A 226668-nucleotide genomic window follows, 5' to 3' on the forward strand; every position below is an offset into this window, starting at 1 on the left:
AAACTACCAAGCCGAGGTGATTGACCTCGTTGCCTGGGGGTGTGGGTTGCCTTGCGAAAAGGTGCACCTTTCGGATCGGCTCCAGGGTCTCGGCATGGACGGCAACGACGCAGTCGAGTTTTTCAATGCTGTGCATGAGCGGTTCGGAACCGACCTGACTCAACTCTACGAGCATTGGAGGGACCATTTTGGGCCAGAGGGGCTTTCTTGCTGGTTTGGACTGATCATTATCCCGCCTGCCGCCTTGGGCGGCGCAATCGCTGGGATGGCGGGCTGGTCCACATTCGGGGGATTGGCAATTGCAACCGTGTTGATTGCCACATTTTTCTGGGGTTTTCGGCGGTGGGGACCGCCAGACAAGACGATCCCTATTACGGTTGAAGAAGTCGTCAATGCTGTAGAGTTGGGTTCCTGGTATGAACACCTTAGATAGGCGTGCCCACCAGCGCCATGTGCTTCTCCTTAGATGCCGTTCGTGCTGAGTAGGCGCTGAGTAGCGCCGGAGGCGCGTAGCGAAGGGCCGTATCGAAGCAACTGTGGCGCTGGTGGGCAGTCCTTCGATACGCCGCTTCGACAGGCTCAGCGGCTACTCAGGACGAACGGCGGCTCCGGGTGCGAGCCTGCCGGAAATCCATCCCCAGTCTTATCCACAATCCTCCACAGCTGGACGCACCCTCGGCTCTTGCGCCGCAGGTCGGAAGAGAGGACAATGCGCCCCCCATGTCAGAAAACACGATCCGTCTTGCCCCGGTGCCCGATGTGCCCGGCTCTGAAGCCCGTATGCCGCGCAATGTGGAGGCGGAGGCTGCGCTGATCGGCGCGTTGATGATCGACAACCGGATCGTCGAGGACGTGCAGATGGAGCTGCGCGCCGAGCATTTCTTCGAGCCGCTGCACGGGCGCATCTATGAGGCGATCCTAAAGCTGGTCGATCGCAACATGGTCGCCAATCCGGTCACGCTGAAGCCGCTGCTGGAAAGCGATCCCGCGCTCAAGGAACTGGGCGGCCCGGCCTATCTTGCGCAGCTGACCGGCAGCGGCGCGGCGGTGATCGGCGCGCGCGATTTTGCGCGGCAGGTCTATGATCTGGCGCTGCTGCGCGAGCTGGTCGGTGTCGGGCGGGAGCTGGTCGACAAGGCGCTCGACACCTCCGATGCCATCGACCCTAAGGGGCAGATCGAGCAGGCGGAGCTGGCCCTCTATGCGGTGGCCGAGCAGGGTGGTGACACCGGCAGCATGAAGACCTTCGCGCAGGCGACGCGGCTTGCGGTCGGCATGGCGGAGAAGGCGCTCAATTCCGGCGGCCATGTCTCGGGCATCACCTCGGGCCTGGATGGCCTGAACAACCGCACCGGTGGCCTGCACCCGTCGGACCTCATCATCGTTGCCGGACGCCCGGGCATGGGCAAGAGCTCGCTGGCGACCAATATCGCCTATAACGCTGCCAGCCGCTGGATGCGCGACATGGCCGACGGCATTCCGCCGGAAAAGTCGATCGGCGCGCCGGTTGCCATTTTCAACCTGGAAATGTCCGCCGACCAGCTGGCGACGCGTATTCTCGCCGAGCAGTCGGGCATCAGCGGCGAGAAGCTGCGCATGGGGCGGATCAACCATAGCGAGTTCCAGAACCTCGTCCGCGCCTCGCGCGAGTTGCAGGATCTACCGCTGTTCATCGACGATACCGCTGGCCTCACCATCGCGGCGATGCGCACCCGTGCCCGCCGCCTCAAGCGCCGGCACAATATCGGCATGATCGTGGTCGACTATCTCCAGCTGCTGCAAGGCTCGGGCAAGGCCGGCGACAGCCGCGTCAACGAGATTTCCGAGATCAGCCGTGGTTTGAAGACGCTCGCCAAGGAGCTGATGGTTCCGGTGATCGCGCTCTCCCAGCTCAGCCGCGCGGTGGAAAGCCGCGAGGACAAACGCCCGCAACTCTCGGACCTGCGCGAATCCGGCTCGATCGAGCAGGACGCCGACATGGTGTGGTTCCTCTACCGCGAGGACTATTACGAGATGAGCAAGGAGCCCAAGATCGAGGACGAGGGCGCTTATGCCGCCTGGCGCGAAAAGATGGACCGGATCACCGGCCATTCCGAGCTGATCGTCGCCAAGCAGCGCCACGGCGCCACGGGCAAGGTGCGGCTCTACTTCGATTCCAAGATCACGCGGTTCACCGATCTGGCGGACGATAGCTATGCCGGGGCGGATGATGGTTATGAGTGAGGTGGAGGGCTTGGCCTGAACCTCCGTTTCCGTTCGTGTCTATGGACTTAGACTGCCCCCAGGACGGGCGCTCAGGATCAACTTGAGCCGTTGCTGAACTCGAAAGACGTAAGGACGGTGCTCTCCGTGTCTCGACTTCGCTCGACACGAACGGAGTTGGTGGCTTGTCTAGCAGATGTTGTGTTCCTGCGAAGGCAGGAACCCAGGACGCAGCCGACCAACTTCTCCGCCCTGGGCTCCTGCCTCCGCAGGAGCACGTGGGTGCGATGATGGTGCAGTGGACTTAAACCGCCTGCCCGGCCGCATTGGCGCTGGCCCAGGCCCACTGAAAATTATAGCCGCCCAGCCACCCGGTGACATCCACCGCCTCACCAATCACATACAGGCCCGGAACCGCCTTGGCCTCCATCGTCTGCGAGGATAGGCCGGCGGTATCGACGCCGCCCGCCGTCACCTCCGCTTTGGCATAGCCCTCGCTGCCATTGGGCAGGAACGTCCAGTCCGCGAGCCGCGCTTGTGCGGCGGCAAGGGCGCGGTCGGGCAGGTTGCCGAGCTCCGCTTCCAGCGCGAGATCGGCCGCCAACCGGTCCGCGAGGCGCTCGGCCAGAGCGGCGCGGAGCAGGCGGCGCAGGGTTGTGCGCGGGGCCTCCCGCTTGGCGGCAAGCAGCCAGTCGCGCGGATGATCGGGCAGAAAGTCGATGCCAACGCCCTCGCCATGGCGCCAGTAGGAGGAGATTTGCAGGATCGCCGGGCCGGAAAGCCCGCGATGCGTGAACAGTGCCGCCTCGCGAAATCGTGTTTTGCCGGTGCGGGCAACGACATCGGCCGAGACGCCGGACAGCTCCCGGAACAGCGCGTCTTCGCCGCTCAGGGTCAGCGGCACCAGCGCCGGGCGCGGCTGCACGACCTTGAGGCCGAACTGGCGGGCGAGGTCATAGGCAAAGCCGGTCGCGCCCATCTTGGGAATGGACGGCCCGCCCGTGGCGATGACCAGCGCCGGCGCGGTCGCGATGCCACGCGGTGTGTTGACGTGGTACTGGCCATCGGCATGGGTGACCTCGCGGATGGGGCAGGCGCAGGCGATGTCGACCGCGCCCTTCGCGCATTCCTCCAGGAGCATGGCGACGATCTGCCGCGCGCTACCGTCGCAGAAGAGTTGCCCCAACGTCTTCTCGTGCCAGGCGATGCCATAACGCTCGACCAGCGCTAGGAAATCCTGCGCGGTGTAGCGACTCAGCGCCGATTTGGCGAAATGGCGGTTGCCGGAGAGGTAGCGATCCGGCGCGGTATGGAGATTGGTGAAGTTGCACCGCCCGCCACCGGAAATGAGGATTTTCTTGCCCGGCTCATCGGCATGATCGAGCAGCAGCACCTTGCGCCCCCGCTGCCCAGCGACCGCCGCGCACATCAGCCCGGCGGCGCCGGCGCCGAGGATGATGGCGTCATAAGGGGTGGGGGCGGTGGGCATGGGGGCTTTCGGCTGGGGGTGAGGCGCAATGCCTACGCCGCGACGACCAGGTTTGGAAGCGCTTGACCGGCAAGTTACTCTCTCCCCTCGAGGGGAGAGATACGCAGGCTTGCCGATTTATCGGCTAGCCGGAGTAGAGAGGGGCGAGCTGCTGTGCCGAGTTTCCCCTCTCCCAACCCTCTCCCCTGAAGGGGAGAGGGCTATTCAGTTAGGTGGACTCAGGGGCAAGCCCGGGGTGACGATAGATGAAGCGGCAATCCCTGACAGGCCCCGAGGCATTCGACGCCGAGCTTCGCCTCAAAACGCCGGTTGGTTCGCCGGGTCTTCGGGGTCCGCCAGCGGCGTCGAGCTGGTGTGGATGCCGCATTCCACCTTGTCCCAGCCGCGCCAGCGACCGGCACGCGGGTCTTCGCCCGGCATCACCTTGCTGGTGCAGGGTTCGCAGCCGATCGAGAGATAGCCCTGTGCTTCCAGCGGATGGCGGGGCAGGTCGTGCGCGGTGAAATAGGCTTCCAGCGCCGCCTTGTCCCAATCACCCAGCGGATTGATCTTCAGGCGCCCGTCCTCGATCTCGAAGCGCGGCAGGTTCTGGCGCGTCACGGACTGGAAGGCCTTGCGCCCGCTAATCCACGCATCGAGGCCTTGCTTGGCGCGGGCCAGCGGCTCGACCTTGCGGATCTCGCAGCAGCCATCGGGGTCGTAGGACCAGCGCAGACCCTTGTCGTCCTTCGCCGCCAGCACGTCGGCCTTCGGCTCGACGACGCGGCTGTCGGTGAAGCCGAGGGTGCGGATCAGCGTATCGCGATAGTCCAGCGTTTCCGGGAACATCTTGAGGGTGTCGACGAAGATCACCGGCACGCTCTTGTCCGCCTGTGCGATGAGGTGGAGCAGCACCGCGCTTTCCGTGCCAAAGGAGGAGACGACGGCGACCGTGCCCAGCGCATCCTCGGCGAACAGCGTCTTGAGCATCGTGCCCGCATCCACGCCCGCGAAGCGCGCGTTGAGCGCGTCCGCATCCGCCTGCGTCCAGCGCGGGGCGGCGTCAATCCGGTCGATCTGGCGAGCGGCTTCAGCCATTGCTCGCTCCGTGGCGCTGCGCCCAGATCGGCGCGCGCGGATCGACGGTCTTCTGATAGACGCCGGGGAAGCGGTTGAGCGCTGCCTCGACCAGCGCAGGGTCGAGCGGCTTGTCCGGCCGGAAGCTGTCGAACCCGCAGCGAACCATATGGCTGATCTGATCGACCGCGACATCACCCACCGCGCGCAACTCCCCGGCATAGCCAGCCTCACGCAGGATGCGCGCCGCCGAATAGCCGCGTCCGTCGCCGAACACGGGGAAGTTCACCTCCACCAGCGCCACGCGGTCCAGATGCGGCAGCAACTCGCGGGCGTCCTCGCCCGGCTCGATGCGCACGGCGGCCGAATTGCTCTGGCCGGAAAAGGCCTCCAGCGTCACGGCGGGCAATTCGGCTGCCTCGCCGCCTTCACGCAGGGACAGATATTCAAGCATAAAGTGCCTCCTTGAACGGGGCCATGCCGATCCGGCGGAAGGTGTCGACAAAGCGCTCGCCCTCCTGCCGGTTGGCGAGATAGACGTTGGTGGCCTTCTCGACCGCATCGACAATGCCGTTCTCGTCGAAACCAGGACCAGTAATCTGACCGAGGCTGACATCGTCCGCGCCCGATCCGCCGAGCAGGAGCTGGTAATTCTCCACACCCTTCCGGTCGACGCCGAGAATGCCGATATTGCCGGCATGGTGGTGGCCGCAGGCATTGATGCAGCCGCTGATCTTCAGCTTCAGCTCGCCCAGCTCCTTCTGCCGATCGAGATCGGAGAAGCGCTGCGCGATCTTCTGCGCGACCGGGATTGAGCGCGCATTGGCAAGGCTGCAATAATCCAGGCCCGGGCAGGCGATGATATCGCTGATGAGATCGAGATTGGCGGTGCCGAGATCGGCTTCTTCCAGCGCCTTCCACAGCGCGTAGAGATCCGCCTTCTTCACATGCGCCAGCACGATGTTCTGGGCGTGGGTCACGCGCAGCTCATCGAAGCTGTATTTCTCGGCTAGGTCGGCCATCAGGTCGATCTGCGCGGAGGAGGCGTCGCCCGGAATGCCGCCAATGGGCTTCAGGCTGATGTTGACGATGGCATAGCCCGGCACCTTGTGCGGCTTCACCTGCGTGCTCACCCAAGCCGCGAAATCGCGGTCGGAGAGGTCGATCTCGTCCGAGAGGCCGGTCTCATAGGCGGGCGGCGCGAAGTGATCGGCAATGCGAGCCAGTTCGGCCAGCGGCGGATCGAGCCCGAGCGTCTTCATGTGCGCGAACTCTTCCTCGACCTGGCGGGTATATTCCTCCCGGCCCATTTCGTGGACGAGGATCTTGATCCGCGCCTTGTACTTGTTGTCGCGCCGGCCGTGGCGATTGTAGACGCGCAGGCACGCCTCTAGATAGGAGACGATTTCGGCGAAGGGCACGAAGTCGCGGATTTCCGGCGCCACCATCGGCGTCCGGCCCATACCGCCACCCACGAACACGCGGGCGCCGATTTCACCGTCTTTCTTCACCAGCTCGATGCCGATATCGTGCAGGCGCATGGCCGCGCGATCCTCTGCGCTCGCGATCACCGCGATCTTGAACTTGCGCGGCAGATAGGTGAACTCCGGGTGGAAGCTCGACCACTGGCGCAGCAGTTCCGCGAGCGGGCGCGGATCGGCGACCTCGTCGGCGGAGACGCCGGCATATTGGTCGGACGAGATATTGCGGATGCAGTTGCCGCTGGTCTGGATGGCGTGCATCTCCACCGAAGCCAGATCGGCGAGAATGTCCGGCGCGTCCGCGAGCTTGATCCAGTTATACTGGATGTTCTGGCGGGTGGTGAAATGGCCGTAATCGCGGTCATATTTGCGCGCGATGTGGGCGAGCATGTGCATCTGCTTGCCCGACAGCGTGCCATAGGGAATGGCGACGCGCAGCATATAGGCGTGCAGCTGGAGATACAGGCCGTTCATCAGGCGGAGCGGGCGAAACTGCGCCTCGCTCAGCTGCCCGTCGAGGCGACGCTGGGTCTGGTCGCGGAATTCGGCAACGCGGGCATCCACCATCGCCTGGTCGTAAGTGTCATATTGGTACATGTCAGATCACCCAGTTGCCGGCATTGGGGTCGGCGGGTTTGAGGCTCAAGTCGAGGCGCACGGTCGGGCCGAGCGCGCGGATACGCTCCTTGATGTGGGCGGGGCGGATACTGCCTTCTCCGTCCTGCTCGCCGTCGATCACATAGGCTTCGTTCACGCGACGCGCGGCGGCTTCGGCCTGGGCGATTTCCGCGGCCTTCTCGCCGACGTCCACGGCGTCGTTCACATGGATGGACCAGCCTTGGCCAGTCCACCAGATGACGTCGCCGGTGGCGAGATCATTGCCGGTCAGGATATTCATGTCGTCAGTGGCTCCCCGCACCTGTGCTGTGCTGAATGTGAAATGATCCAAGCGGCAGGCAATCGAGCGCATCGGCATGCCGCACGACCTCGCCCACCACGATCAGCGCCGGACTCTCGACCGCCTCGCGCGCCACAAGATCGCCGAGATCGGCGAGCAGGCTGCGCAGCACGCGCTGATCGGGGCGCGTCGCTTTCTCAATGACCGCGACCGGCGTCGAGGGCGAGAGCCCGTCGCGCATCAGCTTCTCGGCAATATCCTGGCTGGTCGCGAGGCCCATATAGATGACGAGCGTGCGTCCGGGCCCGGCCAGGCCGACCCAATTCTGCTCGGAAAGACCCTTGCACTGCCCCGCGACGAAGCTGACGATGCTGGCATCCTCGCGATGCGTGAGTGGCAGGCCGGCACTGGCGCCGCCGCCGACCGCCGCGCTGATGCCGGGCACGACCTCGCAGCGCACACCAGCCTCGCGGCAGGCCTCCAGCTCTTCGCCGCCACGGCCGAAAATGAAGGGGTCGCCGCCCTTGAGGCGCACGACGTCACGGCCCGAAAGCGCCTCGCCGACGAGCAGCGAATTGATCGCCTCCTGCTTCATCGAATGGCGCGAGCGTTGCTTGGCGACTGAGATCAGCTCCGCATCCGGCGAAGCCAGAGCGAGGATGGCGGCATCGACCAGACCGTCATGCACGATCAGGCTCGCCCGGCCGATCAAACGGGCAGCACGCACCGTCAGCAGATCGGGATCGCCCGGACCTGCGCCAACGAGATAGACCGTGCCGGCCGTAAAGGACTCAGAGTGCGCCATGGGTGGTAGATGCGTTCGAGCACCCAAGCCCGCAACCGACGCTTGCTTTAGCAGGCCGAAGCGAAACTATTGTGGGGGCTTTGGGTGGTGGCAGAGGTGGTGCCAATAGCGGGTCAGGAGAGCGCTTCGGTGGCGATCTGACTGCTGCGCGGCAGCAAAGCGTCTAAGCGAATAGGACGACATTGCTGCCGAGTCTTCAACCTTCTCCCCTTGAGGGAGAAGGATACGGAGCCTTGTCGCCAGTAGGCGGCTAGGCGCAGTTGGATGAGGGGTGGCGGATCGTTGATCCGCGCGATCCAGCGGATCGCATACCCCTCTCCCAGCTTCGACTAGGCAGCACGCTGCCAAGTCTGCGCATCCCTCTCCCTCAGGGGGAGAGGGTAGAATACGCCCGCCCTCGATAACCTAACTGCTTCGCTAACCGCTTGGGTGGCGGACGCGGAACCAGGCAACCAACCACCGCTCCCGCCCCACCGCTTCCCGCCATTGCGAATTCGCCGCCACGCCCTAGATCGGCATCATGCCCCTTCATATGACCAAGATCGCCTTCCAGTCGGAGAGCGCCGCCACCTTGCGGGAGTGGCTGGAAAGCCACGCGCAGGCCGGAGAGGGTGGCGAGGCGCGGTTGACGACGCGCTATTTGCCCAAGCGGCATGAGGAGATGGCCGGCGGGTCGCTCTATTGGGTACTGGCGCATCAGATCGTCGGGCGCAGTCCGCTGCTCGGGTTTGAGGCGCGGCCGGATGGACGGCAGTGGATTCGCCTCGCCCCGCGGCTCATCCCGGTGGTGCCGCGCCCCAAGCGCGCCCATCAGGGTTGGCGCTATCTGGCTCACGAGGATGCGCCGCCGGATATGGGGGATGGCGAGGGCGGCGACATGCTGCCCGATCAGCTGGCGGCCGATCTTGGCCGGCTCGGGCTGATCTAGGCCCCCCGCAGCCCGCCCTCAGGGGAGTAGCAGGCTCGCATCGCCATAGCTGTAGAAGCGATAGCCCTGCGCGATGGCGTGGGCATAGGCCACCTGCATCCGCTGCCGCCCCATCAGCGCGCTGACCAGCATGAACAAGGTCGAGCGGGGTAGGTGGAAATTGGTCATCAGCCCGTCAATGGCGCGGAAGCGATAGCCCGGGGTGATGAAAATGCGCGTCTCATCCGCAAATGGCCGGATGATGCCATCTTCCCCGGTGGCGCTTTCGAGGAGGCGCAGGCTGGTCGTGCCCACCGCGATCAGGCGCCCGCCATTGGCACGGACCGCATTCAGCCGATCCGCCGTCGCTTGGTCGATCCGCCCCCATTCGGCATGCATGCGGTGTTCGTCGGTATCGTCGGCCTTGACCGGCAGGAAGGTGCCGGCACCGACATGCAGCGTGAGCGTGGCCTGGCCGATACCGGCCTCGGCGAGCGCTGCGACGAGGCCGGGCGTGAAGTGCAGCGCTGCTGTGGGCGCCGCGACGGCACCCGGCTCCTGCGCGAACATCGTCTGATAGTCCTCGCGGTCCTGCTGGTCGGTGGGCCGCTTGCTGGCGATATAGGGGGGCAGGGGCATCTGGCCGGCGCGTTCGAGCAGAAGTTCCACCGGTTCGTCGCCGAGGAAGCTGAGCGTCATACCGCCATCGGCGTCCCGCTCGCCGGCCTGCGCGTGCACGCCTTGCGCGAAGGCGATGATGTCGCCGGGCCGCACTCGCTTGGCGTTGCGCACGAAGACCTGCCAGTCGCGCGGACCGAGGCGCTTGTGCAACGTCACTCCGACCTTCGCCTCGCCGCGTTGCCCCTCCAGCTGGGCGGGGATGACGCGCGTATCGTTGAAGACGAGGCAGTCGCCGGCACGGAGCACGGTCGGCAGATCGCGCACGCCCATATCGCGCAGGCCCCCGTCCTGGCCTTGGAGCACCAGCATCCGCGCGGCATCGCGTGGCGTGGCCGGACGCAGGGCAATCCGCTCGGGCGGCAGGTCGAAATCGAAAAGGTCAACGCGCATGGCTGGCGCCCTTAGCGTCTGCGCCGGACATTGAACAGGTGCCGGTCAGCGCGGGGCGGCTGGCCGGTAATCCCTCGCGCGTATCGGCGCGCTCAGCCTGCCGTGCTGCTGCCGGCGGGCGCGGCGGCCTGCTGATCGCTCTGGATATAGGCGCGCACGATGGTCGTCGGCTGAGCCGGCGGCTCGCCCTTGGCGATCTGGTCGACACCGGCCATGCCATCGATCACCCGGCCCACAACCGTATATTTGTGGTCGAGCTGCATGCGCGGCATCAGCATGATGAAGAACTGGCTGTTGGCGCTGTCATCGCTTTGCGCGCGGGCCATGGAGACGGTGCCGCGCATGTGCGGCAGCCAGCTGAACTCCTGCTTGAGGTCCGGCAGGGGCGATCCGCCGGTGCCATCGCCCTTGGGGTCGCCGCCCTGCGCCATGAAGCCATCGATCACGCGGTGGAACTTGAGGCCGTTGTAGAAGCCTTCCCGCGTTAGCGTCTTGATCCGCTCGACATGGCCGGGGGCCACGTCCGGGCGGAGCAGGATGCGCACGGTGGCGCCGTCCGAGAGCGTCAGCACCCAGGTGTTTTCGGGCGTGACCGGCGTCATTGCGACGAGCGGCTTGTCCGTGGACTTCTCCGCGTCCTCGCGCAGGGCGTCGGCATCCTTTTGCGCGCGGGCCGCCATTTCGGCCTTCGCCAGGGCATCCTGCGCACCGCCGCCCGGCTGGGCCTGGGCGGAATTGGCGCTGGCCAGCATGAGGCCGCAGGCGGCGGCAAGCGCAATGCCGGAGCCAAACAGTCGGGTAACACGCATGTCGTCCATCCTCATTTCACGGCCGAACCGGGCCCGGCCGCCAACTAGCGTCGCATGGCTGAACCAATGATGACCCGTCAAGTCTCGTCTGCCCTGCCGGCGTCGACGCTCATGCCGAGCCGCGCCATCACATCGGTGCGAACACCGGGCGAAACGAACTTGCCGATGTCGCCGCCCAGCCCTGCAATTTCCTTCACGAGGCGCGAGGCGATCGGCTGCAGCGCGACGTCGGCCATCAGGAACACCGTCTCGATGCTGGCATCGAGATACTGGTTCATGCCCGCCATCTGATACTCATATTCAAAGTCCGCCACCGCGCGCAGGCCGCGCAGGATCAGCGAGGCGCCGACCGAGCGGGCATAATCGATCAGCAGCGAATCGAAGGGCCGCACGTCGATATCCGCATCGATTCCCGCACATTCCCGCCGGACCATCGCCAGCCGCTCGTCCAGCGTGAACAAAGGCGACTTGCTGGGATTGGTCGTCACGCCGATCACCAGCCTGTCGACCAGCTTCGAGCCGCGCCGGATGATGTCCATATGGCCGAGCGTGATAGGGTCGAAGGTTCCCGGATAAAGGCCGATGCGGTGAACCATGTGCGCGTCCTTAATAGCTGCGGCTGATCGCGAAATCGGCAATGTCGCGCAGCAGATCGGCTTCCTCGCCAAAATCGCGCAGATGGTCCTTGGCCTGCGCCACCAGCAGGGATGCCTGCTGCCGGGCCTTCTCCACGCCCATCAATGAGGCGAAGGTGGCCTTGCCAGCAGCGGCGTCCTTGCCCACGGCCTTGCCGGTGACGGCGGCATCCCCTTCGATGTCCAGCAGATCGTCGGCGATCTGGAAGGCCAAGCCGACATCATGGGCATAGCCGCGCAGGCTGGTGCGTCGCTCCTCGGGGATTCGCGCGAAAATGGCGCCGGCTTCCAGGCAGAAGACAATCAGCGCGCCGGTCTTGAGCAATTGCAGTCGCGTGATCGCCGGCAGATCGAACTGCGTCGTTTCGGCGACGAGGTCCATCATCTGCCCGCCGGCCATGCCCGCCGGGCCGCTGGCCTGGGCCAGGCTGGCGATCAGTTCGCAGCGCACGGTCGCATCAGCGTGCGTGCGCTCGTCCGCCAGCACCGCGAAGGCGAGATCGTGCAGGCAGTCGCCGGCGAGGATTGCCGTTGCCTCATCGAAGGCGCGATGGGCCGTCGGCTTGCCGCGCCGCATATCGTCATTGTCCATCGCGGGCAGATCGTCGTGGATCAGGGAATAGACGTGGATGCACTCGACGGCGAGGCCGGCGCGCACCGCGCTTTCCCAGCCGATGTTGAAGAGGTCGCAGCTTGCCTTCACCAGCAGCGGGCGCAGGCGCTTGCCCCCGCCGATGGCGCTGTAGCGCATCGCCTCATAAAGCCGCGCGCGCTGGTCATCGGGGACCGGCAGCAACCGATCGAACTGCACGTCGATGGCTTGCGCAATCTCCGTCAGGGCGGTTTCCAGCCGGGTTCCGGCATCCTCGCGCATCAGCGGATCATTCACTGGGATAAGGGGCCGTCCGCGCGGCGGACCCATCGGCGCTCGCTGTGATCTGCTCGATCCGGGCCTGCGCGGCATCGAGCCGCTTCTGGCATTGCAGCCGCAGATCCTCGCCCTCGCGATAGAGGGTGATGGACTGGTCCAGCGGCACGTCGCCGCGCTCCAGTTGCTGGACAATCGCCTCCAGGCGCTTGAGCGCGTCCTCGAAGCTGAGGGTGCCGTTCTCGGTTTCGTCTGCCATGCCCATGCATTGACCCGGCTCCCCCACAGGGTCAAGCGTGCTCTCAGCGCTCCCCCGAAAAATGGCGTATTGTCACGCAAATCAAGTTGACCTCGCGGGAGCGAATCGCAATAGCCGCGGGGCTATGAAAACCCTCACATACCCCTCAATCGCGCTTTGCGCGGCCGCGCTCGCCTTGTCTGCGTGCAAGTCCGAGCCTGAAACCTTCAACACTGGCACGAATGACCCGATGGCTGCAGAACTGGCTAATGCCGGTAACGTCGCCCTGCCTCCCATGCTCCGTGCCAGCACCACCTATCGCTGCAAGGACAACAGCCTGATCTTCGTCGACTTCATGACGGACGATGTGACGGCGAACCTGCGCACCGAAAAGGGCGGTCCGATCACCGGGCTCAAGGCACCGGAAGCCGGCCAGCCCTTCGTTTCCGCCGATGGCGCGACGAAGCTGGAAGGCGCCGGCGAGACGGTCACGTATAACGGTCAGGCCTGCAAGGCGGGCTGATCGGCTGATCTTGGTTCAACCGCACGGTCCGCCCTGGCGGGCCGATGCTCAAAGAATGGCCGACCCGAGAGGGTCGGCCTTTTTCGTTACAAGGGCCGATCGGGCGGTTGTGCCCGCCCGCTGGCGGCGATAAAGGCCGCTCATGTCGACCAGCACCACCCCAAGCGCCTCAGGCATCACCCCCGAAATCGTCGCCGAACACGGTTTCACCCCCGAGGAATATGAGCGCGTTGTGAACGCCATCGGCCGCGAGCCGAATATCACGGAGCTCGGCATCTTCTCGGTGATGTGGAGCGAGCACTGCTCGTACAAGTCCAGCCGCATCCACCTGAAGAAGTTGCCGACCGAGGCGCCTTGGGTGATCTGCGGTCCCGGCGAGAATGCCGGTGTCATCGACATTGGCGATGGGCAGGCGGCGATCTTCAAGATGGAGAGCCATAACCACCCGAGCTACATCGAGCCCTATCAGGGAGCGGCGACCGGCGTCGGCGGCATCCTGCGCGACGTGTTCACCATGGGCGCGCGCCCGATCGCGAACATGAACGCGCTGCGCTTCGGGCGTCCGGATCATCCGCGCATGAAGCACCTCATTTCCGGCGTCGTGCGGGGCATTGGCGGTTACGGCAATTGCGTGGGCGTGCCGACGGTCGGCGGCGAGACCAATTTCCATGCCGCTTATGATGGCAACATCCTCGTCAATGCCATGACGGTGGGCGTCGCGGAGACGGACAAGATCTTCTATTCGGCCGCTTCGGGCGTCGGCAATCCGATCGTCTATGTCGGCTCCAAGACCGGGCGCGACGGCATCCATGGCGCGACCATGGCCTCGGCCGATTTCGGCGAGGATTCAGAAGAGAAGCGCCCCACCGTTCAGGTCGGCGATCCGTTCACCGAGAAGCTGCTGATCGAGGCCTGCCTCGAACTCATGGCCTCTGACGCCATCGTCGCGATTCAGGATATGGGCGCGGCAGGCCTGACCAGCTCGTCGGTGGAAATGGCGTCCAAGGGTGGCGTCGGCATCCGGCTGGACATGGACAAGGTGCCGCAGCGCGAAACCGGCATGACCGCCTATGAGATGATGCTCTCGGAGAGCCAGGAGCGGATGCTCATGGTGCTCAAGCCCGGTAAGGAGGCCTTTGCCGAGGCGATCTTCCACAAATGGGAGCTGGATTTCGCGGTCATCGGCGAAGTGACCGATACGGGCCGGATGGTGCTGGTCCACCATGGCGAGACCGTATGTGACATCCCGCTCGGCCCGCTGGCCGACGATGCCCCGCTCTACGATCGCCCTCATGTGCCGACTCTGCCGCTCGCGCCGCTCGCCAGCACACCGGACAGCAAAGATCCCGCAGCCGATCTGCTTGCGCTGATGGGTTCGCCTGATCTCGCATCGCGCCGCTGGATCTGGGAGCAATATGACCACATGGTCGGCGCCGACACCGCGCAGGCGCCCGGTGGTGACGCGGCCGTCGTGCGCGTGCATGGCACCAAGAAGGCGCTGGCGATGAGCACCGACTGCACGCCGCGCTATTGCTATGCCGATCCGGTGCAGGGCGGCCGCCAGGCGGTGGTCGAGACGTGGCGGAACATCACGGCAGTGGGCGGCCAGCCGCTCGCCATCACCAATTGCCTCAACTTCGCCAATCCGCAGCGCCCGGAGATCATGGGCCAGATCGTCGGCTGTCTCGAGGGCATGAGCGAGGCCTGCCGGGCGCTCGATTATCCCATCGTGTCGGGCAACGTCTCGCTCTACAATGAGTCGAAGGCGACGGGCGGCGGCAGCGCGATCCTGCCCACCCCGGCCATTGGCGGCGTCGGCCTGCTGCCGGATGTCGAGCGGATGTGCACCATCGCGTTCAAGGATGTCGGCGACATCATCTTCCTCGTCGGGGAGCGCACCGGATCGCTCGGCCAGTCACTCTGGCTGCGGCAGGTCCATGGGCTGGAAGGCCGTGATGCGGGACCGCCGCCGCCGGTCGATCTCCCCACCGAGCGCCGGACCGGCGATTTCGTGCGCGAGGCCATTCGCTGCGGCGCGATCACGGCCTGTCACGACGTATCGGATGGCGGCGTGGCCGTTGCGGTGACGGAGATGGCGCTTGCCGGCGGCATCGGCGCGATCCTCGATCAGCCGCTGGCCGGCACCACGGCGGAAACCTATTTCGCCGAGGATCAGGGCCTGTATGTCGTGACCGTGCGCGATGCGGCGCTGGTCGAGATGCTCAGCCATGCCGAGGCGCGCGGCGTCACGGTCGCGCGGCTGGGTCGCACCATTGCCAACCGCATCATCTTCGAGCTGCCCGAGAGCGACCATTCGGTCGCGCTGGCCGATCTGCGCACCGCGCATGAAGGCTTCTTCCCGGCGCTGATGGACGCCTGACCGGCGCCCGTCGGTGCCGGCTCAGGGCGCCATGCGGCCGGGTCAGGGCACCATGCGGAAAGTGTATTCGTAGCCGCTCTGCGGCGCGCCGGTGATGCCCACAATCTTGACGGTGTAGGTCGTGTTGGCCTGCAGGCCCGTCACGCGCCACTCGATGTTGTTCGGCACCCCATATCCGTCATTGTCATACTTCACGTTGGTGACAGGCAGGCTCGTGCCACCGCTGCTGACCGTGATGATGGCGCCGCTAAAGCCGACGTTTCCGTTGGCGCCATAGGTCCCGGTCTTGTTGGCGAGCACGGTGAACGAGAGAATGTCGCTCGCGCCGAAGTAACGCTGCGGATAGTTGCCCTGCGGATAGGCGATGAAATCGGGCAGGCTGCTCGGGGCTGGTGCCGCGACGCTGGTGCTGAAACCAAAGACCTTCATCGTCGCGCCATCTGCGCGTTCGCCCGAAGGCAGCTGATACACGGACCGCCCATAAGCAATCTGACCGAGGAACGGGTTCAGGATCCAGCGACGGTGGCCGATCGAGAGGCTGTTGCGCTCCGTCATCCACCCCGCCAGCAGATCGTCTTCGGTCCGCCATGGCAATGACCCCCATCCGCCGATGAGATTGCCCGAGCCGGCGGCGTCGCGACCTGCGGTCGTATAGCATGTCCATGTGGGTGGGGGATTGTGGTCCAGCGTCCTGTTCGCGGCCATCATGAGCGAGGAATCGTCGACGCCCTGATTGGCAGACGCCGCGTAAACGACGGCGGGAAGCCCATGCAGCGCGCGCACCGCGTTCACCTTGGCCAGCATGTCCATCCGCACGCTGGTCTTGAGCACGCCGGTGTTGCACGAGGCGACATTCGGTTGCGTATCGTAGAGCGCGGCCGCCGCCGCCGTCCAACTTGTCGGCGTTGGGGTAGGGGTCGGCGTCGGGGTAGGACTTGGCGTGGGTGTGGGCGCCGGGGTTGGCGCGGGCGTGGGGGTGGGGGTCGGCGCGACCGTGATCGGCGTCGATCCGCTGCCGCCACCGCCACTGTCACTGCCACCGCAGCCGGCCAGCGAGAGCGCCAGCAGGCTTGAGGCGAGCCCCATCCATATCTGCTGTCCACGCGGCAGGTCCGACCTGTTGAGGATTTCTGCAGCCCGCATCTTGTCCGTCCGTTCCCAGCTTTGCCACGGCTTTTGGCACCGTGTCGTTCTGGCGCAGGCTAGGCGCCGAACTATGGCAAAACTCTAAACGGGGCTGCGGTTCGTCGGGCGGCAGAAACGCTGCATCGCTTTCAGTCGCGGCGCAGAATATATTCCTCGTCGCGGTGGTCACCGACATGGAACAGATAATCGCCGACCTTGTGGAAGCCGGCGGCCGCGTAGACTGCCTGCGCCCGGTCATTGCCGGACCAGACGCCGAGCCAGCTTGGCCCCGGATAGCGCTCTGCAAGCCAATCCAGCGCGCTTTTCAGCAAGGCGCCTCCCAACCCGTACCCCTGATGGGCGCGACGGACGTAGAGTTGATAAAGTTCTCCGGAGTGCGCGCTGACCTCCGGGTGCGGCAGCTTGCTCGGTCCGGCATGGGCATAGGCGACCAGCTCTCCGCCGGGAGTGGCGCACACCCAGCTGGCGTGGGTCGGGTCCGCCAGTTCGCGGGCGACGGCCTGCGCGCCATAGGCCTCGATTTCGAACCGGGCGAGGTCAGTGGGCGGATAGGGGACCGCGAAGTCTTCCAGAAAGGTCTCGCGAAAGCAGGTAAGCTTCAGCCTCGCCAGGGCTTCGGCATCCTCGGCTACTGCCCTGCGCAGGGTCGGTCGATCAGTCATGCCACAGCCTGCCATAGATGATGTGGTAGTTTGAAGCCCCGCTATCCGTATCGAACCGCGCCATCACGCGGCGGAGCGAAGTGGGCGCGAGGCAGCGATAGCCGGGCTGCGGCACCCGCGCGCCGATGGCGTGGAAATGCCGGGCCAGCGCCAGCCCGCCAGGCGCGTGCAGCGGAACCAGCTCCTCGGCAAGATCGCACTGGCCCAAAGCCTGCGCCATCGCGGCCACCTCATCGCGGCTCGGATAGTCGCGCAGACCGCAGACCAGCCCTTCGCGCGCATGGGCTGCGCGCCAGTCACTGAAGCTCTCGGCGCCCATCGTGGCGAAGCACAGGCTCCCGCCCGGCGCCAAAAGGCCGTGCAGGCGGGCGAGGGCTGCCGGCAAATCCTCGAACCACTGGAAGGCGAGGCTGGAGAGAATGAGGTCGAAGCGCTCGGTGCCCAGATCCGGGCGTTCTCCATCCATCACCAGCAGCCGCGCCGGGCTGCCGGCCTCACGTATCGCCGCGATCATGCCGGGCGCGATGTCGGTGGCGGTGATCGCCGCATTCGGCCAGCGCTCCGCAATCAGCCGCGTCAGCAGGCCGGTGCCGCAGCCGATCTCCAGCACGGTTGCCGGATCGCGCGCACCAGTATCGGTGCCGCCCGTCGTAAAGTCGAGCAGGCGCATGGCGACATGGCGGTGCACGCCGGCATCGCCCTCATAGCGGGGCGCCGCCGCGCCGAATGCGGCGCCGATGCGTGTCTTGCAGTCGCTGACCATCGCCGCGCGAATGCACCAGCTTGGGGTGGACGTCACGCCAAAAGGCGATAGAGCAACGACCAATCGAACAAGGCGCCGGCCCGCTCATGCGCCCGGCCCGCAACCGGGACAGCACAGCGCATGGCCGATGAGGGCTTTCGGATCGAGGGACTGGATTTTCTGAGGGGGTGCGCCGTGATGGGCATCCTGCTCGGCAATATCGTAACCTTCGGGCTGCCCTCTGCAGCGGGGTTCAACCCGTTCACGGTGGGGACGCAAGGGCCAGCGGATCTGGCGACCTGGTTCGCGACCTTCCTGCTGGTCGATGGCAAGATGCGTGCGATTTTCGCGATGCTGCTGGGTGCGTCCATCCTGCTGGTGATCGAATCGGCAGAGATGAGCGGGCGGGACGGGCTGCAGGCGCATCGCCGGCGGATGCTGTGGCTGCTGCCCATCGGCGTTGCGCATTATCTGCTGCTCTGGTCGGGCGATATCCTCGTCCAGCTGGCCCTGTGCGGCCTGATCGCCACCCTGTTCATCCGGTTCGAGACGCTCGGCCTCATCAAGCTCGCGCTGGCCCTGCTGCTGCTCCAGTGGGCGATCAATCTGGTGGCGGTATGGCCCGCCTTCTCGCTCCGCGCGGCAGCGCTGGCACCGGGAGCCGCACCAACCATCGTCGAGCATTGGCAGGCCTATGCGGACTCGGCCGGCATGGGCGCGAGCCGGGCGGTTGCCAATGAGATCGTGCTTTATACTGGTGGCTATGCTGGCATTTTTGCCGAGCGGATCGGCGCCGCGCCGCGGGCGGCGCTGAATCAGATCCTCTATTCCTGGCCCGAATGTCTGGCCTTCATCGCGCTTGGCATGGCGATGCTCAAGGGCGGCTTCATGGCGGGCCAGTGGCCGGTCCCCCAATATCGCGCGACATGGCACCGGGCGATGCTGGTCGGCCTGGTGCCGATGGCGGGCCTTGGCATCTGGGTGCTGCTGTCGGGCGATGCGCTCGCGGCGCAGGCAGCCTTGTTCGGCTGGTCGGTGCCGCTCCGTCTGCCCCTGGCCGTCGCTCTGGCCGCGCTGGCGATGGGACTGGCGGCGCAATATCCGCAGGCGCCGCTGGTTCGGGCCATTGCAACGATTGGCCGGCTGGCGCTCTCCAATTACCTGCTCACCAGCCTGCTGATGACCGGCCTGTTCTACGGTTATGGCGGAGGGCTGTTCGGCGCGCTGACGCGGACGCAGCTTTTGCTGGTCGTGCTGGCGATGTGGACCGTAATGCTCGTCTGGTCGGTCCTTTGGCGGCGATCGATGGGGCAGGGGCCTGTCGAACGGCTCTGGCGTCTGGCGTCGCGTCGCGGATAGCGTTGAGATAACAAAGGCTCAAAACGCTCTGGCGTCGGCTGAGCGCTTGCGGCATAGTTGTGCAATGCAGCATAAACTTGGGTCCCGTTAAACATCGATGCGCAGGCTTCCCCCTCTCACCGCCCTCGAGGCTTTTGTGCAGGTCGCCCGCACCGGCTCGGTAAAGGCCGCGGCCGAGGAACTGGCTTTGTCAGCCCCCGCGCTCAGCCGCCGCATCCAGGCGCTCGAGCGATTTTTGGGCTACAACCTGTTCGAGCGCAAACACCAGCAGCTCGAACTCAATCAGAACGGCCATGCCCTGATCAAGGAGATCGCGCCCGCGCTCGATGCGCTGGGCGCGGCTATCGAGAGCGCCACTGGTGGCGCGCGGACGATGCGGGTTCGGCTGGGCATGTTGCCCTTGTTCGCCAGCCAACGCCTGTTCCCGCGGCTGGGCGAGCTACACAAGCAGCATCCCGATCTCCATCTGGACGTGGATACCAGCCCCAATGCCATCGCGCGCCTGGGCGAAGGGCTGGACGCGGCCATCGTGCTGGCGCGGGATGTGGATCCCTCGCTATACGGTCGCGAATTGGATCGCGATCTTGTCTACCTCATCGGGTCGAAAACCTTGCTGGAAGGCCCCCGGCCGGTCACGCGCCCTGAGGACATCGCCCGCCAGACCCTGCTGGTTCACCGCGACATGTCGGCGACGTTCGACGTCTGGAAGGAGGCGGTCGGCCTGCCGAATCTAACGCCGGCGTCGATCGACTATTATGATTCGGGCGCGCTGATGCTGGAGGCGGCGGCACAAGGACTCGGCATCGCCGCGATGCATGGGCGCCATTTCAAGGAAGCGCATGACCCCCGGATCGTGCGGCTGTTCGATTATCATGTCGAAAGCCCCTATCGCTATTTCTTCGTCTGCCGCCCGAAAGCCATGGAAAAGCGCGCTGTGCGCATGTTCCACGACTGGGTGATCAACGCAGAAATCTGACCGGGCCGGACCGTCGTCGGTCTGCGCTGTCGACGATTTGTAAACGCTGCCACCCTTATGGCGTGCCTTCGCTCGAACGGGCAGAAGGTCGCACAAGCACATGCCGAAGGTTCTGACAGTCGATGACAGCCGCAGCATGCGGGCGTTGCTGCGCATGACGCTGACCGGTGGCGGCTATGAGGTGGTCGAGGCCGAGGACGGCCAGGCCGCGCTCGACTGGTTGGAGGCCAACGAGGCCGATCTTGTCATCACGGACATCAACATGCCCCGGCTCGATGGCTTCGGCTTCATCGAGACGTTGCGGGCGCAGGGCCGGCGCCATGTCGACCGGCCGGTGCTGGTGCTGACCACTGAATATAGCGAGGAAAAGCGCGCCCGTGCGCGGCAAGTCGGCGCGACGGGCTGGCTGGTCAAACCGTTCGATCCGGAGCGTCTTCTCGCGGCCGTGCGGCATGTGACGCACTGACCAGCCAGTCCCTGTGCTTTTCAGGACGAGCGGCGCACAAAGCCGATCCATCACCCCCATCTTGCCTCTTCCCAGCGCCCCCACGGCGCACTAGTGAGACGGTTCCGTGACAAGCGAGCGAGGGGCGATGGCGAGCAAGAGTTCCGCACTGACCGATCGTCGGTCAAGCGCCGGGGATTATCTGAAATTCCTGCACGCCTGGCTGCGCAAACCGCGCCAGACGGCCTCCATCGTGCCGAGCAGCCCGCATCTTGGCCGGCTGATGGCCTCGCAGATCGACCCTCAAGGCGGTCTCGTCATGGAGTTCGGCGGCGGCACGGGTGCGCTCACCCGTCAGATTTTGGCGACCGGCCTGCCGCGCACGCATCTGGAAGTGGTCGAGATCAACCCCGGTTTTGCGCGCAACCTGCGGCGCGATTTTTCGGGCGTTTCGATCATCGAGGCGCCGGCTCAGGCCGTGCTCGGCCAATGCACGGGCGGCGAGGGTGCCTATCAGTGCGTGATCAGCGGTCTGCCGCTGCTGGCGATGAGCAAGACCCTGCAGAGCGCGATCGTCAGCGAGGCCTTCCGGCTGCTGCGCCCGGGCGGCGCGTTCATCCAGTTCACTTATTCGCCGCGCCCGCCGCTGGCCGATTCGGTCGCCGATGCGCTCGATCTGGGCGTGGAGCGGATCGGCACCATCGTGCGCAACGTGCCGCCGGCGACGGTGTTCCGTTACCGCCGCGCCGCGGACATCGCGGCCATGGACAGCGCGCAACTCGCCTTCTGATGTGAGCGGGGGCCGACCCGGCCTGAGAGGAGCGGGCTTTTCTCCAATGGGCAGTCGCCTTCGCCCTCCGCCCTCGCTAGAATGGACCCATGCAACGCTATGATGTCATCATTCTGGGCGGCGGTCTTGTCGGGCTGACGCTGGCCGTCGCACTCGAACGCCATGGCGTGCGCAGCGCCATTGTCGATCCGGCGGCGCCCGCGCGCGTACCTGCGCAGAGCTTCGATGGACGTACCTCCGCGATTTCCTCGGCAAGCTGGCGCCAGTTCGAGGCCATCGGCATCGCGCCGCGCCTTGCCGGCAAGACCTGCCCCATCGACCGGATCTGGGTGAGCGAAGGGCTGACCGGCGGCGCGCTCGATTTCGCGCCCGATCCCGATGATGGCGCCATGGGCTTCATGGTCGAGAATCGCGAGCTGCGGGCCGCGATCGAGGCCACGGCGGACGCGGCCAACATCGTGCGCTTCCAGCCCGACCGGGCCGTGGAGACAGTGCGGGATGCGCATGGCGTGCGCGTGCGGCTGGAAAGCGGCGCCGAGATCGGCGCGAGCCTGCTCGTCGGCGCGGAAGGCCGGGGCAGCCCGACGCGTGCGGCGGCTGGCATCACAGTGGCGAAATGGGATTATCCCCACACCGCGCTGGTCACGGCCATCGAGCATGACGATCCGCACGGCAACACCGCCTATGAAATCTTCTACCCGGGCGGGCCGTTCGCGCTGCTGCCGATGCTGCCGGGCAATCGCTCGGCGATCGTGTGGACGGTGCCGACAAAACACGCGGCCGCCTATCTCAAGCTCGGCGAGCACGCCTGGCTGGCGGAGGCGGAAAAGCGGATGGGGAATTTCCTCGGCCGAATCCGCCTCGCGGCGCCCATGCAGAGTTACCCGCTCGGCTATCACCGCGCTGCCCGGATCATCGACGAGCGGCTGGCGCTGGTGGGTGACGCTGCCCACGGCATCCATCCGATCGCCGGCCAGGGGGTCAACCTTGGCTATCGCGATGTCGCGGCGCTCACCCAGGTGATCGTGGAAGGCATGCGCACCGGCATGGAGCCGGGCGATGCACAACTGCTCGCCCGCTACCAGCGCTGGCGGGCGCTGGACGCGCTGAGCGTGACGATCATGATGGATGGCCTCGTCCGCCTGTTCGATGTGCCCGGCCGACCGGTCTCGGCGATCCGTCGGCTGGGCTTGTCCGCCGTGCAGAAGCTCGGGCCGCTCAAGGATCGGTTCATGGCGGAAGCGCGGGGCGAAAGCGGCAGTCGGCCCAAATTGCTGCTGGGCGATCTGGTCTGACCGCCTGACAGCTTTTTGCATTTCAGTCGCAATTCAGCCCGTCACCTTCAAAGCTTTGTTTACCACAGCCGGCTAGAAGGGCGGCGTTGGAGGAGATCAGGCATGTCTGCCGCGCAAGTGCCGTCTGAGAGTTTTGGTGGGAAGCTGGCCCGGTTGGGCCGCATTCTGGGCATCACGGAAGGTGCGTCCGAAAGCGCGCACATCGTCGAGGGGGCTCGGCGCGAGGAGGGCAATGCGCATCTTCGTCGCGAGAGCGAGCGGCGCAAGATGATCTATGAAGAAGTCGGCAGCTTTCTCTTCGCCCATGATCTTGATCTGACGCCGCTCAACTTCGGGCTGGCGCTGGATTACATCACCGGCAACGACATCGCCGTGGAAAAGGCGGTCCGCGCGATTCTGATGGAGCGGGGGAAGCTCACCAACGGCGCCGTTGAGCAGATCATCGTCGACCAGCGGGCCGAGGAACTGACCCCTGATACGCTGGCCGACATGCTCAAGAAAGTCGAGGCCAATCTTGATCAGATCACCGGCATTGTCGATCAATCCAGCACGTCCGCCAAGGATTTCGGCGTCGCCTTGCAGAAGCAGGCCGCTACGCTGGAGCAGTCGGATGCGGGGGAAGCACTGGGCAATCTCATTCTGCTCACCCGCAGCATGATCGAGAAGACGCGCGAAGTCGAAAGCAAGATGCGTGAGGGGCAGACGCAGACGCGGCTGCTGCAGAAAAACCTGGAGAGCGCCCGCAAGGCGGCCGAGCAGGATCATCTGACCGGCCTGCCGAACCGCCGCGCATTCGAAAACACGCTGCGTGAGGAAGCCGTCAAAGCGCGCGAAGACGGCGAATCCCTGTGCGTCGCCTTCTGCGATATCGATCATTTCAAGGTCATCAACGATACGCATGGCCATGATGCAGGCGACCGGGTGCTCAAGTTCGTTGCCGGCCTGCTCGCCAAGATTTCCGGCGATAAATGCCATGTCGCGCGCCACGGCGGCGAAGAATTCGTGATGCTCTTCCGCGGGCTGACCGTCGCGGAAGCCGCCAAGGTCGTGGACGATGCACGCATCGACATGGCGCAGCGCAATCTTGTCGACCGCAAAACCGGCGAACGCATGGACCGCGTGACCTTCTCAGGCGGCGTGGCGGATGTCTTTGGCTACACCGAGCCGCGCGATGCGCTCAAGGCCGCGGATCGCGCCCTGTATCTGGCCAAGGAACATGGCCGCAACCGCGTCTATATCGCGGCTGAAACCGAGCACTGAGCCCGCTCAGAAATCCGGCTGATCGTAATATTTAGGCGGCGTCACGATCTCCATCCGCTCCGCCAGCAGCGGGCGGAAGGAGGGGCGTGACTTGATGCCGGCATACCAGCGCTTGGTCTGGCCATGGCCTTCCCAGTCGATGCCGCCGAGATAATCCGCGACGGAGATATGCGCGGCGGCGGCGATGTCTGCCAGACTCATCGTTCCGCCGGCCAGCCAGCTGCGATGGTCGAGCAGATAATCGAGATAATCCATATGCGTGTTGGCGCGGCGCATCGCCTCGCGCAGCGCCCCGGCATCGGGTGAGGTGCGGGAGACGACCCGCTTGATCATCCGCTCGTTGAGCAGCGGCGCCACGACATCGCGGTAGACGATCTGGTCCAGCCAGGCGACCAGCCGGCGCACTTCCGCGCGATCCAGCGCCGAGCCCGCGATCAGCGGGAACTTGTCCACCGTCTCTTCGAAATATTCGCAGATCGCCTGACTGTCCGCCAGCGTCGCATGGCCGTCATCAGCTACGATCACCGGCGTGGTGCCTGCAGGGTTCAGATCGAGGAATTCATCCCGACCTTCCCAGGGCGATTCGCGCACCGTTTCGTACACGATGCCCTTTTCCGCCATGAGAAAGCGGACCTTGCGCGAGAAGGGACAGAGCGGAAACTGATAGAGATGCCACATGCGCGGCTCTTAAATCGCCAGCGAGGCCGATCATAGCTGAAACTTGCGCTGCTGGAACCAATGGCGGCGAGGGGACTTGTTCCAAAGACAGCATCCCCGACGGCGGAGTGCCCGAGAAGGCGAGATCTGATAAGGGACAGGACCATGAACACCAGCGCACGCACATGGGGGTTTATCGGCGCCGTCTTGTTGGCGGGCGGAACTGGCGGCGTGGTGCTCGGCAATTTTGTCACGGCAAATGGGGCAGGCCGCCCTACTGGTGCAGACGAACTGGCTGCGTATTGGAGCGGGGCCGGCGCCGAGGAAACGTCCTCGTCCTTCGAGGATCGCGCCTATGCAAGCGCAGCGATGCGTGACGGCCCGTCCAGCTACCATTGTGAAGGATGCGATGCGGGCCTGAACCGCCACCGGGATTATCTGGAACCGATGCCGGCGGACTATGCGCCGCTGCCGCCTTATGAGGCGGTCGACTTGCAGGAGCCGACGCGACCAGCCCCGGCGGCCCGCGTTTCTGTCTCGCCGCCCTCAGCGCCCTTGCGCGTGCAGGAGCCGGTTCCGGCGAAGGTCGCCGCGCGTCTGGCCGCCGCGCCTGTCATCGCCGCGCCGCTTCTGCAGGAATGATCAGAACCCACCGCTGAGGCGCGTTGCCGCGCTTCTCACTCGCCATCATCCGCCAAGAAAAAACCCCCGGCGTCACCACCGGGGGTCTCGTCTTCATTCCGCCGCGACGACCTCTTGCTTGTCCGACAGCGGCTGCTTGAGGCGGCTGAGCATTTCCTTCGGGCAGACTTGCCAGAAGTGATCGCGGTTGCGCTCCCAGCTGTGCAAGATGGACTTGGCCCAGTCGCTGTCCGTGCGCGCGACATGCTCCTCGACCAGATCCTTGAGCACGCCTTCCCAATGGGCGCTGTCCAGCCGCTGCCAGACGATGCTCTCGGCATTGGCATGGGCCGGGAAGGTGCGGCTCTCATCATAGATGAAGGCCATGCCGCCGGTCATGCCCGCGCCGAAATTGGCGCCGACCTTGCCGAGGATCACGGCAGTGCCGCCGGTCATATATTCGCAGCCATTGGCGCCGCAGCCCTCGACGACGACCTGCGCGCCGGAGTTGCGGACCGCGAAACGCTCGCCGGCCTGACCGGCTGCGAACAGCTTGCCGGCGGTGGAGCCATAGAGCACCGTGTTGCCGATGATCGTGTTCTCCTGGCTCGCCAGGGGGCTGGAGACCATCGGCCGCACGGCAATGATGCCGCCCGAGAGGCCCTTGCCGACATAGTCGTTGGCATCGCCGAACACTTCCAGCGTGATGCCCTTGCACAGGAAGGCGCCCAGCGACTGGCCGGCCGTGCCGCGCAGACGGACATGGACGTGCCCATCCTGCAGGGTGGACATGCCGAACTTCTTGGTGATCAGCGCCGAGAAGCGCGTGCCCACGGCGCGGTGCGTGTTGCGCACCGTGTAGGTGAGCTGCATCTTCTCGCCACGCTCGAACACCGCCTGCGCGTCCGCGATCATCTGCGCATCCAAGCTGTCCGGCACTTCGTTGCGCCACGTCGGCAGGTTGAAGCGGCGCTTGTCGTCGTCCGCATCCACCTTCGCGAGGATCGGGTTGAGGTCCAGATCGTCCAGATGCTCGGCGCCACGGCTGACCTGCTTGAGCAGTTCGGTGCGGCCGATCACCTCATCCAGGCTGCGATAGCCCAGACGCGCCAGGATCTCGCGCACTTCCTCGGCGATGAAGGTCATCAGGTTGATGACCTTCTCCGGCGTGCCGGTAAACTTGGCCCGCAGGCGCTCGTCCTGCACGCACACGCCCACCGGGCAGGTGTTCGAGTGGCACTGGCGGACCATGATGCAGCCCATGGCGACGAGGCTCAGCGTTCCGATGCCGAATTCCTCGGCGCCCAGGATCGCGGCGATCACGATGTCGCGGCCGGTCTTGAGGCCGCCATCCGTGCGCAGCTTCACCTTGTGGCGCAGGCCGTTGAGCGTGAGCACCTGATTGGTCTCGGCCAGCCCCATTTCCCACGGCAGACCGGCAAACTTGATGCTCGTCTGCGGCGAGGCACCGGTGCCACCGACATTGCCGGACACGAGGATGACGTCGGCATGCGCCTTGGCGACACCCGCCGCGACCGTGCCGATACCCGCCTGGCTCACCAGCTTCACGCAGACCCGCGCGCGCGGGTTGATCTGCTTGAGGTCGTAGATGAGCTGGGCCAGATCCTCGATCGAGTAGATGTCGTGGTGCGGCGGCGGCGAGATCAGCGTCACGCCGGGCGTCGAGTGGCGCAGCTTGGCGATGAACTCGGTCACCTTAAAGCCGGGCAACTGGCCGCCTTCGCCGGGCTTGGCGCCCTGCGCGACCTTGATCTCGATCTCTTCGCAGGCGCCCAGATATTCGGCGTGAACGCCAAAGCGGCCGGAGGCGATCTGCTTGATGCTCGAATTGGCGTTGTCGCCATTCTCATAGGGCTGGAAGCGCGAGCGATCCTCGCCGCCCTCGCCGGAGACGGCCTTGGCGCCGATCCGGTTCATGGCGATGGCCAGCGTCTCATGCGCCTCCGGTGAGAGCGCGCCCAGCGACATGCCGGGAGTGACGAAGCGCTTGCGGATCTCGGTGATCGCCTCGACCTCGTCGATCGGCACGGCCTGATCGGGATAGTTGAACTCCAGCAGATCGCGCAGATAGACCGGCGGCAGCTCCGAGACGCCCCGCGAGAATTGCAGGTAGGTCGAGTAGCTGTCCGTGTTCACCGAGGTTTGCAGCAGGTGCATGAGCTGCGCCGAATAGGCATGGGCATCGCCGCCCGCGCGGTGACGGTAGAAACCGCCGATCGGCAGCGTCGCGACGGCCTTGCTGAAGGCCGCCTCATGTCGGACGAGCGCGTTATACTGCAGCGAGGCATAGCCCTCGCCGGAGATCTTCGAGGGCATGTTCGGGAACAGATCGTTCACGATGGCGCGCGAAAGACCCACCGCCTCGAAGTTGTAACCGCCGCGATAGCTGGAGATCACCGCGATGCCCATCTTGCTCATGATCTTGAGCAGGCCCTCGTTGATCGCCGTGCGGAAGTTCTCGAGGCACGCCTCCAGGCTGCGGTCGCCCAGCAGGCCGCGCGCATGGCGGTCGGCGATGCAGGCTTCGGCAAGATAGGCGTTCACCGCCGTGGCGCCCACGCCGATCAGGACCGCGAAATAATGCGTGTCCAGACATTCGGCGGTGCGCACGTTGATCGACGCGTAGGAGCGAAGGCCCTTGCGGACGAGATGGGTGTGAACCGCCGCCGCCGCGAGGATCATGGCGATGCCGACGCGGTCCGGCCCGATGGCTTCATCGGAGAGGAACAGCTCGGTCTGGCCGGCGCGCACGGCGATTTCCGCCTCGTCGCGAATGCGGTTGATGGCCGCGCGCAGGGCATCCGGCGGACCATCGGCCGGGAAGGTGCAGTCGATTTCCGCCACCGTCTTGCCGAAATAGCGCTTCAGCCGCGACCAGTCGTCGCACAGCAGCACTGGCGATTCGAGGATCATCACCTCGCTGTTCTGGCGGTCTTCCTCCAGAATGTTGGCGAGGTTCGAATAGCGCGTCTTCAGGCTCATCACGTGCCGCTCACGCAGCGAGTCGATGGGCGGGTTGGTGACCTGGCTGAAGTTCTGGCGGAAGAAGTGGCTGATCGTGCGCGGCTTCTCGGTGATCACCGCCAGCGGCGCATCATCGCCCATCGAGCCGACCGCTTCCTTGCCATCCTCGGCCATGGGACTGAGGATCAGCTCCATGTCCTCCATGGTGAGGTTGGCGGCGACCTGACGGCGCGCCAGCTCGGCGCGGTCCCACTGAGGGCGCGCGTCATTGGCGGCGGCGGGGAGGTCGTCCGCCGTGCGGAAGCCCTTCACATAATCTGCATAGGGCCGCTCGCCGGCAATCCGGTCCTTGATGGCGCGGTCGTCATAGACCTGGCCGGCATCGAGATCGACGGCGATCATCTGGCCGGGGCCGAGGCGGCCCTTCTTGACCACCGTCGTCTCCAGCACCACGACCATGCCCGTCTCCGAGCCGACGATCAGCAGATTGTCGGAGGTGAGTGTGTAGCGCAGCGGACGCAATGCGTTGCGGTCCATGCCGGCCACGGCCCAGCGGCCGTCGGTCATGGCGAGCGCGGCCGGGCCATCCCACGGCTCCATCACGGAGGCGAGATAGTTGTACATGTTCTGGTGGGCCTGCGGCACATCGTCATTGTGCTGCCACGCCTCGGGCACGAGCATGATCTTCGCGGTCGGCGCATCGCGGCCGGCGCGGCACAGCGTCTCGAACACGGCGTCGAGCGCGGCGGTGTCGGATGCACCCGCCGGGATCACCGGCTTGATGTCGCCGGACTGCTCGCCAAAGGCCAGCGCCGCCATCTTGATCTCGTGGCTCTTCATCCAGTTCTTGTTGCCGCGGATCGTGTTGATCTCGCCATTATGGGCCAGCGACCGGAAGGGCTGGGCAAGCCACCACTGCGGGAAGGTGTTGGTCGAATAGCGCTGGTGGAAGATCGCCACGCGGCTCTCGAAGCGCTCGTCGGTCAGGTCCGGATAGAAGACCGAGAGCGATTCCGCGAGGAACAGGCCCTTATAGATGATCGACTGGCAGGAGAGCGAGCAGACGTAGAAGTCGTTGATCTGCGCCTCGATCACCTTCTTCTCGATGCGGCGACGCACGAGATAGAGATCGCGCTCGAACTCGGCGACGTCCTGCTCCTCGGGCATCGGGCCGGAGATGAGGATCTGCTCGATCTCGGGGCGCGTGCGCTGCGCCTTCTCGCCGATGACGGAGACATCGACCGGCACCTGCCGCCAGCCATAGATGCGGTAGCCCGCCTGGATGATCTCGGCCTCGACCAGCGTGCGGCAGGTCTCCTGCGCGCCCAGGTCCGTGCGCGGCAGGAAGATCATGCCGACGGCAAGGCGGTTGGGCAGCGGCTTGTGGCCGGAGGCGGAAATGGCATCGTCGAAGAAGCGCACCGGCAGATCGACATGGATGCCGGCACCGTCGCCGGTCTTGCCGTCAGCATCGACAGCACCGCGGTGCCACACGGCCTTGAGCGCATCGATGGCGCTCTCGACCACACGGCGCGAGGCCTTGCCATCCGTCGCCGCGACGAGGCCGACGCCACAGGCGTCCCCCTCGAATTCAGGGCGATACATGCCCTCACGGGCGATCCGGTCGCGTTCGGTTTCAGGAACCATGGTGGTTGTTCTTTCAACTGCGGAGTTGCGATTGATCTCGGTCATGCGGCCACCGCCTGCTTCTTGGGCGTCCGCGCACGCAGATAGCTGTGCATATGGTCAGCCACGTCGCGGCCATCGCGGATGGCCCAGACGACGAGGCTGGCGCCGCGTACGATGTCGCCGGCGGCGAACACGCCATCGACGCTGGTCATCATGTTGCGATGGTCAACGCGCAGCGTGCCCCAGCGGGTGACGGCGAGGCCCGGCTCGCCGAACAGCACCGGCAGATCCTCGGGGTCATAGCCCAGCGCCTTGATGACGAGATCGGCGGGAATGCTGGTCTCGCTGCCCGGCTCCGGCTCCGGCGCGCGGCGGCCGGAAGCGTCCGGCTGGCCAAGGCGCATGCGCGTCATCTTCACGCCGGTGACCTTCTCCGTGCCTTCGAAGGCGACAGGGGCGGAGAGCCAGACGAACTCGACGCCTTCCTCCTCGGCATTCTGCACCTCGCGCTGCGAGCCCGGCATGTTCTCCCGGTCGCGGCGGTAGAGGCAGCGCACTGACTTGGCGCCCTGGCGGATCGAGGTGCGCACGCAGTCCATGGCGGTATCGCCGCCGCCGATCACCACGACATCCTTGCCGGTAGCGAGCAGCGAGCCATCCTCGTGGGCGGGGACATGATCCCCAAAGCCGGCCTTGTTAGAGGCGGTGAGGAAATCGAGCGCCCTGACCACGCCGGTGGTCCCGACGCCGGGCGCCTTGATGTCGCGCGCCTTGTAGACGCCGGTTGCGATCAGGAGCGCGTCATGCCGCTCGCGCAGCTCGGCCAGCGAGGCGTCCTTGCCGACCTCGAAGCCCATGTGGAATTGGATGCCGGCATCCTCCAGCCGCTTGACGCGGCGCATGACGACCTCTTTCTCCAGCTTGAAGCCGGGGATGCCATAGGTCAGCAGGCCGCCGGCGCGATCGTGACGATCGTAGACATGCACCTCATGCCCCGCCGCGCGCAGATATTCCGCCGTGGTGAGGCCACCGGGGCCAGCGCCGATGATCCCGACCGAGAAGCCGGTCGCCTTGCCGACCTGCACCGGCTCGACCCAGCCTTCTTCCCAGGCGGTATCGGTGATGAACTTCTCGACCGAGCCGATGGTGACGGCGCCATGGCCGGAAAATTCGATGACGCAATTGCCCTCGCACAGCCGGTCCTGCGGGCAGATGCGGCCGCAGATCTCGGGCATTGTGGAGGTCATGTTGGAGAGCTCATACGCCTCGCGCAGCCGACCTTCTGCGGTCAGGCGCAGCCAGTCCGGGATGTGGTTGTGCAGCGGGCAGTGGACCGAGCAATAGGGCACACCGCACTGCGAGCAGCGCGCGGCCTGATCCTCGGCCTTGGGCGTTTCGAACCCGTCCGAAATCTCATGGAAGTCATGCGCGCGTTCGTTCGCGGACCGTTTCTCCGGATAGGATTGCGGGCGAATAACGAATTTGAGCATCGGATTCTCGGCCATGGGCGGGGTCCTTCCTTTCGGCGCCGCACATAGGGACGACAATCGCGGAAGTCACGCGTTTCTCAACATTAAGGTCAGTGTTGCTGACCTATAATGTGGCGCACGGCCATTTTTTAGGGTTTGGACAGGCTATCTAAACCCCTTATAGGTCCGATCCGGTCCTACCGCATCAAAAGGGCGATCAGCGCAATCGACCCGGCTATGATTCGGTACCAGGCAAAAGGCTTGAAACCGTAGCGGGTCACGACGGCGACAAAGCCCTTCACGACGAACAGCGCAGTGAGGAAGGCCATGCCGAAACCGATGGCGATCATCCCCAGATCGTCGGCGTTGAGCAGCGCGCGATCTTTCCACAGCGCATAGACGGTCGCTGCGAGCATCGTGGGGACGGCGAGGAAGAAGCTGTATTCCGCTGCCGTCTTGCGGTCGACGCCCATGGTCAGCGCCCCCAAAATGGTCGCGCCGGACCGGCTTACGCCCGGTATCATCGCGATGCACTGCACCAGTCCGATGCCGAGCGCGGTGGTAAACGGCATGGTTTCTACCGACTTGACCCGCACGGTCTTCACCATCCGCTCCAGAATCAGCATCAGAATGCCGCCGATGATGAGGGCGACCGCCACGATCATCGGGGTCTGGATGGCGGCGCGCACCGCTTCATAGGCGAGAACGCCGATGACCAGCGCCGGCGCAAAGCCGAGGAACACGTTGCGCGTGAAGGCGATATCGTCCGGCCGGCCCTTCAGCAGGCCCGTGCCCACGCCCCAGAAGCGCTGCCAGTAGACAGCCATCACAGCGAGAATGGCACCGAACTGGATGGCGATCTTGAACGTCACCGACGATTCACCGGTAAAGCCCAGCAACTCGCTCGCCAGAATGAGGTGGCCTGTCGAGGAGACGGGCAGAAACTCGGTCAGCCCTTCCAATATGCCCAGCAGAATGGCGGTGAAAACGTTGCTATCCATGCGGGCGCAATCCTTGAAACGAGGCAGGTGTCTGGCGCGGGCGGGCAGGGGCGCGCTGCGAGCGCCAGTGCCCCCAACGGATGGTCGTCAGGCCCGTGCCGTGACGCCGAACCGCCCTTGCTTGCGATATTGCTCCAGCCATGCCGGCGCAATCGCCGCCATCGGGGCTGGGGTGATGCCGAACCGCTCGAAGCCCGCTGCGCCGGGCGCAACGACATTGTCGCTCAGCAGCATCTCGAACTGGTCGCGCGTGATTGGCGCGCCGGGTGCCCAGCCGGTCAGCATGGCCAGTGCCTTGGCGACACCGTCGGGGATGGGCAGGAAGCTGCACGGGCGACCGATCTCGGCCGCGATCCAGTTGTTGATCTGGCGCAGGGAGAGCGTGTCCGGGCCGCCCAGCTCATAGGTCTGGCCGGCATGATCCTCGGGTTGCGTGGCGGCCTGCGCGATAGCGCGGGCCACATCGACCACATGCACGGGTTGAAAGCGCGTTTCGCCGCGGATCACCGGGACGATCTGGCCGGGCAGGGTCGATCCCGAGGCGATCAGGCGGGCAAAGCGGTTGGTGAACTGGTCGTCCTGCCCGAACAGGATTGAGGGCCGTACGATGGTCGCGCGCGGGAAGGCGTTGCGGACTGCCGCCTCGCCCTCGGCCTTGGTCCGCCCATAGGCAGATGAACTGGCAGCGTCTGCGCCGATGGCGGAGACGTGAACCAGCGCCTCAAGGCGCGCCGCCGCCGCAGCCTCGGATATGGTCTGTGCGCCCACCACATGCGCGGCGTGCATATCGCCGGTCAGCAGGCCGACGAAGTTGACTGCGGCGGATGCGCCCGTGAGGGCCGCGGCGACCTGATCGGCGCGGGTGATGTCCACGGCCGCAAACTGGATCTGGCCCATGCCGCCCAGCGTGCGCAGCGCAAAGGCTTGGCGCGGATCGCGCTGGGCGATGCGCAGGCGATAGCCCTTCGCCAGCAGCTCCTGCGCCACGTGGCGGCCGACGAAACCACCACCCCCAAACAACACAATCGGCTTGTCAGTCGCTATCATGACTCTGTTCCGTCGTCCTTGCCCCGAGGGCCTGTCTGTCCGCGTTTGCGGTTCTCCTCTCCCTTGCATCAGGCCGCCATCCAAAACAACCGGGTGGATGCGCGACTCGACAAACGGCGGCGCAAATCGGGAGCGACGAGCGCATGAACCGGCCGCACGACGCCCTGCGGGGTGGAATATGGTGGGGGTGACGAAAATAATTTCGCCGGCTTATTTCGCCCATGCAGCGTAAGAATAAGTTGCACATAAATGCACAACGCGCCGGTGATCTCGGCTGTGCGCTGTCTTGTCAGGGCCGGCATCGTCCAGACTGCCGGTGGGCACGGCTAGGGTCAAGGCAACGCGACCGACTTTGCAGGGTTGCCCCTGCGACGGTCGACGATGGGCGTAAACTTTTGAACATATGCCACAATATGCGAAAATTCGACTTGATGGCGGATGATCGCCCCGCGCGTGGTTGGAACGTGGCCGCGATTTTGCGCAATCCATCGAACAACGCCGCCGGCGTGACTTCCGCGAGTTGAGCGCCACGCGAAAACTTGTCTCCTGGCGTACTGCGACATTGCAAGGGGCGCATGGCTTTCCTGCCATGCAGCATCAAAAAAATGGCTGATTTCTGCGGCGCAGCGACGATTTTGCCTTGTCCGGGAACGCCCCCAGACCTATCTGGACGGCAAGCGCACTCAAGAACGCTGGACAGGTTCAGGAACGCTCCTTGAGAGCGTCACGAGCCTGACTTCATCAAGAGTTACCGAAAAGAAAAATTGAGTTTGCAGGAGTAACAGACATGAAAATCGTTGCCGCCGCCCTCGTCGCGGCTGGTCTGCTCGTCGGTTCGAGCGCCGGATTCGCCAAGCCCCGTGAAAATGTCGAAGTGCGCGTCTCCACGGACGGCGTGAACTTCGCCGACGCCGAGAGCGTCGACCAGTTTCGCGGTCGCGTCGCTCGTGAAATCGCCGCTGCCTGCAACCCGGGCAACCGCGTGAACGCCGATCTGGCGCCGGACTTCAAGTGCCGCAAGTCGATGAAGCAGGTCAGCGAGACCCGCATCGCGCAGCTGTCCAACAGCAATGCGCGCATGGCGACCATGGACTGATCCATCACGATCTCATCGTCGTTAGCGGCGCGCCCTCGGTCATCGAGTGGCGCGCCGTTTGCGTTTGGGGTGTTGCGCAGATCGCTGGCGTGGCCGGCTAGCGGGGCCCGATCATTCGGCCGGCTGAGCGGTCCCATTAGGCTTGCCGTTCTTGCCCATCAGCGCACGCAGGCGGCGGGTGACGGTCTGGGGGGAGGATGTGCCCCGCGCGAACCGGCTGTAGAGCAAAGGCACTACGAACAGGGTGATGGCCGTCGCGATGCTGACGCCGAACACGATCACCCAGCCGATGGACGAGCGGGCATGCGCGCCCGCACCCCCGCCGATCGCCAGCGGAATAGCGCCTGCGACCGTGGCGATGGAGGTCATCAGGATCGGCCGGAGGCGGCGGACGGAGGCATCGCTGATCGCCACCAGAAAATCCCGGCCCTCATCGCGCAACTGATTGGCATATTCGACGATCAGAATGCCGTTCTTCACCGCGAGGCCGACCAGCATGATCATGCCGATCTGGCTGAACAGGTTGATGCTCGTCCCCGTCACCGCCAGGCCGATAATGCCGCCCGCCGCGCCGAGCGGCACGGCGGAAATGATCACCAGCGGGTGGACGAAGCTCTCGAACTGGGCGGAGAGCAGCAGGTAGATCACCACCACGGTGAAACCGAAGGCGATCCAGATCGAGGTGCCGGTCTGCATGAAGCTGCGGCTCTCACCCTTATAGCCCACGGCGGTCACTTCCGGCGACTGGCGCGCCTGCTCGTTGAGAAAGTCGAGCGCGCGCCCGAGAGAATAGCCCTCGGCAAGGCCGCCGCTTAGCGTGATGGCGCGCATCTTGTTGAAGCGGCCCAGCTCACGCGCGGTCGCCGCCTGCTTGACGATCAGCAGGTTGGAGAGCGGCACCAGTGCGCCGCCGGCGGCGCGGACATAGACTTTCGCCAGCGATGCCTCATCGTCGCGATTGAAGGATTCCGCCTGCAGGACGACATAATATTCCTCGCCGTCGCGCACATAGGTCGACGTGCGGCGCGACCCCATCATCGTCTGCAGCGCCTGGCTGATGTCATTGACGGAAATGCCGAGGTCACCGGCCCGCTGATGATCGATCTCGATCAGCAGTTGCGGCTTGTTCTCGACATAATCGGCGTCGAGATTGACGATGCCGGGGTTGTCGCGGGCCGCATCCAATATGCGGTCGCGCGCGACGGCCAGATCCTCATAGCTGGTGCCGGCGATCACGAAGCTGATCGGCTGGCCGCCGCGCGAAAGGCGGTTGGTGACGGTGGCGTTGCCGCGCACGGATGGCAGGCCGGCCAGCCGCTTGTTGACCTCCTGCGCGACGCTCTGCGAGCTTTCCTTGCGCTCGTCCCAATGCTTCATGAACACCGAGAGGCTGCTGCTGTTGAAATCGTCGGTGCCGCCACCGAAACCGCCGATGCGCGCATTCATCCCGCGCACCGGGCCATCCTCGGCGACCATGGGCAGGACCAGCGTTTCGGCCTGGTGCAGATATTTGTCGGCCTGCGCAAAGCCCGTCCCTTCCGGGCTGTTGAGGCGGACCTGGATCACGCCGGTGTCCTCCGCCGGGGCGAGTTCGGAATCCAGGCTGCGAAACAGCACCGCGCTGCCGACAATCAGCAGCACGGACGCGACGATCACCGGCAGGGGGCGGCGGAGCACCGAGCCGAGTGCGTTGCGATAGCCGTTTTCCGTCCGCTCCATCAGCCGGTCGATCTTGGCGGTCAGGCGGCCGCGCTGGCTGCCCTTGAGCAGCTTGGAGCACATCATCGGCGTCAGCGTGAGAGCGAGGAAGCCCGAGACGCCGACCGCGGCGATCATCGCCACCGCCAGTTCGCGGAACAGCGAGCCGGCCTGGCCGGAGAGGAACATCACCGGCACGAACACGGCGCATACCACCATGGTGGAGGCGACGACGGCAAAGCCGACCTGCCGCGCGCCGTAAAAGGCGGCAAAGAGCGGGTCTTCGCCTTCCTCGATACGATGATAGACATTCTCGAGGACGACGATGGCATCATCGACCACAAGGCCGATAGCCAACACCAGCGCCAGCAAGGTGAGCAGGTTAATCGAATAGCCCGCCAGCCACAGCACGCCGAAGGTCGTCAGCAGGCAGATCGGCACGGTGATCATCGGCACCAATGTCGCGCGCAGACTGCCGAGGAAGAAGAACACGACGATGGTGACGAGCAGCGCCGCCTCGAAGATGGTGTGCCACACGCCGCGAATGGCCTCGTCGATGAACATGGTGCTGTCGCCGCCCATGCGGATCTCGACGCCCTGAGGCAGGTTCTTGCTCAGATCCGCAACCGCAGCCTTGGCGGCTTGCGCCACCGCCAGCGTGTTGGCGCCTGACTGGCGAACGATGCCGAGGCCAACGCCTGTTTCGCCATTATAGCGGAAGATCGAATAGGGATTTTCCGGCCCTTCCTCGATGCGCGCGACATCGCCCAGGCGCACCTGATAGCCATCGCTGCCACGGCCGATGACAAGCTGGGCAAAGTCCTGCGGGGTCGTGAAGTCACGCTGGACGCGGAGCGAGAGGTTTTGCGCCTCCGCCTCGATCCGCCCGGCGGGCAGCTCGACATTCTGTCGGCGCAGCGCGGCCTCGACATCGCCCGGCGTCAGCCGAAAGGCCGCCAGCCGATCGGCATTGAGCCACACGCGCATGGCGGGCTTGGCCATGCCGAGTTCGACGATCTGCGCCACACCATCGATGGTCGAGAGCCGGTCGACCACGACGCGCGAGACGAAATCGCCGAGCTTGGTGCGGTCCCAGCCCGGCGCCATCACGGCAAAGAAGATGATCGGCTGGGAATCGGAATCGACCTTGCGCACTTCCGGCGGCAGGGCGTCGTCCGGGCGGTCGGCCGCGCCGCCGGCGACCCGGTCGCGCACGTCGTTGGCGGCCGCATCGACATCGCGTCCGGCGCGGAACTCGATGACGATGCTGGAAGTGCCGTCGCGTGAGGTCGAGCTGATCGTCTCGATCCCCTCAATACCGGCAAGCCGCTGCTCCAGCGGCTGGGTGATGCGGTTCTCGATCACGCTGGCATTGGCGCCGGTGTAGCGCGTTTCGACCGAGACGATGGGTGGGTCGGTGTCCGGATATTCGCGCACGGACAGGTTCATGAAGCCGACGAAGCCGATGATCGCGAGCAGCAGGGACATCACGGCGGCGACCACTGGTCGCCGCACCGAAATATCCGAAAGGATCATGGCCGCGCTTCCGGCGTGGCGGCGCCCTTGGGCGCGATCTCATCAGTCTGCGCGCTATTGCTGCTCTCGACCTCGGCCAGACGCACGGGCCGGCCTTCTGCGACCTTCACCACGCCCTCGGAGACGACCAGCGCATCCTGAGGCAGGCCGCTCACTTCCATCAGGCCATTGTCCCGCAGCCCGGTGCGCACGTCCATCCGCTTGGCCTTGCGGTCCTTGTCGAGCGTGTAGACATAGCGCCGGTCACCCTGGCTCAGCACCGCAGTCTCCGGCACGGCGAGCGCGGTGCGCTGCCCGGTCTCGATGCGGACGGTCAGCAACATGCCGGGCTTGATCCGCGCGCCGGGATTGGGGAGCGTCGCGCGGACCATGACGGCGCGGCTTGCCGGATCGATGACCGGATCGATGGTGCTGATCGTGCCCTGCAGCACGTCATCGGGATAGGCCGAGGAGGAGGCCCGGATCGGCTGGCCGATGCGCAAGGCGCCAAGCTGCGTTTCCGGCACGGTGAAATCCAGCTTGATGCGTGACAGGTCGCTGATCGTCACCAAAGGCGTGCCGCTGTTGACGATGGCGCCCTCGGAGATGGTGCGGAGCGAGAGATAGCCGGAGAAGGGCGCGCGGATCAGGCGGTCGCCAAGCTGGGCCTTGATGCCATCCTGACTGGCCCGGGCCTCACTCAAGGCAGCGCGCTGCTGATCGAGCAGGGCGCGGGTGGCGAAGCCCTGCTCATACAGGCTGTTGACGCGATCGAGCTGCGAGGCGGCCTCGGTGGCGCTTGCCCGGGCGCCGGCCAATGCTGCCTGCTCCTGCGCGTTGGAAAGCACCGCCAGCAACTGGCCGGACCGGACGAACATGCCGTCATCGAACATCAGCCGCTCGATCCGCTCGGTCACATTGGCGGCAAGCGTCACCTGCTCATTGGCGCGCGCGGTGCCGACGGCCTGAATCTCGTCCCGGAAGACATGGGTGGCAGGTTTTGTCGCCGACACCAACGGCGGCTGCCGCTTCTGCTCGGTCTCGCCCTTGCCGCATGCCGCGAGAAGGGCGAGCCCGATCAGCAGGGTGCCCTGCCGCCAGAAGAGAGGATGCCCGGCGGCGCCCGGCAGCCGGTTTAGAAGGTCCACGGCGTCATCCATATCGATAGTAGATTTTGTCTACTTTGCCCCAGTTTCTATCAGCCAGCCACTGCTTTTTTGTGCAGTCGCTCAATGGCATCCAGCGAGGAGAGCAGAGCGCCCTCCATCCAGCAGCCATAATAAGACGCATGCTCGCCCGCGAGGACGATGCGGCCATCCATGGCGACCAGATTCTGGTAGTGCTGCGCGCGCGCCGCCTCCGACCAGGTGGCGCAGCATCCCATGATCCACGGCGTGCGGCTCCAGGCGAGGGAGACGCCGTTCATGAACTGCTTGCGATAGTCTTCGGGGTGGAACACCGATCCTTGCGCTAGCGCGGTTTCGATGCGCTGCTGCGGCGTCATGCCTGCCAGCGCATAGCCGCCGGCGCCGCCCGCAAAGGCCCCGAGCAGCACTGCCGGCTTGTCCGCGAAGAAGTCGAAGTTCGGGTAAGAGATCAGCGAAATCTGCTGGTCGGTGAAGCTGTGGCCACCATAGATCGCGTCCTTCTCCTCCCAGAAGCGGCTGCGCATCTCCAGGCCCATCTTCACCGAGTTGGAGTAGGGCACGGCGGCGATGGCTGCCTTGAGCGGGGCGCTCGCCTGCAACTCGAGCTGATTGAGCACGCCCAGCGGAATTGTGCAGACGCAATAATCCGCCTTCGCCTCGTTCATGGCGCTGGAGGTCAGGTCCTGCCAGGAGACGGTGACGCCTTTCTCGCCCTGCGCGATCTTCGTCACCTTGGCATTGTAGGTGATCAGGTCGCCGACCTGCTTGGCAAAGCCCTTGCCGATCATGTCCATGCCGCCCTTGGGCTGGAACATCGTCGTCTGCATCACATTGGTGAAGAAGAAGCTCATTTGCTGCCACACGCCGGAATCCAGCACATCGCCCAGATCGTTGATCTTGGAGGGCGTCGGCGCGCCGTTGACGCCGCCGCCGGGCGCGCGATCATAGCCGCGCTGGCCAGAGGTACGCAGGCCGCTGGTGTAATTCAGGTCGCCATCGAGCAGGCCCCATTCGCGCAAGGCCTCGACCAGCTTCTCCTTGTCCTCCTTGGTGACCTTCTGATCGAGCGCGCCGGCGTTGAGCGCCTTGCCGAGCAGTTCGGAGACGTGGCCCTTATAATCGACGGCCAGTTCCTTGTAGCGCTGGGGCTTGCCGCCGAACGCCTTGCTGTTGTGGACCCAGGCATTGTGATTGAGCTGGATGAACGGCTCCAGCTCGACACCAAAGGCCTTGGTGTAATGGAGCAGGGTGCGGTGATGGTGCGGGATGCGCCACGGGCCGGGGTTCAGATAATTGCCCGGCTGGAATTCGCAGGTCTGTGTCGTGCCGCCGACCTCGACCACCTTGTCGCCACCGCGGATCGAGTAGTTCCGCCCGCCGGGGCGGTTCTGATATTCGAGGATCTGCACGGCATAGCCGGCCTTGCGTAGCTCATAGGCGGCAAGCATGCCGGCAAGGCCTGCGCCGAGGACCAGCACCTTCGCCCCTTTGGGCGCGCCGGAGAGCTTGGGCGGGCCTGTGAACTGGGTTTCAGCCGCATGGCCAAAGGCGGTCATGGCCTGATACATGGCCATGGCGCCGCCCGCCTTGCCAATCATCGCCAGCAGGTCACGCCGTGTCGGAGCCGTAAATTCGGTCATGCTCATGTCCCCCAAAAGTGCCGGGCCGTCCCCACGGCTCAGCACGTGCTGCAATCGCGCGTCGACGATCCGTTCGCGGCGATGACGCGCTTGACGTCGGCGGCCGTGACGGGATCGGGATAATTGTTGAAATGGCTGCGCGCGTAGGTCGCGACGGCGGCCATCTGCTCGGGCGTGAGCATGTCCGTGAACCAGGGCATGCCGCCGCGCCCCTTGACCAGGATCGTGGCGATGAAGTCCTTGTCGGCGAGGTTGGCGTTGCCCGCGATGGCCGGGATCGCCGCGCCCGCGCCGGCGCCGCCCTTGCCATCCGCCATGTGGCAGGCCTGGCAGATCATCTCATAGACCTCCTTGCCCTCATTGGAGATGTCCACGCTGGTCGGCCCGCCGCCCGGCGCATCCTGCGCGCGGACAGCCACTGTGGCGGCGAGGAGAGCGGCCGCCAGAGCGAGCGCGGCGGCGGTTTTGAGGGTCATGGCGTCAGGCTCCGGTGGCGCGCTGGTGGATGCGGGTGATGGCGTCGAGCGCGGAGAGGAGCGAACCCTCCATCCAGCCGCCGTAATAAGAGGCATGTTCGCCCGCGAGGACGATGCGGCCATCCATCGCGACGAGGTTCTGGTAATGCGCGGCGCGGGCGTCGTCCGACCAGCGCGAGGTGCAGCCCAGAATCCAGGGCAGGCGGCTCCAGGCCACCGAGGTGCCGTTCATGAACTCCTTGCGATAGGCGGCCGGGTGGAACACCGAGCCCTGCGCCAGCGCCATCTCGATGCGCTGGGCGGGCGTCATGCCGGCAAGCTGGAACCCGCCGGCATCACGGGCGAAGGCGCCGAGCAGCACGGCCGGGCCGTTGCCGAACATCCTGTCATTGGGATAGGAGATCAGCCCGATGGTCTGATCGGTGAAGCTGTGGCCGCCATAGATGGCGTCGTCTTCTTCCCAGAAGCGGCGGCGCATCTCCAGGCCGATCTTCACCTGCCCGCTATAGGGCACGGCGCGCATCGCGGCCTTGAGTGGCGCACCCACCTGCATGTCGAGCTGGCTGAGCACGGGGAGGGGGATGGTGTTCACGCACCAGTCCGCGCTGCTCTGGCCGGTCTTGCCGCTGGGAGTATCCTGCCAATAAGCGGTGACGCCCTTGTCGTCCTGCGTGATGCGGGTGACCTTGGTGTTGAGCTGGACCACCGGGCCGACGGCGCGGGCGAAGGCCTTGCCGATCATGTCCATGCCGCCCTTGGGCTGGAACATGGTGGTCTGCATCACATTGTTGAAGAAGAAGCTCATATGCGCCCAGATGTCGGACGAGAGCACGTCGGACAGGCTGTTGATCTTCGAGGGTGTGGGCGCGCCGTTGACGCCGCCGCCCGGCGCGCGATCATAGCCGCGCTGTCCGGAGACCCGCAGGCTGCTGGTGAAATTGAGGTCGCCGTCGAGCAGGCCAAAATCGCGCAGGGATTCGAGCAGCTTTTCCTGATCTTCCTTGGTCACCGCGTCATTCAGCGCGCCTGCGTTGAGCGCCTTGCCGAGCAGGTCCGAGACATGGCCTTTGAAATCGACCGCCAGCTCCTTGTAGCGTTGCGGCTTGCCGCCGAACGCCTTGCTGTTGTGGACGAACGCATTGTGATCGAGCTGGATGAACGGCTCCATCGCCACGCCCAGCGTCTTGCAATAATGCAGGAGCGAGCGGTGATGGTGCGGAATGCGCCACGGGCCGGGATTGAGGTAATTGCCGGGCTGAAAGGCGCAGGTCTGCGAGACGCCGCCGACTTCCACGACCTTGTCGCCACCGCGCACCGAGTAGTTCCGCCCGCCAGGGCGATCCTGATATTCGAGTATCTCGACGGCATAGCCCGCGCGCTGCAACTCATAGGCGGCGACCAGACCGGCGAGGCCGGCACCGAGGATCAGCACCTTCTTGCCCTTGGGCGCGCCGGTGAGCTGGGGCGGGCCGGTGAATTGCGATTCCGCCGCATGGCCCAGCGCTGTCATCGCCTGATAGAGCGCGACCGTGCCGCCGACCTTGCCGATCATCGCCAGCATATCCCGCCGGGTCGGCCGCAGTGATGTCGTCATCCTTGCTTGTCCTTTGATGCCGGTGCCCGGTGGAAAAGGGAGGCGCGATCCCCCGATGCGCCTCCCTCGACCCTCACGGCATTTTCGCCGCGATGGCCTCGATCTCCACGTACATGGTGGGGCGGCCCAGCGCGGCGACCTGGATGGTCGAGCGCGTGGGCTTGTTGGGCTGTTCCGCCGTGCCGAAGAAGGTGCGGAACACCTCATTCATCCCGGCTGAGTCCATGCGGCCTCCCGTCTCCGGGGTGCCGACGAGGAACACCGTCATCTTGACGATGTCGCCCATGGAAAAGCCCTTGGCTTCCAGCGATGCCTTCATCTTGGTGAGGATGCTGAGCGTCTGCGCTTTGGTATCGCCCAGATCTTCCGGCTTGGCCGGATCGACCGGCGACGGCGTGGTGCCGGAGACGAACATGATGTTCGCGCCCGCCGGCACGAAGGCCAGCGAGGCGATGGGGGAGTTCGGCGCGCCATAGGTGCGCTCGACGGTCTGCGCGCCGGCGGCCGAGGGGAGCGCTGCAAGCAGCGCTCCTGACAACATGGCGGCGGTAATGCCGGTCTTCTTCAATGTCATTCTCCTCGTCCAGATACTGTTGGTGTAAAATGGCTCGTCTTGTTCGATCAGAACTTGAGCGTCAGGCGGGCGTAGTAATATCCGCCGTTCGACCCGTAGGGACCGAAGGTGTAGGGCGCGTTGAACGTGCCGCCGTTGTTGATGTAGGGCGAGACACCGGTCGTCGGCCACGTCGCGGGATCGTAGTTTCCAACGAGCGCCGGCACTTCCGGCATCTTGTCGAACAGGTTGTTCGCGCCGATCGCGAGGTTGGCGAACTTGGTGATCTCGTAGCTAAACTCCAGATCGACGATCGCGGCCGGCGCCACCTCGGCATTGTAGTAACGTTGGTTGTTCGACAGCAGGATCGGCGCGGGCAGGGCAGCGATGCCACGGCTCGCATTGCCGTTGGCCGATGTGCTGTTGGGCTGCACGAACTGATTGGTCTTGCTGTAGTAATTCACGCGGGCATTGGCGGTGAACTTGCCGCTGGTGAACAGGGCGCTGAAATTGCCCTTGAAGGCCGGGCTGGCCTTTTCGATGATCTGCTCGGAGGTCGGGCCGAACAGGGTGCCCAGCTTGTTCTTCGTGACCTTGGTGAGGTTGTAGTTGCCGCCGATCGAGAAATCGATGTTACCGAAGGGCAGATCGACCGGATAACGCGCGGCGAGTTCCAGGCCCATCGTCCGGGTATCGATACCGTTGGTGAAGGTCTGGATCGCGAGCGAACCGTTCGTCCGCACGGTCGGATCGAGCTGCTTGCCGCTGGCATTGATGGCGTTGATCACGAGGTCATAGGGCGTCAGGCCATTGATGAGCGCGGCCGGCGTGTCGATACCGACACGTTGCGGCGGCGACGTCAGGTTGACGAACTGCTGGCCGGTGATGCTGCCCGAGGACACGATGCGGTCCTTGATCTTGATGAGATAGCCATCCAGCGTAATCGTCAAGCGCGAGATCGGGCGGAGCACGATACCGGCAGAGAAGTTGACCGACTTTTCCGGACTGAGCGCGCCGAACCCGGCGCTGGCCGATCCCGGCGAACTGGGCGCAAGTTGCAGCGTGGCAGAGGTCGGCCCGACGTTCGTGGCCGAGTAGCCGGATTCCTGCAGCGAAGGTGCGCGGAAGCCCGTGCTGGCCGTCCCGCGGATCGCGAAGGCCGGCGAGAAGTCGTAGCGCGTCGTGATCTTGCCGATCGTCGTGTCGCCGAAGTCGCTGTAATGCTCATAGCGGCCGGCGACATCCACGGTCCAGTCGGGCACCGGGTTGACGGCGACGTCGATATAAGCCGCCTTGGCGTTGCGCGAGAGTGTGCCGGCATCGCTGAGAGCATAGCCGGGGAAGGACTGGCCACCCTCGACATAGCGCGACAGCGCGTCGCCAGCGCCAATGGCGTAGGTTTCCTTGCGATATTCCGCACCGATGGCGAAATTCAGCGGATCCTCGAAGCCCACGTCGAACTCCTTGCGAAGATCGAGGGTGCCGACGAACTGGGTGAACTTGAAGCTGCCGTCATAGAAGTCGGACGGCGACTGGCCGGTCGCGACAAACAGCGACGCGTTGGCCGAATTGGTGGTGTAGACCTTCGCGACGTCTTCCGAATAGCTGCCGGCCAGATCCCAGTCCCAGCCGCTGATCTCGCCGCGCAGGCCGGTGGTGAACTGGAATTCGTCCTGCTTCACCTCGATATGCGGGACGAGGCCGGTCTGGGCGCTGGTGCCGAAGCAGTTGGTCGGGTCCGTGGTGGTCGCGGTGCCGGCGGTGGTGCGGCACAGGCGGGTCGGATGGCGATAGCCCTGCAGGGCGTCACCATGACGATAGGAGATATTGCCGAACGAGTAGAGCTCGACGCCACCGAAATCATAGCCGAAATTGTAGAAGCCGAGCGTCAGCTGGGATGCCGGCTGGCCGCCGTTGATCCCGGCGGTGCAATTTTTGGCATTGCAGGCGTCGAGCAGCGGCTTGAAGGCTGCTGATACGTTGGTGACGGTGGTGCCGTCATAGTTCCGCACCGAGAACTGACCGTCGCCGACCGTTGTCCAGTCATTGCGACGATGGAAGAGCGACAGGTCAAGGAAGCCGCTCTCGCCGATCGGCATGCCGAAATTGCCGCTCGCGCTGTAGGTCGTGCCTTCGCCGTCATAATATTGGCCGGCGTTGAACTTCACCGCGCCGCCATAAGTGTCCGACTTGAGGATGATGTTGATGACGCCGGCAATGGCGTCCGAACCATATTGCGCGGCGGCGCCGTCCTGCAGCACCTCGATGCGCTGAACGATGTCCGGCGGAATCAGGTCGATGCTCGGCGCGGCGGAACCGCCGAAGGCGCCGTTGATGACCTGCAGGATGGAGTTGCCGTGGCGGCGCTTGCCGTTGACCAGCACCAGCGTGTGGTTGGGGCTGAGGCCGCGCAGGCGGGCCGAAAGCGAGAAGCTCGCCATGTCGGTGCCCTGCGTCTGCGCCTGGAAGCTCGGCACGAGCTGGGTGAGGGCCTGGTTGAGGTTGGGCTGGCCCACCTTTTCCAGTGCGGAGGAGCTCAGCAACTGGATCGGCGCGGCGCTCTCTGCGGCCATCATGCCAGTGGAACGGGTGCCGGTAACGATGATCTCGCCGCCATCGGCCGGCGGCTCCTGCGGCGTTTCGGCCGTTTGCGCCACGGCTGCGGCGGGAATGGCTGCGCTCGTAAGGAGCAATAGGGCAGCAATATTTCTGCGCGTGATCATGAAGACGTCCCCCTTGTTCTCGTGGTGCGCTCTCCTTTTTGTCTGTCTTTTCGGCGGGTTATGGTTGTTGCGCCGAGCGTCCCGCGTCGCCCTGTGATATGCTCTTTTGCGCCTGGCTAGCTGATCGGACTGGTCGGGATTCGGACATACGCATTTTGTCGTATGGTGGCGGAGGGGGGGTATTCGTAGCTAACATCACTATGATTAGACGCGCTTATTCGGCTCGCCGCGACCTGGGTCGCATGTCTCTCAAGGCCATGTTGGCCAAGACCGTTCTGGCAGGTGCCGCCGCGCTGCTGCTGACTGCGGCACCCGCTCAGGCAGAGGTTACGCGGATCAAGGGCAATCCCAACGCGATCATTCTCGATGGCGTACGCGTCGGCGAAGGCATGGAGACGTTCTACCTCTCCGGCCAACTGCCGTCCCCGGTCGATCCCGCCAAGCCGATGAGCGAGGTCAAGACGCTGGAGGAGATGGGCGACACCAAGGCCCAGACGATCAGCACCCTCAACAAGATCAAGAGCCTGCTCGAGGCGCAGGGCTATAAGATGTCCGATCTGGTGAAGCTGTCGCTGTTCGTCGCGGCGGACCCGCGCACCGGCAAGATGGACTTCGCCGGCGTTAACGAGGGGTTCCGTCAGTTCTTCGGCACGCAGGCTAATCCCAACACCGTTGCGCGCTCCACTTTCCAGGTCGCCGCGCTTGTCGGCCCGCTCTACCTGATCGAGATCGAGGCCATCGCGGTGCGCAAGTCCAGCGGCGCGTCGCCGGAGGCCTCGTACATGCGGCCGCCGCGGCTTCCCCCCGCCCTGCGCAAGAAGTCGCTACTGGCCCAACATGCGGATCGCGACAGCCGCCGCGGCTGAGCGGGTCTCCACACCCAGCTTGTCGAAAATTCGTTCCAGATGCTTGGTGACGGTGCGCGGGCTGATCTCCAGCACATCGCTGATCACCCGGTTGGGCTTGCCATAGCTCACCCATAGCAGCACCTCGGCCTCGCGCCGGGTGAGCGGCAGGCGCTCCTGCAGACGGTCGAGATCCTGCTCGGGATTGAGCTCATTAAGGCGGATCAGCACTTCATCCTCCCGATAATGGGCGATGACCTGCATCTCCAGCTCGCCCTGGCCCTTGGTCTGTCGCACGCGCACGGCATTGCCGGCGACGCCCTCATCCTTGGTCAGCAGCTTCTCGATCTGGTTGCGGATTTCTTCCGGCAGCGCGGATTCGCTCCGCAGCCAGCCGGGTGAGACGCGCGAGATGGCCTGTTCCGCGCGCGGGGTGCACCACAAGAGACTGCCGCGCGCATCGGTGGCCAGGATCAGCCGGTCGGTCGCATCGAGACTGGCGACGCTGGCATGGACGGCACGCCCCTGGGCCATATGCACGCGCACGCGGGCCAGCAGCTCCTGCAGGTCGACGGGCTTGCGGACATAATCCACGCCGCCGACCTCGAAGGCCTCGACGACATGCTCGCTCTCCGTCAAGCCGGTCATGAAGATGATCGGGATGCTGGCGAGCTGGGGATTGGCCTTGATCTTCTGTGTGGTCTCGAACCCGTCCATGCCGGGCATCACCGCATCCATCAGGATGAGGTCGGGCATGATGTTGCCCAGCTGCGCCAGCGCCACATGGCCGGAGGTCGCGACCAGCACGGAAATCTCGGCTGTCTCCAGCGCGGCGGTGAGCATCCGCAGCGTGTCCGGCTCGTCATCGACGATCAGGACGGTGTCCGAATGTCCGGGAATGCCAATCATGTCAGTAATCCTGTAAGAGGCGCGCCATGGCGGTCAGATCGTATCGGTCGAGGTGCTGGTAAAGCTGGCGAACGAGCGGCTTGGCGGCGGGTGAGGCGCGCTCCAGCTGCTTGATCTCGGTTTCGATCCCGCGAATGTGCCCGATCCGCAGGCATTCCTGCATCCGGGCGATTTGCTTGCGGGCGGTGTCGTCGAGCGCAACCGGCGCTGGTTGCAGGGCGGACGGTGTATCCGGCCCGGCGCTGCCGACATCTGGCGCATCGTCCTGCCAGCGCCACGTCAGTTGCAGCAAATCGCCAATCGCGCCGACGAGCGATTCAAATTCCACCGGCTTGACGAGAAAACGATCGTGCTGCGGACTGTCATGCTCCGGCCGGTGCAGTTCCTCGCTATTGGCCGAGAGCATGAGGATTTGCAGCCGGTCGCCGAACATCGCGCGCAACTCACAGCCGATCTCCCAGCCGGATAGCCCCGGCAGGCTGATGTCCAGAATGGCGAGGTCCGGCGGCGTCTCGCGCGCGGCAAGCAGCGCTTGTTCCCCATCGGGCCGCGCCTCGACCTGAAAGCCGAGCCCGCGCAGCAACTGCTCGAGGAAGTGGCGCTGGTCGGCATCGTCCTCCACCAGCAGGACATGGCGGAGCTTGCCCTCATAGCCGGTCAGCTTGCGCATGGGCGCCGAAGAGAGGGCCTTGCCGGCGACCTCGCTCAGCATCATCACGATGCGGAAGCAACTGCCGCCTTCCGGCGTGCTGACCAAATCTAGCTGGCCGCCGAGAATCTCCACCAGCGTGCGCGAGATGGCGAGGCCGAGGCCGGCGCCGGACTCCCGCCCCTCGCCGCGCTCGAATGGCTCGAAGATGCGCTGCAGGTCTTCCGGCGCGATGCCCGGGCCGGTGTCCTTCACCTCAAAGGTGGCGATCTGCCCGGCATAACCCACTTTGAGCATCACGCTGCCTTGCTGGGTGAACTTGATCGCATTGGAGAGCAGGTTGATCAGCACCTGGCGCAGCCGGTTCTGGTCGAAGCGGGCGATCTCCGGCAGGCGGCCGGTCTTTTCCAGCGTGAACGTGAGGCCCTTGGCGTGAGCGGCGGGGCGCATCATCGAGACGATATGGTCGAGGAAGCTGTTGAGGCGCACCTCTTCGGTGCGCACGCGCAGCATCCCGAATTCGAGCTGCGAGATATCCAGCAAGCCCTCGACCAGATTGGTCAGATGCTCCGAGCAGCGCAGGATGACCCGCGCCGCCTCCTGCGCGTTGACCCCATCGCCCCGCTCGAACAGCTGCGCATAGCCATAGATGGCATTGAGCGGCGAGCGGATCTCGTGACTGACGCTGGCAAGGTAGCGGCTTTTGGCGAGGTTCGCGCTGATCGCACTCTGCCGTGCCGTCTCCAGTTCACTGACCAGATGCTGGGCGCGGATCGTGTAGGCCGCCGCTTCCCGCCAGCGGCGAATGCCGAGCAGCAGCAGGAAGCTCAGCGCCAGAAGATCGAGGATGGTGAGCGTTTCCAGCAGCAGCCGATCTTCGTTGTCCGACACCATGTGCAGGCCGACGAAAATCCCCCCAAAGGCCAGCCCGAGAAGCCCGAGCTTGACGAGGTGGGCGAGCCGGGGCGGTTGCGTCTCCAGCACGCCGGCGGCATCGATCTTCTCGATGGGAGCGGTGTCCCTGCGATGAAGATCCTGCCGCGTCATGGTCAGCCGATCTGCCGGTGACGCGGGCGGTGGCGACGCAGCGTCCTGAAGCCGGGACAATCCGACTCCAACGGCGATCGACCTTGGTTCACGCGCGCACGGTTCATTTGATGAATGGTGCATTGCAAAAAGGACAAACTCAAAGCCTCGCAGGCGCGCAAGGCATTTTCCTGGAATCTGTGGCAAATTTGCTGCAGTGCGTCATAAAGAAAAAGGGCTGTGCCTATTGTGTTCTGGGCACAGCCCTGGCGGTGAGCTTGAGATCTGCGGGTTGGACGGTGATCCGCGCGAGAGCGCCGGTCTCGCTGGGCAACGCAGCGCTTCCGGCCGGCAGGCCATTGGCCTGCAGCAGAAAGGCGATGATGTTCGTCGTGTCGTCCGGCGTCAGCGAGCCGGGCGCGAATTGCGGCATGGCCCGGCCGACATAATCATGCAGATTGGAGAGCGGGGCATTGCTCCAATGGGCCATGAACCGATCGCCAAGGCCGGGAATCTCGAACGTGCCTTCCAGCGCCCGGCCGTGGCACATGGCGCAGCGCGTGGCGTAGAGGCGGGCGCCAGCCTCGGCCTGCGCGGCCGTATAGACGCCGTCTCGCGTGGTGGCTGAAGGTGGCGTGGCGGCGATCGCGGCGAGGGCGGTCAGGGCAGCGGCCAGGAGCGGGGCGGTGCGCAGCAGCATCGGTCAGCCCTGTGCCTGGAAGCCGGGCGCGAAGACGGGCGCCATGATCTCCAGACCTTTCTCGATGTCGGCGAAATTGGGCAATTCCATACTGTCGCCCACGCCCAGCATCTCGCCCACATCTGGGTTATTGTTCATCACGACGATCCCGTCGCGCTTGGAGGTGAGCGAAACATTGCGATAGCGCACGCTGTAAAAGGCGTCCGGTTGCGGCACGAGCCAGCCGGTCTGGCCGCGCACCGGGATGATGGTCTTGTCCTGCCACAGGTCGCGGGCGGCATAGCCCGTGCAGTTGATCACGACCTTCTGGGGCAGTGCCGCATAGTCCGCCGGGCGAGCGAAGTCGCGCATCACGAACTGCCCGCCGCGCTCGAAGAACTCGCCGAGCATGACATGGGCATAGCTGGCGAAGTTGAAGATCATCTGCGAACTGCGCCGCACATGGGGTTGCGGGAAGGGGTTCTCCTCGGCGCTCAGCGGCTGCGCCTGCGGCACGATGTCCCGAATGCGTTCGCTATAATGGCCGAACTCGGAATTCTGCTGTGGCCGCCCACTCGTCGCGAAGCTCTGCGTGATTGCAGGGTCGGCTGGCCACTCCCGCCGGGTGATCGGTGTATCCGAAAGCTGGTAGGAATCGCCGAACTCCACCGGATGGCCAGGCAGACCGAGATAGGTGCGAAAGGCCTTCCACGAGAAGCGGGCCATGCGTTCCCACAGATCGCCAAAGGCGGTGCCGGCCGGCTCCGCCAAGGCGATGCGGCTATCGGGCGTGAACGATCCGCTGGCGCGGAACGAGCGGGTCTGCTGGATGGATTCGCGTGCATAAAGCGTGACCTTGAGGCCGGCGCGCTGCGCCATCACCGCCGTCGTCAGGCCGATAATCCCGCACCCCACCACCGCAATCTCGCGCGGCAGCACGGAGAGCGCCTTGCCGACCGCGATGTCGGCCGATCCCCAGGAGAGTGACCAGCCGCTGCCGCCATGGCCATAATTATGGATGACGAGGGCATCGCCCACCGTCTCTACGTCCAGATTCGGCCCGGCGGCGCGCAGCGGGCGGATGCAGCATTTCACGTCGATCAATTGGTCGCGGCTGATGCGGATGGGAACGAGTGCGGTTCGGCGGCTTGGTGCACGCAAAGTCGCGGGACGGGAACCGGAGGCTGGCGCGCAGGCCTGCAGCCCCAGCATGGCTGCGGCGCCGATCGTTCCTGTGAGCATGGCCCGGCGTTCGACGCCCAGCTGCCCCTCTTGCCGAAATTCTGCCATGCGACCCCCATTTGAGACGCAGACTGTAGGGCGCGAGGGGAGGGCAGCAATTGCCCAGAATACGTATTGAGTGCTGGAAAGGCTCAGTCCGCGCCGAGGCCGAGCGCGGCCCAGTCGAGCAGCTCTGTTTCTTCTCCAGCGCGCGCGGCCGGCGCGCCTTCGGGCCGGACGATCAGCGCATTGGCCTGCGCGGCGGCATGCATCGCGCCGCTATCCTGGAAAGCCAGCGGCGTGGCCATGCCCGCGCCGTCGACCACCGCGCGCATGAACAGCCTGCGCTTGCCGCCCGGGGGGAGGTCTGCGCCGAGCCGAACCGTGCGGCTCTTGGGCAGCACATCCGTTCCGCCGGCAAGACGCCGAATGAGCGGCAGCAGGAACAGCGCGCCGGTGACCATCGCCGAGACCGGGTTGCCGGGCAGGCCGAGCAGGGTCTGCTGCCCGATGCGCGCCACGATCAGCGGCTTGCCGGGCTGCATGGCGATCCGCCAGAAATCGATGCTGCCGCCTGCCGCCTCCAGCGCCGGGCGCACCAGATCGTGATCGCCCACGGACGCTCCGCCGGAGGTGACGATGACATCCGCCGCAGCCGCATCGCGCAGCGCGGCGGTTAGCGCATCCAGATCGTCCGGCACGATCCGCTCGCTGGTGACCACGCCGCCCGCGCCGCCAATCATGGCGCGCAACATTGCGCCGTTGGATGCCGGGAGTTTGCCGGGCGGGCAGGGCGCGCCGGGCGGGACGAGCTCGTCGCCGGTGGAGAGGATCGCGACCCTCGGCTGGCGATGCACCGTCAGCGTTTCGTGGCCCGCGAGCGCCGTCAGGCCGATTTGCGGCGGGCCGATCCGTAGGCCGGCGGGCAGCAACGTATCGCCCTGCGCAAAATCGCTGGCACGCGGGCGGACATGCCGCCCCGCACCACCCGGTCCGTCGCCGGTCAGGCGAATGGACAGGCCATCGGCGGCGATATCTTCCTGCACCACCACCGTATCCGCGCCGGGCGGCAGCGGTGCGCCGGTGAAGATCCGCATCGCTTCGCCCGCGCCGATGGCCTGAGCCGAAGGAACGCTCCCCGCCGCGCTTTCGCCTACCAGGCGCCAGGGACCGGGAAGATCGGCATGACGGATCGCATAGCCATCCATGGCGGAGAGGGCCGTCCAGGGCTGGTCGCGGACTGCTGTCAGCGGCGCGGCCAGCCATCTGCCGTTCGCCTCAGCCAATGGAACCGCTTCGGGCGCCAGCGGGGTGGCGAGGGCGAGTAGCCGCTGCTGTGCGTCATCGACAGAGATCATGGCCGCGCCGCCGCCATGATCTCAGGCGGTCCAGTCGCCGGACTTGCCGCCCGCCTTGGCCGTCACGTGAATGTCGCGCATGACCATGTGCTTATCCACGGCCTTGAGCATGTCGTAGAGTGTCAGCAGTGCGGCGGAGACGGCGGTCAGCGCTTCCATCTCCACGCCGGTCTTTCCGGATGTGCGCACGGTCGCCGTGGCGGTGGCGCCGCCCGCATCCAGCGCAAGGTCCAGGGTCAGGCCGGTGAGCGGCAGGGGATGGCAGAGCGGAATGATGTCGCTGGTGCGTTTGGCGGCCATGATGCCGGCGATGCGCGCGGCGGCGAACACATCGCCCTTGGCGGCAGTGCCGTCCGCAATCGCGGCGCGAGCTGCTTCATTCATGTCGATCCTACCGGTCGCGCTGGCGGTGCGGCTGGTGTCGGCCTTGGCCGTTACATCCACCATGCGCGCGGCGCCCGCCTCGTCGGTATGGCTGAGGCCGCTCATGCGCCGATCAGCGCGCGGGTCGCCGCCTCGACATCATCCTGCCGCATGAGCGATTCGCCGACCAGGAAGCAGCGCACGCCATGCTCCGCCATGGCATCAAGGTCCGCCTTCGAGCCAAGACCGGACTCCGCGACGAAGGTGCAGCCCTCCGGCGCGCTGCCGACCAGCTCATAGGTGCGGGCGAAATCGACCGAGAAATCCTTGAGGTTGCGGTTGTTCACGCCAATCAGCCGCGAGCGCAGCGTCAGCGCCCGCTCCAGCTCGGCGGCATCATGCACCTCCACCAGCGCATCCATGCCGAGGCCAAGCGCGGCATCCTCAATCTCCTGCATCTGCGCATCGGAGAGGGCCGCGACAATGATGAGCACGGCATCGGCGCCGATCGCCCGGCTCTCCAGCACCTGCCAGGGATCGACCATGAAGTCCTTGCGGATTACCGGCAGCGAGACGGCGGCGCGCGCCGCGATGAGATAATCCTCATGGCCCTGGAAATAGGGCGCGTCGGTCAGCACCGAAAGACAGGCCGCGCCGCCCGCCTGATAGGCGCGGGCATGGGCCGGCGGATCGAAGTCGGCGCGGATCAGCCCCTTGGACGGCGAGGCCTTCTTGACCTCGGCGATGAGGCCATAGCCCCCCGCCGCTACCTTGGCATCGAGCGCGCGACGGAAGCCGCGCGGCGGGGTCTGGGAAGCGGCCATGGCCTGCACGTCAGCGAGTGACGTCGCCTGCTTGCGGGCGGCGACCTCGTCCCGCTTGGTGGCGCAGATTTCATCGAGCTTGTTCATGCGTAGGCGATCCAGCAGTCGAGCAGGGTGTTGGCAAGGCCGCGGTCGAGGGCTTCGGTGGCTTCCTCGACCCCTTCGGTCAGCGTTTCGGCCTTGCCGGCGACGATCAGCGCCGCAGCGGCATTGAAGAGCACGGCATCGCGATAAGGGCCGGCCTCGCCCAGCAGCAGCGCCCGCAGTTTCGCGGCATTATAGGCCGGGTCGCCGCCCTTGATCGCGTCGATAGGGTGTGTCGGCAGCCCCGCATCGGCGGCGCTGATCCGTCGCATCGCAACGATGCCGTCGCTCGTCACATCGGCCACGTCATTGCCGCCGGCGAGCGAGAGTTCGTCCAGCCCCTCATCGCCGGAAATCACCATCGCCCGTTCGGTGCCCAGCTCGGCCAGCGCCTGTGCATAGATCGGCACATAGGCCGGGCGCGCAATGCCGATGAGCTGGCGGCTGACGCCGGCCGGATTGGCGAGCGGCCCCATCAGGTTGAAGATGGTCCGCCGGCCCAGCGCCTTGCGGATCGGCGCGATCCGCGCGAGCGAGGGATGATGCTTTTGCGCAAAGAGGAAGCAGATGCCGAGGTCTGCCAGCGTGCGCTCGGCGGTTTCTGCCGCGCGGTCGAGGTCCAGCCCCAGCGCCTCAAGCGTATCGGCGGCGCCGGCCTTGGAGGACGCAGCGCGATTGCCATGCTTGGCCACCGGCGCGCCGCAGGCGGCAACGACGAGGCTGACGGCGGTCGAGATGTTGAGTGTGTGATGGCCATCGCCACCGGTGCCGCACACGTCGATAGCCCCCGCCGGCGCCTGCACGGGAATGAGGCGCGCACGCATCTCCTGCGCGGCGGCGGCAATCTCGGTCGCGGTCTCTCCCCGGTCGGAGAGGGCGACCAGAAAGGCGGCGATTGCTTCGTCCTCCACCGTGCCATCCAGAATGGCGGCGAAGGCGCGCGCGGCGTCCTCCGGCGAGAGAGGGCTGGCAGGATCGGGCAAGCTGTTCATTGCCGATCCTTTGCAATCTGCGGCGCGCAAAGTCGAGCGTCGATCAATGCTCTGCCGCCGAAGGATCGCGATGCGAAGCTGTTGACGCTGCCGGGCCTATCGTGGCAATGGCTCCAACGCATCGCCACTGAGCGGTCGTCCCGGCTGAGTGCCGGTGAGGATCGGCGAACGGTCGATGAGCGGGTATAGCTCAATGGTAGAGCACTAGCCTTCCAAGCTTGTGATGCGGGTTCGATCCCCGCTACCCGCTCCAGCCTTTTCCGCCATTTTTACGCTTCGTCACGGGATTGTTTTGCTCCTCCGCTCGCTGGCGCGCAGGTGCTTCGATTGGACGACCACCCACATCGGGCGGCATCTCCGTGGTCAGTTCTTCCGCCAGCGGACATGCGCAGAAGATTTTGCGCTATAAGGTTACGCCGGTGACGTGGTCGCGGCCCCTTGGGAGCCATATGCAACCGACCGCGCTTCGCCTCGTTCCCTTTCCTGAACAGAGTTCCGGCTGCATGGGGGGAAGAGGTGAGCGAGCAATCGTTTGATGATGCGCCGGAAGGCACGACAAAGCGGCGGATTGAGATCAATCCTACCGTGTTCTTCGTCTCGGCCGGCCTCATTCTCGCCTTTGTGTTGTTTGGAGCAATCGCTCCTGATGTTGCCGGCCGGCTATTCGCCGCTGCGCAGGCGCTCATCGTGGCGGACTTCGGCTGGTTCTACATCGCATCGGTGGCCGGCTTTCTCGTGTTCGCCCTGTTTTTGATGTTCAGCCGCTATGGCGACGTCAAACTTGGGGCCGACGACAGCGAGCCAGACTACAGCTATCCTTCATGGTTCGCGATGCTGTTCAGCGCGGGGATGGGGATCGGGCTGATCTTCTTCGGCGTCGCCGAGCCCATCCAGCATTACGCCTTGCCGCCGGTCGGCGAAGGTCGCACGATCGAATCCGCCCGTCAGGCGATGGTCCTTACCTTCTTCCACTGGGGGCTGCACGCCTGGGCAATCTATATCGTCGTCGGCCTGGCGCTTGCCTATTTCGCCTTTCGTCGCGGTCTGCCGCTTACCATCCGCTCGGCGCTCTACCCGCTGATCGGGGAGCGGATCTATGGTCCTATCGGCCACGCGGTCGACATCTTCGCCGTGCTGGGCACCATGTTCGGTGTGGCGACTTCGCTCGGTCTGGGCGTGCTGCAGGTGAATGCCGGCTTTAGCTATCTGTTCGGTCTGCCGAGCAATACGGTCATCCAGCTGGTCCTGATTGCCGCCATCACGGGGTTGGCGACGCTGTCGGTTGTCATGGGGCTGGATCGAGGCGTGAAGCGCCTGTCGGAACTGAACATCATTCTGGCCGCCCTTTTGCTGGTCTTCGTGCTCGTGACAGGGTCGACGGTGTTTCTGCTTCAGGCCTTCGTCCAGAATGTGGGGACGTATCTCAGCGACGTCGTGCAGCGCACCTTCCGCCTGTACGCCTACGAGCCTAATCCGTGGTTGGGTAGCTGGACGCTGTTCTACTGGGGCTGGTGGATCGCATGGTCGCCATTTGTCGGCATGTTCATCGCGCGCATCTCGCGCGGGCGCACAATCCGTCAGTTTGTTGGCGGCGTTCTGCTCGTCCCGGCATTGTTCACCTTCCTCTGGATGACCGTATTCGGCAACACGGCGATCGCGCTTGATCTGAGCGGCGCAGCCCACATCGCCGATACGGTCGCTAACAACCTCCCGGTCGCCTTGTTCGAGACGCTTGAGCAGCTCCCGCTTTCCACCATTGTTTCAGGCATCGCGACGCTTCTCATCATCACGTTCTTCGTAACGTCGGCGGATTCCGGTGCGTTGGTCATGGATATGATCACGTCCGGCGCAGCGAAAGATCCTCCGGTCTGGCAGCGCGTCTTCTGGGCGGTCTGCGCCGGCGGTGTCGCGGCGGTGCTGCTGGTCGCCGGTGGGCTTCAGGCGCTTCAAACCGCGGCGATCGCCAGCGCGTTGCCCTTCGCTGTGGTCATGGTGTTCATTTGCTATGGCCTGTTGCGAGCGCTTCAAACCGAGAGCCAGGAAGCGATGGACCTGTCTACTGCGGGTGATGCCACGGGCGCAGAAACCGCCCTCACATGGCAGCAGCGCCTCGCAACCATCACCCGGTTTCACGATCGAGACGAAGTCCTTACTTTTCTAGCCGACATTGCCCAGCCGGCCCTCGCGGCCGTGGCGGCGCAGATGCGAGACAGCGGCATTTCCGCGCGCCTCATGCAGGAGGCCGACCATGTGGGACTCACCATCCCGCATGGCGATCGCGGCGACTTCGATTACACCGTCCGTGCGCGCGGGTTTCGCGTGGCGAGTTTTGTCTGGGCCGAGCCGCGAAAGATCCAGGAGCGAGAGCGCCTACATTATCGCGCCGTGGCGCACTCTTCCGACGGCGGGCAGCCTCATGACGTGACCGGCTATACCGACGAGCAACTGATCAACGATCTGCTTAATCGCTATTCCCGCTTCCGTCACAGCCGGCGGATGTCGTGATGCGATCAGCGGCAGTCAGCAGAAGGTAAAGGGTAGAGCTCGTCTGAAATGTAGTCGTAAGACGCAAACGGCATTTGGCCTCAGAGAACATTTCATCCGATTGCAAGCTCGGGTGAGGGAGACTTGAAGGGAGCGTGGTCGTCGTCCGCACACTTTCTCCGACGGAATTTTGTTAGCGTGGTCCTGCTGAGATACGGGCCATCCTGAGCGAAAAAGCCGCTAGCTTTCCTCCATCCGAAATGCGGTGAATGGAGAATCTTTATTAACGTCTTGGTACGACCTGCGGCCCAAAGGTGATGAAAACAGTCACATCAGCAAAGGCCTATGTCACTCATTCAACGCGTGCCTGCTCGCTATCTCTGGCCTGTGCTACTGCTTCTCGGGTTGTGCTTCGGAAGCATTCTAGGGCTCATTTTAGTCACGACCTCCGCGCAGGATCGGCTTGAGGCAGTACGCGAGACGCGGACGCTGGAAGCTGCCCTCGCGACAAGCGTCTCCATGGTGGAGCATGATCTTCAGGACTACGCGAAATGGGATGACGCAGTGCGCCACATTTCGTACGACTTCAGCGCGGCGTGGATCGACGACAACATCACGGCTTACCTCGGTAAAACCCAGAATTATGACCATGTCTTCGTCATCGGTCCTGACGGGGGGACCCGCTACGCCTTCAGCAACGGGAACCGATCCTCATCTAAACTTGCCGAGATACTGGGTCCGTCAATTCAGACGGCGATGGCAAAAGTGCGTGCTATGGATGATCGTGGCACGCCAATCGTCAGCGGCTTTGCCCGCGAGAAACGTCAGGTTTTCGTCTACTCGGTTGCTGCCGTTGTTCCCTTGACCAACAAAGTGTCGGCGCCTGCGGGTGAGAGGCACCTGCTCGTCATAGCCGAGCGTTTTGATGCGAGCCATCTCGCCAGTATCCGTGCCAAGCACCATCTCCCCGCCCTAGCGCTAAACCTGGCACGGCCAGCCCCGTCGAGCGCCGCGCTAGTCCTGCGAGATATGGATGGTAACCAGATCGCATCCGTTGAGGTCGCGTTCGAGACCCCTGGCACACAATTTCGTCGCGAGGTCATCCCCGGGTTTGCCGGCATCATGGTCGTCGCGGTTATCGCTGCGCTTTTTATCCTGCGGCAGGGGGGGCAGTCCATTGCAGCATTGACAGCCAGCCAAGCCAGAACTCAGCATTTGGCGAACCACGATCCTTTAACGGAGCTTCCTAATCGCCGCGTCCTCCTCGGTCGGCTCAACGAGGCGATTGCGACCGGTAATCATTTCGTTCTGCTTTACATGGACCTGGATGGCTTCAAAGGCGTGAACGATCTTTATGGCCATGGCGCAGGAGACGCCCTGCTGCGGGAGGTGGCATCCCGGCTCGCAGCGGCCGCGCCGGCGCATTCGCTGATTGCTCGCACGGGCGGCGACGAGTTTGCAATATTGTGCCAGCTTGATGTCGATGGCCCGGGATGTTCGCTCGCCGAACGCATCATCGCCTCCTTTCAGACGACGGTTCCGGTCGCCGGCGCCAATATTCTCATCGGAATATCCGTTGGCGTCGTGACGTCTTCTTCAGATGCTCTCGTCGATATCGACGAGCTGATGCGCCGTGCGGACGTTGCAATGTACAATGCCAAAGCCAGGGGGAAGAACCGCTGGAGCGACTTCACCCTCGAACTGGACGAAGAACATCTCGTGCGGAAGCGTCTTGAACAGGACCTGCGCATTGCAATCGCGGAAAATCGAATTGAACTGGCCTATCAGCCGATTGTTCTAGCGGAATCCGGCGCCATTGTTGGGCTTGAAGCCCTGGCGCGATGGACCCATCCCACCGAAGGTCCAATTCCCCCAGATGTCTTCATTCCGCTTGCCGAAATGACTGGCCTAATCGGCTCCTTGGGAGGGCAGGTGCTCCGCAGGGCCTGCATCGACATCAAGCCTCTCGGCATCGACCTCTCGGTCAACCTCTCGCCCGCGCAGTTTTGGGATGCACATCTTGCTGACCAGATCAGCGCAATCCTTGCCGACACAGGCTTTCCAGCTGACCGGCTCGAACTCGAGATCACTGAAAGCTATTTGCTGGGTCGGCCACAGGCCGCTGCGGCAATCATGGCCGATCTGCGGACCTTGGGCATCCGGCTCGCTTTGGACGACTTTGGAACTGGCTTCGCAAGTATTGGTTACCTCCAATCCTTCAAATTTGACCGGCTGAAAATAGATAAGCTCTTCGTGAAAGAAGCCATGGGCTGTGCGTCAGGTCGCGATTTGTTGGTCGCCATTGTAGCGCTGGCCCAAGCGCTGGGTCTTAGGATCACGGCAGAAGGCGTAGAGACAGAAGATCAAGCGGCCCTCGCCCGGGCCGCAGGATGCCACTGGCTGCAAGGCTGGCTGTTCGGCCGCCCGATGCCACTCTCCCAGTTACTCCAAGAAAGCAATCTAAGGCGCGGGACTCAGAAAAGATGATTCTCGATTGCAGCCGCTGAACGAGAATGAAGTGGGTGGAGTGGCCCCTCCTGCCAACCCAGCGATAATGTAAACCCCAATCTTTTGGCCTTCGGAGCCGTTATTGGTTCGGCTTCAACAACCGACCGGTGTGTTGAGTGTAGCACCCAGCTTAGACAGCAAGGGGCGCAAGCGAACAACTGGAGCGCGTTGAATCGCTGGCGCCGCCGGGGTGGTCGCTGTCCGCGCCTCACGCTCATGGGGATCGAATTAAGCGCCAGAAACGTTCCGCGATGATCAGCGGAGGCAGTATGCATTGGCCAGAACAGTTGATTATCGTGCGCCACGGGCAAAGCGCGGGGAATGTCGCCCGCGACGCTGCGCACGAGGCAGCGCACGACCGGATCGCCCTGACCTCGCGGGATGCCGACGTGCCGCTGAGCGACCTCGGAACGGCGCAGGCGCGCGCGCTGGGCCTGTGGTTCTGCGAGCAGCCGGCCGAGCATCGGCCACAGATTCTCTTATCTTCTCCCTATCTCCGTGCCTTTCAGACCGCAGAGCTTTTCCGCGAGGCGGGCGGGACCGACCGGCAGGAGCCGATCTGCTTTGACGAGCGCCTGCGTGAGAAGGAGTTCGGCATTCTCGATGGCCTCACCACGCCCGGCGTGGCGAACATCTTCCCCGATCAGGCGGAGTTTCGGCGCCTGCTGGGGAAATTCTATCACCGCCCGCCCGGGGGCGAGAGCTGGTGCGATGTCATCCTGCGGTTGCGGTCGGTCCTCGATACCATCTCGCTTCATTATGCCGGAAAGCGGGTGATGATCTTCACGCATCAGGTGGTGGTCCTCTGCATGCGCTACATCATCGAGAGCCTCGATGAGCGAGGCATCTTGGCCATCGACCGGGAAGGGGACGTGGCCAATTGCGCCATCACCGACTATCTGTTCGATCCGTCGGCGGGCCGGGATGGCGGGCTCAAGCTCCACCGCTACAATGTGACAGCGCCGATGCAGAACCACGCGACCCCGGTCACCAGCGAACCTGACGCGATCACGGGGCGGCGCGGATGATGCCGACCCTCGACCGCGCCTGGCTCGAAGCCCATCCGCTGCCGCCGATCGCGGCGCTGGGCGATAAGGACGCGCGGGGCCGGGTTCTCCTGGTCGGCGGCGCGGAGTTCGTGCCGGGCGCGCTCAGGCTCACCGGCGAAGCGGCACTGCGCGCGGGAGCCGGCAAGCTCCAGATGGCGACCGTGCGATCCGCCGCGATGGCGCTCGCGGTCCTGGTGCCCGAGGCCGCGATGATCGCCCTGCCCGCAGATGAGGATGGCGAGATCGCGCTCGAGGCGGTTGCGTTGCTGCAGGAACGCCTCGCGCGCTGTGACACGCTCATCCTCGGGCCGGGGATGTCCGCGGGGGATCGCACCGAGCAGTTTGTCGCCGCGCTTCTCGGCACGCCAAAACCGGGCCAGACGATCATCCTCGATGCCGCTGCCCTCACCTGCGCGCGGAAGCTCGAGAAACTGGTGGCGGCGCATGAGGGGCGGGTCATCCTGACGCCACACCATCGGGAAATGAGCTTTCTGACCGGGCAGGACATCGACGTGATCCGCAAAGACCCGCGCGGCGCGGCGCTGCGTGTGGCGCGCGCCTTCAACGCGGTCGTCGTCCTGAAGAGCGCCCAAACCCTCATTGCATCGCCAAAGGAAGATGAGCCCTTGCTGTTCGAGGGCGGCAGCATCGGTCTTGCCACGGGCGGGTCGGGCGATGTGTTGGCCGGTCTGATCGGCGGCCTTGCCGCGCGCGGCGCCGATCCTTTGCGAGCGGCGGCCTGGGGTGTCTTCGTCCATGGCGCGGCGGGCGCCGGCGTTGCCAGCCAGATTGCCGAAGTCGGATTTCTCGCGCGCGATCTTCTGCCGGTCATTCCCGGGCTGATCGCTAGCCTGGAACCGGAGCGATGAACGACGGTAATCGTATTGCCAAAGGTTAATATGGGCGGCGCGGCGGGGTCCGCGGCGTCGTTCGGTGGTTGTTCTGCGAAGGGGCGCGCGCCTGCGCCCCCAGGATGGAGAAACGACATGGCCACGACCAAGACTGCCGCAAAGCCCAAAGCGAAACCCGCATCGAAGAAGCCCGCCTCGAAGACGGCGCGCAAGACCCAGCGGGCGGCGGCAAAGCCCGCCGACGCGATCAAATTGCTCAAGGACGACCACAAGGAGGTGAAGGGCTTTTTCGACCAATATGCTGATCTCGAAGACGATGCCGAGAAGCAGGCGCTGGCTGACAAGATCTGCCTCGCTCTGACGGTTCATGCGCAGATTGAAGAAGAAATCTTCTATCCCGCCGCGCGCGAGGCCATCGACGATGATGACCTGCTCGACGAAGCCGAAGTGGAACATGCCAGCGCCAAGCAACTCATCGCCGAGATCCAGGCCATGAAGGCGGGTGACCGCCTGTTCGACGCCAAGGTGACGGTGCTCGGCGAATATGTTGAGCACCATGTCGAGGAAGAGGAGCAGGAGATGTTTGCGGAAAGCCGCGAGAGCGAACTCGACCTCAAGGCCCTGGGCGCCGAGCTCGCGGCCCGCAAGGCCGAGTTGATGGCGCAGGCCGGCAAATAAGCATGGCCGTCCAGGAGCCGGCCGACCTTTCGGCCGAACGGCTGGACTGCCTGATCGTCGGCGGCGGCCCTGCGGGGCTGACCGCCGCGATCTATCTCGCACGCTTTCATCTGACGGTCTGCGTCATAGACGGCGGACAGAGTCGGGCCGCCTTGATCCCGCTCACCCGCAATCATGCCGGGTTTCCGGAGGGCGTCTCCGGGGTCGATTTGCTTGCACGGATGCGTCGACAGGCAGTCCTCTACGGCGCGCGCCTGCAGGACGGGATCGTCGACAGCTTGGCTCACGATGGCAGCCAGTTCATCGCGCAGACGGGTAGCCGAAGCCTCGCTGCGCGGACCGTCCTGCTCGCCACCGGCGTGGTCAATCGCCGCCCAACCATGATGGACGATCTATGCCATGATCGCGCGCTTGCGACCGGTCGGCTCCGCTATTGTCCGATCTGCGATGGCTATGAAGTCACGGACAAGGCGATCGCGGTGCTCGGAACGGGCGAGCGCGGCTATAATGAAGCCATGTTTCTCCGCGGCTATTCCGCCGATATCACGCTGGTCGCGCCTGAAGGGGGACATAGTCTGGAACCGGCGCAATGCGCGGGGCTGAAGGCAGCGGGCATTGGGATCGCCGGACAATGTACGTCCATCAGCTTGGTGGAAGACCAGATCGCGCTCGGAATCGAGAGCGAGACGCGCCGCTTCGACACGCTGTATCCGGCGCTGGGTTCTGACATCCGCTCGGAGCTTGCCGGGATGCTCGGCGCAAGTCGCACATCCGAGGGGTGTCTGATGGTCGACGCCCATCAGCGCACAGACATCCCCGGGCTTTATGCCGCTGGCGATGTCGTCCTCGGCCTCGACCAGATCAGCCACGCGATGGGGGAGGGCGGCGTCGCCGCGACCACGATCCGGAACGATCTGGCCAAGGTGGCGCCCATCCGTCGCTAGGTTGGCGCCGCAACGACCGCCCGCTCACATCATCCGCATCCGCAGATTGAACAGGATCACCAGCGTGCCGCCGACCATGAGCGCGATGATCAGGCTGGAGAAGAGGATGAGCTGGAGGTCGTCACGCGTCGAGCGCTTGAGGCCGATGTGGAGGAAGCAGCGAAACTGCACGACAATCTGGATGAGTGCCAAGGCAAGCACAAGCGCATAGGTGGCGGTGCTGGCAAGCACCGGCCAGCGCACGAGCGCAAAGGCGACGCTGGTCAGCAAGAGCGCGGCGGCGTAGCCCAGCACATAACCGCGCGCCTCGCGGCGAGGATCGTCTCGGCGTTCACTCATGGGATCAGCCCCGGTAGATAGACGGTCGAGAAGATCGCGATCCAGATGATGTCGAGGAAGTGCCAGAACAGGCCGAGCCTCAGGAGGTTGATCTTCACGCGCGCATCAAGGCCGATGATCCGCAACTGCGCCATCATCACGACAATCCACAGGCTACCGGCGAGCACATGCAGGCCATGCAGGGGCACCAGCGCGAAAAAGGCCGAGAGGAAGCCGCTGCGCATGGGCGTGGCGCCATGGGCAATCATGCCAGCAAAATCGTGCAGTTCCAGCCCGAGGAAGAGCAGCCCCAAGGCAAGTGTCAGCCCCAGCCAGGTCTGGATGCGCGCCTGCGCTGCCCCATGCTTCATCGCGATCGAGGCCAGGCCGTAGGTGAGGCTGCTGGTGAGCAGCACCAGCGTTTCAAGGAAGGTCGGGCCGATCTTATATTCGCTTGCCGGAGTTGGGCCGCCGGCGGTCGCAGGGAGCATGACGCCATAAGTGGCGAAGAGCAGCGCGAAGATCACCGCGTCGCTCATCAGGAACACCCAGAAGCCGAACAGGGCAGAGCCCGCCGCCTCATGGGCTTGCGCGTCGGTGCTGCCCAGATTGAGGCCGGGATGTTTCGTCTCACCGGCGGTCATGGGTGCACCTCGGCCAGGCCCGCATTCGCGGGGGTCGTCTCCATCTCGCGGGGGATGGGCCGCGCCCGCGCCACCGCGTCGAGCCAGGTCCGCTCCGTCCGGTCGACCGCGCTGGCCGGGATCAGCCGGTGCGTGTCACGGGCGAAGCTGCGTGCGATCACGGTCGCTATGACCGCAAGCACGCCAAGGATCGCCAGCCACCACATATGCCAGACAAGGGCAAAGCCGGCTGCCGCGCTGGCAATCCCGATGATTGGCGGGACGGCGCTGTTTTTCGGCGTCTCAATGTCTTCATAACGGGCAGGCGGGGCATAAGGCGCACCCTTGCGCTTGGCGTCGAAGAACCAGTGGCGCTGGTCGACCTGCGGCAGCCGGGCAAAATTATACGCGGGCGGCGGCGCCGCGATCGACCATTCGAGCGCCCGCCCATCCCAGGGATCGCCTGCGAAGACGCGGGTGGCGGCGCGCTTGCGCAGGCTCACCCAGAGCTGGACGAGGAGCGCCACGAAGCCGCAGAACAGCACCAGCGCGCCGACCTCTGCCGCGTAGAGCCAGGGCCGGTAGGCGGTCTCCATCACCGCCGGGGTGCGGCGCGCCATGCCTGCCGCGCCGAGAACATAGAGCGGCATGAAGGCGAGATAGAAGCCGATCACCCAGCAGGCGCAGGATATCCTGCCCCAACGCTCATCGAGCCGAAAGCCGAACGCCTTGGGGAACCAGAAGGTATAGGCAGCGAGCAGGCCGTAGAGCGTGCCGGGGATCAGCATATTGTGGAAATGTGCCACCAGGAACAGCGTGTTGTGCACGATGTAATCGAGCGGCGGAAAGGCGAGGATGATGCCGGTGAGCCCCCCGAGCACGAAGGTCATCATGAAGGCGAGCGCATAGCACATGGGCGTCGTGAAGCGCACTTCGCCGCGGAACATCGTCCAGATCCAGTTGTAGATCTTGACCCCCGTCGGCACGCCGATCGCCATCGTTGCGATGCCGAACACGGCGTTCAGGCTCGGGCTCTGCCCCATGGTGAAGAAATGATGCAGCCAGACGGTGAAGGAGAGCACCGCAATCGCCATCGTGGCGATCACCAGCGAGTTGTAGCCGTAGAGCTCCTTCGACGAGAAGGTGGAGACCACTTCGGAATAGACGCCGAAGGCCGGCAGGATGACGATGTAGACCTCGGGATGGCCGAACATCCAGAACAGGTTGGCATAGTGCATCATGTTGCCGCCAAGGGCGTTGGTGAAGAAGTGGAAGTCGAGATAGCGGTCGAGCGCCAGCAGCGCCGTCGCGACCGTCAGCGGCGGCATCGCGAAGATCATCAATATGGCGGTGCACAGGCTGGTCCAAGCGAACAGCGGCATCCGCATCAATGTCATGCCCGGGCAGCGCATCTTGTAGATGGTGACCGCGATGTTGATGCCGGCCAGGGTGGAGGCAATCGAGCCCAAAGTGATGGCCCAGATCCAGTAATCCGGCCCGACGCCGGGATTGAAGCCGATCTCCGTGAACGGCGGATAGCCGCTCCAGCCGCCGGTGGAGAAGCGGCCGATCACCAGCGAGGCCATCATCAGCCCCGCGCCGGCTGCAGTGAGCCAGAGGCCGATGGCGTTGAGCAGCGGATAAGCGACATCGCGCGCGCCGATCTGCAGAGGCACCAGATAGTTGATCAGCCCGGTGAGGAAGGGCATCGCCATGAAGAAGATCATGATCGAGCCATGGGTGCTGAACAGCTCGGCAAAATGCTCGGGCGCAACCAGGCCGGGATTGCCGATTGCCACCGCCTGCTGCAACCGCATCAGATTGGCCTCGATCAGCGCGCGCGCCAGCATGACCAGGGCGATCACGATGTACATGATCCCGATCTTCTTGTGATCGAGGCTGGTGAGCCATTCCGTCCACAGCCAGCGCCACCGGCCGAGGCGGGTAATCAGCACGACCATGAAGAGCGCGCCGGCCACCACCATGGCACCGGCTCCGGCAGCGATCAGTTCATTGGCGTTGGGGTTTTCCCACGCGCGCACAAAGGGCAGCGCATCCCAGCGGAACCGCCCCAGCAGCGCCGGCATAAGCGGCGCGCTCAATGGGCATGTCCCTGTGTGCTCGCCATCATCAGATGCTCGAACAGGCCTGGGGGGACGGACGAGAACAAGGCGGGTTGCGGGGCGATGGAGCGGGCGGTGATCGCCGCCAGCGCCTTGTCGTCGAGCGGCCTGCGGACGGCGCGCACCTGGCCCAGCCAGCGGCGATAGTCGGCCGGCGGCAGCGCCACCACGTCGAATTTCTGGTTCTGAAAGCCCTTCCCATTAAACTGCGTATTCTGGCCGCGGAAGACGCCGGCCCGACTGGCGGCCAGGTGCAGATGCGTGCGCATGCCGGCCATGGCATAGATTTGCCCGGCAAGCTGCGGGATCAGTAGCGACTGCATGACCGTCCCGCTGGTCAAGCTGAGATGGACGGGCCGGCCCACAGGGATGGCCAGCCGATTGACAGTCGCAATGCCCTCCTTGGGATAGATGAAGAGCCATTTCCAATCGAGCGCCACCACCTGCACCTCCAGGGGCGGCTGGTTGGAGGCGAGCGGGCGGTAGGGATCGAGCCGGTGCGTCACATTCCACAGGAGGACGCCGAGCCCGATCACGATGGCGGTCGGCGGGATCCAGATGAGCAGTTCGAGCGGCCAGGAAAATCCCCAATTGGGCCGATAGGCGTCATCCCGGTTGGAGAGGCGATAGTGCCAAGCGAAGAGGGGGACGAGGATGAAAACGGGCCCCGCTACGAAGATGAGCACGAGGGCAAGCTGAAGAAAAAGGTGCCACTGGTCCGCCGCCACAGGTCCGGCATGGTTGACCACGCCGAGCTTCAATGCCTCGCATCCGCCGAGCAGCAGCGGCAGGCCGAGCAGCGCGGCGCCCGGGCGAACCGCCCGAGCGCCTTCGCCACTGCGCTTCATCCCGCCTGTCCCCCTCCGGTGGCCGACTGCGCCACGATCCGCACCGGCACGCCCTTGGCGGCCGGTGTCTTGGAGGCTTTGTCATGATACCAGAGCGGGATGAGCGGGTTCATCTCCGGATAATAAGCGCCGACGCAGCCCTCCGGCAGGTCGAAGGGGGTGACGGTGAGCCCGCCCACCTGCCGGTCAATGCCATCGTCCGCATCGCTGGCGAGGCCCACGACCTGCCCGGGCTCAAGCCCGGCTGCCTCAATGTCGCGCGGGCTCATCAGCAGCACGTCACGCGTGCCCTCGATCCCGCGCAGGCGATCCGAAAAGCCATAGATCGTTGTGTTAAACTGATCGTTCGAACGCATGGTGATGAGGCGGTAGCGGCCCGCCTTATCGGGCACGCCCATGGCGGTGAGGCTCGTCGGCGTCGTGAACTCGGCCTTGCCGCTTTCGGTCTGCCAGATGCGCTCGCGGGCCTTATTGCCCTTGAAGAAGCCGCCCGGCGTGAACAGGCGCTGGTTGAAGTCCGCGAACTTGTCCGGATAGATCGCCTCGATGAGGTCGCGTACCTGGCCGTAATGGCCGACCCAGTCATCCCATTTGACGGCTGGCCGCGCAGGCAGCGTCGCCTTGGCCATGCCGGCCACGATGGCGAGTTCGGAGAGAAGATGCTCGCTCGCCGGCTTGCGCTTGCCGACCGAGCCGTGGATCATCGAGAGGGAATCCTCCATCGTCACGGTCTGCGGTCCGCCCGCCTGCATGTCCTCCTCCGATCGGCCGAGGCAGGGCAGGAGATAGGCGACCTCGCCGTTGATCAGATGACTGCGATTGAGCTTGGTGGCGATTTGGACGGTGAGCCGCATCTTGGTCCACGCGGCCTCCATCTTCTCCCGCTCCGGGATGGCGCGGACGAAATTGCCGCCCAGGCCGATGAAGGCGCGAATGCTGCCATCGATGATGCCCTCGCAGGCTTCGACGGTGTTCACGCCCTTCTCGGTCGGCGGATCGAAGCCGAACAGCTCTTTCAGCCGATCAAGCGGCACGAGTTCGGGCTTCTCGGAAATGCCGACGGTCCGCTGGCCCTGCACGTTCGAATGGCCGCGCACGGGAGAGATGCCCGCCCCCTCGACGCCGATATGGCCGCGCAGCAGCAATAGGTTGACCAGCATGCCGATGGTCTGCGAGCCATGGACATGCTGGGTGACGCCCATGCCATAGATGCCGATGACTTTCTTGGCGTCGCAATAGATCTGCCCGGCCGTTTCGAGATGAGACCGGCTGAGGCCGGACTCCTGTTCGATCTCAGCCCAGGAGGTCGCGCGCACCTTCTCCACCATCGCGTCGAAGCCATGCGTGTGCTGTGCGATGAAGTCCGTATCCAGCAAATGCTGCTTTTGCTCGGCCCATTGGTGGTCTTCTTCCGCGAGGACATGCTTGATCATCCCCATGATCGCGGCGATGTCTCCGCCCGGCTTCACCTGATAATAGAGGCAGGAAATCTCGGTCCGCTTCTGCGTCACCATCTGAACGGGGTTCTGCGGATCGACGAACTCGATCAACCCCTTCTCGCGGACGGGATTGAAGGTCACAATCTTGCAGCCGCGCTCCACCGCAGACTTGAGCGTATGAAGAAAACGCGGGCTGTTGGTGCCGGTATTCTGGCCGAAGAAGAAGATCGCGTCGCAATGGTCGAAATCTTTCAGTTGACAGGTGCCGACCGGCGACCCCGTCACTTTCTTCAGGCCGACCGAGGTCGTCTCGTGGCACATGTTGGAGCTGTCGGGCAAATTGTTGTGGCCATAGAGCCGCGCGAACAGGGCATAGAGATAAGAGGTCTCCAGGCTGGCGCGGCCTGAGGCGTAGAAGACGGTGGACTTGGGATCGAGCGCCTTGAGTTCAGCGCCGATGCCCGCGAAGGCCTCGTCCCAGCTGACCGGCATATAGCGATCGCTGGCCCGATCATAGCGCATAGGGTGCGTGAGCCGGCCGGTCTGCTCAAGGTCATAGTCCTGCCAAGCCTGTAATTCGGTCACCGTGTGCTTGGCGAAGAAGTCCGGTGTGCAGCTGCGCGTGGTCAGCTCCCACAGCGTCGCCTTGGCGCCATTTTCGCAGAATTCGGCGGGGTGGGGATGCTCCGGCTTGGTCCAGGCACAGGAGACGCACATGAAGCCGCCGGGCTTGTTCTGGCGCCGCAATGTCTCCAGCGCCATGGGCGTTGCCCACTCCTTGCCGAAGATGCGCGCGACGCCGCTCAGCGAACCAAAGCCGCCGGAGGGGCCGCCGTAATGGACCGTGTCCTCGTCCTGCGTCGTGGGGTCGTCTTCATGCGCCATCGTGCCCGCTCCCGTGCCATTTGCAGCATAACGCTTCGGACCGGCGAGCGATCCGATCTGTTTGGGGAAAGTCGAGAAGGGCGGCGTATTCAGCGATGGGTGGAGCACAAGCAGGTTTGCTTGCCATTATTTATAGAGTATTATAATATAGACGTCGAGGGAGTGGCGTCTGTGCTGGAGCATCAAGCTCACCTTCCAGATGCCAACTCTTTGGAGAGGTTGATGACTCGCAATCACATGTTTCCCGGCCAGATCGCGCGGTGCCTCCTCGTCGCGGTACTCGTCATTACGGGACCATCCGCGTCCCTCGCGAGGACCGCGGGGCCGCCGCCCCTGATGATCGAGCGACAAGGCTCCTTCGCAGCCGGAGGAACACGGGTTGGGGACCCAGTCGTCAAGTCCACTGTCTGTGATCACGGTTATGTGGAGTACCAAATCCCAGCGAATGCGGGCCCTACTGGCCTCTTCTTTTGGCATAGCTCCAGCGTCGCCGCCTGGAAAAACCGGTGGGACGGCGGGGAAGGTTTCGACAGCATCTTCCTGCGACGGCATTTCCCGGTCTATCTCTGGGACGGCCCCCGCGTCGGCCGCGCGAACCTGCCCTGTGAAACGGTGGAGTCAGCCCCGCGCTTGGGATCTGACCAGGAGACCTTCACGGCCTGGCGGTTTGGCCCCAGCTATATGAAGTGGCACCCCGGGGTGCAGTTTCCGACCGCGGACGCCCGCGCGTGGGAGCAGGCTAGCCGGGCCCGTTATGCCGAATATGACACGATGGAGAACGTCGCCTTGCAGGCGCATGCCGCAGCCGCCGCACTGGAGCGGACCGGTCCGGTGGTCATGGTCACGAATTCGGCGGGCGGCCTGCGGGCTCTCCTCACGGCGATTGAGAGCGACCGCGTGAAGGCGATTGTCGCCTACGAAAATGTCGGCTTCATTCTACCGGAGAGCGAGAATGACGGTTCGCCCCCAGGCCCCTACGGCCCGGTCTACGTGCCGCTCGAGACATTCAAGAAACTGGCAAAGATCCCCATGCAATTTGTCTGGGGAGACAATCTGTCGCAACCGCGTGGTCCGCAACTCGCGCTGCCGCTGAACCGGCGGTTCGTGAAGCTCATCAATCAATATGGGGGCAAGGCGGAAATTCTCGAGCTTGCCAATGCGGGTCTCAAGGGCAACACGCACCTCCCCTTTGCCGATCTCAATAATGTCGCCGTGGCAGATTTGCTTCAAAATTTCCTGGCGAAGCACAAGCTCGCGACGCCAGCGGGCGAAATGCCGTACAAACGACCAAATAATTAAATTTACATAGAATATATTGCCCGTGTCGATTTGTGATGTTAGCTGATTGGCGAGCGCTCTGCGATATGTGGAGGGCCGGAGGGGATCTGCATGGCTGTTCAGTCGATTGATAGCATTCTCGAGCGCCCAACGATGGGTCGCTACCGCTGGACCATCTATCTCCTGTGCGGCATCCTCATGGCCCTGGAAGGATATGACGCCTATATCGTTGCGAACCTCGCGGCCGTCATCGCCCGCGACCTCGATATACCCATTCCGTCCATGGCCTATGTGTTCTCGGCGCAGGCAGCCGGTATGGCCTTGGGCTTCTACACCATCCCTGTCCTGGCCGATCGCATCGGCCGCCGGAATATCATCCTGGTCGGTGCCACTTTCTTCGGGCTGCTGACGCTCCTGTCGACCGCTGTCCAGACGCTTGAAATGTTCACCCTTGTGCGCTTTCTCGCCTTCGCAGCCATGGGCGGAACGATGCCGAACATTGTCGCGCTGGCGACCGAGTTCATGCCGGAGAACCGCCGCGGCAAGTTGCTCACCTGGCTTTACATCGGCCACGGCCTGGGCGCGTCTGTGGCCGGGCTTGTCGGCCCGAGTTTCGTTCATTTTCACTCGTGGCAGTCGGCCTTATGGGGCGGAGGCATCGCACTTCTCCTGCTGGTGCCCTACCTTTATGTCCGTTTGCCGGAGAGCTGCCGGTATCTGATGACGCGCAATCCCCGGGATCCGCGCATCGCCCAGATCCTCGGAAAAATCGCTCCCGACCTGCAACTCGCGCCCGACACCATCTTCGTGTCCAATGAGGAACGTAATGAGGGCTCGCCGGTGATCGGCCTGTTCAGAAGCGGTCGCGCACCCATGACGTTGCTCCTCTGGGTCGCCATGGGGAGCACGCTGTGCGTGGTGGCAACACTGACCTCTTGGCTCCCGAGCTTCCTTCATCTTCTTGGAGGCGTTGAGACAGGGGCCGCCGCGCGGATGTCGTCGGTGTCTGCGTTCGGCGCTATCGCTGGGCCGATTCTGCTGACCCTGCTCATGCAGCGCCTTGGTCTTGCTCCGTCACTGGCGCTCATGTCGCTGCTGGGATTTGCCGCAATGACCTGCTTCCACTTCGTGAGTGGCTTTCATGCGCTGGGCTGGTTCCTGGGCTTTGCTTATGGCTTCTTCGTCATCGCCGTCCAGGCGGGCCTGAATTCCCTTGTTGCCTCAAGCTATCCCACCTCTATGCGGTCGACAGGTATCGGGTGGGCCGGGGGGATCGGGCGGGTAACCTCCATGATCGGTCCCGCCGTTGGCGGCGTGATGCTCGCGGCACAGATCCCAGGCTTGTGGATCTATATGATCGTTGCCTCGCCGCTTCTGCTCACGACCATTGCCATGATCCTTTTCCACGTCATCGTGTCAGGGCCGGCGTTGTCGGCTCGTACGGCAAAGGGCGTGCGATGAGCGCCCCCGGCCGGTCAGCCGTCCTCTCGCGCAGGGCGCTGCTGGGAGCCGTTCCGCCGCTCCTCGTCGCAGGGCCGGCGCTGGCACGAACGCGGCTGCAGCCATCGCAGCCCGATGCAACGGCGGGCATGATCGATGCCCATATCCATTTCTTCTCTGCCGATTTTGCGCACTATCCGGTCGACATGCGCAACGCCCGTGAGCCGGAAGCGGTGATGCGCGCACGCGTCCTCAATGCGCCTGTCACGCCGGAGAAGATGCTACCCCTCTGGGAAAAGATGGGCATCAGGGCCGGCATCGGGGTGCAGTATAGCGGCGCCTACAAGACCGATAACACCTATCTTCTCGACGTTGCGCAGGCCCATTGGGACCGCATCCGCACGGAAATCATCCTGAATCCTGCGCAGGCGCAAAGTCGCAGCGTGCTTCAGGCGCTCCTGCCCACGAAGCACGTTTCGGCTATTCGCCTGACCGGCTTTGTCGATGGGGACGGGGATCTGCCTTGGCTGAAGTCTCCGGGCGCGCAGGCATTGTGGCAGATGGCACAGGCTGAAAAGCTCCCGCTCTGCATCACCTACCTGCGGATGGACCCACGGTCGGCGGCCCTCCGGACGGTGCGCGAGCTGGCCGACCGCTACCCGGATTGTCAGGTCGTCCTCGAACATTTGGGTTGGACTGGAGGCACAGGCAGCCAGGACGGTCTGCTTCCTGACCACATGGCCCTGAAGGATCACGAGACGATCGCCTTCAAGTGGACCAGCCTGAATGTCGACGCGCTTGCGGGCGCAGGCATCGACACGGCGAATTTCCTTCGTACCGCAGTAGACGTGTTCGGGGCGTCGCGCCTCATGTGGGGGTCCGATTACGGAAACACCACGAGGCCTTATGCCGGCATTGTTGCCGATGGGATCGATGCGACGCGCCTTCTCAGCGCGGCGGAGCGAGCAGCAGTGCTTGGCGAGACTGCGCGGCGCGTCTTCAGGATTTAGGCCTCACTGCCATTCTTATGCGCGATGCGACCCGGCGCGTGCCAGGTCAACGGGGCGGCACTTCGCCTCTTCGCGGGGAGGGGAAGCGCGCCATTACCATGGCACTGGACCACCCTCACCAAAAAGTCCGCCGGTTGGCCCGTCTGCGTCCAGGAGAGCAAGTGAGAGGGCGACTTTCGCCCCCGCCACCGGCGATTGGCCTTTGCCGCCAGAAAGTTCCGTGGCGCAAAGGCCCGGATTGGCCGCGTTGATCTTGATCGGCGTCCCGGCAAGTTCGTTCGCGAATTGCACGGTCACGGCATTGAGGGCCGTCTTGGAGCTGTTGTAGGCGAGGAGGCGACTGAACGCCATCGGCCCATCCGGCCCGCGGGTCAGCGCAAGGGAGCCAAGGCCCGTCGACATGTTGACGATGCGGCCACGATCCGATTGGCGGAGGAGCGGCAACATCGACTGGATGACCGCCACCACGCCGAAGACATTGGTTTCGTACACCCTGCGCATTTCGTCGAGATCGGCGGTGCTTGGCAGGCTGTGCTTGTCCAGGGAAATGCCGGCATTGTTGACCAGGACGTCGAGCCGCTTGAAGCGGTCGACTAGCACCGCGGCCGCAGCCTGAACCGATGCACGATCGGTCACGTCGATGATCACATAATGGGCATCCAGGCCCCGATCGCACAGGGCCTTGGCAGCCTTTTGCCCGCTCGCAGGATCGCGGGCGCCGATCACCACCCGCATGCCGTGCTCTGCCAGGCCTCTGGCAATCTCGAACCCGATGCCCCGGGTTGCCCCGGTCACAAGTGCAACCCGTCCAGCCTCAGTCATTCCTCATCCCTTTTTACGGATCGGTCCCTCAGACGTCGAAGGGCGCGGAGCGGGGATATTTCTCGAGATACTGGAGAAACTGGCCGAAATATTTGTCGGCCCTCAGGAGCGCGCTTTTGCCATAGCCCCGGAAACGGAGCTTGAAGAGGATCGGCTCATCCTCCGCATATAGCTTGTGCATATAGGCGATGCGGTTATCCAACTCTTCCTGCGCGGCCTGGTCGCCCATCTTCTCCGCATCGGACCGACGCATGGCGACGACGAAGAACGCGTCGGACCAGCCGGGCGCAACCTGCGAACTCCCGGCCATGAACAAGCGCTCGCTGCCATTGGGAAACTGCATATGCGCGGTAAGCCAGGTCGCGCCCCACAGCTGCGTATCGGCGATCCGCGTCACGGATTCCTGCCGGACGGTAATGAGATAGTCCTCGAACACCACGCTGACCGGGTTTGGGTCGGGGATGCCGTGCACGGTGGACAGATGCTGGAAGTCCACCAGATTCGAAGAGCCAATCCAGCCTTCGATCTCTCGCTGCCCTCTGTGAAACGCACGGTAGACCAGCTCGTCTTCCCTAAGGTTCGGCATCTCGGGAAGGGGATAGAGCGGCTCTTCTCCGTTGAATGCCCAGATCATGCCCCAGCGCTCGGCAGCGGGATAATTGTAGATCCTCGCGGCGCCGGGAATAATCGTCTCGCCTGGAATTTCAGCGCATCGGCCATCGGCAGCGAACTTCCAGTGATGATAGGGGCAGCGCACCTTGCCATCGACTATTTCCCCGCCGGACAGGTCGGCGCCGACATGGGGGCAGTAGGCGCTCTGCACGACAGGCTCACCCTGCTCGTTGCGGTAGACGATGATGCGCGTCCCGAGAAAATCCTTCCCGACGATCTTTCCCTGCACCAGCTCCGAGGCCAGCATGATCGGATTCCAGTTCTTGAGATAGGTGCCGTCAGGGACCCGGCCATATTCCTGGCCGGCAAAAGGGCGCTGGCGTGAGGCATTCGCTTGCTCATCGACCGTCGTAACAGACATCACAATCCTCCTGGTTTTGGGCTCCCTATCACGCGCAAAATGAGAAGAAAAGTTTTTTATAGGATGCTATAAATATGTACCACCCCGGCCGTCGTGCGGATGTTCATGCTCAGGATAAGCGGCATCGCTCGCTCCCACTGGTGGAACGTCATCGAACACCGATGAAGTAATGCTGCCGTGAGGCTCAGCCCGTGCGGGCGGGCTCGAGCGCAATTCCACTCAGCATGAGCTGATAGACGAAGGCCTTATATTCTGCCGCCACGTCGGAATGAGTGGCGCCGCCTGCTGCCAAATTGCCTTGCTCGACGAAGCGGGATGCGTGCTGATATTGCTCGCACAGCCCCATGATCGCGAAAAATGTGAAATAGGGATCGACCTTCCGCAACGACCCTTCCGCCACGCCCTTGTCGATGATGTCGCGATAGATATCGAGCGTCTTCCCCACCCACAAAGCGATCAGCTCAGCCGCGAGCGGATCGGTCTCGTCGGCGATAATCTCGGTCATGAGTCGGTGATAGAAAGGATTGACGAAAAAGAAGTCGACCATCGTGTCGATTCTGATCTTTATCCGCTCGACGGCCGGCAGGGATCCCGCTTCGGTCTGGGCGAGGCCGTCGCCCAAAGAGACGGCCAAGGTTCGCGCGACGTCGACCAGCAGCCGGGTGCGGTCTGTGAAATAATATTTGAAGAGGGTGAGGTGCACCCCCGCATTGCGGGCCGCCATGGACAGGGACAGCTTTTCGGGCGGCACATGGCGCAGGAGTTCGACAGTCTTGTCGATCAACAGCTTCTTACCGATACCACGCTGCCCGGATGGACGGCCGATCGAGCGCTTTTTGGCCGGTCGCGCGCCCTTCGCTTCGGCACCCTCGCTGCTGTTTTGGCTCTCCGCCTTCTTCCGGCCCATCTTAACCACCCTGGAAAGGGCATCGGATTTATCCGACACCTTGAAAACTCTGCCTGCGCATGATCCGCTTACACACCAACCAGTGAGTCCGGCAGACATCCCGCGATACGGGGCGTTCATAGCCATAGCCGGTCCCCTTGTCATTTTCTACGGACGCGCAGTTTACGCGAAAGGCCGGCAGGATGGGAACGGCGGCCTACATCACGTTCGGAATAAATTCTAATCGTATTGAAATTAATCCCAGCCCCGGTTATGAGGCGCATGCCAATTGGTCAGTGGAGAGCGAGAGGATGGGCGATTATCGGGAAAGACTGAGGCGGCCGCCCAATACACCGCAATTTCGTGGAGGGCGCCCCCGCCAGCACGAGCTTTCCTTCCGCGATCGCATCCGCATCGAGCGGGACATTGCGGTGCCGACCCGGGAAGGCAAGCCGCTCTGGATCGACCTCTTTCTGCCAGCGGACCTGACGGGCCCGATCCCTGTTCTGGTCGCCTGGACCCCCTATGGCAAGCACGACCCGGCGCCGCTTGCGACGCTCTATCCGACATCCGGCGTGAAGGCGGAGTGGCAGTCGGACCTCACCATTTTCGAGGCCCCGGATCCCGTCTACTGGAACGGCCAGGGCTATGCGGTGATTACCGCCGACATCCCCGGAACTTGGTATGCGGAAACCACAGCAAGCTATTTCTCGTGCAAGGAAGGCGAAGCTCATTATGATCTCATCGAATGGGCTGGCACGCAGCCATGGAGCAACGGGCGCGTAGGCCTGTCAGGCGTATCCTACCTCTCCTCGTCGCAGTGGAACGTGGCCGCACTTAACCCGCCCCATCTGGCGGCGATCAATCCTTGGGAGGGCTGGTCGGACACCTTCAACGAGATCGTGCGCCACGGAGGCATCCCAGAGACGCATTTCTGGCCGCACATCCAGGTGCGTTGGGGCGCCTCGGATGCCATGGTGGAGGATCTCTGGGCGTTGACCGCCGAGCATCCGTTCTTCGACGAGTACTGGAAATCGAAGGTGCCCGATTTTAGCCGGATCGACGTCCCGGCCTATGTGGTCGCGAGCTGGAGCGACCACGGCGTGCATACGCGTGGCACCCTGGAAGGCTTCAAGAAAATCGCCTCTCCGCGCAAGTGGCTCGAGGTTCATGGTAGCAAGAAATGGGGCTATTATTACGAACCCACGTCCATCGCGCGCCAGACAGCATTCTTCGATCACATCCTGAAGGGCGTATCGAACGAAATAGGCACCTGGCCGCCGGTCAGACTCCACGTGCGGGACAGGGCTGGCTCGGCAATCATGAAGCAGTCAGAGCAATGGCCCGTGGAGAACACCCAATACCGGCGGTTGTATCTTGACGCAGCGACCGGACACATGAGCGACAAGCCAGCCCCGGCCGAAGCAATTGCGAGCTATGATCCGCTCGATGGCGCGGCAGAGGCGACCTTCGACTATGGGTTCGAGGAAGACTGCGCGCTCGTCGGGCATATGAAGCTCAAGCTCATGGTCTCCACCGAAGGCGCCGATGACATGGACGTATTTGTCGCGGTCGAAAAGGTCGAAGATGGCGAGAAGGTAGGCTTCATTCACTGGGCTGTGTTTGAGGACGGCGCTGCCGCCTATGGCTGGTTGCGCCTCTCGCGGCGTGAATTGGACTCCGAATGCTCGACCGAATTTCAGCCCGTGCTCACCAACACCTCTGAGTGGAAGGTCACGCCGGGAGAGATTGTCGAAGCGCAGATTGAGATCCTGCCCTCCGGCACGCTCTTCAGGGCCGGCGACGTGCTGCGGATCAGGATCAAGGGGCGGGACATTTATCAATATCCCAAGCCGATGCTCTACATGCGGCACGAAGACACGGTCAATCGCGGCATGCACCACATCCACACCGGGGGCGAGCATGACTCCCACCTGCTGATCCCGGTCGTGGCCCTGCGCGATGCTTGAGGCAGAATATCCACGTCCGGTCGTGGACGGACCGCTGTCCCCGCTCTCGCCCATCCATGAACTGGTTGGCGCGCTTCGTGCGGGCAGGCCTATCATCCTCGTGGATTCGGAAGACCGAGAGAATGAAGGTGATCTCGTTATTGCAGCCGAATTTGCAACGGCCGCGGAAATCAACTTCATGGCCCGTTATGGCCGCGGTTTGATTTGCCTCGCCCTCACTGCGGCTCGCGCGGAGGATCTGGATCTGCAGCCAATGGTCGCAACAAACAACGCGCCGCACGGCACGGCTTTCACGGTGTCGATCGAAGCTGCCGAGGGCGTGACGACCGGCATCTCGGCCCATGACCGCGCGCGGACCATCGCCGTGGCGATCGACGACAAGTGCGGGCCGCCCGACCTCGTCTCGCCAGGCCATATCTTCCCGCTCGTCGCGCAGCCCGGTGGCGTCCTCACGCGACCTGGTCACACAGAGGCAGCGGTCGACATGGCAAGGCTGGCCGGGCTGAAGCCCGCAGGCGTGATCTGCGAGATCCTCAACGATGATGGCACAATGGCGCGTCTGCCCGACCTCATCCGCTTCGCCGATCGGCACGGGCTCTGCATTGGCTCAATCGAAGACCTTATCATCCACCGCCGCCAGACAGAGCGTGAGGCCGCGTGACGGAGCAAATGACATGACCGAACTCTCCCCCGTGGCCATCAGCTTGCGCGAGGGGCTGCGGCGTCTGGCCAAAGCCGTCGTCGTGATCACCTGTCGCCATAATGGCATCCGCTACGCGATGGCCGCGACCGCGGTGAGCGAACTCAGCATGGATCCCCCATCGCTGCTCATCTGCGTCAATCGCTCGGCGAGCTTGTACCTGCCGCTCTCTGAAGGCGCCGACTTCTGCGTGAATATTCTGCATAGCGACCATGCTGACATATCGGCAGCTTGCGCCGGCAAAGCGCGAGGGGAAGAGAGGTTCGCCACGGGAAAGTGGGGCACGGCTGCAGATGGCTGTCCCCGGTTGGAAGATGCGCAGGCGAGCTTTTTCTGTCGCTATGAGCAGGCTCTGGACTATGGCACGCATCACATTGTGATCGGCCGTGTCGAAGACGTGTTCCTCACTGATGAGGTCAGCCCGCTGGTGTACGCGAACGGTTCCTACGTCAGCCTGGGCGCCCCTATTACTGCCGGATGATCGTATTTACCGCGTGAGAGCAGGAGGTCTGGAAAGGCGGGTCCATGCACCGCTGAACCGGCCAACGGAACGGGTCGCCATGGCGGTGGCGAGCAGTTCGCCTCGTCAGGGCATTTGAAGCAGCAGAGACTTCCGTGGAACGGACCAGCGCGCTCGCCGCACTGGCCCGCCCGATCGTCAGAAGCGAACCTTCGCCCCTACCTCGAACACGCGTCCGATCTTGTCGTAGAGCTGGCCGTTCACCGGCTGGCTCTGCGTCGCATAGGGACTGGACGGAGGATCCTTGTCGAGGAGATTGGAGACGCTGGCGGACAGCTCGAAATTGCCCGCCACGCGGATCGTCGAGAACAGATTGACGTAAGCGGCCGCCGGGATGTCATTCTCATTGATGGTCAGCGCAGGGATCGTGTCGAACTGGTTATCGTTCTTGCCCTTGCTGATGTACAGGAGCTGCGCTGACAGCGAGACCGCATCGGTGCTGAATGTCTGCGTGAGATTTCCCCGGAAGCGTGGCTGTGAGCCGAGGCTGCCCATCCCGTTCTCGCCCGACCGGTCGATGCCATTGATGTAGGACCGCAAGGCGTAGGTTCCGGTGAAACGCGTGCTCATGGACACGCCGCCGCCAAGACTGACCTGGTAAGAGAGTGCCATGTCCAGTCCGCTCGTCTTGAACTGCGAAATATTCTGGACAGGCGCGACGAGGCGCGTCGGCGTTGCGCCGCTGAAGGTGATGTAGCCACACGCCTGGGCATCGCCCGCCGAGCAGGCATTGCCGATATTGGCGGCCGTGATCGAGTCGATCGCATCCTTCAGGTCGATGAGATAATAGTCGAGTGACATGCGCAGCCCGGGCAGGCTCGCGGGTTGCACGACGACGCCTAGGGTAAGCGTGTCGGCCTTCTCAGGCCTCAGATCGGGATTCCCCACCGTGCGGTTCTGCGGAATGACGGCCGTGACCCCATTCACCGTCAAAGGCACGTTCACGAAAGAGCCGGGCGAGAACAGTTCGTAGATCGCCGCTGCACGGATGTCCTTCGAGCGTGTCACGCGAAAACGCAGCCCCTGGATGGGCTCATATACGCCGCCCACCTTCCAGGTCGTCTGGCCCCCGGCGGTGCTGTAATCGGCATAGCGAATGGCGCCATTGAGATCGAGATTGCGCGCGAAAGACAGGTCCCTGGCCAGCGGCACGATTGCCTCGACATAGCCTTCCTTGACATTGAACTTGCCGGAGAAGGGCGCGACATTGCCGATCGCAAACCGACCGGCTGTCGCGAGCGGACCGGCCGTCAGAACCTGCGACTCCTGGCGATACTCACCACCAAAGGCGACCGCGACGGGCGCAGCCCAGGTGGAAAACGGCTCGCCACGCATGTTGATGCTCGCGGCGTGCTGCTTGTAGATCACCTCGTGATAATCGGAGCGGTTCACATAAGCGAGCGCGGCCGGCGTTTGGGTGCTGACGGCATTCGGCCCGAAGATGTTGACTGGAACACAGCCAGCGGCGAGGGGATTGGCAGGCTGCCCGGCGAGGGTCGACCGGCAGACGATCCCGCCGCCCGGAGCCGCGACAGCATCCACTGCCAGATTCCAGAAGGCGGGTGAGAAGTTATTGCTGAAGTCGCTGCGGAACTGGTTTTCGCCATAGGAATAATGGGCATCATAGTGCCACGAATTGCCGAGGTCGCCCTCGACGCCAATCGTGCCGTGCGGCGTCTTGTTCTTTACCCGGAAATTGATGTTCCCGACATCATAGACACCCTTGGCGACGGTGATGCTGGTCAGCCCCTGCGCAGCCATGGCATTCTTGACCGCTTGCGGCAGGAAGGCATTGTCGTTGCGGATCGTAAAGGACGCAAAGTTCGGCAGGCCGCCGGTGAACAGGCCTAGCGTCTCTGAATAGCCCCCGGACAGGGTGATATTAAGAGCAGGCGAGACTTCGAAACTGCTGAGGGCGTGAACGACAAAGCGCTCGATGCCGGGGATCAGGCTCGACCCCTTCGACCGGCTAAGACCCTCGCCGCCAATCTGATTGGTGCCATCGTCGACACTGCCGACCTGATAGGGCCGGATGGTGCCATCATCATTGAAGGTATAGTTGCGCAGGCTGAAGTTGGCAGGGCCGATGATGCGGCCGCCGATGCTGTTGGAATTGCGCACGCCGTCGGCCACGATATTGGCGGGCAGGCCATTGGTCAGATAGGCCCTGTTGGTGACGATCATCTCCTCGCGGCGTCCCCAATCGCGGCGATAAATGTCCTGAATCTCGTCACTGCGGGCTTTCTCGACCGCCACGACGATGTTCCCCCGGCCGTCCCCGAACGACAAGCCTCCCACGGCGCCGAGCTTGTAGCGGAAATTGTCGCCTTGCTGCGAAATGCCGGTCTGGGCGGACAGCTCGATGCCGGTCATCTTCTTCTTGAGAAGAATGTTGACCACGCCTGCAACAGCATCCGATCCATATTGTGCGGACGCGCCGCCCGTGACGACTTCGACCCTTTCAATCATGTTCGTTGGAATGACGTTGAGGTCCGTCGCGACGGGTGATCCGGTCGTGACCGAAGATGCCTGGGGCACAACCCGTGACCCATCGACGAGCACGAGGGTCCGCTGCCCGCCAAGCCCCCGAAGATCCGCCGTCGCCTGCCCCGGGCTCGCAAAGTTGTTCGCGTTTCCGCCGACCGAGCGCGTGGCCTTGAAAGCCGGCTCCTGCTGCAGCACTTCAGCAATGCTGATCGGCGACTGCTGATCGACGATATCGGCGCCGATGACTGACACGGCCGATGGTGCAGAAAAGCCGGCCGCGGCGGCGCGAGATCCGGTTACGATGATGTCGGTGCTATTGGCGCTTTCCGGCGCGCTGGCTTGTGTGCTGGCCTGAGGAAGAGCCGCCATGCTATCGGGCTGGCCACCTTCCGACGCATTCGCAGCGCTCGGTAGGCTCAGGAAAATGCTGGTCACGAGTGCGGTGGTTGCCTTCCATGTTCCGCGCGGTGGCGTGAAAGCGGCAACTTTCCCGAGTGTCTTCATAATCCTCCCTCCAGTCAGCTTCGGCCGCATATGGCGCGCCGAGTTTTTTGGTCTCTTGACGTCGTCCAGCCCTGGTTGGGCTTGGCGAGAAACGCCATCCTCCTAACCGATCATTGGGGCCGAAACAACTTATTTATAGATATATATAAAAAACGATGTGAAGCTATGAGCGCTGGAGAAGGGTGCCGTTTTTGCGTCATCTGTCAACTTCCCTTCACTCGGGATATGACACGGAAAAGACGGTATATTAAGGCCTGTATTCCACGTGCGATGAGCCGTTTTTCCCGCGCTCGGTTCGCTCGCTGTCTGAGCGATCACCATTCGCGAGTCTCGCGAAATAATAATTTCTATTGTGTTTTAATTATTGCGTTGATAGTCGGGCCGTGACGATAAGATTTGCGGGAGAAAACCCATGTATGAGAGGCGCAACGTTCGTGCAGGCGTATTCCTGCCCCCACATCACGGCAACGATGAGGACGTAGCGCTCTGCATGCGTCGGGATTTCGAGCTTGTGGACTGGCTGGAGCATCTCGGTTTCGCCGAATTGTGGATGGGCGAGCATCATTCCGGTGGCATGCAAATATATGGCTCGCCAGAGCTGTTCATCGCGGCTGCGGCGGAACGGACCTCGAGGATCAAGCTCGGCGCCGGGGTGATCTCGGTGCCCTATCATCACCCTTACATGATTGCGGATCGCATCCTGCAGCTCGATCATCAGACACGCGGTCGGGCCATGTTCGGCTTTGGTCCCGGCATGCTGGTGTCCGATGCGCACATGTTGAACATCAAGCCGGAACAGCAGCGTGAGAGGCTGGTCGAAGGCTTGGATGTGATCGTCCGGTTGCTGGATGGCGAAGTCGTTGATCACGATAGCGACTGGTTCTCGCTGCGGGAGGCGAGCCTCCAAATGGCGCCTTATAGCTTCCGTCGTCCCGAAATGGCGGTCGTGACCTCCAAGACGCCGATCGGATCGCGCCTGGCAGGCAAATACGGTCTAGGCATCCTCACTCATGGCGGCGGCGATGTTGCTGCGGCATGGAAGCTGGCGGAAGAAGCCGGCAGCGCCCACGGCAATCAACTCAATCGCGATAATCTTCGTGTCGTGGTTTCCTTCCACTTGGCCGAGAGCCGCGCGGATGCCGCTGCGGCCATGCGTTTCGGGCTCGAGCCTTGGCTGGCTTATCTCGAAGCGCTCAACCCGAAAAGCTATGCGGATACGCGCGCCAAAGCCGGATCCGATCCGGAGCGCATCATCGCGGCGCGTGGCGGGTTGATCGGCACGCCAGACGATGCCGTCGAATATCTCGAGGCCTTGTGGGAAAAGACGGGTGGCTTCGGTTATATTACGATGACCGGGACCAACTGGATGGATTTCGAAGCGACCAAGCGGTCCTATGAGCTCATGATGCGCTACGTCATGCCGCGGTTTAACCGGGCCAATGCCCAACGGGAACGGTCCTTCAACTGGGTCCACGAGCGACGCGATGAATTCAGCGGTGCCAATCAGGCCGCTATTGCCAAGGCTGTTTCGGAGGGCGGGAAAAGCTGAGCCGGCAATATGGGGCAACTCGCGGGGTGGGCCGGTCGGTGAGAGGTGTGCGTCCCAGGTAAACTGGGACGGCGCCGCCCCAGAGTCGGGCTATCAAGGGTGGCAACTCGGGCCGATTGGCGCAGCAAGATCACCTTTTTTATCCACCGGCCTGCGCTGCAGCACTATTTCTTCCACCCTTTCGCCATGGCCTGCTTTTCCGCCGCCGCATCCAGCGGATCGCCGCTGATCTGGGCGTCCACATAGGCAATGATGGCGGCATTGCCGCTGGTCGCCATGCGATAGCTTCCCTCGGTCTGGCGGGGATGGCTGACCAGCGCGCGGACGGCCCAGCCGTCCTGGTCCCGACAGGCGACGCCGGCGGTGCTGGCGGTATCGAAGCTGCGGCAAATGTCGCCTTTGCCATCCTTGAAGGTGAGGCGCACCCTGACCGGCGCGGCGGCGCCATCGGCATCCCCGGCGCTGGCAAGCTGGGTGTCGAGTGCCTCGGTTAGCTCTGCGCTTGCGACCAGCCCGTCCTGAGCGGTCGCGCCGTCCTTTGGCAGCATCTGCGCCCCGACGAACCCCGCCACCAGTGCCGCCGCGACGGCCGCCCATTGCGGCAGGCCAAAGCCCGCACGGCTTGTGCGTCGCGCACGCGCTTCGGCCAGGCCTTGCACAGCCCCCTCGCTCGTTGCGATTGCGGCCATGCCCGCCGGCACCGGGGCAGCGGCAACAGGATCGAACGCTGCGCGCAGGCCCGCCTGCAACCGGCGCTGGGCTTCCAGCTTCTCGCCCAGCGCGGGATTGGCGGCGACGAGTGCGGCGACGCGCTTGGCCTCATCCTCGGGCAGTTCGCCATCGAGCCAGGCATAGAGCGTTTCGTCGTCGATCATGGGGCCGATCCTTGGGTCCGTCATCTGCTCATCCTTCGCCCACAAGCGCCAGCAGCGCATTGCGTCCACGCACCAGCCGGCTCGACAGCGTGCCGACGGGTATCTCCAATATCTCCGCGGCCTCTCGATAGCCGCAGCCTTCGATCAGCACGAGCGCGACAGCCTCGCGCTGGTCGTCCGGCAGCCGGGTCATGGCTGCCATCATCCGGTCGAGGTCCAGCCGGGCTTCGAGGCCGGGCCGGGGGTCTTCCCCCACCTGCTCGCCGGCTTCTTCTGGCAGCAGGCGCGCGGCCTCTCGATTTCGTGCGCGCGCCGTATCGATCCAGGCGTTGCGCGTGATCCGGTAGAGCCAGGAATCGAGGCGTGTGCCGGCCTGCCACTGGCTGCGGGACCGCAAGGCGCGCTCCACCGCGATCTGCGCCAGATCGTCCGCGTCGGCGGCGCTGTGCGACAGCCCATGTGCGAACCGGCGCAGGCGCGGCAACATGGCAGTGAGGCCTTCCTCGAACCCGTCCAAGCCAATTCCTTTCAGCTCTTGTGGATGAAACGACGCGGCACGAGCGTTTCATCCAAAGCTTGAGAAAAAATGATAAGGACCGACCATGGCGCGACAATCAACCGCAATTCTCCTGATCGCCGCTCTGCTCGGCGCAAGTGCGCAGGCGCAGCTTCTGCCGGGCAATCTCGGTCAGCTTCCGGGCCAGCTTCCCGGCCAGATCGCCGGCGGCGTGGTCGATCCGCTCTTGCGTGATGCGCCCGCGACCATCGGCGGCGCGGTGGACACGCTCAGCGTCCGTGCGGCCGATACGCTGGACCGGGTGTCCCTGCGTGATTTGCGCCGCGCCCGGCTCGATGCACTGATCCGCGCCAACCGCGATGTGCTGGAGGCGGATGCCGACGGCCAGCCGGTGCGGCGGGGAGAGATCATTGCGCTTGATGCGTCCCCTGATCTGCTCGCGCGCCTCAAGGCAGCGGGCTTCGAGACATTGCGGACGGAGACGATCGCGGAACTGGGTCTGCGCACCCATGTGCTCGGCGTGCCGCGCGGCGAGACGGCGCGCAAGGCACTGGAGCGCGCCCGCAAGCTCGCGCCGGAGGGCGTGTTCGATCTCAACCATGTCTTCGAGCCTGCCGGCGGCGCGCTGGAGGCGGCGGACGGCGCAGCAGCAGCCGGCGAGAGCGGGGCCGCCAGCGATGCGCCCATCGGCATGATCGACGGTGGCGTCGCGACCCATCCTGCGCTGGCTGGGGCATCGATCCGCCAACGCGGCTTTGCGGCGGGCGGGCCCAAGGGCAGCGGCCATGGCACGGCCATCGCCTCGCTGCTGGTCGGCCAGGACGGCGCGTTCAAGGGCGCCGCCACGGGGCGGGTATTGCTGGCGGCGGATGTCTATGGCGGCAATCCCGCTGCCGGATCGGCAGAGTTGATTGCGCAGGCGCTGGGCTGGCTGGTCAAGAGTGGCGCGCCGGTCATCACTGTTTCGCTGGTCGGCCCGCCCAATCAGTTGCTGGCCCGCGCCGTGGCGCTAGCGCAGCAGCGCGGCGTGACGATCGTTGCGGCGGTGGGCAATGACGGGCCTGCCGCGCCGCCCATGTATCCGGCTTCCTATCCCGGCGTGATCGCCGTCACCGGGGTCGATGGGCGGGACCGGGCGCTGCTCGAGGCGGGGCGCGCCAGGCATCTGGACTTCGCCGGGCCCGGCGCCGACATGGTCGCCGCGCTGCCCGGCAAGGGCTATGGCAAGGTGCGCGGCACCTCCTTTGCCGCGCCGCTCGTGGCGGCACGACTGGCCGCCGCGCAGGGCGCACCTGCGCGCCGCGTCACCACGGTCGCCGGCGAAGCGGTGAAGGGCAAGGGCAATGTCGGGCGCGGCATCGTCTGCAAAGCCTGTCGCACGGTGACCGCGACCGCCCGGTAAAATTTTTTCCGGCGGGTCGGGATGAAGTCCCATCCAGCCATCGTTCTCCTTTCGACGGGTCAGAAGAGAGGCCCGCATCTTGAAGGAGATGTCATATGAACCGGATTTTGATCACCACGTTCGCCGCTGCCGCCATTTTCGCGATGCCCGCGCAGGCGCAGCTCCTTGGTAATGCCGGCGGGTCGCTGGGCGGCACGCTTGGTGGCACGCTGGGCGGTGCCGGCAATCTTGGCGGTACGCTCGGCTCGGTCGGCTCTGCCTCGCAGAGCGTCACCGGCACCCTGTCCGGCGCGGGCCGGGCCGACACCAGCCGCTCGGTCGATACGCGCTCGGGTTCGGCCAGCGCCAATGCGGGTCTGGCCGGCACGGTTGCCGGCACCGTTGAGGGTGCGACGTCCGCGACTGGTCCGGCTGGCTCCGTGACCGGTGGCGGTGCGCTCGGCACCAGCCAGAGCATCGACAAGAGCGTCGGCGTCTCGGCGCAGGGTGTCGGCACCGATGCGGTTCGCAGCACGGCCCGGGAGGTCGTCGGAACGACCCGCGGCACTGTGCAGGGCACGACCAAGACGGCGCGGGGCACCGCTCGCGGCACAGTGGAGACCGCGAGCGGCACGGCCCGCGGTGCCGCTCAAGCGGCGCGCGGTACGGCGCGTGGCACGGCGAATGCTGCTCGCAACGCTGCCGGACAGGTGCGTGATACCGCCGGCTCGGTGGATGCCAGCGGCACCGTGAGCGGCTCGGTCCAGGGTTCCGGCGCGGCCGGCCAGTCTGCCAGCACCGGCGACGAGTAAGCCTCCCTCGCACCGTCGCCGCAGAACGGCGCTGTGTGGGACAGACCGTTCGGAATGCCCCGGCTTCGATGAGAGGCCGGGGCATTTCTGATGCTCAAGGGATAACGCTCAGCGCGGTGTCCAAGCGGCGGCGGCCTTCAGGAATGCAGCCGTCTCTTCGTCCGCGCTCATATTGGCTGGCGGGAAGTAGCTGAGCTTCACCACCACCGTGCGGCTCGCCGGATCGACGAACACATATTGCCCCTGCAGGCCGATGGCGGAGTAGGAGCCGCCGCCCAGCGTCCACCACTGATAGCCATAACCCATTGGCCCTGCTTCCTTGGGGTCGGTCGGCCGCGTCGATTCCGCGACCCAGGCGGCCGAGACGATCTGCTTGCCATTGGCCTTGCCGCCATCGAGCATCATCTGCCCCACGCGCGCCCAATCGCGCAGCGTGGCATTGTAGCCGGCGCCGTTGAACTCGCGGCCGACGCCCGGCGGGCCATCCATGATGAAGAAGCCGTCACGCTCGGCGCCCAGCGGCTCCCACAGATGCTTGGTCGCATAGCCGGCAATGGTGTCGCCGCCGCTCACCCGCTCGATCAGCCAGCCGAGCACGGCAGTGTCGATGGTCTTGTACTGGAACACAGTGCCCGGCGTGTGCAGCCGCTTCACGTGCCGCGCCATGTCGGCAAAGCGCGAGACATTCTTGACCAGCGCATTGATGTGATTGGTCGCGGCGATGCCGGGATTGGCGAAGTCGTAGCGCTCCTCATAGTCCACGCCCGAGCGCATCTGCAGGATGTGGCGGATCGACACGCCCTCATAGCCCGAGCCCTTCAGCTCAGGCAGATAGGCGGTGATGCGATCGTCGAGCGACTTGATCCGCCCTTCCGCCAGCGCGCTGCCGATGAGAATAGATGTCAGCGACTTGGTCATCGACCAGCCCATGAAGCGGGTCTGCTCATTGCTATTGTTGCGGTAGATCTCGGTGACGATCTTGCCGTCCTTCATCACCAGCAGCGCGTTGGTATAGGTGCGCTCCAGAAGGTCGTCGGCCTTGTAGGTCGTGCCCTTATAGGCATAGCTGAAATCGAGCGGCTTGTCGTTGCGCGGGAGCTGCCAGATCGGCCCGGAGCGCGGCGCTGAGCGCGTGGTGAACAGCGCGTCCATGCTGCGGAAGGTCAGGGACGCGACGTCCGCATCATTCATGTGCCAGCGCAGGATCTGCACGGCGGGCGCGACATCGGACTTCGCGCCGCTGGCGAGCACGGGCGGCAGTTCCTGCTGGGCGAGGGCAGGGGCGGCAACAATGGCGATAGGAGCCAGGGCCAAGCCGACCCGGCGAGCAAGATTTTTCATGATTATGTCTCCTCTCCTGCGCTGTGGGTAATCCGCGCGCGGGCGGACGGCAAGAGATCGCAAAAACGAACAGGCGGCACGCCGTGAAGCCTGCCGCCTGTCTGTCTTTTGTAGCCTCGAAAGGACGATGTTGCGGGCGCTCAGGCGGCCGGTTGGGCCTCGCCCTTGAGCCGCGCGGTTTCCGCCGAGGTGGACTGCGGGCCGGTGTTGCGGCTGGAGAGGCCGTTCTTGGCATTGCCCTTCACGAACGGTTCGGGATCGCCCTCGCGCAGTTGCAGGCCGAAGATGGGCGAGAGGCCGGGGTGGCGGCCGAGGCCGCCATAGAGATCGAACCCGCGCTCGATCCAATCGCGCAGCGGATCGTCGTCGGTCAGCACGGGGGTATCTGCTACCGAGGCGGTGAACAGGAACACGGCGAGCAGGCGGTAATCGGCATAATTGGGCGTATCGCCACCGAACCACTTATTCTCCGCCAGCACATTGCGCATGATCTGGAGGTTTGGCGGCACCTTGGGCAGGCGGTCTTCACGGCCCACGATGATGTCTTCGATCTTGCGGCCGAACATCCGCTCCCGCGATTCGGTGACATATTGATGATCCTGCGGCAGCGAGCGGTCACGATATTCCTTGAGGAAGCAGGTCATCCACGGGCTGATCGCTTCTTTCCACAGCCAGGCTTCCATGCCTTGGGTGAGGGCGCGCACGCTGGGGTGCGGGATGAGCGTCGGCCGGTCGGGATAGGTCTCGTCCAGATATTCGGCGATCAGCCAGCTATCGAGCACCCATTTGCCATCGTCGACGATCGCGGGCAGGCGCTCGGTCTTGCCGCCGGTGCGCTCGAGAATGCCGGTGAAGCCGCCGGGTACCGTGTCGATCTCGAAGCCCTTGTGGGCGATCGCATATTTCGTCGCCCACACGAAGGGGCTGATCGTCGCGCCGCTCGCCAACGCCAGATCGTAAAATGTGATTTTGTTGTCTTTTGCCATTGCAGAGCCTCTTTCAGTCCTCGCCATTGTCGGGCGCTGAATAGGGCGTTGCAATCTCGAATGCCAGTATTTTTGCGGCTAAGCGCAAGGGGAATGAGCGCAGCTGCGCGGGCCGCGCGCACTCTCTCATTGACTAAGTCTGGCAGGTGTCAGCTTTGCGCGATGAGGCCCCGGGCGGGTTCGGTCACGGTGAGCGTGGCGGAATCCGTCACCAGCCAGCACTCGCCCGCTGCCCAAGCCAGTCCGTCGATCGTGCCCCGGCCGCTCAGCGGCACGAACCAGCACGGACCATTAGCGCAGTCCAGGCTGTGGCTGCCTGCGTGCCAGCGCTCCAGCGCCAGCGTGAAGGGCGCCTCGTCGCGGCGGAGAAGCGTGTCCGCATCCACCTCTGCGATGTTGACCGGCGCCCTCGTATAGGGCTCGGCCCGACTCACGGCGACGCCGTCATCCAGATGCAGTTCGCGCGGGCGGCCATAATCGTACAGCCGATAGGTCACATCGACATTCTGCTGCACCTCGACCAGCGTGACGCCAGCACCGATGGCGTGGACAGTCCCGGCGGGGATGTAGAAGAAGTCGCCGGCCTTCACCGGCTTCCAGTCCATCAGATGCTCGATGCTGCCATCGAGCGAGGCGGCGCGCAGGGTCTCGTCGTCCAGCGGGCGGAGCGTCCCCATGCCAAGCGTCGCGCCGGGCTCGGCATCGAGGATGAGCCAGCACTCGCTCTTTCCGCCCGGCAGACCGCGCGCCTGGCCCTGCGCGTCATTGGGGTGAACCTGGACGGACAGGCGCTCGCTGGTGAAGATATATTTGACGAGCAGCGGCGGATGCTGGCCGTCCGGCCCATCGAACCAGACCTCGCCAATCTGCCGGCCCTGTCCATCGGGATAGGCCGCTGGCAGATCGGTGCGGCCCCAGGGCTTCTCGACATATTTGGTGGCAAGGCGAATGGCGTTCACGATTCAGCGATCCTTCAGAGCGACGCGCTTGCCGTCCATCCACAGTTCGAGGACCTGCGTCGCGGCAAGGTCGGTGGGGCTGGCCAGTTCGATGTCGCGGTCCAGAATGAGGAAATCGGCACGCTGGCCGGGTGCGAGATTGCCGAAGCGCTCCTCGGCAAATGCGGCATAAGCCGCGCCGCGGCCATAAGCGCGCAGCGCCTCCGCCAGCGTCAGGCGTTGCGTCGGCAACCAGCCGCCCGCTGGCTCGTTGCGGGCATCGAGCCGCGTGGTGGCGGACTTGAGGCCGATGAAGGCATCCGCCGGCTCCACCGGTGCATCGGAGCCGAACGCCAGCGGCACCTTGTTGTCCAGCATCGTGCGCCAGGCATAAGCGCCGCCGAGCCGCTCCGGCCCGAGCCGCCGCGTCGCCATCGCCCAGTCGGAGGTGGCGTGCTGCGGCTGCATGGAAGCGATCGTGCCGCTGCGCGCGAAACGGGCGAGACCGGCCGGGTCGACGATCTGCGCATGTTCGATCCGCCAGCGCCGGTCGCCCTTGTAGGTCTCGCTCAGCTCCTCGATGGCATCCAGCGTCTCGGCATTGGCCTGATCGCCAATGGCGTGTACGGCAAGCTGGAAGCCGTCCATCGCTGCCCGGCTCATCTGGTTGCGCAACTGGGCTGAGGTCAGCAGGGCTAAGCCGCTCTCCTTGGGCGCATCGGCATAAGGCGCCTTGAGCCAGGCGCCGCGTGACCCGAGCGCGCCATCCAGCACCAGCTTCACGCCACCGAGGCGCAGGCGATCATTATAGAGCCACGGCGTCGGCGCAGGCCCGGCGATCAGCGCGGCCTGCTCCATGCCGGCGGCATAGCCCAGGATGCGGATCCGCAGCGCGCCCCGGTCGCCGGCGCGGCGATAGGCCTGCCAATGCTCGATGCTGGTGCCCATGTCTGCGACGGTGGTGACGCCGCGCGCCAGCAGCGCATCCTGCGCGGCGGACAGTGCCGCGTCATAATCCTTGGGCTGGGGGCGGGGGAGGGCAGGCGTCATCAGCGCCATCGCCTTGTCCACGAGGATGCCGCTGGGCCGCCCTGCGACCATCTCGATCCGCCCGCCGACGGGCGCCTTGCTGGTCGGCGCGATCTTTGCGGCGGCCAGCGCGGCGGCATTGGCCCAGCCGGCATGACCATCCACGCGCTCCAGCCAGATCGGGCGCCCATCGCCCAGCCCATCGAGGTCGGCGGCAGTCGGGAAGCGACCGAGGTTCCACTTCTCGTGATTCCAGCCAAAGCCGATGATCCACGGACGGCCGGGGTTGGCCGCAGCGAAGGCGGCGATCTTCTGCCGCGCCTCTTCGAGCGAATTGGTGTCGCTCAGGTCCAGATTGAGGCGCGAGAAGCCGAGATCGATGACATGGACATGCGCATCGATGATGCCGGGCATCAGCGTGCGGCCTTTGCCGTCAAAGCGGAAGCTCGGCCGATCGGGGCGTTTCTCGCCGCGCGCCAGCCGCTTTTCTACCCGTCCATCGTCGCTGATGACAAGGCCGGTGAAATGCACGAGGTCGCCGGTCGCATCGACCGTGATGCCGTTCACATTATCGATCAGGCCCTGCGCGTCCGCGCGGGTCGCGCCCATGCCCAGTCCGAGCGCGAGCGCCGCCAGAACGGCGCTTGTCCTTCGTGCAAAACTCATGGCTTGCGCAGGCGCCTCACCAACGCGCTGGTATCCTGCCGTCCGCCGCCCATGGCGACGACCTCGGCATAATATTGATCGACCAGCGCCGTGACCGGCAATGTGGCGCCGAGCGTGCGCGCTTCATCGAGGGCGAGGCCCAGATCCTTGCGCATCCACTCCACTGCGAAGCCGAAATCGAAGCTGTCCTCGCTCATCGTCTTCCAGCGATTGTCCATCTGCCAGCTTTGCGCGGCGCCGCCACCAATCGCTTCCTGGACCTTGCCGAGGTCGAGCCCTGCTGCCTGCGCGAACCGCAGCGCTTCGGAGAGGCCCTCCAGCACGCCGGCGATGCAGATCTGGTTGACCATCTTGGTGGTCTGGCCCGCGCCGGCCTCGCCACAATGCACGATGCGGGCGGCATAGCTTTGCATGACCAGCCGCGCCGCCTCGACCGCCGCCTGCGTGCCGCCGCACATCACCGAAAGCGTGCCCCCCTGCGCGCCGGACTGGCCGCCGGAAACCGGCGCATCGACGAAATGAAGCCCCCGGCTCTCCGCCTCGTCGGCGAGCTGCCGCGCGATCTTGGCGGAGACGGTGGTGTGGTCGATGAACAGCCCGCCGGGCCGCATCGTCCGGAACGCGCCGTCGCGCCCGATGGTCACCGCTTCGAGATCGGCATCATTGCCGACGCAACTGATGACGACCTCGGCCTCCGCCGCCGCTTGCGCGGGGCTGACCGCCGCTTCGCCGCCATGCTGCTCGACCCAGGCCTGGGTCTTGCCCATCGACCGATTGAACACCGAGAGGTCGTGCCCGGCGGCGGCGAGATGCCCCGCCATTGGTCCGCCCATCACTCCCAGCCCGATAAACGCGATTTTTGCCATAAGCAGGGCATAGTGGCAGTTTGCAGGATGCGCCAGATGGGAGTAGGGGGCGGCGCCATGAACAGGATCGAACCGCTTGAGCCCCTGACGGCCAGTGCCGATGCGCTGCCCGTCTCCGTCGCCGATGTCCGCGCGGCGGCGGCGCGAATTTCGGGCTCGATCCTGCGCACGCCCACGGTGGTCAGCAAGACGCTCTCGCAGATGACTGGCGCCACCGTCTATCTCAAGTTCGAGAACCACCAGTTCACCGCTGCCTACAAGGAGCGCGGCGCGCTCAATCGCCTGTTGCTGCTGGACGATGCGTCGCGGTCCAAGGGTGTTATCGCGGCGTCGGCCGGCAACCATGCGCAGGGCCTTGCCTATCACGGCGCCAAGCTCGGCGTACCCGTTACCATCGTCATGCCCATGACGACGCCGCTGGTGAAGGTGATGCAGACCGAGGGTCACGGCGCGACCGTGGTGCTGGAAGGCGAGAAATTCGAGGACGCCTATAATCACGCGCGCAAGCTGGAAGCCGAGCGCGGGCTGACCTTCGTCCACCCCTTCGACGAGCCGGACATCATCGCCGGGCAGGGCACCGTGGCGCTGGAGATGTTGGAGGACGCGCCGGAGATCGACACGCTGGTCATTCCCATCGGCGGCGGCGGGCTCTTCTCTGGCATGGGCACCGCCGCGCGCGGCATCCGCCCGGATATCGAGCTGATCGGGGTTCAGGCCGAACTCTACCCCTCCATGTACGATGTGGTGAAGAGCGCCAACCTGCCGTGCGACGGCGACACTCTGGCCGAGGGCATTGCGGTCAAGGAGCCGGGGCAGCTCACGCGCCGCTTCGTCACCGCGCTCGCCAATGATGTGGTGCTCGTGACCGAGCGCGCGCTGGAACAGGCGGTGAGCCTGCTGCTCCAGATCGAGAAGACCGTGGTCGAGGGCGCTGGCGCCGCCGGTCTCGCCGCACTGATCGAGCACAAGCCGCTGTTCGCCGGCAAGACGGTGGGCCTGGTGCTGTGTGGCGGCAACATCGATACGCGCCTGCTCGCCAATGTGCTGCTGCGCGATCTGGCCCGTTCAGGCCGATTGGCGCGCCTGCGCATCATCATGCAGGATCGTCCCGGCGCGCTGTTCCATGTCGCTCGCATCTTCGATCAGGAGGCGGTGAACATCCTGGAGCTCTCCCACCAGCGGATTTTCACCAATCTGCCCGCCAAGGGCCTGACTCTGGATGTGGAGTGCGAGACGCGCGACGAAGCCCATCTCCAGCGGTTGATGCAGGCGCTGGCTGTGGCGGGCTACGATACAACGCCGGTCGAGCTGGCCTGAAAACGCCGCCGCGCCGGTGACGCGGCTTTGACCGGTCAGGTCAGCGGCGTGTCGGGTTCCGGCTGGCTGGCATTTCTGAATGCCAGCGCCGTCTGGAGCGCGTCATCCAACGCGGCCACGCTATAGGGCTTGGTCAGCGTGGTGACGTGCGCGAACGCCTCGGGGTGCAGCGCGCCGCCATAGCCGGTCACGAAGATGCACGGCGTGCCCTTGTCTCGCAGCATTTGCGCCAGCGGATAGCTTTGCTGGCCATGGATGTTCACATCCAGAATGGCGAGGTCCAGCGCCTGTCGGCCGATCAGCTCTGCCGCACTGTCGAAGCTGTGCGCCAGAACGGGGTTCGCGCCGCGATCCAGCAGCTTGTCTTCGAGGACGAGCGCGATGATCGGCTCGTCCTCAACGATCAGGATGGTCAGGTCGTCCAGTCTCATGAAACAATCGATGCGTTGGTGAGCTTTGCCTTGATGGTGCACAGCAGGCCGGTCGGCCGAAAGTCTATGACGACGCCGCTGGCCCGCTCCGTCGAGAAGCCGTGCTCGATGAGGCGCGACCCGAAACCGCGACTTGCGGGTTGCTGGACGGGCGGGCCACCGCGTTCTTCCCAACGCAGGTCGATCAATCGGTAATCCTCTTCTTCGTCCTCGATCGTCCAGCTCAGGTCTATGTGACCTTCAGGCACGGACAAAGCCCCATATTTCACAGCATTGGTGCAGAGTTCGTGAATGATCATGGAGAGGGACACCGCCGTCTGCGGCGCGATGGTGAAATCCCGGCCATCGAGATGCACCCGTGCCAGATCCTCGCCGATGGAGGCTTCGGCCGCACTGCGCACCGTCTCGATGAAGCCGGCGGTTTTCCAGTTGCTGGTCGTCAGCAGGTTATGGGCCGCCGCCAGCGCCGCGAGCCGCGCATTGAAGGTCTGACGCGGAACCTCGGACCCCGGCATCTGGCGGAATGACTGCATCGCGAGGCCCTGGACGATCGCCAGCGTGTTCTTCACGCGGTGATTGAGCTCGTTCATCAGCAGGGCCTGCCGCTCTTCCGATTCCACCTGGTCGGTCACGTCATGGCCCTGGACGAACACCCCGGAAACAGTCCCGCCTTCGCCCACGGTGGGTTGATAGACGAAGTCGAGAAAGCGCTCCTGCACCTCGGTTCCCTCGTCATTCTGCAGCAGCACCTTGAGGCGACGCCCGATGAAGGGTTTGCCCGAGCGATAGACCTGGTCGAGCAGGTTCAGGAAGCGCTGCCCGCTCACTTCCGGCAGTGCGTCCTTCACCCGCTTGCCCAGCAGATCCCGGCCCCCGACCAGCTTGTGATAAGCGGCATTCGCCATGCGGAACTCATGATCCGGCCCGTGCAGAATGGCCACGAAGCCCGGCGCCTGCTCGAACAGGGATTTGAACTGCCCGGCCTCTTCCGCGAGGTCCAGATTGCGCGCCTGCACGGCATTGGCGCGCTGGATCAGGCCCATTTCATCGCGCATGGCCCGCAGCGTCTGCAGTTCGGTGACGTCGACCGTGTGCTGCAGGATGTAGGCGACCTTGCGTGCCTCATCCGCAAAGGGCGTGTGCGTCGCACTCCAGTAGCGCACGTCCATGCCGCCGTCGGGCGTGGGAATGTCGTAACGGATGAGCGCGATCTCGTCTTGTTTGCCGGAGGCGAAAACCCGCCGGAACGAGGATTCCAGTTGCCGGTGACTCTCCGAGTCCGGGTCGCTCGGAAAGGCATCGAACATGTTCTGGCCCAGCAGCTTATCGCGGGTGCGCATGGTCACCTGCAGATAAGCGTCGTTCATCCAGACGATCCGCAGATCGCTATCGAGCAACACATAGGGATTGGGAGAACGCGCCAGCAGGGCCTGAAAATCGATCGTCACGGAGCCCTCGGAAAAGACGGACGGCGGTAGAATCCAGCCCGACAATGCACGATCTTGCGCGTCGGTTGCACAGAGTCAATTTCATTCCACCGGCGCCGCCCAAAGCCCGACGATTTTTGGTCGCATCTGCACGGGCGGCGAAGGCCCGCTGCTCAGAACATCCCGTTCGCGTTCGGCCCGCCGAGCTTCACGTCCTGCGCGACATCCCAATGCTCCACAATGAGGCCGTTCTCGATCCGGAAGATGTCAACCACCGCCCAGCCGCTATCGTCCGGCCAACGGCGGACGTGGTAGTGAACGATGACATGATCGCCATCGGCAAACATGCGCTTCACATCATGCACGCCCTGGGGATGCACCGACCTGATATGGTCGAGAAACGCCTTGAATGGCGCGCGCCCCGTTTCGACCGAGGGATTGTGCTGGATATAGTCGGGCGCGATGAACCGGTCCACGGCGCCCGAATCCATGGGGTTGAGCACCTCGTCGAAAAGGCCGCGCACCAGCGCCAGATTGGCTTCCTCATCGGCGGTATATCGCATCTCATCGCTCTCCATTGCGGCAGGCGTGCGTTATCGCACTTGTGCTCGTGCATATGCACCGTAAGACCAGCAGGGCAAAGGCCGCAACGGTCTGGCAGAGACAGCGTGGAGGGGAGGGCGACCGACCGATGGGTGAGGCGGACTTCGTCATCGTGGGGGCAGGCAGTGCGGGCTGCGTGCTGGCCAATCGCCTGAGCGCGCAGGCCGGAACCTCCGTCACGCTGCTGGAGGCGGGCGGCGAGTGCCGTCATCCGATCATCGATATGCCGCTCACCTGGATGCAGGCCGCCGCGACCGAGCGCTTCATCTGGGGCAATGAGAGCGAGCCGGACCCGCAAATGGGCAATGGCACCCAGCCCATTCCGCGCGGCAAGGCGCTCGGCGGCAGTTCCTCGATCAACGGCACCATGTATATTCGCGGCCACGCGGCGGACTATGATCGCTGGCGCGACATGGGCTTGCCCGGCTGGGGCTTCGATGATGTGTTGCCCTATTTCCGCCGCTCGGAGACCAATTGGCGGGGAGCGGATGCCGACCATGGCGGGACGGGCGAACTGCACGTCACCGCGATGAAGCCGGACCCGGTGCTGTTCCCCGCCTTCATGCATACCGCGCGCAATCTGGGCTATGACGAGGAACCGGATTTCAACGTGCCGCGCCCGGAGGGGTTCGGCATTCCCGATTGCACGATCCGCGCGGGGCGGCGGCACAGCACGGTGCGGGCGTTCATCGACCCGGTGCGGGGTCGCCCCAATTTGCGGATCGAGACCCACGCGCTCGCCTCGCGCGTCATCATCGAGCATGGCCGGGCGGTCGGGGTCGAGTATCGCAAGGGCGGGACCGTGCGTCAGGTGCGGGCGCGCCGCGAGGTGATCCTGTGCGGCGGCGCGATCAACTCGCCGCAACTGCTCATGCTCTCAGGCATCGGCCCGGCGGCGCATCTGGCTGACATGGGCGTGCCGGTGCTGCGCGATCTGTCGGGCGTGGGCGCCAATCTGCAGGATCATCCGATCGCGCTCAGCTTCTGGCAGGCCGCCGCGCCGGTGACCTTTGACGATCAGTTGCGGCTCGACCGGATCGCCCTGCATGCGGTGCGCTGGGCCTTGTTCGGCACCGGCAATATGGCGCAGAGCCCCATGTCGGTTCAGGGCTTCCTGCGCTCTGGGCCTTTGCAGGATCGGCCGGATCTTCAGTTTCAGATCGTCCACGCAAGCTACGCGGCGCGGCCCTGGTTCCCCGGCTGGCGAAAAGGCGCGGGGCACCAGTTTTCGGCCGGCACGCTGCTGCTCAACCCCGAGAGCCGGGGCAGCATCGCGCTGCGCTCCGCCGATCCAGAGGCGCTGCCCAAAATCCACCTGAATTTCCTGAGCGAACAGGGCGACCTTGATCGGCTCTTATGGTCGATGCACTTCATGCGCCGTTTCTTCGCGACAGCGCCGGCGCGTGATCTGGTCGCCGCAGAAGTCGCGCCCGGCTCCGATGCAGCAGATGATGCCGCGCTTGAAGGCTGGCTGCGCGCAACCGCGCGGAGCGGGGGCCATCCCGCCTGCACCTGCGCCATGGGCACCGACGATGCTGCCGTGCTGGATGCGCAGTTGCGGGTGCGCGGGGTCGAGAGCCTGCGGGTGGTCGATGCGTCCTCCATGCCGGCGCTGATCCGGGGCAATACCAACGCCCCCGTAATCATGATCGCGGAAAAGGCGGCTGACCTCATTCTGGGCAAGACGGCGCCGGCCGAGCCAGCGCAGCGATGATGGACGAGCAGGAACGGCCAGACCGGATGAACCGGCGGCGAGGGTGAGAGGATGGGACCGAGATGAGCCAGAGCGACGCAATTCTGTCGGCCGATGCACAAGCGGACCCGCCGGCGCCTGCCAAGGCGGCCAGCGGATTTCAGATCTACATCGTCGGCCTGCTGAGCTTCATCATCATGGTTATCGATGGCTATGACATCGGATCGATGCCCGTGATCGTGCCGCATCTGGCGCAATTGTGGGGTGAAGCGCCGGCCCTGTTCGCACCGGCCTTGTCTGCCGTGGTCATCGGCCTGGGTCTCGGCGCCTTCTTTCTCGGACCGCTGGGCGACAAGGTCGGGCGGCGCACGACGACCGTTGTGGCGCTGGGCGTTATCAGCTTCGCGACACTCGGCACGTCATGGTCGCAGACGGTCAGTCAGCTCTTTTGGTGGCGCTTGCTCACGGGCACGGCGCTGGGCGCCTGCCTGCCCAACGTGCTGGCGATCCTCGCGGAGGTGATGCCGGCCAAGCGGCGGGCGAGCGCAATGACCATTGTCGGCTGCGGCATTCCGGTCGGGGCAGCCGGTGCCGGCGTCGTGGTGCCATGGCTCACCGCCGGGCGCGGGTGGGAAGCGGCGTTCACCGTCCCGGCGACCTTCATGTTCGTGATCACGATTCTTCTCGCGCTGTTTCTCACGCGCCTTCCGGCGGCGCCCATAGCGGCCAAACCGGCGCGCGAGCGGGCGTGGCACTGGACGGACATTCCCATATTGGCGCCGCTGGGGCGCGGCTATCTGCTGCGCACCACGCTGTTTTCCGCGCTGTTCTGCTTCAACGCCTTGTCCATGTACATGCTGGCGAGCTGGCTGCCGACGGTGCTGCGCGGGGTCGGCTTCAGCTTCGAGACGTCGGCCCATATGGCTTCCATCGTGCAGATCGGCGGACTGGTCGGCGGCCTCATTCTGGCTACGCAGATCGACCGTCACCGCACGATTCCGGCGCTGTTGGCAGGCTATGCGCTGGTGTCGCTCGGCTTGGTGGCGCTGGCGGTGCTGGCGCCGACATTCGCTACCTGGGGTCTGCTCATGCTGATTATCGGCATGGGCGTCGGCGGCGCCCATATCGCCCTGACGGCCGTGGCCGCGAGCATCTACCCGATCACGATGCTGTCGGCCGCCATCGGTCTGGCGGTCGCCGTCGCGCGCGTGGGTGCGATGGCGGGGCCGCTCGTGGGCGGGGCGCTGATCGCTGCCAACATGTCCGCCAGCATGTTCTTTCTGGCGCTGCTGGTGCCGGTCGGCTGCTGCATCCTGTGCGTGCTCGCCTTCTCCAAGGCGCGGATCGCGACCGCGCCCTCCGCTCAGGAGGAGGCTGCAGCCTGAGCGGCCTCTTTCGTATCTGCGCCTTCTGAACTCTCAGAGGCCTCGGCAGTGCTCCCTCGCGGCGGGTGTTCGCTCGTCAGCAGATCGAGGAAGCGCTTGAGCCACCAGCGAATGTCCTGCGTTTCCACGCTGTCCATCATAGCCCGCCAGCGCGTCTTGCGCTCTTCGAGCGGCATGAGCAGCGCCTGGTGCAGCGCGTCGGCCAGTTCTTCCGGGCTGAACGGGTTGACCAGCAGGGCATCCTGCAATTGCTCGGCGGCGCCGGCATAACGGGAGAGGATGAGGACGCCGGGATTTTCCGGGTCTTGCGCCGCGACATATTCCTTGGCGACAAGGTTCATCCCATCCCGCAATGGCGTCACCAGCGCAGCGCGCGCGGAGCGGTACATGCCGGAGAGGGCAAGCCGGTCATAGCCGCGGTTCACATAGCGCAACGGCACCCAATGGGCGGTGGCGAACTCGCCGTTGATATGGCCCGAGAGCGCGTCGAGTTCGCGTCGGATGTCCTGATAGCTGGCGACCTGCTCGCGCGATGGTGGCGCGATCTGGAGGAAGGTGACCTTTTCCTGAAATTCGGGATGGTCCTGCAGCAAGCGGCTGTACCCGTGAAAACGCTGCTCCATGCCCTTGGAATAATCGAGCCGGTCGACCCCCATGATGAGGTCGCGGCCTTCGAGACTGCGCAGGATGCTTTCGCGCGCTTCATCGGCTTCCGGGGTGGTCGCGCTTTTGGCGAAGTCCCCCGCATCGATGCCGATCGGGCAGGCGACGACCCGCACGGTCCGGTCGCCGATGCGGATCACACCGTCCGATATCTCCGCCTCGGGGAACTGGTCGTGGACATAATAGAGGAAGGAATCGAGCCAGGCCTGGCACTGGAAGCCCAGCAGATCATAGGCGAACAACGCATTCACCAGCTTGGCGTGGCTCGGCAGGGAGGTCAGCAGGCGCGCAACGGGCCAGGGCGTGTGGAGGAAGAAGCCGGTGCGGTTGGTCACATCGCGTTTGCGCAGTTCCGCGCCGAGCGGGATGAGATGGTAATCGTGGACCCAGATCAGGTCTTCGGGCGTGATCAGCGGCAGCAGGGTGTCGGCGAAGCGCTCGTTCACCCTCGCATAACCGCCCGCGAAGTTGCGCTCGAATTCTGCGAGGTCGGTCCGGTCGTGAAAGAGCGGCCAGAGCGTGCGATTGGCAAAGCCGTTATAATATTCGTCGATATCCTGGGGTTCGAGGTCGACGGTGGCGGTGGTGACGCCATCACTCTTGCTGAAATTCACATGACCGGTGAACGTCTCGGTTTCATTGCCCGACCAGCCGAACCAGATGCCGTTTGTCTCGCGCAGCGCCGATGACAGCGCGACCGCGAGGCCGCCCTGATTGGCTTGTCCTTCCCCCGTCGGCGGGCTGACGCGGTTCGACACGATGACGAGGCGAGTCATCTGATGGTACTCCACGGCTTGCTGAGCAGAACGGCGCAGTTGATTAATCCAACCAACGAATAGGTTTGGGGATAGTTGCCCCACAGTTCGCCCGTGGCTGGGTCGATATCCTCCGAGAGCAGGCCGGCGGCAGTGCGGCGGCTGAGCATTTCCTCGAACAACACCCGCGCCTCGTCGACCCGTCCGGTGGCGTGCAGCGCCTCGATCAGCCAGAAGGTGCAGACGTTGAAGGCGGTCGAGGGCAGGCCGAAATCGTCCTCGGTGGCATAGCGCAGCATGTGGCTGCCGCGACGCAACCCCTGCTCGACGGCCTCGAGCGTGGTCTTGAATCGCGGATCGCCGGGCGAGAGAAAGCGTAGGTCCAGCAACTGGATGATGCTGGCATCCAGATCGTCGCCCCCGAATGTCGCGGACATGCGGCCTGTGTCCTCCCGCCAGGCCGCATCGATAATGGTCTGGCGCATGCGATCGGCCCGGCCCTGCCAGAAGGCGGCCCGTTCCGGCAGATCAAGCGCGGCGGCGGCATTGGCCAGTCGGTCGCACGCCGCCCAGCACATGGCGGCGGAGTAGGTGTGGACATGGCTGCGGGTGCGCAGCTCCCACAGACCGGCATCGGGCTTGTCATAGACGTCCCACGCGCGCTCGCCCACGGCCTCAAGCGCATGGAAATCGTCGGTGCCGCCCATGCGCAGCAGCCGCCGATCAAAGAAGCTCTGGGTGCTGGAGAGGACGATCTGGCCATAGGCATCGTGCTGGATCTGCTCGGCGGCCTGATTGCCGACGCGCACCGGTCCCATGCCGCGATAGCCGGCGAGCCCCGGCGCGATCCATTCGGTCAGCGTGGCCTCGCCGCCCACGCCGTACAACGGCTGGATATGCCCCCCGCGCGCATTGTCGACGAGGTTGCGCAGATATTCGAGATAGCTCTCCAGAACATCGAGCGCCCCGAGCCGGTTGAGCGCCTGCACGGTGTAATAAGCGTCGCGAATCCAGCAGTAGCGATAATCCCAGTTGCGCCCGCTATCGGCATGTTCGGGCAGCGATGTGGTCAGCGCCGCGACGATGGCACCGGTTTCCTCATGCTGGCACAGCTTGAGCGTGATCGCGGCGCGAATGACCGCCTTCTGCCACTCTACGGGCGTGGCGAGGCCGCGCACCCAGCTCTGCCATTCACGGATCGTCCGGTCGAGCATGGTATCCAGTGTGATGCGCAGATCGTCGGCAAAGCTCTCGTCTGGCCCGAGAAAGAAGTGCAGCGGCCGCTCGACCCGGAACAGCCGCTCGTCCTCGATCCAGCCGACCGGCGCGGTTGTCGTCAGGCGCAGGGTCATGTCCGAGAGCATGTAGCGGATGTGATTGGTGCCGCGCGTGCGGTGCGGATCGCGCGCCCCCCAGTCGCGCGCCGGGCGCAGGCGGATGCGGATACGCGGACTGCCCGCCACCGGCTTGACGATGCGGGCATAAGCGACCGGACGGAACATGCGCCCGCTGCGGTGGAAACGCGGGCAGAAGTCGATGACCTCGATGGCGTTGCCATGCTTGTCCTCATGCCGCGTCACCAGCACCGGCGTGTTGCGCACATAATGCTGCGTCGTCTCCACGCAGTCTTCCAGGTCGATTTCCCAAAAGCCGCGCGCGCCCTCGGCGGCGCGCGGGGCCGGGTCGAGCAGGGAGGAGAAGGCCGGGTCGCCATCCACCCGTGGCACGCAGCCCCAGACGAAGCGGCCAGCCCGGTCGATCAGGGCGGAGACCTGGCAATTGCCGATGGGCCAGAGGTCGAGTGTTGCAGTCATCAGAGCAGGTCCTCCAGCCAGGCATGTACGGCGCGCGGATTGGCAAGCTTGTATTGGGCTGCGGTCGGTCGCCGATCGCCCACGATCACGCCGACGCCGCCAAGCGCCTGCGCGGCGAGAAACGCGGCCTCGTCTGTCTCGTCATCGCCAAGGAACCACGGCGAGGTGCCTGCCATGGGCGCGCGGCTCATCAGGGTGCGCACGGCCTTGCCCTTGTCGCCGCCGGGCATCCGCAGTTCCGTCATCATCTTACCGGGCTGGTAATGGAGGCCGAGGTCGTTAGCGAGGCGGGTGGCGAGGGCGGTGGCTTCCGCCTCGATCTGTGGCGCCATGCGGAAATGCAGCGCGACGCCATAGCTCTTGTCCTCGACGATCACCCCCTCATGCTGACCGGCGAAGGCGCGAAAGTCCGCAGCGGCTTCGTCCAGTCCCTTGGGCCGCACCGGATGCGCCGCGACGCCGCGCCAGCGATGTTCGCTGCCATGGCTGCCGGAAACCGCCAGATCCTGCGCGATAGGGCCGAGAATGGCGTCGATCTGCGCGATGGAGCGCCCACTCACGACCGCCAGACGCCCGTCGAGCCGCGTCGACAGCCGGGTGAGGAGGCTGCGCAGACGCTCGTCTGCGATTACCTCTTCGGGATGGTCGATCAGCTCGAAGAGCGTGCCGTCCAGATCCAGAAACAGGCTGAGATGGTCGAGGGTGTCGATTGAGGGCGCTGGAAGATCGAATGCGGACGGATGCGAAATGGTGATTCCCCTGTCATGGTTGGGTCCGCCGTGATTGGGTTCGGCGTGGCTCTCGTTGCGAACGCCCGCACATGGGGGCGGGTTCCTGTCTCGCGGCCTGGCCGAAGCGCGGCCGGGTCGCGTTCGTCGTCCGCGCATGATAGCGAGGCACATGCTCAAGCCAACCCCATCCGCCATTTTGTTCGTCTGTCTCGGCAATATCTGCCGGTCGCCTTTGGCCGAGGCGGCCTTCCGCCACGAGGCGTCGCTGGCCGGCCTCGATGTGACGGCGGACTCGGCGGGCACGGGCGACTGGCATGTCGGGCGGCCGCCCGATCCGCGCGCGCAGGCCACCGCGCTGCGCCATGGCATCGACATCTCGACCTATCGCGCGCGGCAGATAGCCCCGGCGGATTTCCAGCGCTTCGACATGATTTTTGCGCTGGATGGGGACAATCTCGCCAACATCCGGCGCCTCGCGCCCGCAGGGCATCGCGCTCATGTCGGCCTGTTGCTGGACATGGTGTCGGGGCGGGAGGGGCAAGCCGTGGCCGACCCCTATTTTGGCGATGAAGCCGGGTTCGATGTGACCTGGCGAGACGTGCAGGCGGCGGCGCGCGCGCTGGTCAGCCGGTTTTGATCTGCGCGTAGAGGCGGTCGATGTCGGCCGGGCGGGCGAGGTCGGTGCCCGGCGTCAGCACCGCCGCAGTGCCGCCGGCAATGCCATAGCGGAAGGCATCTTCCACCGGCCAGTCGCTGGCCAGCGCATAGACCATCGCGGCGACGAAGCTGTCGCCGGCGCCGACCGCGCTTTTCGCGTCGATGGGGATGGCGGGGTGATAGAGGGTGCTCTCTGCCGTCGCCAGCACCGCGCCTTCATGGCCGAGAGTGACCGCGACATAGCGGGCGCGGCCCGATCGCACGATCTCCTGCGCTGCCGCCGCAATGGCGTCCGGACCTTTCAGGTCGCGCCCGACGAGCTGCTGCAATTCGCCCTGGCTCGGCTTGACCAGCAGCACATGCTCGCCGCTTAGGCCACCGCGCAGACCGGCGCCTGAACTGTCGAGCACGAAGCCGATGCCGCGCGGCGCCAGCGCGGCGGCAAGCTGCCCGTAGAAATCCTCCGGCACCCCGGGCGGCAGCGATCCGCTGGCCACGAAATAATCGCACGTCACCTGACTGAGCTGGTCGAGCGCCAGCCGCCATTCGGCTTCCTCCACCACCGGGCCCGGCGGCGTGAAGCGATATTCCTTTCCGCTCTCCTTCTCCAGCACCGAGGTCGCGACGCGGGTTTCGCCCTGGATCGGAATCTGCGCGCGCACCAGTTGATGCCGGTCGAGCAAGCCATCCAGCGCCACGCCCGTCGCCCCGCCGGACAGGTAATGCACCCGCGCATTGCCACCCAGCCGCACGAACACGCGGGCGACATTGATGCCGCCGCCGCCGGGATTATGATATTCGCCAGCCGTCCGCATCTTGTGCGTGGCGAAGACCTTGTCGACCTCGTAGGCCACATCGATGGTGGGATTGAGGGTGAGCGTGGCGATGTTCTTCATGCGCATGGGCTAGCAGGACGCGCGCGGCGATCAAAGCCGTGCCGCGCTGTGCGGCAGCCGGTTGCATTGGCGGAGCAGGCGCGGCACGATGACGAGCAGGGCGTTTACGCGCCTGGCAGCGCGAATTATGACAAGATAAGTTCGATTCGAATTGTTAGTTAGGTCAACTAAAGTTAGACATTGAACCAACGGAGCGGGTGAGGCGACATTCGGCGCAAGATCGAATGAGCATCACCGGTTTGCTGGACTCCATCTGGGGTTCGGAAGGGAGAGTATGGCTGGAGATGCTGCGGACGGCCCGAATGACCATGGCCTGGATGATGGCGGCCCGCCCCCATCTGCCGGGCCGGTGAGGCAGCGCCTCGGGGTGCTTCGGCAACTCCTGCTGGCGCTTCTCTGCCTTCCGCTGCTGCTGACGATCAGTTCCGCCAGCGTGCAGGCCGTGCCGGGCGGCAATGAGCTGATCTCCAGCCATGCCTATGCGGTGTTCGGCACGCCGAAATACGGCCCCGGCTTCAAGCATTTCGACTATGCCGATCCCAAGGCGCCCAAGGGCGGCACGCTGCGGGTGGCCTATATTGGCGGCTTCGACAGTCTCAATCTCATGGCCCTGCTCGGCACCCCGCCAATCGGCATGATGCAGGTCTATGAGCCGCTGATGCGGCGCAGTTCGGACGAGCCGGCGATGCGCTACGCGCTGGTCGCTGAGTCGATCACTTATCCCAAAGATATTTCATGGATGGATTTCCATCTCGATCCCCGCGCCCGCTGGCATGATGGCGTGCCGATCACGCCCGAGGACATCATCTTCACCATCGATCAGGCCAAGGGTCTGGTGACGCCGTCGCTCAAACGGCTGGAGCAGGCCGTGACGCGTGCGGAAAAGCGCGGGCCGCACACGGTGCGCGTCTATTTCACCCAGCCTAACAATCCCACGCTGCCGACGGTGGTGATGGATATGTGGCTGCTCCCCCGCCATTATTACGCGAAGCACGCGCTCAATGCCGCCTCGCTCGACCGCCCCTTGGGCAGCGGCCCCTACAAGGTCGGCCGCTTCAGCCAGGGGCGCTGGATCGAATATGAGCGCGTGAAGGATTATTGGGCCAAGGATCTGGCGGTCAATAAGGGCCGCTACAATTTCGACATCATCCGGCACGATTATTACCGGGACCAGACGGTGGCCTATGAGGCCTTCCTCGCCGGCAATGTCGACTTCCGGCAGGAAACGAGTGCAGTACGCTGGGCGAGCGAGAAGCAATTGCCGGCCTTCCGCGCCGGCCAGATCAAGCGACAGGTCATCGATTACCGCAGCCCGTCCTTCTATCTGGGCATCGTCATGAACACGCGGCGGCCCGCGCTGGCGGATCGCCAATTGCGGCGCGCGCTGATGCTGGCCTATGATTTCGAGTGGGTGCGCCGGACCCTGCTCGCCGGGCATCATGGCCGCCTGCACAGCTTCTACACCAACAGCGAGTTTGCGGCCGAGGGACTGCCGCAGGGGCGGGAGCTGGAGCTGCTCCAATCCGTGCGGGACGAGGTGCCGGGCGAGGTGTTCACCAAGGCGCCGGACTTGCCGGTCGGCGGGAACTGGCGCAATCGCCGGGCCAATCTCATCGAGGCGGTGCAGATCCTGCGGGCGGCGGGCTATCGCTATCAGGACGGCCGGCTGATCGACAAGACAACCGGTCGCCCCATGGCGCTCGAGCTGATCAGCTATTCCCCGCTGATGGACCGGCAGGTTTCGCTCTTTGTCGAGAATGCGCGGCAACTGGGCATCGCCGTCAGTTTCCGCTCCTTCGACAGCGCGCAGTTCCGGCATCGGCTGCGCCATTATGATTATGATCTGCTGCTCAACATCCCGATGTTCCCCGGCCATGAAACGCCGAGCATCGGCCAGACGCTGATCTGGGGGTCGCACGCTGCGGATCAGCCGCAATCGCTGAACTATCCGGGCGTCAAGAATCCCGCGGTCGACAAGATGCTGGCGCAAATGATCACCGCAACGGACCGGGAGACCGTGGTCGGCGCGATGCGGGCGCTCGATCGCATCCTGCTGTGGAATTTCTACGCCATTCCCTTCCAGCATGATTACCCGGCGCCGGTGGGGCAGATGCCGATCACCTATTGGGACCGGTTCGGCATGCCGAAAAAGCAGCCCGCCTATAATTTCCCGATCATGACGCTGGATACGTGGTGGAGCGACCCCGGCAAGACGGCTGGGCACGCACAAGGACAGTCTTCATGACGGCGCTCTGGTCCTATGTCGCCCGCCGGCTCCTGCTGATGGTGCCGACGCTGATCGGCATCGTCACGATCACCTTCATCATCATCCAGTTCGTGCCCGGCGGCCCGATCGACCAGATTCAGGCGCGGTTCGCCGGCACCGCGATGGACGCGACGGCCACCATCGGCGGCAGCGTGGACACCGGGGCGAGCAGTGGCATCATGCCCACCGGCGAGCTGGACCCGGCGATGGTGAAGGAGCTTGAGAAGCTCTACGGTTTCGACAAGCCCGTGCTCTATCGCTACTTCAAGATGCTCGGCGATTTCGCGCGATTCGAGTTCGGCAACAGCTATTACAAGGACCAGCCGGTGATCGATCTGATCATCGAGAAACTGCCGGTTTCGATCTCGCTGGGCCTCTGGACCACGCTCATCACCTATCTCGTCGCCATTCCGCTCGGCATCCGCAAGGCCGTGCGTGCGGGCACTGCGTTCGATGCCTGGTCGAGCTTCTTCGTGACCATCGGCTATGCCATTCCGGGCTTCCTGTTCGCGGTGCTGCTGGTCGTGCTGTTCGCGGGCGGCACGTTCTGGAGCATCTTCCCGGCGCGGGGCCTTGTCTCGGACAATTGGGAGGAGCTGTCGCTCATCGGCAAGGTGCTCGATTATCTCTGGCACATCACCCTGCCGGTGGCCGCGATGGTCATCGGCGCCTTCGCCAACCTCACCATGCTCACCAAGAATTCGATCCTCGATGAAGTGGGCAAGCAATATGTGACCACGGCGCGAGCCAAGGGCCTCTCCGAGAACGGCGTCCTCTATGGCCATGTCTTCCGCAACGCGATGCTCATCGTCATCGCCGGCTTTCCGGCCGCCTTCGTCAGCGTGCTGTTCACCTCCTCGCTGCTGATCGAGGTGATCTTCTCGCTGGATGGCCTCGGGCTGCTGGGCTTCGAGGCAACGATCAACCGGGATTACCCGGTGATGCTGGGCTCGCTGTTCATCTTTTCGCTGCTCGGCCTGCTGACCAATCTGCTCGGTGACGTCACCTATGTGCTGGTCGACCCCCGCATCGACTTCGAAAGGCGGGACGTCTGATGAACGCCGAAACGCCCGTCGCAGCCCCGGCCGTTCATCCCCGGCCTGTGCGCCCGATCAGCCGGATGAGCCCGCTCACGCGCCGGCGCTGGGCCAATTTCAAGGCCAACAAGCGCGGCTATTGGAGCCTGTGGATATTCCTTGCGCTCTATGTGGTGACGCTGTGCGCCGAGCTGATCGCCAATGATAAGCCCATCTTGCTGAGCTATCGTGGCGAGATCTATGCGCCCGTTCTGCGCGCCTATCCGGAGACCACGTTCGGCGGCGTGTTCGAGACGGAGGCCAATTATCAGGACCCCGCCGTGCGGGCGATGATCGCTGAGGGCGACGGCTGGGCGATCTGGCCGATCATCCCCTACAGCTACCGGACGATCGATTACGATATCCCCGTCACCGCGCCGTCGCCGCCCTCCGCACGCCATTGGCTGGGCACAGACGACCAAGCGCGCGATGTGCTGGCGCGCATCATCTACGGCTTCCGCCTCTCGGTGACCTTCGGCCTGCTGCTCACCTTTTTCAGCTCCATCATCGGCATCACCGCCGGCGCTATACAGGGCTATTTCGGCGGGTGGGCCGACCTCATTTTCCAGCGCTGCATCGAGATCGTGCAGAGCCTGCCGATGCTCTACCTGCTCATCATCATGGCCAGCTTCCTCACGCCCAGCTTCTTCACGCTGCTCGGTGCGCTGCTGCTGGTGAGCTGGATGACGCTGGTGCACGTCGTGCGCGCCGAGTTCCTGCGCGCGCGCAATCTCGATTATGTCCGCGCCGCCCGGGCGCTTGGCCTTGGCAACCGCACGATCATGTTCCGGCACATCCTGCCCAATGCGATGGTCGCGACCATCACCTTCCTGCCGTTCATCGTCTCCTCGTCGATCACGATCCTCACGGCGCTGGATTTTCTCGGCTTCGGAATGCCGCGCGGATCGCCCTCGATCGGCGAACTGCTCAATCAGGCGAAGAACAATCTCTATGCACCGTGGCTCGGCATCGCGGGTTTCGCCGTCATGGCCACCATGCTCTCGCTGCTCATCTTCATCGGCGAAGCGGCGCGGGACGCCTTCGATCCAAGGAAATCGACATGAGTGCCACGGACACGCCCCTGCTTGCAGTCGACAGGCTGTGCTGCTCGTTCCGCTCGGAAGGGCGCATCGTCGAGGCGGTGAAGGACGTGTCCTTCACGCTGGAAAAGGGCCAGACGCTGGCGCTGGTCGGCGAGTCCGGCTCGGGCAAGTCCACCGCTGCCATGTCGATCCTGCAATTGCTGCCTTATCCGGTGGCGTTCCACCCATCCGGCTCGATCCGGCTGGACGGGCAGGAGATCGTCGGCGCCAGCGAACGCACGATGCAGACGCTGCGCGGCGCCCGCATCGCACTGATCCCGCAAGAGCCGCTGACTGCGCTCAACCCGCTGCACACCATCGATCGGCAGATCATCGAAGCGATGAAGCTGCACGATCCTGCGATCACCAAGGCCGCGGCGGTGGCCAAGACCATCGACCTGCTCAAACTGGTTGGCTTGCGCGATGCCGAGAACCGCCTCAAATCCTATCCCCACCAGCTCTCCGGCGGGCAGCGCCAGCGCATCATGATCGCGATGGCGCTGGCCAACGAGCCGGACCTGCTGATTGCCGACGAGCCGACCACCGCGCTCGACGTGACCGTGCAGGCGCAGGTGCTCGATCTGCTCAAGGATCTGCAGCAGCGCCTCGGCATGGCGATGCTGCTCATCACCCATGATCTGGGCGTCGTGCGGAAGATGGCCGAGCGCGTCTGCGTGATGACGCAGGGCGAGGTGGTGGAAGCGGGTGACACCAGCGCGGTGTTCGACAATCCCCAGCATGCCTACACCCGTAAGCTGCTGGACGCGACGCCGCGCGGCGAACCGCTTAAGATCGAGGGCGATCCCGCGCCGCTGGTGCGCACCGAGGATCTGAAGGTCCATTTCCCGATCAAGGGCTGGTTCGGCAAGCCGCGCGCCTTTGTGAAAGCCGTGGATGGCGTGACGCTCTCGATCCCGCGCGGGCATACGCTCGGCGTCGTCGGCGAGTCCGGCTCGGGCAAGAGCACGCTCGGCCTTGCGCTGCTGCGCATTAGCCGCTCGGAAGGGCCGATCTGGTTCGAGGACGAGCCGCTGCACGAGCGCAACTGGAAGCAGATGCGCCCCCTGCGCAAGCGGATGCAGATCGTCTTTCAGGACCCCTTCGCCAGCCTCAGCCCCAAGATGACCATTGGCCAGATCGTCGGCGAGGGGTTGCCGATCCACCGACCCGACCTGACGCCAGCGGAGCGCTACGAGGCCGTCGCGACGATGATCGAGGAAGTCGGCCTCTCGACGGCGGTGCTGGATCGCTACCCGCACGAATTCTCCGGCGGCCAGCGCCAGCGCATCGCCATCGCCCGCGCGATCATCTTGCGGCCCGATCTCGTGATCCTCGACGAGCCCACCTCCGCGCTCGACATGTCCGTGCAGGCCCAGATCGTCGACCTGCTGCGCAACCTGCAGGCGAGCCATGGCCTGACCTATCTGTTCATCAGCCACGACCTCAAGGTCGTCCGCGCCCTCGCGCACGAGGTGGTGGTGATGCGCAACGGCAGGATCGTCGAGCAGGGCTCCTCGCAGCAGATCTTTACCGCGCCGCAGACGGATTACACGCGCGACCTCATCGCCGCGGCGCTGGAGTTACGCGCGCGGGCGGCGGCGTGATTTTTGAGGCAAGCCTGAACTAAGTGAATGTCGGCTTTGAAGTTCTGCGCTCACATGCGTGAAGGGCTGCTTTGGTGTGGTTAGCGGACTGGCGGGTTTCCGGTCTCAAAGGCGAATTGCAGTCAGAGGCTTGGCAATTACGCCCCCATCTCATATCGTCAAGGCAATGATATCTAGAAGCTTGCAGACGTCTATTTTCTCGCTTTGCTGGGTACTAAGCGCCAGCGCGGCGTTTGCATGTTCGCCTACACGGCCAGATTACAAATCGCTACCTCTCTCTGATCAAGTGAAACAGAATATTAGGCAGGCCGACGCCATAATAGATGGTGAGATCGTCCGAGTCAGCGGTTATGACTACAAGAACAAGAGAGAAATTCCGGCCCTTCTTAAAGTTAGGAAAATAATCAAGGGGCCGAGTGTTCGAGTCTTCTCTCTTCGACTTCCGGCGGGAGGTTGCGAGATTTTCTTTCGCCGGAAGGAGAAAGTCAGATTGCTGCTGAGCGAAACGGGAGGAAGCTGGGCCGCTCGCGAAACTTTAAATCTGCCCTCGCCCGCATTGTCAGAAGCGCCGGGCGACCGTTTGATTGACAACCGTCTTCCTTACGCAAAGTTGATAGATAAGCAGATCGGAATACCCCGCAGTGCGGATACCGCTGTAGTGCCATGGGGATTTTGAGGACTTAACTTAAGGCAGCTTTGTTGTCGTATCCGGAACGGCTGTTTTCAGCCGATATTCTGCAAACCCTAGCTCCTCTCCCCAACCCCCGCCACCCCAGGCAAGGATCAATGCCGTTCCGTGCATTGTTGGCGGCGCCACCGCTCGCTAGCCTCCCGCCGTCAAAAGTGATGTGAGGGAGAAGAGGATGTCGGCATTCAATCGGGCGATGAGCCATGGCCATGCGCGTCGGCGTGGGCGCGGCGTCCTGTTGGCCGGTCTCTCGCTTCTGCTTGCCGGCACCTCGGCCTGCACCCAGACGGATACGCCCGTGGCATCGGCGTCGGCGGCTTCCGCGACTGTCGCGCAGGCAGGTCCGATCCGCGCCTTTGGCAATCTCACCGTGTTCGAATTCGCCCCGCTCTTTATCGCCGCTGAATCCTATTATCCGGCTCCCGTCACGGTCGGGCGGGGGAGCGTTGCCAATCTTGTCGGCGAGCCCGGTGCGACGCCGGATGACAGCAGCGCGCCAGCCGACATCGCGACCAATGCCGAAACGCAGGCGCTGCGCTATTCGCTGCGCAACCCGGACATGCGGATCGTCATGACCGTCACCGAGGGGCTGTACCGCATCGTTGCGCGCAAATCGGCCGGCATCAATTCGCTGGCTGACCTCAAGGGCAAGCGGATCGCGACCATTTCCGTCACTTCATCCGGATTCTTCACCCAGAAGATGCTGAAAACCGTCGGCCTTTCCAGCGACGATGTTACCATGGTCGGCATGAAGCTGCCCGACATGCCGCAGGCACTGGCGGATCGAAAGGTCGATGCCGTGGCGATCTGGGAGCCGGAAGTCGAGCGCGCCGCGCAGGCGATTGGCGATGATGCCATCGAGTTCAGCGGCAAGGGCGTCTATCGCGAGCTGTTCAATCTCAACACAACCGCGGGCGCGCTGGCCAACCCGCAGATGCGGCGGAACATCGTTGTTATGGTCCGCGCGATCATCGATGCCACGCAGGAGGTCCGCCGCAATCCCGCACGGGCGCAGGAGCTGGTGGCGCAGAACAGCGGCTATCCGCTCGAGCTGGTCGAGCAGAGCTGGTCCCACCACAATTGGCTGGCGGACTGGACCGGCGACCTGCTGGACGTGCTGGAGGAAGAGGAAGCCTGGCTCGCCAAACAGGACAAGCGCACGCCCCGCACCCGCGCACAGCTCGCGACGCTGATCGACACGAGCGTGCTGGAGGAAGCCAAGGCCCTGCCGCCGCTGCCCAAGCGGAAGTGAGGGCTCGTCGTTTCATGGCGCGCTGAGGTTCGCGACAAAAAGTTCTCGAGGAGGGCCACGCCGGGAAAAAACTCGGCTTCCTTGGACACTCGCCGTTCTGAAACAAGACAAAAGTGGTGGCTCCTTTCGGCTCAATCGGCTTGACCCTGCCGCCTGCGAACGCCCAAACAAACATCCGAGTTCACGGGGTGGGGGTTGCATTGCAGTACCATTTTCGAGGCTGCTTCATAGCGGTCTGCACGTTGCTGACAGCGTGTGGCGGCGGCGGTGTCAACAGCACGCCTGCGCCTTCTCCAACTCCGTCGCCTTCACCGACACCCGCCCCGGCGCCGTCCGCCGCCGCCCTTGTTCGTCCTGCACCGCCAACCTCTTTGCCGGCAGCAACTAGCGGAACGCTGATGGAGGCTCTGGGGCAGACGCAAGACTTTCGGTCCGGTTCTGTCGAAGTCGATATCAATTACTACGATGAGACCCTCCGAACGCGACACAGCCCTTATCAATCTTCAAGCGCGGCTCGGCTCTATGTCGACCCTCGCGCGGGTGGTCGATATGCACTGTACAACATTCTGGCCAGTGGTCAGATTCACGCGCCCAACCTCTCGGGAGGGGACATCGGCTGGAGCGACAGCGCTGCGGATGGCACGCGTGTCCTGTGGTTCAGGCAGCCGGACTATGCAGACCCGCTGAGACCCGATCTGAGGCTTTCCTATGTGAGTTACGGCGGATGGGAGTTCATCTCTCGCGACACGAGTTTCGGAACTCCGCAGCGGCGCGTGAATGCCTATTTCTACTTCGGCGTGCCGACCACGGCTGGAGATTTGCCGTTCGGTGGCAGCGGCACATACGAAGGATTTGCGGAAGGCATCCTCTACGATCGCGTGGGCGAGTATAGCCTGAGCGGCAAAGCGAGCCTGACGGCAAACTTTAGCGATCAAAGCTTCTCGACGTTCTTGCAGCTTTCCGGGCTTAGCAGCGTCTCTGGAGCTTCCGTCTCCCTCCCGTCTCTCAACGGAACTGGTCATATCGGAGCAGGCAACACGTTTCAGGGCACCTGGGACGGCGGCACTTATCAAGGGTCCATTCTCGGCGGCTTCTTCGGTCCCGACGGTGGAGAGTTCGGCTATACTTTTGCGATCAATAATGCCGACCTTAACTCGCTCGGCGGGGGTGTCGTCACGGGTGCTCTCAAGCAGTATGTCGCGCCTCCACCGCCTCCTCCGCCCCCGCCTCCGGGCAGCACCTTCCCGCTGCAAGGCGCCACGACATTTGACCTCATCAGCTCGCCCCTAAGCTATGCGAGAGAGACCAATTACAGTCCCCCGGTGTATGACGATAACGCACCCGCGGCGACTTCGATCACCGTCACGCCTGACTATCAAACTGGCACTTACACCATCACGACTGACAGCATCTCGGCGAGCTTCACTGGAGAGGATCTCGCTCAAGCCCCCGATCCTACAAAAACCTCCATCTCATTCCGAAAGGTCAGCGAAGCCGAGCGTGGAAAAAGCATTGCGTTATTCAACAACCTGACGCCGCAATTAGGTACCAACAAAGCGGAGCTACAGTTCCACTACCTCAGCTATGGCGAATGGACGCAGGTTGGGGTCGGATATAATGCGTTTCTCTACGGCTCTCCGTCCCGCTCGGATGAAATGCCGCGAACCGGCACAGCCAGCTATGCTTTGCATGTCAGGGGGCAAGGATTTGTCGGCAGAAGTACGGCGATCCTCGGAGATGGCCGTCTGGACGCTGATTTCGACTCTGGCAGGATTTATACGGAGCTAAAACTGATCGATTACTGGACGCTTGGGGCAGACACCCCCTTTGGTGATTTTACAGGTACGGCTACGATTTCCTCGGACGGTCCGACCTTCCAAGGTAGTCTTTCTTCCTACAACACAAACTTTTCAGGAGATTTTCACGGTTCATTCTATGGGCCTGATGCTGCCGAGGTCGGTTATGCGTTCTCGCTCACCAGCCCTGCGACGCCCTCCTCGCCGGAAGGCCGCATTGCTGGTGTGGCCATCGGTAACCGCTGATCGCCCCTCACGCTGGCTGCTGCCGCTTCAGCCGCACGATCGTCTCATCCAGCGCCGAAAGAAAGCGTGAACGGTCCGCCTTGCTGAACGGCGCCGGGCCGCCGATGATGTCGCCGCCGGCGCGCAGATCGGCCATGATGGCGCGGGTCGCGATGGCGCTGCCGATGGAGGCGGTGGTGAAGGGCTTGCCGGTCGGGGCGATCACGCTCGCGCCGGCTTTCAGGCAGCGATCCGCGAGCAGAATGTCCGCGGTGACGCAGATCGTCGTTGGGCCGGCCTGTTCGGCGATCCAGTCGTCGGCCGCGTCGAAGGCGTCGGACACGACCACCCGCTCGACCAGCGGATGATCGGGCACGCGGATGCGCTGGTTGCTGACGATCCTGACCGGCGTCTCATGCCGAAATGCCACCCGGTAGATTTCTTCCTTCACCGGGCAGGCATCGGCATCGACGAGGATTGCGATCATCTATCCTTGCCGGGCTTCTTGTGCGCGAAGGGCTTGGCGCCGCCCTTCCACTTGTTCGGACCCTTCTTCTTGCCGGCGCCATGCGGGCCGGGCTGGGCCTGGTCCGGGCGGCCGCCATGCGGCCCGCGCGCGGCGGGTGCGCGATAGGGCTTGGGCGCATGGACGGGGCGGGCATTGTCGCGGCGATTGCGGCGTGCTTCCTCGCGGGGCTTGCCGTCGGTCGGCTGGATGTCGACCTCGTCATCCTCGCTGGCCGTGCGGCGCACGGCATCGAGGAAGCGCGCAGCGACGCCACCCGCGACCTCGAACAGCGTTTCCTGCGCCGCGATGCGGATCGCGCCGATCTCTGTGCGGCTGATGTGGCCGCGCCGGCAGAGCAGCGGCAGGATCCAGCGCGGATCGGCATTCTGATTGCGGCCGACATTCAGGCGGAACCAGGCGCTCTGCTCGAAACCGGGGCGGGGACCGCGCGGCTCGGCGGGGGCATCGCTGCCCAGCAGATCTTCGGGCTCGGGCAGGCGCGCGCGATAGGCATGGGCCAGCATCGCGGCGACATCTTCCGGGCTGCGCTCGGCCAGCAACTGGCGGCCCAGCTCATGATCCTGCTCGCTGAGTTCGACAGGGGCGCGCAGCGTATCGAGCAGGCGCTGGGTATCGGCCCGACGAATGTCGTCGGCGGAAGGCGGCGAAATCCAGTCCGCCTGGATGCGCGCGCCGCGCAGCATCGATTCCACCCGGCGGCGGCGCGGATAGGGCACGATGAGCACGGCGGTGCCCTTCTTGCCCGCGCGCCCGGTGCGGCCGGAGCGGTGCTGCAGCGTCTCGGCATCGCGCGGAATCTCGACATGGACAACGAGGCTCAGCGTCGGCAGGTCGATCCCGCGCGCGGCCACATCGGTCGCGACGCACACACGCGCGCGCCGGTCGCGCAAGGATTGCAGCGCCTGATTGCGCTCATTCTGGCTATGCTCGCCGGAGAGGGCGACGACCGCGAAGCCGCGCTCGACCAGCCCGGCATGGAGGTGGCGTACATTGTCGCGCGTCGCGCAGAACAGCATCGCCGTTTCCGCTTCGTGGAAGCGCAGCAGGTTCACCACGGCATGTTCGATGTCGGCCGGCGCCACAGCCATCGCCTGATAGCTGATGTCGCCGTGGCCGCGATCCTGCGTCACCGTCGAGATGCGCAGCGCGTCGCGCTGATAGCGCCGGGCCAGCGCCACGATGGGGGCCGGCATGGTCGCGGAGAAGAGCAGGGTGCGGCGCTCCTGCGGCGTGCCGTCGAGAATTTCTTCCAGATCCTCGCGGAATCCCATGTCGAGCATCTCGTCGGCTTCGTCGAGTACCACCGCGCGCAGGGTCGAGAGGTTGAGGGCGCCGCGTTCCAGATGGTCGCGCAGGCGACCGGGCGTGCCGACCACGATCTGCGCGCCGTGCGAGAGCGCGCGGCGCTCCTTGCTCGCATCCATGCCGCCGACGCAGGTGGCGATGCGCGCGCCGGCCTTGCCATAGAGCCAGATCAGCTCGCGGCTGACCTGCAGCGCCAGTTCACGGGTCGGCGCGATGATCAGCGCCTGGGGCAGGCCGGGCGGCGCCATGCGTTCGCCATCTTCCAGCAGGTCGGTGGCAATGGCGAGGCCGAACGCCACGGTCTTCCCCGATCCGGTCTGCGCCGAGACGATAAGGTCGCGGCCATGCGCCTGCGCCTCCAGAACTTCGGCCTGAACGGGCGTGGGGTCGGCATAGCCGCGCTCGGCAAGGGCATTGGCGAGAAGAGGGGGGAGTGTGGAAAAGGGCATGTATCTCGCTAATCAAAAAAGAGTGGAGCGGTGGACCATCCTCGCCGCAAAGCCTGTTTCAAAGGCCTCATCTGCGCGCGTCATCCTGTTTGGTGGTCCGCCTTATGCTCCCCCCATACAGATATGGAGGGCATCTGGCTTGCAAAGTTTTGCGTGGCCGGGCCAATGACCCCTGCGGGCCGGGCTGAGGGCTAGATTTCCTCGCGATCGAGCTTGCGGATGAAGCCGATGATGCCGGTCTGCCGGTGGCGCTTGAGCCGTTCGGCCTGCAGGATCGTGAGCACCTTGGCGAAACAGGCTTCGGCATCGTCATTGACGAGCACATAATCATAGCCGTCCCAATGGGCGATTTCGCTGTGCGCCCGCGCCATGCGTCGCTCGATCACGTCGTTGCTGTCCGTGCCGCGCCCACGCAGCCGCGCTTCCAGCTCGATCATCGAGGGGGGCAGAATGAACACGCGGACCACATCGCCGCCGGCCAGCTGGTGGAGCTGCTGGGCGCCCTGCCAGTCGATATCGAAAAGCACGTCGTGCCCGGCTTCCAGCATCCCTTCCACCGGCGCGCGCGGCGTGCCGTAGCGATGATCGAACACATGCGCCCATTCGAGGAACTGGTTGTCCGTCACCATGGCGCGGAACCGCTCGAGGTCGACGAAATGATAATCCCTGCCGTCGACTTCGCCGGGCCGCATCGGCCGGGTGGTGGCGGAGACGGACATGGTCAGGCCCGGATCATGCGCCAGCAGCTTGCGCGAGATGGTGGATTTGCCGGCCCCGGAAGGGGAGGACAGCACGAAAAGCATCCCCCGGCGCTTGAAGGAAGCGGGCTGGGCAAGTGGATCGGCGGAAACGGGATCGGTCATGTCGGCCATGCTTGCTCCTGCCGTGAGTCTGTCGCCACGTCAATTGGCGGACTGAGACTTGGGCGGAGGAATCGCTTCCGCGCGCCCAGTCTGGAGGGCTTTTTGTGTGTATCGGTCGTCTTCCAGCGGCTTCGTTAAGCGCACGTAAAGCCAGCCGCTGCTATGAGTTATGTCATTGGAGGATGACATGATTATGCGGATTCTCCGCACCGAGCGCGGAGCAAAGGCTTTGGAACTTGGGCTGGTAACCAGCCTAACCGGTATCGCGGCATTGATCGCCGTGGCTTCACTCGGTTTGGGCTGACGGGCCTTCCGCCCTCTTAGTCCAATGTCATCCGGCGCTTTCTCTTTACCACCTCTCCACCATTTGCGGCGACGTTGAACCGACAAATGTGAGGAGTGCCCCATGCCGCGCCAGACATCACCTGCTGTTGACCGTGACCTGACGCCCTTTGATCGGCTGCGCGCAAATGAGCGGGGCGCGACGGCAGTGGAATATGGGCTGATCGCGGCGCTGGTGTCGCTGGCCTGCGTCATGGCGTTCCTGTCGCTCGGTATCAATCTCTCCGAGCTTTTCTTCGGCATCAGCAACAGCCTGTCGGGCCGATAAGGCGCGAGAAGCGGCAGCGTGCCGGATATTTTCCACCTTCGCGCGACGAGCAATTGCGTGACGCGAGAATGCGCTTAGGCTGTCTCCAATCATAAGCAGGAGAGCGTGCCCATGTTCGTCAAGTTCACCAGCCCGGACCGCGCGCCCGTCGCCGTCAATGCGACGCAGATTTCGTTCATCTCCAATGTCGGCGAGGGCACGCGCATTCGCTTTGGCGAAGGCCGCAGCGTGACGGTCGTCGAGCCGCTCGACGAAGTGATCGACCGGCTGAACCGGACCAACCAGCTACCCGAAAGCTAGGGACTAGCGCGCCGAGACTTCAGCTGCCCGCGTTGAGATTGATCGGGGGAGCCAGAGGATTGGTCTCATCCGGGTTGGCTTGGCTTGCACCCGTATCGCTCGCTTCGCCCGATAAAGCGGCCGCGATCATCGCTTCCCAAATCTCTTCATTGCCTGCGCTGGCCATTGCGGCGTCCGGCTCGCGCATCGTGCGGAGCACCGCGCGTGCGTCCTCGAGGCAATCTTCCCATTCGAGGTCCACAGACCGGCTGGCGCTCGGCTCCGTGCCATCGGCATTCTCGCTCAGCCGCAGTCCGGCGAGCACGCGCGCAATGCGCTCTATCAGGGGCGTATGGGAAATGGGCATGGGGACATCCTCCAGCATGGTCTCGCACAAGGGCACGCCGCCGCCGCGGACTCGACATGTCCACAACAGCGATGTGCCACTTCCATCTCGCTTGGGAGCTGGCCCTGATGAGACGCTTGTGCGCCCCGAAGGTTGCCGGACGCTCACTCGGACGGGCGCCGTTTGCTGCTGGCAGGATTTGGGGCCGCGCCTTAACGCAGTTTCGCGATCGTCAGCCCGTCCGCCTTGGCGCGGTCCTTCACCGATTCTTCGCTGCGGGTCAGCGCCTTGGCGATGGCTTTCAGCGCCATGCCCTTCTTCGCCAACGTGTGCAGCTTGTCGATCTCGGCGGCGGTCCAGGGCTGGCGATGCCGCTCGAAGCGTCCGCCGGCGTCAGTCTTTGCCATCAGGCTGCACTCCTTTGCGATGGGCGGCCCGGTACCGCGCTCACCGCTTCTTCACGAACTCGGCACGCAGCACCAGCCCCTTGATGCCCTCGTAGCGGCAATCGATTTCCTGCGGGTCACCGGTCAGGCGGATCGACTTGATCAGCGTCCCGCGCTTGAGCGTCTGCCCCGCGCCCTTCACCGTCAGATCCTTGATCAGCGTAACCTGATCGCCATCGGCCAGCAGATTGCCGACCGCGTCGCGCACTTCCACCGCATCGGCCGCGCCCTGCTTGGCGGCCAGTTCGGAAGCCGGCAGCCACTCGCCGCTGGCTTCATCGAACACATAATCCTCGTCGCTAGTCTGCTCCCTCAACTGTCGTCCCCCATTTTGAGCGCGGCGATGAAGGCTTCCTGCGGAATCTGCACGGAGCCATATTCGCGCATCCGCGCCTTGCCCTTCTTCTGCTTCTCCAGCAGCTTCTTCTTGCGGGTGATGTCGCCGCCATAGCATTTGGCGGTCACGTCCTTGCGCATCGCGGCGATGGTCTCGCGCGCGATCACCTTGCCGCCGATCGCCGCCTGAATGGGGATCTTGAAGAGGTGGCGGGGGATGAGGTCCTTCAGCCGCTCGCACATGTGGCGGCCGCGCTCCTCGGCGACGCCGCGATGGACGATCATGGAGAGCGCGTCGACCGGCTCGTTGTTGACGAGGATGCTCATCTTCACGAGGTCGCCTTCGCGCAGGCCGATCTGCTCATAGTCGAAGCTGGCATAGCCTCGGCTGATCGACTTCAGCCGGTCGTAGAAGTCGAACACCACTTCGTTGAGCGGCAGTTCGTAGCTCACCTGCGCGCGGCCGCCCACATAAGTGAGGCCGGTCTGGATGCCGCGCCGGTCCTGACAGAGCTTGAGGATGCTGCCCAGATATTCGTCCGGCGTGTAGATCGTCGCCTTGATCCACGGCTCGTCGATCTGTTCGATGCGGCTGGGGTCGGGATAGTCCGCCGGATTGTGCAGCAGAATCTCGCGCGCGTCCTCGGTCTTCGATTTGCGCAGCTGGATGCGATAGACCACCGACGGCGCGGTGGTGATGAGGTCGAGGTCATATTCCCGCGTCAGCCGCTCCTGGATGATCTCGAGGTGCAGCAGGCCGAGGAACCCGGCGCGGAAGCCGAAGCCCAGCGCCGCGCTGCTCTCCATCTCGAAGGAGAAGCTGGCGTCATTGAGGCGCAGCTTGGCGATGCTCTCGCGCAGCTTCTCGAAGTCCGCCGCATCGACCGGGAAGAGCCCGCAGAACACCACTGGCTGCACTTCCTTGAAGCCGGGCAGGGGCGTGGTCGCGCCGTTCTTGACCGTGGTGATGGTGTCGCCCACGCGGGTCTGCGTGATTTCCTTGATCTGCGCGGTGATGAAGCCGATTTCGCCCGGGCCAAGCTCCGGCAGCGTCTCGATCTTGGGGCGGAAGCAGCCGACGCGGTCGACCAGATGCTCCGTGCCGCCGATCATGAACTTGATGTTCTGGCCCTTCTTGAGCACGCCGTTAATGACGCGCACGAGGATGACGACGCCGAGATAGGGGTCGTACCAGCTGTCGACCAGCATCGCTTCCAGCGGCTTGTCCCGGTCGCCACTGGGCGCGGGGATTTTCTTGACGATCGCTTCGAGGATCTCGTCAATGCCGATGCCGGCCTTGGCGGAGGCGAGCACCGCCTCGCTGGCGTCGATGCCGATCACGTCCTCGATCTCCGCCTTCACCTTTTCCGGTTCGGCGGCGGGCAGGTCGATCTTGTTGATGACCGGCACGATCTCATGGTCATGCTCGATCGACTGGTACACATTGGCCAGCGTCTGCGCTTCCACGCCCTGCGCGGCATCCACGACCAGCAATGCGCCTTCGCACGCGGCGAGGCTGCGCGAGACTTCATAGGCGAAGTCGACATGGCCCGGCGTGTCCATGAGGTTGAGCTCATAGGTCTTGCCGTCGCTCGCGGTGTAATCGAGGCGCACGGTCTGGGCCTTGATGGTGATGCCGCGTTCCTTCTCGATATCCATGTTATCGAGCACCTGCGCGGTCATCTCGCGATCCGAGAGTCCGCCGGTGCGCTGGATCAAGCGGTCGGCGAGGGTCGACTTGCCATGGTCGATATGCGCGATGATGGAAAAGTTACGGATGTGGGCGAGGTCAGTCATTGCGCGCCGATAGCAGGCGGAAGGGTTCCGGCAAAGCCTTCTGAAAGAAGGCCCGCCACGACCATTTCATACAAGACATGAGGAGCGCCGCCTGTCATGCGCCGCCGCCGTGCAGTCGTTAACCTTGTGCCGCCATTTTGCTGTGATAAACAGCGGGCCTTGTGGTTCGGCAGGGGCGTCGGCTGCATAATCCTTGTGGGTGAGGTAACACATGAAACTATCGATCAAACTGGCGCTGGCGCTGTCCGCGATCGGCCTGGTGGTGCAGCCGGCCATGGCGCAATCCTCGGGGCGCAAGGCGCAGGACAAGGGCACGCGCGAAATCCCGCGTTGCACCAAGAATCTGGGCACCGTCGCCATCGTCGAGCCGGACACGCAGTGGTGGCGCGAGCTGAGCCTCGGCAGCCCCGAAGCGATCCTGCGCATCTTCATCCAGCAGTCCGGCTGCTTCACGCTCGTTAACCGCGGGCGCTCGATGCAGAACCGCGCGATGGAGCGCGCCCTGGCCGATCAGGGTGAACTGCAGGCCGGCAGCAACATCGGGCGCGGTCAGGTGAAGGCGGCGGACTATTTCCTCCAGCCGGACATCGTGACCTCCAACAAGAATAGCGGCGGCAACGCTCTGGGTGGCATGCTGGGCGGCTTCCTGGGCCGAAGCACGTTCGGCGCGCTGGCCGGCGGCATCAACATCAAGAAGAGCGAAGCCAATGTGACGCTCTCGATCGTGAACGCGCGCACCACGGTCGAGGAAGCGATGACCGAGGGCTATTCGCGCAAGTCGGACCTGAGCTTCGGTGCCGGCGGCGGTGCGGGCTGGTGGGGCGGTTTTGCCGGCGCGGCTGGCGGCGGCTACCAGAACACGGATATCGGCCAGGTCATCGTGCTGGCCTATCTGGATGCCTATACCAAGCTGGTGACCCAGCTCGGCGGTCTGCCCGCCAATGCCTCGGCAGCAGCGCCCGCTGCACGCTGAGCGGCCTCTGTAAATCGATCTGAAAGGGCGGGCCAGATGGTCCGCCCTTTTCGTTTGGGCGCGCCTATCTCTCCACGGGCGTCGTCCTCATGCGCACGGCCCTTGCCTCGCGCGCAGCCTCGGCTAGGCTGCCCTGCGCAAGACACATTTTCTGGAGAGGCCGTTCCATGCGTCATATCGCCATCATCGGGTCTGGCCCTGCCGGCTATTATACCGCGGAAGCCTGCCAGAAGCAGTTCGGCGAGGGTGTGGCGATCGACATCATTGACCGGCTGCCTGTTCCCTTCGGCCTTGTTCGCACCGGTGTCGCGCCGGATCACCAGTCCATCAAGGCCGTATCCCGCCGCTATGAAGCCGTGGCCTTGACCGACACGGTGCGTTTCGTCGGCAATCTCGTCATCGGGCGCGATGCGTCGATCCCGGAACTTCAGGGCCTTTACGATGCCGTGATCCTCGCCACCGGCGCGCCGTCGGATCGCCCGCTGGGCGTGCCCGGCGACGATCTGCCCGGCGTCATCGGCAGCGCCGCTTTCGTCGGCTGGTATAATGGCCATCCCGATCATGCCGATCTCGCACCGCGGATCGACGAGCGGGATGTGGTCATCATCGGCAATGGCAATGTCGCCCTGGATTGCGCGCGCATTCTCGCCAAGACCGCGCGCGAGCTTGAGGAGAGCGATGTCGTCGCTCATGCCTATGACATTCTCAAAAAGGCGCAGCCCCGCTCGATCACCATCTTGGGTCGGCGCGGCCCGGCGCAGATTGCGATGACGCCCAAGGAGCTGGGCGAACTCGGCCGGCTGGAGCGCGCCTCCGTCCATGTCGATCCCGCCGACCTGCCACCGACCTCGGTCGATGAGGCGCTGGAGCCGGGGCAGCGCAAGTCGCTGGCGCTGCTCCGCCAGTTCGCCGAGCCATCGCCCGAGAAGGTGGTGGCGATCCGGTTCGATTTCTTCGTCGTCTCCGAGCGCGTGGAGGGGGAGGGACGCGTTGAGCAGCTGGTGTTGGAGCGGACCCGGCTCGATGCCCAGCAGCAGAGCATCGGCACCGGCGAGCGCGTGACCATGCCGGCCGATCTCATCATCAGCTGCATCGGCTACCGCACCCCGCCCATTCCCGACGTGCCTTATGACGAGGCACGCGGCCGCTTCGCCAATGAGGAGGGCCGCATTCGCCCGGGCCTTTATTGCGTCGGCTGGGCGCGGCGCGGGCCGAGCGGCACCATCGGCACCAACAAGCCCGATGGCTTCCTGATCGCCGAAGCCATCGCCGCCGACCAGCCCGCCGCGGCCGGCAAGCAGGGCCGGGCTGGCCTGGACGCGCTGATCGCCGAGCGCGATCTGGAGATCGTCACCTTCCGCGACTGGCAGAAGATCGACGAAGCCGAAATCGCCCAAGCCCGCTTGGGCGCCCCGCGCGAGAAGTTCGTGCGGATCGCGGATATGGTGAAGGCGGGGCGGGGGTAGGGGGCGCTCTCCGGCCGCCGCTTCTTTGATCCCACTAATTATACATGCCCGCACCGGTCTCACCGTTGCGGCGACTCGGCTCGCGCAGACGTCGCGCCGCGGCACTTCGATTTGATCCTGCGGTCGCCGCCTGCTTTGGGTCGTGATCGTTTCCTTCTTGTGAAACCCCAATAAAACCGCCCTTTGAAGGTTGATCCACGCAGGCGCCGCACATTTGAGCCTCTGTCAAAAAATCGTCACGACCCTCTTTACATAAGTAAGCACGCTCTGCATACATACCAACGCCGAACGGGGAGGGCTCAACAGGACAAGCATCGCTCACGCTGCGCGTGGGCTCGAGGCGGTAACCGATGTGAGCTCTGGCCTGCGGGCATGACAGGTTTATCTGGAGGAAGCCCACAATGTTGTTTGCACGCAAGCCCGAGGCATCTTTGACGATGTCCCACAAAGCGTTTCTCGCCCTTCTTCTGGCTTCGACGAGCGCGCCGCTGATGGCTGCCGATGCCGCAGACACGGCCGAAGGTGGCGACATCATCGTCACCGCCCAGCATCGCGAACAGCGCGTGACCGAGGTGCCGATCAGCCTCAGCGTCGTGTCCGGCGCGCAGGCCGCTGAATCCGGCGCGTCGAGCACGCTCGACCTCGCCCGCCTGGTGCCCGGCCTTTCCATCGGCCAGAACTCGGGCGACGGTGACTTCCCCTTCATCTCGCTGCGCGGCGTCGCCATGCGCGATTTCGCCGACACCAATGAGAGCCCGTCCGCCGTCTATGTGAACGAGTTCTACAAGGCGAACCTGATGGGCCTCGATTCCCAGATGTTCGACATCAGCCGCATCGAGGTGCTGCGCGGTCCGCAGGGCACGCTTTATGGCCGCAACGCGACCGGCGGCCTCATCCACTTCATTGCCGCAGCGCCGACCGAGCAACTGGAAGGCCATGTGTCCGTCACCTTCGCCGAGCGCAATCGCGTTCAGGCCGAGGCTGCGATCAGCGGCCGGCTGTTCGGCAATCTGCTGGGCCGCGTCAGCGTCTTCCGTCACCGTTATGATGGCTACATCAAGAACAATTTCCCCGGCGGGGAAGACGGCAACGCGCTCAACGCCAGCGCCATTCGCGGCCAATTGTCGAACCAGTTCGCGGACAATCTGAGCGCCGAGCTGTTCGTGCAATATTACAAGAACGACAATGAAGCGGGCAACATGTTCACCCACATTGCCGTGACGCAAGACCCGGTGACGGGCCTCTCCACCCGCAATCCGGGCGGCGTCGACTCCTTCGGCTATGGCGACAGCAAGCCGCTGGAGACGAACACCAACTTTGATGCCTATATGCGCTCGGAGCAGTTCACCGCCATCGGCAAAATCAAGGCCGACCTCGGCTTTGCCGAGCTGACCTCGATCACTGGCTTCGAGAAGGGCAAGAAGGACGCGGCGTTCGACAGCGACTCCACGCCCGGCGCACGCTCGACCGAAGTTCACCCGCGCGCCGAGCAGTTCTCGCAGGAGCTGCGCCTGGCGGGCGTGAACGGGCCGCTCACCTGGGTCACCGGCCTCTATTATTTCGACTATAATGTGAACGGCTATCAGCGCCGCACCACCTCGGCCGCTGCCGGGCCGCGCCGTCCGGTCTATTATGATCTGGACAGCGAGAGCTGGGCGATCTTCGGCAATGTCGACTATGCGCTGACCTCGACCCTCACCGCGACGGGCGGCGTGCGCTATACCGAGGAAGACAAGGAATATGATCTCAACAACACGGACACCGGCCCGGTGTTCAACACCACCACGGTGGGCGATCTCGCCAAGCGCAACGATGACAGCACGAGCTTCACGGCGCGGCTGAGCTGGGCGCCGCAGCGCGGGCAGCTGTTCTATGCGGGTGTGGCGCGCTCGTTCAAGGCCGGCACCTTCAACGTCGGTTACACGTCGCTTCCGCTCTCGGCCATCTCGGTCCGCCCCGAACGGCTGACCAGCTACGAAGCCGGCGCCAAGTTCGCCACCTACGACAATCGCTACAGCATCAGCGGCGCGGTGTTCCATTACCAGTATAAGGACAGCCAGGCCTATCAGTTCGATGGCGTGTCGCTCTCCTCGACCACGTTCAACCGCGATGCGGAGATCACCGGTGCCGAAGCCGAGTTCGCGGCAGAGCCGGTGCAGAATCTGCGCCTGCGGGGATCGCTGACCTATCTGGATGCCAAGCTGCTCGACGTGCAGCTGCCCGGCCTCGCCAATAACGGCCCTGTGGTCGATCGACGGATGCCGCTGGCCCCCAAATGGTCGTGGAACCTGACGGCCAATTATCGCGTGCCGAACGTGCTTGGCGGCACGCTCGGCCTGCAGGGCGACATCGCCTACAAGGGCGTGCAGTATTTCGACGCCTTCAACAGTCCCAGCCAGCGTGAGGCAGCCTACGCCTTGTCAAACGTCCGCCTCTCCTGGACCGATGCAAGCGACTCGCTCACCCTCGCTGTCTTTGCCGAGAATGTGACGGACAAGCGCTATCGCACCGCCGCGTTCGACCTCGCATTCCTCGGCATGGCGACCGAAGTATGGGGCCGTCCGCGCTGGATTGGCGGCAGCATTTCCTATCGCTTCGGCAGCTAGAGCCTCGGGTCGCATCCGATCGCTCAATCGCCGTGGTGTCAGTGCAAGCCGACACCACGGCGATTTACTTTTGGGGCAAGACGCCCGCACATAGCGGGCCAAAACAGCGGCAAGGGAACCAAGGCATGAGGATTGTCCGAGCATCGCGCAGCCGCTGGGTCTGGATCGCGGCCGCCTGCGTGGCCCTGTCCCCGATGTCCGCCATTGCCGAGCAGACGGCTCCGGCCAAGCCCAGCGTCATCTACACCGGCAAAATGGAGGCGCGCGGCACGACGCGCGCGCAATATCAGCGCCTGATCCTCGATCTCGCCCATGTCTGGGCGGATTGCGATGCGGACCTCATGCGCCGCATTCTGACGGACGACGTCGATTTCTCCTATCCCGGCCGCCGCCTGATCGGTCGCGATGCCGCGCTCGCTGACCTCGAGGGCTTCTGCAAGGTCGCGACCGAACGCAGCATCTATTTCCCCGCCGATGCCTTCTACATCGACGTGCGCAATGGTCGGGTGGCGGCGGAAGTCCAGTTCCGCGTGACCCAGAATGGCGAAAAGCAGGTCGTCAACGACGTGTGGATCGCCACGGTGCGCAAGGGGCGCATCGCGATCATCAAGGAGTATCTGGATGGGCGCGTGCGCCTTCTCCAGGCCGAGGGCAAGCTCACTTATGGCGAGGACGCGCCGTTCCTCACACCCTGGCCGCCCCGCGTGGAGCAGCCGGCAACGCCTTGAAGGTTAGCCCTGACGCTCAGCCCCTGATGCCAGGGCCCGAGCTTCAAGCGTTTTCCGACACCGGCGCGCAATGTGCCACGCTGGAGACGGCCACGCCGGCTGCTTCAAGCCGCGCGGCGATCTGGAAGATTTTGGCCTCGGCCCAAGGCGCGGCGATGATCTGGACGCCCACCGGCATGGGGCCGCTGGTCATCACCGGCGCGGTCAGCACGGGCAGGCCGATATAGCTGATCGGCTGGGTGTAGATGCCGACATGCGCGCGGGCGAGCATCTCCTTGCCACCCAGATTGAGGGTCTGCTGGCCGAGCTTGAGCGCGGCGCAGGGCGTCGCAGGCGCAAGCAGCACATCATAGTGCGCGAAGGCTCGGCGCGCGGCCTCGCGGAACCGGTAGCGGAAGCGTTGGGCCTGCACGACCAAGGTGGAAGGGAGCAGCGCCCCGGCGAACAGGCGATCGCGCGTCGCCGGATCGAACTGGTCCGGGCGCTGGCGCAGGGCATCGATGTGCAGATTGCCGCCCTCGGCCGCCGTGATGACGAAGGCCGCATAGCGAGCGATCTCGGCTTCATCGAGCTCGACATAGCGATCCGCATTCAGGGCGTCGGCAACCTTGTCCACGGCTTCCAGCGCGACATCCTCGGCATTGCCCCGGAACCAGCCGCCCAGAACGCCGACGCGGAACGCATCGGTGTCTTCGCCAAGTCGGTCCAGAACCGGTTCGGGCGCGGCCGTCGAGCAGACGGGATCGCGTGGGTCCGGCCCTTGCAGCACGTCATAGGCCAGAGCGAGGTCGGCCACGCTGCGGGTCATCGGGCCGATATGATCGAGGCTGGATACGAACGGGAAGGTGCCCGCACGCGAGAGGCGGCCATAAGTCGGCTTGAGCCCGAACAGGCCGCAGAAGGAGGCGGGCACGCGGATCGACCCGTTGGTGTCCGATCCCATGCCGACATGGGCGAGGCCCGCTGCGACCGCTGCCGCAGCGCCGCCCGATGAGCCCCCGGCGAGCCGCTCGAGATCATGCGGATTGCGCGTCGGGCCGAAGAAATCATTCTCGGTGGTGAAGCCGTAGGCGAACTCATCCATGTTGGTCGATGCGACGATGATCGCACCGGCCTCGCGCAGCAGCCGCACGGCGGTTGCGTCTTCGCTGGCGGGCGGGGCCTCGCGGCGCATCTTGGCGCCGGCCAGCGTAACCTCCCCGGCGATGTCGAACAGGTTTTTCACCACCACCGGCACGCCCGCCATGGGGCCGCCGGGCTCGCCTCGTGCAGTCGCGGCATCGAGCGCTGCTGCCGCAGCCAGGGCCGACTCGGAAAAGACGGCCGTGCAGCTGTTGATCAGCGGATCGAGCCGTTCGATCCGCGCCAGCATGTCGCGCACCACATCGGATGCGCTGAACGTCCCGGCATTCACTCCGGCGGCGATCTGCGCCGCGCCCATTGCTGCAAAATCGGTCATGGCCGGAACACCGGCGCGGCTTCCAGCGCGGGATCAAGCTCGAGGGCGAGCAACGGGGCACTCTGGACGAGGATGAGGTGAAGATTGTTAATGACGCCCTCGCGATATTCGGCGGGCACCGGCAAGCCGATGATTTCCGGCGCGGCCGCCACATAAACGGCCACCCCGTCCCGATCGCTGATCTGGTTTTGCTTTTGAGTATTCGTCATTTGATCCTTGTCCGGACGACCGGCGGGCTGAAATCTTTGGAAATCAGATGTTTCCTGGTGCCGGTCGGCGCCGGCAGAATCTTTTATGCATAATTTGCTCACTTAGGCAATTGTGCAGTTGCTGCATCGCGATTAGCCTTTGGGTTAAGACAGGCGCGGCGCTGCCCCGCGCCGGACCGGAATGCTGGATCGAAAATGATGATGGATACGCGCCCCCCTGAACTCCTCTCCATGACGACGCGTGACGGCGTTCGGCTGGATGCGGACGTGTATCGGCCCGCGCCGGCGGGCGATTATCCCGTGCTGCTGATGCGCCAGCCTTATGGCCGGCGCATCGCGACGACGGTCTGCTTCGCGCATCCGGCCTGGTATGCGGCGCAGGGCTATATCGTCGTGATTCAGGACGTGCGGGGCCGAGGGACTTCTGAGGGCACATTCGCACTGTTCGAGCAGGAGGCCGCGGACGGTGAGGATGCCATCAACTGGGCGGCGGGGCTGGCCGGATCGACCGGCGCGGTCGGCATGTACGGCTTCTCCTATCAGGGCGTGACCCAGCTCCTCGCTGCGGCGACGCTGCCGCCTGCGCTCCGGGCCATCGCCCCGACGATGGTTGGCTGGGATTTGCGGCAGGACTGGGCCTATGAGAACGATGCCTTCTGCCTCGCCGCCAATATTGGCTGGGCAGTGCAGCTTGCGGCGCAGAACGCCAAGCATGCCGGGGATGCCGACGCCTTTGCCGATCTGGCGCAGGCCGCACGGGCGCTGGCCTTGGGGCATGGCAATCATGCGCGGCCCGACATTCTGCACCGCCATGCGCGCCATGTGCCATTCTATCGTGACTGGCTCGATCGGGATTTTGCGGACCCCTATTGGGCGCGGATTTCTCCGTCCGCCCATGCGGATCGCCTGACAAAGAGCGGGCCGCCGGCGCTGTTCGTGACGGGGTGGTACGACACCCATCTTCCCGGCACCGTGGCGGCCTATCGGGCCTATGAGCAAGCGGGACGTGCAGACGCCGCGCTGGTCGTGGGGCCGTGGACGCATTTCCCCTGGGGCCGGCGGCTTGGCTGCAAGGACTTTGGCGAGGCGGCCATCGGAGAGATCGACCAGTTGCAACGGGCGTGGTTCGACCAGCATCTCAAGGGGGAGGGGCAGGCGATTGCTCCCTCCCGCGCCGTGCGACTGTTCGACATGGGGCGCAATGCCTGGCGGGATTTTCCGGCATGGCCCGGCGGGCAGCAATGCTGGCAGATCGGCAGCGGCGGTCGCGCGGCTCTGGACGAGCGCGATGGCGTTATGGCGCCCGACACGCCAACGCAGGCAGCGGCGGATTATCTGGTGCACGATCCCTGGCGCGCCGTTCCGACAACCGGCGGGGCCTTCGGTGCCGTGCCGGGACCGGTAGACCGCACGGATGTGGACGCCCGGCCCGACGTGCTCACCTACACCAGTCCGCCAATGACAGCGCCCGTGACGCTGGCGGGCGAGACGGTTGCTGCGCTGGAGGTCACAGCCGATTGCCCGAGTTTCGACCTGAGCTGCATCCTCACCCTCGTCGATGAAGCCGGGCGCAGCCATCACCTGACGGAAGGCTATGTGCATTTCGCGGTCGCGCCCGACGGCCCGGCCACTGTGCGCTTGCGCCCGACCTGCGCGACAATCCCCGCCGGGGTTCGCCTGCGGCTGGCGGTTTCGGCAGCATCTTTCCCGGCCTATCCCATCAATCCCGGAACCGGCACGCGACCGGTGGATGCCGGCGTTGAGGAAGCGGGCGTGATTACGCTGCGTCTGAACCTGGCGGAAAGCCGGCTGGTGTTGCCGGTGCTGGAGGAAGTGCCATGACGTCTCAGGATCAGCCCCCGCACGATCTCGCTCCGGGCGAGCCGTTCGTCCTGCGCGGCGTGCATGTGCCCGCCACCTTCACGGCCTTTGAGGGCGGCGCGGAGATCGTCACGGCGGACATCGCCATCGAGCAAGGGCGGATCGCCTTTGTCGCGCCGTCGCTCGCCGAGACGCCCAGCGCGTGGCGCGACATCCGCCTGGATCGCATGATGGTCTGGCCCTGTTTCGTGGAAGCGCACACGCATCTCGACAGCACGCAGATCTGGGCGCGCTCCCCAAATCCCGATGGGACGTTCGGCTCTGCGGCCAGCGCGATCATCGCCGACCGCGAAACCCACTGGACGCCCGATGACATGCGCCGGCGCATGGATTTCGGCCTGCGCTGTGCCTATGCCCATGGCGTGCGCGCGATGCGCACCCACCTTGCCTCCCAGAACGAGCAGATCGAGCAGCGCTGGGAGATTTTCTCGGAGGTGCGCGCAGCCTGGGCCGGGCGGATCGACCTGCAGGCCGTGCCGCTGATTTCCACCGATGTGCTGGCGGACGATGTCTGGTTCGCGCGGGTGCTCGATGTCGTGCGCCGTCATGGCGGCGTGCTGGGCGGCTTCGCGCATGTCTCGCCGCTGGTCGATGCCAGCCTTGAGCGGCTCTTCGACGCGGCAGACAAATACGGCCTCGCGTTGGACTTCCACGCCGACGAGACGGACGACGCGACCTCGGACATCGTGCGGCGGGTCGCGACGCTCGCCGACCGGCGGGGCGGGGGGATGCAGGTGATGGTCGGCCATTGCTGCAGTCTCGCCGTGCAGGACGAGACAGAGGTGGACCGCACGCTGGACCTGATGGCACGGGCCGGGCTTTCCGTGGTGAGCCTGCCGGGCTGCAATCTCTATCTGCAGGCGCGCGCGCCGGGCCGCACGCCCCGTTGGCGCGGCGTCACCCTGCTGCACGAGATGGCCGCGCGCGACATTCCCATCTGCATCGGCGGCGACAATTGCCGTGATCCCTACAATCCCTATGGCGACTTCAATCCGCTCGAATCCTTTCAGGATGCGGTGCGGATCGCGCATCTCGATCATCCGGTGGGGGACTGGCCGCTCAGCGTCACCACCACGCCCGGTGCGCTGGTCTCGCAGGCGCAGGCGATTGTCGCCGGCGCGCCTGCCGATCTCGTTCTCTATCGCGCGAAGAGCTATAATGAGCTGTTCGTGCGCCACGGCGCTGGCCGGCTGGTCATGCGCGACGGCATCTTCGTCGATGCTCCCCTTCCTGACTTTAGCGAGCTGGACTGATGCTGGATCATGCGCTCGAAATTCTGGAAACGCTGGTCGCGTTCGACACGACGTCCAGCAAGTCCAATCGCGCCCTCATCGATTGGGTCGCCACGCGGCTCGCCGAGCGAAACATCCCCTATTGGCTGGTAGAGGATGCCGATGGCGGCAAGGCCAATCTGCTCGCGCGGATCGGGCCGGATGTGCCGGGCGGGATTGTCCTGAGCGGGCATAGCGATGTCGTGCCGGTCGATGGCCAGCCATGGACCAGCGATCCCTGGACGGTGACCCGCAGGCACGACCGGCTCTACGGGCGCGGCGTGGCGGACATGAAGGGCTTCATCGCGCTGGTGCTCGCGCTGATCGATACGCCTGCGGTGCAATTCTTGCAACGCCCGCTGATTCTCGCGATCACTTATGATGAAGAGGTCGGCTGCCTCGGCGCGCCGCATCTGCTCGATCAAATGGCCGCTTTCGTGCCCGCGCCCGCCCTGGCGATCATCGGTGAGCCGACCAGCATGAAAGTGCTCTCCGTCCATAAGGGAATGCGGGTGTTCGACGTCACGGTGACTGGGCGGGAAGCGCACAGCAGCCAGCGCGATCAGGGTGTTTCCGCGATTGCCGCCGCTGTCGAGCTGATGAGCCTGATCGGCGAGATGAATGCGCAGGCGCACGACGCGGTCCGGGCCGACGATCCGTGCAGCCCGCCGGGTACGACGCTCTCGGTCGGCATCGTCAATGGCGGCACAGCGGCGAACATCCTCGCGCGCCAGTGCACCTTCCGCTGGGATCTGCGCTCGCCCAGCGAGGCCGAAGCGGACGGCTATGAAGCGCGCTTTCAGGCCGCGGCGCAGGCGCTGGATGCCCGCATTCGCGAGCGTGCGCCGGAGGGCGGGGTTGTGATCACCCAACTGGCCAGCGCGCCGCCGCTGGAGCTGGATCGGGACAGCGCCGCTGAATCCTTCGTGCGGTCGTTGACCGGCGATAATGGGCTGAGCGGCGCGGCCTTCGTTGCGGAAGCGGGGCTTTATCAGAAGATCGGCATCCCGGCGGTGCTGTGTGGGCCGGGCTCCATCCTCCAGGCCCACCAACCGGACGAGTGGATCGAGATCGACCAGCTGCGCGCCGGTGCGGACTTCTTGATGCGTTTGGCGGACCGCTTGTCGAACGAGACCAAAGGTTAACGAAACTGGCCCGGCTTATTTGCAAAACATGCTTACTTATGTAAGGGTTCTGGCCGTGCAGAGCCCTCTGCGCGTCCGGCGGTCGCATCGATCCAGCCGGAAGAAGCCGATGATGTGCAGGTGGATCGTGAGACGCCGAACCCTTAACCGCTCCGGGCACGCGCCAAGGATCACCGCGCGATGACGCGGATTGTCGATGGCCACGCTGCTGCCCGGCGCCTGCTGGCGCAAACGGCGCAAGATTCGGCTCTTGCCCAAGCAAGCCTGGGTCGAGCCCCGCGTCTCGCGCTACTCATGATGGGGGAGGCGGCCCCTGCCCGCGCATATGCCGCGCGCATCGAGGAGCTTGCCGGGCTGGCCGAGGTCGAAACCATGATCGTCTCCGGCCCCGCCGATGGCTCATTGGCGCAGATGCAGGCGCTGGTGCGCCAGTTGAATGCCGATCAATCGGTCGATGGTATTCTGCCGCTCACACCGTTCCCGTCCGGCATCGCGATGGCGGACATCGCTGCAATTCTCTCGAGCCAGAAGGACGTCGATGGCTTGACTCCGCTTAACGCCGGCCAGCTAGCGGCGGGGCTGGAGGGCCTGTTCCCCTGCACGCCACAAGCCGCGGTGCTGCTCGCGGAGGAGGTGCTGGGCGATCTGCGCGGGCTCAATGCCACCGTGGTCGGCGCCTCGGCCAGCGTCGGGCGCCCGCTCTTGCAATTGCTGCTCCAGCGCGGCGTGACCGTGACGATCGCGCATATCGACACGCGCGATCTGGTGGCAGCCTGCCAGACGGCGGACCTGTTGTTCGCCGCGGCCGGCCGGGCGGGGCTGATCGGCGCGCGCCATGTGCGGGCAGGTGCCACGGTCATCGATATCGGCATCAATCTCGTGACGCAGGCAGATGGCAGCCGGCGCATTCTGGGCGATGTCGATCTTGCCGCCGTCGACGGGGTTGCAGCCGTGATCTCGGCCGTTCCCGATGGTGTCGGCCCGCTGACGACGGCATTCCTGCTGGCGAATACCGTGCTGGCAGCGCAAAGGCGGCACGCAGGGGCTTGAGGGCCGGGCCGCGATAGGGTCAACAAGGGGCCGGCGTGGGCCGGGTCAGATGAAGAGGATGGGACGTGGCGAGACAACCGAGCGTAAGAGGACCGAAAGCAGCGGTGCGGAAGACTGTCGGCGCGCGTGCCGCCAGGACGCAGGTCGCTGAACCGGCCGACGATGCGAAGGGTCTGCGTCGCACGCGGGATGCGGCTGGCACGCGCAAGAAGATTCTGGAAGCCGCCATCGAGGAGTTCGCCGAGCGCGGGCTGAGCGGCGCGCGCATCGATTCGATCGCGCAGCGCTCCGGCGCCAACATGCGGATGATCTACCATTATTACGGCAACAAGGAGCAGCTTTACGTCTTCGTGCTCGATCATGTGTATGAGGACATCCGCAAGAAGGAAGCGGCGCTGAATCTGGCCAACCTCGAACCGTATGAGGCGATGATGAAGCTGTTCAACTTCACCTATTCGCACTTTGCGGCCAACCCGCATGTCATCTCATTGTGGACCGGGGAAAATCTGCAGCAGGGCGCCTATCTCTCCACCTCGATGCGCGCGCCGACGCTGAGTTCACCGCTGATGGACGCCATCAAGGAGACGCTCGCGCGGGGCGTGGAGCAGAAGGTGTTTCGCGAGGATATCGATCCGCTGCAACTCTATGTGTCGATGGTCGCGCTTTCCTATTTCCACCTGTCCAACGTCTACACGCTCTCGGCGATCTTCAGCGCCAACCTGCATAGCGAGCGCTGGAAATCGGAGCGCCGGCGCCACGCCCAGGAGATGCTGAGCGCCTACCTCCTGTCCAGCGCCAAGCCGGATGCATGAGGACAACGCGGGAGACTCATCGGCGCTACCGGTGTATTTTCCGTCTTAGCGCTGCCGCACGTCTCGGCGGCCTTAACGGATAAGTTTTTGAAAAACAGCGCTAAAAAATAGAGGGGCGGCCAAGCGGCGGTCTTGTCTTAGTAAGCAGTTTATGTATAACTATCGGCATGAAAGTTCATGTCATATATGCCTATCCGCTGAAGACGGGCCTCGCGGTCGACATTCACAACACGGTTGTCTCCAGCCTCATCGAGGCGGGGCACGAGGTCGATGATCTGGATCTCTATGCGGAGAATTTCGATCCGATCCTCAATGAGGAAGACCGGACGATCTATCATGACGTCACGATCAACCAGCGCCGCATCAAGCCCTATGTCGACCGGCTGCAGGCGGCCGATGCCGTGGTGCTCTGCCATCCGGTCTGGAATTTCGGCTGGCCGGCGATGCTCAAGGGCTATTTCGATCGGGTGTTCCTGCCCGATGTCTCGTTCAAGATGGTGGACGGCAAGCTGACGCCGGGCCTCGCCAACATCCGCAAGCTGACCAGCGTGACGACCTATGGCGTCGACCGGCTCCGGGCACTCTACTTGTTCGATCCGCCGCGCTCGAATGCCACGCGCTTCCTGCGGGTTGTGTGCAACAAGAAGGTGAAGGTGGATTACCTCGCCCTCTATGGGATCAATAACATGACGGAAGCGCGCGCGGCCAAGTTCCTGGCGAAGGTCCGCAAAGAAATGCTGGCTTTCTGACCATGGGCGATCGCCGCGTTGACCCGAATCAGGGCGCGGCCGATGCCGCCGCGCCGATCGTTTCCTTCCAGGACGTCTCGCTGACCTTCGGGACAGGCGTCGAGGCCCTGCGGGGCATTAATCTCGATATCCGCCCCGGCGAATTCATCAGCATTTTGGGCCCCTCGGGCTGCGGCAAGTCCACCTTGCTGCGCATCGCCGCCGGGCTGATCGACTATACCGACGGGGCGCTCCACGCGGATCGCTCCCACATCGCCTTCACCTTTCAGGATGCGACGCTGCTGCCCTGGCGCACGGTGCGCCGTAATGTCGAGCTTCTGCTGGAATTGCGCGGCGTCGGGCGGGAGGAGCGGCGCCGGGTGGCGCAGGAGAAGATCGCACTGGTCGGCCTGAGCGGCTTTGAGGAGCAATATCCCAAGCATCTCTCCGGCGGCATGAAGATGCGCGTGTCGCTGGCCCGCGCCCTGACCCTCGATCCCACGCTGTTCATGTTCGACGAGCCTTTCGGCGCGCTGGACGAGATCACGCGCGAGCGGCTTAACGATGAAGTGCAGACCCTGCAGTTGCGCCAGCAATTCGCGGCGATGTTCGTGACGCACTCCGTGTCGGAGGCGGTCTTCATGTCGTCCCGCGTCATCGTGATGTCTGCGCGACCGGGCCGCATTGTCGGCGCCTACGACATCCCGTTCCCGTTTCCGCGCGATGACGCGGTGCGCTTCTCGCCGCAATTTGCGGAATTGTGCGGAACGCTCTCGGCGGCGCTGCGGGATGCATCGGGAGGTGTGAAATGACCAAAGCGACCTATTTTCCGCCCCGCGCTGCCCGCACAAAGGCCAGTCCCGCTGCACGCTGGGTCGCGCGACTGCTGCCCCCGCTGCTGCTCGGCCTCCTGCTCGCGGCCTGCTACGCTTATGCGCGCGCCGATCTTGAGGAGTATCGCCAGTTCCTGATGCCCGGCCCCAGCGAGATCTGGGAAGGCGCCTTCGCTTCAGCCGCCGTGCGCGCGGAACTGCTGCGTGCCGCCGGCGTGACGGCGCAGATTGCGCTCACGGGTCTGGCCGTGTCGATTCCGGGCGGGATGCTGCTCGGCGTCCTCATGTTCCGCTCCTTCTGGATCGAGCGGGCCGTCGCGCCTTATCTGGTTGTGCTGCAGTCGATCCCGGTGCTGGCGATCATCCCGCTTATCCAGTCGCTGCTCGGCTTCGGCTTCCTGCCCAAGGTGCTGATCGTCGCCCTGTTTACCTTCTTCGCCATTCCCACGACTTTGCTGCTCGGCCTCAAGAGCCTCGACAAGGGCATTGGGGAGCTGTTCCGGCTGGAAGGAGCGGGCTGGGGCACGACGTTGCTCAAGGCGGGCATCCCGTCCGCGCTGCCGTCGCTCTTTGCCGGCATTCGCATTGCGGCGAGCCTCGCGGTGATCGGCGCCATCGTCTCCGAGCTGTTCTTCGTCTCGGGCGATGGCGGGCTGGGCCAGATGCTGGTCAACTCGAAGATCGATTTCCTCTACGAGCAGATGTATGCCGCGCTCATCGTCTCAGCGGTGATGTCGATCGGCGTCTATCTGTTCTTCGGCTGGCTCGGCGACCGGCTCTTCTCCCACTGGCACGATTCGGCCGGGGCAAAGGGATGATGCGGCGGGCACGTCATGCCGTGTTGGCCGCGCTGGCCTTGCTCGGCGCGGGCGCGCAGGCTGCGCCGGTCGCGCAGGGCGCCTTCGCCCGGGAGCATTACCGCACACCGTTGGCTAGGGCCTGTCCCAATCCGGTCGTCGTGCAGCTCGACTGGTTGCCGCAGGCCGAGCATGGTGGGCTGTTCCAGCTGATCGGTGGCGGCGGGAAGATGAGCCAGGGGCGCTATCAAGGCCCGCTCGGCGCGACCGGGATCGACCTGCTGATCCTGGTGGGCGGCAAGGGCATCGGCCTTGGCGACGCCGAGACGCCGTTTTCCGCGCTCTACATGGGCAATAGCCGCGCGGGCCTTCGCCCGCATCTTGCGCTGGTCGATCAGGATAATGCCTTCATCTTCTCGCGCCGCTTCCCGGCTACGGGCGTAGTGGCGATGCTCGACAAATCGCCCATGGGTCTCTTTTGGGACCGGGCGACCTATCCGCGTGGTTTCCGGTCGGTGGCTGACCTGCGCGCGTTCGCGCAGTCGGGGAAAGGCAAGATCTACCTCTCTACAACCCGGCGCACATTCGGGCGCTATCTCATCAATAACGGCCTGCCCAAGGATGCGGTGCAGGAGGGCTATAATGGCGACGCCGAAACCTTCGTCCTGAACCGCGGGCGCTGGCTCAATCAGGGCAGCATCACCAGCGAGGGCTATCAGTTCGCCCATGGCAAGCGCTGGAACAAGCCGGTGGATTTTCTGCTGCTCTCGGACATGGGCTATCCGCTTTATCCCGGCATGGTCTCGGTCGCGACAAACCGGCTCAACGAGCTGGCCCCGTGCCTCAAGGGTCTGGTGCCATTGCTGCAGCGCGCACAGGTGGATTATATCCGCGCGCCGGGCGAGGTGAACGACCTGATCTACCGGTTCAACGAGGGCGGCTTCGCGGCGCCCTGGTGGAAGACCTCGCGTGAGTTGCTGGCAGCGGCCTCTGCCGTTTCGCTCTCGCGCGGCATCGTCGGCAACGGTCCGAACAAGACTATGGGCGATTTCGACATGGCCCGCAGCGCTGTGCTCCTCTCCCGGCTCAAGCCCTATCTCGACATTCGCGCCAAACCGAATGTGAAGCCGCAGGATGTGGTGACCAACCGCTTCATCGATCCCTCGGTCGGCCTGCGCTGATGCCCGTGATTCTCGATGGCGATGCCGCTGCGGCGGCATGGCGCGCGCGGATTAAGGCGCGGGCGGACGAGAGCGCATTCATGCGGTCGGGGCATCGGCCGTGCCTCGTCACGGTGCTCGTCGGCGATGATGAGGCAAGCCGGGCCTATGTCTCGCGCAAGCATCAGGATTGCGAGGCGCTTGGCTTTGCTTCCCGCCAGATCGACCTGCCTGCCAGCATCTCGGAGGCCGATCTGCTGGCGCTGATCGACATCCTCAACCGCGACGCCGCCTGTCATGGGCTGATCGTGCAACTGCCGCTCCCTGCGCACATCGATGCCGGCGCGGTGATCGAGGCGATCAGCCCGGACAAGGATGTGGACGGGCTCCACCCCCTCAATCTGGGGCGGATGCTGGCCGGTCAACCTGCGTTGCGGCCCTGCACACCGAGCGCGATCCTCGCTCTGCTGCGTGAGTATGATGTGCCGCTGGCCGGGCGCCGCGTCGCAATCATCGGGCGCGGGCTGCTGGTCGGTCGGCCGCTCGCCATGATGCTGGCCGACAGGGATGTCGATGCGGTCGTCACCGTGCTTCATCGCGGCATGGCGGATCTGACGCCCGTGCTGCGCGAGAGCGACGTGATCATCGCCGCAGCCGGCCAGCCCGATCTTGTGCGTGCCGACATGGTGCGACCCGGCGCCTGCGTCGTCGGAGTCGGGATTAGCTATGTCGATGGGCAGATGGTGTCGGACATTGCCGAGGATGTCGCGCAGATGGCCGGCTGGGTGACGCCGCGCCACGGATCGGTGGGGCCGATGACCCGCGCCATGCTGATGCGCAACCTGCTGGACGCGGCGCTCAGCCAGACCTGAGCGCCGCCTGTTTTCCGATGTTCGATTATCCCCGCGCCGGGCCGATGGCCGCGGCGAGCTGGGCCTGATATTCTTCCATCCAGTCCGCATCGGCAGGCGCATTATAGGCGCCACCGCGCGCGCCGTTGACGATCTCGGGATCGTCTACGCCGGGGGGCACCGTGCCGGCATCCTGCAGCGCGCGGGCTGCCTTGATGATGCGCTTGCGGGTCTGCATGATCATCAGGTCGCTGGTGACGAGGTGCTCGTTGGAGCGGTCCACGATGTCGCCCATGCTCTCGGTGATATACTGGTCCTGCAGCGTGATGCCGGTCACGCCGGTGAAGCTCACCTCATTCTGCGCGGTGCGATCGACCTCGTAATCATTCTCGGCATTCTGGGCGAGCTTCCAGCGGCCGAACCAGTCGCTGCTATTGGGCAGGAAATTGTGGCGGAATTCCAGGCCCGCGATGGTGTTGCCATCCACCGTGGTGCGCAGTGGCTGGGTGCGTTTCACCCAGGCGAAGTTGAAGACCATGGTGTGGGTATCGTCCATCGGCACCCAGGCATTGGCGGTGACGTTGTCGGAGAAGGTGCCATCCGGGAACAGCGCCCAGAAAGGGAAGATATACTGGCAGATGCGCCAGTAGAGGCCCTCGCCATCGGCAGAGGGGCGATAGGCGCCCGCCATCGTGCCCCAGTCGGTATCCGTCACCTTGAAGTCAGGCGCGCGCTTGGTCACCGCGACGCTGTGCATGTTGGTCGCATCGACGTCCTCGTCGGCCACGCTGCCGACATGCAGAAAGCCGAAGTGGCTGGTGTCGATGTCACCTTCCAGCGCCTGCAGCCAGTTGCACTCGCGCTGGGTGAGCGTCACGCGCAGTTCGGCATCCGGCAGCATCGTGGCTTCGATGCAGGGGAGGGGCGGCGGCGTCTCGCGCTCGCCCATATACACCCAGACCACACCGGCGCGCTCGGCGGTGCGATACACCTTGGCATGGACGCGCGGCTGGAACTTGGCGGCGTCGGCTTCCGAGACGTTCGGCATGTCCAGGCACTTGCCATTCACGTCGAACTTCCAGCCATGGTACACGCAGCGAATGCCGCCCTTTTCGTTCCGCCCGAAGAAGAGCGAGGCGCAGCGGTGCGGGCAGCGATGGTCCATCACGCCGACCCGGCCCTCGCTATCGCGGAAAGCGAGCAGCTTCTCTCCGAGCAGCATCAGGCGCAGCGGCGCGCCGTCTGCGGCGATCTCCGATGAGGCGCAGGCCGGAATCCAATATTGGCGCATGACGGTGCCCATCGGCGTGCCGGGGCCAACGCGCGTCATCAGTTCATTATTCGCAACCGAAACCATGCAACCTTCCTTCTTTCAGATGTCCGCGAGCGCGTCTTGATTGTCCCAGGCCATCATCTTGCCGGGGTTGAGCAGGCCCTTGGGGTCGACTTCCCGCTTGAAGGCCAACTGGACGTGGTTGACCTGCTTCATGCCGCCTTCCTCGATGGTGTAGACATGCGGGTTGAACTGACGGCAGCCGCGCTGCTCATGATAGACCATGATCTCGTTCAGTCGCTCCTCTGTGGTGAAGCGCACCATCTGGATGGCCGAACAGCTTATGGCCGGGCCGCTGCGGGTAAATTCGAGGTGAAACATCACCTCCTCGCCGAAATGGCGCTGGAGTTCGTCGGCCAGTTCCACGCAATTCTGGGCCGGCAGCAGCGTTTGCAAATAGGTCAGCGTCGGGTCGACCTTGAGCGCCTGCAGCGTCGTATGATTCCAGCACAGCTCGTAGAGCGGCACGCGCTTGCCCGTGGCCGGCGCCGTGCGGCTGTCGTGCGCGATGCGTCCGCCATGAGCGGCGACGAGCGTCTCGAACCCCTCCCAGGACTGGCTGGCGACCATCACCAGCGCGCAGGCTTCATCGGCGCGGACATATTGCGCGATGGGGCGCAGATAGGTGTGGGCGATCGGCGGGGCCATCACCCCGCACTGCTTCTTCACCAGGCCCGGACTTTCGGCGAACGCCTTGCCGAAGCGGGCGGCGCTCAGCAGATCGTCGAACGTGACGACCGCATCGATCCACAATTGCGCATTGGCGAGCGGCAATTCCAACTCGGTGATGATACCGGTCACGCCATAGCTGTGGTTGAACTTGGCAATGTCGGCGCCGCGCAGCTCCAGCACGCGCGGCTCGGCTTCCAGCGTCACGAGCCGGGCGCCGAGAATATTGCCGGTCTCCCGCAGCATCCCCCAGTTGATCGAGCCAACGCCGCCCGATCCGCCGGCAATGAACCCGCCGACGGTCGCGACGGTGCGGGTGGAGGGGTGCAGCCGCATCTCATAGCCATGCTCGGCCAGTTCCTGATCGAGCGTGATGAGGCGCTTGCCGGCCTGCACGCGGCACACGCCATCCTTCACCCACAGGAGCTGGTCCATCGCGCGCATGTCGAGCAGGGCGCCGCCCCGGATCGGCATGGCCTGGCCGTAATTGCCGGTGCCGCCGCCGCGCACCGTCAACGGCACGTCATGGGCGTAGCAGGCCGCCGCGATTTCCAGAATGTCGGCTTCGGAATGCGCTTCGAGCAGTACGTCGCCGGTTACGTCGGCGAGCTGGCGCTTGAGGATGGGGCTGTACCAATAATAGTCCCGGCTCATCCGGCGCACCGCTGCGGCATCGGTGATGACCTTCGGCCCCTTCAGTGCGTCGATCAGACCATTCAAGTTCATAGGCTTCGATTCCGTTTCAATCCTGCGCGGCGCCGGGGCGGATCGCGATCATCCTTGCGCTCGGTCGAGCAGTAGTTATACATAAACTGCTTACTAAGAGAAGAGGGGAATCTGGGATTTGCGCGTGCGGGTCGTAGATTGGGTCGCCGAAATAGGGCAGAAACACAGCGGCGGGCGCGGTTGCGTCCGGCAGCGTTCCTGCGGTTTTGAGGAATAAAGGCAATGCTTGAATATTGGCAGGATATGACGACGCGCGACTTCCAGTCCGTGGATGCCGCGCGCGATATTGCCCTCATGCCGGTCGCTGCTATCGAGCAGCACGGGCCGCATCTGCCGGTCTCCGTCGATGCCGATATCAATGCGGGTGTCGTCGCGGCAGCAGCGCGTCACCTGGCGGACGGCGTGCGTGTCGTGGCGCTGCCGATGCTCGCCATCGGCAAGAGCAATGAGCATATGGCCTTCCCCGGCACGCTGACGGTGGGGACCGAGACGCTGCTGCGCTACTGGATCGATATCGCCGAGTCCGTCCTGCGCGCCGGTTTCCGCAAGATCGTCGTGCTGAACTCGCATGGCGGCCAGCCCCAGCTTGTCGAGATTCTGGTGCGGGAACTGCGGGTGCGCCACGGTGCTCTGGCCGTCTCCGCGAGCACCTATGGCTTTGGCGTGCCGGAGGGCCTGTTCAGCGAGGACGAGCTGCATCATGGCATTCATGCCGGCGCGGTAGAAAGCTCGATGATGCTCCACCTGCGTCCCGATCAGGTGAAGCGCGAGCTGATGGCTGATTTCCCCTCGACCGGCCCGGCGATTGCGCGCGATTATGATGAGCTTCGGCTCGAGGGCGCGGTGGGCATGGGCTGGATGACGCAGGACATCAATCCGGACGGGGCGATCGGCAATGCCAGCCTCGCCAATGCCGATCATGGCGCCCAATGCCTCGACCATGCCGGGCGCGGCCTCGCGCGCCTGCTCGCCGATGTCAGCCGCTACCCCTTGCCGGAGTCCCGCGCATGAATCCCGCCGTCTATCTCTCCCGCGCCACCGAGTTGCAGGCGTTCCGTATCGCACCGACCGACACCAATTATTTCGTCATCCTGCATGACAAGGCCGTGCCCGGCTTCGAGCATGTGTGCGTCGTCGAGATTTTCGAGCCCGGCGGCAAGACACCGCCGAACAGTCACAAGGCCGCCTTCGAGTTCTTCTATGTGCTGGAAGGGGAAGGGCGGGCGACCTGCGATGGAGCCAGCGTGTCGCTCAGCCGGGGCAGCGCCATGCTGCTGCCGCCCGGCGGCCTGCATGTCATCGAGAATACCGGGCCGGGCAAGCTTTACACGCTGACGGTGATGACGCCGGACGAGGGCTTTTCCGACCTGATCCGCTCCGGCGTGCCGGTCGATCTCGATGCCAGCGATATCGCTCTTCTCTCAGGAGACGCATGATGCCGGACCGGACAGCCTCCTATCATCGCCTCGGCAGCTCGCCGCGCCGCGCGTGGCAGGTGAATGCGCAGGAGGCCATTCTCGCGCAGGGCGACCAGCCGCGCCGCGTAGTCGCCTGCGAAGCCGCGCCGCAGAATCTGCAGATCGATCTGGCGCGCACGGCGATTGTCGTGGTGGATATGCAGAACGACTTCTGCCACCCCGATGGCTGGCTGGCCTCAATCGGCGTGGATATTTCCGCCGCGCGCGCGCCCATCGCGCCGTTGCAAGCACTGCTGCCGCGTCTGCGGGCTGAGGATGTGCCCGTCATCTGGCTCAACTGGGGCAATCGGCCGGACCGGATGAACCTCAGCCCCTCGATCCTCCATGTCTACAAGCCGGACGGCACCGGCACCGGCCTCGGCGATCCGCTGGCGAATGGCGCGCCAGTGCTGGAGGAAGGAAGCTGGGCGGCCGCCGTGGTCGACGAACTGCCGATCGCGCCGCAGGACGTGTGCGTTTCCAAATATCGCATGTCCGGCTTCTGGGACACGCCGCTGGACAGCATCCTGCGCAATCTGCGGGTGGATACGGTGCTGTTCGCGGGCGTGAACAGCGACCAGTGCGTGCTGGCGACACTGATCGATGCGAATTGCCTGGGCTATGATTGCGTGCTGCTCACCGATTGCGCGGCCACCACTTCGCCCGCCTTCTGCGCCGAGGCGACGCTTTACAACGTGAAGCAGTGCTTTGGCTTTACGACCGATTCGGCGGCGCTTGTCGCGGGCATGGATGCGGCGAGGGGGCAGGAGCGCGCGTGATGGAGATCAACAAGCCCGCCGTCCTCGCGGAGGTGACCGCGCTGGTGGATGCATACGAACGCGCGCTGGGAGACAATGACATCGCCATGCTGGATGGCATGTTCTGGCAGTCGCCCCGCGCGGTGCGCTATGGCGTTGGCGAATGCCTGTACGGGATCGAGGAAATCCTCGCCTTCCGCAAGGCGCGGGCGGGCGGCTCGCCGCCGCGCACGATCCGGCGGATGGAGATCACCACCTTCGGCGATGATTTCGCGACGGCCAATGTCGAGTTCCAGCGGATCGGCGGCGCGGTCATCGGACGCCAGAGCCAGAGCTGGGCGCGGCTGCCGGAGGGATGGCGCATCGTCTCCGCCCATGTCTCGCTGCAGGGTAGCGGCCACTGACGGCACGCCCCCGCGCGGGCTGACGTCAAAGGCCCGCCGCCTTGCCGTCGCTGCGCGGATCGCTCGCGCCTTCCAGCTGCCCATCGGCATGGCGGACGATGGCGCCGGCATGGCCCATCATCGCCGTCATCGGTGCGACCAGCTCCACCTCATGCCCCGCCGCGCGAAGCTGCGCATAAAGCGCCGGGTCGAAGCGGTCCTCCAGCTTGAGTGATGTGCTCTCTTCCCCCCATGTCCGGCCGAGCAGCCAGCGCGGTGCGGAGATCGCCTGCTGCAACGGCACGCCGAAGCGGGCATAGCGGCTGAACAGAGCGGCCTGCGTCTGTGGCTGGCCTTCGCCACCCATAGTGCCATAGGCCATCACCCGGCCGTCATCGAAATGCGCCAGCGCGGGATTCAAGGTGTGGAACGGCTTGCGGCCGGGCTTGAGGGCATTCCAGCCCTCGTCGGCGAGGCGGAAAGAGCAGCCGCGATTCTGCCATGTGATGCCGCTCTGCGGGAGCACCAGGCCCGAGCCGAACTCGAAATAGGTGCTCTGGATGCAGCTCACCACCTGCCCGCGCGCATCGGCAGCGGCGAACCAGCAGGTATCTCCCAGGGCCGAGGGACGGGGCCACGGCATGGCTCGCGCCGGATCGATCGCCTGCGCCATCCGGTCCAGGCCCGCCGCGTCATCGAGCAGCGCCTGCGGATCGATCTCCATGAAAGCCGGATCGCCGACATGCGCATCGCGGACCAGAAAGGCCTGCTTGGTCGCCTCGACCAGCCCGTGCAGATGCGCGAAACTTTCGGCCTGTTCCGCCGGCAACCGGTCGAACAGCGCGAGGATCAGCAGCGACGCGAGGCCCTGCGTCGGCGGGGCGGTATTGTAGAGCGTGGCGTCGCGCAGCCGCACGGTGAGTGGGGCAGGCGAGGTCGCGCGGTGGGCCGCCAGATCCTGAGCCGTCACCGGACTGCCGAGCTGGGTGAGATCATCGGCGATCCGCTCGGCGAGCGCGCCGCGATAGAAGCTGTCCAGCCCATCCTCGGCCAGCATTCTCAACGTTTCGGCGAGTTGCGGCTGGCGCAGCGTTTCGCCCTGGCGGAGCGGGCGGCCCTCCGGCTCGAAGATCGTGCGATAGGCGCCCGGTACGCATGTCAGTTCGTCCGATTTGCTCGCGGCCAGTTCGGCGCCGCCGGCGGTCACCGCCACGCCCTGTTCGGCACGGGCAATGGCGTCCGCGAGCAGGCGATGCAGGGGGAGGGGAGAGGCCAGCGAGGACCGCGCCAGATCCCATCCGGAGACCGTGCCCGCCACGGTATTGGCGGCGAGCGGCCCGCGCCAGGGAATGGCCGACAGGCCGGCATAGGCATCGCCAAGCGCCAGAGGACTGCGCCCGCAGGCGTCGATGGCCCAAACCCGGCCGTCTGGCTCGTGGATCAGCCAGAAACCATCCCCGCCGATTCCCGTCATGTGCGGATAGACCGCGGCGAGGCACGCGGCGGTGGCAATCGCCGCCTCGATGGCCGTGCCGCCATCCCGCAGGATGGACAGGCCGGCTTCGCTGGCCAGATGATGGGGCGCGGTGACCATTCCGTGGCTGCCGTGGGCACTGTCTTGCATGATCATGGTCCTTTCCGATCAGCGCATCCCGTCCGCTGCGGGTGCACTAGTATGCATCTTCTGCATAACTTTCAACTTCACGTCGTCCAGACCCATGTCTATGCTCCGGCTCGGTTGTGCCACCCAGCTTCCTTCTCCCGGAGAGATGCCATGCTCAAATCCCCTCTCGCGTTCCTCCTCGCCATGTCGGCGCTGGCCAGTCCGGCCATGGCCGCGACCGTGGATGCGCGAGCGACCGGTGCCATCGAGCAATCCATCAAGCAGAGCACGCCGGACCTGATCGCCCTCTATCGCGATCTGCACGCCAATCCCGAGCTGAGCCTGGCGGAAACCCGCACGGCCGCGCGGCTGGCGCAGGAAATGCGCAAGCTGGGGCTGGAGGTCACGGAGAAGGTTGGCGGGACCGGCGTCGTCGCCGTGCTGCGCAATGGCGAGGGGCCGGTGGTGCTGATCCGTGCGGACATGGATGCCCTGCCGATGAAGGAGCTGAGCCAGTCGCCCTTCGCGAGCACCCGTGAGGCGCCGTATCAAGGCAAGACCACGTTCGTCGCGCATAGCTGCGGCCATGATCTGCACATGGCCTGGTGGGTCGGCACGGCGAAAGCCATGCTCGCCATGCGGGACCAGTGGCGCGGGACGATGCTGTTCGTCGCGCAGCCGGGCGAGGAAAGCGGGCAGGGCGCGCGCAAGATGGTCGAGGACGGTCTGTTCACGCGCTTCCCCAAGCCCGATTACGGCTTTGCGGCCCATGTCGGCAATGATGCCGTCGGGCGGATCGTGGTCAAGCAGGGTGCCTTTACCAGCAATTCGGACACCATCCGGATCACTTTCAAGGGCAAGGGCGGTCACGGCTCGATGCCGAGCCGCACCATCGATCCCATCGTGATGGGCGCGCGCTTCGTCATGGATGTGCAAACCGTGGTCAGCCGGCAGAAGGATCCGTTTGAGTTCGGGGTCGTGACGGTCGGCTCGTTCCAGGCGGGCACGGCGGCCAATATCATCCCGGACACGGCATCGCTGGCCCTGACGCTGCGCTCCTTCTCGCCGGAGGTGCGCGAGCAGCTGGTCGAGGGCGTGAAGCGCACGGCACTCTCCGTCGCGACCATGTCGCAGGCGCCCGAACCGGTGATCGATCACAGCAGGGGCGCGGCATCAGTCATCAATGACGATGATCTCGCTGCAAAAACCGCAGCTGCCCTGCGCACGGCGGGGTGGGACGACATTGCGCTGATCGCGGCCAGTGCGCCGGGCGGTTCGGCCAGCGAGGACTATTCGGAACTGGTTTCAGCCAGCGGCATGCGCTCGGTCTATCTGGGTGTCGGCGGCTATCTGCCGTCAGTCATCGCCGATTATGCCAAGCGTGGCGAGCCGCTCCCGACAAACCACTCGCCCTACTTCCTGCCGGACGCCGAAAGCGCCATCCCAACGGCCATACGCAGCCTGTCGGTCGCGGCCCTCTCGGTGTTGGCCAATCCCAAATAAGCTTGGTGCGCGGATCAGACCCGCATCGGCATGAGCACGTAAAGCGCCGGCGCCTTCTCATTCTCGCGGATGAGCGTCGGCGCGGCGGCGTCGGCGAGGTGGACTTCCACCGAGTCGCCTTCGACCTGTCCGAGAATGTCGAGCAGATAGCGCGCGTTGAAGCCGATCTCGATGGGCGCGGCGCTGTAGTCGCCGGGCACTTCCTCGGCGGCGGTGCCGTTTTCCGGGCTGGTGACGGAGAGGGTGATCTTGTCCTTCTCCAGCGCCATCTTCACGGCACGGGTCTTCTCGGTGGCGATGGTCGCGACGCGGTCCACGCCTTCCTCGAAGCTGCGCGGATCGATCTTGAGCAGCTTGTCGTTGCCGGTCGGAATCACCCGGCTGTAATCCGGGAAGGTGCCGTCGATCAGCTTGCTGGTCAGCACCGCATTGCCAAGGTCGAAGCGGATCTTGGTGGGCGAGAGGTCGATGCGCACGCTGCCGTCCACTTCGTCGAGCAGCTTGCGCAGCTCGGCAATGCATTTGCGCGGAATGATGATGTCCGGCATGCCCTCGGCGCCATCGGGGCGCACGACCGTCACGCGGGCGAGGCGGTGGCCGTCGGTCGCAGCGGCCTTCAGCACCGGGGCGGGGTCTTCCGCGACGTGCAGGAAGATGCCGTTCAGATAATAGCGCGTCTCCTCGGTGGAGATCGCAAAGCGCGTCTTGTCGATGATCTGGATGAGCGAGGCGGCCGGCAGCTCGAAGCTGGTGGGCAGCGCGCCTTCCGCGATGATCGGAAAGTCGTCGCGCGGCAGCGTCTGCAGGTTGAAGCGCGCACGCCCGGCTTGCACGAGCATCTTGCCCTCGGCGGCTTCCAGGCGGACCTGGCTGCCCTCTGGCAGCTTGCGCGCGATGTCGAACAGCGTGTGGGCCGAGACCGTGGTGGCGCCCGGCGTTTCCACCTGCGCCTGCACATTCTCGACGATCTGCAGATCGAGGTCGGTGGCCATCAGCTTGATGGCGCCGTCGCCGGTCGCGTCGATCAGCACGTTCGAGAGAATCGGGATCGTGTTGCGCCGCTCCACGACCGACTGGACATGGCCGAGGCTCTTCAGGAGCGTCGCACGTTCGATGGTGGCCTTCATCCCTCTGGTGTCCGTTTCTTATCCGGTTGATGGAGTCGGAGCGAAGGAGTCCGCTCTTGGAGCCTCTTTCCTTATCGAAATTGCCGCATGGGGCAAGTCGCCCCGAGAAAAAAGCGCGTACCCACCCGGCGCCGTCTTGTGTTCGCGGGCGCGTTACGCTTTGTCCGGCGGCATGACGCTCACCCGCCCTGTCCGTGCGCTCGCTCTGCTGCTGATCGGCGCCGCGCTTGCCGCGGCCGGGAGCGCGCGGGCGCGGGATGTGCTCGGCGTGTTCGAGGGCTGGGGCGCGTTCCGGGATCCGAACGCTCGGCGCTGCTTTGCCATGGCCCAGCCGATGGCCGGGGGCTGGGAAGCATCGCCCTGGCGCCCGTTTGCCGCCATTGGCTACTGGCCTCGCGCCGGGCTGCGCGGGCAGGTGAATATTCGCCTCAGCCATCAACTTGCCAAGGATACGCACGCGGTTCTGTCCCTCGGCGGCAGGCAATTCGCGCTGGTTGGGTCCGAGGCGGATGTCTGGGCGGCGGACCCAGCAAGCGATGCGGCGATCATCGCCGCGATGCGCACCAACCGGACGATGAGCATCTCCGGCCGGGCGCGGGCCGGCGGCCGCTTTACCGATCGCTATGCCTTGGGCGGTGCCGCCACCGCCATCGATGCGGCGGCGCTGGGCTGCGCGCGGCGACGTTAAGCGCTGCTTTGCCGGTCCCGCCATGCGTTGACAGCGCTCTTGTTGCATTGCAGCATGCGGCGCATCGTCCGGGGAGACCATGCTTCATGTTCTATCGCCACGCCCTAGGGGCAGTCATTGGCTGCCTGATCGCCGCCCCACTGGCTGCGCAGCTGCCCGACCCATCGCCTGACCGGATCAATGCCTGGTGGGGCCATGTCGAGGAACTTGCCAGCGACGCCAATGAAGGGCGCGGAGCCGGCACGCCGGGCTATGATCGCGCGGCCGATTATGTCGTCGAGGCCTTTCGCAACCTCGGGGCGCGGGCGGCGGGAACGGACGGCTATTTCCAGCGTGTCGATCTGGTCGAGCAGCGCTTCGATCAGCCGGCGAGCACGGCGGTGCTCAAGCGCGCATCGGGCGATGTGGTTCTGGCGACCCCGCAGGATCTGTTCTTCCGTGGCAATACGCCCATGCCGGCCAGCATCGACGCGCCGCTCGTCTTTGCCGGCTATGGCCTCTCCATAGCCGAGGCCGGTCACGACGATTTCGCGGGGATCGACGTCAAGGGCAAGGTTGTGGTCGTACTCTCCGGCGGCCCGGCCGACATTTCGGGCGCGCTGAAGTCGGATGCGCGCTCGGCGCGCGCGAAGCTGCTCGCTGAGCGGGGTGCCTTGGGCATGATTGCGCTCACCACCCCCAAACAGGTCGAGATCCGGTGGGAGCGGCAGGTCGGCAATGCGAGCCTTTCCTCCATGTATCTGGCCGATCCGGCGCTGCGCGATGTCTCGGTGCCCTTCATGATGGCGACCCTCTCGCCGGAAAAGGCCGGCCTGCTGTTCGAGGGTACGGGGCAGAGCTTCGAGGCGCTGTCCGCCCTGTCGGACACATCCGCGCCGCTGCCCGTCTTCGATCTGCCGGCCCGTTTTGCCGCGACGATTAAGGCGACCCAAAAGCCGCTCAGCAGCAACAACATCATCGCGGTCCTGCCCGGATCGGACCCGGCACTGGCCTCGGAATATGTCGTCCTCTCGGCGCATCTGGATGGCTATGGCATCGGAACGCCGGTCAATGGCGATGCCATCTATAACGGGGCGTTCGATAATGCCGTCGGCGTCGCCAGCATGATCGAGGCGGCCAAGGCGCTGGCGGCGGCGCCCCAAAAGACCCGCCGCTCGATCCTGTTCGCCATCGTCACGGCAGAAGAGAAGGGCCTGCTTGGCTCGCGCTATTTCGCCAATCGTCCCACGGTGCCGACCGGCTCGATCGTGGCGAACATCAATCTGGACATGCCGCTGCCGATCTTTCCGCTGACCAGCATCACGCCCATCGGCTATGAGGAGAGCACCCTTGGTGCTCATGCGCAGGCGGTGAGCGAGGCGATGGGCCTGCCCATCGTCCCGGACCCCAAGCCGGATCGCAACGTGTTCATCCGGTCGGATCAATATAGCTTCATAAAGCAGGGCATCCCGGCGCTCTTCCCCAAATATGGTTTCAAGCTCGGGACGCCGGAAGAGGCGGTGGAGGCCGCGTGGCGCGCGAACATCTACCATTCTCCCCAGGATGATCTTCTGCAGCCGGTAATGAAGGCCGAGGGCGTCAAGCTGACCGACTATGTCATTGCGCTCACCCAGCGCGTCGCCAACGCGCCAGAGCGCCCGCGGTGGCTGGAGACCAGCTATTTCAAGCGCTTTGCGAACTAGTCAGCCCGCCGTCAATCTCGTTCGCGGCGGATGATCGCGTAGGTTTTCGGGGCGAGATGGAGATCCCATTGCTGGCCCTGCGCATCGCGCGCGTCATCGACCTCCCAGCGGTTGTCGTCGATGTCGAACTCGATCTCGTCCCAGCTTTTGAAGCCCGCGTCGTGTAGCACAGCCGTGATGGCCTTCGCCTCCTCCGGGGTCGGGGCACGGTCCGCGGCGAAAGCGGGCGTCGCGCAGGCGAGCGAGGTCAGGGCGGCGAGGGGGAGCGGGAACGTGAACTTCATGGATTAATCCTCCGATAGGCGCCGAAGGATTCCACGGCGAATGGCGTACGTGGAATGATGTGCCTCGGGCGCGGTGGGGCGTCCGACATCACGCTTGCCAGCAAGCGCCAGAGGGGCCCGGACGACCAGAGCGTAACGGCTCCTCGCTCGCCGGGTTCCCGTGACGACGGGAAATCCGGTTTCGTATGGGGATGGTCTGCCGGGATCGGGGTTGGTCAACGCCACTGGCGCAAGCTCCAACATGCGATTATATGCGCCCCATGCCCCACACTGCGACGCCCCTCATGCCGCTCCCCGGCCATGTCGATCCTGTGCCGGTCCCCCGCGCGATCACGCCGCGCGAGGACGGGCGGGTCGATCTCGTTGGTCTCTCCCGCGCCCAGATCAAGGCTGAGCTGAGTGCGGCCGGTCTCGATGAGAAACAGGCGAAGCTGCGCGCCAAGCAGCTCTTCCACTGGCTCTATCATCGCGGTGAGACCGACTTTGAACGCATGACCGATCTGGCCAAGCCGATGCGGGGCTGGATGGCCGAGCGCTTCATCGTCGGGCGGCCCAATGTGGTGGAAGCGCAGATCAGCTCGGATGGCACGCGCAAATGGCTGCTGCGCTCCGACGACGCGCAGGATTATGAAATGGTCTTCATCCCGGACGCGGACCGGGGGACGCTGTGCGTGTCCAGCCAGGTCGGCTGCACGCTCAATTGTCGCTTTTGCCACACCGGCACGATGCGTCTGGTGCGCAATCTGACGCCCGGCGAGATCGTCGGGCAGGTGATGCTCGCGCGCGATGCCCTTGGCGAGTGGCCAAAGGGCAGCATGGCCGGCTTCGGCGAGGTCGAAGAGGAAGAAGACGACGACGCGCCGCAGTACAGCCCGGACGGGCGCCTGCTCACCAACATCGTGATGATGGGCATGGGCGAGCCGCTCTATAATTTCGAGCATGTCCGCGATGCGCTCAAGGTGGTGATGGATGGCGACGGGCTGGCGCTTTCCAAGCGTCGCATCACGCTCTCCACCAGCGGCGTGGTGCCGATGATGGCGCGCGCGGGCGAGGAGATCGGAGTCAATCTGGCCGTCTCGCTCCACGCCGTCACCAAGGAGGTGCGCGACGAGATCGTGCCGCTCAACCGCAAGTTCGGCCTGGAAGAGCTGCTCCAGGCCTGTGCCGACTATCCCGGTGCCAATAATGCCCGTCGCATCACGTTCGAATATGTGATGCTCAAGGACAAGAATGACAGCGATGAAGATGCGCGCGAACTGGTCCGTCTGCTCCGCCACTATCGTCTGCCGGCCAAGGTGAACCTCATTCCCTTCAACCCGTGGCCCGGCGCGCCTTATGAATGCTCCGCCCCGGAGCGGATCAGGCGCTTCTCGGACATCGTGTTCGAGGCGGGTATTTCCGCGCCGGTGCGCACGCCGCGCGGTCGCGACATCATGGCCGCCTGCGGGCAGCTCAAGTCCGCCAGCGAGAAGAAGAGCCGTGCCGAGCTGGATCGGCTCGCGGCCGAGAAGCAGGCCGCGCTCGGCTGATCCGAGGGTTCAGCCGGGGCGCTTCATCAGGAACTGTGTGTCGGGCCGGATCTCATAATAGTCGGCCGGACCTCCGCCCCGCGCCACCGGCACGGCATCGGTGGTGCGATAGATGCCGTCATGCAGGCAGGCCGGATCGATGTGGATGTGGACCACTTCGCCAAAGACCATCACATTACCGCTTTGCGCGCCGGAAAGGCCACGCAGCGGCATGATGTCTGTCACCCGGCATTCGAACTGCACCGGACTGGCCGCCACGCGCGGTGCCGCGATTTCCACCGAGGCGAGCGGTTCGAGCCCAGCGAGCGCGAATTCGTCAATGTCCGGCGCGACCTCTGCGGATGTGGCGTTCATCGCCTCTGCCAGGGAGCGGCCCACCAGATTCCAGGTGAAGACGCCGGTCGCACGGGCATTGATCAGGCTGTCCTTCACGCCGCTGGATGAGAAGCCGATGATCGGCGGGCTGTAGGCGAAGAGATTAAAGAAGCTGTAGGGCGCGAGATTGGGCACACCGGTTGCGCTCACCGTCCCGATCCACCCGATCGGCCTTGGCGCGACGATGGCGTTCAGCGGATTGTGCGCCAGCCCATGACCATCGGCCGGGCGGTAGCTGTGGAAGCTGGGGGTGGTCATGATCGTCTCATCTCCGATGGGCCGAGGCAGCGGAATAGCAGATGGACCGGTCAGGGAAAGCGCCCGCTCTTCTTGAAAGGGGGTGACCGAACGATCCGCCGCGCTATAAACGCGCGCCATGAGAATATTGGGTCGCCTGCTCGGCAAGGTCATCAGTCAGGGCACATTGACCATCCGCTATGCGGATGGGTCGCAGGAAGTGTTGGGAACAGCCGTGAGGGGCTGGCCGGACGTCGCCATCCGCTTCACCGATGATGCCGCCGCACGCGCCATCCTCACCAATCCGGCGCTCGGCGCGGCCGAAGGGTTCATGGATGGCAAGCTCATCATCGAGCAGGGCAGCATCTGGAACCTGATCATGCTGGTGGGGGCCAATTCGCCGCTTGAAAGTGGCAAGACGCTCGATGAGCCGAGCCTGCTCGGCTGGATAGGCGAGCGGATCAAGCACTGGCGTGACAATTACAATAAGCGCGGTCGCTCCAGGGCCAATGTCGCGCATCACTACGACCTGTCGGACAAGCTCTATGCGCTGTTTCTCGACAAGGACCGGCAATATAGCTGCGCCTACTTTACCGACCCCGATGCGGTGAGCCTTGAGCAGGCGCAGATCGACAAGAAGGCGCATATCGCCGCCAAGCTCGACCTGAAGCCCGGGCAGCAGGTGCTGGACATCGGCTGCGGCTGGGGCGGCATGGCCCTGTATCTCAGTCGCGTGGCGGATGTGGACGTGCTCGGCGTCACCTTGTCCGAGGAGCAGCTCAAGGTCGCGCGGCGCAGGGCGCAGGAGGCGGGCGTCGCCGATCGCGTCCGCTTCGAGCTGATCGATTATCGCGATGTGAACGGCACGTTCGATCGCATCGTCTCGGTCGGCATGTTCGAGCATGTCGGCGTGCGCCATTATCGCGAGTTTTTCCGCACCTGCCACAATCTGCTGAAGCCGGACGGGGTGATGTTGCTGCACACGATCGGTCGCCTCAATGGCCCGTCGTCGACGGATGGGTTCATGCGCAAATATATCTTCCCCGGCGGTTACGCGCCGGCGCTGTCGGAGATCATGGAAGGCAGCGAGCCCAACCGCCTGCTGCTGACCGACATCGAAGTGCTGCGCATGCATTATTACTACACGCTCGAGCATTGGTATCAGCGCACGCTTGCGGCGAAGACAGAGATCGTCGCCCTGTATGACGAGCGCTTCTTCCGCATGTGGACTTTCTATCTGGCAGCAGCAGCGTCCGGCTTCCTCTATGGCAGCCAGACGATCTACCAGCTCCAGTTCGTCCGCAATCGCCACACCCTGCCGATCACGCGAGACTATATGGCGCAGGCCGAGGCGCGTTATCGCGCCAAGGGCTGATCCTTGATCGAAAATCTAGCTTTCAATAACGAAGTTTAATCGCTGTTTCAGGCGGCCGCTGTTCGATAATCTCCCCTCAATGAATTTTGATCGGGAAGGATATTGAAATGGACGCGAAAACAAGTGGTTCGCCGTTGGGTTGCCCGATGAAGACGTCCGCAGCCATGCGCTCGCTGCTGGGCCGCACCAACCGCGACTGGTGGCCCAACCAGCTCTCGCTCGAAATTCTCCAGCGAAACGGTCTCTCCACCGACCCGATGGGGGACGATTTCGACTATGCCGCAGCGTTCAAGACGCTGGATTATGAGGCCGTCAAACGCGACCTCCATGCGTTGATGACGGACAGCCAGCCCTGGTGGCCGGCGGATTACGGCCATTATGGCCCGTTCTTCATCCGCATGGCGTGGCACTCGGCGGGCACCTATCGCACCGGTGATGGACGCGGTGGCGCCAATAGCGGGCAGCAGCGCTTCGCCCCGCTCAACAGCTGGCCGGACAACGCCAATCTGGACAAGGCCCGCCGGCTGCTCTGGCCGATCAAGCAGAAATATGGCGCCAAGCTGAGCTGGGCGGACCTGATGATCCTCGCCGGAAATGTCGCGATCGAATCGATGGGCGGTCCGGTGTTTGGCTTCGGCGGCGGCCGCGCCGACGTGTTCGAGCCGGAGAAGGACATCTACTGGGGCACCGAGGAGCAGTGGGTGGGCCAGGAAGGCAATCTCACCCGCATTGACGAGGCCGAGGGCCGCGCGCTGGAGGATCCGCTCGCCGCGATCCAGATGGGCCTCATCTACGTCAATCCGGAAGGGCCGGGCGGCAATCCCGATCCGCTCCAGTCCGCACGTGACATTCGCGAGACGTTCAAGCGCATGGGCATGGACGATGAAGAGACAGCTGCCCTGACGGCCGGTGGCCACACCTTCGGCAAGGCGCATGGCGCGGGCGATGCCTCCAAGATCGGCGCCGAGCCGGAAGGCGCAGACATCGCGCAGCAGGGCCTTGGCTGGCAGTCGAGCCATGAGAGCGGCATCGGCGATCATACGATCACCAGCGGCATCGAAGGCGCGTGGACGCCGACGCCGATCAGTTGGGACATGAGCTATTTCGACATGTTGCTCGACCATGAGTATGAGCTGGTGCGCAGCCCTGCCGGCGCGAAGCAATGGCAGCCGGTCGGCAATCCGCCCGAGACGCTGGCGCCGGCCGCGCACAACCCTGCCAAGCATGTGCCGACGATGATGACCACGGCGGACATGGCGTTCAAGATGGACCCCGCCTATCGGGTGATCATGGAGAAATTTCGCGCGAATCCGGACTATTTCGCGGATTGCTTCGCACGGGCCTGGTTCAAGCTGTGCCACCGCGACATGGGACCGAAGGCGCGCTATCTGGGCCCGGAGGTGCCGACCGAAGACCTGATCTGGCAGGATCCGATCCCCAAGGCCGACCATGCGCCGATCGACGCCGCCGATGTGGCAGCGCTCAAGGAGAAGATCGCGGCATCAGGCCTGTCCGTGGCCGAGCTTGTCACCACCGCCTGGGCCTCGGCCTCGACCTATCGCGGCTCGGACCATCGCGGCGGCGCCAATGGCGCGCGCATCCGCCTTGCGCCGCAGAAGGACTGGGAAGTCAATCAGCCCGCGCAACTGGCCCGCGTCCTGAATGTCTATGAGGGCATCAAGGCGGACTTCGATGCGGCGGCGTCGGGCGGGAAGAAGGTGAGCATTGCCGATCTGATCGTGCTGGGCGGCAGCGTCGGCATCGAGCAGGCCGCCAAGGCAGCCGGGCGCGCAGTGACCGTGCCGTTCATCCCCGGTCGCACCGATGCCGTGCAGGACTGGACCGATGCCGAGAGCTTCGCCGTGCTGGAGCCCAAGGCAGACGGCTTCCGCAATTATCTCCAGGTGCGCTTCAGCGTGCCGACCGAGGAGCTGATGATCGACCGCGCCCAGCTACTGCGCCTGAGCGCGCCGGAGATGACGGTGCTGGTCGGCGGGCTGCGCGTGCTCGGTGCCAATCACAATGGCCGCAAGGAAGGCGTGCTGACGGATCGTCCCGGCCAGCTGACCAACGACTTCTTCGTCAACCTGCTCGACATGGGCACGGCGTGGAAGGAAGTCGATGATCGCGGCGACGAGGTGTTCGTCGGCACCTGCCGCAAGACGGACATGGAGAAATGGACCGCGACCCGCACCGATCTGGTGTTCGGATCGAACTCCCAATTGCGGGCGCTGTCGGAGGTCTATGCGTCGTCCGACGCTGCCGACAAGTTCGTGGCCGACTTCATCGCGGCCTGGGTGAAGGTGATGAACGCCGACCGGTTCGATCTCTCGGCATAATCCCTCTTCCATGACGGATGCTTCGCCGCCCGGCTCCAGACATGGGGCCGGGCGGTTTTGACTCAGGCGAGCGCAAAGCAGCCGCGGTCTTGCCGGATGCTGGGGAATTTCGGGAGGCGATAGCTGCCCCGGCAGGAGGGGGGTGCCGGGGCAGCAGGTGCCCGCGCGGCCGTGGGGAACCGGCGAGCAATGGACGCAGGCTGCAGGCTGCGTTCCGATGCTGACAATAATGCCACCCGGTCAAGAACGAAAATCGATTAAAGTCGTCTCAATGATCGATCTTACCGATGATGGGCGGCCCGCGTGCAGCGGATTGGCGCGCCCGGCGTCCCTCACAGGTTGCGCGTTTTGAGCGACGCTGATAGGCGACCGGCCTGATCCTCGACCTCCAGTTCGAAAGACCCCTGTCGCCATGTCCGACACCATCAAGCGCGTTGTTCTCGCCTATTCCGGTGGCCTCGATACCAGCGTCATCCTCAAGTGGCTGCAAATCCATTATGGCTGCGAGGTTGTGACCTTCACGGCCGATCTGGGGCAGGGTGAGGAGCTGGAGCCGGCCCGGCAGAAGGCGCTGAATGCCGGCGTGAAGCCCGAGCACATCTTCATCGACGATCTGCGCGAGGAATTCGTGCGGGATTATGTCTTCCCGATGATGCGCGCTAACGCCATGTATGAGGGGCTGTATCTGCTTGGCACCTCCATCGCGCGGCCGCTCATCGCCAAGCGCCAGATCGAGATCGGCAAGATGGTCGGGGCCGATGCCGTGTCCCACGGCGCGACCGGCAAGGGGAATGACCAGGTGCGGTTCGAGCTGGGCTATTATGCGCTCCAGCCGGATATCAAGGTCATCGCCCCCTGGCGCGAATGGGATCTGACCTCGCGCACCAAGCTCATCGAGTGGGCCGAGCAGCACCAGATCATGGTGCCCAAGGACAAGCGCGGCGAAGCGCCCTTCTCCACCGACGCCAACATGCTGCACACCTCCTCGGAGGGCAAAGTGCTGGAAGATCCGTGGGAGGAGGTGCCGGACTATGTCTATTCGCGCACCGTCAATCCCGAGGATGCGCCGGACACGCCGGAATATATCACCGTCGATTTCGAAAAGGGTGACGGCACGGCCCTCAATGGCCAGGCGATGAGCCCCGCGACGCTGCTCGAGGCGCTCAACGAACTGGGCCGCAAGCACGGCATTGGCCGGCTCGATCTGGTCGAGAACCGCTTCGTCGGCATGAAGTCACGCGGCATGTACGAGACGCCGGGCGGCACGATCTATGCGCTGGCACACCGCGGCATCGAGCAGTTGACGCTGGATCGCGGCGCTGCCCACCTCAAGGACGAACTGGCGCCGCGCTATGCGGAGCTGGTCTACAACGGCTTCTGGTTCTCACCCGAGCGCGAGATGCTGCAGGCAGCAATCGACCACAGCCAGCTGAAGGTCGCGGGCACGGTCCGCCTCAAGCTCTATAAGGGCAGCTGCATCGTCGTGGGCCGCAAGTCGCCCAATTCGCTCTACAGCGAGAAGGTCGTGACGTTCGAGGATGATGCGGGCGCCTATGATCAGCGGGATGCGGCTGGCTTCATCAAGCTCAACGCCCTGCGTCTGCGCTTGCTCGGGCGCCGCGATATTTAAGGAATGTGGGCCGGCCGCGTCCGGCCCCACTTTTTTGCGCGCAAAAGCGCGTTCAGGCCGGCGTCAGCTCTGGGCCGAGCCCCAGAACAGAACGACCGCCATCACAATCACCGCAAGCACGAGCGAGATGCTCAGCACATAACGGACGATGTGCGGCGTCTGGCCGGCACGGGCGTCTTCGGTGGTCTTGTGAACCTCATCTTCCATCTGAGAACTCCTTTCAATTGAGCCAACGCGCGATGTTGGAGGGTCGTTCCTGAGCATCGGTCGCCTCGGAGTTCCCAAAAGGGCAATGCGCTGGCGCTGAGCCCCTCAAAATGCGTCGCTGCGCACCCACACGCTCACGCTTCCGCCATTCACCCGCGCGGTCAGCCGTCCCTCGTCGTCCGACCAGATTTCTTCCTCGCAATGCCCGAGATAATCGCGGAAGCCCGCGCCGGCATGGTCCGGGCCGAGATCGAAGACCTTGGTGGCATCGCCCGCATTGGTGAGCAGCACGACGCAGCCCGGCGCATCCCCGGTGCCGTGGCGGATGAAGCCGATGGCATGGGGGTCGTCGAACAGGTCGGTCTGCGGGCCATGCGCGAAACGCTGCCGCGCTTCGATCAGCTTCTCGAGGCCGTCAATCGGCGGCATCTCGACCTCATGAGTCTCGCCATCGCCGCCCGTATCCTTGTACCGCGCGCCATAGAGATCGGGATAGAACACGCACGGCACCCCGGCGTCGCGCAGCAGGATCAGCGCATAAGCCAGCGGGCGGAACCAGGTCTCGACGGGTGCTTCCATGGCCTGCAGCGCCTGGGTGTCGTGGTTCGCGACGATCGTCACAGCTCGGTCCGGGGACACCGCCACCAGCGAACCGTCGAAGATCGTCCGCATGTCAAATGCGTCGCCCGCGCACGAGGCCTCGTGAAAGCGGTGATGCAGGGCGACGTCGAACAGAGCGAGCTGATGATCGACGCGGTCGAGATAGGTCTGCAGGGCGGTCATGTCCGGGTGCCAATATTCGGCGACCACGAACAGGTCGTCCGCCACGCTCTCCCGCATATGTCCCACCCAGTCACGGAAGAACCAGGCCGGGATATGCTTGGCGGCATCGAGCCGGAAGCCATCGACCGGAAGCTGCTCGGCCAGCCAGCGGCCCCAATATTTCAGCTCCTCGTAGACGGCGTTGTTGCGGAACTCGATGTCCGATCCCATCAGATAATCGAAGTTGCCGAGTTCCTCGTCCACCTCGGCGTTCCACTCGCCATCCCCATAGTCGTTGACGAGCTTGAACACGCCATTCTCATTGGGCTCGTCGAGATGGTCCACGCCGCTGAAGCAGCGGGCATCCCAGATGAACTTGGAATGGGCGCCATTGCGCCCCGGGAAGGTGAAGCGCGTATAGGCGCGCGCCTCGAAAGCCTCGTCCTCGATCTCGGTGCGGTTATCCGCATTGACCCGGCGCACGCGCACCTGTTCGGTCTGGTCTCCGCCCATCTTGTGATTGAAGACGACGTCGTGGATCACCCGCAATCCGGCATCGCGCAGGGCGGCGCAGGCCCGTTCGAGCGCGGCGCGATCGCCATACTTCGTGGCTACCGTGCCCTTCTGATCGAACTCGCCGAGGTCAAACAGGTCATAGGCATCGTATCCAACCGAATAGCCGCCCGCCGCCCCCTTGCCGGCCGGTGGCAGCCAGACATCGGTGATGCCGATGCCCGCCAGGCTCGCGCTCTTGTCAGCCACCTCATCCCAATGCCGCCCTCCATCCTGCGTGTACCAATGGAAGAACTGGATCAGGGTGCGTGGCGGCATAAAAGTCCGATCTTTGGCTAACGAGCCCAGGATCGGCTCCACGCCGTAACGAAGGTTGGCGGCGGACGTTCCAGCCGGCGTAAAACCGGGCGCTATGGGGCTAACGCGAACAGCAGCCCGGAGGCACGAAAACCTAACCTCGCGCTCGCTCCGCCGCATCACTGGCGAGACGGTCGGCGCGCTCATTCTCCGGGTGGCCGGAGTGGCCCTTTACCCATTGCCAGTCGATCCGGTGGGGCGCGACGGCGGCGAGCAGTTCCTGCCAGAGGTCGGCATTCTTGACCGGTTTCTTGTCGGCGGTGCGCCAGCCATTGCGCTGCCAGCCGTGAATCCAGCGGGTGATGCCGTCCTTCACATAGTTGCTGTCCGTGGACAGGATCACATGGCACGGCCCCTTGAGGGCGTTGAGGCCGGCGATTGCGGCCATCAGCTCCATCCGGTTGTTGGTGGTGTGCGCTTCCCCGCCGGAAAGCTCCTTCTCATGGCCGTTGAAGCGCAGCACCACGCCCCAGCCGCCCGGTCCGGGATTGCCCTTGCAGGCGCCGTCGGTGAACAGCTGAACGGTTTTCACGAGGCCGAGCCGAACAGCGCCGCTGCGTCCGTTTCGGCATAAAAGTCGAGGCGCCGCAGATAGGCCAGCGGATCCTTGCGCGTCACCAGCGCATTGGCGGGCGTGTTGATCCAGTCATAGGCGCGGGTCAGCAGGAAGCGCAGCGCAGCGCCGCGTGCGAGGACAGGCAGCGCGGCATATTCCTCCGCGGTCAGCCCATGCGTCGCGCGATATCCCGCGATCAGCGCCAAAGCCACGGCGCTGTCGAAGTCCCGCCCGTCGGGCCCGAAGCACCAGGCGCCATGCATGATGGCGAGATCATAGGCGCGGATGTCCGTGCAGCTGAAGTAGAAGTCGATCAGTCCGCCGACCTCATCGCCGCGCATCAGCACATTGTCCGGAAACAGATCGGCATGGATGACGCCACGCGCGAGATCCGCCGGCCAATGCGCCTCGAGATAGGCGAGTTCGGTCCGTACGCGTTGTTCCAGGCCCGGCTGGATGGTATCCAGCGCGCCGCCGCAGTCATTGGCGAGGCGGTGCCATCCTTCCGGGCCGAGCGTGTTGGGGCGCTCGCCGGAGAAATCCTCGGCGGCGCGGTGAAACTGCCCCAGCGCCGCGCCGGCAGACCGGGCCTGCGGCGGGGTCGGGTGGGTCACCGAGACGCCGTTCAGAAACTCGATGAGGGCGGCGGGCCGCTCGCACAGCGTCTGCAGTGCCTTGCCCTCGCGATCGTGGATGAAGCGCGGCACCGGGCAGCCACGCGCGCCGACATGGTCGAGCAGATCCATGAAAAAGGGCAGGTCCGCCACATCCACGCGCTTTTCGTAGAGCGTCAGGATGAAGCGGGCGCCTTTGCCGTCCGCGCCGGTCGTGTCGACCAGATAATTGCTGTTCTCGACGCCCTCGGCGATGCCCTTGGCGGCGAGCAGGGTGCCGACATCGTAGCGTTCGAGGAAGAGTGCCAGCGTCTCGGCCGGCACCTGCGTGTAGACAGCCATGGCTCAGGCCGCTTCCAGGCCGCGCGGCAGCTTGAAGGTGATCGATTCGGTGGTGGTGAGCACTTCCTCCTCGGTCACGTCGAAGCGGGTGGCGAGCTTGTCGATCACGCTGCGCACCAGCACTTCGGGCGCGCTGGCCCCGGCGGTCACGCCCAGCGTCTCGACGCCGGCCAGCCAGTCGAAGTCGATTTCGTCGGCCGTTTCGATCAGGCGGGCACGCGCGCCGCTGCGGTCGGCGACCTCGACCAGCCGCATGGAGTTGGAGCTGTTCGGCGCGCCGATGACCATCACAGCCTGCGCACGACGGGCGATTTCCTTCGTTGCGGCCTGGCGGTTGGAGGTCGCGTAGCAGATGTCCTCGCCCTTTGGCGCGGCAATGTCCGGAAAGCGCCGCTCCAGCGTCGCGACGATCTCCGCGGTATCGTCGACGGAGAGCGTGGTCTGGGTGAGGAAGGCCAGCGACACGCCGGGGGCGGGCTGGAAGGCCTCGGCATCTGCCTGCGTCTCGATCAGCGTCATCGCGCCGTCCGGCACCTGGCCGAACGTGCCGATCACCTCGGGATGGTTGGCATGGCCGATGAACAGGATGTGGCGCCCGGCCTCCACCTGCCGCTCGGCCTGTCGATGGACCTTGGAGACCAGCGGGCAGGTCGCATCGAGATAATCGAGACCGCGCGCCTCGGCATTGGCGGGCACGACCTTGGGTACGCCATGGGCGGAAAAGACCACCGGCCGCCCATCGGGTACCTGATCCAGCTCGTCCACGAAGATGGCGCCCTTGGCGCGCAGCCCATCGACAACGAAGCGGTTGTGGACGATCTCGTGCCGGACATAGACCGGCGCGCCGAACTTCTCGAGCGCGCGCTCCACGATCATGATCGCGCGGTCGACGCCGGCGCAGAAGCCGCGCGGTGCGGCGACCAGAACGGTGAGGGCGGGGCGCTGGCGAGAGGCAGGCATGTCGGGCATATGTGTCGATCCATCCATCCAGTCCCATTAGGGGCATGGCCGCCTGAGGGAAAGCCGGAAGAATGGGGGAGGGCGCAACGGCCGTCCGGTTCATCCTGCGGTCATCTGGCGCGGGCGAGGTCTTTGCAGCCCGTCCGGGCGACGTGCCCTTTCGGTTGCGCGCCCGTGGGAGCGCGACTAAGAAGCGCGGACCCGATTGTGCGCGGGATATCCCGCGCGCACCAGAATGAAGGAATTGGAGCCATCGTGCGGATCGCCGCTCTCTCGAAACCCGCCGTTCTGGCAGCTCTTGTCGCCCTCATGGCCGGCTGCGCGAAGCGCGGCGACATCGACTCCGCCGGACAAGGCATCATCCAGTTCCGCACCGCATGCCCGACCGTGGCCGTGGCCGCGCACACCGGCGACGTCACGCTGTTCGACCCGGCCGACAGCCGCGACGCGCGTGCGATCGACGTGGTTGCGACGCTCACCGATGTGCGGCCGGCGTGCACCACGGGTGACACCGACATTTATTCGCAGGTCGGCTACAAGGTGGTCGCGGTGCGCCGCGATGCGGGCCCGGCGCGGACGGTCGATCTGCCGGTCTTCGCGGCGGTCGTGCGCGGCGCGACGGCGGTGACCGCCAAGCGCGTCACGATGGTGCGGCTGAATTTCGCCGAGGGGGCGCTGCGTGCCGAGGCGACGGGTAGCACCTCCGCCTATATCGATCGCAGTGCGGCAACGCTGCCGCCCGAGGTCGAGCGCATGATCACCCGCCCGCGCAAGACGGGCGATGAGGACGCGGCGCTCGATCCGCTGGCCCGCCCGGAAGTGCGCGAGGCGATCCAGCGAAGCAGCTTCGAGCTGCTCCTGGGTTTCAACCTGACCACCGACCAGCTCCGCTATAACGTGACCCGCTGACATTTTCCGGCGGCCGGACGACCGCAGCATCCTGCAGCCGCGCCGCCGATGCTGACAGGACCGCTGACCCGATGAATATCTTCGCTCGTATCGCCGCCGCGCTGGACGGCCTTCTGGACGACATGGTGCAGGCTGGCGAATTGCCCGCCGGCCTCAATCGCGCCGCTGTGACCGTCGAACCGCCGCGCGACCCCTCTCATGGCGACATGGCGACCAATGCCGCGATGGTGCTGGCCAAGCCCGCCGGCACCAATCCCCGCGCCCTTGCCGAGCTGATCGCCGGCCGGCTGCGGACGCTCGCGGATGTCGACGGCGTGGAGATCGCCGGCCCCGGCTTCATCAACCTGCGCCTTGTCCGCACCGCCTGGGAAGACGAGCTGGCGGCCATCCATGCGGCTGGGTCCGATTATGGCCGCTCGACGATGGGCAAGGGCGTGCGCGTCAACATCGAATATGTCTCGGCCAATCCGACCGGGCCGATGCACATGGGCCATTGCCGGGGCGCGGTCGTCGGCGATGCGCTGGCGGCGCTGCTCGAATATGCCGGACACAGCGTCATCCGCGAATATTATATCAACGATGCCGGCGCGCAGGTGCAGACGCTCGGTCGCTCGGTGCATTTGCGCTATCGTGAGGCGCTGGGCGAGACCATCGCGATCCCCGAGGGCTTCTATCCGGGCGAATATCTGATCCCCATCGGTCAGGCGCTGGCGGCGGAATTTGGCGACCGCTACGTCGGAGCCCCGGAAGCCGACTGGCTTGACCTGTTCCGCGAGCGCGCCGTCGCTGCGATGATGGACATGATCCGCGCCGATCTGGCGCTGCTCGGGATTCACCATGATGTCTTCGCCTCCGAGGCGGCCGTGCAGCAGGCCGGCCGCGTCGATGCCGCGCTGGCCCGGCTGGAGGCGGAGGGCCTCATCTATCAGGGCGTGCTGGAGCCGCCGAAGGGTGAACTGCCTGACGATTGGGAGCCGACCGAGATGACGCTCTTCCGGGCGACGCAGTTCGGCGACGATAGCGACCGGCCGGTGCGCAAGTCCGATGGCGGGCTGACCTATTTCGGCACCGACCTCGCATATCATGCCCAGAAGGCCGAGAATGCCGACCAGCTGATCGACATCTGGGGCGCCGACCATGCCGGCACCGTCAAACGCATCAAGGCGGCCGTGGCTGCGCTGACCGGCGGCAAGGTCCAGTTCGACGTCAAGCTGGTCCAGATGGTGCGCCTGATGCGCAACGGCGAGCTGGTCCGCATGGGCAAGCGGCTCGGCAATTTCGTCACGCTGGCCGACGTCGTCGAGGAGGTCGGCAAGGATGTCGTGCGCTTCACCATGCTGACGCGCAAGGCCGATGCGCAGATGGATTTCGACTTCGCCAAGGTGGTGGAAGCCAGCAAGGACAATCCGGTCTTCTACGTGCAATATGCCCATGCGCGGATTTCCTCGCTGGCGCGCCGGGTGCAGGAGAGCTTCCCGGACGGTCTGCCCGCGGCGGACAGCGCGCTGTTCGGCCCGGAGGAGCTGGATCTGGTCAAGCAGCTGGCCACTTTCCCCCGCGTGGTCGAAGCCGCCGCCAATGCGCGTGAGCCGCATCGCGTCGCCTTCTATCTCTACGATCTTGCCGCCAGCTTCCATGGCTGGTGGAACCTCGGCAACGATCAGCCCGAGCGGCGCGTGATCGTCGCGGGCGATGCGGGCCTCACTGCGGCGCGACTGCACTTGAGCGCCGGAATCGGTCAGGTTATCAAGAACGGCCTGGCCCTGATGGGCGTCAGCGCGCTTGAGGAGATGAACTGATGTCAGCCGGGGAGCCGAATAACGGTCTCAATCTTGATGACGAGGACCGGCTGCCCTGGCTGGAGCCCGCAGGAATCGAGGAAGAGACCGAAAGGGTATCCCCGATCCGCATTGTCGGTCTGGCGGTGCTGGGCCTGGTTCTGCTCGGTGTGATTGTCGCCGGCGGCTATCTGTTCAGCAATCGTGATCGCAGCGGCAGCGATGGCTCGGCACCGCTGATCGCGGCGGAGAACAAGGATTACAAGGTTCCGGCCAACGCGTCGGATGCGCGCACCTTCGATGGGGAAGGGGACGAAGCCTTTGCAGCCAGCGAGGGCCGGGAGGCTTCGGGCCGCATCGATGCGAGCCGCGTGCCGGAAGCACCGCGTGACGATTTGAAGCAGACCGGCCCGACCGCGCCGGCTCTGGCTGTCCCGGCGGAGCGTCCGACGGCAAAGCCCACCGTCATCGCGCCGGTCAAGACGGCCGCCACGCCCAAGCCTGCGGCGCCGGCTCCGGCGAAGGTCGAGGATGTCGATACCTTGACCGGGCCGCGCGTCCAGCTCGGCGCCTTTGCGTCGCGCGCCATCGCCGAGGAGGTCTGGAAGAAGCAGTCCGGCCGATTCGATTATCTCTCGGCCCTCAAGCACAGTGTCGAGCCGGTCGAGACGGGCGGACGCACCCTGTATCGTCTGCGCGCCAGCGTCGCCTCCCCGGCGGATGCCACCGCCACCTGCGGGCGGCTGCGCGTGGCGGGCGAAAATTGCATCGTCGTTCGGTGATCTCCGCGCGATGAAGCCGGTCATCTTCGGCCTTGCCGGCGAGCGTGTCAGCGCGGAAGAGCGGGCGCTGTTCCAGGCCTGCGACCCCGCGGGCTACATCCTGTTCGGCCGCAACATCGCCGACCGCGGCCAATTGCGCGCGCTCACCGACGAGTTGCGCGAGATCGCCGGGCGGGACGATCTGTACATCATGATCGATCAGGAAGGGGGTCGCGTCGCCCGCATGCGCCCGCCGCACTGGCCGGAATGTCCCCCCGCCGCACGCTTCGATGCCCTTTATGATCTCGCGCCCTCCAGCGCCATGGAAGCCGCGCGCTGCAATGCGCGTCTGCTGGGCACGATGCTCTCGGATGTCGGCATCACCGCCAATGCCGCCCCTGTGCTCGATCTGCGCTATCCCGGCGCGAGCGACATTGTTGGGGATCGGTCCTTCGGCGCTGAGCCGAAGCGCGTCGCAGCGCTGGGCCGGGCGACGCTGGAGGGGCTGAGGGACGGCGGCGTCGCCGGCATCGTCAAGCATATGCCGGGACATGGCCGCGCGCTGGTCGACAGCCACCTCGCTTTGCCCACGGTCTCGGCCAGCGCCGACGAGATGGAGCGCGACCTCGCGCCATTCCGGGCGCTGCGTCACGCTCCGGCGGGGATGACCGCGCATATCGTTTACACCGCCTGGGATGCGGACCGGCCAGCCAGCCTGTCGCCTTATGTGATTCGCGAGATTATTCGCGGCGCCATTGGCTTTGATGGCCTGCTGATGTCCGACGATCTCGACATGAAGGCGCTGAACGGTCCGGCGGATGAACTGGCCGAAGCGGTGGTCGCTGCCGGTTGCGATCTTGCGCTCAATTGCTGGGGGCGGATGGACGAGATGACGGCCATCGCCGCGCGGTTGCCGGACATGTCCGATGCAGCGCGTGAGCGACTGGACCGGGCGATGGCGAGCATCGCCGGCGGCGCAGATCCGGCCTGGCCGGGCGAAAAGGCGATGGCGACGCGCGACGCGCTCTTGGCGCTCACGCCGGCATGAGCGCCAGCTCGCCCGTCCAGCCTGCCGATAAGGCGCCGACCGGGCTGTTCGATGGCGAGTGGATGGAGCCTGTCCGCCGCCTGCCGGGCGATGCCATCCTCACCGTCTCCGTGGAAAGCTGGGAGGGGCCGCTCGATCTTCTTCTGGCGCTGGCGCGGACGCAGAAGGTGGATCTGCGCGAGATTTCCATCCTCGCCCTTGTCGAGCAATATCTGCGTTTCATCGAGGAAGCTGCGGAACTGCGACTGGAACTGGCCGCCGATTATCTGGTGATGGCGGCCTGGCTCGCCTATCTCAAATCCGGGCTGCTGCTGCCCAAGGAAGCGCAGCCCGAGCCCTCGCCGGAAGAACTGGCGCTGCGCCTGCATCTGCGGCTGCAGCGGCTGGAGGCGATGCGCGAGGCGGGCGCACGTCTGATGGCGCGGGATCGCCTGGGCCGGGACGTCTTCCCCCGCGCATCGCCGGAAGGGCTGCATCGGCCCCGCGCAATCGTGTGGCAGGCCAGCCTGTTCGACATCATTCAGGCCTATGGGCAGGTGAAGGCGCGGACGGCGCCGCGCATCCACATCGTCCATCGCCGGCCGGTGATGACGCTGGATGAAGCCATCGAGCGGGTGTCGCGCCTGATCGGCATGGAGCTGGACTGGGCGGAGCTGGGTCGGTTCCTGCCCGAAACCGCCGATCCGCAACTGCGCCGCTCGGCCCTGGCCAGCAGTTTCGTCGCAGCGCTGGAGCTTGCGCGGCTGGGTCGCGTGGAACTGCGGCAGGAAGAGACGTTCGCGCCGCTGTATCTGCGCGCGCCGGCGGTGCCGTCATGAGCGCGCCGGAGTCCCATGCTGCGAGCGAGATGGAACGTCTCGTGGAAGCCGTGCTGTTCGCGGCCGAGGCGCCGCTGACGGTCGCCGAGATCCAGCGGCATAGCGGGCTGGACGGCGATATCCGGGGCTGCCTGTCGGCTTTGGCCGCGCATTATGCCGGTCGCGGGATTGAACTGGTCGAGCGGGGCGGGCGCTGGCATTTCCAGACGGCAGCCGATCTCAGTCATATCCTGCGCCGCGAGCGGGAGGAGCCGCGCAAGCTCAGCCGGGCCGCGGTCGAGACGCTGGCGATCATCGCTTATCACGAACCGGTCAGCCGCGCGGAGATCGAGGCGATTCGCGGCGTGCAGGTCGGCAAGGGGACGCTGGACGTGCTGATGGAGGCGGGCTGGGTGCGCCCGGCGGGGCGGCGAGAGGTGCCGGGACGGCCGCTCACTTATGCGACGACCCCTGATTTTCTGAGCCACTTCGGCCTCGCCAGCCGGCGCGATCTGCCCGGGATCGACGATCTGCGCGCTGCCGGCCTGCTCGATCCGGTCGATCTGGCGATGGAATCGCTGGATTTGCAGGGGAGTCTTGAAAATGACCCACAAGATGAAGAAGATGAGGACTGATCGCCTTATTCGATGAGGCAAGGGCTGATGCCGGGATGGCCATTGCGCTATGGACCCGCAGGGCTTAGTTAGGGCGCATTCACAGGAGATTTCTGATGGGTTTCGGTTCCCCGATTCACTGGGTCGTACTGGTGCTGGTGATCGTGCTGCTGTTCGGCGGCGGACGCATCTCCAGCCTGATGGGCGATGTCGCCAAGGGTATTAAGAGCTTCAAGAAGGGCCTTGCGGATGATGACGGCGATACGGCGAGCGCGGCGAAGCCTGCGCAGCGCATCGATCGCCAGTCCGCAGCCGGCGAGAGCAGCGCGACGCGCGAAGAGCAGAAGCTCGAAAGCTGATCCGGGCGGTCTGATCAGGCCAACCTGGCATGTTTGACATTGCGTCCACAGAGCTGCTGCTGATCGCGGTGGTGGCGGTCCTCGTGATCGGCCCCAAGGATTTGCCGCGCGCGCTCTATAAATTCGGTCAGATCGTCGGGAAGGCGCGCGGCATGGCGCGCCATTTCCGCAGCGGCATCGACGCCATGGTGCGCGAAGCCGAGCTTGAGGAACTGCAGAAGCAGTGGGCCAAGCAGAACCAAAAGATCATGGACGAAACCCGCAATACGGAGTTCAGCGATCCAGAGAGCACAGCCGCCCTGCAGGATCATAGCGCGCCGGAACTGCTGGGGGATCGTGACGATAAGGTCGCGACCGATGACGCGCCGTCCCATCCCGGCGAGACGGTCGAGGATGCCGGCCCGGCGCACAAGCCCGACGCGCCCGCCGGCGAGAGCATGGCGCAGTCCAGCCTGCCGCTTGGCACCCCCGACGAGCCGAACGGACCGCGTACCGCATGAAGGACATTGACGATACCAAGGCGCCGCTGCTCGATCATCTCATCGAGCTGAGAAAGCGCCTGTTGCGCTGCGTTGCCGCGCTCTTCATCTCCGGCGCGGTCTGCTATTATTTTGCGGGCGATATTCTCGGCTTCCTTGTCGAGCCTCTCAAGCAGGGTTTCGGCAACTCCGTTGGGAAGCTCGTCTATACAAAGCTTTATGAGGCGTTCTTCGTGGAATTGAAGGTCGCTATGTTCGGCGCCTTCTTCATCTCCTTCCCGATCACCGCCAACCAGCTCTGGGCGTTCATTGCGCCGGGTCTTTATGCCAAGGAAAAGCGGGCGCTGCTGCCCTTCCTGCTGGCAACGCCCATCCTGTTCGTCGGCGGCGCGGCGTTCGCTTATTATCTGGTGATGCCGACCGCATTCCACTTCTTCCTGCGCTTCCAGGGTGATGCGGGCGGGATGCAGCTGGAGGCGCTGCCCAGCGTGGACAGCTATCTCAGCCTCGTCATGCAGTTCATCCTGGCCTTCGGCATCAGCTTTCTTCTGCCGGTGCTGGTGATGCTGCTCAATCGCGCCGGCATCGTCTCGCGTGCGCAACTGGTGGGTGCGCGGCGCTATTTCATCGTCGGTGCGGTGGCGGTGGCGGCGGTTCTCACGCCGCCCGATGTGGTCTCGCAGCTCATGCTCGCGATTCCGCTCATCATTCTTTACGAAATGACGCTGATCTTCATCTGGTTTACGGATCGGCGCGCGGCCCGCGAACAGGGCGAGGACGAGCAGGCGCTCGTCCGGTCCGAATAAGCGCGTTCCGGCCGCCTCGGGCGAGAAGCTGGGCTTGCGGCGGCCATGCAATCTCCTGCCTTGCCCAGCGCGCTTCGTCGTCCTAGTCAGTCGCTATGACCGTCCATCCCAATACGATCTCCCTCATCGGTAATACGCCTCTCGTCCGGCTGGCCGGGCCGTCCGAGGCCAGCGGCGCCGAAATCTACGGCAAATGCGAGTTCATGAACCCGGGCGCCTCGGTCAAGGACCGCGCCGCCCTGTTCATCGTGGAAGATGCCGAGGAAAAGGGCCTGCTGCAGCCCGGCGGCACCATCGTCGAGGGCACGGCCGGCAACACCGGCATCGGCCTGGCGCTGGTCGCGAATGCCAAGGGCTATCGCACGATCATCGTCATGCCCGAGACGCAGAGCCGCGAGAAGATGGACACGTTGCGCGCGCTTGGTGCCGAGCTGGTGCTCGTCCCCGCCGCGCCTTATGCCAATCCCGGTCACTTCGTGCACACCTCGCGCCGTCTCGCCGAGGAAACGCCGAACGCGATCTGGGCCAACCAGTTCGACAATATCGCCAATCGCAAGGCCCACATCGTCGGCACGTCCGAGGAAATCTGGGCGCAGATGGAAGGGCGCATCGACGGCTTTACCTGCGCGGCCGGGACAGGCGGCACGCTTGCGGGCGTCGGCCTTGGCCTCAAGCAGAAGAGCGAGGCGATCACCATCGCGCTGACCGACCCTTATGGCGCGGCGCTGTACAATTATTACGCCCATGGCGAGTTGAAGGCGGAAGGCTCTTCGGTCGCCGAGGGGATCGGGCAGGGGCGCATCACCGCCAATCTCGAAGGTGCGCCGATCGACACGCAGTTCCGCATGTCTGACGAAGAAGGCATGATGTGGGTCGAGAAGCTGATGGGCGAGGGGCTGTGCGTTGGCCTTTCCACCGGCATCAATGTCGCGGGTGCCGTGGCGCTGGGGCGCAAGCTCGGGCCGGGCAGCCGCATCGTCACCATCCTGTGCGACACGGGCCTTCGCTATCTTTCCACGCTTTACAATCGGGACTGGCTGGTTTCCAAAGGATTGACGCCTTTCCCATGGTTGGCGGACTAGGGAGCGCAAAAATGGCGGACAGTCGGCCCGAACGGGAAGCAGTGAGCCGCAAGAGCGACGTTCGCGCCCATCGTGAAGAATTGCAGCGCGTGCAGATCGGCCTGGTGGGGCTGGCCGCGGTGCTGCTGGTCGTGACGCTGGCGAACCTGATCGTCGATGCTGTCCGCCAGGATGGGACGAGCGATACCGCGACGATGTCGAGCGATGCGTCGTCCGCTGCCGCACAGACCGGTGGCGCCAATACGACCGGCACCCCGGCACCGACCAACAACGAGCCGCTGGCGGATCTGGGCGTCACCCCGACCACATCGGACAGCGCCGCGCCCATCCTGCCATCGCCCGTGCCCGATCTGGAGCCCGATCCGCAATTGCGTCAGCGCATGGATCAGGACCGCGATCAGGCCCAATCGCAGCGCCCCGCCCAGCAGCAGACGCCCTGAGCCGTCGCCCGGTTGCCGCGATGCCCCGCACTGCCTTGCTGCTGGCGGCGACGCTTGCCCCTGCCATCCTGTCGCTTCTGCTCGGGCTGACCGGCTCCAGCCTGCGGACCGGGCGGCTCGATCCGCTCGATTGGCTGTGGCCGGGCACGGCGGGGATCATTCTGGGCGCCATCCTGCTGACACGCGCCGCCCGCGCCGGGCAGGGTGACCGCGCCGAGGCTGCTCCTGCGAGGCTGCGCTGGCCGACGGTTGCGGCTCTGTGGGCCGTCGTCTTGCTGCCGCCGCTGTGCCTGATCGGGTTGGCGTCCGTCCGTCTGCCTTGGGCCGGCATGATCGCGCTCGCGGCCGGGCTGGCCATCGTCGGCAGTCTGTGGGCCTTGGTCGCAGGCCGCTCCCGCCGGGTAAGGCTGGGTTCGGCGCTGGCGCTGTGCGTAGGGGCTGTGCTTGTCGCGAATTGGGCCGTGCCGGCCATGCGCAATGCTTCCCAATCGGCCGCCGCCGGGGATCGGCCCAGCGTCGCTTTGTTCTCGGCCTTGCCCTTGCATGATGTCGCCATGGGCGCCGTTCACGGAGTGCCGGCGACGCAGTCGATCGGCCTGCGCTCGCCCCTGCTGCGCGCGCTGGACCTCCATGTCGCCCTGCACCCTCTGGACGCGCTCAGTGACCAGAGCCTTGCCGGGCACGAGGCCGTGCTTCTGGCGCAGCCGCGCGCGATGGCGCCGGAAGAACTGGTCGCGCTGGACCGCTGGGTGCGCGCGGGTGGACGCGCGGTGGTGCTGGCCGATCCGCTGTTGCTCTGGCCGGACCCGCGCCCGCTCGTCCATCCTGGGCGGCCGCCGCTCACGAGTCTGCTCGATCCGCTGCTGGCTCATTGGGGCCTGCGGCTGGAGGCTGCGGAATTCAGCGCGCAATCCCATGGCGATGGCCATGGGGGCGAGGCGTCGGATCGGCGCACCTTAGCGTCAGGCGCCTTGCTGCAGGTGGCAGGTGCCTCGCGCTTTGTGGTGCGCGAACCGACAGCCGGCTGCACGCCCGCCGAGCAGGGGTTCATCGCGACCTGTCGGTTGGGCAGGGGGCAGGCGTTGCTGGTGGCGGATGCGGACTGGATCGATGACCGCCTTTGGACGCTGGCCTCGCAGGATGGGGCCGACCGCGCGCTGCGCACCAGCGATTCGCCGGACGTTCTCGCCGCGTGGCTCCGCAGCGAGCCAGTGTCCACGAGCGTGTTCACGAGTTGGGTGAAGGACGAGGCCGCTCTGGTGCGGGGTCTGCGCTTCGCGCTGGCCGCTGCGCTGGCCCTCTCCCTCCTGCTGGCGCTGGTGGTGCGCAATCCCCGCTATTCCCAGCCCATGGTTCGGACAAATACGGGTCATAATGAGAACATAAGAAAAACGGAGGGCGTTTCTCCCTAATCTGCCCAAGATTTTCCCATCATTTCCCACTTTATCCAAGATTCTCCCTTTTCTCCCCGGGGGCGGACTGCTAATACCGCAGGCCTAGGGGCACTCGTATCTTCGCGAGTCTATCAACCGGTCAGCTTGGTGCTTTCCGGAGCGGGAAGGCCTGTGCCCCGCGCAGGGAGTTCGTTGGGGTGTCATCGGCTTATTTCATGGGGAACGGGGCCAGTGCCCTGGACGGCAAGGGGCGCTTCGCGCTGCCGATGTCGTTCCGCTCCGTCCTGAATGAGCACAGCACCCAGCCCGGCACCATGCTTGTTCGGGCTGACCCCACCCGCAAATATGTGTCGCTTTTCGGCAGCAAACAGCTCGATTTCTTTCAGAACAAGTTCGACGAGGCCGCCCGCATCGCCATGACCCGTGGCGAGGATTTCGACGCGGAAATGGCGGACGCGAACTTCTGGAGCACCATCAAGACCGTTACCATCGACTCCGGCGGCAGGTTCACCCTGCCGCCGGCTTTTCGGCGGTTGTACGGCATCACCGACGCGCTCTTCATTGTGGGGGGCGGCCGCCTCGTCCAGCTTTGGAGCCCCGAGCGCTTCCTCGCCGAGAATTCGGCGAACCTGCTTGCCATCGAGGAATGCGAAACCTTCCTCGATGAGCTCAAGGCCAAACGGGAGGAGCGCTGATGAGCGCGGCTTCCCTTGCGAACCCGCCGGCCGAGCCGCACCGCCCCGTGCTGCTCGACGAAGTGCTGGACGCGCTTGCCATTGCCCCTGGCGAGCGTCATGTCGACGGCACATTCGGTGCCGGCGGGTACAGCCGCGCCATGGCCGCGCGCGGCGCGCGGGTCATCGCGATCGATCAGGATCCTGACGCCATTGCCGAAGGGCAGGCGGTCGTCGCAGCCAGCGAGGGCGCGATCACGCTGCTCGCCGGCAATTTCGCGCAGATGGAACGGCTGCTGGCTGAGGCCGGTGTCGACGGCGTGGATGGCGTGACGCTGGATATCGGCGTCTCCTCGATGCAGCTTGATCGCGAGCGGCGCGGCTTCTCGTTCCGCTTTCCGGATGCCCCCCTGGATATGCGGATGAACCAGTCCGGCGAAACGGCAGCCGAATTTCTCAACCGCGTCGATGAGACCGAGCTGGCCGACATCCTCTATCATTATGGCGAGGAGCGGCAGTCGCGCCGTGTCGCGCGCGCCATCGTGGCGGCGCGCCCGCTGGCGACCATCGGCGATCTCGTCGGCGCGGTCCACAAGGCGCTCGGCAAGCGGCCCGGCGACAAGACCGATCCGGCGACGCGGACTTTCCAGGCGATCCGCATTCATCTCAATGGCGAGCTGGATGCGCTGGAGCGCGGTCTGGATGCCGCCGAGGCCGTGTTGCGCCCGGGCGGCCGGCTGGCGGTGGTGACCTTCCACAGCCTGGAAGATCGCATCGTCAAGAATTTCCTCCGCACGCGCAGCGGGCAGGAGGGTGCCGGCTCGCGCCACCGACCGGAAGTCAAATCCGCCGTGCGGCCGACCTTCCAGAAGCCCGCCCGCGCTGTTCGCCCCGGCGATGCCGAACTCAAGTCCAACCCCCGTGCGCGCTCCGCAACCCTGCGTAGCGCCATCCGAACTGAAGCCCCTGCCATGCACCAATCTGTGGGAGCACGATCATGATCGCCATCAAGCGCTTGCAAAGCATCATGTGGATTCTCGTGGTCGCCATGGGGGCGCTCGCCGCCTATCTGATCAGCCTGCAGGTTGCGACGGAGCGGAACGCGGTGCGGCATACGATCGACCAGATCCGCTGGACCCGCGCCGACATCCGCTATCTTGAGGCGGAATTCGGCGCGCGGGCAACCATGCGTCAGCTCCATGCCTGGAACACCAGCGACCTGCGCCTGTATGTGCCGGCGCCCGCGCAATATCTGCCCAATGAGCGCGCGCTCGCCAATCTGGACCGCATGGCGCCGGTGACCGGCGGCTATAGCCCGCCGCCCGTCATGACCGCGATGGCCCAGAACACCCCGCCTGCGCCGGTCGCGGCAGCGCCCGAAAAGCCGGCAGCGCGCAGCGGCGCAGATGTGGCCTCGGAGTTCGCCTTCATTCGCACCGCCTCGGCTGCCGAGCCCCGGCCGCCCGTGGCGGACGCTAAGGCGAAAACGGCGCCGGCAACGCGCGCGCCGGCAGAGGCTGCGGCGCGCCGCACTGTCGAGCCCGATCCGGCCTCCCGCAAGGCAGCCCGGCTGGCCCTGCTCGACAAGAAGCTGCTCGGCGGCCCGGCTCTAAGTGAAGCCATGGTGCCCTGATGGCCACCATTTTGGCGCGGCCGGAGCCGCGTTCCGAGAATCGGAAGCCGACAGATCTGGTCACGGTGGCCCACGGCCGGATCATGCTCCTCCTGCTTATTTTCGCCGCGATCACAATGGTGATGGCGGCGAAAATGGTCTGGATGGGCATCGATGCCGGCACCCAGGCCGAGCGCATGGCCAGCCCCATCCCGATTCCGGGGCGCGCCGATATTGTCGATCGCAACGGCGTGCCGCTGGCGCGCGATATCGACGGTTACGCCATTGCCGTGCGCCGCGACCGCCTGCTAGGCGATCCGCGCGATCTGGCCAAAAAGCTCCACGCGATCTTCCCCGACCAGTCCGAAGCGGATTTTTACGCCAAGCTGACCTCGGGCGGGCAGTGGAACTACCTCCGCACCCGCGCCGTCCCGCGCGACGTCGCCGCTGTGAACGCGTTGGGCGAGATCGGCATCGAGTTCCCGCGTGAGGCGGAGCGTCTGTATCCGCAGCGCACGCTGGCCGCGCACCTCATCGGCTTCGTCAATCGGGACGGGTTCGGTGCCATGGGCGTCGAGCGCGCGTTCGATGACCGGCTGACTGACGAAAAGACGCGCGGGCAGCCGCTGCAGCTCTCCATCGATAGCCGCGTTCAGGCCGCGCTGGAGGAAGAGCTTTCGCTCGGCATGGCGGAACAGAGCGCCAAGGGCGCCGTGGGCATCGTGCTGGATTCGCGCAATGGCGAAGTGATCGCGATGGCGTCTCTGCCCACATTCAATCCCAACCGCCTGGTGCCGGTCGAAGCGCCGATGGTGATGGGCCCGGACGGCCAAATGCGCAGGGGCCAGATCACCTGCGACATGTCGCCGCGCTGCAATCGCGTGGTTCAGGCGCGCTACGAGCTAGGCTCGACGTTCAAGCCGCTGTCCTTCGCCATCGCCATGGATGCGGGCGTCATCGTCAGCATGAGCAAGCGCTATGATGCCACGGCGCCGCTGCCCGTCGGGCGCTTCACCATCAAGGATGACCACCCACTGGGCCGCTGGCTGACGGTGCCGGAGGCGCTGGTGCACTCCAGCAACATCGTCACGGCCCGCATCGCCGATGAAATGGGGCAAAAGCCGCTTGAGGCTGCCTATCGCTCGCTGGAGTTCGACCGTCCGGCCACGGTGGAGCTGCGCGAACAGGCCGGCACGCTGTTCCCGTCGCGCTGGTATCGCACGACGATCATGACGACGGCCTATGGCCATGGCATCGCCGTGACGCCGATGCATCTGGCGAGCGCATATGCCGCTCTGGTGAATGGCGGCATCTGGCACCCCACCACCGTTCTCAAGCGCAAGCCGAATGAACAAGTGGCCGCCCGCCGGGTCTTCTCCGAGCAGACCAGCGCGAAGATGCGCCAGTTGCTGCGGATGATCGTGCAGACCGGCACCGGGCGCAATGCGGATGCCGAAGGCTATCGCGTCGGCGGCAAGACCGGAACGGCCGAGAAACCCAAGGATGGCGGCTATGCCCGTCGCTCGCTGGTCTCCACCTTCGCTGCGGCTTTCCCGATGGAAGCGCCGCGCTACGTCGTCATCGTCATGATGGACGAGCCGCAGGGTAGTGCGCGCTACCCGGGCATCCGCACGGCCGCTTATACGGCCGCCCCGGTGGTGAAGTCCTTCGTGTCGCGCGCCGCGCCGCTGCTGGGCGTCTATCCCGAGGCGTTCCGCGATGTCGACATTTCTGAGCTGACCCCGTTGGTCAAAGACGAAGAGGTGGCCGAATGATGCGCCTTTCCACGCTTGTGCCTGACTCGATTGATCCCGCCAAGGACGCCGAGGTGAGCGGCTTCGCGCTGGACCATCGCAAGGTGGCGCCCGGCGCCGTATTCGGCGCGTTTCGCGGCGCGCGGGTGAATGGCGAGGACTTTATCGACGCCGCCATCGCTGCGGGCGCCGTGGCTGTCGTCGCGGCGCCGGATGCGCGCGTGGCCGGCGTCCCCCACATCGCCGCCGAGGAACCGCGCCGCCTGTTCGCGAGCCTCGCGGCCCGCTATTATGCGCCCTATCCGCAGACGCTGGTCGCGGTCACCGGCACCAACGGCAAGACCTCGACGGTGGAGCTCACCCGGCAGCTTTGGCGCATGATGGGCCATGGCGCCGCGTCCATCGGCACGCTGGGCGTGACGACCGCCGTGGATCAGGTTTCGACCGGCCTCACGACCCCGGACGTGGTGACCTTCCTCTCCAATCTCGCCGGGCTCGCCAAGGAAGGCGTCGATCATGTCGCCTATGAGGCGTCGAGCCATGGGCTGGCCCAATATCGGGCCGAGGGGCCGCGCGTTGCGGCGGGCGCCTTCACCAATCTGAGCCGCGATCATCTCGATTATCACGGCACCATGGACATGTATTTCGCCGCCAAGATGCGGCTGTTCGACGAGGTTGTCGCCGACGACGGCGTCGCTGTCATCTGGGCCGATGACGAACGCTCTGCCGAAGTGATCGAGCATGTGCGTCGCCGGGGCTTGCAGTTGATGACCGTCGGTTCGGCCGGCGAGACGCTGCGGCTGGTGACGCAAACGCCGACGCATCTCGGGCAGACGCTTATGATCGAGGCGGAGGGCGGCACGCACAAGGTCGATCTGCCGCTCATCGGCGCCTATCAGGCCGCCAATGCGCTGGTTTCCGCCGGATTGGTCCTCGCAACCGGCGGTGCGCTGAAGACGGTGCTGGGATTGCTCTCGCGCGTGCAGCCGGTGCGCGGCCGGCTGGAACGCGCCGTCATCACCACTGCGGGTGCGCCGGTTTATGTCGATTACGCCCATACGCCCGACGGGCTGCGGGCGGCCATCGAAGCGCTGCGTCCGCATGTGCGCGGTCGGCTCATCACCGTGTTCGGCGCCGGCGGGGATCGTGATGCCGGCAAGCGCCCGCTGATGGGCGGCGTTGCCAGCGACCTGAGCGATGTCGTGATCGTCACCGATGACAATCCGCGCGGGGAAGACCCACAGGTGATCCGCGCCGCGATCATGGCCGGCGCGCCGGGCGCGCGGGAGATTGGCGGGCGACGGGCTGCCATTGCTGCCGCCATTGCCGAGGCGGGGCCGGACGATATCGTGCTGCTGGCCGGCAAGGGGCATGAGCAGGGCCAGATCATCGGCGACCGCGTGCTGCCGTTCGACGATGTCACCGTGGCGCGGGAATGCGCTGCATGAGCTTGTGGACCTCCGACGAGATCGCCGCAGCAACCGGCGGGACAGCCTCCACGGCCTTCGCGGTGGGCGGCGTCGCGTTCGATAGCCGCGAGGTCGCGACCGGCGATCTCTTCGTCGCGCTGCATGGCGAGAGCGCGGATGGTCACGCCTATATTCCAGGGGCGCTGGCGTCCGGCGCATCGGGGCTGCTGGTGGATCGGGCGGTCGAGGGGCCTTGCGTTCGCGTCGCCGACACCGCGAAGGGCCTCGATGATCTTGGCCGTGCCTCGCGCGAACGGACGTCGGCAAAAATCATCGGCGTCACCGGGTCGGTCGGCAAGACCGGGGTCAAGGAAGCGCTGTTCGGCGCGTTCGACCGGATGAGCCAGGGCGCCGCCCATCGTTCGCTCAAGAGCTACAATAATCATGTCGGCGTGCCGCTTTCGCTGGCGCGGATGCCGCGCGAGGCGCGCTATGGCGTGTTCGAGATGGGCATGAATCACGAGGGCGAGCTGCGCGCGCTGACCGCGCTCGTCCGCCCGCATGTCGCCATCGTCACGACTATTGCGCCCGCGCACATCGAATATTTCGGGACGGAAGAGAAGATCGCGCTGGCCAAGGCGGAGATATTCGAAGGCCTTGTCGAAGGCGGCACGGCGGTTATCCCCGCCGACTCACCCCATGGGCCGCTGCTGACCGACCACGCCCGTCGTCACGCCGGACAAGTCGTGACCTTCGGGCGCGATGCCGGCGCGGATGTCCGACTGATCGACGAAATGTCCGTGGGCGCTGCCGGCACCCGCATCACCGTGCAGACCCGCGCGACGCGCCTCAGTCTGGTGGTCGGAATGCCCGGTCGCCACTGGGTCAGCAATGCGCTGGGCGTGCTGGCCGTGGTCGAGGCGGCCGGTGGCGATCTGGCGCAGGCTGGGCTCGCGCTGGCGGAAATGACCGGGCTGCCGGGCCGGGGCGCGCGCCGCCCCATCGCAACCGCGGACGGTGGCGAGGCCTTGATCATCGATGAAGCCTATAACGCCAATCCCGCCTCCATGGCCGCCACATTGGCCCAGCTTGGCGAGGAGCGCGCGCAGCGGCGGATCGCGATACTGGGCGCGATGAAGGAGCTTGGCGACCAGTCCGCGCCGCTTCATGCGGGGCTGGCGCAGGCCATCCGCGATGCGAGGGTGGATGTGGCGCTTCTGGTCGGCGAGGAAATGGCACCGCTCGCCGATGCTCTGGCCGGCGAAATTTCCGTCGAGCATGTCGCAAATGTCGATCAGGCCGTTGAATTCGCACGCTTAACGGTCAAAAGCGGTGATGTGATGCTGGTCAAGGGGTCCAACAGTGTCGGACTTTCGCGACTTGTCGAACAGCTCGCAGCAAGCGAGGTGGCCTGATGCTTTATTGGCTCGCTGAACAACTGAATTTCCCAGGCATCTTCAACCTGGTCCGCTACCTCACATTCCGGGCCGGCGCCGCGATCATGACGGCGCTGATCATTGGGCTGGTGATCGGTCCCCGCTTCATTGGCTGGCTGCGCGTCCGCCAGGGCAAGGGGCAGCCGATCCGAGAGGATGGGCCGCAGACGCACTTCGTCAAGCGCGGCACGCCGACCATGGGCGGGTTGATGATCCTCACCGCCATGGCGAGCGCGGTGCTGCTGTGGATGAACGTCACCTCGGTCTATATCTGGGCCTGCCTCATCGTCACGCTGGGCTTTGGCGCCATCGGTTTCATGGACGATTATGACAAGGTGACCAAGGCGAGCCACAAGGGCCTCTCCGCCCGGGCGCGCCTGCTGGCGGAATTCGGCATCGCCGGTTTCGCCACCTGGCTGATCGTCAGCCAGAACGGCACCTTGCTGTATCTGCCCTTCTGGAGCGGCGGGGCGCTGGACCTCGGGCCGCTTTATTATCTGTTCGGCGCCTTCGTCATCGTCGCCTTCGGCAATGCCGTGAACCTCACCGACGGGCTGGACGGGCTGGCCTCCATGCCCGTGATCGTGGCCTCGATGGCCTTCATGCTCATCGTCTATCTGGTCGGCCGCGCCGATTATGCGGCCTATCTCGGCATTCCCCATGTGCCGGGCGCGGGCGATCTGGTGATCCTGTGCGGCGCGATTGTCGGGGCATGCCTCGCCTTCCTGTGGTTCAACGCGCCGCCGGCGGCGGTGTTCATGGGTGATACCGGCAGCCTCGCACTGGGCGGCACCATCGGCGTGATCGCCGTGGCGGCCCATCACGAGATCGTGCTGGCGGTCATCGGCGGCATCTTCGTGGTGGAGGCGATGTCGGTCGTCATTCAGGTGTTCTTCTACAAGCGCACCGGCAGAAGGGTGTTCCGCATGGCGCCCATCCATCATCATTTCGAGCAGCTTGGCTGGCCTGAATCCACCGTCGTAATCCGCTTCTGGATCGTCTCCTTCGTCCTCGCGCTCGCCGGTCTTGCGACTTTGAAGCTGCGATGATCATTTCCACCGCCTTTGCCGGCAAGCGCTATGCCGTTCTGGGGCTGGCCCGCTCCGGCCTCGCCACGGTCGATGCGCTGGCCGCCAGCGGTGCTCATGTCATCGCCTGGGACCAGCGCGAGGATGCGCGGGCACTGGTGGCCGACAAGGCTGAGCTGGGCGATCCGATGGAGATGGACCTGACCGGGCTGGACGCGCTGGTCGTATCGCCGGGCGTGCCGCTCAACCGTCATCCGGTCACATGCCGCGCGCGCGCCGCCGGCGTGCCGATCATCGGCGACATCGAGCTGTTCGCGCTGGCACGGTCGAGCCTGCCGGCGCATCGCGTGGTCGGCATCACCGGCACCAACGGCAAATCGACCACCACGGCGCTGATCGATCACATCGTGCGCACGGCGGGGCTGCCCTCGCGCATGGGCGGGAATATCGGCCTGCCCATTCTCGCGCAGGCCCCGCTGCCGGAGGGCGGCGTCTATGTGCTGGAGCTTTCCAGCTATCAGATCGATCTGACCTTCAGCCTCGATTGCGACGTGGCGGTGCTGCTCAACATCACGCCAGACCATCTCGACCGCTATGATGGCTTTGAGGGCTATGTCGCCTCCAAGCAGCGCCTCTTTGCCATGCAGTCGCCCGATCATCCGGCGATCATCGCGGTGGACGACGCGGTGACGCGGCGCATCGCCGATGCTCTGCCGCAGACCGTGCCCGTGACGGCCCAGTCGATTGCCGCCGAGGACCAGTCGCGCTGGCCGGCCTTGCAGGGGCCGCACAATGCGCAGAATGTCGCGGTCGCCAAGGCCGTGGCAGAGGCGCTGGGCATTGCGCCCGAGACGACGGCGCAGGCGCTGGCCAGCTATGTCAGCCTGCCGCATCGCATGCAGCGCGTGGCCGAGATCGACGGCGTGCTGTTCGTCAACGACAGCAAGGCGACCAACGCCGCCTCGACCGCACCGGCGCTCGCTGCCTGGCCACCGGTCGACGGACGGCCGCGCATCCACTGGATCCTCGGCGGTCTCGCCAAGTCGGATTCGCTCGATGAGTGCGCGGCGGGCTTCCCCAACATCGCGCGTGGCTACACCATCGGCGAGGCCGGGCCGCTGTTCGCCCGTCTGCTGGGTGAGGCCTCCGTGCCCGTCACCGAATGCGAGTTGATGGTCACGGCCGTGGCCGAGGCTGCCGCGCATGCGCAGCCGGGCGATATCGTCCTGCTTTCGCCGGCCTGCGCGTCGTTCGATCAGTTCCGGGATTTCGAGGCGCGGGGCGATGCCTTTGCGGCCGCCGTGGCCGCGCTTCGCGATAAAGCAGGGGCAGAAACGGGGGCAGGGGCATGAGCGAGCGCGGAGACGAAGGCGTGGTCATGGTCGAAGGCGAGGCGGCAAAGCCGGTTACCGCGCCGCCGCTCGATGTCGCCTTGTCTCCTTTGCGCGCCCGCCCCGGCAAGCCCATGCCGCGCGAGCGGACTGCGCTGGCGATCTGGTTCTGGGAGATCGACCGGGTGCTGCTCGGCCTCATCGTGGTGCTGATCGCGATCGGGCTGGTGGCGGTCGCGGCGGCCTCGCCCGTGGCGGCGGCCAAGCTGTCGACCCACTCGGCCTCGCTCTCGCCCCTCTATTTCTTCTATCGCCAGCTCATGTGGATCGGCCTCGGCCTGCCGCTGATGATCGTGATTTCCATGCTCCCGCGCACCCAGGCCCGCCGTTTGGCGGTCGGTCTGGCGGCGTTGTTCGCGGTGATGCTCGTGCTGGTGCCGATCATCGGGACAAGCGTGAACGGTGCCTCCCGCTGGCTGGGCAGCGGCGCCTTCCGCTTCCAGCCCTCGGAGTTTCTCAAGCCCTTCTTCGTCGTCGCCATTGCCTGGCTGCTGTCGCTGCGCGCGCGTGATCCGTCGCTGCCGGTGATCCCGCTGACGGGCATGTTGACCGGCATCGTCGCCCTACTGCTCATGCGGCAACCGGACTTTGGTCAGACGGTCATTTTCGTGGCCTGCTGGGGTGCGCTGCTGCTGGTGGGCGGCGCGTCGATCAAGCTCCTCTCGGGCTTTGCGTGCGGCGGCCTCGGCCTGTTCGTGCTGACCTATCTCTTCTACGACAATGGTCGCGAGCGCATCGATTCCTTCCTTAACCCGGTCGTCGATCCGGCGGCGGGGCCGGATCAGGTGCAGTTGGCCTATGCGACCATCACGCGCGGCGGCCTGACCGGCGTTGGTCCCGGCGGCGGCACCGCCAAGTTCAATCTGCCCGAGGCCCATACCGACTATATTTTCTCGGTGATCGGCGAGGAGTTCGGCCTAATCGCCTGCATCGCCATCGCGCTCGTCTATCTCGCCATCATCGTGCGGGTCCTGCTGCGGCTGCTGGATGAGGAAGATCCATTCATCGTCATGGCAACCTCCGGCCTTGTCTTCGTGATGGGCGTGCAGGCGGTCATCAACATGGGCGTGAACATTCACATCTTCCCTTCCAAGGGCATGACGCTGCCGTTCATCAGCTATGGCGGCTCGTCGATGATTGCCTTGTGCTCGGGCATCGGCCTGCTGCTGGCCTTCACCCGGCGGAACCCGTATATGTCGCGCTCCCCCTACGTCGTCACATGGAGCGGGCGATGAGCCTTTTTCGGCATTATGTTCTGGCTGCCGGTGGCACGGGTGGGCACATGGTCCCCGCCCACGCCATTGCGCAGGAGCTTATGGCGCGGGGCCACCGCGTCGCCCTGATCACGGACGAACGCGGCGCCAAGATTCCGGGCCTGTTCGAGGATGTGCAGACGCATGTGCTGCCAGCGGGCCGCATGTCCGGCGGCATTTCTGGTTGGATCAGGGGCTTCAAGGCCATTCTCGAAGGGCGCGCCATGGCCCGGCAGCTTTATTCGACCTTCGAGCCGGCCGCCGTGGTGGGCTTCGGCGGCTATCCGGCGCTGCCGGCGATGCTCGGCGCCTTTGCGGAAGGCATACCGGCGATCGTGCATGAGCAGAACGCGGTGCTCGGCCGCGTCAACCGGCTGGTGGCCCGCAAGGTCGCTGCCATCGCAACCGCTTATCCTGATGTGAAGCGTCTGGCCAAACGCCACGCGGACAAGACCTATCTGGTCGGCAATCCGGTGCGGGAGTCCGTTCTGGCCCTGCGCGACGAGCCGTTCCCGGTCTTCTCAGATGAGAGCGTGCTGCGCCTGCTGGTCACTGGCGGCAGCCAGGGCGCGTCGATCCTCTCGCAAGTCGTGCCGGCCGGGCTGGGCATGTTGCCGATCAGCCTGCGTCGGCGCCTGCAGGTCACCCAGCAATGCCGGCCCGAGGACATCGAGCAGGTCCGAGCGCTCTATGCCGAGATGGAAATTCCCGCCGATCTGGCGACCTATATCGAGGACATGCCGACCAAGCTCGCCTGGTCGCACCTCGTAATCGGGCGCGCCGGCGCCTCGACCATTGCCGAACTCACCGCCGCGGGGCGCCCCGCCATCCTCATACCTTTGCCGAGTGCCATGGATAACCACCAAGCCTATAATGTCCTCGAGATGGTGAAGGCGGGCGGCGCCCGCGCGATCGATCAAAGCAAGTTCACCCCCGCCGAACTGGCGCGCCAGATGCAGAAGCTGGCGATGGAACCGGGCGCGCTCCAGAACGCCGCCAAGCGCGCGCATCGTTGCGGCCGCCCGGATGCGGTGAAGGACATGTGCGACCTCATCGAGAGCTTCGGCCCCGCGCCGCAGACCATCGACACCGTGCGGGCCGCCGAGGCGCCGCGCATGGCCGGCCTCGCGGGAGCGGGCGCATGAAGGGCGTCGGCACGGATATCGGCACGATCCATTTCATCGGTATCGGCGGCATCGGCATGTCCGGCATCGCCGAGGTGATGCACAATATGGGTTACAGCGTGCAGGGCAGTGACATGTCGGAAGGCTATGTCATCCAGCATCTGCGCGATCTCGGCATCAATGTGATGATCGGCCACAAGGCCGAGAATCTGGGCGATGCCGCCGTGGTGGTGACCTCCACCGCGATCAAGCGGGGCAACCCGGAAGTGGAACTGGCGCTGGAGAACCGCGTGCCGGTCATCCGCCGCGCCGAGATGCTGGCCGAACTGATGCGGCTCAAATCCACCGTCGCGGTGGCCGGCACGCACGGCAAGACGACGACGACCTCGATGATCGCCGCGCTGCTGGATGCCGGCGGCATCGACCCCACCGTCATCAATGGCGGCATCATCAACAGCTACGGTTCCAACGCGCGCCTAGGCAACAGCGACTGGATGGTGGTCGAGGCCGATGAGAGCGATGGCAGCTTCCTGCGGCTGGACGGTACCTATGCCGTCGTCACCAACATCGATCCCGAGCATCTCGATCATTATGGCTCGTTCGATGCGGTGAAGGATGCATTCGTCGAGTTTGTCGAGAATGTGCCCTTCTATGGCGCGGCCATGCTCTGCCTGGATCACCCGGAAGTGCAGGCGATCCTGCCGCGCGTGCAGGACCGGCGCATCGTGACCTATGGCTTTTCCGCCCAGGCCGACCTGCGCGGCGAGAATGTCCGGCCCGTTCCAAGCGGCAATATGTTCGACGTGCAGATCCGCGAGCGTGATGGCTCGACGCGACGCATTGCGGACATCACCATGCCGATGCCCGGCCGGCACAATGTGCTGAATGCCATGGCGGCCATCGGCGTCGCCCTGCAGATGGGCATTGACGATACGACCATCCAGACTGGCTTCGCCAGCTTCGGCGGCGTCAAGCGGCGCTTCACCAAGGTGGGCGAGATCGAGACGGGCGCCGGCAGGGCCGTCGTGATCGATGATTATGGCCATCACCCGGTGGAAATCCGCGCGGTCCTCGCAGCGGCTCGCGAGGGTGCGCAGGGCCGGGTGATCGCCGTGGTGCAGCCCCACCGCTTCACGCGGCTGCGCGATCTGATGGACGAGTTCCAGCAATCCTTCAACGATGCCGACATGGTCTATGTTTCGCCCGTCTATCCGGCCGGCGAGCAACCGATCGACGGCGTGGATGCCGATGCGCTGGTCGCCGGCCTCAAGCGTCGCGGCCATCGCGCGGCGCAGACCATCGGCGATGCCGATGCGCTCGCCGCGGCCCTCGCCGCGGATCTGAAGGCCGATGACATGATCGTCTGCCTCGGCGCGGGCGACATCACCAAATGGGCGGCTGGTCTGGCGCCGGCCATCGCGGCATCGGGCGAGGGGCGCGGCTGATGTGGGAGCTGATGCGCATTGGCCTGGAGATGCAGGAACGGATGATCGAGGTGCATGGCAAGAGCCTCGACATGGCGCGCGAGATGATCGACGCCGTCGAGAGCCATGCCGCCATGGGGCCGAAGGGCATGGGGCAGGCCGCGCTCGACATGGGCGAAGCCATGAACCGCGCCGGCAAGGCCCAGGCCGATCTGATCGGGCGTTGGTCCAGCTGGTGGAGCGGTCGCTCCTGATGAATCCTACCGCTTCCGTGAACGTCGATCGACACCTGAACCCCGACGGCATTGCCGTGCGGGGCAAGCTGACGCGCGGTGCGCCGCTCGCGCCGTTGGTGTGGTTCAAGGCAGGCGGTGCGGCGGATTGGCTGTTCGAGCCGGCGGACGCGGATGACCTCGCGCAGTTCCTCTCGGCGCTGGACCTGTCGGTGCCGGTGATGGCGCTGGGCCTTGGGTCCAATATGATCGTTCGCGATGGCGGCGTGCCGGGCGTGGTGGTGCGGCTGGGCAAAGCCTTCGCGCGCGTCGAGCAGAGCGCGCCGCAGACGCTGCGGTGCGGCGGGGGCGCCTCGGGCATTCTGGTCTCCTCCACCGCACGCGATGCAGGCATTGGCGGGCTTGAGTTTCTCCGCTCCATCCCCGGCACGGTCGGGGGCTTCGTGCGCATGAATGGCGGTGCTTATGGCCGGGAGGTGAAGGACATTCTGGTCGAGGCAGAGGTCATCCTGCGCTCCGGCGAGCGTGTTGTGCTGCCGCTGGACGCGCTCGGCTTCACCTATCGACATTCGACGCTACCCGAAGGTGCGGTGGTGATCGCGGCAACATTCCGCGGCGTGCCGGCCGAGCCGGCGGCCATTCAGGCGGAGATGGACCGGATCGCGGCCGCGCGGGAAGAATCGCAGCCGCTGCGCAGCAAGACGGGTGGATCGACCTTCAAGAACCCGCCGGGCGAAAAGGCCTGGGCGCTGGTCGACCGGGCCGGCTGCCGGGGCCTGAGCCTTGGCGGGGCGCAAGTGAGCGAGAAGCACACCAATTTCCTCATCAACATCGGCGGGGCGACCAGTGCGGACATCGAGTCCCTTGGCGAGGAAGTGCGCCGTCGCGTGCAGGCAGAAAGTGGCATAACCCTCGAATGGGAGATTCAGCGCGTGGGGCGTTCGGCGCAGGAGCAGGGACAATGAGCATCAAGCGTCTCAAGGTCGCCGTGCTCATGGGGGGCTGGGCCGCCGAGCGGCATGTCTCGCTGTCGAGCGCGAAGGGCATCATCCAGGCGCTGGAAGAGCGCGGCCATGAGGTCGTGCCTATCGATCTGGGCGCCACCCGGGCGGAGGGCCGTGATTTTCCGGCCAAGCTCATCGCGGCCAATCCCGACATCGTGTTCAATGCCCTGCATGGCGTGCCGGGCGAGGATGGCACTGTCCAGGGGCTGATGGACATCATGGGCTTCGCCTACACGCATAGCGGTCTGGCAACCTCGGTCATCGCCATCGACAAGCAGCTCACCAAGCAGCATCTCGTGCCCCATGGCATCCCGATGCCCGGCGGCCATGTCGTCGAATGCGAGAGCCTGTTCGCCGGCGATCCCTTGCCGCGCCCCTATGTGCTCAAGCCGGTCAACGAAGGCTCGTCGGTCGGCGTCGCCATCGTCACGGAAGAGGGCAATTACGGCAATCCGATCGCGCGCGATGCGGTGGGGCCGTGGCAGGATTTCGACCAACTGCTGGCCGAGCCGTTCATTCGCGGCCGTGAGCTGACTGTGGCTGTGCTCGGCGATCGGGCGCTGGCGGTGACGGAGCTGCGCCCCAAGAGCGGCTTCTACGATTATGACGCGAAATACACCGATGGCCTGACCGACCATATCTGCCCGGCGCCCGTCCCGGCCGAGATGGCTGCGGCGATGATGGACATTGCGCTGCGGGCGCATCGTCTGCTCGGCTGCAAGGGCACGTCGCGCTCGGACTTCCGCTGGGATGACGAGCGCGGGCTCGATGGCCTGTATCTGCTGGAAGTGAACACGCAGCCCGGCATGACGGCGTTGAGCCTGGTGCCCGAGCAGGCGAAATATTTGGGCATGGGCTATGGCGAACTCGTAGAGAGCATCATCGCCGAGGCTCTGGCGGACCGTGGGGGGAAGCAATGAACAGCGCGACGATCAAGCGCGGCTCGGCGAGCGGCGCGCGCGGCGGCCGGGCCGGCCGCAAGCCGCGGCGGGCGAGGAGCAATCTGGACAAGCTGCTCGACTATGTTCCGCTCAGTCCGGCGCAGATCAATCGGCTGATGACCTGGGGGATCGGCCTGGTCCTTTTCATCCTGCTGTGGGTCACCGCCAGCTTCATGGGCTTGCCGGCGATGCTGCGCGCCGAGGTGAACGATCTCGCCGGGCGCGCAGGCTTTGCCGTCGCCAAGATCGAGGTGCGCGGGCTCGAGCGCATGGACGAGATGCAGGTCTCCGACATCGCGGTGAAATATGTCGAGCGTTCGATGCTGGCGGTCGATCTCGACAATCTGCGCAGCGAGGTCATGCGGCTGGGCTGGGTGAAGGAGGCGCGGATTTCCCGCCGTCTGCCCGATGCGCTGATCGTCGATGTGGTCGAGCGGCAACCGGCTGCGGTCTGGCAGAATGGCGGGCAACTGATGCTGGTGGACGCCGCAGGCGTCGCGCTTGGCCCGGTCGAGGCCAATGCCTTGCCCGATCTGCCCCTGGTGGTGGGGCCGGATGCCAACAAGCGGACCAAGGCACTGGCCGAACTGATGAACGCCGCGCCGGCCCTCAAGCCGATGCTCGCGGGCGCGACCTGGGTTGGCGGGCGCCGCTGGGATCTGCGCTTTCAGTCGGGTGAGCAACTGATGCTCCCAGAGGGCGATGCGGATGCTGCGGCAGCACTGGTCAACTTCGCGCGCATGGATGGCGTCGACCGGCTGCTCGGGCGCGGGGTGCTGCGGTTCGACATGCGCGATCCCGCGCGATTCGTGCTGCGCCTGCCGCCGGGCAAGAAAGAGGATGAAGCGCCGGCGGTGACGTCGGCCAAGGATGCGGCGGTCGTAACGTCCGGCGAGAAGGATCGATCGACGACCTCTGCATCGGGTGGGGAGGGCTAAGCATGGCGGCGCGCAATGATGGGCTGATTACCGCGATCGACATTGGCACCTGGAAGGTGTCGGCGCTGATCGCGCGCAAGCAGGAGGACGGCACGCTGGCGGTGTTGGGCACCGGTCAGCGCGAGAGCCGGGGCGTGCGCCGGGGTTTCGTGGTCGACATGGAACGGACCGAACTGGCCGTGCGCGAGACGGTCGAGCAGGCCGAGAAGGTCGCCGGCACCAATATCGAGAAGGTCATTCTGAGCTTCTCCGGCGGCAGCATCGAGAGCAAGGTCGAGCCGGTCGAGATCAATGTCGGCGGTCGGCGGATCGAGCAGGCCGATATCGAGAGCCTGTACGATCAGGCGCGTGAGCGGATCGATCCGGGCGGCCGGGTCATCCTGCAGGCGCAGCCGACGCTCTACACCATCGACGGGATGCGCGGCGTCGCGCGGCCGATGGGGCTTCATGCCGATCAGCTCGGCGTCGATATTCATGTGGTGCTGGCGGATAGCGCGCCGTTGCGGAACCTCGAGACGAGCGTGCGCGGCGCCTATCTCGATGTGCAGAGCATCATCGCCGCGCCGGTCGCCACGGCTGCGGCCTGCCTCTCCGACGAAGAGCGCGATCTTGGCGTTGCCTTGGTCGAGCTCGGCGCGGGCGTCACCAATGTCTCGCTGCACATTGGCGGCATGCTGGTGGGCTTCAAATCCATCCCTATCGGTGCGGCGGACGTGACGGACGATATCGCCTCCGCCTTCGGCATTCGCCGCAGTCAGGCCGAGCGGATGAAGTGCTTTTACGGCTCGGCCATGCAGTCGCGCCGGGATTTTCGTGAGATCATCGAGATCGCGCCCGCCGCCAGCAGCGCCGAGCAGACCGAAGCGCGCCGCGTGACTCGCGCCGAACTGGTCGGGGTGATTTGCGAGCGGCTGAACCGGCTGATGGCGGAGGTCAACAAGGCACTGGGCGAGATGGGCTTCCACTCGCCGGTCGGGCGCCAGGTCGTGCTGACTGGCGGCGGCGCGGAGCTCAAGGGCATGGCGGATTACGCGCAGACCGCGCTCGGGCGCGCCGTGCGGATCGGCCGCCCCAAGCTGCTCGATGCCATGCCCGAGGCGCATCGTGGCCCGGCTTTCGCGACGCTCGCCGGCCTCGCGCTCTATGCATCGAAGGAGCGGCAGGATCTGCTGCAGCGGCCTTTGCGCGAGCAGCGCGTCCACACGACGCGCGGCGGAGCGGTCGTCCAGCGGCTGATCGCGGCGTTGCGGGCAGGCTATTAAGGTCAGGCCGCAACATATTGTGGATGAGCGGTTAAAAAGAACGTGAATTGGCGGCTCATCTGGTGCATGAATCCCGACAAGGTGACGGTGCGGTTTGCACCCGGAGGAGATAGTTGATGAGCATTGAAATCGGTCCGCCCCATGTGGACGAGCTGAAGCCGCGGATTACCGTTATCGGCGTCGGCGGGGCGGGCGGAAATGCGATTGCCAACATGATTGGCGCGTCCGTGGATGGGGTCGACTTCATTGTCGCCAACACGGATGCTCAAGCGCTTAATGCCTCTCCTGCGGAACGCCGCATCCAGCTTGGCCCGCGCATTACCGAGGGTCTCGGCGCCGGTTCGCGCCCCGACATCGGCCGCGCCGCCGCAGAAGAAACCATTGCGGAAGTGCAGGAGGCGCTTGAGGGCGTCCACATGTGCTTCATCGCGGCCGGCATGGGCGGCGGCACCGGCACCGGCGCAGCGCCGGTCATCGCCAAGGCCGCGCGTGAAAAGGGCATTCTGACAGTCGGCGTGGTCACCAAGCCGTTTACCTTTGAAGGCTCGCGCCGCATGCGTTCGGCAGACTCGGGCATCGAGGAGCTGCAGAAGCACGTCGATACGCTGATCGTCATTCCGAACCAGAATCTGTTCCTGATCGCCAACCCGAACACGACCTTCAAGGAAGCGTTCGAGATGGCCGACGAAGTGCTGCAGCAGGGCGTGCGCGGCATCACCGATCTCATGGTCATGCCCGGCCTCATCAACCTCGACTTTGCCGACGTCCGCTCCGTGATGGAAGAGATGGGCAAGGCCATGATGGGCACCGGCGAGGCCGAAGGCGACGGGCGCGCGCTCGAAGCTGCCGAGAAGGCGATTGCCAATCCGCTGCTCGATGGCGTCTCGATGCGTGGCGCCAAGGGCGTCATCGTCTCCATCGTGGGTGGCGAGGATATGCGCCTGATGGAAGTCGACGAGGCTGCCAACCACATCCGCGAGCTGGTCGATCCCGATGCGAACATCATCTGGGGTTCGGCATTCAACGAGCAGTTGAACGGCAAGATCCGGGTCTCCGTCGTCGCGACGGGCATCGACAATGAAGCGAGCGCCGCGGCGCAGGCCCGCAGCCAGCCGTTCAAGCTGGGCGATGTGGGTGTCGCCGCCGCGCCGCGTCAGGCCGCACCTGCCGTGTCGGCCCCGGCCAATCTCGTCCGCCCGGAGGCTGCCCCCGCGCCGCGTTATGAGGACGGGTTGGACCTTGGCGGCGTCGCGCCGGCGCGAAACGAGTCGTTCGCCCCGGCTCCGGCCCCGACCAGCGAGGCACCTGCCAGCTTCCAGGCGCCCAAGCCGGAAGAGCCCAAGCCTGCCCCGCGCTTTGCGGCATCGACCTTCGACGACATCACCGGCGAGGATGAGCTGGTGCTCGACAACAGCGTCTCGCCGGAGCCGCCGCTTCGGGTAGAGCCGCCGCAGCCCGCCGAGGAGCCGGCCAGCAAGGGTACGAGCGGCGGCACGCTGTTCGAGCGCATGTCGCAGCTGGCCCGTGGCCAGGCACGGCAGGGCAATGCCGAAGAGAGCGAGAGCGAGCGGGATCGCACCGAATTCGAGGTGCCGCGCTTCCTCAATCGCCAGAACAACCAGTAACACTGTGCACGGCGGGACGCAGCCCGTCCCGCCGGACAGAAGAGGTGTATCCGTGAAGTCGACCAGCTGCATTCTGGCCCTCTCTCTGGCCATCGCAGCGCCTGTGTTCGCGCAAAGCGGCGGGATGGTTCAGGCCACGCCACCAGCCGAGGCGGTAGCCGCGCTCAACCGCCATCTCGCCTCGCTGTCCCGTAATCCTCAGGATGTGAATGCCCTGTTGGGCGCCGGCCAGGCCGCGCTCGATCTGGGGGACATTCAGGCGGCCAATGGCTTCTTCACGCGGGCCAATATGGTGGACGGGCGCAATGGCCGCGCCCGGCTGGGGCTTGCGGTCGTGCAAATCGCCTTGAAGCAGCCGGCCGATGCCGCCGCGAACTTCGATGCTGCCTCGGCCTTGGGTGTCAGCGCCCAGGCGCATCTGCCCGAGCGCGCGCTGGCTTATGATCTCACCGGGCAGCAGGCCAAGGCGCAGCAGGATTATCGCGCCGTCCTGCAGGCCAATCCCAATGATAACACCGCACGACTCAATTATGCGGTCTCGCTGGGCGTCTCCGGCAATCTCGCGGAAGCCGAGCAGCAGCTGAAGCCCGCCCTGACCAGCGGCGACCGTGAGGCGTGGCGCATCCGGGCCTTCGTTCTCGCGATGAACGGCCAGATGGCCGAGGCGCGCTCCATTGCGCAGACAACGCTGCCGAAGGGCCTTGCCGACGCGCTCGAACCCTATCTGCAGCGCCTGCCGCTGCTGACCGCGAGCCAGAAGGTGTCTGCGGTCCATTATGGCGAGTATCCGGCGGATGTCCTCCGCTTGGCTGCACCCGAGCCGGCGCGGAACCGCGATACGCAGGTTGCTGCTACCACCGAGCGGGAGCGGGGCGGCCGACGCCAGACGGCGGCAGAACGACGGGCCGCCCAGCAGGCCGCGCGCCGCGCGTCGCAGGCTCAGGCCCAGCAACCAGCACCCGCTGCGGCAGTGGCCCAGCCGCTTCCACCGCCGCCACCGCCTGCTCCGGCAGCATCCCCACCGCCGCAACAGCCGGTGCAGACCGCCGCGCGCACCCCTGCGCCGCAGCCGACACGCCCGGCTCCTTCACCGGCTCCGGCGACACAGCCGGCCAGTCGCGTGACCAACCCCGCGCCGACGGCCGTCGCTGCCGTGGCGCCGGCGGCACCCAGCACGCCTGCCCCGGCGGCGTCTGCGTCGCCGACACCGGCACCCGCACCTGCGCCCGTGCCGCAGCCGGTGCGGTCCCTTGGCGACACGCTGCAGGCGCTCGAAGTGCCGGAAGGCGAGCGCCGGCAGGTCGCCGTCGCGGATCTGAGCGCTGTCGCGCGGATCCAGGAGCAGCGCCGGCTCGCGGCAGCCGCGCAGCAGGCCAAGGCCAAGGCGGATGCCGAGGCGCGCGCCAAGGCGGAGGCGGAACGCAAGGCCGAGGCCGAGCGCAAGGCCAAGCTGGCGGCCAATCCTTCGCGCAACTGGGTGCAATTGGCAGCGGGGCGTGATCCGGCTGCGCTGGCCTTCGATCTGCGCCGTTTGCGCCGGACCTATGGCGATACGATTGCCGGGCAGGATGGCTGGACAGCCACCTGGGGTGAGACGCGTCGCTTGTTGATCGGCCCGTTCCGTCGCCCCGAGGATGCGCGAGCGGTGGTGACCGAATTGCGCAAGGCGGGAGGCGATGCGTTCTTCTGGCAAAGCGAAGCCGGCGAGGAAGTCAGCAAGATCGGCACGCAGTGAGCGTGCTCGCCCCCTATGCCTGTGACCCGGCGCGCAGCCGGGGTCGTCAACATGCCGAGCCGGGTGGCGAGGCGCGCGGACCACGCGACATTTTCCAGCGCGACCGCGACCGGATCATCCACTCGATCAGCTTTCGTCGCCTGCGCCATAAGACGCAGGTGTTCGTCGCGCCCGATGGCGACCATTATCGCGTCCGCCTGACGCACAGCCTTGAGGTGGCGCAGATCGGCCGGACGATCGCGCGGGTGCTGGGCCTCAATGAAGATCTGACCGAGGCGCTGTGCCTCGCCCATGATATCGGCCATCCCCCGTTTGGCCATGCCGGCGAGGATGCGCTGGAGGAGGCGCTGGCCGGGCAGGGCGGGTTCGATCATAACGCCCATTGCCTACGCACGCTGGCCTTGCTGGAAAATGCCTATCCCCGCTTCCCCGGCCTCAATCTGAGCTGGGAGATGATGGAAGGGCTGGCCAAGCATAACGGCCCGGTGCTGGCGCCGAACTGGGCGATGCAGCAGATCGATGCCGCCTTTCCGCTGGAGCTGGAAAGCTTGCCGTCGCTGGAAGCGCAGGTCGCGGCTCTTGCCGACGATATCGCCTATGACAATCATGATATCGACGATGGCCTGCGCGCCGGCATTCTGACGCTCGAACAACTTCTGGAAGCGCCGTTCGTCCGCCGCTGCTGGGAGCAGGTCACCGCGCGCTATCCCGATCTGCCGGCCGAGCAGCTGTTGCGGGAACTGATCCGGGACCAGATTGGCATCATGGTCAACGATCTCATCATGACCACGCGCGAAAACCTGCGCCTGCACGGGTTGGAGCAAGCTGACGTCACAGCCGTGCGGGGCGCGGGACAGGCCATGGTCGCCTTCTCGGATGCGATGCGGGAGGACGAGCGCCAGCTCAAGCGCTTCATGTACGCCAATCTCTATCATCATCCGAAGCAGCTTGCCGCGGCCGGGCGGGCGCGGGTGATCGTCACCGACCTGTTTCGCGCCTATCAGGCCGATCCTGCGCTGATGGGGACCGCCTGGGATGCCAGTTGCGGCGCCGCCGAGCCCGAGCGCAGCCGCCATATCGCGGACTATATCGCAGGCATGACCGATCGCTTCGCCGAGCGCGCGCATCAGGAGATTTTCGGAGTTTCCTAGGCGAGGACAGAGTTCGCGAGGGCGTTGTCCACTATCGATTGGGTCGGAGCGCGCGACCAACGGCTCATGTGGGGGGAAGCCGACTTCGCCACCCTCCACCGTTCGTGCTGAGTAGGGTCTGAGTAGGGCCGCAGGCGCGTAGCGAAGACCCGTATCGAAGCATCTCAGTCATGGACTGCACCTTCGATACGCCGCTTCGACAGGCTCAGCAGCTACTCAGGACGAACGGAGGGGGCAGCGATGATGCCGTTTCTGAAAAGTCCGCTTGCGGAAAAGGCGTAATAGCCGCGCTTCGCCCACACCGGTTGATCACCCCGTGATCACCTGCCCCGCTTCCACCCGCAAATAGGTCGCCTGATCCAGCCCGTTGAACAGATCGGCCTCAGTCCCGGTCATCCACACCTGCCCACCGCTGGCGCGCAACCGCTCGAACAGGGCATGGCGGCGCGTCGGATCGAGATGAGCGGCCACCTCGTCGAGCAGGATGATGAGCGGTCGCCCGCTCTGTGTGCCGACCAGCTGGGCGTGGGCCAGCATGATGCTGAGCAGCAGCGCCTTTTGCTCCCCTGTCGAGCACAGCGCCGCATCCTGCTGCTTGGCTTCGTGCGTGACCAGCAGATCGGCGCGATGCGGGCCGACAAGCGTCCGCCCCGCCGCCCGGTCTCCCGTCCGCGCCGCGCGCAGCCGAGCGGCAAGGGTCGCCTCATCCAATGGTTCACCGGTCAGCGCCAGAACGGGCTTGGCGAAGAGGTGCTGCGCGCTGCGGGCGATCTCCTGCGCGAGTCCTGCGATCAGCGCCCGCCGTGCGGCGTCGATTGCGGCGCCATGTTCCGCCATGCGGGCTTCCAGCGCGGCGAGCCAGTCCGGGTCCGCCGGCCCGTCTTCCCCGAGCAAGGCATTGCGCGCGCGCATCGCGGCCTCATAGCGCGCGCTGTGATGGGCGTGCGACGGCGCCTGGGCGAGCACCAGCCGATCCAGGAACCGACGCCGCCCGCCGGGGCTATCCAGGAACAGGCGGTCCATTGCCGGCGTCAGCCAGCTCAGGGACACACGCGCCGAAAGCGCATTGGCCGGGGAGGCGCGCCCGTCGATCCGCACTTGCCGCTTGTCCGGCGCCTCGGGGTCGGTGCCGGTCCCCAAGGCGGCATCGCCCAATCGCGCGGCGACCGCGAAGCCGCCCGGCCCGCTCTGCCGCGCCATGTCGCGCAGGGCCGCGCCGCGCAGGCCGCGCCCCGGCGCCAGCAGCGAAATCGCCTCGAGGATGTTCGTCTTCCCCGCGCCATTCTCGCCGGTCAGGACGATCATCGGCGCGTCGGGCACAATCAGGGCGTCGGCATGATTGCGGAAATTGGTGAGGGCAAGGCGGTCGATCGCCATGGCTGCTCGTAACCGGTGAGGGCTGGCACGCCAAGGCCTTCTATGGCAGATTGTGCGGATCGTGAGTCAGCAGACGGGAATGGGCATATGTTCGGCAAAGCATCGAAGACATTCATGGTTGCGATGCTGGGCAGCGCCTTGCTCGGCGGCGGCGCGCAGGCGGCCCTGCCGGTCGGTGCCAAGGCGCCGGATTTCGAGACGCGCGGCGCGCTGGCCGGCAAGGTGTTCAGCGTCAAATTGTCCGATGCGCTGAAGAAAGGCCCAGTCGTGCTCTATTTCTTCCCCGCGGCCTTCACCAAGGGCTGCACGGCGGAAACCAAGGAGTTTGCCGATCAGGCGGATGCGTTCAAGAAGGCCGGCGCCACGGTGATCGGCATGTCTGCCGACCCGGTCGACGTTCTGCAGCGTTTCTCCACCGAGGCATGCGGCAGCAAGTTCGCGGTGGCCTCGGCCGGGCCGCGTCTCATCACCAATTACGACGTGGCGCTCAAGGCGGACAATCCGGCCTTTGCGGGCAAGACGGACCGCACGTCCTATGTCATCAGCCCGGCGGGCCGGATCGTCTATGTGCATAGCGCGCTCGACTATCGCGACCATGTGAAGAACACGCTGGCCGCCGTGCAGTCCATGGCTGGCGATCACAAGCACTGATCATCCGCACCAGACCTGCCCGACGGCGCAGGGGTTTCCAGGGATCAGCCGGCGGGCCGCGCCGACGATGGCTTGCGCGGCTTGGTTCGCTGGCTCTTCTGGCGTTTCTGCTGATCATGCTGGCCCTGCTTCGCGCGCCGCCGGAGCGGATCGAGGCCGCCGATGGGGCGCGCGTGCATGTCATGGATGGCGACAGCCTGCGGATCGGCCCGCGGATCGTGCGCATCGCGGACATCGACGCGGTCGAACTGAATCAGCGTTGCCAGGATGCGACCGGCCAGCCCTGGGACTGCGGCACGCAGGCGCGCGACGCCCTGCTGGCGCTGGTGCGTGGCGGTGGGCTCACCTGCGGGTCCCGGACGACGGACCAATATGGCCGCGCCGTGGCGACCTGCACCACCGCCCGGATCGCGGATGTCGGCGCGATGATGGTGGCGCGGGGCTGGGCGATCAGCAACCTCGGGCGCGGCCCCGGCGCGTATCGGCACGAAGAGGAGGCTGCCCGTTCCGCGCGGCGCGGCATCTGGCGTGGCACGTTCGAGACGCCCTCGGTCTGGCGCGCCGCGCATCCGCGATCCTGACCGGCCAGCGACCCCGCACGCAACAGCCGCTGTTGACTCTGTCCGGATTTGCTGGATGAGATTGGAGGAGCGGCCGGGCGCAGCATCGGCCGATGCGTCAGTTTGAGCAAGCCGGCGAGGCGCCGGGTTTGGAGAGGAAAGTCATGGAGATTGCGGGCACGACGGCGTTCATCACGGGCGGGGCGAGTGGGATCGGCTTCGGCATTGCCCAGCAATTGCTCGCCAATGGCGCCAGGCTGGTGCTGGCCGATATCCGCCAGGACCATCTCGATGAAGCCAAGGCGTTTTTCGAGGAGCGCCAGCAGGGCCGCAATGTCCACACGATGCGGCTCGACGTGTCCGACCGCGACCAGATGCGCGAGGCCGCCAAGGAGTGCGAAGCCGTGATGGGCGGGCCGGAAATCCTCATCAACAATGCCGGCATCGATCCGTCCGGCCCGTTCGATCAGGCCACCTATGCCGATTGGGACTATGGCATTGGCGTCAATCTCATGGGGCCGATCAACGGCATCATGGAATTTGCGCCGGGCATGCGCCGGCGGGGCAAGGGCGGCCACATCGTCAACACCGCGTCGCTGGCCGGGCTGACGCCGATGCCGAGCTTCATGGCCATTTATGCCGTGGCGAAGGCGGGCGTCATCACCCTGTCTGAATCGATCCGCGACAGCATGGCGCAGGACAATATCGGCGTGACGGTGCTGATGCCCGGCCCGATCAAGAGCCGCATCCATGAATCCGGCCAAAACCGGCCGGAGCGTTTCCGCTCGGGCAGCGGCCTTGCCCAGACGGAGGATCAGCTCGCCAAGCGCGTGGTGTCCGATACCTGGATGGAACCGACGGAAGTGGGCGACATGATCGTCGACGCAATCCGCAACAACACGCTGTACGTGGCGACGCACGGCAATTGGAAAGACAATGTGGAAGAGCGCTTCAAGGCGCTGATGGCCGCGATGCCGGAGGCCAAGCCGTTCGATTTCGGCGCGACCCTGGCCGTGCCGGACGAAGACTGAGGATCGATCGGACCCGGAGCGCGCCCGCTTCTTGTGCAGGGCGCGCGTCCGGGGCGCCGCTTAGCGCTGCGTGGTCGTCTGGCTGGTCGTCGCCTGGACGGTCTGCACTAGCCCCGGCGTGCTGTTTGCGGCCGCAGCGCGCGCGAGCGATCCGTCCGGATCGGGCAAGCTGGCGGCCTTGTTCAGCTCCCACAGCAGGAACGTCGCCTTCTCGCTGAACGCGATGGGGGTCTGGTTCGCGACCTCGGCGAGCTGCGCCTTGGCCTTGGCGCAGAACTTGTCGCGCGACTGGGTGTTGGAATAGCGGTTGTAGAGCTTGGTCATATGGTCGTCATGGGCGTCCTGCCACTTGCGACCGCCTTTGGCCTTGAACAGATCGACCTGCATCTGCGCGGCTTCCGAGAGCAGGCCCTTATGTACCGAGAGCATCCGGTTGTAGTCGGAGACCATCGCGGCATTGTCCGGCCCCTGGCAGAGCAGCACGGCGACGTTCAGGCCCGAGCGCAGGTGCCACATGTCCTGCCCCTTATTCTCGCCGATCAGGATCGGCGGCGGCGGCGGCACTTCGATCAGCGGGACATTCTGTGGAATGGGGACGGGAATGTTCTGCAGCGGCGCTTCGGCAACCTGCTTGGCGGTGCAGCCGGCCAGGGCCAGCAGCGGCAGAGCGGACAGTGCGACTGCGGCCTTGATCCGCCGGCCCCCGATCATGCTCAATGCCATAACGTTCTTCCTCCCGAGGGGGCGCCATGGGTGGCGGCCCTGTTCCCATCAAGAGGCGCTTATCCTCCTCTGATTCCACCAAGGCAAGACCCTTATGGACTCGATTCGTCGCACCGGTGGGAACCCGCGACTCGCCGAGATTCAGAGCTTTGCGGCGATGGGGTTCATCGCCGCTGAAAGTGGATCAGTGTCGGGTGCCGGGGTGGGTGCCGGCCGCCTTTGCGCCGACCATATGCTGCAACACGATCACGCGCTGCCGCTCACGGTGCCAGTCGCGAGAGGGGTTGGCCTGAATCTGCGCAAGCAGGCTCTGCAGCTCTTGGCGGCGATGCTCGATGGTGACCGGATCCATGCGGAAATCTCCTTCGATTGTACCGCTAGGAATACGTGCGCGCTGGAGACCGGTTCCCGCTCGCAAGCCCCTTTCGGCAGCAATGCATCGCACATGAGTGCCTTTTCATCCGGGCCGGGATCACCAGCAGGCGGATTGCGCCGGATCGCATTTTTTCGGATAGTCGAAAACGTTGGAAAACATCCGATAATCGGAAAGGGATCGAGGACATGAAAACAAGAAGGTCGGCGCTGCTTCTCGCGGTCGTGAGCGCATCCCTGCTCCTGTCTGCTTGCGCGACGGTGAAGGGCCTTGGCCGGGACATCGAGTCCGTGGGGCAGGCAGGTCAGGACGCGATGAAATAAGCGCTGCTGACAAAAGCCCGGCCCGCTGAGGTCAGCGCGCCGGGCTCATGCTACAGCTCTGCGTCGGTCCGGTTTAGCGGCAGACGACATCGCCCCGGTCGACCGACCGTCCGATCATCGCCCCGGCACCCGCGCCCAGCACGGCACCCAGGATCGAGGAACGGCCGCGATCGAGCTGATCGCCAAGCAAGCCGCCCAGCGCCGCACCGACGATCAGGCCGGTGGTGCCGTCCGACCGGCGGCAATAATAGCGATCGTCATAGCCCCGATACACGCGGGTATCGCGGTAGACGCGCACCGGCGCATAGCCGCCGCGATAGTAACGGTCCGCATAATAGCCGCGATAGCGCGGGTCCGGCCGGTTATAGTCATAGGCATAGACGACACGCGGGGCAGGGCGGACGACAGGGCGGCGATCGATCACCACAACCCGGTCACGGCCCCGGCGGTCGTCCCGATCCCAACGGCGATTGTCATGACGATAATCGCGCCGATCGTCGCGATCGCGCTGCCAATGCCGGTCATGCCCGCGACCCGGGTCGGCAAAAGCGGGGGTGGCGGCCAGACCGCCCACGGTCACGGCACCCAGCGCCAGCGCCGCGATGCTGTTCTTCAGAGCCTTGTACATCTGTCTCACTCCGATCCTTATTCTGTCTCTCCCGGCAGCGGGAGATCGGATCGGACTGTATCGTGAGTCGCCTGAACCGGTGGCGACGGGCGGTTCATTTGGGGGAAAGGGGAAGTGGGTGGGGTGCGCTTTCGGGGTCGGCATTTGCGAAGCGACTGAGATCCTAGTCAGCTTTTAATTGATCAAATTCAATTGACCTTTCCGCTCTTTGAATGTGCCGTTCTGTCCCCAAATGCGCCTTTATCAAAATTATCAAAAATATTAAAATCTATCCCCGACCGTTCTGAAATATTGTGCAGTATCCCGTACTCTTCCAATAAACGTTTTAATTTTGGTTTTCCGCTTCCATGAATGCAGTTTAATGCAATTATTGTTATTTCTGCGTCTGAAAGCGCGGCCCGCAATAGCCGCGTATACAGAAGTTTATCGTCAATTTTAAGATCTCTGACATTTATAAATCTTAGTATGTGATAAAATAATCTAAAATAATGACTGAGACTGTCTCGATGTTTGAAGGCTGCCGCGCGAAAACGGCTGGCATCTGCGTCTGCGTCTCCAGTTGATTTTCTTATGTCTGTATCAAGAATGGCACGAACTGCTGGTCGACCATTTAAGGACTTTCTCCAATCGTTGGCATCTACAGTTGAAATATCTCCAAGTGTTTCCTTGAAGAGTTGTAATAAATTAAAGAAAGTTCGCTCTACATCACGTTTATAACTTAGTTCGGCATCGACTTTAGCGTTCGTCCGTGCCTCATTTAATGCAGATTTCTGGTCAAGAAATGCAGCAGTTGCGCTTATGGCGGCGGCTAAGGCTAACAGACTGTTCAGGGGACCAAAAGAGTCGCCTAGTTGCGCTGAGACTGCGAAGTCCCATGACATCCCAAGTGGATCAAAGCCCAACCCAGCACAAATCACATAAATGGTGTACGCTGCAAACGCGGCGGTCAGCGCTGCTGTTATTGCAAGGCCGGGCTTGCTTGACAACTGGTCCTCCTACTCCGCCGCCACCCCGGCCCGCGAGAACATGTCCTCGCCGCTGTCGCTTTCGGCCTCGCCGTCATTGGCGCGCATTTTCTTGCGGCGGTCGAAGCTGTCCCACACCTCGTTCCAGTTGCCGCGCGTGGCGCCCTTGGAATATTCGGTGGCGCGCGTTTCGAAGAAGTTGGCGTGCTCCACGCCGTTGAGCAGCGGGGTGAGCCAGGGCAGCGGGTGCTCCTCGATCATGTAGATCGGCTGGAAGCCAAGCTGGCCCAGCCGCCAGTCGGCGATGTAGCGGATGTACCGCTTGATCTCCTTGGCGGTCATGCCGGGCACCGGGCCTTGCTCGAAGGCGAGGTCGATGAAGGCATCCTCCAGCCGCACGGTCTTCTGGCAGCAATCGATAATGTCTTCCTTTACCGCCTTGGTCAGGCAGTCGCGCTCCTTCACGAACTCGTGGAACAGGCGCACGATGCCCTCGCAGTGCAGGCTCTCGTCGCGCACCGACCAGGTGACGATCTGGCCCATGCCCTTCATCTTGTTGAAGCGCGGGAAGTTCATCAGCATCGCGAAGCTCGCGAAGAGCTGCATGCCCTCGGTAAAGCCGCCGAACATGGCGAGGGTGCGGGCGATGTCCTCGTCGCTATCCACGCCGAACTGCTGCATGTAATCATGCTTGGCGCGCATCTCGTCATATTCGAGGAACATCGAATATTCGCTCTCAGGCATGCCGATGGTGTCGAGCAGGTGCGAATAGGCCGCGATGTGGATCGTCTCCATGTTGCTGAACGCAGTCAGCATCATCTTGATCTCGGTCGGCTTGAACACGCGGCCATATTTGTCGTGGTAGCAATCCTGCACTTCCACGTCCGCCTGCGTGAAGAAGCGGAAGATCTGCGTCAGCAGGTTGCGCTCATGGTCGGAGAGCTTCTGCGCCCAGTCGCGGCAATCCTCGCCCAGAGGAACTTCCTCGGGCATCCAGTGAACCTGCTGCTGGCGCTTCCAATAGTCATAGGCCCAGGGATATTCGAAGGGCTTGTAGACCTTGGAGGCTTGGAGAAGCGACATTTTTCCGGGCTCCGCAATTGGGATGGCTGTAGCGCACAAATAACTAGATGAAGGGGGATGCTAGCCCAATCCACCACAATGTCTAGCGGTGTTGTGCCGTTCATCCACAGTAAATTTTGTGTCCCCGGCCTTGACTTTCGCCAGCGCCGCAGGCCGCCGTCGGTTCAGCCGGCCATGCGCTCCAGCCCCCAGGCGAACAGCGCGAGGATGAGCGCGAAGGAGAGCGCCATGGTGCCGGCGATGCGCTTGCCATAGACCCCCTGCGGCGTCCGCGCCTTGCGCGCGAGGATGAGGGCACCGCAGAGCGCCGCAGTGCCCGAGACGCCGGCCATGATGAGTGCCGGGAGGGTCATTTCCAGAAGATGTCGCGCCGTCCCCGGCTGAGGCGGTTGCGGAACATCTGCACATACATCCACATGCCGGAAATCGCGAAGAAGACGAGCGCGAAGCCGGAGAGGAGGGAGATGATCACGCCGACGGGACCGAAAAACTCGCCCGAGTGGAGATGGTGGAACAGGCCGACCAACTTGCGGGCGGAGTTCGGCGCGGCCTGTGTGGCTGGCTGGGCGGCTTGCTGGGCGGCGGGCGGCGCGCCGGGCGTACCCGCAGACGGGCCGGCCTTCTGCGCCGCGACCGGCCCCTGGGCGGGCGGCGGGGCGCCGCGCTCCTCGGTCTCGAACACGCTCCCCCGCGCGACCATGGCGGCAAAATGGCTGCCCAAGCCGGTCAGGGCGATGAACAGCATGAACAGGCCGATGAAGACGGTGGTCCAGCGATGCCATTTACGCATGGGTGCATCCATTCTTGCGGAAGGCGGGTGTAGCAGCGGAAGGACCGGCGATCGCCATCACCGGCCGCGCCAGCGATCAACATAGACGGTCACCGTCTTGGTCTTGCGCGCGCCCACGCCAAAGACGACGATGCCGAGGAAATAGCCGAAATCATACCATCCGCCATTATTGGGCACGGCATAGACGGCGACATCGTCCGCGATCAGCGAGAGTGCCCAGGCGAAGGGAAAGATGAAGCCGTGCCACAGGCCGAGCAGGAAGCCGGGCGTATCCGGCGCGCTGCTCACCGCCGCGGCGCTCTGCCGGGCGCATCCGCCAAGGATCAGCAACAGGGCTGCCGGCAAGGCGAGCCCGGTGCCGGTGCCGGCGGAGGGGCGGGGCATGGGGAGCATGGTCATCGCGTCGGTCATCCGCTGTTATGTGACCGCTCCGGCGGCCGGACGCATTGACCCGTATCAAAAGCGGCACGCGCCGTCTCGCGCAGGATTGCCCTCGGCGCCGGCCGTGAACAGCCCAGTCGTGGCGAGGATGCGCTGGATGGGGCGGGGTTTTCGGAACGCTCCGCCCCCTCGGCCGTTCTGTCTTCAGTACCATCTAGTTCATTGTATCTGCAGAGAAAAGGAGCGAGCCATGTTCGAGAAGTGGCGCATCAAGGAGCATATGGAAGTCGCGGATGCGAGTGGCCGCCATGTCGGCACCGTCGACAAGGTGGACGGCGATCTTCTGGTCCTCACCCGCTCGGATTCGGCGGACAGCCGCCATCACCAGATCAACCTCGATTATGTCGACAGCATCCATGACGATCGTGTCACGCTCAAACCCGATACGCCTATGCCCGAGGGCCTGACGATTGGCGGCGGCTATGCCGATGGCACGCGCCCCGGCGTCCAGTCCGGCGGCGTGAAGACGGACAGCTATGCCGGCAGCGCGGCGACCACCAGCACGACCGGCACCAACGAGAATTCGCAGATCTTCGGCACCAGCGGCCTTGGCACCGGCATGGGTGGCTCCGGCACGCCCTCGACCTGAGACACATTCGCCTGAACAAGTCAGGTGGCCGGGTCCCTCCCGCCCGGCCACCAACATATGGCTGCGACGAAAGAGCGCCTGCATACGTCCGTCCGATGCGGCGGGACGGCCCAACGTGCGTCAGGCGCGATTGATCGCGCAGCCCTTGTTCCCTGGCCTGCCGACCCTATCTGATAGGGAACAGGTTCAGTGAATGCTGCACCCAAAGGGGTAGAAAGTCGCTTCGGCGGTGATCTCCCACACACAGCCGAGCGGCTGAAAAGGGTCCGGTCTCCCATCCCCCCACCCCCCGGGAGGCCGGACTTCTTTTCCGCTCACATCTTCCGAAAAATTCAGTACCGCGATCAGCCGCGCAGGAAGGCCTGCAGCGCCGCGAGCGTTGCCTGCGGGTCGCTCTCCTGCAGATTGTGCGTGGCATTGGGCAGCGCATGGCCGCGCACGTCCGTAGCCTCCGCCTGCCACACGCCCAATATGTCATCGAACAGGCGCGGATAGAGCCCCTTGCCGGCCCAGATGGCGAGCAGCGGGCAGGTGATCTTCTTCCCCGCCGCCAGATCGGCATGGTCCAGATCCAGATCGACCGAGGCCGAGGCACGATAATCCTCGCACATCGCATGGAGCATGGCCGGGTCGAGCCGGTGGCGATCATATTCCCGCTCGATCTCGCTGGTCGCCTCGCCCGCCCGCGCCTGGTAGCGCGCCAGCGTCTCCTCCTCCGGAATGGGCGCGGGGCGCAGGAAGCTGAACCAGTGATAATAGCCGCGCACGAAGCCGAGCGTGACATGGCTGTAGAGATAATGCTCCGGCAAGATGTCCAGCACGGCGAGCTTGCGGACCTTCTCGGGATGATCCAGCGCCATCCGCCGCCCGACCCGCGCGCCGCGATCATGGCCGACGAGCAGAAAGCGCTCATGGCCCAGCTGCGCCATCACCTCCACGCCATCCTGCGCCATCGCCCGCTTGGAATAAGCCGAATGATCCGCGCCGCCCTCCGGCTTGCTGCTATCCCCATAACCGCGCAGATCGGCCAGCACGACGGTATAATCCCGCGCCAGCGCCGGCGCGACGAAATGCCAAGTGACAAGCGATTCCGGCGCGCCATGGAGCATGAGCAACGGCGGCCCCGATCCGCCCATCACGACATTGATCTCCGCGCCGCTGGTCTTGATCCGCAGGTTGCGAAAGCCGGGGTAGAGCTTCTGCCAGAGCGGCGGGGCGGGGGACTGCGCCTGCGCGGCGGCGGGCGCGATGCTGGGGGTGAGACTCGCGGCGCCGACGGCGGCGGTGTGTTTGATGAAGTCGCGTCGGCTGTTCATTGGCGGCCTCCCCGGTTTGGCGGTTGTGTGGGGCGCACCGTGAGGGGCTGGGGGGACTGGGTCAAGTTTGTCAGCAGTGGGATAGCGCAGTCCAGACTCCGCGATGGTGAGTGGAGCGCTCTTACCAGTTACCGCTGCTCTCCTTGATGGCCTTTTGATGGCCTTGCCGCCGCCAAGGCGACTGATAAACTGCAAAATGGAGGATTCACGGATTACGACTCACAATCCGGATCAATATGTAGTAGGTGATTATAAGACCATTTACTAAGGGTTGTGTATGGCTAGGCCGCGATTATTGAAAGGCTGGTCTGAACCGATCACATTTCGTGGTCCGCCGCCTGCTATCCCTCCAGAGCAACTCGTTCTTTTTCCTCGAAAAACCCAGTTCGAGCTGCCGATGCCGGAGGGCAAGGATGTCGCCGGATACATTCAAGCCGACAACAACCGGAGTTATTACATTAAGCTTGACCGCGATGATAACCCGATTCGGGCAAATGAATTCCTCTCCTATCGCATTGCAGATTTTGTAGGCATAGCAACGCCTCGTTGTGATTTCATACAAACTAACAATGGAGATATCGCATTCGGTTCTGAGGCGGTAGATGGATTTGCAAAAAAAGCGGAGACAATTGCTTTTCTTGATCGGTACACCATGATGGAATTTGGTAGTTCTCTACCCACCTTCCGTTCTGCCTTATCGGCTATTCATGCGTTGGACTTGTTCATTAACAACGTTGATCGCCATCATGGCAATTTTCTTATCTCCGGTTTTGGCACAGAGCGTCAGTTATTGGCATTGGATTTTGCCCGCTCAATGTTCTGGCGTTGGCCATGGGCTGACGATTTTGGATCGACTAACAATAGCGCGATGACTTGGCTGGATTTGCGACAGCGTCATGGATTTGATCTGTCCGCAGCACTGTTGGTGGTTAAGAGACTGTCGATCTTATCCGCCGATGACATTGCACGAATGATCGCTCAAATGCCGACGCACTGGTTGAGCGATGCTTTGAAAAATGATCTTCTTGGATATTGCCGAGAGGGCGGCTGGAAGGCTAGGACAGAGCTACTGCGCAAGGGGCTCCAGGATGGTTCAATCGTTTAAGTTTGCCGTAGTGCGCCTTTCTCCTGGGGGCGTTCGCGACGAACGCATAAACGTTGGCCTAGCTGTGTTTTCTGAGAATGACATAGATTTACGTCTGACTCAGCGTCTCGATAAAATCCGTGTGCTATCGGCTTCGCTTGATCAGTCTATCTTACGTGAATTAGCGGACACGCTCGTGTCTCGTGATTTTGATTTACGTGCCGCGGGTATTCATGACGCCGAGGCGCGGCGGCACTCGATTGGAAGTGTGGGTCCGCTAACTTTTTCTCATTTGGGTACTTTTACATGCTCCAGTGAGCGGGAGTACGGCGCACGTATTGATTCCATTTTTGAGAGCATAATCAATCCCGAACCAGCACCTCCAGTTGTGCGTGAAAAGAGATCGAAGCTTCTTACGCAACTAAAGCGCGCGCTTCGGAAGCAGAGAGTGCTAGCAAAGGCCGACGAAGGTCTGAGTTCTCACCGGGTCGTGCCTAACTTGATGCTGGCCGATGGCTTAATTGCAGACTTAGCGCTGAAGAACGGCAGAATGCATATCTTTGAAACAGTAGATATTTCTGCTCCGCAGACCACGGCACGTAAAGCGGTTTCTGATATAGCGGTTTCAGCGCTGGTTCTCGAGCAGGCTCGCATTGTTTTTGGGGAAAAGGATACGAAGGCGCGGCTGGTTTACTCAGCGTGCAGCACCTTGGAAAAGGCTGCTCATTCCTGCTTAGAAGCAGCAGCCCATCAAGGCGCCGAACTCATAAATTGGTCAAGCGATGCCGATAAAATTAAGCTAGTATATTCTATAGCCTCGCTTGCAATACCTACTGAAACTGCGCGAGAACGCTCAAAGCGCCTTGCAGACCAAGATACCTTCCAGTTGAAGTTGCATTAGCTACTCCGCCGCTACATCCTCCACCTTCTTCCCCAACAACGGCGCCAGATACCGCCCCGTATAGCTCCGCTTCTCCTTCACCACCTGTTCCGGCGTGCCCGCCGCCACGATCTCGCCGCCCTTCACGCCGCCTTCCGGCCCCAGGTCGATGATCCAGTCGGCGGTCTTGATGACATCGAGATTATGCTCGATCACCACGACGCTGTTGCCCTGCTCGACCAGCGCGTGGAGCACTTCGAGCAGCTTGCGCACATCCTCGAAGTGGAGGCCCGTGGTGGGCTCATCGAGGATGTAAAGGGTGTTGCCGGTCGCGCGGCGGCTGAGTTCCTTGGCGAGCTTCACGCGCTGGGCCTCGCCGCCTGAGAGCGTCGTTGCCTGCTGGCCGACCTTCACATAGCCCAGGCCCACTTCCGCGAGCATGGCCATGCGGTCGCGGATCGGCGGCACGGCCTTGAAGAACTCGACGGCGTCTTCCACCGTCATGTCCAGCACGTCGGCGATGCTGTGGCCCTTGAACTTCACCTCCAGCGTCTCGCGATTGTAGCGCTTGCCGTGGCATTCCTCGCAGGTGACGTAGACGTCCGGCAGGAAGTGCATCTCGATCTTGATGACGCCATCGCCCTGGCAGGCCTCGCAGCGGCCGCCCTTCACGTTGAAGGAGAAGCGGCCGGGCTTGTAGCCCCGCGCCTGGCTTTCCGGCAGACCGGCGAACCAGTCGCGGATGTTGGTGAAGGCGCCGGTATAGGTCGCCGGGTTGGAGCGCGGGGTGCGGCCGATGGGCGACTGATCGATGTCGATCACCTTGTCGAGATGCTCCAGCCCCTCGATCTTGTCATGCGCGCCGGCGATGACGCGGGCGCCATTCAGCGCGCGGGCGCTGGCGGCATAGAGCGTGTCGATGGTGAAGCTCGACTTGCCCGAGCCGGAGACGCCGGTGATGCAGGTGAAGGTGCCGAGCGGGATGGACGCGCTGACGCCCTTGAGATTGTTCGCGCGGGCATTCTTGACGGTCAGCTTCTTGCCGCTGCCCTTCCGGCGCTTGGCGGCAACGGGGATTTCCCGCGTGCCGTTGAGATAATCGGCGGTGAGCGAGCCTTGCGTCGCCAGCACATCGGCCAGCGTGCCCTGCGCGACGATTTCGCCGCCATGCACGCCGGCGCCCGGCCCCATGTCGACGATATGGTCGGCCGCGCGGATCGCGTCCTCATCATGTTCCACGACGATGACGGTGTTGCCGAGATCGCGCAGGCGCTTGAGCGTCACCAGCAGCATGTCGTTGTCACGCTGGTGGAGGCCGATGCTCGGCTCGTCCAGCACATAGAGCACGCCGGAGAGGCCCGAGCCGATTTGGCTGGCGAGGCGGATGCGCTGGCTCTCGCCACCCGAGAGCGTACCGCTGGTGCGGTCCAGATTGAGATAATCGAGGCCGACATTGTTGAGGAAACCGAGCCGCTCGATGATCTCCTTGAGGATGGCCTTGGCAATCTGGTTCTGCTGATCGGTCAGGTGCTGGGGCAGGGTGGTGAACCAGGCCAGCGCATCCACCACGCTCATGCGGGTGGGGGTGGCGATGTCCTGCATCGCGACCTTCACGGCCAGCGCCTCGGGCTTGAGGCGCGCGCCGCCGCAGGTCTCGCAGGGCTGCGCGGTCTGGAACTTGCCCAGCTCCTCGCGCATCCAGGCGCTGTCCGTCTGCAGCATCCGGCGGTTGAGATTGCCGATCACGCCCTCGAACGGCTTGGAGACGCTGTAGCTCTTGCGCCCATCCTGGAAGGTGAGGGTGACCGGCTTGCCGCCCGTGCCGTGCAGGATGATGAGGCGCACCTCGCCCGGCAGCTCGCTCCACGGCGTCTCCAGGCTGAAGCCGAAGGCCTTGGCGAGGGAGGCGAGCACCTGCATGTAATAAGGGCTCGGCGGATTGGACTTGGCCCAGGGCACGATCGCGCCCTTTTTGAGGGTCAGCGCCTCATTGGGGACGACGAGCTGCTCGTCGAACTCCAGCTTCTCGCCCAGACCATCGCAGGCCGGGCAAGCGCCCTGCGGCGCGTTGAACGAGAACAGGCGCGGCTCGATCTCCTGAATGGTAAAGCCGCTGACCGGGCAGGCGAATTTTTCGCTGAAGATGATGCGGTTGGCCGGAATGCCGGCGTTTTTCATACCGGTCTTGCCTTTGGCACTGCCTCCGTTCGCATCGAGCGAAGTCGAGATGCCAGCAGCGTTCTCCTCTTGTGTCTCGACTTCGCTCGACACGAACGGGGAGGGCGTGCTGCCCAGTTCCGCCACCGTCCCCTCAGCCAGATCCACATAAGCCAGCCCCTCGGCCAGCTTGAGCGCCGTCTCGAAGCTCTCGGCGAGCCGCTGCGCCATATCCTCGCGGACCACCACGCGGTCCACCACCACCTCGATGTCGTGCTTGTACTTCTTGTCGAGCGCGGGGGCTTCCTCAATGGGGTAGAATTCGCCATCGATGCGCACGCGGGTGAACCCGGCGCGCTGCCATTCGGCCAGCTCCTTGCGATACTCGCCCTTGCGGCCGCGCACGACCGGAGCGAGCAGATAGACCCGCGTCCCCTCCGGCAGCGCCAGCACGCGATCGACCATCTGGCTCACCGTCTGCGCGCTTATCGGCAGGCCGGTGGCGGGGGAATAAGGCACGCCCACGCGCGCCCACAGCAGGCGCATATAGTCGTAGATCTCGGTCACGGTCGCGACCGTGGAGCGCGGGTTGCGGCTCGTGGTCTTCTGCTCGATCGAGATGGCCGGCGAGAGGCCGTCGATATGTTCGACATCCGGCTTCTGCATCATCTCCAGGAACTGGCGCGCATAAGCGGAGAGGGACTCCACATAGCGCCGCTGGCCCTCGGCATAGATGGTGTCGAAGGCGAGGCTCGACTTGCCGCTGCCGGAGAGGCCCGTGATGACGACCAGCGCATCGCGCGGCAGATCCACGTCAATGCCCTTGAGATTGTGCTCGCGCGCGCCGCGCACCGAAATATGGGTAAGGCTCATGGGCGGTGTTCTATCTCTGTTCCTGAAGGGAATCCAGCGGCAAGGTTCAGCCAGAGGCACAGATAGGATCGCCAGAGGTCAGATGCGAGATGGCCAGACGGACATTCGCGCGATTGACCGTGCATCGAGTCTTGATCTTAATCATTGTACCAGCAGGCCGTGGCGTGGAATGCCCGGCCCGACAGACGACGGAGAACGACATGACCCTGGCACGTTACGCACGACTGGCGACCCTTGCAGGCACCATGATGGTTTCAGCCACCGTCGCGCTGGCGCAGGACACGCCGCAGGAGCAGGAAGAGCGGCGTGTGCTCCATGCCGAGCAGGCAAAGCTGGCTGCGCAGCAGATGAGCGATTTCGAAGCGCAGAAGAAAGCCATTGCCGACGAGCAGGCCGCGCGCGAACAGACCTATCGCGACGCGCTGGCGGCGCGGGATGCGAAGATCGCCGCCGAACAGGCGCAGGCCGCCGAGGCGCGGGCGAAGTGGGAAGCAGATGTCGCGGCCTGTCTGGCTGGCGACAAGACCAAATGCGCGCCGCTCCCGCCCAAGACCAGAAAGTAGGAGGCCGTCCCTGCGCGTCACCTCCCGGCAAACGCTAGGGGCTGACGTCGTGGACCAGATGCTCAAGCTCGGCGGGGTCTGGATAGACGCCCGCCAGCACGTGATCGAAATGGGTGCGCACCATGTCGTTGCATGAACAGGCGCGCTGACGCAGCCGATCCGCATCCAGCACGACGAGCGAGCCGCGCCGGGTCTGGACGAGCCCGTCGGTCTTGAAACTCTTGATCAGGCGGCTGGCATAGCTGCGCGCAATGCCGAGAAGGGACCCGAATTCCTCCTGCGTCATCATCACCTGATTGTTGCCAGTGCGATCGACAGCGGCCGTCAGCCATTTGGCCGCCCGCATCTCCAGGCTGTGGACCGCGTTACACGCGACCGACTGGAAAATCTGGGCGAGCAGACAGTCCGCATAGCGGCTGAGCAGATCGCGAATGGCGGGAGAACTCGCTTTCAGCGTCTCCAGCGTCCCAGAATCGAACCGGGCGAAATAGCCGCCATGCATCACGCATGACCGGGAGTAAGCCGCCAGCCGCCCGCTGCTGACGATGCCGCCCACAGCGCCCTCACGGCCGACCATCGCGATCTCGACCGACGAGCCGTCGTCCATCAGCACGTGGAAAGTCGCGACCGCATCGCCAAGGGGGAAATAAGCGGCCACCACGGTATCGCCGGGGTCGTAAAGGGTCGTGCCCGTGGGTAGGCGCACGACGCGCGCCACTTTGGCCATCAGGGCCAGATCGGCAGGGTTCAGCGCTGCCACCAGATTGTTATGATCGATGCCGGGCGAGACGAGGTCGTGCATGCGATGCATAACGATCAGCCCCAGCCGCAGTTCCCATCTATGTTCAAAAGTGAACAGACATCCATCAGCTCACCGCGCATAGAGGCACCGCAGAGCCGCGTTCATGATAGTAAACGGGCCGCAAAGGGTCAGTAACAGGGGCAGGCCGGCGCCTCTCGTTGAATGTTCGAGGAACCGGGGATGCTGAATGTTCTTTTGCTTGAAGATGAAATGCTTATCGCGCTCGACCTTGAGCTGACGTTGCGCGAATTGGGGGCGGATGAAGTCTATCCCGTCGCCACAGTGAGCCAGGCGATTACAGCTCTGGAAAGCGGCAATATCACCGGCGCGGTCGTCGATTATAATCTGGGCGGCGAAACCTCGGAGCCGGTTTTGATGCAACTGGAGGCCCGCAAAATCCCGTTCGTGGTGATGAGCGGCTATCCGGACAGCAGCTATCTGGGCGATGGCACCAGGGATTGGCCGATGCTTCCCAAGCCGGCGGGGCTGAGCGCTCTGCGCGAGGTTCTTGCCAGCATGAAAGCCTCGGAAAGCTAGGCGGAACGCGCTACCACCGTGACGCCAGGCTCGCGAAGCAGGGCGCATTCCGAGTGTGGCGAATACTTGACCATGCTAATGATTGTGCTACTATCGGCCTCCTCAGGAGCAGGATAGACTGATGACGATCACGGCCACACCCATCACCCCCCGTTTCGGCGCCGAAATTTCCGGCGTGGACATCAGCAAGCCGCTGGATGCGGATACGGTCGCCGAGCTGATCGCTCAGCAGGATCGCTGGGGCGTGACCGTCTACCGGAACACCGGGCTGGACGATGAGGGGCAGATCGCCTTCGCGCGCAATTTCGGCCATCTGGAGAGCCTGCCGCCCCGCGAGGGCCGCCCGCGCATCTTCCTGTTCAACGCCGGCAATCTGAATGCGCAGGGCGAGATCAATTGGGATCCGGGCGCCACGACCTATCGTAAGGGCGATCAGATTTGGCACACGGACAGCAGCTTCATGGATCTGCGCACGTCCTATTCCATGCTCCGCGCCGTGGAAGTGCCGCCGTCGGGCGGGCCGACCTGGTTTGCCGATGCACGCTCGGCCTATGACGACCTGCCGCAGGATGTGAAGGACAAGATCGAAAATCTGGAATGCGAGCACAGCCTCTGGTGGTCGCGCAAGCAGGGCGGCGCCGAGATCAGCCGCGAGGATATCGAGGCGCGGCACCGCCCGGTCCACAAGCTGGTGCATGTCCACAAAGGCTCGGGCCGCAAGATGATCTACGCAGGCGCGCACTGCTACCGCGTGGTCGGCTGGGGCTGGGAAGAGAGCCGCGAGCTGATCGATTATCTCAACGCTTTCGCGACGCAGGACCAATATGCCATCAGCGTCGACTATGCCGTCGGCGACATGGTGATCTGGGACAATCTCGCCGTGTTCCACAAGGGCGGCCAGTTCGACTGGAACGAGCGCCGTGACATGCGCCGCGCCACCGTGCGTGAAGCGCCGGCACCGGAGGTCGAGGACGATCCGTTCGGCGAGCTGTTCCGGACTGCGCCCACGATTTCGCCCAAGGGCGCCGCGGCGGCCTGATCCTCACTTTGCGGGCTTTCCCGCAGCCGTGGGCATTTGTCGCACGCACCGGTCTGCTTGCCTTGTGGCGCCAAGCGGCTACTATCGGGTTACGAGGGCAAAGAAACACAGGCCGGTGGCTGGCGGGGGCCGCGACCGGACTCCAGTTTCTTCGTTTCATGTTGCGATGCAGCATGATTTTCTAGGCAATACTCCACCAGATAGTCCAAGAATTACAACGGCTTTCCGAATTTTTCGGCAAACTGAATGCCGCTCAGGAAAATTCCTGTTGCGTCGCACAAGATAATCTGATTCCATGTGAACGTTGCACAACGGAGGCTTAAGCTGCCGGTAACCAGGCAGGGCATAATCTCCGAAACGTAAATGATGGAGGCAGCATTGGGTCAGCATTCCAAGCCGACTGACGGGGCCGTAACCCTCGCGGAACTGCGCGAGTTCGCCTCCTTCCCGGCTGCAACGCAGCGTTACATCCGCCGCTCTCTCGATGTCGCTTTCCATCGCGGCGCGCCCATGGAAACCTGGGGGCGCGACGTTGTCGAGGCGGCGAGCATCAAGGCACAGAGCCGCCTCTATGGCCGGCTGGACGAGATCAAGGCGCGGGTGCCCGATGATAGCGGGCTGGATCAGGTCGAGCCGTTCATGGCACCGCTGGTCACCGTCTCCGCCTTCGACCTTGGCCAGAACCGGTTGAACAGCTTCTCGGCCTATCGCTTCCTCTACGAGCGTCTCATCGGCGCAGGGTCGCGCCCCTGGCTGCCCGGCGCCTTCTGCGCCGCCGCCAGCCTGCCGCACCTCCACCCCGAACGCCGCCGGGCACTGCTCCAGTCGATCAGCGAAGCCGCCGCCACGGCTGCGGGCTGGTCGAGCCGCGAGCCGAGCTTCTACCCGGAATGGGTGGAAAAGGTGGATGTGAGCAAGGAGCCGCATTGAGGGCGAGGGTGCCGCTGGTTCAGGCGAACTGACGGGCCATTAAGCACTTCGTCACCCCGGACTTGATCCGGGGTCCCGCTCCCTTCTGGACTTAAGGCGGCAAACGCGTTCTGGCAGTCGCAACCCACGTATCACAAGAAGCTGGACCCCGGATCAAGCCCGGGTTGACGAAGTGGGGGGCGGCCTTCTTCACCGACGTGGGCAGTGTCCTCTCACTCCGCCGCCAGCAAATCCTCAGCCGCCTGCAAGTCCACCGAGACCAGCCGGCTCACACCCTGCTCGATCATCGTCACCCCGAACAGCCGGTGCATCCGGCTCATGGTAACGGCATTGTGCGTCACGATCAGATAGCGGGTCGCGGTATCCTGCACCATCCGCTCCAAAAGCCCGCAGAAGCGCTCGATATTGGCGTCGTCCAGCGGCGCATCGACCTCGTCGAGCACGCAAATCGGTGCCGGATTGGTTAGAAAGAGCCCGAAGATAAGCGCCACTGCGGTGAGAGCCTGCTCTCCCCCTGAGAGCAATGTCAGCGTGGTCAGCCGCTTGCCCGGCGGCTGCGCCAAGATTTCAAGGCCAGCCTCCAGCGGGTCATCGCTCTCGATCAATTCCAGATGCGCGCTCCCGCCCTGGAAGAGCGTGCTGAACAGGCGCTGGAAATGGCCATTCACAGCCTCGAAGGCTGCGAGCAGCCGTTGCCGCCCTTCGCGATTGAGATGGCCGATGGAGCCGCGCAACTGGTTGATCGCGGTGGTGAGTTCCTCGCTTTCGGCGCGGCTCCTGGTCTGCGTCTCCTCCAGCTCGGCCAGTTCCGAGGCGGCGACGAGATTGACCGGGCCGATCCGCTCGCGGTCCAGCACCAGCTTGTCATAGCGGGCCTGCTCTTCGGATGCGGCGACGACCTCCTCGCTCGCGAAGCCGAGCTTGCTCGGCAGCACGGGCGGCGGGCAGGAGAAGCGCTCGCCGCAGGCCTGGCCGATTTCCCGGCGGCGCGCGACGGCATGTTCGGCGCGCGCCTGCGCTCCGGCTCGCGCTTCGCGGGCGGTGGAGAGAGCCTCATTGGCATTGGCGAGCGCCTTCTCGGCGGTGGCCAATGTGGCCTCGGCGGCGGCTTCCTCGCTGCGGCTCTGCTCGACAGCGGCCTGATGGTCGCGAGCGGCCTGCGTCAGGGCGTCGAGTTCCGTCGCCAGCGCTGATGGCCGATCGCGCAGCCCGTCCAGTTCGCTGGCCTGCGCTTCGGCGCGCGTCTTCATCTCGGCGACGCGGCGCACGGCATCGCCAGCGCGCGCTTTCCAGCCCGCCACATCGCTGCGGATCGCCTTCACGCGCTCCTCATCGGCGGCCAGCGCCCGCTCGGCCATGGCCCGCTCGGCCTGCACCTGACCGATTGCGGCCCGGCACCGTTCCGCGCCGGACTTGAGCAGATCGACCCGCGCCGCGGTGTCGTCGCCAGCCGGCAGGGCATCATGGGCGGCCTGCGCGCTCTCCAACTCGCGCTCGGCGGTGGTGAGATCGGCAGAGGCTTCCTGATGGCGCCGGTCGAGGTCCGCGCGCTGGCCAGCCAGGCGCTCCAGCGCGGTAGCCACTTCGCCGAGCGTGCGCTCCGCCCCGCGCAGGGCCGTGTCGGCAGCGCTCATCGCCTCGCGGGCAGCGCGCTCGTCGGTGCCGGCTTCGCGCAACGATGCCTCGGCGGCCGCCAAGGCCTGCTCGGCCGCGCTGACGGTGGCGGCGACGGCAGGCCGCTCCTGCCCGATGGCGGCAAGGCGGTTGATGCGGATCAGCCGCTCGGCTGCCGCGCCGCCGCCCTCCTGCGCCACAAAGCCGTCCCAGCGCCGCAATTGCCCGTCGCGCGTGACAAGGCGCTGGCCCACCGCAAGCGGCTGGCCGTCATCCTGCTCGACCACGGCGATCTGGGCGAGACGGCGGGCGAGTGCCTCGGGCGCGCGCACATGGGAGGCGAGGGCATCACATCCATCCGGTAAAGCAGGGTCGCGCGCATCGATAGCGGCGCCGCTCCAGCGAGCCAGACCTTGCGCCCCGAGCGCGGCCTGCAGATCATCGCCCAGCGCGGCGGCGAGCGCGTGCTCATAGCCGGGGTCGACGCGCAGCGCATCGATGGCGCGATCGCCGCCGCCCTGCGTCTCCAGCCCGCGGGCCAGTGCCTTTGCTTCGCTGTCCAGCGCGGCGACGGTTGCGCGGGCGGCAGCGAGCGCGCGCTGTTGCTCGGCGACGGCCTGGGTGTGCGTCTCGCGCGCCTGCGCGGCGGCGGCGATGCGCGCCTCGGCATCGGTGCGGGCGGTGAGGGCATCGGCCTTGGCCTGCTCGGCCGCGCGCTGGCGAGTGGCGAGCGGCGCGGCATCGGGCAAGGCGGCGAGGGCGGCGGCGATCCGCTCAGCCTCGCTGCGGGCGCGGGCGAGCTTCTGCCGCGCGGCGTTCAGGCCCGCCTCGGCAACACGCCGCTCGGCCTGCTCGCCGGCCAGTCGCGCCATGGCCTGTGCCAGCGCGACCTCGGCATCGCGGCTGGCCGTCTCGGCCTCCGCGAGACGCGTGACGAAGGCCGGCAGCGTCGTCTTCGCCGCCTTGATCCGCTCGGCCAGCGTGGAATCCTCGGCCTGCAGCGCCTCGATGGCATTGGCGGCATCGGCGGCAAGCGCACCCTCACGTTGCTGATCTTCGCTCACGCGGGCGAGCTGGCTTTCCAGCTCGGCGATCCGGCGCAGCAGGGTATCGCGTTCGCCTGTCAGCCGCTCCAGCGCGAAGCGGGCCTCGGTCGCGGCCTCCCGGGCCTCGTTGGCGGCCGTGCGTGCGCGCGCCAGTGTCTCGATGGCGGACTGCTGATGAGCGGCGGCGCCCAGCTGCGCCTCCTGCGCCACCCGCACCAGCGCCTCGGCCTTCTGCGCATCCTGCGCGGCACGGTCGGCTTCGGTCGCGGCCTCGCGATGGCGGGCGAAGAACACGCGGCCCTCGGCCAGCACGATCTTTTCGCTCAATTCCGTATAGCGCTCGGCGGCTCGCGCTTGTCGACGGAGCGCATTGGCGCGCACGTCCATCTCGGCGAGGATCTCGTCCAGTCTGGCGAGATTGGCCGCGCTCGCGCGCAATTTCTGCTCGGCATCCTTGCGGCGCACATGCAGGCCGGCGATGCCCGCCGCTTCTTCCAGCATCGCGCGGCGCTCGGCGGGCTTGGCGGCGATGACGGCGGCGATCTTGCCCTGGCTGACCAGTGCCGGGCTGTGCGGACCGGTCGCAGCATCGGCGAAGAGCAATGCGACATCCTTGGCGCGCACGTCCCGCCCGTTGGCGCGATAGGCGCTGCCCGCGCCCCGCTCGATGCGCCGCATGACTTCCAGCTCGCCATCGCTGCCCATGTCGATCGCCGGCAGCACGGTGCCCGGCGGCACGCTGGCGAACAGGCCGACTTCCGCAAAATCGCGCGCCGGGCGGGTGGCGGTGCCGGCGAAGATCACATCGTCCATGCCGCCGCCGCGCATGGATTTGGGGCTGGATTCGCCCATCACCCAGCGGATCGCCTCCAGCAGATTGGATTTGCCGCAGCCATTCGGCCCGACAATGCCGGTCAGCCCCGGCTCGATCCGCAACTCGGTCGGCTCGACGAAGCTCTTGAAGCCGGTCAGCTTGAGGCGGCGGATCTGCATGGTTTAGCGGGCAGGGCGGCCCAGCCGGACTGACCCAGCCTGCGAGGCAGTGCGCCGTCCGACGCCCGCTCCGATGCTATGGCCCCCCAGCCTCGCCAATCAGGCGCCTGCGTTCTTCAGCTGCTCGACGAGCTGCGGCCAGGTCGACACATTGTCGAGCTTGCTGCCGTTCATGATGAAGCTCGGCGTGCCGGTGATGGAATATTGCGCCGTGTCGCGCTCCACATTTGCAGCGAGCGTTTCGGCGGTCTTCGGGTCGGCCAGGCACTGGCGGGCCTTCGCCTCGGGCACGCCGCGCTCCATGGCGAACTCGATCAGCCCGGCAGCCTCGGCCATGCGCTGGAAGCGCTGATCCGGCGCGGCCGACATCGCGTTCTTATAAGCATCCTCGCCGGCGGACTGGAGCTTCTCGATGATCGCCTGCTGGTTGGTGAAGAACTGATGGGTCAGCGGGAAGAAGGCTTCCGGCCCGGTGCAGCGGGCCAGCATGGCCATGCTGATGTCCAGCGGGTTCATCACGAAGTTGCGGAACTCGAAGCTCACCTTCCCCGTGTTCACATAATCGCGCTCGAGCACATCCTTGGATTCCTCGGAGAAGTGTGCGCAGTGCGGGCAGGTGTTGGATGCGAACTCGATGATCTTGATCGGCGCATCCGGGTTGCCCATGCGGATGCCGCCCTCGGGCGTGGCGACGACCTGCTGCGCCCATGTGGTTCCCGCCGGGGCGGCCTTGCCCTCCACCTTGCCGATGGGCGCGCTCGAGTTGCTGTCCTGAGAGCCGCAGGCGGCGAGAGCCAGCAGGGCGAGGGCGAGCGGGGCGGTAGCAAGGCGTTTCATGGGACGGATGGGCCTCATCGATCGGGGGACGGAAAGTGGCTGTGCGGGCCGGTCTAGCTCACTTGCCGGACGCGGGCAATGGCGGCAGCAGGGGGCGCAGCGCGTCCCACGTATGCACATTCTCCAGCGGTTTGCCGTTGAGCAGGAAGAAGGGCGTGCCGGTGAATTCCTTGAAGGTGCCGGCGCTGGAGGTCAGCCCGAGCACCGTCTTGAGCATCGCCTCGTCGGCCAGGCATTTGCCCTGCGCCGCTGGCGTCAGGCCGCGCTTGGCGAGGAGCGGGCCAAGGCCGGTGCCCCCGGCAATGGCGGTCAGCTGCGCGGCGCGATTGGCGGCCGGCGGCTTGCCTTCCTGCGCCTGGGCAAAGCTCTGCGCGCGGGTCATCCAGGCCTGATAATCGGCGAACATCGCTTCATGATTGCTAACGAACCGCGTCGCGCCGCCGCAGCGCGCGAGCAGCGCCGCCGTCAGATCGAAGGGATCGCGCACGAAATTGCGCAGTTCCAGCGAGACGAGGCCGCGCCGGATCCACTGGGCCTTGAGCGCTGGCGTTCCGGTCGCCTGAAAATCCGCGCAATGCGAGCAGGTGTAGCTCAGATATTCGACCAGCTTGGTGGGCGCAGCCGGATTGCCGACCACGAAGGCGCCGTTCGCACCCAGCGTCACCGTCTGGCTCCAGTCGCGCGCCGCGCTGCGCTGCGCACTGGCGGGCGCTGACAGCAGAGCGAACGCAAGGGTGAGTGCCAAGGCAGCAAACACGGCAATCTGTCGGGAGACGGACGAAGCTGGCGAGATGACGGTCATGGGCATGGTCCCGTGATGGAGATTTGGCTTAGCTGATCTTGGGGGGGCGCACAGGGTTGGAGAAGCTGCGCGCCATCGATTCGAGCACGGTGCGCAGTTCCGGGTCGCTCACTTCGCGCAGGCCCTCGCCCAGCTCCTGGGGGATCGGGCGCAGCATCGTGGGCGGCGGGCGATGCACCGGCTCGCGCGGGATGACCTGGCCCTGCTTGATGGCGACGCGGGAGACGGCCTCATAGCCGAAGAAGCGGTTCACCCGCTCGATGATCTCCGGCACGATATGCTGGACCATCGGCGCATGGCCGCTGGCGACGGTCAGCTGCAGCGTCCCGCCCGAGCGCTTGCCCGTCGGGAAGCGGATCGAGTCGGGGCTGGTCAGTTCCGCATAGCGCTTGCCGACAATCTCGGCCCAGCGCGTGACGATGCTCGATTGGATGAAGCCGAACTTGCGGAAGGCGGCGCGGCCAATGTCCGGCATGAGATCGGAAATCGCGCGGGGCGCGTTGATTCGCGGGCGTTCCTGCGGCGGCATCTCGGCCTTGCCGGCCCCATTGGCCTTGCGCGCGGCCGGGCGTTTGGCCCGGCTGGCCTTTGTGGGCGCCTGCGCGTCTGGGGTGGCTTCTGTCATGGCTGCGTCCATGCCATAGGCACGCCATGGCCGTCGATGGATTAATCGCAACGCGGGGGATGGAAGAGGCGGTCGCTCCGGCGTTGCTGGCCCATTATCGCCGCCATGCCCGCTCGCTGCCCTGGCGCAGCCCGCCCGGCGCGCCCCCGCCGGACCCCTACCGCGTCTGGCTCTCGGAAATCATGCTCCAGCAGACGACGGTGGCGGCCGTCGCGCCTTATTATGAGCGCTTTCTGGCGCGTTGGCCGACGGTCGAGGCGCTGGCGGCCGCGGAGGACGGCGATCTGATGGCCGCCTGGGCAGGTCTTGGCTACTATGCCCGCGCCCGCAATCTGCTGGCCTGCGCGCGCTATGTCGCAGGCGCGCTGGGCGGGCGTTTCCCCTCGGACGAACCGGGCTTGCGCGCTCTGCCCGGTGTGGGTGCCTATACCGCGGCAGCTGTCGCCGCGATTGCCTTCGAGCAGCGCGCCGTCGTGGTGGATGGCAATGTCGAGCGGGTGGTGAGCCGGCTGTTCGCGGTGGAGACGCCGCTGCCGGCCGGCAAGCCGATCCTGCGTGCGCTCGCTAACCGCATCACCCCGCAGGACCATGCCGGCGATTTCGCGCAGGCCATGATGGATCTCGGCGCGACGGTCTGCACCCCGCGCAATCCCGCCTGCCTCGCCTGTCCGCTCTCGGAGCTTTGTGCCGCGCGGGCAACGGGCGATCCGGCGCGCTATCCGCTCAAGGCGGCGAAGAAGGCGCGCCCGACGCGCAGCGGCACGGCCTGGTGGGTGGAGACCGGCGATGCTGTCTGGCTCGTCCGGCGACCGGACAAGGGCCTGCTCGGCGGAATGCTGGCGCTGCCGACCAGCGACTGGAGCGAGGCGCCAGAGGCTCTCCCGCTCGCGCCGTTAGCGGGCGGCTGGCGCGTGCTCAACCAGCCGGTGCGCCATGTGTTCACCCATTTCGCGCTCGATCTGCGCGTGGCCATGCTGCGGATCGAGGATGAGACTGACCCTGCCGCGCTTGCCAGCGCCCTTGGGCCGGGCCAATTGTGGCCCCTCGACACGCTGGCCGATGCGGGGCTGCCCACCGTCTTTGCCCGGGCGGCGCAAGCGGCACTGGACGCCAGAGAGCAGGAGAATGCGCATCATGACCCGGCCTGATCTGCCCGCGCGGCAGGCAATCACCTTCACCGGCGGCACGCTCGACCGCGCCGATCAGCTGCGCGTGCACCCCGACCGGCTGGCCGGCGCCTGGGCCGATCCGCGCGCGCGCATCGTGCACCTCGATGGGCTGGACCCGGTGATCGAGGCGGACGGCACGCTCGCCAGCGAGCTGGTGCCGCCCGGTGCTGTGCTGGCCGACCACGCCCTGCTCGGGCTGCGCGAGGACGGCACGCCGGTCTTTGTGTCGCTGCTCGTCGAGCACAGCGTCGAGCCCCCGAGCTTTCCCGCGAAAGTGTGGGACATCATCCCGCAGCTCACCATGGCCGAAGCCGCGCATTATGCGGCGGCGCGCAGCCTGGTGGACTGGCATGATCGCCACCGTTTCTGCGCACGCTGCGGCGGCGATACGCACCCGATCAAGGCCGGCTGGGCGCGCCAGTGCAGCCGGTGCAGCGCGGAGCATTTTCCGCGCACCGATCCGGTGGTCATCATGCTGGCCGAATATCGCGGCAAGGTGCTGATCGGGCGCAATCCGCGCTTTCCTGCCGGCCGCTTTTCCGCACTGGCCGGCTTTGTCGAGCCGGGCGAAACCATCGAGGAAGCCGTGCGGCGGGAGCTGTGGGAAGAATGCGGCGTGCGCACCGGGCAGGTCGACTATCTGTTCAGCCAGCCCTGGCCGTTCCCCTCCCAGCTCATGGTCGCCTGCATCGCGCAGGCTGATGATGACGCGTTGACGCTGGATGAGGAGGAAATCGCCGAAGCCATCTGGGTGAGCACTGATGAGGTCCGCGAGGCGCTGGCCGGGGAGGAGGGCGCCAGGTTCCTGCCGCCATCCCCCATCGCGGTCGCTCATCACATGCTGCGTTATTGGTTGGAGTGCAGGCAGACGGAACAGCCTCCCGCCGCCTAATCGCGGTGCCGAAGCATCCAGTCACCCGATTGCTCGCTCTGCGCCTGCCGCAAGGCCGCATCTCGGCCCAGTCCGCCAAAGCGCGGCAAAATGATGCCGAGGCGGGTGCGCTCGGCATCGTTGGGGTGCGGCGCCGGCGCGGCGGCGTCCTTATCGCAAGGTTCGAACAATGAAAACGCCGCCGACATGCCGTTTCGTCCGGGTCAGACGGCCGAAACGCTGAGCGTGCGCGGCTCTGCCGGGGGCAGGCCTCCGCTCTTCGCCTGCGCCAGCAGCTCTTTCTTGCGGGCGAGCATCCGGTCGCGCAGTTCCACCAAGTCGACGTCGGTCTTGCGGCACTGGGCGAACATGCCCTTGGAGGGCTGTTCCTCCTCCTTGACGTGATGCTCGATCTCTTCCGAGAGCACCTTCACCTTGGCATCGTAGAAATCTTCCTGCGGAGAGCCGGCCTCGATCTCGTTGATCAGCACCTTGGCGCCGTCATGCTCGACATAGGCCTCATCCATGAGATCATCTTCGATCTTGCCGCGAAAGGCCGGATAAAAGATCTCTTCTTCCAGCATGGTGTGGATCTTGAGTTCGGTGCAGATTTCCCGCGCCAGCGATTCCTTGCGGCCGGCCGCATTGGCCTTTTCGAACTTCTCGAACAGATCCTCGACCGTGCGATGATCCGCTTTGAGCAGGGCAATCGCGTCGGTGAATGTTTCAGTCGCCATGAGATGCTCCTGTGGGTTGATGTTATCAACAAAAGGATCGGCAAGGCCTGGTGGTTCCCTATAAAAAATGTTGCTCTCCTCCGTTCGTCGCAAAGCGGAGCGGCTGGTCGGAAGGCACCCGACGCAGCCGCATTGCGTCGCCTCGCCGCGGGAGCTAAAGCGCGGCCTTTCATCAGACATCATTCGGACCGCGTCTTTCATGCTCAGCCTTAACGAAGCTCTCGATCGCGCCCGGTCGCTGGTCACCGCGGCCCGCAAGGCGGGCGCGGATGCGGCCGACGCCGTCTATGGCTGCGATGCCTCGTTCGGCGTGACGGTGCGGCTGGGCGCGCTGGAGGATGTCGAGCAATCCGAGTCCGAGCATTTCGGCCTGCGCGTGTTTGTCGGCCAACGCTCGGCCAGCGTCTCCTCGTCGGACCTGACGCCCCGCACGCTGGAGACGCTGGTCGAGCGCGCCGTGGCCATGGCACGCGAGGCGCCGGAAGATGCCTATGCGGGTCTCGCGCCCGAGCAGATGCTGATGCGGCGCAGGCTGCCTTCGCTCGATATCGAGGATGATGAGGAGCCGACGCCGGCCCAACTGCGCGAGAGGGCGCTGGCGGCGGAAGATTCGGCGCGCAGCGTGCTGGGCGTCACCAACAGCGAAGGCGCCGGTGCGGGCTTCTCCCGCGCGCAGGCGGCTCTGGCCACCAGCCACGGTTTTTCGGGCGCTTATGCCGGGACCAGCCATTCGCTCTACGCCAGCGTGCTGGCGGGTGAGGGCGCCGCGATGCAACGGGACTTTGCCAGCCACAGTGCGCGGCATCTCGATGATCTGGAAGGGCCGGACAGCATCGGCCAGCGCGCCGGCGCGCGCGCGGTCTCGCGGCTCAACGCGCGCCGGGTGCCGAGCGGTACGATGCCGGTGATCTTCGATCCGCGCGTAGGCAACAGCCTGATCGGGCATCTGCTCGGTGCCATCGCCGGGCCATCGGTCACCCGCAAGGCGACGTTCCTGCTCGACAGCCTTGGCCAGCGCATTCTGCCCGAGGGGCTGAGCGTCATTGATGATCCGCTGCGCGAGCGGGGCCTGCGCTCGCGGCCGTTCGACGGCGAAGGGCTGCCAACTGGGCGGCGGCGCCTCATTGATGACGGCGTGCTGACCGGCTGGATGCTCGACAGCGCCTCGGCCCGCCAGCTCGGGCTTGATCCCACCGGCCATGCCACGCGGGGCGGCGGCTCGCCTGGGGTCGGCGCGAGCAATGTGCATCTGGAAGGCGGCACGGCCAGCGTGCGCGATCTGTTCGCGGACGTGAAGCGC

At 65.0% G+C, this 226668-nt stretch carries 207 protein-coding genes and 1 tRNA gene (1 of these 208 cut by a window edge); 112 read left to right on the plus strand and 96 right to left on the minus strand.

Features of this window, described 5'->3' with window-relative positions; genetic code table 11:
• The first annotated feature begins 94 nt into the window (after positions 1-94).
• Complete coding sequence (locus M2341_RS03805) at positions 95-433, plus strand: hypothetical protein (RefSeq protein WP_264584282.1); 339 nt, start codon at positions 95-97, stop codon at positions 431-433.
• Between the two features lie 287 nt (positions 434-720).
• Positions 721-2223, plus strand: a complete 1503-nt coding sequence (locus tag M2341_RS03810; RefSeq protein ID WP_264576546.1) for a replicative DNA helicase — start codon at positions 721-723, stop codon at positions 2221-2223.
• Positions 2224-2506: 283 nt separating this feature from the next.
• Here M2341_RS03810 and M2341_RS03815 read toward each other — a convergent pair whose 3' ends face one another.
• From M2341_RS03815 to cobA, 6 genes are all read right to left on the minus strand, one after another.
• Positions 2507-3691 carry an NAD(P)/FAD-dependent oxidoreductase gene (locus M2341_RS03815; protein ID WP_264584283.1) on the minus strand — a complete coding sequence of 395 codons (1185 nt, stop codon included), beginning with the start codon at positions 3689-3691 and terminating at the stop codon, positions 2507-2509.
• Positions 3692-3988: 297 nt separating this feature from the next.
• The gene (locus M2341_RS03820; protein WP_264574460.1) at positions 3989-4768 is read right to left on the minus strand and encodes a phosphoadenylyl-sulfate reductase; all 780 of its coding nucleotides are present in this window, start codon (positions 4766-4768) and stop codon (positions 3989-3991) included.
• Positions 4761-5201, minus strand: a complete 441-nt coding sequence (locus tag M2341_RS03825; RefSeq protein WP_264576544.1) for a DUF934 domain-containing protein — start codon at positions 5199-5201, stop codon at positions 4761-4763. Before M2341_RS03825 ends, M2341_RS03820 begins: the two co-directional genes overlap by 8 nt.
• Positions 5194-6825 carry a nitrite/sulfite reductase gene (locus M2341_RS03830; protein WP_264578182.1) on the minus strand — a complete coding sequence of 544 codons (1632 nt, stop codon included), beginning with the start codon at positions 6823-6825 and terminating at the stop codon, positions 5194-5196. The genes M2341_RS03825 and M2341_RS03830 overlap by 8 nt, the downstream gene beginning before the upstream one ends.
• Before the next feature lies 1 nt (position 6826).
• Positions 6827-7126, minus strand: coding sequence for a DUF2849 domain-containing protein (locus M2341_RS03835; protein WP_264584284.1), 300 nt, complete (start codon positions 7124-7126; stop codon positions 6827-6829).
• Positions 7127-7130: 4 nt separating this feature from the next.
• A complete protein-coding gene (cobA, locus tag M2341_RS03840) occupies positions 7131-7931 on the minus strand; it encodes a uroporphyrinogen-III C-methyltransferase (protein ID WP_264584285.1) in 801 nt (266 codons plus the stop codon).
• 520 nt (positions 7932-8451) lie between these two features.
• Between cobA and M2341_RS03845 the strand changes: the two genes are divergently transcribed.
• Positions 8452-8859 carry a DUF1489 family protein gene (locus tag M2341_RS03845; RefSeq protein ID WP_264572045.1) on the plus strand — a complete coding sequence of 136 codons (408 nt, stop codon included), beginning with the start codon at positions 8452-8454 and terminating at the stop codon, positions 8857-8859.
• A gap of 18 nt (positions 8860-8877) precedes the next feature.
• On the opposite strand, the gene queA is transcribed toward M2341_RS03845, so the two are convergent.
• The 5 genes from queA to M2341_RS03870 all read right to left on the minus strand — a co-directional run bounded on the left by queA (position 8878) and on the right by M2341_RS03870 (position 12480).
• The gene (queA, locus tag M2341_RS03850) at positions 8878-9909 is read right to left on the minus strand and encodes a tRNA preQ1(34) S-adenosylmethionine ribosyltransferase-isomerase QueA (RefSeq protein ID WP_264584286.1); all 1032 of its coding nucleotides are present in this window, start codon (positions 9907-9909) and stop codon (positions 8878-8880) included.
• Positions 9910-10001: 92 nt separating this feature from the next.
• On the minus strand, positions 10002-10718 hold the full coding sequence (locus M2341_RS03855) for a peptidylprolyl isomerase (RefSeq protein ID WP_264574466.1): 717 nt from the start codon (positions 10716-10718) through the stop codon (positions 10002-10004).
• A gap of 77 nt (positions 10719-10795) precedes the next feature.
• Entirely contained in the window at positions 10796-11314 is a 519-nt protein-coding gene (gene coaD / locus M2341_RS03860; RefSeq protein ID WP_264584287.1) for a pantetheine-phosphate adenylyltransferase, read from the minus strand.
• 10 nt (positions 11315-11324) lie between these two features.
• On the minus strand, positions 11325-12227 hold the full coding sequence (locus tag M2341_RS03865; RefSeq protein ID WP_264584288.1) for a polyprenyl synthetase family protein: 903 nt from the start codon (positions 12225-12227) through the stop codon (positions 11325-11327).
• Positions 12228-12234: 7 nt separating this feature from the next.
• On the minus strand, positions 12235-12480 hold the full coding sequence (locus M2341_RS03870) for an exodeoxyribonuclease VII small subunit (protein ID WP_264576537.1): 246 nt from the start codon (positions 12478-12480) through the stop codon (positions 12235-12237).
• Between the two features lie 124 nt (positions 12481-12604).
• Between M2341_RS03870 and M2341_RS03875 the strand changes: the two genes are divergently transcribed.
• A complete protein-coding gene (locus M2341_RS03875) occupies positions 12605-12982 on the plus strand; it encodes a hypothetical protein (protein ID WP_264578189.1) in 378 nt (125 codons plus the stop codon).
• A 142-nt stretch (positions 12983-13124) separates the two neighbouring features.
• Positions 13125-15362 carry a phosphoribosylformylglycinamidine synthase subunit PurL gene (purL, locus tag M2341_RS03880; protein WP_264584289.1) on the plus strand — a complete coding sequence of 746 codons (2238 nt, stop codon included), beginning with the start codon at positions 13125-13127 and terminating at the stop codon, positions 15360-15362.
• Positions 15363-15404: 42 nt separating this feature from the next.
• Here purL and M2341_RS03885 read toward each other — a convergent pair whose 3' ends face one another.
• The 3 genes from M2341_RS03885 to M2341_RS03895 form a co-directional block, all read right to left on the minus strand.
• A complete protein-coding gene (locus tag M2341_RS03885) occupies positions 15405-16448 on the minus strand; it encodes a CAP domain-containing protein (protein ID WP_264584290.1) in 1044 nt (347 codons plus the stop codon).
• A 188-nt stretch (positions 16449-16636) separates the two neighbouring features.
• On the minus strand, positions 16637-17170 hold the full coding sequence (locus tag M2341_RS03890; protein WP_264584291.1) for a GNAT family N-acetyltransferase: 534 nt from the start codon (positions 17168-17170) through the stop codon (positions 16637-16639).
• Positions 17163-17969, minus strand: coding sequence for a methyltransferase domain-containing protein (locus M2341_RS03895; RefSeq protein WP_264584292.1), 807 nt, complete (start codon positions 17967-17969; stop codon positions 17163-17165). Before M2341_RS03895 ends, M2341_RS03890 begins: the two co-directional genes overlap by 8 nt.
• An 84-nt stretch (positions 17970-18053) precedes the next feature.
• On the opposite strand from M2341_RS03895, the gene M2341_RS03900 reads away from it, so the two are divergent.
• The 6 genes from M2341_RS03900 to M2341_RS03925 all read left to right on the plus strand — a co-directional run bounded on the left by M2341_RS03900 (position 18054) and on the right by M2341_RS03925 (position 24037).
• A complete protein-coding gene (locus tag M2341_RS03900; protein ID WP_264584293.1) occupies positions 18054-19271 on the plus strand; it encodes a DUF418 domain-containing protein in 1218 nt (405 codons plus the stop codon).
• A gap of 97 nt (positions 19272-19368) precedes the next feature.
• Complete coding sequence (locus M2341_RS03905; RefSeq protein WP_181558738.1) at positions 19369-20247, plus strand: LysR substrate-binding domain-containing protein; 879 nt, start codon at positions 19369-19371, stop codon at positions 20245-20247.
• Between the two features lie 100 nt (positions 20248-20347).
• Positions 20348-20713 (plus strand): response regulator, encoded by a 366-nt coding sequence (locus M2341_RS03910; RefSeq protein ID WP_181558739.1) that lies wholly within the window; start codon positions 20348-20350, stop codon positions 20711-20713.
• 127 nt (positions 20714-20840) lie between these two features.
• Positions 20841-21482 (plus strand): class I SAM-dependent methyltransferase, encoded by a 642-nt coding sequence (locus M2341_RS03915; protein ID WP_264584294.1) that lies wholly within the window; start codon positions 20841-20843, stop codon positions 21480-21482.
• A gap of 89 nt (positions 21483-21571) precedes the next feature.
• Positions 21572-22777 carry an FAD-dependent monooxygenase gene (locus tag M2341_RS03920; RefSeq protein ID WP_264574475.1) on the plus strand — a complete coding sequence of 402 codons (1206 nt, stop codon included), beginning with the start codon at positions 21572-21574 and terminating at the stop codon, positions 22775-22777.
• A gap of 102 nt (positions 22778-22879) precedes the next feature.
• Positions 22880-24037, plus strand: a complete 1158-nt coding sequence (locus M2341_RS03925; protein WP_264584295.1) for a sensor domain-containing diguanylate cyclase — start codon at positions 22880-22882, stop codon at positions 24035-24037.
• A 6-nt stretch (positions 24038-24043) separates the two neighbouring features.
• Here the strand turns inward: M2341_RS03925 and M2341_RS03930 are convergent, their stop codons facing one another.
• Entirely contained in the window at positions 24044-24715 is a 672-nt protein-coding gene (locus M2341_RS03930) for a glutathione S-transferase family protein (protein WP_181558743.1), read from the minus strand.
• 144 nt (positions 24716-24859) lie between these two features.
• Here M2341_RS03930 and M2341_RS03935 point away from each other — a divergent pair, with 144 nt between their 5' ends.
• On the plus strand, positions 24860-25336 hold the full coding sequence (locus M2341_RS03935; protein WP_264584296.1) for a hypothetical protein: 477 nt from the start codon (positions 24860-24862) through the stop codon (positions 25334-25336).
• 93 nt (positions 25337-25429) lie between these two features.
• On the opposite strand, the gene gltB is transcribed toward M2341_RS03935, so the two are convergent.
• The 4 genes from gltB to M2341_RS03955 form a co-directional block, all read right to left on the minus strand.
• Positions 25430-29947, minus strand: a complete 4518-nt coding sequence (gltB, locus tag M2341_RS03940; RefSeq protein ID WP_264584297.1) for a glutamate synthase large subunit — start codon at positions 29945-29947, stop codon at positions 25430-25432.
• A 41-nt stretch (positions 29948-29988) separates the two neighbouring features.
• Entirely contained in the window at positions 29989-31434 is a 1446-nt protein-coding gene (locus M2341_RS03945) for an NAD(P)-dependent oxidoreductase (protein WP_264584298.1), read from the minus strand.
• A 161-nt stretch (positions 31435-31595) separates the two neighbouring features.
• Positions 31596-32399, minus strand: coding sequence for an undecaprenyl-diphosphate phosphatase (locus M2341_RS03950; RefSeq protein WP_264574480.1), 804 nt, complete (start codon positions 32397-32399; stop codon positions 31596-31598).
• Between the two features lie 87 nt (positions 32400-32486).
• Positions 32487-33446 carry a complex I NDUFA9 subunit family protein gene (locus tag M2341_RS03955; RefSeq protein WP_264584299.1) on the minus strand — a complete coding sequence of 320 codons (960 nt, stop codon included), beginning with the start codon at positions 33444-33446 and terminating at the stop codon, positions 32487-32489.
• 787 nt (positions 33447-34233) lie between these two features.
• On the opposite strand from M2341_RS03955, the gene M2341_RS03960 reads away from it, so the two are divergent.
• On the plus strand, positions 34234-34542 hold the full coding sequence (locus tag M2341_RS03960) for a UrcA family protein (RefSeq protein ID WP_264572066.1): 309 nt from the start codon (positions 34234-34236) through the stop codon (positions 34540-34542).
• A 111-nt stretch (positions 34543-34653) separates the two neighbouring features.
• Here M2341_RS03960 and M2341_RS03965 read toward each other — a convergent pair whose 3' ends face one another.
• From M2341_RS03965 to M2341_RS03995, 7 genes are all read right to left on the minus strand, one after another.
• Positions 34654-37776, minus strand: a complete 3123-nt coding sequence (locus M2341_RS03965; protein ID WP_264584300.1) for an efflux RND transporter permease subunit — start codon at positions 37774-37776, stop codon at positions 34654-34656.
• A complete protein-coding gene (locus M2341_RS03970; RefSeq protein ID WP_264584301.1) occupies positions 37773-38915 on the minus strand; it encodes an efflux RND transporter periplasmic adaptor subunit in 1143 nt (380 codons plus the stop codon). Before M2341_RS03970 ends, M2341_RS03965 begins: the two co-directional genes overlap by 4 nt.
• 38 nt (positions 38916-38953) lie before the next feature.
• Positions 38954-40543, minus strand: coding sequence for a flavin monoamine oxidase family protein (locus M2341_RS03975; RefSeq protein WP_264584302.1), 1590 nt, complete (start codon positions 40541-40543; stop codon positions 38954-38956).
• A 38-nt stretch (positions 40544-40581) separates the two neighbouring features.
• A complete protein-coding gene (locus tag M2341_RS03980; protein ID WP_264584303.1) occupies positions 40582-41019 on the minus strand; it encodes a c-type cytochrome in 438 nt (145 codons plus the stop codon).
• A 4-nt stretch (positions 41020-41023) separates the two neighbouring features.
• A complete protein-coding gene (locus M2341_RS03985; RefSeq protein ID WP_264584304.1) occupies positions 41024-42613 on the minus strand; it encodes a flavin monoamine oxidase family protein in 1590 nt (529 codons plus the stop codon).
• A gap of 73 nt (positions 42614-42686) precedes the next feature.
• Positions 42687-43181: a Rid family hydrolase gene (locus tag M2341_RS03990; RefSeq protein ID WP_264584305.1), complete on the minus strand. Its 495-nt coding sequence runs from the start codon at positions 43179-43181 to the stop codon at positions 42687-42689.
• A 53-nt stretch (positions 43182-43234) separates the two neighbouring features.
• Positions 43235-45889, minus strand: a complete 2655-nt coding sequence (locus M2341_RS03995) for a TonB-dependent receptor plug domain-containing protein (protein WP_264584306.1) — start codon at positions 45887-45889, stop codon at positions 43235-43237.
• A 242-nt stretch (positions 45890-46131) separates the two neighbouring features.
• On the opposite strand from M2341_RS03995, the gene M2341_RS04000 reads away from it, so the two are divergent.
• Positions 46132-46755, plus strand: a complete 624-nt coding sequence (locus M2341_RS04000) for a RidA family protein (RefSeq protein ID WP_264572071.1) — start codon at positions 46132-46134, stop codon at positions 46753-46755.
• Here M2341_RS04000 and M2341_RS04005 read toward each other — a convergent pair.
• The 8 genes from M2341_RS04005 to trpD all read right to left on the minus strand — a co-directional run bounded on the left by M2341_RS04005 (position 46714) and on the right by trpD (position 54839).
• A complete protein-coding gene (locus M2341_RS04005) occupies positions 46714-47643 on the minus strand; it encodes a DNA-binding response regulator (protein WP_181558759.1) in 930 nt (309 codons plus the stop codon). The two genes, M2341_RS04000 and M2341_RS04005, sit on opposite strands and share 42 nt — an antisense overlap.
• A gap of 1 nt (position 47644) precedes the next feature.
• Positions 47645-49339, minus strand: a complete 1695-nt coding sequence (locus tag M2341_RS04010; protein WP_264584307.1) for a hybrid sensor histidine kinase/response regulator — start codon at positions 49337-49339, stop codon at positions 47645-47647.
• A gap of 223 nt (positions 49340-49562) precedes the next feature.
• Positions 49563-50018 (minus strand): c-type cytochrome, encoded by a 456-nt coding sequence (locus M2341_RS04015; protein ID WP_264584308.1) that lies wholly within the window; start codon positions 50016-50018, stop codon positions 49563-49565.
• 3 nt (positions 50019-50021) lie between these two features.
• Complete coding sequence (locus M2341_RS04020) at positions 50022-51287, minus strand: FAD-dependent oxidoreductase (protein ID WP_264584309.1); 1266 nt, start codon at positions 51285-51287, stop codon at positions 50022-50024.
• A gap of 83 nt (positions 51288-51370) precedes the next feature.
• Positions 51371-52576 (minus strand): gephyrin-like molybdotransferase Glp, encoded by a 1206-nt coding sequence (glp, locus tag M2341_RS04025; protein WP_264584310.1) that lies wholly within the window; start codon positions 52574-52576, stop codon positions 51371-51373.
• Between the two features lie 21 nt (positions 52577-52597).
• Positions 52598-53065 (minus strand): cyclic pyranopterin monophosphate synthase MoaC, encoded by a 468-nt coding sequence (gene moaC, locus M2341_RS04030; protein WP_264576514.1) that lies wholly within the window; start codon positions 53063-53065, stop codon positions 52598-52600.
• Complete coding sequence (trpC, locus tag M2341_RS04035; RefSeq protein WP_264584311.1) at positions 53062-53850, minus strand: indole-3-glycerol phosphate synthase TrpC; 789 nt, start codon at positions 53848-53850, stop codon at positions 53062-53064. The genes moaC and trpC overlap by 4 nt, the downstream gene beginning before the upstream one ends.
• Positions 53847-54839, minus strand: coding sequence for an anthranilate phosphoribosyltransferase (trpD, locus tag M2341_RS04040; RefSeq protein WP_264584312.1), 993 nt, complete (start codon positions 54837-54839; stop codon positions 53847-53849). Before trpD ends, trpC begins: the two co-directional genes overlap by 4 nt.
• Positions 54840-55018: 179 nt before the next feature.
• Here trpD and M2341_RS04045 point away from each other — a divergent pair.
• From M2341_RS04045 to M2341_RS04075, 7 genes are all read left to right on the plus strand, one after another.
• A tRNA-Gly gene (locus M2341_RS04045) sits at positions 55019-55092 on the plus strand.
• A gap of 263 nt (positions 55093-55355) precedes the next feature.
• Positions 55356-57344, plus strand: coding sequence for a BCCT family transporter (locus M2341_RS04050; RefSeq protein ID WP_413715212.1), 1989 nt, complete (start codon positions 55356-55358; stop codon positions 57342-57344).
• Between the two features lie 324 nt (positions 57345-57668).
• Positions 57669-59810 carry a putative bifunctional diguanylate cyclase/phosphodiesterase gene (locus M2341_RS04055; RefSeq protein WP_264584313.1) on the plus strand — a complete coding sequence of 714 codons (2142 nt, stop codon included), beginning with the start codon at positions 57669-57671 and terminating at the stop codon, positions 59808-59810.
• A 290-nt stretch (positions 59811-60100) separates the two neighbouring features.
• Positions 60101-60859 carry a histidine phosphatase family protein gene (locus M2341_RS04060; RefSeq protein WP_264584314.1) on the plus strand — a complete coding sequence of 253 codons (759 nt, stop codon included), beginning with the start codon at positions 60101-60103 and terminating at the stop codon, positions 60857-60859.
• A complete protein-coding gene (locus M2341_RS04065; RefSeq protein ID WP_264584315.1) occupies positions 60856-61749 on the plus strand; it encodes an NAD(P)H-hydrate dehydratase in 894 nt (297 codons plus the stop codon). Before M2341_RS04060 ends, M2341_RS04065 begins: the two co-directional genes overlap by 4 nt.
• 30 nt (positions 61750-61779) lie before the next feature.
• Positions 61780-62409: a hemerythrin domain-containing protein gene (locus M2341_RS04070; RefSeq protein WP_264584316.1), complete on the plus strand. Its 630-nt coding sequence runs from the start codon at positions 61780-61782 to the stop codon at positions 62407-62409.
• A gap of 2 nt (positions 62410-62411) precedes the next feature.
• A complete protein-coding gene (locus tag M2341_RS04075; protein ID WP_264584317.1) occupies positions 62412-63353 on the plus strand; it encodes an NAD(P)/FAD-dependent oxidoreductase in 942 nt (313 codons plus the stop codon).
• Between the two features lie 24 nt (positions 63354-63377).
• Here M2341_RS04075 and M2341_RS04080 read toward each other — a convergent pair whose 3' ends face one another.
• The 5 genes from M2341_RS04080 to M2341_RS04100 are packed head-to-tail and all read right to left on the minus strand — an operon-like array spanning position 63378 to position 69589.
• The gene (locus M2341_RS04080) at positions 63378-63692 is read right to left on the minus strand and encodes a cytochrome o ubiquinol/quinol oxidase subunit IV (RefSeq protein ID WP_264584318.1); all 315 of its coding nucleotides are present in this window, start codon (positions 63690-63692) and stop codon (positions 63378-63380) included.
• Positions 63689-64315 (minus strand): cytochrome c oxidase subunit 3, encoded by a 627-nt coding sequence (locus M2341_RS04085; RefSeq protein ID WP_264584319.1) that lies wholly within the window; start codon positions 64313-64315, stop codon positions 63689-63691. Before M2341_RS04085 ends, M2341_RS04080 begins: the two co-directional genes overlap by 4 nt.
• Positions 64312-66381, minus strand: coding sequence for a cbb3-type cytochrome c oxidase subunit I (locus M2341_RS04090; RefSeq protein WP_413715687.1), 2070 nt, complete (start codon positions 66379-66381; stop codon positions 64312-64314). The genes M2341_RS04085 and M2341_RS04090 overlap by 4 nt, the downstream gene beginning before the upstream one ends.
• A gap of 11 nt (positions 66382-66392) precedes the next feature.
• Positions 66393-67265 (minus strand): cytochrome ubiquinol oxidase subunit II, encoded by an 873-nt coding sequence (locus tag M2341_RS04095; protein WP_264584321.1) that lies wholly within the window; start codon positions 67263-67265, stop codon positions 66393-66395.
• Positions 67262-69589 carry an FdhF/YdeP family oxidoreductase gene (locus tag M2341_RS04100; protein ID WP_264584322.1) on the minus strand — a complete coding sequence of 776 codons (2328 nt, stop codon included), beginning with the start codon at positions 69587-69589 and terminating at the stop codon, positions 67262-67264. The genes M2341_RS04095 and M2341_RS04100 overlap by 4 nt, the downstream gene beginning before the upstream one ends.
• Positions 69590-69811: 222 nt before the next feature.
• Here M2341_RS04100 and M2341_RS04105 point away from each other — a divergent pair, with 222 nt between their 5' ends.
• From M2341_RS04105 to M2341_RS04115, 3 genes are all read left to right on the plus strand, one after another.
• A complete protein-coding gene (locus M2341_RS04105) occupies positions 69812-70888 on the plus strand; it encodes an alpha/beta hydrolase (RefSeq protein ID WP_264584323.1) in 1077 nt (358 codons plus the stop codon).
• A 90-nt stretch (positions 70889-70978) separates the two neighbouring features.
• Positions 70979-72328, plus strand: coding sequence for an MFS transporter (locus M2341_RS04110; RefSeq protein ID WP_264584324.1), 1350 nt, complete (start codon positions 70979-70981; stop codon positions 72326-72328).
• A 128-nt stretch (positions 72329-72456) separates the two neighbouring features.
• Positions 72457-73317, plus strand: a complete 861-nt coding sequence (locus M2341_RS04115; protein ID WP_264584325.1) for an amidohydrolase family protein — start codon at positions 72457-72459, stop codon at positions 73315-73317.
• Positions 73318-73410: 93 nt separating this feature from the next.
• Here M2341_RS04115 and M2341_RS04120 read toward each other — a convergent pair whose 3' ends face one another.
• From M2341_RS04120 to M2341_RS04130, 3 genes are all read right to left on the minus strand, one after another.
• Positions 73411-74139: an SDR family oxidoreductase gene (locus M2341_RS04120; protein ID WP_264584326.1), complete on the minus strand. Its 729-nt coding sequence runs from the start codon at positions 74137-74139 to the stop codon at positions 73411-73413.
• Between the two features lie 28 nt (positions 74140-74167).
• On the minus strand, positions 74168-75172 hold the full coding sequence (locus M2341_RS04125; protein WP_264584327.1) for a Rieske 2Fe-2S domain-containing protein: 1005 nt from the start codon (positions 75170-75172) through the stop codon (positions 74168-74170).
• A gap of 184 nt (positions 75173-75356) precedes the next feature.
• Positions 75357-76205, minus strand: a complete 849-nt coding sequence (locus M2341_RS04130; protein ID WP_264584328.1) for a TetR/AcrR family transcriptional regulator — start codon at positions 76203-76205, stop codon at positions 75357-75359.
• Between the two features lie 56 nt (positions 76206-76261).
• Here M2341_RS04130 and M2341_RS04135 point away from each other — a divergent pair, with 56 nt between their 5' ends.
• The 3 genes from M2341_RS04135 to M2341_RS04145 are packed head-to-tail and all read left to right on the plus strand — an operon-like array spanning position 76262 to position 79209.
• Positions 76262-78028 (plus strand): CocE/NonD family hydrolase, encoded by a 1767-nt coding sequence (locus M2341_RS04135; RefSeq protein ID WP_264584329.1) that lies wholly within the window; start codon positions 76262-76264, stop codon positions 78026-78028.
• Entirely contained in the window at positions 78021-78689 is a 669-nt protein-coding gene (gene ribB / locus M2341_RS04140; RefSeq protein ID WP_319801038.1) for a 3,4-dihydroxy-2-butanone-4-phosphate synthase, read from the plus strand. The genes M2341_RS04135 and ribB overlap by 8 nt, the downstream gene beginning before the upstream one ends.
• Before the next feature lie 13 nt (positions 78690-78702).
• A complete protein-coding gene (locus M2341_RS04145) occupies positions 78703-79209 on the plus strand; it encodes a flavin reductase family protein (protein WP_264584330.1) in 507 nt (168 codons plus the stop codon).
• A gap of 177 nt (positions 79210-79386) precedes the next feature.
• Here M2341_RS04145 and M2341_RS04150 read toward each other — a convergent pair whose 3' ends face one another.
• Complete coding sequence (locus tag M2341_RS04150) at positions 79387-82239, minus strand: TonB-dependent receptor domain-containing protein (protein ID WP_264584331.1); 2853 nt, start codon at positions 82237-82239, stop codon at positions 79387-79389.
• A 412-nt stretch (positions 82240-82651) separates the two neighbouring features.
• Here M2341_RS04150 and M2341_RS04155 point away from each other — a divergent pair, with 412 nt between their 5' ends.
• A complete protein-coding gene (locus tag M2341_RS04155) occupies positions 82652-83788 on the plus strand; it encodes an LLM class flavin-dependent oxidoreductase (RefSeq protein ID WP_181558785.1) in 1137 nt (378 codons plus the stop codon).
• 164 nt (positions 83789-83952) lie between these two features.
• Here the strand turns inward: M2341_RS04155 and M2341_RS04160 are convergent, their stop codons facing one another.
• Both M2341_RS04160 and M2341_RS04165 read right to left on the minus strand, forming a co-directional pair.
• A complete protein-coding gene (locus M2341_RS04160) occupies positions 83953-84663 on the minus strand; it encodes an anti-sigma factor family protein (protein WP_264584332.1) in 711 nt (236 codons plus the stop codon).
• A gap of 28 nt (positions 84664-84691) precedes the next feature.
• Positions 84692-85150, minus strand: coding sequence for an RNA polymerase sigma factor (locus M2341_RS04165; RefSeq protein WP_264572366.1), 459 nt, complete (start codon positions 85148-85150; stop codon positions 84692-84694).
• Between the two features lie 115 nt (positions 85151-85265).
• Here M2341_RS04165 and M2341_RS04170 point away from each other — a divergent pair, with 115 nt between their 5' ends.
• Together M2341_RS04170 and M2341_RS04175 are read left to right on the plus strand one after the other, a co-directional pair.
• On the plus strand, positions 85266-86582 hold the full coding sequence (locus M2341_RS04170; RefSeq protein WP_264584333.1) for a S8 family serine peptidase: 1317 nt from the start codon (positions 85266-85268) through the stop codon (positions 86580-86582).
• 95 nt (positions 86583-86677) lie between these two features.
• Entirely contained in the window at positions 86678-87373 is a 696-nt protein-coding gene (locus M2341_RS04175) for a hypothetical protein (RefSeq protein WP_264584334.1), read from the plus strand.
• 108 nt (positions 87374-87481) lie between these two features.
• On the opposite strand, the gene M2341_RS04180 is transcribed toward M2341_RS04175, so the two are convergent.
• From M2341_RS04180 to M2341_RS04200, 5 genes are all read right to left on the minus strand, one after another.
• The gene (locus tag M2341_RS04180) at positions 87482-88714 is read right to left on the minus strand and encodes a serine hydrolase domain-containing protein (protein WP_264584335.1); all 1233 of its coding nucleotides are present in this window, start codon (positions 88712-88714) and stop codon (positions 87482-87484) included.
• A 140-nt stretch (positions 88715-88854) separates the two neighbouring features.
• The gene (locus tag M2341_RS04185; protein WP_264572128.1) at positions 88855-89700 is read right to left on the minus strand and encodes a beta-etherase; all 846 of its coding nucleotides are present in this window, start codon (positions 89698-89700) and stop codon (positions 88855-88857) included.
• A 149-nt stretch (positions 89701-89849) separates the two neighbouring features.
• Positions 89850-90659 carry a class I mannose-6-phosphate isomerase gene (locus M2341_RS04190; protein ID WP_264584336.1) on the minus strand — a complete coding sequence of 270 codons (810 nt, stop codon included), beginning with the start codon at positions 90657-90659 and terminating at the stop codon, positions 89850-89852.
• A gap of 3 nt (positions 90660-90662) precedes the next feature.
• Positions 90663-92333 (minus strand): amidohydrolase, encoded by a 1671-nt coding sequence (locus M2341_RS04195; RefSeq protein ID WP_413715215.1) that lies wholly within the window; start codon positions 92331-92333, stop codon positions 90663-90665.
• Positions 92330-93199 (minus strand): NAD(P)-dependent oxidoreductase, encoded by an 870-nt coding sequence (locus M2341_RS04200; RefSeq protein WP_264584337.1) that lies wholly within the window; start codon positions 93197-93199, stop codon positions 92330-92332. The genes M2341_RS04195 and M2341_RS04200 overlap by 4 nt, the downstream gene beginning before the upstream one ends.
• A gap of 57 nt (positions 93200-93256) precedes the next feature.
• On the opposite strand from M2341_RS04200, the gene M2341_RS04205 reads away from it, so the two are divergent.
• On the plus strand, positions 93257-94516 hold the full coding sequence (locus M2341_RS04205) for a threonine ammonia-lyase (RefSeq protein ID WP_181558795.1): 1260 nt from the start codon (positions 93257-93259) through the stop codon (positions 94514-94516).
• A gap of 35 nt (positions 94517-94551) precedes the next feature.
• Here M2341_RS04205 and M2341_RS04210 read toward each other — a convergent pair whose 3' ends face one another.
• The 3 genes from M2341_RS04210 to M2341_RS04220 all read right to left on the minus strand — a co-directional run bounded on the left by M2341_RS04210 (position 94552) and on the right by M2341_RS04220 (position 96937).
• Positions 94552-94947, minus strand: a complete 396-nt coding sequence (locus tag M2341_RS04210; protein WP_264572131.1) for a response regulator — start codon at positions 94945-94947, stop codon at positions 94552-94554.
• Positions 94944-96440: a sensor histidine kinase gene (locus M2341_RS04215; RefSeq protein ID WP_264584338.1), complete on the minus strand. Its 1497-nt coding sequence runs from the start codon at positions 96438-96440 to the stop codon at positions 94944-94946. Before M2341_RS04215 ends, M2341_RS04210 begins: the two co-directional genes overlap by 4 nt.
• A 107-nt stretch (positions 96441-96547) precedes the next feature.
• Complete coding sequence (locus tag M2341_RS04220; protein ID WP_264574524.1) at positions 96548-96937, minus strand: nuclear transport factor 2 family protein; 390 nt, start codon at positions 96935-96937, stop codon at positions 96548-96550.
• A 128-nt stretch (positions 96938-97065) separates the two neighbouring features.
• On the opposite strand from M2341_RS04220, the gene M2341_RS04225 reads away from it, so the two are divergent.
• Positions 97066-98691, plus strand: a complete 1626-nt coding sequence (locus M2341_RS04225; protein WP_264584339.1) for a GMC family oxidoreductase — start codon at positions 97066-97068, stop codon at positions 98689-98691.
• A gap of 62 nt (positions 98692-98753) precedes the next feature.
• Complete coding sequence (locus M2341_RS04230) at positions 98754-100055, plus strand: MFS transporter (RefSeq protein WP_264584340.1); 1302 nt, start codon at positions 98754-98756, stop codon at positions 100053-100055.
• Here M2341_RS04230 and M2341_RS04235 read toward each other — a convergent pair.
• From M2341_RS04235 to otsB, 3 genes are read right to left on the minus strand one after another with little or no spacing between them, the layout of a single operon-like run.
• The gene (locus M2341_RS04235) at positions 100034-101494 is read right to left on the minus strand and encodes an alpha,alpha-trehalose-phosphate synthase (UDP-forming) (RefSeq protein ID WP_264584341.1); all 1461 of its coding nucleotides are present in this window, start codon (positions 101492-101494) and stop codon (positions 100034-100036) included. The two genes, M2341_RS04230 and M2341_RS04235, sit on opposite strands and share 22 nt — an antisense overlap.
• Complete coding sequence (locus tag M2341_RS04240; protein ID WP_264584342.1) at positions 101491-103287, minus strand: glycoside hydrolase family 15 protein; 1797 nt, start codon at positions 103285-103287, stop codon at positions 101491-101493. Before M2341_RS04240 ends, M2341_RS04235 begins: the two co-directional genes overlap by 4 nt.
• Positions 103287-104174 (minus strand): trehalose-phosphatase, encoded by an 888-nt coding sequence (gene otsB / locus M2341_RS04245; RefSeq protein ID WP_264584343.1) that lies wholly within the window; start codon positions 104172-104174, stop codon positions 103287-103289. Before otsB ends, M2341_RS04240 begins: the two co-directional genes overlap by 1 nt.
• A 13-nt stretch (positions 104175-104187) precedes the next feature.
• Between otsB and M2341_RS04250 the strand changes: the two genes are divergently transcribed.
• The gene (locus M2341_RS04250) at positions 104188-104655 is read left to right on the plus strand and encodes a low molecular weight protein-tyrosine-phosphatase (protein WP_264584344.1); all 468 of its coding nucleotides are present in this window, start codon (positions 104188-104190) and stop codon (positions 104653-104655) included.
• On the opposite strand, the gene M2341_RS04255 is transcribed toward M2341_RS04250, so the two are convergent.
• Complete coding sequence (locus tag M2341_RS04255; protein WP_264584345.1) at positions 104642-105571, minus strand: 1-phosphofructokinase family hexose kinase; 930 nt, start codon at positions 105569-105571, stop codon at positions 104642-104644. The genes M2341_RS04250 and M2341_RS04255 overlap by 14 nt on opposite strands.
• A 274-nt stretch (positions 105572-105845) precedes the next feature.
• On the opposite strand from M2341_RS04255, the gene M2341_RS04260 reads away from it, so the two are divergent.
• The 6 genes from M2341_RS04260 (at position 105846) to M2341_RS04285 (ending at position 115581) form a co-directional block, all read left to right on the plus strand.
• Positions 105846-107816, plus strand: a complete 1971-nt coding sequence (locus M2341_RS04260) for an extracellular solute-binding protein (RefSeq protein WP_264584346.1) — start codon at positions 105846-105848, stop codon at positions 107814-107816.
• Positions 107813-108892, plus strand: coding sequence for a microcin C ABC transporter permease YejB (locus M2341_RS04265; RefSeq protein ID WP_181558805.1), 1080 nt, complete (start codon positions 107813-107815; stop codon positions 108890-108892). The genes M2341_RS04260 and M2341_RS04265 overlap by 4 nt, the downstream gene beginning before the upstream one ends.
• Before the next feature lie 65 nt (positions 108893-108957).
• Positions 108958-109977, plus strand: coding sequence for an ABC transporter permease (locus tag M2341_RS04270; RefSeq protein ID WP_413715688.1), 1020 nt, complete (start codon positions 108958-108960; stop codon positions 109975-109977).
• Positions 109974-111599 (plus strand): ABC transporter ATP-binding protein, encoded by a 1626-nt coding sequence (locus tag M2341_RS04275; RefSeq protein WP_264584348.1) that lies wholly within the window; start codon positions 109974-109976, stop codon positions 111597-111599. Before M2341_RS04270 ends, M2341_RS04275 begins: the two co-directional genes overlap by 4 nt.
• An 863-nt stretch (positions 111600-112462) precedes the next feature.
• Positions 112463-113539, plus strand: a complete 1077-nt coding sequence (locus M2341_RS04280; RefSeq protein ID WP_264584349.1) for an ABC transporter substrate-binding protein — start codon at positions 112463-112465, stop codon at positions 113537-113539.
• 398 nt (positions 113540-113937) lie between these two features.
• Positions 113938-115581: a transferrin-binding protein-like solute binding protein gene (locus M2341_RS04285; RefSeq protein WP_264584350.1), complete on the plus strand. Its 1644-nt coding sequence runs from the start codon at positions 113938-113940 to the stop codon at positions 115579-115581.
• A gap of 7 nt (positions 115582-115588) precedes the next feature.
• On the opposite strand, the gene M2341_RS04290 is transcribed toward M2341_RS04285, so the two are convergent.
• The 3 genes from M2341_RS04290 to gmk all read right to left on the minus strand — a co-directional run bounded on the left by M2341_RS04290 (position 115589) and on the right by gmk (position 118715).
• Positions 115589-116047: a YaiI/YqxD family protein gene (locus M2341_RS04290; protein ID WP_264584351.1), complete on the minus strand. Its 459-nt coding sequence runs from the start codon at positions 116045-116047 to the stop codon at positions 115589-115591.
• Positions 116044-117843, minus strand: coding sequence for a DEAD/DEAH box helicase (locus tag M2341_RS04295; protein WP_264584352.1), 1800 nt, complete (start codon positions 117841-117843; stop codon positions 116044-116046). Before M2341_RS04295 ends, M2341_RS04290 begins: the two co-directional genes overlap by 4 nt.
• Before the next feature lie 191 nt (positions 117844-118034).
• Complete coding sequence (gene gmk, locus M2341_RS04300; RefSeq protein ID WP_264584353.1) at positions 118035-118715, minus strand: guanylate kinase; 681 nt, start codon at positions 118713-118715, stop codon at positions 118035-118037.
• 397 nt (positions 118716-119112) lie between these two features.
• On the opposite strand from gmk, the gene M2341_RS04305 reads away from it, so the two are divergent.
• Together M2341_RS04305 and M2341_RS04310 are read left to right on the plus strand one after the other, a co-directional pair.
• Positions 119113-119316: a Flp family type IVb pilin gene (locus M2341_RS04305; protein ID WP_264572146.1), complete on the plus strand. Its 204-nt coding sequence runs from the start codon at positions 119113-119115 to the stop codon at positions 119314-119316.
• A gap of 111 nt (positions 119317-119427) precedes the next feature.
• The gene (locus tag M2341_RS04310; RefSeq protein ID WP_181558812.1) at positions 119428-119616 is read left to right on the plus strand and encodes a flagellar FlbD family protein; all 189 of its coding nucleotides are present in this window, start codon (positions 119428-119430) and stop codon (positions 119614-119616) included.
• Between the two features lie 19 nt (positions 119617-119635).
• On the opposite strand, the gene M2341_RS04315 is transcribed toward M2341_RS04310, so the two are convergent.
• From M2341_RS04315 to lepA, 4 genes are all read right to left on the minus strand, one after another.
• Positions 119636-119962: a hypothetical protein gene (locus M2341_RS04315; RefSeq protein ID WP_264584354.1), complete on the minus strand. Its 327-nt coding sequence runs from the start codon at positions 119960-119962 to the stop codon at positions 119636-119638.
• A 191-nt stretch (positions 119963-120153) separates the two neighbouring features.
• On the minus strand, positions 120154-120348 hold the full coding sequence (locus tag M2341_RS04320; protein ID WP_181558813.1) for a hypothetical protein: 195 nt from the start codon (positions 120346-120348) through the stop codon (positions 120154-120156).
• 40 nt (positions 120349-120388) lie between these two features.
• Positions 120389-120703 (minus strand): alkylphosphonate utilization protein, encoded by a 315-nt coding sequence (locus M2341_RS04325; protein WP_264584355.1) that lies wholly within the window; start codon positions 120701-120703, stop codon positions 120389-120391.
• Entirely contained in the window at positions 120700-122520 is a 1821-nt protein-coding gene (gene lepA, locus M2341_RS04330) for a translation elongation factor 4 (RefSeq protein WP_264572150.1), read from the minus strand. Before lepA ends, M2341_RS04325 begins: the two co-directional genes overlap by 4 nt.
• Positions 122521-122731: 211 nt before the next feature.
• Here lepA and M2341_RS04335 point away from each other — a divergent pair, with 211 nt between their 5' ends.
• Both M2341_RS04335 and M2341_RS04340 read left to right on the plus strand, forming a co-directional pair.
• Positions 122732-123493 carry a CsgG/HfaB family protein gene (locus M2341_RS04335; RefSeq protein ID WP_264574542.1) on the plus strand — a complete coding sequence of 254 codons (762 nt, stop codon included), beginning with the start codon at positions 122732-122734 and terminating at the stop codon, positions 123491-123493.
• 167 nt (positions 123494-123660) lie between these two features.
• Positions 123661-124959, plus strand: coding sequence for an FAD-dependent oxidoreductase (locus M2341_RS04340; protein WP_264584356.1), 1299 nt, complete (start codon positions 123661-123663; stop codon positions 124957-124959).
• 34 nt (positions 124960-124993) lie between these two features.
• Here M2341_RS04340 and M2341_RS04345 read toward each other — a convergent pair whose 3' ends face one another.
• Complete coding sequence (locus tag M2341_RS04345; protein ID WP_264584357.1) at positions 124994-125407, minus strand: hypothetical protein; 414 nt, start codon at positions 125405-125407, stop codon at positions 124994-124996.
• On the opposite strand from M2341_RS04345, the gene M2341_RS04350 reads away from it, so the two are divergent.
• A complete protein-coding gene (locus tag M2341_RS04350) occupies positions 125397-127565 on the plus strand; it encodes a TonB-dependent receptor (RefSeq protein ID WP_264572153.1) in 2169 nt (722 codons plus the stop codon). The genes M2341_RS04345 and M2341_RS04350 overlap by 11 nt on opposite strands.
• A gap of 125 nt (positions 127566-127690) precedes the next feature.
• A complete protein-coding gene (locus M2341_RS04355; protein WP_264584358.1) occupies positions 127691-128293 on the plus strand; it encodes a nuclear transport factor 2 family protein in 603 nt (200 codons plus the stop codon).
• Between the two features lie 43 nt (positions 128294-128336).
• On the opposite strand, the gene M2341_RS04360 is transcribed toward M2341_RS04355, so the two are convergent.
• Both M2341_RS04360 and M2341_RS04365 read right to left on the minus strand, forming a co-directional pair.
• Positions 128337-129752 (minus strand): AtzE family amidohydrolase, encoded by a 1416-nt coding sequence (locus M2341_RS04360; RefSeq protein WP_264584359.1) that lies wholly within the window; start codon positions 129750-129752, stop codon positions 128337-128339.
• Positions 129749-129961 (minus strand): DUF4089 domain-containing protein, encoded by a 213-nt coding sequence (locus M2341_RS04365; protein WP_264572156.1) that lies wholly within the window; start codon positions 129959-129961, stop codon positions 129749-129751. Before M2341_RS04365 ends, M2341_RS04360 begins: the two co-directional genes overlap by 4 nt.
• Positions 129962-130192: 231 nt before the next feature.
• On the opposite strand from M2341_RS04365, the gene M2341_RS04370 reads away from it, so the two are divergent.
• From M2341_RS04370 to M2341_RS04415, 10 genes are all read left to right on the plus strand, one after another.
• Positions 130193-131803 (plus strand): CocE/NonD family hydrolase, encoded by a 1611-nt coding sequence (locus M2341_RS04370; RefSeq protein ID WP_264584360.1) that lies wholly within the window; start codon positions 130193-130195, stop codon positions 131801-131803.
• A complete protein-coding gene (locus M2341_RS04375; protein WP_264584361.1) occupies positions 131800-133095 on the plus strand; it encodes a cytosine deaminase in 1296 nt (431 codons plus the stop codon). Before M2341_RS04370 ends, M2341_RS04375 begins: the two co-directional genes overlap by 4 nt.
• Positions 133095-134258: an acetylornithine deacetylase gene (argE, locus tag M2341_RS04380; RefSeq protein WP_264584362.1), complete on the plus strand. Its 1164-nt coding sequence runs from the start codon at positions 133095-133097 to the stop codon at positions 134256-134258. Before M2341_RS04375 ends, argE begins: the two co-directional genes overlap by 1 nt.
• A gap of 180 nt (positions 134259-134438) precedes the next feature.
• Positions 134439-135308 (plus strand): tetrahydrofolate dehydrogenase/cyclohydrolase catalytic domain-containing protein, encoded by an 870-nt coding sequence (locus tag M2341_RS04385; RefSeq protein WP_264584363.1) that lies wholly within the window; start codon positions 134439-134441, stop codon positions 135306-135308.
• 104 nt (positions 135309-135412) lie between these two features.
• Positions 135413-136120 carry a TetR family transcriptional regulator gene (locus tag M2341_RS04390; RefSeq protein WP_264572161.1) on the plus strand — a complete coding sequence of 236 codons (708 nt, stop codon included), beginning with the start codon at positions 135413-135415 and terminating at the stop codon, positions 136118-136120.
• A gap of 167 nt (positions 136121-136287) precedes the next feature.
• Positions 136288-136869, plus strand: a complete 582-nt coding sequence (locus M2341_RS04395; RefSeq protein ID WP_264572162.1) for an NAD(P)H-dependent oxidoreductase — start codon at positions 136288-136290, stop codon at positions 136867-136869.
• Positions 136870-136871: 2 nt separating this feature from the next.
• The gene (locus tag M2341_RS04400) at positions 136872-137660 is read left to right on the plus strand and encodes an ABC transporter ATP-binding protein (RefSeq protein ID WP_264574552.1); all 789 of its coding nucleotides are present in this window, start codon (positions 136872-136874) and stop codon (positions 137658-137660) included.
• Positions 137657-138499 carry an ABC transporter permease gene (locus M2341_RS04405; RefSeq protein WP_264584364.1) on the plus strand — a complete coding sequence of 281 codons (843 nt, stop codon included), beginning with the start codon at positions 137657-137659 and terminating at the stop codon, positions 138497-138499. Before M2341_RS04400 ends, M2341_RS04405 begins: the two co-directional genes overlap by 4 nt.
• On the plus strand, positions 138496-139659 hold the full coding sequence (locus tag M2341_RS04410; RefSeq protein WP_264584365.1) for a hypothetical protein: 1164 nt from the start codon (positions 138496-138498) through the stop codon (positions 139657-139659). Before M2341_RS04405 ends, M2341_RS04410 begins: the two co-directional genes overlap by 4 nt.
• Positions 139659-140510, plus strand: a complete 852-nt coding sequence (locus M2341_RS04415) for a bifunctional 5,10-methylenetetrahydrofolate dehydrogenase/5,10-methenyltetrahydrofolate cyclohydrolase (protein ID WP_264584366.1) — start codon at positions 139659-139661, stop codon at positions 140508-140510. Before M2341_RS04410 ends, M2341_RS04415 begins: the two co-directional genes overlap by 1 nt.
• Before the next feature lie 25 nt (positions 140511-140535).
• On the opposite strand, the gene M2341_RS04420 is transcribed toward M2341_RS04415, so the two are convergent.
• Together M2341_RS04420 and M2341_RS04425 are read right to left on the minus strand one after the other, a co-directional pair.
• Positions 140536-141846 carry a Rieske 2Fe-2S domain-containing protein gene (locus M2341_RS04420; RefSeq protein ID WP_264584367.1) on the minus strand — a complete coding sequence of 437 codons (1311 nt, stop codon included), beginning with the start codon at positions 141844-141846 and terminating at the stop codon, positions 140536-140538.
• A gap of 15 nt (positions 141847-141861) precedes the next feature.
• Positions 141862-143217 (minus strand): FAD-binding oxidoreductase, encoded by a 1356-nt coding sequence (locus tag M2341_RS04425; RefSeq protein WP_264584368.1) that lies wholly within the window; start codon positions 143215-143217, stop codon positions 141862-141864.
• A gap of 222 nt (positions 143218-143439) precedes the next feature.
• On the opposite strand from M2341_RS04425, the gene M2341_RS04430 reads away from it, so the two are divergent.
• The 4 genes from M2341_RS04430 to hpxZ are packed head-to-tail and all read left to right on the plus strand — an operon-like array spanning position 143440 to position 145836.
• Positions 143440-144228, plus strand: a complete 789-nt coding sequence (locus M2341_RS04430) for a creatininase family protein (protein ID WP_264584369.1) — start codon at positions 143440-143442, stop codon at positions 144226-144228.
• Positions 144225-144653, plus strand: a complete 429-nt coding sequence (locus M2341_RS04435; RefSeq protein WP_264574559.1) for a cupin domain-containing protein — start codon at positions 144225-144227, stop codon at positions 144651-144653. The genes M2341_RS04430 and M2341_RS04435 overlap by 4 nt, the downstream gene beginning before the upstream one ends.
• On the plus strand, positions 144653-145453 hold the full coding sequence (locus M2341_RS04440) for a cysteine hydrolase family protein (protein ID WP_264584370.1): 801 nt from the start codon (positions 144653-144655) through the stop codon (positions 145451-145453). Before M2341_RS04435 ends, M2341_RS04440 begins: the two co-directional genes overlap by 1 nt.
• The gene (hpxZ, locus tag M2341_RS04445; protein ID WP_264584371.1) at positions 145453-145836 is read left to right on the plus strand and encodes an oxalurate catabolism protein HpxZ; all 384 of its coding nucleotides are present in this window, start codon (positions 145453-145455) and stop codon (positions 145834-145836) included. Before M2341_RS04440 ends, hpxZ begins: the two co-directional genes overlap by 1 nt.
• Before the next feature lie 25 nt (positions 145837-145861).
• Here the strand turns inward: hpxZ and M2341_RS04450 are convergent, their stop codons facing one another.
• Positions 145862-147439, minus strand: coding sequence for a gamma-glutamyltransferase family protein (locus M2341_RS04450; RefSeq protein WP_264584372.1), 1578 nt, complete (start codon positions 147437-147439; stop codon positions 145862-145864).
• 150 nt (positions 147440-147589) lie between these two features.
• Here M2341_RS04450 and M2341_RS04455 point away from each other — a divergent pair, with 150 nt between their 5' ends.
• Positions 147590-148921: an amidohydrolase gene (locus M2341_RS04455; protein WP_264584373.1), complete on the plus strand. Its 1332-nt coding sequence runs from the start codon at positions 147590-147592 to the stop codon at positions 148919-148921.
• 14 nt (positions 148922-148935) lie between these two features.
• On the opposite strand, the gene dnaN is transcribed toward M2341_RS04455, so the two are convergent.
• Entirely contained in the window at positions 148936-150048 is a 1113-nt protein-coding gene (gene dnaN / locus M2341_RS04460; protein WP_181558834.1) for a DNA polymerase III subunit beta, read from the minus strand.
• A gap of 172 nt (positions 150049-150220) precedes the next feature.
• On the opposite strand from dnaN, the gene M2341_RS04465 reads away from it, so the two are divergent.
• Together M2341_RS04465 and M2341_RS04470 are read left to right on the plus strand one after the other, a co-directional pair.
• Positions 150221-150736: a hypothetical protein gene (locus M2341_RS04465; RefSeq protein WP_264584374.1), complete on the plus strand. Its 516-nt coding sequence runs from the start codon at positions 150221-150223 to the stop codon at positions 150734-150736.
• Between the two features lie 86 nt (positions 150737-150822).
• Positions 150823-152418, plus strand: a complete 1596-nt coding sequence (locus M2341_RS04470; protein ID WP_264584375.1) for a M28 family metallopeptidase — start codon at positions 150823-150825, stop codon at positions 152416-152418.
• Positions 152419-152429: 11 nt separating this feature from the next.
• On the opposite strand, the gene M2341_RS04475 is transcribed toward M2341_RS04470, so the two are convergent.
• Positions 152430-152702, minus strand: a complete 273-nt coding sequence (locus M2341_RS04475; protein WP_264584376.1) for a PepSY domain-containing protein — start codon at positions 152700-152702, stop codon at positions 152430-152432.
• A gap of 260 nt (positions 152703-152962) precedes the next feature.
• On the opposite strand from M2341_RS04475, the gene rlmN reads away from it, so the two are divergent.
• A complete protein-coding gene (rlmN, locus tag M2341_RS04480) occupies positions 152963-154231 on the plus strand; it encodes a 23S rRNA (adenine(2503)-C(2))-methyltransferase RlmN (protein ID WP_264584377.1) in 1269 nt (422 codons plus the stop codon).
• Between the two features lie 9 nt (positions 154232-154240).
• Here the strand turns inward: rlmN and M2341_RS04485 are convergent, their stop codons facing one another.
• Positions 154241-154864: a flavin reductase family protein gene (locus tag M2341_RS04485; protein ID WP_264584378.1), complete on the minus strand. Its 624-nt coding sequence runs from the start codon at positions 154862-154864 to the stop codon at positions 154241-154243.
• Positions 154865-154982: 118 nt separating this feature from the next.
• Between M2341_RS04485 and M2341_RS04490 the strand changes: the two genes are divergently transcribed.
• The 3 genes from M2341_RS04490 (at position 154983) to M2341_RS04500 (ending at position 160187) form a co-directional block, all read left to right on the plus strand.
• Positions 154983-156218: an SAM-dependent methyltransferase gene (locus M2341_RS04490; RefSeq protein WP_264584379.1), complete on the plus strand. Its 1236-nt coding sequence runs from the start codon at positions 154983-154985 to the stop codon at positions 156216-156218.
• 107 nt (positions 156219-156325) lie between these two features.
• Entirely contained in the window at positions 156326-158557 is a 2232-nt protein-coding gene (gene katG / locus M2341_RS04495; protein WP_264584380.1) for a catalase/peroxidase HPI, read from the plus strand.
• 412 nt (positions 158558-158969) lie between these two features.
• The gene (locus tag M2341_RS04500) at positions 158970-160187 is read left to right on the plus strand and encodes an argininosuccinate synthase (protein ID WP_264584381.1); all 1218 of its coding nucleotides are present in this window, start codon (positions 158970-158972) and stop codon (positions 160185-160187) included.
• Positions 160188-160250: 63 nt separating this feature from the next.
• Here M2341_RS04500 and M2341_RS04505 read toward each other — a convergent pair whose 3' ends face one another.
• From M2341_RS04505 to ispH, 5 genes are all read right to left on the minus strand, one after another.
• On the minus strand, positions 160251-160394 hold the full coding sequence (locus tag M2341_RS04505; RefSeq protein ID WP_181558843.1) for a hypothetical protein: 144 nt from the start codon (positions 160392-160394) through the stop codon (positions 160251-160253).
• A gap of 105 nt (positions 160395-160499) precedes the next feature.
• Complete coding sequence (gene amyA / locus M2341_RS04510; protein WP_264584382.1) at positions 160500-161987, minus strand: alpha-amylase; 1488 nt, start codon at positions 161985-161987, stop codon at positions 160500-160502.
• A gap of 133 nt (positions 161988-162120) precedes the next feature.
• Entirely contained in the window at positions 162121-162558 is a 438-nt protein-coding gene (gene rnhA / locus M2341_RS04515) for a ribonuclease HI (RefSeq protein WP_181558845.1), read from the minus strand.
• The gene (thrB, locus tag M2341_RS04520; RefSeq protein ID WP_264584383.1) at positions 162555-163538 is read right to left on the minus strand and encodes a homoserine kinase; all 984 of its coding nucleotides are present in this window, start codon (positions 163536-163538) and stop codon (positions 162555-162557) included. The genes rnhA and thrB overlap by 4 nt, the downstream gene beginning before the upstream one ends.
• A 3-nt stretch (positions 163539-163541) precedes the next feature.
• Entirely contained in the window at positions 163542-164498 is a 957-nt protein-coding gene (ispH, locus tag M2341_RS04525) for a 4-hydroxy-3-methylbut-2-enyl diphosphate reductase (protein ID WP_413714902.1), read from the minus strand.
• Between the two features lie 255 nt (positions 164499-164753).
• Between ispH and M2341_RS04530 the strand changes: the two genes are divergently transcribed.
• From M2341_RS04530 to M2341_RS04680, 31 genes are all read left to right on the plus strand, one after another.
• Positions 164754-165407 (plus strand): hypothetical protein, encoded by a 654-nt coding sequence (locus tag M2341_RS04530; protein WP_264584384.1) that lies wholly within the window; start codon positions 164754-164756, stop codon positions 165405-165407.
• A 71-nt stretch (positions 165408-165478) separates the two neighbouring features.
• Entirely contained in the window at positions 165479-167206 is a 1728-nt protein-coding gene (gene argS / locus M2341_RS04535; RefSeq protein WP_264584385.1) for an arginine--tRNA ligase, read from the plus strand.
• Positions 167206-167967 (plus strand): SPOR domain-containing protein, encoded by a 762-nt coding sequence (locus M2341_RS04540; RefSeq protein ID WP_264584386.1) that lies wholly within the window; start codon positions 167206-167208, stop codon positions 167965-167967. The genes argS and M2341_RS04540 overlap by 1 nt, the downstream gene beginning before the upstream one ends.
• 10 nt (positions 167968-167977) lie before the next feature.
• Positions 167978-168994, plus strand: a complete 1017-nt coding sequence (nagZ, locus tag M2341_RS04545; protein WP_264584387.1) for a beta-N-acetylhexosaminidase — start codon at positions 167978-167980, stop codon at positions 168992-168994.
• A gap of 62 nt (positions 168995-169056) precedes the next feature.
• The gene (locus tag M2341_RS04550) at positions 169057-169812 is read left to right on the plus strand and encodes a segregation and condensation protein A (RefSeq protein WP_264585986.1); all 756 of its coding nucleotides are present in this window, start codon (positions 169057-169059) and stop codon (positions 169810-169812) included.
• Complete coding sequence (gene scpB, locus M2341_RS04555; protein WP_264584388.1) at positions 169809-170426, plus strand: SMC-Scp complex subunit ScpB; 618 nt, start codon at positions 169809-169811, stop codon at positions 170424-170426. The genes M2341_RS04550 and scpB overlap by 4 nt, the downstream gene beginning before the upstream one ends.
• Before the next feature lie 95 nt (positions 170427-170521).
• On the plus strand, positions 170522-170764 hold the full coding sequence (locus tag M2341_RS04560; RefSeq protein WP_181558851.1) for a twin-arginine translocase TatA/TatE family subunit: 243 nt from the start codon (positions 170522-170524) through the stop codon (positions 170762-170764).
• Positions 170765-170793: 29 nt separating this feature from the next.
• Positions 170794-171264, plus strand: coding sequence for a Sec-independent protein translocase protein TatB (gene tatB, locus M2341_RS04565; protein WP_264584389.1), 471 nt, complete (start codon positions 170794-170796; stop codon positions 171262-171264).
• Positions 171261-172049, plus strand: coding sequence for a twin-arginine translocase subunit TatC (tatC, locus tag M2341_RS04570; protein WP_181558853.1), 789 nt, complete (start codon positions 171261-171263; stop codon positions 172047-172049). The genes tatB and tatC overlap by 4 nt, the downstream gene beginning before the upstream one ends.
• Positions 172050-172144: 95 nt before the next feature.
• Positions 172145-173131, plus strand: coding sequence for a cysteine synthase A (locus M2341_RS04575; protein ID WP_264572192.1), 987 nt, complete (start codon positions 172145-172147; stop codon positions 173129-173131).
• 11 nt (positions 173132-173142) lie between these two features.
• Entirely contained in the window at positions 173143-173571 is a 429-nt protein-coding gene (locus M2341_RS04580; RefSeq protein ID WP_264572193.1) for a hypothetical protein, read from the plus strand.
• A gap of 20 nt (positions 173572-173591) precedes the next feature.
• A complete protein-coding gene (locus M2341_RS04585) occupies positions 173592-174983 on the plus strand; it encodes a GldG family protein (protein WP_264584390.1) in 1392 nt (463 codons plus the stop codon).
• 197 nt (positions 174984-175180) lie between these two features.
• Positions 175181-175660 carry a division/cell wall cluster transcriptional repressor MraZ gene (locus M2341_RS04590; RefSeq protein ID WP_220128503.1) on the plus strand — a complete coding sequence of 160 codons (480 nt, stop codon included), beginning with the start codon at positions 175181-175183 and terminating at the stop codon, positions 175658-175660.
• Positions 175660-176640 carry a 16S rRNA (cytosine(1402)-N(4))-methyltransferase RsmH gene (rsmH, locus tag M2341_RS04595; RefSeq protein WP_264584391.1) on the plus strand — a complete coding sequence of 327 codons (981 nt, stop codon included), beginning with the start codon at positions 175660-175662 and terminating at the stop codon, positions 176638-176640. Before M2341_RS04590 ends, rsmH begins: the two co-directional genes overlap by 1 nt.
• Positions 176637-177272 (plus strand): colicin transporter, encoded by a 636-nt coding sequence (locus tag M2341_RS04600; protein WP_264584392.1) that lies wholly within the window; start codon positions 176637-176639, stop codon positions 177270-177272. The genes rsmH and M2341_RS04600 overlap by 4 nt, the downstream gene beginning before the upstream one ends.
• On the plus strand, positions 177272-179026 hold the full coding sequence (locus tag M2341_RS04605; RefSeq protein WP_264578308.1) for a peptidoglycan D,D-transpeptidase FtsI family protein: 1755 nt from the start codon (positions 177272-177274) through the stop codon (positions 179024-179026). Before M2341_RS04600 ends, M2341_RS04605 begins: the two co-directional genes overlap by 1 nt.
• The gene (locus tag M2341_RS04610; RefSeq protein WP_413715689.1) at positions 179026-180453 is read left to right on the plus strand and encodes a UDP-N-acetylmuramoyl-L-alanyl-D-glutamate--2,6-diaminopimelate ligase; all 1428 of its coding nucleotides are present in this window, start codon (positions 179026-179028) and stop codon (positions 180451-180453) included. The genes M2341_RS04605 and M2341_RS04610 overlap by 1 nt, the downstream gene beginning before the upstream one ends.
• Complete coding sequence (locus M2341_RS04615) at positions 180450-181829, plus strand: UDP-N-acetylmuramoyl-tripeptide--D-alanyl-D-alanine ligase (RefSeq protein WP_264584394.1); 1380 nt, start codon at positions 180450-180452, stop codon at positions 181827-181829. Before M2341_RS04610 ends, M2341_RS04615 begins: the two co-directional genes overlap by 4 nt.
• Positions 181829-182899: a phospho-N-acetylmuramoyl-pentapeptide-transferase gene (gene mraY, locus M2341_RS04620; RefSeq protein ID WP_264584395.1), complete on the plus strand. Its 1071-nt coding sequence runs from the start codon at positions 181829-181831 to the stop codon at positions 182897-182899. Before M2341_RS04615 ends, mraY begins: the two co-directional genes overlap by 1 nt.
• Positions 182896-184230: a UDP-N-acetylmuramoyl-L-alanine--D-glutamate ligase gene (murD, locus tag M2341_RS04625; protein ID WP_264584396.1), complete on the plus strand. Its 1335-nt coding sequence runs from the start codon at positions 182896-182898 to the stop codon at positions 184228-184230. Before mraY ends, murD begins: the two co-directional genes overlap by 4 nt.
• Before the next feature lie 113 nt (positions 184231-184343).
• The gene (gene ftsW / locus M2341_RS04630; RefSeq protein ID WP_264572369.1) at positions 184344-185504 is read left to right on the plus strand and encodes a putative lipid II flippase FtsW; all 1161 of its coding nucleotides are present in this window, start codon (positions 184344-184346) and stop codon (positions 185502-185504) included.
• The gene (murG, locus tag M2341_RS04635; RefSeq protein ID WP_264576428.1) at positions 185501-186667 is read left to right on the plus strand and encodes an undecaprenyldiphospho-muramoylpentapeptide beta-N-acetylglucosaminyltransferase; all 1167 of its coding nucleotides are present in this window, start codon (positions 185501-185503) and stop codon (positions 186665-186667) included. Before ftsW ends, murG begins: the two co-directional genes overlap by 4 nt.
• On the plus strand, positions 186664-188091 hold the full coding sequence (murC, locus tag M2341_RS04640; protein ID WP_264584397.1) for a UDP-N-acetylmuramate--L-alanine ligase: 1428 nt from the start codon (positions 186664-186666) through the stop codon (positions 188089-188091). The genes murG and murC overlap by 4 nt, the downstream gene beginning before the upstream one ends.
• The gene (locus M2341_RS04645) at positions 188091-188324 is read left to right on the plus strand and encodes a hypothetical protein (protein ID WP_181558866.1); all 234 of its coding nucleotides are present in this window, start codon (positions 188091-188093) and stop codon (positions 188322-188324) included. Before murC ends, M2341_RS04645 begins: the two co-directional genes overlap by 1 nt.
• Positions 188324-189268 (plus strand): UDP-N-acetylmuramate dehydrogenase, encoded by a 945-nt coding sequence (gene murB / locus M2341_RS04650; RefSeq protein WP_264584398.1) that lies wholly within the window; start codon positions 188324-188326, stop codon positions 189266-189268. The genes M2341_RS04645 and murB overlap by 1 nt, the downstream gene beginning before the upstream one ends.
• Positions 189265-190227, plus strand: a complete 963-nt coding sequence (locus M2341_RS04655) for a D-alanine--D-alanine ligase (protein WP_264584399.1) — start codon at positions 189265-189267, stop codon at positions 190225-190227. Before murB ends, M2341_RS04655 begins: the two co-directional genes overlap by 4 nt.
• Entirely contained in the window at positions 190224-191186 is a 963-nt protein-coding gene (locus M2341_RS04660; protein WP_264584400.1) for a cell division protein FtsQ/DivIB, read from the plus strand. The genes M2341_RS04655 and M2341_RS04660 overlap by 4 nt, the downstream gene beginning before the upstream one ends.
• 2 nt (positions 191187-191188) lie before the next feature.
• Entirely contained in the window at positions 191189-192448 is a 1260-nt protein-coding gene (gene ftsA / locus M2341_RS04665) for a cell division protein FtsA (RefSeq protein ID WP_264569595.1), read from the plus strand.
• Positions 192449-192564: 116 nt separating this feature from the next.
• Positions 192565-194073: a cell division protein FtsZ gene (gene ftsZ / locus M2341_RS04670; RefSeq protein ID WP_264569596.1), complete on the plus strand. Its 1509-nt coding sequence runs from the start codon at positions 192565-192567 to the stop codon at positions 194071-194073.
• Positions 194074-194125: 52 nt separating this feature from the next.
• Positions 194126-195808, plus strand: coding sequence for an SPOR domain-containing protein (locus M2341_RS04675; protein ID WP_181558872.1), 1683 nt, complete (start codon positions 194126-194128; stop codon positions 195806-195808).
• Positions 195805-196959, plus strand: a complete 1155-nt coding sequence (locus tag M2341_RS04680) for a deoxyguanosinetriphosphate triphosphohydrolase (protein WP_264584401.1) — start codon at positions 195805-195807, stop codon at positions 196957-196959. The genes M2341_RS04675 and M2341_RS04680 overlap by 4 nt, the downstream gene beginning before the upstream one ends.
• 309 nt (positions 196960-197268) lie before the next feature.
• Here the strand turns inward: M2341_RS04680 and recF are convergent, their stop codons facing one another.
• The gene (gene recF, locus M2341_RS04685; RefSeq protein ID WP_264584402.1) at positions 197269-198336 is read right to left on the minus strand and encodes a DNA replication/repair protein RecF; all 1068 of its coding nucleotides are present in this window, start codon (positions 198334-198336) and stop codon (positions 197269-197271) included.
• 114 nt (positions 198337-198450) lie between these two features.
• On the opposite strand from recF, the gene M2341_RS04690 reads away from it, so the two are divergent.
• From M2341_RS04690 to M2341_RS04700, 3 genes are all read left to right on the plus strand, one after another.
• The gene (locus M2341_RS04690; protein WP_264574591.1) at positions 198451-198987 is read left to right on the plus strand and encodes a peroxiredoxin; all 537 of its coding nucleotides are present in this window, start codon (positions 198451-198453) and stop codon (positions 198985-198987) included.
• 116 nt (positions 198988-199103) lie between these two features.
• On the plus strand, positions 199104-199568 hold the full coding sequence (locus tag M2341_RS04695; protein ID WP_264584403.1) for a thermonuclease family protein: 465 nt from the start codon (positions 199104-199106) through the stop codon (positions 199566-199568).
• A 143-nt stretch (positions 199569-199711) separates the two neighbouring features.
• Positions 199712-200578, plus strand: coding sequence for an SDR family NAD(P)-dependent oxidoreductase (locus tag M2341_RS04700; RefSeq protein WP_181558876.1), 867 nt, complete (start codon positions 199712-199714; stop codon positions 200576-200578).
• Positions 200579-200638: 60 nt separating this feature from the next.
• On the opposite strand, the gene M2341_RS04705 is transcribed toward M2341_RS04700, so the two are convergent.
• Positions 200639-201301 carry a hypothetical protein gene (locus M2341_RS04705; RefSeq protein WP_264569603.1) on the minus strand — a complete coding sequence of 221 codons (663 nt, stop codon included), beginning with the start codon at positions 201299-201301 and terminating at the stop codon, positions 200639-200641.
• 184 nt (positions 201302-201485) lie between these two features.
• Complete coding sequence (locus tag M2341_RS04710) at positions 201486-201653, minus strand: hypothetical protein (RefSeq protein ID WP_264569604.1); 168 nt, start codon at positions 201651-201653, stop codon at positions 201486-201488.
• A 209-nt stretch (positions 201654-201862) separates the two neighbouring features.
• Between M2341_RS04710 and M2341_RS04715 the strand changes: the two genes are divergently transcribed.
• Positions 201863-201997 (plus strand): entericidin A/B family lipoprotein, encoded by a 135-nt coding sequence (locus tag M2341_RS04715; protein ID WP_181558879.1) that lies wholly within the window; start codon positions 201863-201865, stop codon positions 201995-201997.
• A gap of 73 nt (positions 201998-202070) precedes the next feature.
• Here the strand turns inward: M2341_RS04715 and M2341_RS04720 are convergent, their stop codons facing one another.
• The 6 genes from M2341_RS04720 to M2341_RS04745 form a co-directional block, all read right to left on the minus strand.
• Entirely contained in the window at positions 202071-202625 is a 555-nt protein-coding gene (locus M2341_RS04720) for a glycine zipper 2TM domain-containing protein (protein WP_264569606.1), read from the minus strand.
• Between the two features lie 188 nt (positions 202626-202813).
• Positions 202814-203611 carry a putative phage abortive infection protein gene (locus tag M2341_RS04725; protein ID WP_264584404.1) on the minus strand — a complete coding sequence of 266 codons (798 nt, stop codon included), beginning with the start codon at positions 203609-203611 and terminating at the stop codon, positions 202814-202816.
• A 9-nt stretch (positions 203612-203620) separates the two neighbouring features.
• Positions 203621-204673 carry a ribonucleotide-diphosphate reductase subunit beta gene (locus M2341_RS04730; protein WP_181558882.1) on the minus strand — a complete coding sequence of 351 codons (1053 nt, stop codon included), beginning with the start codon at positions 204671-204673 and terminating at the stop codon, positions 203621-203623.
• 164 nt (positions 204674-204837) lie between these two features.
• Positions 204838-205026: a hypothetical protein gene (locus M2341_RS04735; RefSeq protein WP_181558883.1), complete on the minus strand. Its 189-nt coding sequence runs from the start codon at positions 205024-205026 to the stop codon at positions 204838-204840.
• Entirely contained in the window at positions 205023-205463 is a 441-nt protein-coding gene (locus tag M2341_RS04740; RefSeq protein WP_264584405.1) for a PepSY-associated TM helix domain-containing protein, read from the minus strand. The genes M2341_RS04735 and M2341_RS04740 overlap by 4 nt, the downstream gene beginning before the upstream one ends.
• Before the next feature lie 57 nt (positions 205464-205520).
• Complete coding sequence (locus M2341_RS04745) at positions 205521-205856, minus strand: hypothetical protein (protein ID WP_413715690.1); 336 nt, start codon at positions 205854-205856, stop codon at positions 205521-205523.
• A gap of 238 nt (positions 205857-206094) precedes the next feature.
• On the opposite strand from M2341_RS04745, the gene M2341_RS04750 reads away from it, so the two are divergent.
• Positions 206095-206493 carry a DUF2171 domain-containing protein gene (locus M2341_RS04750; protein WP_264578326.1) on the plus strand — a complete coding sequence of 133 codons (399 nt, stop codon included), beginning with the start codon at positions 206095-206097 and terminating at the stop codon, positions 206491-206493.
• A 344-nt stretch (positions 206494-206837) separates the two neighbouring features.
• Here M2341_RS04750 and M2341_RS04755 read toward each other — a convergent pair whose 3' ends face one another.
• The gene (locus tag M2341_RS04755) at positions 206838-207809 is read right to left on the minus strand and encodes an alpha/beta fold hydrolase (RefSeq protein ID WP_264584406.1); all 972 of its coding nucleotides are present in this window, start codon (positions 207807-207809) and stop codon (positions 206838-206840) included.
• A gap of 277 nt (positions 207810-208086) precedes the next feature.
• On the opposite strand from M2341_RS04755, the gene M2341_RS04760 reads away from it, so the two are divergent.
• Both M2341_RS04760 and M2341_RS04765 read left to right on the plus strand, forming a co-directional pair.
• Positions 208087-208914: a hypothetical protein gene (locus tag M2341_RS04760; protein WP_264584407.1), complete on the plus strand. Its 828-nt coding sequence runs from the start codon at positions 208087-208089 to the stop codon at positions 208912-208914.
• Positions 208898-209794, plus strand: coding sequence for a DUF3037 domain-containing protein (locus M2341_RS04765; protein WP_264584408.1), 897 nt, complete (start codon positions 208898-208900; stop codon positions 209792-209794). Before M2341_RS04760 ends, M2341_RS04765 begins: the two co-directional genes overlap by 17 nt.
• Here the strand turns inward: M2341_RS04765 and uvrA are convergent, their stop codons facing one another.
• Positions 209795-212803: an excinuclease ABC subunit UvrA gene (gene uvrA, locus M2341_RS04770; RefSeq protein WP_264584409.1), complete on the minus strand. Its 3009-nt coding sequence runs from the start codon at positions 212801-212803 to the stop codon at positions 209795-209797.
• A gap of 200 nt (positions 212804-213003) precedes the next feature.
• Between uvrA and M2341_RS04775 the strand changes: the two genes are divergently transcribed.
• Positions 213004-213366: a hypothetical protein gene (locus M2341_RS04775; protein ID WP_264569613.1), complete on the plus strand. Its 363-nt coding sequence runs from the start codon at positions 213004-213006 to the stop codon at positions 213364-213366.
• A 34-nt stretch (positions 213367-213400) separates the two neighbouring features.
• Here M2341_RS04775 and M2341_RS04780 read toward each other — a convergent pair whose 3' ends face one another.
• Positions 213401-214177 carry a Crp/Fnr family transcriptional regulator gene (locus tag M2341_RS04780; RefSeq protein ID WP_264584410.1) on the minus strand — a complete coding sequence of 259 codons (777 nt, stop codon included), beginning with the start codon at positions 214175-214177 and terminating at the stop codon, positions 213401-213403.
• 153 nt (positions 214178-214330) lie between these two features.
• Here M2341_RS04780 and M2341_RS04785 point away from each other — a divergent pair, with 153 nt between their 5' ends.
• The 3 genes from M2341_RS04785 (at position 214331) to M2341_RS04795 (ending at position 216674) form a co-directional block, all read left to right on the plus strand.
• The gene (locus M2341_RS04785) at positions 214331-214705 is read left to right on the plus strand and encodes a hypothetical protein (RefSeq protein ID WP_264584411.1); all 375 of its coding nucleotides are present in this window, start codon (positions 214331-214333) and stop codon (positions 214703-214705) included.
• A gap of 121 nt (positions 214706-214826) precedes the next feature.
• A complete protein-coding gene (locus M2341_RS04790) occupies positions 214827-215744 on the plus strand; it encodes a TauD/TfdA dioxygenase family protein (RefSeq protein ID WP_264584412.1) in 918 nt (305 codons plus the stop codon).
• A gap of 366 nt (positions 215745-216110) precedes the next feature.
• Positions 216111-216674: a hypothetical protein gene (locus M2341_RS04795; protein WP_413715159.1), complete on the plus strand. Its 564-nt coding sequence runs from the start codon at positions 216111-216113 to the stop codon at positions 216672-216674.
• A 212-nt stretch (positions 216675-216886) separates the two neighbouring features.
• On the opposite strand, the gene smc is transcribed toward M2341_RS04795, so the two are convergent.
• The 4 genes from smc to M2341_RS04815 all read right to left on the minus strand — a co-directional run bounded on the left by smc (position 216887) and on the right by M2341_RS04815 (position 222591).
• Positions 216887-220327: a chromosome segregation protein SMC gene (gene smc / locus M2341_RS04800; protein ID WP_264584413.1), complete on the minus strand. Its 3441-nt coding sequence runs from the start codon at positions 220325-220327 to the stop codon at positions 216887-216889.
• A gap of 99 nt (positions 220328-220426) precedes the next feature.
• The gene (locus M2341_RS04805; RefSeq protein ID WP_264569618.1) at positions 220427-221164 is read right to left on the minus strand and encodes a DsbA family protein; all 738 of its coding nucleotides are present in this window, start codon (positions 221162-221164) and stop codon (positions 220427-220429) included.
• 58 nt (positions 221165-221222) lie between these two features.
• On the minus strand, positions 221223-221966 hold the full coding sequence (locus M2341_RS04810; RefSeq protein WP_264584414.1) for a DsbA family protein: 744 nt from the start codon (positions 221964-221966) through the stop codon (positions 221223-221225).
• A gap of 28 nt (positions 221967-221994) precedes the next feature.
• Entirely contained in the window at positions 221995-222591 is a 597-nt protein-coding gene (locus tag M2341_RS04815) for a DUF721 domain-containing protein (protein ID WP_413714801.1), read from the minus strand.
• Positions 222592-222617: 26 nt separating this feature from the next.
• On the opposite strand from M2341_RS04815, the gene mutY reads away from it, so the two are divergent.
• Together mutY and nudC are read left to right on the plus strand one after the other, a co-directional pair.
• Positions 222618-223739, plus strand: a complete 1122-nt coding sequence (gene mutY, locus M2341_RS04820; RefSeq protein ID WP_264584415.1) for an A/G-specific adenine glycosylase — start codon at positions 222618-222620, stop codon at positions 223737-223739.
• Positions 223726-224652, plus strand: coding sequence for an NAD(+) diphosphatase (gene nudC / locus M2341_RS04825; RefSeq protein ID WP_264584416.1), 927 nt, complete (start codon positions 223726-223728; stop codon positions 224650-224652). The genes mutY and nudC overlap by 14 nt, the downstream gene beginning before the upstream one ends.
• Here nudC and M2341_RS04830 read toward each other — a convergent pair.
• Together M2341_RS04830 and M2341_RS04835 are read right to left on the minus strand one after the other, a co-directional pair.
• Positions 224649-224840, minus strand: a complete 192-nt coding sequence (locus tag M2341_RS04830) for a hypothetical protein (protein WP_264584417.1) — start codon at positions 224838-224840, stop codon at positions 224649-224651. The two genes, nudC and M2341_RS04830, sit on opposite strands and share 4 nt — an antisense overlap.
• 15 nt (positions 224841-224855) lie before the next feature.
• Positions 224856-225368, minus strand: coding sequence for a hemerythrin domain-containing protein (locus M2341_RS04835; RefSeq protein WP_264584418.1), 513 nt, complete (start codon positions 225366-225368; stop codon positions 224856-224858).
• A 199-nt stretch (positions 225369-225567) separates the two neighbouring features.
• On the opposite strand from M2341_RS04835, the gene M2341_RS04840 reads away from it, so the two are divergent.
• On the plus strand, positions 225568-226668 hold the 5' portion of the coding sequence (locus M2341_RS04840) for a TldD/PmbA family protein (RefSeq protein WP_264584419.1). The gene runs 243 nt beyond the window's last position; only the first 1101 of its 1344 coding nucleotides appear in the window; the start codon lies at positions 225568-225570; the stop codon falls past the right edge of the window.

The organism is Sphingobium sp. B7D2B (assembly GCF_025961895.1).
Lineage (GTDB): Bacteria > Pseudomonadota > Alphaproteobacteria > Sphingomonadales > Sphingomonadaceae > Sphingobium.

Bases quoted from the DNA above. Each gene is read 5' to 3' on its own strand.
- M2341_RS04180 (WP_264584335.1), bottom strand. From the start codon at position 88,714: ATGAAAAATCTTGCTCGCCGGGTCGGCTTGGCCCTGGCTCCTATCGCC.
- M2341_RS04220 (WP_264574524.1), bottom strand. From the start codon at position 96,937: ATGCGATATACCGCCGATGAGGAAGCCAATCTGGCGCTGGTGCGCGGC.
- M2341_RS04700 (WP_181558876.1), top strand. From the start codon at position 199,712: ATGGAGATTGCGGGCACGACGGCGTTCATCACGGGCGGGGCGAGTGGG.
- M2341_RS03825 (WP_264576544.1), bottom strand. From the start codon at position 5,201: ATGCTTGAATATCTGTCCCTGCGTGAAGGCGGCGAGGCAGCCGAATTG.
- M2341_RS04175 (WP_264584334.1), top strand. From the start codon at position 86,678: ATGAACCGGATTTTGATCACCACGTTCGCCGCTGCCGCCATTTTCGCG.
- M2341_RS03815 (WP_264584283.1), bottom strand. From the start codon at position 3,691: ATGCCCACCGCCCCCACCCCTTATGACGCCATCATCCTCGGCGCCGGC.
- M2341_RS04475 (WP_264584376.1), bottom strand. From the start codon at position 152,702: ATGAAGTTCACGTTCCCGCTCCCCCTCGCCGCCCTGACCTCGCTCGCC.
- M2341_RS03865 (WP_264584288.1), bottom strand. From the start codon at position 12,227: ATGCGCGAGGATGCCGGAACCCGGCTGGAAACCGCCCTGACGGAGATT.
- ftsW (WP_264572369.1), top strand. From the start codon at position 184,344: ATGCCGCGCGAGCGGACTGCGCTGGCGATCTGGTTCTGGGAGATCGAC.
- M2341_RS04790 (WP_264584412.1), top strand. From the start codon at position 214,827: ATGACGATCACGGCCACACCCATCACCCCCCGTTTCGGCGCCGAAATT.
- M2341_RS04440 (WP_264584370.1), top strand. From the start codon at position 144,653: ATGCCGGACCGGACAGCCTCCTATCATCGCCTCGGCAGCTCGCCGCGC.
- M2341_RS04735 (WP_181558883.1), bottom strand. From the start codon at position 205,026: ATGACCCTCCCGGCACTCATCATGGCCGGCGTCTCGGGCACTGCGGCG.
- M2341_RS04755 (WP_264584406.1), bottom strand. From the start codon at position 207,809: ATGAACAGCCGACGCGACTTCATCAAACACACCGCCGCCGTCGGCGCC.
- M2341_RS04110 (WP_264584324.1), top strand. From the start codon at position 70,979: ATGGCTGTTCAGTCGATTGATAGCATTCTCGAGCGCCCAACGATGGGT.
- M2341_RS04270 (WP_413715688.1), top strand. From the start codon at position 108,958: ATGAGCCCGCTCACGCGCCGGCGCTGGGCCAATTTCAAGGCCAACAAG.
- M2341_RS03820 (WP_264574460.1), bottom strand. From the start codon at position 4,768: ATGGCTGAAGCCGCTCGCCAGATCGACCGGATTGACGCCGCCCCGCGC.
- M2341_RS03980 (WP_264584303.1), bottom strand. From the start codon at position 41,019: ATGACCCTCAAAACCGCCGCCGCGCTCGCTCTGGCGGCCGCTCTCCTC.
- murC (WP_264584397.1), top strand. From the start codon at position 186,664: ATGAAGGGCGTCGGCACGGATATCGGCACGATCCATTTCATCGGTATC.
- M2341_RS04410 (WP_264584365.1), top strand. From the start codon at position 138,496: ATGATGCGGCGGGCACGTCATGCCGTGTTGGCCGCGCTGGCCTTGCTC.
- M2341_RS04275 (WP_264584348.1), top strand. From the start codon at position 109,974: ATGAGTGCCACGGACACGCCCCTGCTTGCAGTCGACAGGCTGTGCTGC.
- M2341_RS04470 (WP_264584375.1), top strand. From the start codon at position 150,823: ATGTTCTATCGCCACGCCCTAGGGGCAGTCATTGGCTGCCTGATCGCC.
- M2341_RS04250 (WP_264584344.1), top strand. From the start codon at position 104,188: ATGCTCAAGCCAACCCCATCCGCCATTTTGTTCGTCTGTCTCGGCAAT.
- argE (WP_264584362.1), top strand. From the start codon at position 133,095: ATGCTGGATCATGCGCTCGAAATTCTGGAAACGCTGGTCGCGTTCGAC.
- M2341_RS04290 (WP_264584351.1), bottom strand. From the start codon at position 116,047: ATGATCGCAATCCTCGTCGATGCCGATGCCTGCCCGGTGAAGGAAGAA.
- M2341_RS04320 (WP_181558813.1), bottom strand. From the start codon at position 120,348: ATGGCAAAGACTGACGCCGGCGGACGCTTCGAGCGGCATCGCCAGCCC.
- M2341_RS04835 (WP_264584418.1), bottom strand. From the start codon at position 225,368: ATGGCGACTGAAACATTCACCGACGCGATTGCCCTGCTCAAAGCGGAT.
- M2341_RS04010 (WP_264584307.1), bottom strand. From the start codon at position 49,339: ATGACGCGGCAGGATCTTCATCGCAGGGACACCGCTCCCATCGAGAAG.
- M2341_RS04085 (WP_264584319.1), bottom strand. From the start codon at position 64,315: ATGACCGCCGGTGAGACGAAACATCCCGGCCTCAATCTGGGCAGCACC.
- M2341_RS04415 (WP_264584366.1), top strand. From the start codon at position 139,659: ATGCCCGTGATTCTCGATGGCGATGCCGCTGCGGCGGCATGGCGCGCG.
- M2341_RS04785 (WP_264584411.1), top strand. From the start codon at position 214,331: ATGTTCGAGGAACCGGGGATGCTGAATGTTCTTTTGCTTGAAGATGAA.
- M2341_RS04255 (WP_264584345.1), bottom strand. From the start codon at position 105,571: ATGAAGAACATCGCCACGCTCACCCTCAATCCCACCATCGATGTGGCC.
- M2341_RS04015 (WP_264584308.1), bottom strand. From the start codon at position 50,018: ATGCTGCTGCGCACCGCCCCGCTCCTGGCCGCTGCCCTGACCGCCCTC.
- M2341_RS04315 (WP_264584354.1), bottom strand. From the start codon at position 119,962: ATGCCCATTTCCCATACGCCCCTGATAGAGCGCATTGCGCGCGTGCTC.
- M2341_RS04610 (WP_413715689.1), top strand. From the start codon at position 179,026: ATGCGCCTTTCCACGCTTGTGCCTGACTCGATTGATCCCGCCAAGGAC.
- M2341_RS04355 (WP_264584358.1), top strand. From the start codon at position 127,691: ATGAGGATTGTCCGAGCATCGCGCAGCCGCTGGGTCTGGATCGCGGCC.
- ftsA (WP_264569595.1), top strand. From the start codon at position 191,189: ATGGCGGCGCGCAATGATGGGCTGATTACCGCGATCGACATTGGCACC.
- argS (WP_264584385.1), top strand. From the start codon at position 165,479: ATGAATATCTTCGCTCGTATCGCCGCCGCGCTGGACGGCCTTCTGGAC.
- M2341_RS04695 (WP_264584403.1), top strand. From the start codon at position 199,104: ATGCTGGCCCTGCTTCGCGCGCCGCCGGAGCGGATCGAGGCCGCCGAT.
- M2341_RS04170 (WP_264584333.1), top strand. From the start codon at position 85,266: ATGGCGCGACAATCAACCGCAATTCTCCTGATCGCCGCTCTGCTCGGC.
- M2341_RS04490 (WP_264584379.1), top strand. From the start codon at position 154,983: ATGAGAATATTGGGTCGCCTGCTCGGCAAGGTCATCAGTCAGGGCACA.
- M2341_RS04385 (WP_264584363.1), top strand. From the start codon at position 134,439: ATGACGCGGATTGTCGATGGCCACGCTGCTGCCCGGCGCCTGCTGGCG.
- M2341_RS04730 (WP_181558882.1), bottom strand. From the start codon at position 204,673: ATGTCGCTTCTCCAAGCCTCCAAGGTCTACAAGCCCTTCGAATATCCC.
- M2341_RS04225 (WP_264584339.1), top strand. From the start codon at position 97,066: ATGGGTGAGGCGGACTTCGTCATCGTGGGGGCAGGCAGTGCGGGCTGC.
- M2341_RS04600 (WP_264584392.1), top strand. From the start codon at position 176,637: ATGATCGCCATCAAGCGCTTGCAAAGCATCATGTGGATTCTCGTGGTC.
- M2341_RS04580 (WP_264572193.1), top strand. From the start codon at position 173,143: ATGGCGGACAGTCGGCCCGAACGGGAAGCAGTGAGCCGCAAGAGCGAC.
- M2341_RS04550 (WP_264585986.1), top strand. From the start codon at position 169,057: ATGGAGCCTGTCCGCCGCCTGCCGGGCGATGCCATCCTCACCGTCTCC.
- M2341_RS04280 (WP_264584349.1), top strand. From the start codon at position 112,463: ATGTCGGCATTCAATCGGGCGATGAGCCATGGCCATGCGCGTCGGCGT.
- coaD (WP_264584287.1), bottom strand. From the start codon at position 11,314: ATGGTTCACCGCATCGGCCTTTATCCGGGAACCTTCGACCCTATCACG.
- mutY (WP_264584415.1), top strand. From the start codon at position 222,618: ATGGCCGTCGATGGATTAATCGCAACGCGGGGGATGGAAGAGGCGGTC.
- M2341_RS04750 (WP_264578326.1), top strand. From the start codon at position 206,095: ATGTTCGAGAAGTGGCGCATCAAGGAGCATATGGAAGTCGCGGATGCG.
- M2341_RS04350 (WP_264572153.1), top strand. From the start codon at position 125,397: ATGTCCCACAAAGCGTTTCTCGCCCTTCTTCTGGCTTCGACGAGCGCG.
- M2341_RS04540 (WP_264584386.1), top strand. From the start codon at position 167,206: ATGTCAGCCGGGGAGCCGAATAACGGTCTCAATCTTGATGACGAGGAC.
- M2341_RS03810 (WP_264576546.1), top strand. From the start codon at position 721: ATGTCAGAAAACACGATCCGTCTTGCCCCGGTGCCCGATGTGCCCGGC.
- katG (WP_264584380.1), top strand. From the start codon at position 156,326: ATGGACGCGAAAACAAGTGGTTCGCCGTTGGGTTGCCCGATGAAGACG.
- M2341_RS04745 (WP_413715690.1), bottom strand. From the start codon at position 205,856: ATGCTCCCCATGCCCCGCCCCTCCGCCGGCACCGGCACCGGGCTCGCC.
- M2341_RS04710 (WP_264569604.1), bottom strand. From the start codon at position 201,653: ATGGATCCGGTCACCATCGAGCATCGCCGCCAAGAGCTGCAGAGCCTG.
- M2341_RS04795 (WP_413715159.1), top strand. From the start codon at position 216,111: ATGGAGGCAGCATTGGGTCAGCATTCCAAGCCGACTGACGGGGCCGTA.
- M2341_RS04360 (WP_264584359.1), bottom strand. From the start codon at position 129,752: ATGACCGATTTTGCAGCAATGGGCGCGGCGCAGATCGCCGCCGGAGTG.
- nudC (WP_264584416.1), top strand. From the start codon at position 223,726: ATGACCCGGCCTGATCTGCCCGCGCGGCAGGCAATCACCTTCACCGGC.
- M2341_RS04395 (WP_264572162.1), top strand. From the start codon at position 136,288: ATGAAAGTTCATGTCATATATGCCTATCCGCTGAAGACGGGCCTCGCG.
- M2341_RS03830 (WP_264578182.1), bottom strand. From the start codon at position 6,825: ATGTACCAATATGACACTTACGACCAGGCGATGGTGGATGCCCGCGTT.
- tatB (WP_264584389.1), top strand. From the start codon at position 170,794: ATGTTTGACATTGCGTCCACAGAGCTGCTGCTGATCGCGGTGGTGGCG.
- M2341_RS04425 (WP_264584368.1), bottom strand. From the start codon at position 143,217: ATGAACTTGAATGGTCTGATCGACGCACTGAAGGGGCCGAAGGTCATC.
- ftsZ (WP_264569596.1), top strand. From the start codon at position 192,565: ATGAGCATTGAAATCGGTCCGCCCCATGTGGACGAGCTGAAGCCGCGG.
- nagZ (WP_264584387.1), top strand. From the start codon at position 167,978: ATGAAGCCGGTCATCTTCGGCCTTGCCGGCGAGCGTGTCAGCGCGGAA.
- M2341_RS04070 (WP_264584316.1), top strand. From the start codon at position 61,780: ATGGGCGGCGCGGCGGGGTCCGCGGCGTCGTTCGGTGGTTGTTCTGCG.
- M2341_RS04125 (WP_264584327.1), bottom strand. From the start codon at position 75,172: ATGTCTGTTACGACGGTCGATGAGCAAGCGAATGCCTCACGCCAGCGC.
- M2341_RS04375 (WP_264584361.1), top strand. From the start codon at position 131,800: ATGACGTCTCAGGATCAGCCCCCGCACGATCTCGCTCCGGGCGAGCCG.
- mraY (WP_264584395.1), top strand. From the start codon at position 181,829: ATGCTTTATTGGCTCGCTGAACAACTGAATTTCCCAGGCATCTTCAAC.
- M2341_RS03985 (WP_264584304.1), bottom strand. From the start codon at position 42,613: ATGACGACATCACTGCGGCCGACCCGGCGGGATATGCTGGCGATGATC.
- M2341_RS04000 (WP_264572071.1), top strand. From the start codon at position 46,132: ATGTCTCTCAAGGCCATGTTGGCCAAGACCGTTCTGGCAGGTGCCGCC.
- gltB (WP_264584297.1), bottom strand. From the start codon at position 29,947: ATGGTTCCTGAAACCGAACGCGACCGGATCGCCCGTGAGGGCATGTAT.
- hpxZ (WP_264584371.1), top strand. From the start codon at position 145,453: ATGGAGATCAACAAGCCCGCCGTCCTCGCGGAGGTGACCGCGCTGGTG.
- M2341_RS03950 (WP_264574480.1), bottom strand. From the start codon at position 32,399: ATGGATAGCAACGTTTTCACCGCCATTCTGCTGGGCATATTGGAAGGG.
- scpB (WP_264584388.1), top strand. From the start codon at position 169,809: ATGAGCGCGCCGGAGTCCCATGCTGCGAGCGAGATGGAACGTCTCGTG.
- M2341_RS04370 (WP_264584360.1), top strand. From the start codon at position 130,193: ATGACGACGCGTGACGGCGTTCGGCTGGATGCGGACGTGTATCGGCCC.
- M2341_RS04615 (WP_264584394.1), top strand. From the start codon at position 180,450: ATGAGCTTGTGGACCTCCGACGAGATCGCCGCAGCAACCGGCGGGACA.
- ispH (WP_413714902.1), bottom strand. From the start codon at position 164,498: ATGCCTGCCTCTCGCCAGCGCCCCGCCCTCACCGTTCTGGTCGCCGCA.
- M2341_RS04240 (WP_264584342.1), bottom strand. From the start codon at position 103,287: ATGACTGCAACACTCGACCTCTGGCCCATCGGCAATTGCCAGGTCTCC.
- M2341_RS04815 (WP_413714801.1), bottom strand. From the start codon at position 222,591: ATGACAGAAGCCACCCCAGACGCGCAGGCGCCCACAAAGGCCAGCCGG.
- ribB (WP_319801038.1), top strand. From the start codon at position 78,021: ATGCTTGAGGCAGAATATCCACGTCCGGTCGTGGACGGACCGCTGTCC.
- M2341_RS04760 (WP_264584407.1), top strand. From the start codon at position 208,087: ATGGCTAGGCCGCGATTATTGAAAGGCTGGTCTGAACCGATCACATTT.
- M2341_RS04830 (WP_264584417.1), bottom strand. From the start codon at position 224,840: ATGTCGGCGGCGTTTTCATTGTTCGAACCTTGCGATAAGGACGCCGCC.
- M2341_RS04195 (WP_413715215.1), bottom strand. From the start codon at position 92,333: ATGAGTTTTGCACGAAGGACAAGCGCCGTTCTGGCGGCGCTCGCGCTC.
- M2341_RS04095 (WP_264584321.1), bottom strand. From the start codon at position 67,265: ATGAAGCGCAGTGGCGAAGGCGCTCGGGCGGTTCGCCCGGGCGCCGCG.
- dnaN (WP_181558834.1), bottom strand. From the start codon at position 150,048: ATGAAGGCCACCATCGAACGTGCGACGCTCCTGAAGAGCCTCGGCCAT.
- trpD (WP_264584312.1), bottom strand. From the start codon at position 54,839: ATGAACAGCTTGCCCGATCCTGCCAGCCCTCTCTCGCCGGAGGACGCC.
- M2341_RS04080 (WP_264584318.1), bottom strand. From the start codon at position 63,692: ATGAGTGAACGCCGAGACGATCCTCGCCGCGAGGCGCGCGGTTATGTG.
- M2341_RS04400 (WP_264574552.1), top strand. From the start codon at position 136,872: ATGGGCGATCGCCGCGTTGACCCGAATCAGGGCGCGGCCGATGCCGCC.
- M2341_RS04235 (WP_264584341.1), bottom strand. From the start codon at position 101,494: ATGACTCGCCTCGTCATCGTGTCGAACCGCGTCAGCCCGCCGACGGGG.
- M2341_RS03890 (WP_264584291.1), bottom strand. From the start codon at position 17,170: ATGACTGATCGACCGACCCTGCGCAGGGCAGTAGCCGAGGATGCCGAA.
- M2341_RS04430 (WP_264584369.1), top strand. From the start codon at position 143,440: ATGCTTGAATATTGGCAGGATATGACGACGCGCGACTTCCAGTCCGTG.
- M2341_RS03885 (WP_264584290.1), bottom strand. From the start codon at position 16,448: ATGGGGCTCGCCTCAAGCCTGCTGGCGCTCTCGCTGGCCGGCTGCGGT.
- M2341_RS04690 (WP_264574591.1), top strand. From the start codon at position 198,451: ATGGTTGCGATGCTGGGCAGCGCCTTGCTCGGCGGCGGCGCGCAGGCG.
- recF (WP_264584402.1), bottom strand. From the start codon at position 198,336: ATGGCGATCGACCGCCTTGCCCTCACCAATTTCCGCAATCATGCCGAC.
- M2341_RS03915 (WP_264584294.1), top strand. From the start codon at position 20,841: ATGGCGAGCAAGAGTTCCGCACTGACCGATCGTCGGTCAAGCGCCGGG.
- thrB (WP_264584383.1), bottom strand. From the start codon at position 163,538: ATGGCTGTCTACACGCAGGTGCCGGCCGAGACGCTGGCACTCTTCCTC.
- M2341_RS03965 (WP_264584300.1), bottom strand. From the start codon at position 37,776: ATGATCCTTTCGGATATTTCGGTGCGGCGACCAGTGGTCGCCGCCGTG.
- M2341_RS04185 (WP_264572128.1), bottom strand. From the start codon at position 89,700: ATGGCAAAAGACAACAAAATCACATTTTACGATCTGGCGTTGGCGAGC.
- uvrA (WP_264584409.1), bottom strand. From the start codon at position 212,803: ATGAGCCTTACCCATATTTCGGTGCGCGGCGCGCGCGAGCACAATCTC.
- M2341_RS04230 (WP_264584340.1), top strand. From the start codon at position 98,754: ATGAGCCAGAGCGACGCAATTCTGTCGGCCGATGCACAAGCGGACCCG.
- M2341_RS03960 (WP_264572066.1), top strand. From the start codon at position 34,234: ATGAAAATCGTTGCCGCCGCCCTCGTCGCGGCTGGTCTGCTCGTCGGT.
- M2341_RS03945 (WP_264584298.1), bottom strand. From the start codon at position 31,434: ATGGCCGAGAATCCGATGCTCAAATTCGTTATTCGCCCGCAATCCTAT.
- moaC (WP_264576514.1), bottom strand. From the start codon at position 53,065: ATGAGCGGCCTCAGCCATACCGACGAGGCGGGCGCCGCGCGCATGGTG.
- M2341_RS04365 (WP_264572156.1), bottom strand. From the start codon at position 129,961: ATGACGAATACTCAAAAGCAAAACCAGATCAGCGATCGGGACGGGGTG.
- lepA (WP_264572150.1), bottom strand. From the start codon at position 122,520: ATGACTGACCTCGCCCACATCCGTAACTTTTCCATCATCGCGCATATC.
- M2341_RS03900 (WP_264584293.1), top strand. From the start codon at position 18,054: ATGGCCGATGAGGGCTTTCGGATCGAGGGACTGGATTTTCTGAGGGGG.
- M2341_RS04560 (WP_181558851.1), top strand. From the start codon at position 170,522: ATGGGTTTCGGTTCCCCGATTCACTGGGTCGTACTGGTGCTGGTGATC.
- M2341_RS04115 (WP_264584325.1), top strand. From the start codon at position 72,457: ATGATCGATGCCCATATCCATTTCTTCTCTGCCGATTTTGCGCACTAT.
- M2341_RS04200 (WP_264584337.1), bottom strand. From the start codon at position 93,199: ATGGCAAAAATCGCGTTTATCGGGCTGGGAGTGATGGGCGGACCAATG.
- M2341_RS04575 (WP_264572192.1), top strand. From the start codon at position 172,145: ATGACCGTCCATCCCAATACGATCTCCCTCATCGGTAATACGCCTCTC.
- M2341_RS04810 (WP_264584414.1), bottom strand. From the start codon at position 221,966: ATGACCGTCATCTCGCCAGCTTCGTCCGTCTCCCGACAGATTGCCGTG.
- M2341_RS04305 (WP_264572146.1), top strand. From the start codon at position 119,113: ATGCCGCGCCAGACATCACCTGCTGTTGACCGTGACCTGACGCCCTTT.
- M2341_RS04500 (WP_264584381.1), top strand. From the start codon at position 158,970: ATGTCCGACACCATCAAGCGCGTTGTTCTCGCCTATTCCGGTGGCCTC.
- M2341_RS04765 (WP_264584408.1), top strand. From the start codon at position 208,898: ATGGTTCAATCGTTTAAGTTTGCCGTAGTGCGCCTTTCTCCTGGGGGC.
- M2341_RS04465 (WP_264584374.1), top strand. From the start codon at position 150,221: ATGACGCTCACCCGCCCTGTCCGTGCGCTCGCTCTGCTGCTGATCGGC.
- M2341_RS04135 (WP_264584329.1), top strand. From the start codon at position 76,262: ATGGGAACGGCGGCCTACATCACGTTCGGAATAAATTCTAATCGTATT.
- rlmN (WP_264584377.1), top strand. From the start codon at position 152,963: ATGCCCCACACTGCGACGCCCCTCATGCCGCTCCCCGGCCATGTCGAT.
- otsB (WP_264584343.1), bottom strand. From the start codon at position 104,174: ATGCGCGGACGACGAACGCGACCCGGCCGCGCTTCGGCCAGGCCGCGA.
- M2341_RS04455 (WP_264584373.1), top strand. From the start codon at position 147,590: ATGCTCAAATCCCCTCTCGCGTTCCTCCTCGCCATGTCGGCGCTGGCC.
- M2341_RS03935 (WP_264584296.1), top strand. From the start codon at position 24,860: ATGAACACCAGCGCACGCACATGGGGGTTTATCGGCGCCGTCTTGTTG.
- M2341_RS04660 (WP_264584400.1), top strand. From the start codon at position 190,224: ATGAACAGCGCGACGATCAAGCGCGGCTCGGCGAGCGGCGCGCGCGGC.
- M2341_RS04265 (WP_181558805.1), top strand. From the start codon at position 107,813: ATGACGGCGCTCTGGTCCTATGTCGCCCGCCGGCTCCTGCTGATGGTG.
- murD (WP_264584396.1), top strand. From the start codon at position 182,896: ATGATCATTTCCACCGCCTTTGCCGGCAAGCGCTATGCCGTTCTGGGG.
- M2341_RS04120 (WP_264584326.1), bottom strand. From the start codon at position 74,139: ATGACTGAGGCTGGACGGGTTGCACTTGTGACCGGGGCAACCCGGGGC.
- M2341_RS04210 (WP_264572131.1), bottom strand. From the start codon at position 94,947: ATGAGACTGGACGACCTGACCATCCTGATCGTTGAGGACGAGCCGATC.
- M2341_RS03975 (WP_264584302.1), bottom strand. From the start codon at position 40,543: ATGACCGAATTTACGGCTCCGACACGGCGTGACCTGCTGGCGATGATT.
- M2341_RS04450 (WP_264584372.1), bottom strand. From the start codon at position 147,439: ATGCAAGACAGTGCCCACGGCAGCCACGGAATGGTCACCGCGCCCCAT.
- M2341_RS04340 (WP_264584356.1), top strand. From the start codon at position 123,661: ATGCGTCATATCGCCATCATCGGGTCTGGCCCTGCCGGCTATTATACC.
- M2341_RS04130 (WP_264584328.1), bottom strand. From the start codon at position 76,205: ATGGCTATGAACGCCCCGTATCGCGGGATGTCTGCCGGACTCACTGGT.
- M2341_RS04100 (WP_264584322.1), bottom strand. From the start codon at position 69,589: ATGGCGCATGAAGACGACCCCACGACGCAGGACGAGGACACGGTCCAT.
- M2341_RS03920 (WP_264574475.1), top strand. From the start codon at position 21,572: ATGCAACGCTATGATGTCATCATTCTGGGCGGCGGTCTTGTCGGGCTG.
- M2341_RS04505 (WP_181558843.1), bottom strand. From the start codon at position 160,394: ATGGAAGATGAGGTTCACAAGACCACCGAAGACGCCCGTGCCGGCCAG.
- M2341_RS04020 (WP_264584309.1), bottom strand. From the start codon at position 51,287: ATGGCAGAATTTCGGCAAGAGGGGCAGCTGGGCGTCGAACGCCGGGCC.
- M2341_RS04075 (WP_264584317.1), top strand. From the start codon at position 62,412: ATGGCCGTCCAGGAGCCGGCCGACCTTTCGGCCGAACGGCTGGACTGC.
- M2341_RS03970 (WP_264584301.1), bottom strand. From the start codon at position 38,915: ATGGATGACGCCGTGGACCTTCTAAACCGGCTGCCGGGCGCCGCCGGG.
- M2341_RS04420 (WP_264584367.1), bottom strand. From the start codon at position 141,846: ATGGTTTCGGTTGCGAATAATGAACTGATGACGCGCGTTGGCCCCGGC.
- rsmH (WP_264584391.1), top strand. From the start codon at position 175,660: ATGAGCGCGGCTTCCCTTGCGAACCCGCCGGCCGAGCCGCACCGCCCC.
- M2341_RS03835 (WP_264584284.1), bottom strand. From the start codon at position 7,126: ATGAATATCCTGACCGGCAATGATCTCGCCACCGGCGACGTCATCTGG.
- M2341_RS04335 (WP_264574542.1), top strand. From the start codon at position 122,732: ATGAAACTATCGATCAAACTGGCGCTGGCGCTGTCCGCGATCGGCCTG.
- M2341_RS04485 (WP_264584378.1), bottom strand. From the start codon at position 154,864: ATGACCACCCCCAGCTTCCACAGCTACCGCCCGGCCGATGGTCATGGG.
- cobA (WP_264584285.1), bottom strand. From the start codon at position 7,931: ATGGCGCACTCTGAGTCCTTTACGGCCGGCACGGTCTATCTCGTTGGC.
- M2341_RS04805 (WP_264569618.1), bottom strand. From the start codon at position 221,164: ATGAAACGCCTTGCTACCGCCCCGCTCGCCCTCGCCCTGCTGGCTCTC.
- glp (WP_264584310.1), bottom strand. From the start codon at position 52,576: ATGATCTCTGTCGATGACGCACAGCAGCGGCTACTCGCCCTCGCCACC.
- M2341_RS03855 (WP_264574466.1), bottom strand. From the start codon at position 10,718: ATGCGTGTTACCCGACTGTTTGGCTCCGGCATTGCGCTTGCCGCCGCC.
- M2341_RS04585 (WP_264584390.1), top strand. From the start codon at position 173,592: ATGCCCCGCACTGCCTTGCTGCTGGCGGCGACGCTTGCCCCTGCCATC.
- M2341_RS03930 (WP_181558743.1), bottom strand. From the start codon at position 24,715: ATGTGGCATCTCTATCAGTTTCCGCTCTGTCCCTTCTCGCGCAAGGTC.
- M2341_RS04605 (WP_264578308.1), top strand. From the start codon at position 177,272: ATGGCCACCATTTTGGCGCGGCCGGAGCCGCGTTCCGAGAATCGGAAG.
- M2341_RS03845 (WP_264572045.1), top strand. From the start codon at position 8,452: ATGCCCCTTCATATGACCAAGATCGCCTTCCAGTCGGAGAGCGCCGCC.
- M2341_RS04160 (WP_264584332.1), bottom strand. From the start codon at position 84,663: ATGATCGACGACGAAACGCTCTATGCCTGGCTCGATGGCGAACTGCCC.
- murG (WP_264576428.1), top strand. From the start codon at position 185,501: ATGAGCCTTTTTCGGCATTATGTTCTGGCTGCCGGTGGCACGGGTGGG.
- M2341_RS03805 (WP_264584282.1), top strand. From the start codon at position 95: ATGGACGGCAACGACGCAGTCGAGTTTTTCAATGCTGTGCATGAGCGG.
- smc (WP_264584413.1), bottom strand. From the start codon at position 220,327: ATGCAGATCCGCCGCCTCAAGCTGACCGGCTTCAAGAGCTTCGTCGAG.
- M2341_RS04590 (WP_220128503.1), top strand. From the start codon at position 175,181: ATGGGGAACGGGGCCAGTGCCCTGGACGGCAAGGGGCGCTTCGCGCTG.
- amyA (WP_264584382.1), bottom strand. From the start codon at position 161,987: ATGCCGCCACGCACCCTGATCCAGTTCTTCCATTGGTACACGCAGGAT.
- trpC (WP_264584311.1), bottom strand. From the start codon at position 53,850: ATGAACAAGCTCGATGAAATCTGCGCCACCAAGCGGGACGAGGTCGCC.
- queA (WP_264584286.1), bottom strand. From the start codon at position 9,909: ATGCGCGTTGACCTTTTCGATTTCGACCTGCCGCCCGAGCGGATTGCC.
- M2341_RS04780 (WP_264584410.1), bottom strand. From the start codon at position 214,177: ATGCATCGCATGCACGACCTCGTCTCGCCCGGCATCGATCATAACAAT.
- tatC (WP_181558853.1), top strand. From the start codon at position 171,261: ATGAAGGACATTGACGATACCAAGGCGCCGCTGCTCGATCATCTCATC.
- M2341_RS04165 (WP_264572366.1), bottom strand. From the start codon at position 85,150: ATGTTGCCGCGCCTGCGCCGGTTCGCACATGGGCTGTCGCACAGCGCC.
- M2341_RS04105 (WP_264584323.1), top strand. From the start codon at position 69,812: ATGACTCGCAATCACATGTTTCCCGGCCAGATCGCGCGGTGCCTCCTC.
- M2341_RS03905 (WP_181558738.1), top strand. From the start codon at position 19,369: ATGCGCAGGCTTCCCCCTCTCACCGCCCTCGAGGCTTTTGTGCAGGTC.
- M2341_RS04155 (WP_181558785.1), top strand. From the start codon at position 82,652: ATGTATGAGAGGCGCAACGTTCGTGCAGGCGTATTCCTGCCCCCACAT.
- M2341_RS04065 (WP_264584315.1), top strand. From the start codon at position 60,856: ATGATGCCGACCCTCGACCGCGCCTGGCTCGAAGCCCATCCGCTGCCG.
- M2341_RS04060 (WP_264584314.1), top strand. From the start codon at position 60,101: ATGCATTGGCCAGAACAGTTGATTATCGTGCGCCACGGGCAAAGCGCG.
- M2341_RS03925 (WP_264584295.1), top strand. From the start codon at position 22,880: ATGTCTGCCGCGCAAGTGCCGTCTGAGAGTTTTGGTGGGAAGCTGGCC.
- M2341_RS04205 (WP_181558795.1), top strand. From the start codon at position 93,257: ATGAACAGGATCGAACCGCTTGAGCCCCTGACGGCCAGTGCCGATGCG.
- gmk (WP_264584353.1), bottom strand. From the start codon at position 118,715: ATGGCCGACATGACCGATCCCGTTTCCGCCGATCCACTTGCCCAGCCC.
- M2341_RS04150 (WP_264584331.1), bottom strand. From the start codon at position 82,239: ATGAAGACACTCGGGAAAGTTGCCGCTTTCACGCCACCGCGCGGAACA.
- M2341_RS04435 (WP_264574559.1), top strand. From the start codon at position 144,225: ATGAATCCCGCCGTCTATCTCTCCCGCGCCACCGAGTTGCAGGCGTTC.
- M2341_RS04260 (WP_264584346.1), top strand. From the start codon at position 105,846: ATGGCTGGAGATGCTGCGGACGGCCCGAATGACCATGGCCTGGATGAT.
- M2341_RS04005 (WP_181558759.1), bottom strand. From the start codon at position 47,643: ATGATTGGCATTCCCGGACATTCGGACACCGTCCTGATCGTCGATGAC.
- M2341_RS04090 (WP_413715687.1), bottom strand. From the start codon at position 66,381: ATGCCGGCGCTGCTGGGGCGGTTCCGCTGGGATGCGCTGCCCTTTGTG.
- M2341_RS03875 (WP_264578189.1), top strand. From the start codon at position 12,605: ATGAAAACCCTCACATACCCCTCAATCGCGCTTTGCGCGGCCGCGCTC.
- M2341_RS04310 (WP_181558812.1), top strand. From the start codon at position 119,428: ATGTTCGTCAAGTTCACCAGCCCGGACCGCGCGCCCGTCGCCGTCAAT.
- M2341_RS03870 (WP_264576537.1), bottom strand. From the start codon at position 12,480: ATGGCAGACGAAACCGAGAACGGCACCCTCAGCTTCGAGGACGCGCTC.
- M2341_RS04295 (WP_264584352.1), bottom strand. From the start codon at position 117,843: ATGCCCTTTTCCACACTCCCCCCTCTTCTCGCCAATGCCCTTGCCGAG.
- M2341_RS03995 (WP_264584306.1), bottom strand. From the start codon at position 45,889: ATGATCACGCGCAGAAATATTGCTGCCCTATTGCTCCTTACGAGCGCA.
- M2341_RS04720 (WP_264569606.1), bottom strand. From the start codon at position 202,625: ATGTACAAGGCTCTGAAGAACAGCATCGCGGCGCTGGCGCTGGGTGCC.
- M2341_RS04715 (WP_181558879.1), top strand. From the start codon at position 201,863: ATGAAAACAAGAAGGTCGGCGCTGCTTCTCGCGGTCGTGAGCGCATCC.
- M2341_RS04705 (WP_264569603.1), bottom strand. From the start codon at position 201,301: ATGGCATTGAGCATGATCGGGGGCCGGCGGATCAAGGCCGCAGTCGCA.
- M2341_RS03955 (WP_264584299.1), bottom strand. From the start codon at position 33,446: ATGATAGCGACTGACAAGCCGATTGTGTTGTTTGGGGGTGGTGGTTTC.
- M2341_RS04145 (WP_264584330.1), top strand. From the start codon at position 78,703: ATGACCGAACTCTCCCCCGTGGCCATCAGCTTGCGCGAGGGGCTGCGG.
- purL (WP_264584289.1), top strand. From the start codon at position 13,125: ATGTCGACCAGCACCACCCCAAGCGCCTCAGGCATCACCCCCGAAATC.
- M2341_RS04405 (WP_264584364.1), top strand. From the start codon at position 137,657: ATGACCAAAGCGACCTATTTTCCGCCCCGCGCTGCCCGCACAAAGGCC.
- M2341_RS04775 (WP_264569613.1), top strand. From the start codon at position 213,004: ATGACCCTGGCACGTTACGCACGACTGGCGACCCTTGCAGGCACCATG.
- M2341_RS04655 (WP_264584399.1), top strand. From the start codon at position 189,265: ATGAGCATCAAGCGTCTCAAGGTCGCCGTGCTCATGGGGGGCTGGGCC.
- murB (WP_264584398.1), top strand. From the start codon at position 188,324: ATGAATCCTACCGCTTCCGTGAACGTCGATCGACACCTGAACCCCGAC.
- M2341_RS04055 (WP_264584313.1), top strand. From the start codon at position 57,669: ATGTCACTCATTCAACGCGTGCCTGCTCGCTATCTCTGGCCTGTGCTA.
- M2341_RS04740 (WP_264584405.1), bottom strand. From the start codon at position 205,463: ATGCGTAAATGGCATCGCTGGACCACCGTCTTCATCGGCCTGTTCATG.
- M2341_RS03910 (WP_181558739.1), top strand. From the start codon at position 20,348: ATGCCGAAGGTTCTGACAGTCGATGACAGCCGCAGCATGCGGGCGTTG.
- M2341_RS04645 (WP_181558866.1), top strand. From the start codon at position 188,091: ATGTGGGAGCTGATGCGCATTGGCCTGGAGATGCAGGAACGGATGATC.
- M2341_RS04285 (WP_264584350.1), top strand. From the start codon at position 113,938: ATGGAGGCTCTGGGGCAGACGCAAGACTTTCGGTCCGGTTCTGTCGAA.